Source organism: Paenibacillus sp. FSL K6-2859 (assembly GCF_038008265.1).
Taxonomy (GTDB): domain Bacteria; phylum Bacillota; class Bacilli; order Paenibacillales; family Paenibacillaceae; genus Paenibacillus_AQ; species Paenibacillus_AQ nitricinens.
Genome location: NZ_JBBOYU010000001.1, coordinates 1,038,086 through 1,268,771, shown reverse-complemented (window position 1 = coordinate 1,268,771; position 230,686 = coordinate 1,038,086). Strand labels below are relative to the sequence as shown.

At 44.0% G+C, this 230,686-nt stretch carries 209 protein-coding genes, 1 riboswitch and 1 other annotated feature (1 of these 211 only partly in view); of the genes, 64 read left to right on the top strand and 145 right to left on the bottom strand.

The genetic code is table 11. From position 1 onward, the window contains the following. The 4 genes in view from phnW to MHB64_RS05550 are tightly spaced (at most 47 nt apart) and all read right to left on the bottom strand, a layout consistent with a single transcriptional unit that may run on beyond the window. Positions 1-913 carry the 5' portion of a 2-aminoethylphosphonate--pyruvate transaminase gene (gene phnW / locus MHB64_RS05565; RefSeq protein WP_094874048.1) on the bottom strand. It extends 182 nt beyond the left edge of the window, so only the first 913 of its 1,095 coding nucleotides appear in the window; the start codon lies at positions 911-913; its stop codon lies beyond the left edge, outside the window. A 28-nt stretch (positions 914-941) separates the two neighbouring features. After that, a complete protein-coding gene (locus MHB64_RS05560; RefSeq protein ID WP_341133898.1) occupies positions 942-1,943 on the bottom strand; it encodes an extracellular solute-binding protein in 1,002 nt (333 codons plus the stop codon). A gap of 47 nt (positions 1,944-1,990) precedes the next feature. Further along, on the bottom strand, positions 1,991-3,610 hold the full coding sequence (locus MHB64_RS05555) for an ABC transporter permease subunit (RefSeq protein ID WP_218832798.1): 1,620 nt from the start codon (positions 3,608-3,610) through the stop codon (positions 1,991-1,993). After that, positions 3,603-4,355: an ABC transporter ATP-binding protein gene (locus MHB64_RS05550; RefSeq protein ID WP_094874049.1), complete on the bottom strand. Its 753-nt coding sequence runs from the start codon at positions 4,353-4,355 to the stop codon at positions 3,603-3,605. The genes MHB64_RS05555 and MHB64_RS05550 overlap by 8 nt, the downstream gene beginning before the upstream one ends. 197 nt (positions 4,356-4,552) lie before the next feature. Here MHB64_RS05550 and MHB64_RS05545 point away from each other — a divergent pair, with 197 nt between their 5' ends. Together MHB64_RS05545 and MHB64_RS05540 are read left to right on the top strand one after the other, a co-directional pair. Then, positions 4,553-5,326 carry a DeoR/GlpR family DNA-binding transcription regulator gene (locus tag MHB64_RS05545; RefSeq protein ID WP_341133897.1) on the top strand — a complete coding sequence of 258 codons (774 nt, stop codon included), beginning with the start codon at positions 4,553-4,555 and terminating at the stop codon, positions 5,324-5,326. A gap of 562 nt (positions 5,327-5,888) precedes the next feature. Then, positions 5,889-7,232 carry a methyl-accepting chemotaxis protein gene (locus MHB64_RS05540; protein WP_341133896.1) on the top strand — a complete coding sequence of 448 codons (1,344 nt, stop codon included), beginning with the start codon at positions 5,889-5,891 and terminating at the stop codon, positions 7,230-7,232. Between the two features lie 551 nt (positions 7,233-7,783). Here the strand turns inward: MHB64_RS05540 and MHB64_RS05535 are convergent. From MHB64_RS05535 to MHB64_RS05485, 11 genes are all read right to left on the bottom strand, one after another. Further along, a complete protein-coding gene (locus tag MHB64_RS05535; RefSeq protein WP_094872540.1) occupies positions 7,784-10,012 on the bottom strand; it encodes a Tex family protein in 2,229 nt (742 codons plus the stop codon). Positions 10,013-10,130: 118 nt separating this feature from the next. Next, positions 10,131-11,330 (bottom strand): MFS transporter, encoded by a 1,200-nt coding sequence (locus MHB64_RS05530; RefSeq protein WP_094872538.1) that lies wholly within the window; start codon positions 11,328-11,330, stop codon positions 10,131-10,133. Positions 11,331-11,503: 173 nt separating this feature from the next. After that, entirely contained in the window at positions 11,504-12,112 is a 609-nt protein-coding gene (locus tag MHB64_RS05525; protein ID WP_094872536.1) for a TetR/AcrR family transcriptional regulator, read from the bottom strand. A gap of 157 nt (positions 12,113-12,269) precedes the next feature. Further along, the gene (locus MHB64_RS05520) at positions 12,270-12,620 is read right to left on the bottom strand and encodes a type II toxin-antitoxin system PemK/MazF family toxin (RefSeq protein ID WP_042124727.1); all 351 of its coding nucleotides are present in this window, start codon (positions 12,618-12,620) and stop codon (positions 12,270-12,272) included. 3 nt (positions 12,621-12,623) lie between these two features. After that, positions 12,624-12,905, bottom strand: a complete 282-nt coding sequence (locus MHB64_RS05515; RefSeq protein ID WP_025698676.1) for a CopG family ribbon-helix-helix protein — start codon at positions 12,903-12,905, stop codon at positions 12,624-12,626. Positions 12,906-13,119: 214 nt separating this feature from the next. Next, positions 13,120-14,301 carry an alanine racemase gene (gene alr, locus MHB64_RS05510; protein WP_341133895.1) on the bottom strand — a complete coding sequence of 394 codons (1,182 nt, stop codon included), beginning with the start codon at positions 14,299-14,301 and terminating at the stop codon, positions 13,120-13,122. A gap of 217 nt (positions 14,302-14,518) precedes the next feature. Then, the gene (locus MHB64_RS05505) at positions 14,519-15,604 is read right to left on the bottom strand and encodes a LolA family protein (RefSeq protein WP_094872533.1); all 1,086 of its coding nucleotides are present in this window, start codon (positions 15,602-15,604) and stop codon (positions 14,519-14,521) included. Between the two features lie 234 nt (positions 15,605-15,838). Beyond that, on the bottom strand, positions 15,839-16,012 hold the full coding sequence (locus MHB64_RS05500) for an aspartyl-phosphate phosphatase Spo0E family protein (RefSeq protein ID WP_076284026.1): 174 nt from the start codon (positions 16,010-16,012) through the stop codon (positions 15,839-15,841). A 122-nt stretch (positions 16,013-16,134) separates the two neighbouring features. Continuing rightward, on the bottom strand, positions 16,135-17,538 hold the full coding sequence (locus MHB64_RS05495; RefSeq protein WP_341133894.1) for a helix-turn-helix transcriptional regulator: 1,404 nt from the start codon (positions 17,536-17,538) through the stop codon (positions 16,135-16,137). A gap of 255 nt (positions 17,539-17,793) precedes the next feature. Continuing rightward, entirely contained in the window at positions 17,794-18,552 is a 759-nt protein-coding gene (locus tag MHB64_RS05490) for a DUF3600 domain-containing protein (protein ID WP_341133893.1), read from the bottom strand. Further along, positions 18,539-19,126, bottom strand: a complete 588-nt coding sequence (locus tag MHB64_RS05485) for a sigma-70 family RNA polymerase sigma factor (protein WP_076284023.1) — start codon at positions 19,124-19,126, stop codon at positions 18,539-18,541. The genes MHB64_RS05490 and MHB64_RS05485 overlap by 14 nt, the downstream gene beginning before the upstream one ends. A gap of 260 nt (positions 19,127-19,386) precedes the next feature. On the opposite strand from MHB64_RS05485, the gene MHB64_RS05480 reads away from it, so the two are divergent. The 4 genes from MHB64_RS05480 (at position 19,387) to MHB64_RS05465 (ending at position 22,607) form a co-directional block, all read left to right on the top strand. Further along, positions 19,387-19,806, top strand: coding sequence for a MarR family winged helix-turn-helix transcriptional regulator (locus tag MHB64_RS05480; RefSeq protein ID WP_094872527.1), 420 nt, complete (start codon positions 19,387-19,389; stop codon positions 19,804-19,806). Positions 19,807-19,943: 137 nt separating this feature from the next. Then, a complete protein-coding gene (locus tag MHB64_RS05475; RefSeq protein ID WP_094872525.1) occupies positions 19,944-20,591 on the top strand; it encodes a hypothetical protein in 648 nt (215 codons plus the stop codon). A gap of 103 nt (positions 20,592-20,694) precedes the next feature. Further along, positions 20,695-21,828 carry a copper amine oxidase N-terminal domain-containing protein gene (locus MHB64_RS05470; protein WP_094872524.1) on the top strand — a complete coding sequence of 378 codons (1,134 nt, stop codon included), beginning with the start codon at positions 20,695-20,697 and terminating at the stop codon, positions 21,826-21,828. Beyond that, the gene (locus MHB64_RS05465; RefSeq protein ID WP_341133892.1) at positions 21,825-22,607 is read left to right on the top strand and encodes a TatD family hydrolase; all 783 of its coding nucleotides are present in this window, start codon (positions 21,825-21,827) and stop codon (positions 22,605-22,607) included. The genes MHB64_RS05470 and MHB64_RS05465 overlap by 4 nt, the downstream gene beginning before the upstream one ends. Positions 22,608-22,683: 76 nt before the next feature. On the opposite strand, the gene MHB64_RS05460 is transcribed toward MHB64_RS05465, so the two are convergent. From MHB64_RS05460 to MHB64_RS05445, 4 genes are all read right to left on the bottom strand, one after another. Further along, positions 22,684-23,250, bottom strand: a complete 567-nt coding sequence (locus MHB64_RS05460; protein WP_280788926.1) for a histidine phosphatase family protein — start codon at positions 23,248-23,250, stop codon at positions 22,684-22,686. A 370-nt stretch (positions 23,251-23,620) separates the two neighbouring features. Then, positions 23,621-24,919 (bottom strand): MFS transporter, encoded by a 1,299-nt coding sequence (locus tag MHB64_RS05455; protein WP_341133891.1) that lies wholly within the window; start codon positions 24,917-24,919, stop codon positions 23,621-23,623. Between the two features lie 81 nt (positions 24,920-25,000). Then, positions 25,001-26,152: a winged helix-turn-helix domain-containing protein gene (locus MHB64_RS05450; protein WP_094872517.1), complete on the bottom strand. Its 1,152-nt coding sequence runs from the start codon at positions 26,150-26,152 to the stop codon at positions 25,001-25,003. Positions 26,153-26,297: 145 nt separating this feature from the next. Then, the gene (locus tag MHB64_RS05445; RefSeq protein ID WP_341133890.1) at positions 26,298-26,978 is read right to left on the bottom strand and encodes a YjgB family protein; all 681 of its coding nucleotides are present in this window, start codon (positions 26,976-26,978) and stop codon (positions 26,298-26,300) included. Positions 26,979-27,432: 454 nt separating this feature from the next. On the opposite strand from MHB64_RS05445, the gene MHB64_RS05440 reads away from it, so the two are divergent. The 3 genes from MHB64_RS05440 to MHB64_RS05430 are packed head-to-tail and all read left to right on the top strand — an operon-like array spanning position 27,433 to position 30,636. Beyond that, on the top strand, positions 27,433-27,981 hold the full coding sequence (locus MHB64_RS05440; protein ID WP_341136050.1) for an RNA polymerase sigma factor: 549 nt from the start codon (positions 27,433-27,435) through the stop codon (positions 27,979-27,981). Next, entirely contained in the window at positions 27,978-28,334 is a 357-nt protein-coding gene (locus tag MHB64_RS05435) for a hypothetical protein (RefSeq protein WP_280788923.1), read from the top strand. The genes MHB64_RS05440 and MHB64_RS05435 overlap by 4 nt, the downstream gene beginning before the upstream one ends. Continuing rightward, the gene (locus MHB64_RS05430) at positions 28,324-30,636 is read left to right on the top strand and encodes a hypothetical protein (protein WP_341133889.1); all 2,313 of its coding nucleotides are present in this window, start codon (positions 28,324-28,326) and stop codon (positions 30,634-30,636) included. The genes MHB64_RS05435 and MHB64_RS05430 overlap by 11 nt, the downstream gene beginning before the upstream one ends. Before the next feature lie 86 nt (positions 30,637-30,722). Here the strand turns inward: MHB64_RS05430 and MHB64_RS05425 are convergent, their stop codons facing one another. From MHB64_RS05425 to MHB64_RS05365, 13 genes are all read right to left on the bottom strand, one after another. Continuing rightward, complete coding sequence (locus MHB64_RS05425) at positions 30,723-31,532, bottom strand: SDR family NAD(P)-dependent oxidoreductase (protein WP_042185448.1); 810 nt, start codon at positions 31,530-31,532, stop codon at positions 30,723-30,725. Between the two features lie 46 nt (positions 31,533-31,578). Further along, complete coding sequence (locus MHB64_RS05420) at positions 31,579-32,013, bottom strand: MarR family winged helix-turn-helix transcriptional regulator (RefSeq protein ID WP_094872511.1); 435 nt, start codon at positions 32,011-32,013, stop codon at positions 31,579-31,581. 131 nt (positions 32,014-32,144) lie between these two features. Beyond that, positions 32,145-32,684 carry an RDD family protein gene (locus MHB64_RS05415; protein ID WP_094872509.1) on the bottom strand — a complete coding sequence of 180 codons (540 nt, stop codon included), beginning with the start codon at positions 32,682-32,684 and terminating at the stop codon, positions 32,145-32,147. 23 nt (positions 32,685-32,707) lie between these two features. Next, on the bottom strand, positions 32,708-32,866 hold the full coding sequence (locus MHB64_RS05410; RefSeq protein ID WP_341133888.1) for a hypothetical protein: 159 nt from the start codon (positions 32,864-32,866) through the stop codon (positions 32,708-32,710). 32 nt (positions 32,867-32,898) lie between these two features. Continuing rightward, positions 32,899-33,198, bottom strand: coding sequence for a hypothetical protein (locus MHB64_RS05405; RefSeq protein ID WP_341133887.1), 300 nt, complete (start codon positions 33,196-33,198; stop codon positions 32,899-32,901). Positions 33,199-33,377: 179 nt separating this feature from the next. Then, entirely contained in the window at positions 33,378-35,228 is a 1,851-nt protein-coding gene (gene abc-f / locus MHB64_RS05400) for a ribosomal protection-like ABC-F family protein (RefSeq protein WP_341133886.1), read from the bottom strand. Between the two features lie 382 nt (positions 35,229-35,610). Further along, positions 35,611-36,525: a L,D-transpeptidase family protein gene (locus tag MHB64_RS05395; RefSeq protein WP_256989944.1), complete on the bottom strand. Its 915-nt coding sequence runs from the start codon at positions 36,523-36,525 to the stop codon at positions 35,611-35,613. A 30-nt stretch (positions 36,526-36,555) separates the two neighbouring features. Next, entirely contained in the window at positions 36,556-36,705 is a 150-nt protein-coding gene (locus MHB64_RS05390; protein ID WP_341133885.1) for a hypothetical protein, read from the bottom strand. Positions 36,706-36,828: 123 nt separating this feature from the next. Beyond that, positions 36,829-37,527 carry a copper homeostasis protein CutC gene (locus MHB64_RS05385; protein ID WP_094876342.1) on the bottom strand — a complete coding sequence of 233 codons (699 nt, stop codon included), beginning with the start codon at positions 37,525-37,527 and terminating at the stop codon, positions 36,829-36,831. 153 nt (positions 37,528-37,680) lie between these two features. Next, entirely contained in the window at positions 37,681-38,649 is a 969-nt protein-coding gene (locus MHB64_RS05380) for a sugar phosphate isomerase/epimerase family protein (protein ID WP_042185436.1), read from the bottom strand. After that, entirely contained in the window at positions 38,650-39,381 is a 732-nt protein-coding gene (locus MHB64_RS05375; RefSeq protein ID WP_042124690.1) for a ThuA domain-containing protein, read from the bottom strand. Between the two features lie 50 nt (positions 39,382-39,431). Then, entirely contained in the window at positions 39,432-40,508 is a 1,077-nt protein-coding gene (locus MHB64_RS05370; RefSeq protein ID WP_341133884.1) for a Gfo/Idh/MocA family protein, read from the bottom strand. Between the two features lie 7 nt (positions 40,509-40,515). Then, complete coding sequence (locus MHB64_RS05365; protein WP_094872500.1) at positions 40,516-41,469, bottom strand: AraC family transcriptional regulator; 954 nt, start codon at positions 41,467-41,469, stop codon at positions 40,516-40,518. A 394-nt stretch (positions 41,470-41,863) separates the two neighbouring features. Here MHB64_RS05365 and MHB64_RS05360 point away from each other — a divergent pair, with 394 nt between their 5' ends. The 5 genes from MHB64_RS05360 to MHB64_RS05340 all read left to right on the top strand — a co-directional run bounded on the left by MHB64_RS05360 (position 41,864) and on the right by MHB64_RS05340 (position 47,775). After that, positions 41,864-42,868, top strand: coding sequence for a LacI family DNA-binding transcriptional regulator (locus MHB64_RS05360; RefSeq protein WP_076284001.1), 1,005 nt, complete (start codon positions 41,864-41,866; stop codon positions 42,866-42,868). Positions 42,869-43,022: 154 nt separating this feature from the next. After that, the gene (locus MHB64_RS05355; protein ID WP_094872497.1) at positions 43,023-44,282 is read left to right on the top strand and encodes an ABC transporter substrate-binding protein; all 1,260 of its coding nucleotides are present in this window, start codon (positions 43,023-43,025) and stop codon (positions 44,280-44,282) included. Positions 44,283-44,364: 82 nt separating this feature from the next. Continuing rightward, a complete protein-coding gene (locus tag MHB64_RS05350; protein ID WP_036680400.1) occupies positions 44,365-45,231 on the top strand; it encodes a carbohydrate ABC transporter permease in 867 nt (288 codons plus the stop codon). Beyond that, positions 45,228-46,049 carry a carbohydrate ABC transporter permease gene (locus MHB64_RS05345; protein ID WP_179281684.1) on the top strand — a complete coding sequence of 274 codons (822 nt, stop codon included), beginning with the start codon at positions 45,228-45,230 and terminating at the stop codon, positions 46,047-46,049. The genes MHB64_RS05350 and MHB64_RS05345 overlap by 4 nt, the downstream gene beginning before the upstream one ends. A gap of 37 nt (positions 46,050-46,086) precedes the next feature. Beyond that, positions 46,087-47,775 (top strand): glycoside hydrolase family 13 protein, encoded by a 1,689-nt coding sequence (locus MHB64_RS05340; protein ID WP_341133883.1) that lies wholly within the window; start codon positions 46,087-46,089, stop codon positions 47,773-47,775. 110 nt (positions 47,776-47,885) lie between these two features. On the opposite strand, the gene MHB64_RS05335 is transcribed toward MHB64_RS05340, so the two are convergent. The 4 genes from MHB64_RS05335 to MHB64_RS05320 all read right to left on the bottom strand — a co-directional run bounded on the left by MHB64_RS05335 (position 47,886) and on the right by MHB64_RS05320 (position 50,854). Then, entirely contained in the window at positions 47,886-48,431 is a 546-nt protein-coding gene (locus MHB64_RS05335; protein WP_094872494.1) for a GNAT family N-acetyltransferase, read from the bottom strand. Positions 48,432-48,456: 25 nt separating this feature from the next. After that, entirely contained in the window at positions 48,457-48,807 is a 351-nt protein-coding gene (locus MHB64_RS05330; RefSeq protein WP_280788914.1) for a cupin domain-containing protein, read from the bottom strand. A gap of 1 nt (position 48,808) precedes the next feature. Beyond that, positions 48,809-49,306: an NAD(+) diphosphatase gene (locus tag MHB64_RS05325; protein ID WP_341133882.1), complete on the bottom strand. Its 498-nt coding sequence runs from the start codon at positions 49,304-49,306 to the stop codon at positions 48,809-48,811. Positions 49,307-49,378: 72 nt separating this feature from the next. Beyond that, positions 49,379-50,854 carry an amidase family protein gene (locus MHB64_RS05320; RefSeq protein WP_341133881.1) on the bottom strand — a complete coding sequence of 492 codons (1,476 nt, stop codon included), beginning with the start codon at positions 50,852-50,854 and terminating at the stop codon, positions 49,379-49,381. A 203-nt stretch (positions 50,855-51,057) separates the two neighbouring features. Between MHB64_RS05320 and MHB64_RS05315 the strand changes: the two genes are divergently transcribed. The 7 genes from MHB64_RS05315 (at position 51,058) to MHB64_RS05285 (ending at position 58,343) form a co-directional block, all read left to right on the top strand. After that, a complete protein-coding gene (locus MHB64_RS05315; protein ID WP_280788911.1) occupies positions 51,058-51,903 on the top strand; it encodes an STM4015 family protein in 846 nt (281 codons plus the stop codon). Continuing rightward, positions 51,839-53,200 carry an STM4014 family protein gene (locus MHB64_RS05310; protein WP_341133880.1) on the top strand — a complete coding sequence of 454 codons (1,362 nt, stop codon included), beginning with the start codon at positions 51,839-51,841 and terminating at the stop codon, positions 53,198-53,200. Before MHB64_RS05315 ends, MHB64_RS05310 begins: the two co-directional genes overlap by 65 nt. Continuing rightward, positions 53,200-53,982, top strand: coding sequence for an STM4013/SEN3800 family hydrolase (locus tag MHB64_RS05305; RefSeq protein WP_280788909.1), 783 nt, complete (start codon positions 53,200-53,202; stop codon positions 53,980-53,982). The genes MHB64_RS05310 and MHB64_RS05305 overlap by 1 nt, the downstream gene beginning before the upstream one ends. Positions 53,983-54,010: 28 nt before the next feature. Continuing rightward, complete coding sequence (locus MHB64_RS05300; protein ID WP_256989941.1) at positions 54,011-55,360, top strand: STM4012 family radical SAM protein; 1,350 nt, start codon at positions 54,011-54,013, stop codon at positions 55,358-55,360. Continuing rightward, complete coding sequence (locus MHB64_RS05295) at positions 55,357-56,214, top strand: STM4011 family radical SAM protein (protein WP_341133879.1); 858 nt, start codon at positions 55,357-55,359, stop codon at positions 56,212-56,214. The genes MHB64_RS05300 and MHB64_RS05295 overlap by 4 nt, the downstream gene beginning before the upstream one ends. A gap of 165 nt (positions 56,215-56,379) precedes the next feature. Further along, positions 56,380-57,108, top strand: a complete 729-nt coding sequence (locus tag MHB64_RS05290) for a glycerophosphodiester phosphodiesterase (protein WP_341133878.1) — start codon at positions 56,380-56,382, stop codon at positions 57,106-57,108. A 17-nt stretch (positions 57,109-57,125) separates the two neighbouring features. Beyond that, a complete protein-coding gene (locus MHB64_RS05285; protein ID WP_341133877.1) occupies positions 57,126-58,343 on the top strand; it encodes an SLC45 family MFS transporter in 1,218 nt (405 codons plus the stop codon). Between the two features lie 67 nt (positions 58,344-58,410). On the opposite strand, the gene MHB64_RS05280 is transcribed toward MHB64_RS05285, so the two are convergent. Together MHB64_RS05280 and MHB64_RS05275 are read right to left on the bottom strand one after the other, a co-directional pair. Then, the gene (locus MHB64_RS05280; RefSeq protein ID WP_179281683.1) at positions 58,411-59,214 is read right to left on the bottom strand and encodes a GGDEF domain-containing protein; all 804 of its coding nucleotides are present in this window, start codon (positions 59,212-59,214) and stop codon (positions 58,411-58,413) included. 91 nt (positions 59,215-59,305) lie between these two features. Further along, positions 59,306-59,884 carry a histidine phosphatase family protein gene (locus MHB64_RS05275; RefSeq protein ID WP_094876354.1) on the bottom strand — a complete coding sequence of 193 codons (579 nt, stop codon included), beginning with the start codon at positions 59,882-59,884 and terminating at the stop codon, positions 59,306-59,308. A 176-nt stretch (positions 59,885-60,060) separates the two neighbouring features. Between MHB64_RS05275 and MHB64_RS05270 the strand changes: the two genes are divergently transcribed. After that, the gene (locus MHB64_RS05270; RefSeq protein WP_341133876.1) at positions 60,061-61,218 is read left to right on the top strand and encodes a phosphodiester glycosidase family protein; all 1,158 of its coding nucleotides are present in this window, start codon (positions 60,061-60,063) and stop codon (positions 61,216-61,218) included. On the opposite strand, the gene MHB64_RS05265 is transcribed toward MHB64_RS05270, so the two are convergent. Next, positions 61,205-61,333: a hypothetical protein gene (locus MHB64_RS05265; protein ID WP_341133875.1), complete on the bottom strand. Its 129-nt coding sequence runs from the start codon at positions 61,331-61,333 to the stop codon at positions 61,205-61,207. The two genes, MHB64_RS05270 and MHB64_RS05265, sit on opposite strands and share 14 nt — an antisense overlap. A 1,126-nt stretch (positions 61,334-62,459) precedes the next feature. Here MHB64_RS05265 and MHB64_RS05260 point away from each other — a divergent pair. The 9 genes from MHB64_RS05260 to MHB64_RS05220 all read left to right on the top strand — a co-directional run bounded on the left by MHB64_RS05260 (position 62,460) and on the right by MHB64_RS05220 (position 71,327). Beyond that, on the top strand, positions 62,460-63,158 hold the full coding sequence (locus MHB64_RS05260; protein ID WP_094872327.1) for a response regulator transcription factor: 699 nt from the start codon (positions 62,460-62,462) through the stop codon (positions 63,156-63,158). Further along, positions 63,155-64,153 (top strand): sensor histidine kinase, encoded by a 999-nt coding sequence (locus tag MHB64_RS05255; protein ID WP_341133874.1) that lies wholly within the window; start codon positions 63,155-63,157, stop codon positions 64,151-64,153. Before MHB64_RS05260 ends, MHB64_RS05255 begins: the two co-directional genes overlap by 4 nt. Positions 64,154-64,382: 229 nt before the next feature. Beyond that, positions 64,383-65,153 carry an ABC transporter ATP-binding protein gene (locus MHB64_RS05250; RefSeq protein ID WP_094872330.1) on the top strand — a complete coding sequence of 257 codons (771 nt, stop codon included), beginning with the start codon at positions 64,383-64,385 and terminating at the stop codon, positions 65,151-65,153. After that, the gene (locus MHB64_RS05245; RefSeq protein WP_341133873.1) at positions 65,128-67,074 is read left to right on the top strand and encodes an ABC transporter permease; all 1,947 of its coding nucleotides are present in this window, start codon (positions 65,128-65,130) and stop codon (positions 67,072-67,074) included. The genes MHB64_RS05250 and MHB64_RS05245 overlap by 26 nt, the downstream gene beginning before the upstream one ends. An 86-nt stretch (positions 67,075-67,160) precedes the next feature. Next, entirely contained in the window at positions 67,161-68,117 is a 957-nt protein-coding gene (locus tag MHB64_RS05240; RefSeq protein ID WP_341133872.1) for a helix-turn-helix transcriptional regulator, read from the top strand. Positions 68,118-68,222: 105 nt separating this feature from the next. Beyond that, a complete protein-coding gene (locus MHB64_RS05235) occupies positions 68,223-68,681 on the top strand; it encodes an SRPBCC domain-containing protein (protein ID WP_341133871.1) in 459 nt (152 codons plus the stop codon). A gap of 276 nt (positions 68,682-68,957) precedes the next feature. Beyond that, on the top strand, positions 68,958-69,212 hold the full coding sequence (locus tag MHB64_RS05230) for a FeoA family protein (protein ID WP_060621666.1): 255 nt from the start codon (positions 68,958-68,960) through the stop codon (positions 69,210-69,212). After that, positions 69,209-69,940 (top strand): FeoB small GTPase domain-containing protein, encoded by a 732-nt coding sequence (locus tag MHB64_RS05225; RefSeq protein WP_341133870.1) that lies wholly within the window; start codon positions 69,209-69,211, stop codon positions 69,938-69,940. The genes MHB64_RS05230 and MHB64_RS05225 overlap by 4 nt, the downstream gene beginning before the upstream one ends. Then, positions 69,918-71,327: a nucleoside recognition domain-containing protein gene (locus MHB64_RS05220; protein ID WP_341133869.1), complete on the top strand. Its 1,410-nt coding sequence runs from the start codon at positions 69,918-69,920 to the stop codon at positions 71,325-71,327. Before MHB64_RS05225 ends, MHB64_RS05220 begins: the two co-directional genes overlap by 23 nt. A 382-nt stretch (positions 71,328-71,709) precedes the next feature. On the opposite strand, the gene MHB64_RS05215 is transcribed toward MHB64_RS05220, so the two are convergent. Next, on the bottom strand, positions 71,710-72,390 hold the full coding sequence (locus MHB64_RS05215) for a hypothetical protein (protein WP_341133868.1): 681 nt from the start codon (positions 72,388-72,390) through the stop codon (positions 71,710-71,712). A 136-nt stretch (positions 72,391-72,526) separates the two neighbouring features. Next, complete coding sequence (locus tag MHB64_RS05210) at positions 72,527-73,936, bottom strand: aminotransferase-like domain-containing protein (RefSeq protein ID WP_341133867.1); 1,410 nt, start codon at positions 73,934-73,936, stop codon at positions 72,527-72,529. Positions 73,937-74,097: 161 nt separating this feature from the next. On the opposite strand from MHB64_RS05210, the gene MHB64_RS05205 reads away from it, so the two are divergent. Beyond that, the gene (locus MHB64_RS05205; protein ID WP_280787808.1) at positions 74,098-75,030 is read left to right on the top strand and encodes a DMT family transporter; all 933 of its coding nucleotides are present in this window, start codon (positions 74,098-74,100) and stop codon (positions 75,028-75,030) included. Between the two features lie 95 nt (positions 75,031-75,125). On the opposite strand, the gene MHB64_RS05200 is transcribed toward MHB64_RS05205, so the two are convergent. Further along, on the bottom strand, positions 75,126-75,794 hold the full coding sequence (locus tag MHB64_RS05200; protein WP_094872343.1) for a general stress protein: 669 nt from the start codon (positions 75,792-75,794) through the stop codon (positions 75,126-75,128). A 203-nt stretch (positions 75,795-75,997) separates the two neighbouring features. Here MHB64_RS05200 and MHB64_RS05195 point away from each other — a divergent pair, with 203 nt between their 5' ends. Both MHB64_RS05195 and MHB64_RS05190 read left to right on the top strand, forming a co-directional pair. Further along, positions 75,998-76,846 (top strand): AraC family ligand binding domain-containing protein, encoded by an 849-nt coding sequence (locus tag MHB64_RS05195; RefSeq protein ID WP_341133866.1) that lies wholly within the window; start codon positions 75,998-76,000, stop codon positions 76,844-76,846. 94 nt (positions 76,847-76,940) lie between these two features. Further along, positions 76,941-77,930 carry an aldo/keto reductase gene (locus MHB64_RS05190; RefSeq protein WP_373455898.1) on the top strand — a complete coding sequence of 330 codons (990 nt, stop codon included), beginning with the start codon at positions 76,941-76,943 and terminating at the stop codon, positions 77,928-77,930. 83 nt (positions 77,931-78,013) lie between these two features. On the opposite strand, the gene MHB64_RS05185 is transcribed toward MHB64_RS05190, so the two are convergent. The 5 genes from MHB64_RS05185 to MHB64_RS05165 form a co-directional block, all read right to left on the bottom strand. Further along, the gene (locus tag MHB64_RS05185) at positions 78,014-78,745 is read right to left on the bottom strand and encodes a ZIP family metal transporter (RefSeq protein WP_094872351.1); all 732 of its coding nucleotides are present in this window, start codon (positions 78,743-78,745) and stop codon (positions 78,014-78,016) included. A 170-nt stretch (positions 78,746-78,915) separates the two neighbouring features. Beyond that, the gene (gene phnE, locus MHB64_RS05180; RefSeq protein WP_094877601.1) at positions 78,916-79,719 is read right to left on the bottom strand and encodes a phosphonate ABC transporter, permease protein PhnE; all 804 of its coding nucleotides are present in this window, start codon (positions 79,717-79,719) and stop codon (positions 78,916-78,918) included. Further along, on the bottom strand, positions 79,716-80,507 hold the full coding sequence (phnE, locus tag MHB64_RS05175) for a phosphonate ABC transporter, permease protein PhnE (RefSeq protein ID WP_094877602.1): 792 nt from the start codon (positions 80,505-80,507) through the stop codon (positions 79,716-79,718). Before phnE (MHB64_RS05175) ends, phnE (MHB64_RS05180) begins: the two co-directional genes overlap by 4 nt. 1 nt (position 80,508) lies before the next feature. After that, positions 80,509-81,291, bottom strand: coding sequence for a phosphonate ABC transporter ATP-binding protein (gene phnC, locus MHB64_RS05170; protein WP_094872356.1), 783 nt, complete (start codon positions 81,289-81,291; stop codon positions 80,509-80,511). A gap of 129 nt (positions 81,292-81,420) precedes the next feature. Then, positions 81,421-82,398, bottom strand: a complete 978-nt coding sequence (locus MHB64_RS05165; protein ID WP_094872358.1) for a phosphate/phosphite/phosphonate ABC transporter substrate-binding protein — start codon at positions 82,396-82,398, stop codon at positions 81,421-81,423. Positions 82,399-82,570: 172 nt separating this feature from the next. Between MHB64_RS05165 and MHB64_RS05160 the strand changes: the two genes are divergently transcribed. Next, positions 82,571-84,151 (top strand): bifunctional metallophosphatase/5'-nucleotidase, encoded by a 1,581-nt coding sequence (locus MHB64_RS05160; RefSeq protein WP_341133865.1) that lies wholly within the window; start codon positions 82,571-82,573, stop codon positions 84,149-84,151. Here the strand turns inward: MHB64_RS05160 and MHB64_RS05155 are convergent. The 3 genes from MHB64_RS05155 to MHB64_RS05145 all read right to left on the bottom strand — a co-directional run bounded on the left by MHB64_RS05155 (position 84,148) and on the right by MHB64_RS05145 (position 87,970). Beyond that, the gene (locus MHB64_RS05155) at positions 84,148-85,917 is read right to left on the bottom strand and encodes a M3 family oligoendopeptidase (protein WP_341133864.1); all 1,770 of its coding nucleotides are present in this window, start codon (positions 85,915-85,917) and stop codon (positions 84,148-84,150) included. The two genes, MHB64_RS05160 and MHB64_RS05155, sit on opposite strands and share 4 nt — an antisense overlap. A gap of 377 nt (positions 85,918-86,294) precedes the next feature. Beyond that, a complete protein-coding gene (locus MHB64_RS05150; RefSeq protein WP_280787806.1) occupies positions 86,295-87,506 on the bottom strand; it encodes an MFS transporter in 1,212 nt (403 codons plus the stop codon). Between the two features lie 11 nt (positions 87,507-87,517). Further along, positions 87,518-87,970, bottom strand: coding sequence for a MarR family winged helix-turn-helix transcriptional regulator (locus tag MHB64_RS05145; RefSeq protein WP_094872365.1), 453 nt, complete (start codon positions 87,968-87,970; stop codon positions 87,518-87,520). A 281-nt stretch (positions 87,971-88,251) separates the two neighbouring features. On the opposite strand from MHB64_RS05145, the gene MHB64_RS05140 reads away from it, so the two are divergent. Next, positions 88,252-88,791: an NADPH-dependent FMN reductase gene (locus MHB64_RS05140; RefSeq protein ID WP_042124617.1), complete on the top strand. Its 540-nt coding sequence runs from the start codon at positions 88,252-88,254 to the stop codon at positions 88,789-88,791. Between the two features lie 199 nt (positions 88,792-88,990). Here MHB64_RS05140 and MHB64_RS05135 read toward each other — a convergent pair whose 3' ends face one another. From MHB64_RS05135 to MHB64_RS05110, 6 genes are all read right to left on the bottom strand, one after another. Next, on the bottom strand, positions 88,991-89,959 hold the full coding sequence (locus MHB64_RS05135; RefSeq protein ID WP_341133863.1) for an alpha/beta hydrolase: 969 nt from the start codon (positions 89,957-89,959) through the stop codon (positions 88,991-88,993). A 39-nt stretch (positions 89,960-89,998) separates the two neighbouring features. Beyond that, complete coding sequence (locus MHB64_RS05130; protein ID WP_042185341.1) at positions 89,999-91,051, bottom strand: LLM class flavin-dependent oxidoreductase; 1,053 nt, start codon at positions 91,049-91,051, stop codon at positions 89,999-90,001. 113 nt (positions 91,052-91,164) lie between these two features. Next, complete coding sequence (locus MHB64_RS05125; RefSeq protein ID WP_143812169.1) at positions 91,165-91,740, bottom strand: TetR/AcrR family transcriptional regulator; 576 nt, start codon at positions 91,738-91,740, stop codon at positions 91,165-91,167. A gap of 164 nt (positions 91,741-91,904) precedes the next feature. Beyond that, a complete protein-coding gene (locus MHB64_RS05120; RefSeq protein WP_341133862.1) occupies positions 91,905-92,513 on the bottom strand; it encodes a flavin reductase family protein in 609 nt (202 codons plus the stop codon). 17 nt (positions 92,514-92,530) lie between these two features. Further along, positions 92,531-93,508, bottom strand: coding sequence for a ring-cleaving dioxygenase (locus MHB64_RS05115; protein ID WP_341133861.1), 978 nt, complete (start codon positions 93,506-93,508; stop codon positions 92,531-92,533). Positions 93,509-93,802: 294 nt separating this feature from the next. Further along, positions 93,803-95,044 (bottom strand): M20 family metallo-hydrolase, encoded by a 1,242-nt coding sequence (locus tag MHB64_RS05110; protein WP_341133860.1) that lies wholly within the window; start codon positions 95,042-95,044, stop codon positions 93,803-93,805. Between the two features lie 120 nt (positions 95,045-95,164). On the opposite strand from MHB64_RS05110, the gene MHB64_RS05105 reads away from it, so the two are divergent. Further along, positions 95,165-96,037, top strand: a complete 873-nt coding sequence (locus MHB64_RS05105) for an alpha/beta hydrolase (RefSeq protein WP_341133859.1) — start codon at positions 95,165-95,167, stop codon at positions 96,035-96,037. A 65-nt stretch (positions 96,038-96,102) separates the two neighbouring features. Here MHB64_RS05105 and MHB64_RS05100 read toward each other — a convergent pair whose 3' ends face one another. The 7 genes from MHB64_RS05100 to MHB64_RS05070 form a co-directional block, all read right to left on the bottom strand. Then, positions 96,103-96,555: a nucleoside deaminase gene (locus tag MHB64_RS05100; RefSeq protein WP_042124600.1), complete on the bottom strand. Its 453-nt coding sequence runs from the start codon at positions 96,553-96,555 to the stop codon at positions 96,103-96,105. A gap of 24 nt (positions 96,556-96,579) precedes the next feature. Further along, positions 96,580-98,025 (bottom strand): cytosine permease, encoded by a 1,446-nt coding sequence (locus MHB64_RS05095; protein WP_341133858.1) that lies wholly within the window; start codon positions 98,023-98,025, stop codon positions 96,580-96,582. A 23-nt stretch (positions 98,026-98,048) separates the two neighbouring features. Further along, a complete protein-coding gene (arcC, locus tag MHB64_RS05090; protein ID WP_094872379.1) occupies positions 98,049-98,999 on the bottom strand; it encodes a carbamate kinase in 951 nt (316 codons plus the stop codon). Between the two features lie 31 nt (positions 99,000-99,030). Beyond that, entirely contained in the window at positions 99,031-100,176 is a 1,146-nt protein-coding gene (locus tag MHB64_RS05085) for an ankyrin repeat domain-containing protein (RefSeq protein WP_341133857.1), read from the bottom strand. 100 nt (positions 100,177-100,276) lie between these two features. Further along, complete coding sequence (locus tag MHB64_RS05080; protein WP_341133856.1) at positions 100,277-101,704, bottom strand: YlbE family protein; 1,428 nt, start codon at positions 101,702-101,704, stop codon at positions 100,277-100,279. Between the two features lie 2 nt (positions 101,705-101,706). Then, positions 101,707-103,254: an acyl-CoA synthetase FdrA gene (gene fdrA / locus MHB64_RS05075; RefSeq protein WP_341133855.1), complete on the bottom strand. Its 1,548-nt coding sequence runs from the start codon at positions 103,252-103,254 to the stop codon at positions 101,707-101,709. Positions 103,255-103,269: 15 nt separating this feature from the next. Continuing rightward, entirely contained in the window at positions 103,270-104,157 is an 888-nt protein-coding gene (locus tag MHB64_RS05070; protein ID WP_341133854.1) for a DUF2877 domain-containing protein, read from the bottom strand. Between the two features lie 243 nt (positions 104,158-104,400). Here MHB64_RS05070 and MHB64_RS05065 point away from each other — a divergent pair, with 243 nt between their 5' ends. Next, a complete protein-coding gene (locus tag MHB64_RS05065) occupies positions 104,401-106,095 on the top strand; it encodes a PucR family transcriptional regulator (protein ID WP_341133853.1) in 1,695 nt (564 codons plus the stop codon). A gap of 62 nt (positions 106,096-106,157) precedes the next feature. On the opposite strand, the gene MHB64_RS05060 is transcribed toward MHB64_RS05065, so the two are convergent. The 5 genes from MHB64_RS05060 to MHB64_RS05040 all read right to left on the bottom strand — a co-directional run bounded on the left by MHB64_RS05060 (position 106,158) and on the right by MHB64_RS05040 (position 112,874). Beyond that, entirely contained in the window at positions 106,158-107,357 is a 1,200-nt protein-coding gene (locus MHB64_RS05060) for a CynX/NimT family MFS transporter (RefSeq protein ID WP_280787785.1), read from the bottom strand. Between the two features lie 137 nt (positions 107,358-107,494). Continuing rightward, positions 107,495-108,271, bottom strand: a complete 777-nt coding sequence (locus tag MHB64_RS05055) for a DeoR/GlpR family DNA-binding transcription regulator (RefSeq protein ID WP_094872386.1) — start codon at positions 108,269-108,271, stop codon at positions 107,495-107,497. Between the two features lie 55 nt (positions 108,272-108,326). After that, positions 108,327-108,992, bottom strand: a complete 666-nt coding sequence (gene deoC, locus MHB64_RS05050; protein ID WP_179283716.1) for a deoxyribose-phosphate aldolase — start codon at positions 108,990-108,992, stop codon at positions 108,327-108,329. A gap of 307 nt (positions 108,993-109,299) precedes the next feature. Then, on the bottom strand, positions 109,300-110,508 hold the full coding sequence (locus MHB64_RS05045) for an MFS transporter (protein WP_341133852.1): 1,209 nt from the start codon (positions 110,506-110,508) through the stop codon (positions 109,300-109,302). A 140-nt stretch (positions 110,509-110,648) separates the two neighbouring features. Further along, a complete protein-coding gene (locus MHB64_RS05040) occupies positions 110,649-112,874 on the bottom strand; it encodes an S-layer homology domain-containing protein (protein ID WP_341133851.1) in 2,226 nt (741 codons plus the stop codon). Between the two features lie 298 nt (positions 112,875-113,172). Here MHB64_RS05040 and MHB64_RS05035 point away from each other — a divergent pair, with 298 nt between their 5' ends. From MHB64_RS05035 to MHB64_RS05030, 3 genes are all read left to right on the top strand, one after another. Further along, positions 113,173-114,150, top strand: a complete 978-nt coding sequence (locus MHB64_RS05035) for a tRNA dihydrouridine synthase (RefSeq protein WP_341133850.1) — start codon at positions 113,173-113,175, stop codon at positions 114,148-114,150. 111 nt (positions 114,151-114,261) lie between these two features. Beyond that, the gene (locus tag MHB64_RS33850; RefSeq protein ID WP_445671626.1) at positions 114,262-114,561 is read left to right on the top strand and encodes a helix-turn-helix transcriptional regulator; all 300 of its coding nucleotides are present in this window, start codon (positions 114,262-114,264) and stop codon (positions 114,559-114,561) included. Between the two features lie 70 nt (positions 114,562-114,631). Further along, on the top strand, positions 114,632-115,615 hold the full coding sequence (locus tag MHB64_RS05030; RefSeq protein ID WP_341133849.1) for a tRNA dihydrouridine synthase: 984 nt from the start codon (positions 114,632-114,634) through the stop codon (positions 115,613-115,615). A gap of 70 nt (positions 115,616-115,685) precedes the next feature. Here MHB64_RS05030 and MHB64_RS05025 read toward each other — a convergent pair whose 3' ends face one another. The 10 genes from MHB64_RS05025 to MHB64_RS04980 form a co-directional block, all read right to left on the bottom strand. Continuing rightward, on the bottom strand, positions 115,686-117,071 hold the full coding sequence (locus tag MHB64_RS05025) for a family 4 glycosyl hydrolase (protein WP_341133848.1): 1,386 nt from the start codon (positions 117,069-117,071) through the stop codon (positions 115,686-115,688). A 33-nt stretch (positions 117,072-117,104) separates the two neighbouring features. Beyond that, positions 117,105-117,827, bottom strand: coding sequence for a 6-phosphogluconolactonase (locus tag MHB64_RS05020; RefSeq protein ID WP_341133847.1), 723 nt, complete (start codon positions 117,825-117,827; stop codon positions 117,105-117,107). A 20-nt stretch (positions 117,828-117,847) separates the two neighbouring features. Beyond that, positions 117,848-118,978 (bottom strand): ROK family protein, encoded by a 1,131-nt coding sequence (locus tag MHB64_RS05015; RefSeq protein ID WP_341133846.1) that lies wholly within the window; start codon positions 118,976-118,978, stop codon positions 117,848-117,850. Between the two features lie 280 nt (positions 118,979-119,258). Beyond that, on the bottom strand, positions 119,259-120,887 hold the full coding sequence (gene groL, locus MHB64_RS05010; RefSeq protein WP_094871457.1) for a chaperonin GroEL: 1,629 nt from the start codon (positions 120,885-120,887) through the stop codon (positions 119,259-119,261). 78 nt (positions 120,888-120,965) lie between these two features. Next, positions 120,966-121,247, bottom strand: a complete 282-nt coding sequence (groES, locus tag MHB64_RS05005; protein ID WP_036676506.1) for a co-chaperone GroES — start codon at positions 121,245-121,247, stop codon at positions 120,966-120,968. 440 nt (positions 121,248-121,687) lie between these two features. After that, positions 121,688-122,455 (bottom strand): twin-arginine translocase subunit TatC, encoded by a 768-nt coding sequence (tatC, locus tag MHB64_RS05000; protein ID WP_094871468.1) that lies wholly within the window; start codon positions 122,453-122,455, stop codon positions 121,688-121,690. A gap of 150 nt (positions 122,456-122,605) precedes the next feature. Then, positions 122,606-122,848 (bottom strand): twin-arginine translocase TatA/TatE family subunit, encoded by a 243-nt coding sequence (locus tag MHB64_RS04995; protein ID WP_094871456.1) that lies wholly within the window; start codon positions 122,846-122,848, stop codon positions 122,606-122,608. Positions 122,849-122,985: 137 nt separating this feature from the next. Continuing rightward, entirely contained in the window at positions 122,986-123,471 is a 486-nt protein-coding gene (locus MHB64_RS04990) for a MogA/MoaB family molybdenum cofactor biosynthesis protein (protein ID WP_020429419.1), read from the bottom strand. Positions 123,472-123,550: 79 nt separating this feature from the next. After that, a complete protein-coding gene (gene moaC, locus MHB64_RS04985; protein WP_094871454.1) occupies positions 123,551-124,024 on the bottom strand; it encodes a cyclic pyranopterin monophosphate synthase MoaC in 474 nt (157 codons plus the stop codon). A gap of 3 nt (positions 124,025-124,027) precedes the next feature. Continuing rightward, complete coding sequence (locus tag MHB64_RS04980; RefSeq protein WP_094871453.1) at positions 124,028-124,663, bottom strand: 5-formyltetrahydrofolate cyclo-ligase; 636 nt, start codon at positions 124,661-124,663, stop codon at positions 124,028-124,030. Positions 124,664-124,906: 243 nt separating this feature from the next. On the opposite strand from MHB64_RS04980, the gene MHB64_RS04975 reads away from it, so the two are divergent. Next, on the top strand, positions 124,907-126,847 hold the full coding sequence (locus MHB64_RS04975) for an ABC-F family ATP-binding cassette domain-containing protein (RefSeq protein WP_341133845.1): 1,941 nt from the start codon (positions 124,907-124,909) through the stop codon (positions 126,845-126,847). Between the two features lie 406 nt (positions 126,848-127,253). On the opposite strand, the gene MHB64_RS04970 is transcribed toward MHB64_RS04975, so the two are convergent. The 7 genes from MHB64_RS04970 to MHB64_RS04940 form a co-directional block, all read right to left on the bottom strand. Further along, positions 127,254-128,789: a 2-isopropylmalate synthase gene (locus tag MHB64_RS04970; RefSeq protein WP_094878597.1), complete on the bottom strand. Its 1,536-nt coding sequence runs from the start codon at positions 128,787-128,789 to the stop codon at positions 127,254-127,256. A gap of 238 nt (positions 128,790-129,027) precedes the next feature. Further along, positions 129,028-129,310, bottom strand: a binding site (T-box leader). 391 nt (positions 129,311-129,701) lie between these two features. Beyond that, positions 129,702-130,751, bottom strand: a complete 1,050-nt coding sequence (gene tsaD, locus MHB64_RS04965; RefSeq protein WP_094871449.1) for a tRNA (adenosine(37)-N6)-threonylcarbamoyltransferase complex transferase subunit TsaD — start codon at positions 130,749-130,751, stop codon at positions 129,702-129,704. Further along, positions 130,748-131,272: a ribosomal protein S18-alanine N-acetyltransferase gene (gene rimI, locus MHB64_RS04960; protein WP_042185263.1), complete on the bottom strand. Its 525-nt coding sequence runs from the start codon at positions 131,270-131,272 to the stop codon at positions 130,748-130,750. The genes tsaD and rimI overlap by 4 nt, the downstream gene beginning before the upstream one ends. Then, positions 131,269-132,102: a tRNA (adenosine(37)-N6)-threonylcarbamoyltransferase complex dimerization subunit type 1 TsaB gene (tsaB, locus tag MHB64_RS04955; RefSeq protein WP_341133844.1), complete on the bottom strand. Its 834-nt coding sequence runs from the start codon at positions 132,100-132,102 to the stop codon at positions 131,269-131,271. The genes rimI and tsaB overlap by 4 nt, the downstream gene beginning before the upstream one ends. A 5-nt stretch (positions 132,103-132,107) precedes the next feature. Next, the gene (gene tsaE / locus MHB64_RS04950; RefSeq protein ID WP_042185258.1) at positions 132,108-132,590 is read right to left on the bottom strand and encodes a tRNA (adenosine(37)-N6)-threonylcarbamoyltransferase complex ATPase subunit type 1 TsaE; all 483 of its coding nucleotides are present in this window, start codon (positions 132,588-132,590) and stop codon (positions 132,108-132,110) included. A 212-nt stretch (positions 132,591-132,802) separates the two neighbouring features. Next, positions 132,803-132,988: an H-type small acid-soluble spore protein gene (locus MHB64_RS04945; protein WP_042131867.1), complete on the bottom strand. Its 186-nt coding sequence runs from the start codon at positions 132,986-132,988 to the stop codon at positions 132,803-132,805. Between the two features lie 31 nt (positions 132,989-133,019). Continuing rightward, positions 133,020-133,190, bottom strand: coding sequence for a hypothetical protein (locus MHB64_RS04940; protein WP_280787777.1), 171 nt, complete (start codon positions 133,188-133,190; stop codon positions 133,020-133,022). A gap of 139 nt (positions 133,191-133,329) precedes the next feature. On the opposite strand from MHB64_RS04940, the gene ku reads away from it, so the two are divergent. Further along, positions 133,330-134,298, top strand: coding sequence for a non-homologous end joining protein Ku (gene ku / locus MHB64_RS04935; protein WP_280787776.1), 969 nt, complete (start codon positions 133,330-133,332; stop codon positions 134,296-134,298). A gap of 12 nt (positions 134,299-134,310) precedes the next feature. Continuing rightward, entirely contained in the window at positions 134,311-135,258 is a 948-nt protein-coding gene (locus MHB64_RS04930; RefSeq protein ID WP_341133843.1) for an ATP-dependent DNA ligase, read from the top strand. Positions 135,259-135,305: 47 nt separating this feature from the next. Here MHB64_RS04930 and MHB64_RS04925 read toward each other — a convergent pair whose 3' ends face one another. The 4 genes from MHB64_RS04925 to MHB64_RS04910 form a co-directional block, all read right to left on the bottom strand. After that, entirely contained in the window at positions 135,306-136,112 is an 807-nt protein-coding gene (locus MHB64_RS04925) for a hypothetical protein (RefSeq protein ID WP_341133842.1), read from the bottom strand. A 26-nt stretch (positions 136,113-136,138) separates the two neighbouring features. Then, a complete protein-coding gene (locus MHB64_RS04920; RefSeq protein ID WP_280787773.1) occupies positions 136,139-136,954 on the bottom strand; it encodes a hypothetical protein in 816 nt (271 codons plus the stop codon). Positions 136,955-137,555: 601 nt separating this feature from the next. Then, positions 137,556-138,749, bottom strand: a complete 1,194-nt coding sequence (locus MHB64_RS04915; protein ID WP_341133841.1) for a hypothetical protein — start codon at positions 138,747-138,749, stop codon at positions 137,556-137,558. Further along, positions 138,707-139,294 (bottom strand): RNA polymerase sigma factor, encoded by a 588-nt coding sequence (locus MHB64_RS04910; RefSeq protein WP_373455887.1) that lies wholly within the window; start codon positions 139,292-139,294, stop codon positions 138,707-138,709. The genes MHB64_RS04915 and MHB64_RS04910 overlap by 43 nt, the downstream gene beginning before the upstream one ends. Positions 139,295-139,437: 143 nt before the next feature. On the opposite strand from MHB64_RS04910, the gene MHB64_RS04905 reads away from it, so the two are divergent. Continuing rightward, complete coding sequence (locus MHB64_RS04905) at positions 139,438-140,322, top strand: DNA polymerase domain-containing protein (RefSeq protein WP_341133840.1); 885 nt, start codon at positions 139,438-139,440, stop codon at positions 140,320-140,322. Between the two features lie 202 nt (positions 140,323-140,524). Here the strand turns inward: MHB64_RS04905 and MHB64_RS04900 are convergent, their stop codons facing one another. Together MHB64_RS04900 and cls are read right to left on the bottom strand one after the other, a co-directional pair. Next, the gene (locus MHB64_RS04900; RefSeq protein WP_231573468.1) at positions 140,525-141,364 is read right to left on the bottom strand and encodes a YitT family protein; all 840 of its coding nucleotides are present in this window, start codon (positions 141,362-141,364) and stop codon (positions 140,525-140,527) included. 240 nt (positions 141,365-141,604) lie between these two features. Then, positions 141,605-143,035 (bottom strand): cardiolipin synthase, encoded by a 1,431-nt coding sequence (gene cls, locus MHB64_RS04895; protein ID WP_094871438.1) that lies wholly within the window; start codon positions 143,033-143,035, stop codon positions 141,605-141,607. Between the two features lie 207 nt (positions 143,036-143,242). On the opposite strand from cls, the gene MHB64_RS04890 reads away from it, so the two are divergent. Beyond that, complete coding sequence (locus MHB64_RS04890; protein WP_341133839.1) at positions 143,243-144,361, top strand: peptidoglycan DD-metalloendopeptidase family protein; 1,119 nt, start codon at positions 143,243-143,245, stop codon at positions 144,359-144,361. Between the two features lie 40 nt (positions 144,362-144,401). Further along, positions 144,402-144,851: a bactofilin family protein gene (locus tag MHB64_RS04885; RefSeq protein WP_094871437.1), complete on the top strand. Its 450-nt coding sequence runs from the start codon at positions 144,402-144,404 to the stop codon at positions 144,849-144,851. 9 nt (positions 144,852-144,860) lie between these two features. On the opposite strand, the gene MHB64_RS04880 is transcribed toward MHB64_RS04885, so the two are convergent. From MHB64_RS04880 to MHB64_RS04860, 5 genes are all read right to left on the bottom strand, one after another. Next, on the bottom strand, positions 144,861-145,649 hold the full coding sequence (locus MHB64_RS04880) for an ABC transporter permease (RefSeq protein WP_341133838.1): 789 nt from the start codon (positions 145,647-145,649) through the stop codon (positions 144,861-144,863). Continuing rightward, positions 145,642-146,553 (bottom strand): ABC transporter ATP-binding protein, encoded by a 912-nt coding sequence (locus tag MHB64_RS04875; RefSeq protein WP_094871465.1) that lies wholly within the window; start codon positions 146,551-146,553, stop codon positions 145,642-145,644. Before MHB64_RS04875 ends, MHB64_RS04880 begins: the two co-directional genes overlap by 8 nt. A 217-nt stretch (positions 146,554-146,770) precedes the next feature. Further along, positions 146,771-151,366 (bottom strand): glutamate synthase large subunit, encoded by a 4,596-nt coding sequence (gene gltB, locus MHB64_RS04870; RefSeq protein ID WP_341133837.1) that lies wholly within the window; start codon positions 151,364-151,366, stop codon positions 146,771-146,773. A 365-nt stretch (positions 151,367-151,731) separates the two neighbouring features. Further along, on the bottom strand, positions 151,732-154,086 hold the full coding sequence (locus MHB64_RS04865) for a YhgE/Pip domain-containing protein (RefSeq protein WP_094871434.1): 2,355 nt from the start codon (positions 154,084-154,086) through the stop codon (positions 151,732-151,734). A gap of 204 nt (positions 154,087-154,290) precedes the next feature. Continuing rightward, the gene (locus tag MHB64_RS04860; protein WP_094871433.1) at positions 154,291-154,866 is read right to left on the bottom strand and encodes a TetR/AcrR family transcriptional regulator; all 576 of its coding nucleotides are present in this window, start codon (positions 154,864-154,866) and stop codon (positions 154,291-154,293) included. A gap of 268 nt (positions 154,867-155,134) precedes the next feature. Here MHB64_RS04860 and MHB64_RS04855 point away from each other — a divergent pair, with 268 nt between their 5' ends. Continuing rightward, complete coding sequence (locus tag MHB64_RS04855; RefSeq protein ID WP_094871432.1) at positions 155,135-156,322, top strand: MGDG synthase family glycosyltransferase; 1,188 nt, start codon at positions 155,135-155,137, stop codon at positions 156,320-156,322. A gap of 139 nt (positions 156,323-156,461) precedes the next feature. Here MHB64_RS04855 and MHB64_RS04850 read toward each other — a convergent pair whose 3' ends face one another. The 3 genes from MHB64_RS04850 to thpR form a co-directional block, all read right to left on the bottom strand. After that, positions 156,462-157,145 carry a metal-dependent hydrolase gene (locus MHB64_RS04850; protein WP_341133836.1) on the bottom strand — a complete coding sequence of 228 codons (684 nt, stop codon included), beginning with the start codon at positions 157,143-157,145 and terminating at the stop codon, positions 156,462-156,464. Positions 157,146-157,219: 74 nt separating this feature from the next. Beyond that, entirely contained in the window at positions 157,220-158,110 is an 891-nt protein-coding gene (locus MHB64_RS04845) for a cell wall hydrolase (RefSeq protein ID WP_094871430.1), read from the bottom strand. Between the two features lie 77 nt (positions 158,111-158,187). After that, positions 158,188-158,790 (bottom strand): RNA 2',3'-cyclic phosphodiesterase, encoded by a 603-nt coding sequence (gene thpR, locus MHB64_RS04840; protein WP_341133835.1) that lies wholly within the window; start codon positions 158,788-158,790, stop codon positions 158,188-158,190. Positions 158,791-158,878: 88 nt separating this feature from the next. On the opposite strand from thpR, the gene MHB64_RS04835 reads away from it, so the two are divergent. Then, complete coding sequence (locus MHB64_RS04835) at positions 158,879-159,835, top strand: D-2-hydroxyacid dehydrogenase (protein WP_094871428.1); 957 nt, start codon at positions 158,879-158,881, stop codon at positions 159,833-159,835. Positions 159,836-159,913: 78 nt separating this feature from the next. Then, positions 159,914-160,147 carry a GrpB family protein gene (locus MHB64_RS04830; protein ID WP_341133834.1) on the top strand — a complete coding sequence of 78 codons (234 nt, stop codon included), beginning with the start codon at positions 159,914-159,916 and terminating at the stop codon, positions 160,145-160,147. Positions 160,148-160,278: 131 nt separating this feature from the next. Here MHB64_RS04830 and MHB64_RS04825 read toward each other — a convergent pair whose 3' ends face one another. Beyond that, positions 160,279-165,075, bottom strand: a complete 4,797-nt coding sequence (locus tag MHB64_RS04825) for a glycosyl hydrolase (protein WP_341133833.1) — start codon at positions 165,073-165,075, stop codon at positions 160,279-160,281. A gap of 315 nt (positions 165,076-165,390) precedes the next feature. After that, positions 165,391-166,800 (bottom strand): deoxyguanosinetriphosphate triphosphohydrolase family protein, encoded by a 1,410-nt coding sequence (locus tag MHB64_RS04820; RefSeq protein ID WP_094871426.1) that lies wholly within the window; start codon positions 166,798-166,800, stop codon positions 165,391-165,393. Positions 166,801-166,990: 190 nt separating this feature from the next. On the opposite strand from MHB64_RS04820, the gene MHB64_RS04815 reads away from it, so the two are divergent. From MHB64_RS04815 to MHB64_RS04800, 4 genes are all read left to right on the top strand, one after another. Then, the gene (locus MHB64_RS04815) at positions 166,991-167,299 is read left to right on the top strand and encodes a hypothetical protein (RefSeq protein ID WP_256989878.1); all 309 of its coding nucleotides are present in this window, start codon (positions 166,991-166,993) and stop codon (positions 167,297-167,299) included. Between the two features lie 42 nt (positions 167,300-167,341). Beyond that, a complete protein-coding gene (locus MHB64_RS04810; RefSeq protein ID WP_341133832.1) occupies positions 167,342-167,965 on the top strand; it encodes a class F sortase in 624 nt (207 codons plus the stop codon). A gap of 52 nt (positions 167,966-168,017) precedes the next feature. Continuing rightward, a complete protein-coding gene (locus MHB64_RS04805; RefSeq protein WP_094871424.1) occupies positions 168,018-168,767 on the top strand; it encodes a polysaccharide deacetylase family protein in 750 nt (249 codons plus the stop codon). A 66-nt stretch (positions 168,768-168,833) separates the two neighbouring features. Next, complete coding sequence (locus tag MHB64_RS04800; RefSeq protein ID WP_094871423.1) at positions 168,834-169,805, top strand: substrate-binding domain-containing protein; 972 nt, start codon at positions 168,834-168,836, stop codon at positions 169,803-169,805. Positions 169,806-170,209: 404 nt separating this feature from the next. On the opposite strand, the gene modB is transcribed toward MHB64_RS04800, so the two are convergent. From modB to MHB64_RS04775, 5 genes are all read right to left on the bottom strand, one after another. Next, positions 170,210-170,872 (bottom strand): molybdate ABC transporter permease subunit, encoded by a 663-nt coding sequence (gene modB / locus MHB64_RS04795; protein WP_341133831.1) that lies wholly within the window; start codon positions 170,870-170,872, stop codon positions 170,210-170,212. 34 nt (positions 170,873-170,906) lie between these two features. Continuing rightward, positions 170,907-171,695 (bottom strand): molybdate ABC transporter substrate-binding protein, encoded by a 789-nt coding sequence (gene modA, locus MHB64_RS04790; protein WP_094877685.1) that lies wholly within the window; start codon positions 171,693-171,695, stop codon positions 170,907-170,909. A gap of 237 nt (positions 171,696-171,932) precedes the next feature. Beyond that, positions 171,933-172,880 (bottom strand): helix-turn-helix transcriptional regulator, encoded by a 948-nt coding sequence (locus MHB64_RS04785; protein WP_341133830.1) that lies wholly within the window; start codon positions 172,878-172,880, stop codon positions 171,933-171,935. Between the two features lie 223 nt (positions 172,881-173,103). After that, complete coding sequence (locus MHB64_RS04780) at positions 173,104-173,790, bottom strand: hypothetical protein (protein ID WP_094871419.1); 687 nt, start codon at positions 173,788-173,790, stop codon at positions 173,104-173,106. A gap of 191 nt (positions 173,791-173,981) precedes the next feature. Beyond that, complete coding sequence (locus tag MHB64_RS04775) at positions 173,982-174,668, bottom strand: M50 family metallopeptidase (protein ID WP_094871418.1); 687 nt, start codon at positions 174,666-174,668, stop codon at positions 173,982-173,984. Between the two features lie 226 nt (positions 174,669-174,894). On the opposite strand from MHB64_RS04775, the gene MHB64_RS04770 reads away from it, so the two are divergent. Then, the gene (locus MHB64_RS04770) at positions 174,895-175,362 is read left to right on the top strand and encodes a hypothetical protein (RefSeq protein WP_094871417.1); all 468 of its coding nucleotides are present in this window, start codon (positions 174,895-174,897) and stop codon (positions 175,360-175,362) included. Positions 175,363-175,411: 49 nt separating this feature from the next. Then, positions 175,412-176,116, top strand: coding sequence for an AIM24 family protein (locus tag MHB64_RS04765; protein ID WP_042185200.1), 705 nt, complete (start codon positions 175,412-175,414; stop codon positions 176,114-176,116). A gap of 78 nt (positions 176,117-176,194) precedes the next feature. Here the strand turns inward: MHB64_RS04765 and MHB64_RS04760 are convergent, their stop codons facing one another. Together MHB64_RS04760 and MHB64_RS04755 are read right to left on the bottom strand one after the other, a co-directional pair. After that, complete coding sequence (locus tag MHB64_RS04760; RefSeq protein WP_042185198.1) at positions 176,195-176,650, bottom strand: Dps family protein; 456 nt, start codon at positions 176,648-176,650, stop codon at positions 176,195-176,197. Positions 176,651-176,834: 184 nt separating this feature from the next. Then, positions 176,835-178,313 (bottom strand): potassium/proton antiporter, encoded by a 1,479-nt coding sequence (locus tag MHB64_RS04755; protein ID WP_341133829.1) that lies wholly within the window; start codon positions 178,311-178,313, stop codon positions 176,835-176,837. Positions 178,314-178,507: 194 nt separating this feature from the next. Here MHB64_RS04755 and MHB64_RS04750 point away from each other — a divergent pair, with 194 nt between their 5' ends. Beyond that, positions 178,508-179,575, top strand: coding sequence for a GNAT family N-acetyltransferase (locus MHB64_RS04750; RefSeq protein WP_341133828.1), 1,068 nt, complete (start codon positions 178,508-178,510; stop codon positions 179,573-179,575). Positions 179,576-180,093: 518 nt separating this feature from the next. On the opposite strand, the gene MHB64_RS04745 is transcribed toward MHB64_RS04750, so the two are convergent. The 21 genes from MHB64_RS04745 to MHB64_RS04645 all read right to left on the bottom strand — a co-directional run bounded on the left by MHB64_RS04745 (position 180,094) and on the right by MHB64_RS04645 (position 206,783). Continuing rightward, entirely contained in the window at positions 180,094-182,799 is a 2,706-nt protein-coding gene (locus MHB64_RS04745) for a discoidin domain-containing protein (RefSeq protein ID WP_094878964.1), read from the bottom strand. A 51-nt stretch (positions 182,800-182,850) separates the two neighbouring features. Continuing rightward, positions 182,851-184,362: a glycosyl hydrolase gene (locus MHB64_RS04740; RefSeq protein WP_341133827.1), complete on the bottom strand. Its 1,512-nt coding sequence runs from the start codon at positions 184,360-184,362 to the stop codon at positions 182,851-182,853. Between the two features lie 153 nt (positions 184,363-184,515). Continuing rightward, positions 184,516-186,066 carry a glycosyl hydrolase gene (locus MHB64_RS04735; protein ID WP_094871462.1) on the bottom strand — a complete coding sequence of 517 codons (1,551 nt, stop codon included), beginning with the start codon at positions 186,064-186,066 and terminating at the stop codon, positions 184,516-184,518. A 12-nt stretch (positions 186,067-186,078) separates the two neighbouring features. Continuing rightward, a riboswitch (cyclic di-GMP riboswitch) is annotated at positions 186,079-186,158 on the bottom strand. A gap of 136 nt (positions 186,159-186,294) precedes the next feature. Further along, the gene (locus MHB64_RS04730) at positions 186,295-187,668 is read right to left on the bottom strand and encodes a sugar phosphate nucleotidyltransferase (protein WP_341133826.1); all 1,374 of its coding nucleotides are present in this window, start codon (positions 187,666-187,668) and stop codon (positions 186,295-186,297) included. A 688-nt stretch (positions 187,669-188,356) separates the two neighbouring features. Further along, positions 188,357-189,697, bottom strand: coding sequence for a UDP-glucose dehydrogenase family protein (locus tag MHB64_RS04725; protein ID WP_094871563.1), 1,341 nt, complete (start codon positions 189,695-189,697; stop codon positions 188,357-188,359). Between the two features lie 4 nt (positions 189,698-189,701). Further along, positions 189,702-190,802, bottom strand: a complete 1,101-nt coding sequence (locus tag MHB64_RS04720; protein ID WP_094871562.1) for a glycosyltransferase — start codon at positions 190,800-190,802, stop codon at positions 189,702-189,704. Between the two features lie 61 nt (positions 190,803-190,863). Next, the gene (locus MHB64_RS04715) at positions 190,864-192,003 is read right to left on the bottom strand and encodes a glycosyltransferase family 4 protein (RefSeq protein WP_094871560.1); all 1,140 of its coding nucleotides are present in this window, start codon (positions 192,001-192,003) and stop codon (positions 190,864-190,866) included. After that, positions 192,003-193,190 (bottom strand): glycosyltransferase family 4 protein, encoded by a 1,188-nt coding sequence (locus MHB64_RS04710; RefSeq protein WP_094871559.1) that lies wholly within the window; start codon positions 193,188-193,190, stop codon positions 192,003-192,005. The genes MHB64_RS04715 and MHB64_RS04710 overlap by 1 nt, the downstream gene beginning before the upstream one ends. Beyond that, a complete protein-coding gene (locus MHB64_RS04705; protein WP_094871557.1) occupies positions 193,177-194,034 on the bottom strand; it encodes a glycosyltransferase family 2 protein in 858 nt (285 codons plus the stop codon). The genes MHB64_RS04710 and MHB64_RS04705 overlap by 14 nt, the downstream gene beginning before the upstream one ends. 26 nt (positions 194,035-194,060) lie before the next feature. Then, positions 194,061-195,446 carry an oligosaccharide flippase family protein gene (locus tag MHB64_RS04700; RefSeq protein WP_094871555.1) on the bottom strand — a complete coding sequence of 462 codons (1,386 nt, stop codon included), beginning with the start codon at positions 195,444-195,446 and terminating at the stop codon, positions 194,061-194,063. Beyond that, entirely contained in the window at positions 195,412-196,890 is a 1,479-nt protein-coding gene (locus MHB64_RS04695) for an O-antigen ligase family protein (protein ID WP_094875422.1), read from the bottom strand. Before MHB64_RS04695 ends, MHB64_RS04700 begins: the two co-directional genes overlap by 35 nt. Continuing rightward, positions 196,887-197,660 carry a WecB/TagA/CpsF family glycosyltransferase gene (locus MHB64_RS04690; RefSeq protein ID WP_042124436.1) on the bottom strand — a complete coding sequence of 258 codons (774 nt, stop codon included), beginning with the start codon at positions 197,658-197,660 and terminating at the stop codon, positions 196,887-196,889. The genes MHB64_RS04695 and MHB64_RS04690 overlap by 4 nt, the downstream gene beginning before the upstream one ends. Continuing rightward, the gene (locus tag MHB64_RS04685) at positions 197,657-199,003 is read right to left on the bottom strand and encodes an O-antigen ligase family protein (RefSeq protein WP_341133825.1); all 1,347 of its coding nucleotides are present in this window, start codon (positions 199,001-199,003) and stop codon (positions 197,657-197,659) included. The genes MHB64_RS04690 and MHB64_RS04685 overlap by 4 nt, the downstream gene beginning before the upstream one ends. Positions 199,004-199,012: 9 nt before the next feature. Beyond that, positions 199,013-199,948 carry a glycosyltransferase gene (locus MHB64_RS04680; RefSeq protein ID WP_094871551.1) on the bottom strand — a complete coding sequence of 312 codons (936 nt, stop codon included), beginning with the start codon at positions 199,946-199,948 and terminating at the stop codon, positions 199,013-199,015. 25 nt (positions 199,949-199,973) lie between these two features. Then, positions 199,974-200,666: a sugar transferase gene (locus MHB64_RS04675; RefSeq protein ID WP_042124430.1), complete on the bottom strand. Its 693-nt coding sequence runs from the start codon at positions 200,664-200,666 to the stop codon at positions 199,974-199,976. 30 nt (positions 200,667-200,696) lie between these two features. Continuing rightward, on the bottom strand, positions 200,697-201,587 hold the full coding sequence (galU, locus tag MHB64_RS04670) for a UTP--glucose-1-phosphate uridylyltransferase GalU (RefSeq protein WP_036676615.1): 891 nt from the start codon (positions 201,585-201,587) through the stop codon (positions 200,697-200,699). 83 nt (positions 201,588-201,670) lie between these two features. Beyond that, positions 201,671-202,312: a CpsD/CapB family tyrosine-protein kinase gene (locus MHB64_RS04665; RefSeq protein WP_094871549.1), complete on the bottom strand. Its 642-nt coding sequence runs from the start codon at positions 202,310-202,312 to the stop codon at positions 201,671-201,673. Next, complete coding sequence (locus tag MHB64_RS04660) at positions 202,296-203,036, bottom strand: YveK family protein (protein ID WP_094871547.1); 741 nt, start codon at positions 203,034-203,036, stop codon at positions 202,296-202,298. The genes MHB64_RS04665 and MHB64_RS04660 overlap by 17 nt, the downstream gene beginning before the upstream one ends. 268 nt (positions 203,037-203,304) lie before the next feature. Next, entirely contained in the window at positions 203,305-203,940 is a 636-nt protein-coding gene (locus MHB64_RS04655; RefSeq protein WP_094871545.1) for a response regulator, read from the bottom strand. 24 nt (positions 203,941-203,964) lie between these two features. After that, positions 203,965-205,611, bottom strand: coding sequence for a sensor histidine kinase (locus tag MHB64_RS04650; RefSeq protein ID WP_094871544.1), 1,647 nt, complete (start codon positions 205,609-205,611; stop codon positions 203,965-203,967). A gap of 317 nt (positions 205,612-205,928) precedes the next feature. Beyond that, positions 205,929-206,783, bottom strand: coding sequence for a helix-turn-helix domain-containing protein (locus MHB64_RS04645; RefSeq protein ID WP_179281648.1), 855 nt, complete (start codon positions 206,781-206,783; stop codon positions 205,929-205,931). A gap of 84 nt (positions 206,784-206,867) precedes the next feature. Here MHB64_RS04645 and MHB64_RS04640 point away from each other — a divergent pair, with 84 nt between their 5' ends. Continuing rightward, positions 206,868-208,778 (top strand): family 20 glycosylhydrolase, encoded by a 1,911-nt coding sequence (locus MHB64_RS04640; RefSeq protein WP_280787753.1) that lies wholly within the window; start codon positions 206,868-206,870, stop codon positions 208,776-208,778. A gap of 41 nt (positions 208,779-208,819) precedes the next feature. On the opposite strand, the gene MHB64_RS04635 is transcribed toward MHB64_RS04640, so the two are convergent. Then, on the bottom strand, positions 208,820-209,113 hold the full coding sequence (locus tag MHB64_RS04635; protein WP_094871539.1) for a hypothetical protein: 294 nt from the start codon (positions 209,111-209,113) through the stop codon (positions 208,820-208,822). Between the two features lie 103 nt (positions 209,114-209,216). Between MHB64_RS04635 and MHB64_RS04630 the strand changes: the two genes are divergently transcribed. Both MHB64_RS04630 and MHB64_RS04625 read left to right on the top strand, forming a co-directional pair. Then, complete coding sequence (locus tag MHB64_RS04630; RefSeq protein WP_094871538.1) at positions 209,217-210,152, top strand: hypothetical protein; 936 nt, start codon at positions 209,217-209,219, stop codon at positions 210,150-210,152. A gap of 94 nt (positions 210,153-210,246) precedes the next feature. Then, positions 210,247-210,486, top strand: coding sequence for an NHLP leader peptide family RiPP precursor (locus MHB64_RS04625; protein ID WP_170880314.1), 240 nt, complete (start codon positions 210,247-210,249; stop codon positions 210,484-210,486). 16 nt (positions 210,487-210,502) lie between these two features. Here the strand turns inward: MHB64_RS04625 and MHB64_RS04620 are convergent, their stop codons facing one another. Both MHB64_RS04620 and MHB64_RS04615 read right to left on the bottom strand, forming a co-directional pair. Beyond that, on the bottom strand, positions 210,503-212,299 hold the full coding sequence (locus MHB64_RS04620) for a HAMP domain-containing sensor histidine kinase (protein ID WP_341133824.1): 1,797 nt from the start codon (positions 212,297-212,299) through the stop codon (positions 210,503-210,505). A 228-nt stretch (positions 212,300-212,527) separates the two neighbouring features. Continuing rightward, positions 212,528-214,426 carry a HAMP domain-containing sensor histidine kinase gene (locus tag MHB64_RS04615; protein ID WP_341133823.1) on the bottom strand — a complete coding sequence of 633 codons (1,899 nt, stop codon included), beginning with the start codon at positions 214,424-214,426 and terminating at the stop codon, positions 212,528-212,530. Between the two features lie 224 nt (positions 214,427-214,650). Between MHB64_RS04615 and MHB64_RS04610 the strand changes: the two genes are divergently transcribed. Continuing rightward, the gene (locus MHB64_RS04610; protein ID WP_094875433.1) at positions 214,651-215,049 is read left to right on the top strand and encodes a hypothetical protein; all 399 of its coding nucleotides are present in this window, start codon (positions 214,651-214,653) and stop codon (positions 215,047-215,049) included. A gap of 93 nt (positions 215,050-215,142) precedes the next feature. Here the strand turns inward: MHB64_RS04610 and MHB64_RS04605 are convergent, their stop codons facing one another. Next, entirely contained in the window at positions 215,143-216,348 is a 1,206-nt protein-coding gene (locus MHB64_RS04605) for an MFS transporter (RefSeq protein ID WP_076283887.1), read from the bottom strand. Between the two features lie 204 nt (positions 216,349-216,552). On the opposite strand from MHB64_RS04605, the gene MHB64_RS04600 reads away from it, so the two are divergent. Then, the gene (locus tag MHB64_RS04600; protein WP_094871568.1) at positions 216,553-217,236 is read left to right on the top strand and encodes a peptidylprolyl isomerase; all 684 of its coding nucleotides are present in this window, start codon (positions 216,553-216,555) and stop codon (positions 217,234-217,236) included. A 236-nt stretch (positions 217,237-217,472) separates the two neighbouring features. Here MHB64_RS04600 and MHB64_RS04595 read toward each other — a convergent pair whose 3' ends face one another. The 3 genes from MHB64_RS04595 to MHB64_RS04585 form a co-directional block, all read right to left on the bottom strand. Next, a complete protein-coding gene (locus tag MHB64_RS04595) occupies positions 217,473-218,579 on the bottom strand; it encodes a Glu/Leu/Phe/Val family dehydrogenase (protein ID WP_076283886.1) in 1,107 nt (368 codons plus the stop codon). A 183-nt stretch (positions 218,580-218,762) separates the two neighbouring features. Then, a complete protein-coding gene (locus tag MHB64_RS04590) occupies positions 218,763-219,695 on the bottom strand; it encodes a manganese-dependent inorganic pyrophosphatase (RefSeq protein ID WP_341133822.1) in 933 nt (310 codons plus the stop codon). Between the two features lie 118 nt (positions 219,696-219,813). Then, entirely contained in the window at positions 219,814-220,611 is a 798-nt protein-coding gene (locus MHB64_RS04585) for an AAC(3) family N-acetyltransferase (RefSeq protein ID WP_341133821.1), read from the bottom strand. Between the two features lie 167 nt (positions 220,612-220,778). Between MHB64_RS04585 and MHB64_RS04580 the strand changes: the two genes are divergently transcribed. Then, complete coding sequence (locus MHB64_RS04580) at positions 220,779-221,756, top strand: ring-cleaving dioxygenase (RefSeq protein ID WP_341133820.1); 978 nt, start codon at positions 220,779-220,781, stop codon at positions 221,754-221,756. Between the two features lie 60 nt (positions 221,757-221,816). Here MHB64_RS04580 and MHB64_RS04575 read toward each other — a convergent pair whose 3' ends face one another. Continuing rightward, the gene (locus MHB64_RS04575; RefSeq protein WP_094871529.1) at positions 221,817-222,518 is read right to left on the bottom strand and encodes a YjjG family noncanonical pyrimidine nucleotidase; all 702 of its coding nucleotides are present in this window, start codon (positions 222,516-222,518) and stop codon (positions 221,817-221,819) included. Positions 222,519-222,685: 167 nt separating this feature from the next. Here MHB64_RS04575 and MHB64_RS04570 point away from each other — a divergent pair, with 167 nt between their 5' ends. Then, positions 222,686-223,621, top strand: coding sequence for an MraY family glycosyltransferase (locus MHB64_RS04570; RefSeq protein WP_094871567.1), 936 nt, complete (start codon positions 222,686-222,688; stop codon positions 223,619-223,621). Positions 223,622-223,961: 340 nt separating this feature from the next. On the opposite strand, the gene MHB64_RS04565 is transcribed toward MHB64_RS04570, so the two are convergent. From MHB64_RS04565 to MHB64_RS04530, 8 genes are all read right to left on the bottom strand, one after another. After that, positions 223,962-224,483: a mismatch-specific DNA-glycosylase gene (locus tag MHB64_RS04565; protein ID WP_094871527.1), complete on the bottom strand. Its 522-nt coding sequence runs from the start codon at positions 224,481-224,483 to the stop codon at positions 223,962-223,964. Between the two features lie 29 nt (positions 224,484-224,512). Further along, on the bottom strand, positions 224,513-224,734 hold the full coding sequence (locus MHB64_RS04560) for a hypothetical protein (protein WP_341133819.1): 222 nt from the start codon (positions 224,732-224,734) through the stop codon (positions 224,513-224,515). A gap of 238 nt (positions 224,735-224,972) precedes the next feature. Next, entirely contained in the window at positions 224,973-226,994 is a 2,022-nt protein-coding gene (locus tag MHB64_RS04555; RefSeq protein ID WP_341133818.1) for a hypothetical protein, read from the bottom strand. Beyond that, positions 226,969-227,871, bottom strand: a complete 903-nt coding sequence (locus MHB64_RS04550) for an ABC transporter ATP-binding protein (RefSeq protein WP_341133817.1) — start codon at positions 227,869-227,871, stop codon at positions 226,969-226,971. Before MHB64_RS04550 ends, MHB64_RS04555 begins: the two co-directional genes overlap by 26 nt. Next, positions 227,864-228,253: a GntR family transcriptional regulator gene (locus MHB64_RS04545; protein ID WP_094875444.1), complete on the bottom strand. Its 390-nt coding sequence runs from the start codon at positions 228,251-228,253 to the stop codon at positions 227,864-227,866. Before MHB64_RS04545 ends, MHB64_RS04550 begins: the two co-directional genes overlap by 8 nt. 167 nt (positions 228,254-228,420) lie before the next feature. Continuing rightward, positions 228,421-229,173, bottom strand: a complete 753-nt coding sequence (locus tag MHB64_RS04540) for an amino acid ABC transporter ATP-binding protein (RefSeq protein ID WP_445671599.1) — start codon at positions 229,171-229,173, stop codon at positions 228,421-228,423. Between the two features lie 15 nt (positions 229,174-229,188). Next, positions 229,189-229,848, bottom strand: a complete 660-nt coding sequence (locus tag MHB64_RS04535) for an amino acid ABC transporter permease (protein ID WP_341133816.1) — start codon at positions 229,846-229,848, stop codon at positions 229,189-229,191. A gap of 29 nt (positions 229,849-229,877) precedes the next feature. Next, entirely contained in the window at positions 229,878-230,648 is a 771-nt protein-coding gene (locus tag MHB64_RS04530) for an amino acid ABC transporter substrate-binding protein (RefSeq protein WP_094871518.1), read from the bottom strand. Between the last annotated feature and the right edge of the window lie 38 nt (positions 230,649-230,686).

Below are 230,686 nucleotides of genomic sequence, written 5' to 3'. Positions count from 1 at the left end.
TCGGAAAAAGAAAGGTGGTTATAATAGGAGACTGCTTATCGTCTGTGATATACGCCTCTATTCCTATTCTCGCAAGTCTTTCTCTCAGTACGCGGTTATTATTCTGGTATCTTGCTGCCCTTGCAGGAATACCGCCTTCTTCAATGAGTTCTTCAATCGCTTTCGAAAATGCAGCCACTACATGGGTCGGAGATGTATAGCGCCATTTCCCATCCGCATCCATCGCCTTCCATTGATCGTATAGATCTAGTGATAGACTACGTGCATTCCCTTTACAGGTGAGCAGCTTATCCAGCTTGGCAATGACAAACCCAAATCCCGGAACACCCTGAATACATTTATTGGCGCTGCTGATTAAATAGTCAATTCCAAGCCCAGGTACATCAATCTCTATTCCACCGAAGCTGCTCATCGCGTCGATAATTAAAGTTTTATCGTACGCTTTTGCCAGTTGTGAAATCATCTCAAGCGGGTTTAGAATCCCTGTCGTTGTCTCGCAATGCACCATCACGATATGGGTAACGGCTGGATCCTCTTCAAGAATCCCTCTAATCTCTGCTTCTAGGGGGAATTCATTATATAGGGCACTATGCGCACGATAATGAAGTCCAATATATTCAGCCATTTGCACGATACGTTCCCCGTAGGCACCATTTGTAATAATCAGAAGCTTATCATCGGCTGATACCGCCGTAGTCAGCACGGATTCCACTGCAAATGTTCCGCTGCCTTGCATAAGAACAGCTGTGTATTCTTGGTTCGTTGCACCTGCCAAATCCAGTAGGCTCGATCTGATCTGTTGCGTAATGTTCTTATAGTCCTGGTCCCAAGTACAACGGTCAAAGAGCATTTGCTCTTTGACCGTGTTAGTAGTTGTCAATGGACCGGGTGTCAGCAATTTATAGTTGTTCATGGCCCTTCACTCCTTGTTCTAATCTTAATTATTTCGCTTCTTTAAAGAATTGCTGATGTTGCTCCAGCAGTTCCACAGTCAACGGCTTAACAAATTTCATACTGTGTGCAGGTTTATGGATATCACTAACCGTTTCATCTTTATAAAGAGCTACTGGGTAATTTGTAATTAAGTCTTTTCTAGCATCTTTAATAATCGTTTCTGCCATTTTCATAGCCAGCTCTGTCGTTGCATCGTCTTTTTTCACCACGGCTACGGATTCTGTAAGTGAGAAGTTGCCTTCTGTCGGATCTACATAGTCAATGGGTGCGCCTTCTTCTTTAGCTAGTACTGCCTGATGACGAAGTCCAAATCCTGCAGCTACTTCTCCTGCTTTTACCTTTTTAATCGGACCGGAACCGGAGCTTTCCAGATGTGGGCCTACATTAGCAACTAAATCATGCAGAACCGTTTTACCTTCTTCTTCCCCGTATTGCGAAATAATCGCCTGAACCAACAACCATCCTGTCGAAGAGTCCATAATGTTCGGAACAGATACCAAGCCTTTAAATTCTGGTTTTGTTAAATCCTTAATGGACGTTGGCATCGCCAAGCCCTTATCTTTAAGCACCGCTGTGTTTACAAAAATAGCACCGGTATTCGCCAAGATTGGCATATAGTAAGCTGGATAGGAGTCTAGCGCATTCGTCGTAAACGATAGATCTTTAAACATCTTGTGTTTCTCTTGCGCACTTTCTACAAAATAAGAGCTCATCGTGATCAGGTTAGCCTCAATTTTGTCTCCCTCTGCCATCAGCTTTCCACCCAGCTCAGAAGTACCCAAGGATTGAAAGAGATATTGCCCCTCGTACCCCGCACCTTTTAGCGCAGACTCCATAGAGGCTACAGCTTCTTCATCCGCATTGGTCAAAATCACTACTTTACTCGCATCACCCGATGCTTTATTTCCGCAGCCTGCTAATGTAAACACCAAACTCAAAGCCACAATAGACAACATGATTCCCTTGATTCCCTTAATTCTTTTAGACATAAATTCTCCCTCACTTTAACTGGTTTTTTTTATATAAAAATCGTTAATCAACGAGAGTTTGATTGCCGTTTCTGGAGATAGTCACCTAGGAGCTTAATGATCAGGTTGGTGCAAAAGATCAGGATGGATAGGACAAACACCTCATTAAATTTGGCGAAATGCTGCAGCTCTTTTATTTTGCTCGCAACTACCGAGGTTTGAGCAGTCACTAGAAAGATAATTCCGCTAATCGTCACCATCGCATTGATAAAATAGTAGCTGACCATCTCTATCACCGTGGATGCAGAGTTCGGTAGAATAACCCGGCGGATCGTTTTCAGCCAACTATCACCTAGTAATTCAGCAGTGGTCTCCCATGATGGGTTCATTTTTGCCAAAGAATTCTTAGCCATTAAATATGGCGTTGTAAAATAATGGACAAGCGTGCAGAGCACAAGAATCGTAAAAGTCCCCTTGAGACTGCTGTTATTAAACAGAAGTAAATACGATAGACCAAGGACCATACCTGGCACCGTGTTCGTCACCATCGATAGGATGTCGAATGTCGCTTTCCCTTTTACGGGCGTACGCACATTGATCATAGCCGCCGCATAAGCCACGATCGTACCTACAATTGCCGTCAATGCTGCTACCAGCAAGGAATTTTTATATACATTGATCAAATCGCTTGATTGAAAAACATCCACAAAATGTTTGAACGTAAATGTTAGATCATAAGGATAGCCATTCATCAGCGGGGCAACGAACATGACAGCGAATACCGCCAGCAGCCCGATTAGAATCACGGATGAGATTAGTCCAAGAACCGAATCTCTGCCTTTATTCGGGATCATCTCGATTTCAGTCACCTTGTCATAATGGAAATTGAATTTTTCAAGATACGTTAACAACACAACCCCGAACGCCGCCGGTATTAACATCAGTACAGCAATAACTGCCCCATTGTTGAAATCCGGTATAGCCCCAAGCATGACCTGATACAGCTGAGTAGCAACCACGTTATACGTCCCCCCCACCGATGCAGGGATCCCAAAATCCGTGAAACTTAGGATAAAAGAAAGTACAAACGCCCCTCCCAACGTGCCCCACAAAGGCCGAACGATGGTGTTCATGAAGCTTCGCAGCGTCCCATCCCCCATAAGCTTGGATACGACGATGAACTTTTTATCAATGTACTTGAACGAATTATGAATCAGCAGGAAAGCAGAAGGTAAGGTATAAATTACGTAGCCTATCAATAGACCATTAAATCCATAAATCTCGAATAAATTCCGTCCGAAGATTCTAGTAATCAGCCCCTGGTTGCCAAAAGAGTACATGATCGCAAATCCATAAGTAATTGTAGGCAGCAGCATCGGGATTAGAATTCCAGTTCTAATAATGCTTTTTAACGGGCGATAGATTCTTGTACAGTGGATAGAATAGGCTAGGATAAAGGCTAGAACCGTCGTGATCATTGCCGTAACACCAGAGACCTTCATACTATTTCCGATGGACTCTCGAATCTCTTGATCTGCCAGAATGGTGAGATAATTGGATACCGAATAGCCTTGACCCGTCTCAAACGAGCGGATGAATAACACAGTCAGCGGCAAAATCAGAAAAACAACAAATAACAATACAATAGGGATAAAAATGATCCGCATTTCCGGTTTGGCTTTAGGCATAATGCTCACCGAACAGGTTATAAATATTTTCCCGTTTCACTTGCAGTTGCCCCAGAATAAATTCTTTTACAAAATCATTGCTAGGCTGTTGAATGATCTCTTGAGGCGTTCCGAATTGGGCAATATGACCTTGATTAATGATGAGAATTTTATCCGACAGGGTTAACGCCTCTTCAGGGTCATGGGTGACGATAATCGTCGTAAGCTTATATTCTCTGGCGATGGATTTAATCCGGGCTTTAATAGATTCCTTGATGATTCCATCCAGTGCGCTTAGAGGTTCATCGAGCAGTAATAATTTGGGCTTCATTACGAGCGTTCTTGCCAAAGCCACCCTTTGCTTCTGCCCACCCGATAGAGCGCCGATCTTCTTCGTTAAATGCGGCTTTAATTCCAGAAACTCGATATACTCCTGAAGCTCATGCTCCGACGTTAATCCTTTTTTATTTTTTAGACCATAAACGATATTCTCGTAAGCATTTAAGTTAGGGAAGAGCGCATAATCCTGGAACACTATATTAAATCCGCGTTTCTTCATGGGTACATTGCTTAAATCTTGATCATTAAAAATGATTTGCCCCTGCTCCATTTTAGCCAATCCCAAGATGATGTTTAGCAAGGTGGTTTTGCCACTCCCGCTGGGGCCGAGTAAGGAGACAATTTCCCCTGCTTGGATGTCTAGACTAATATCCTCTAGAACAACCTTGTTATCGTAATGCTTGCTTATGTTTTGTAATTTAAGCAAAGGTTCCACCTCCTCAAGTACAACCTCAGTATAAAAAGGTTTTGTTTTTGAGGATAAACAGTTACGTAAAATGTATGTAAACTTTAAATAAGTTGTGACTACATTATAATCATATTATGACTAACTTACAAAGGAGTTGTTGCCACCCTATACTAATCCCTTTATACTTCAACTATCGAAAGCGATATAAACTTTGAATGGGTGATTACATGTTTCCACTGGAAAGACAAAAGAAAATCATAGAAATCTTAATGTTCAAAAAGGTTCAGAAGCTGCCGGAGCTAGCAGAAGAGCTTAATATTTCTATCGATACCCTTCGCAGAGATATCAACCTGCTGGACAAGCAAGGGAAGATCAAGAAGATTTATGGTGGAATTAAACTGGTGGAATCGGAGTTTGCTGAATCTCCAATGGATGCGCGAATGGTCGGTCACTTAGAGGAAAAGAAAATGATCGCCCAAAAGTGCAGCGAATATATCAACGATGGGGATTGCATCTATCTGGACAGCGGCTCTACCACCTATCAGATCGCCAAATATATCAAGAATAAAAAGAATCTCACGGTCATTACGAACTCCATTCCTGTGGTAAACGAGCTGATGAACAGTGGGGTTGAGCTTATTATCATTGGCGGAAAGGTCCGACTAAATGAGCAGTCTGTTATTGCATATGATTATCTGTTTAATTTCAGTGAATTAAATATCCTTAAGGCTTTTATTTGCGCAAGCGGCATTACCCTTGAAAAAGGCATCTCCGACTATAATCTGGAGGAAGCCCAAACGCGCAAAAAAATTATCGATCTCTCCAAAGAAGTTTATGTTGCCGCTGACCATACTAAATTCGGGAAAGATGTGACCATCGGTATCGCCTCACTCGATAAAATTGGGTACATTATTACCGACCGTAATATAGATCGAAGCTTCCTGCAGAAGTTTAAACCTAAACGCACGAGCTTGATTATTGCGGAATAATAGCTTTATCATTCTGACGATCACAAACGTACGTAAATAACGCTTCTCCCGATATTCGAGAAGCGTTATTTTGCATGTTTGCTCAAGCATCATTTTCTCCATGCCGCGATACACACTCTCCGAATCAGAAAAGCGATACCCTCATAGACCATTAGGGAATATGTCCCTATAATTCAGTGATTTTTGCGCTGAAGACTACTAATTAGGGAGAACCTCCCTATAATTCAGCAGATTCGTTAGCAAATTTAGAAATCACCCCAATTTTTAGGGACGAATTCCCTTATTCCATTGATTTTATGCAATTATCGGCTATTTTCAGGGAGGTTTTCCCTAATTACTCTTCCAGACATTATTTTCTGAACATCTTTGAACTTAACATCATAGACATCATTTCGTGAATCTCTTAAACTAAAAAATCAGAAGTACTATTACATTATGGAGTGTGAATATGCCCTTGAATCAGATGTCCGAGTTACACAAGAGAAACAAATTAATTCTTTACTTGTTTTGGGGCTGTTTGTTGTTCGGTTCAATTTCGCTTTACAGATTTCCACAAACAATCATGGCGATTATATCAGCAGCGGTACCCCTTGGATTATTGTGTACGATACTAATCTGGAAACGTGTGGCTACACCCTATATTATGTACATAACAGCTATTGGCTTTAATATCATTACATACTTCTACATCGATGCAGGGGCAAACATCATTAGTACGTTAATTCTATATTGGGGTCTAGGCATCGTATCCCTTTATCACAACTATCGCCCCTTACTCCTTAATGGAGTGATAGCTTGCATCTTACTCAACTATTTTCTGATGACCAAACCGGCTTTTGAATCCGTTGATGCCTTAAGTGTTAACGTTTTTCTCATCATGATGATACTGGTTCTGATCTATCAGAGTCAGATTGGTGCGAAAATGTTCAAAAATATGTCTAAGAGCAGCATCGAAGCTGAACATGCCAGAGCGGAAATGGAGACCATTCTTACAGGCGTTACTGAATCCGTAGGAGTTCTGAGTCAATCCAGTAACCTAATGCATAACAACGTACTGACAACAGATCGAATTTCCAAAGAAGTCGTAACCGCCTTCCAAGAGATAGCTAGTGGAGTTGAATCACAAGCACAGAGTGTTAGCGATATCTCAAATGCTATGCAGCAGTTAAACGAATCAGCTATGCAGGCAAATGCTGCCTCCGTCTCCATGAGTAATAGAAGCCGTGAAACGGTTCAAATTACACAAGAGGGGCAAGATGAAATCATTCGCTTAACTGGAACTATGTCTGAAGTTACAGAAATCGTGACGAGTACTGCTGGCTTGATGACACAAATGAATGAAGAAAATCAGAAGATTGAATCGATTGTTTCCAGCATCGTAGGCATTGCTGAGCAGACGAATCTTTTGTCTCTAAATGCTTCCATTGAAGCCGCTCATGCGGGGGAACACGGCAAAGGTTTCGCAGTCGTATCCAATGAAATCCGAAAATTGGCACAGAGCTCCCACAATGCATCCGCGGACATTGCCCAGATTCTCAGAAGCATTCAAAATAATATTACGCGGGTTGGTGATATGGTTTCTAACGGGTTGCTAGTTGTAGAATCAGGTAGAAATTCCACTGGTGATATCGCTCGATTATTCGAGGGCATTCGAAATAATACACACCAGGTGCTTGAACAAGCAGAAGACCTGAAGGACAGGAGCGTTCATATCAGGCACGCATCCAACGTTGTACTGGGCGAAGTTAATTCAGTGGCTGCAATTACCGAAGAGAATACCGCAGCTATTGAACAAGTCCTCGCTAGCGCTGAGGTCCAGCAACAACATGTTTCTGAAACGGTGATTAGCATCAGCAATCTAAATGAGTTAGCTATTAAGTTAGACAAACTAACCAAATCCTCGTAAGCTAGGAAAAAGAATTTACTCCTGTGTAGCCAAGAACTTTGCTTAGGTGATAAGTGATATAAGGAAAATCTCCCTATAAATTAGGTCTAATCTATCATTATGACTAGGTTATACGGAAATCCTCCCTATAAAACGGAGAATTTCCTTAAATACAACTATTTTAGTCGAGATATAAGGAGAAATTCCCTAAACTCTATCATAGTAACCTTCAATGAAAGAATTATAGGGAGAAATTCCCCATAGTTCTAGTGGATTGACCCTGAAGAGGTTTACGTACGGCCGAACGCGTAGAACGCAGCTCCTATAAATAACTAAATCACCCTAACCACATCTAGCGACTCTTCTGTGACCAGGGCTTGAAGCAGCATAATACCAAAACGCAATGAGGTACATTCAGAATCCGCTGGTGTTATCCATATTTTTCACATTGCATAATTTAAAAAACAGTGGCAGTTCAGGACCTACTTTCCGTCCATGAATGCCACTGTTTTACTGTTGGAGATTGTATACTGCTTATTTCCATGATCAATGGAGCAGTTCTTACTCCATAGTTATTTCACACTTCCCGCCTCAACACGCGGCGGACGCATGGTCAGGCTGACCCGGCCCTTCTTCAGGTCAACACCCATCACCCAGACGGTGACATTGTCTCCTACGGAGACAACGTCCATCGGGTGCTTCACAAAGCTGCCGCTGAGCTGGGATATATGCACCAGCCCATCGTTCTTGATCCCGATATCGACGAATGCGCCGAAATCGATCACGTTGCGGACGGTTCCCTGCATTTCCATGCCGGGAACCAGATCCTCGATCTTCAGCACGTCGGTGCGGAAGATCGGCAACGGCAGCTCCTCGCGCGGATCACGGCCCGGACGCTGCAAGCTCTCCAGGATGTCGCGAAGCGTAGGCACGCCGACATCCAGCTTCACAGCCAGCTCCTCGGCATTTTGTGCCTCCAGCTGTGAAGCCACTTCTTTGCTGCCCAGCTTATTTACATCAAGGCTTAGCTCGCGGAACAAGCGATCCACCACCGGGTATGACTCGGGGTGAATGGGTGTGCGATCCAAGGTATTGTCTCCACCTGGAATCCGCAAGAAGCCGATACATTGCTCATAGGACTTCGCACCCAGACGAGGGACCTTTTGCAGCTGCTTCCGAGTCGTGAACTTACCGTTCTCTTCACGATATTTAACGATATTTTTAGCAATCGTACCGTTAACGCCAGCCACATAAGAGAGCAAGGCAGGAGATGCCGTATTTACATCCACGCCCACATGGTTAACCGCCGATTCTACGACAGCCTTAAGACTCTCTTCCAAATGCTTCTGGGAGACGTCATGCTGATACTGACCCACACCGATAGCTTTCGGATCGATCTTCACCAGCTCCGCCAGCGGGTCCTGCACACGGCGGGCGATAGAAGCTGCACTGCGCTCTGCCACATCCAGATCCGGGAACTCCTCCTGCGCCAGCTTAGAAGCAGAATAGACACTCGCACCAGCCTCATTAACGATCAGGTAAGCCAGCTCTGGATCGCCAATTTCGGCGATCACTTCTGCCGTAAATTGTTCGGTCTCACGAGAGCCTGTCCCATTCCCGATCACGATGAGCTGAATGCCATATTTAGCGATTAGTTCTTTAAACTTAGCAGCAGCTTCAATTTTCTTGTTGTTCGGCGGCGTAGGATAGGTCACGGCTACTTCAAGCAGCTTACCAGTATCGTCTACGACGGCCAGCTTACAGCCGGTACGGTAGGCAGGGTCAACACCCAGCACACAGCGTCCCTTAACAGGCGGTTGAAGCAGCAAGCTGCGTAGATTACCAGAGAAGATCGAGATCGCTTGATTCTCGCCCCGCTCGGTCATCTCCCCACGAACCTCACGCTCCACAGAGGGAGAAATCAGACGTTTGTAGGCATCCTCTGACACTGCTTCTAGCAGTTCCTTCACTGGGGATGGGCCTTTAATGATTCTCCGCGCAATGTAAGCATGTATTTTGTCAGTGACCACTTCAATGCCTACCTTGAGTATATTCTCCCGTTCACCGCGGTTAATCGCGAGTATACGGTGAGGTGGCATTTTGTGTACAGGTTCACGGTAGCTATAGTAGTTCTCATATACAGATTCCTGCTCGGCATCCTTAGCTTCAGATACAAGGATACCTTGACTTGCCGTATACTGGCGAACCCAAGAGCGGATCGCAGGATCATCGGCAATGTTCTCGGCGATGATATCCAATGCGCCTTGCAGCGCTTGATCTGCGGACTCCACTCCTTTTTCAACATCTATATATTGGGTAGCCTCGGTTTGTGGGTCCCCTTGTCTCTGCTGCTCCATGATCCAGTTCGCAAGCGGCTCTAAGCCTCTTTCCTTCGCAACACTAGCACGAGTCTTACGCTTTTGCTTGAAGGGACGATACAAATCCTCCACTTCCTGCAGCTTGACCGCATTGGTGATTTGATCATGAAGTTCCTTGGTCAGCTTGCCCTGCTCTTCAATATTGCGGATAACGTCTTTCTTACGTTCGCCCAAATTGCGAAGATAAGCCAGGCGTTCTTCAATATCACGCAGCGCATTCTCGTCCAGCTCACCCGTCATTTCCTTGCGGTATCTGGCGATGAACGGAATCGTATTCCCCTCATCCAGCAGTCCAACCGTTGTACGCACCTGCTTCAGGCTAATGTTCAATTCCTTAGCAATCGCTACAGTAATCAATTCCTGCTCCCGCTGTGCGGCCGCCTCATCCGTAATGACTCCCGTATTGCTGTTATCTACCGTCATTAGTATCCCTCTTCCCGTACACAATCTGCTTATACAATTCTTGTTCTCATAACTAAAATAGTATCACAGATCGGCTCTGTTCCAAAGTCCAGCCTAGAGAAGAGGCAGATTGGGTAGTTTACGCGCGTTGTCCCATTCCCCTTTTTCCAGAACTAAGTGACAGCACAAAACATAACGCTAGAACAACCGCCGCTGCCACATATGGAAAGTTAATACTTAGATCAAAAAGATATCCTGCAACGATTGGCCCTGCGATATTTCCAAGACTCGTATAAGCAGAGTTCATCCCTGCTACGAAGCCTTGCTGCGTTTCCCCCGCCATTTTGGATAGCTGGGTGCCTACCGCTGGTCGAAGAATATCCATAGCCAAGAATACGACAAAGGTAATCGCACAGATCGCCCAGAAGCCACTTACAAACAGGGTCAACAGAATAAACATTGCAGCAGTTATAAGGCAAGTGGAGATAACCTTATTCTCTCCGAATTTATTCAGAATCCAGCCAAATGCGGATACCTGCACCACAGCACCGGCGATCGAGCCAAAGGTAATCACAAAAGCAATATCTTTAGGGGTAAAGCCAAATTTATGATCCACGAACAATCCGAACACTGTTTCATAATTAGCCAACCCAAAAGCCATAACAAATACAATAATTAACCCGAAAAAGTAAGGTTCACGATAGGAACGCATCAATTGCGTGAAGAAGCTCTCCTGATTATTTTTCGATTGCTTCGCTTCCATCCGTTTCTCTACAGACAGAGACTCAGGCAAGATTAAAACTGTGATTAGAGCTGCGATCCCAGCCGCACCAGCCGCACAGAAAAAGGGTACCCGCATGCCAAGCTCAGCAAGATAACCTCCAATCCCTGGACCGATAATAAATCCGGTAGTAATGGCTGCATTAATAAGCCCCATACCTTTCGCTCTCTCTTCAAAAGAGGTCGTGTCCGCTACATAAGCCATAACCGCTGGCATAATTAACGCAGCGCCTACACCACCGAGCAATCTTGAAACGAACAAGAGCCAGGACACATTCGCCAGACCAAAGAGCAGCTCTGAAAAAGCAAACACGATCAGACCTGCAACGATCACTTTTTTTCTGCCAATTCTATCGGATAACCTGCCCGCGAATGGCGATACTAATAATTGGGCAAGGGAGAATGAAGCCACTAACAGCCCAACGGTACTTCCGGTGATCCCAAGTTCATTCATGTAAGTAGGCATGATAGGGACTACTAGTCCGATCCCTGTAAAAGCAAGAAAAATATTAAGCATAACAAGCAGCATAGCGCCCCTGTTTCTAAGTAGTAATGACATTGTGTTAACCTCCGTAGCTTCTAAAGCCAAGTCTTCAAATAGTTTCCCTGTAGAGACCGACCATCCGGTCTAAATTATAGCCAAAAAAATATTCCTTCCATTTCCGGTGCCTTCAAGAAGCTTCAGCCTTCATGATTCCTGAATGTAAAGCTTCTTTCATGCCCCCATATATGTTACCCCGTATATATCCCTTGTAATAACAATCGTACTGATTCCCGGTAATATTTTTTGATATCATCCGGAGTCTTTTCATGAGTGGAGTATTCGGAAACTCTTCCGATCCCTTCAAGCATGCCATTTACAATAATCACATAATCCTCTAAGTCACCTTTTATAAAATACCCAGTGTCCATGCCTTCCTTCAGTAGGTCGCGACACGCATGCGAGGCAGCCTCATATAAAAGAACAAGCCGCTTAGTGATATCCTCCGGATGAGCTCTACTTCTTGAGAATTCCTCAAGCGCCCGAATCAACGGATTCTGAAAATCATTTGCGTAGTGCTCGGCTAAAGCATATAAACGCTCCTGAACACCAAAGATTTCCTTCTTCTTATCTTCCCACGCCTGTAACCACTGCGCCGTATCCTCTTCTACTACAAATAGAAAAAGTTCATCCTTGCTCGGAAAATGATGATATAAGCTGCCTTTACTAACATTCGAAGCTACGCAAACCTCATTCATCGTTACAGCTGCATACCCCTTCTGAACAAACAGCTGTGTGGCTTTAAGTACAATTCGTTTCTTTGTTTCTTCTCCGTCTGAACGTCCTCTGATTCTAAGCACCCCCTAAACCGACCGTACGGTCTAATGTTATCAGAACATTTTGTAAAAGTGAACCCCTAATCCTTTTTTACCATGAGTTCGTAAAAATGCACATCAAAAGACGCCCGGATTCGTACCCGAGCGCCTATCTCATGGATTATCTATAACCCTAGGATGATTAAAAATCAATCAGTCCAAGGCTGATTTGCAGCGAATCATCCACCTTCTTCATAGTTTCATCATCAAGGTGGGTGATCTTGTCAGTTAAGCGTTGTTTGTCAATCGTCCTAACCTGCTCTAGCAGTATAACAGAATCTCTGTCAAAGCCATGAGCTGCTGCGTCAATTTCCACATGCGTAGGTAATTTAGCCTTCTGGATTTGGGCCGTGATTGCGGCCACAATTACCGTCGGGCTAAAGCGATTGCCAATATCATTCTGGATTACCAGTACTGGCCTTACTCCGCCTTGCTCAGAACCTACAACCGGCGAAAGATCAGCAAAAAAAACATCGCCACGTTTAACGATCAATGTCTACACCCCGCTTACTAAGCGGCCAAGAGTGCTGTCTGCATCTTCCTCCGCGAGGAACGCCTCGCATGCCATGGTCAAGTTGATCTTAGCCATTTCCATGTAGCCGCGCTGCATGGACTCCCGGATAGAACGTTTCCTCCGTTCGCTCAAATACAGCTTCATGGCCTGCCTAATCAATTCACTCCGGTTGGAATTCTCCAATTGAACAATTCCGTCCACTTCCTGCAAGAGATGATCGGGCAAGCTGATCATGATTCTTTTGGTGTTCTGCAAATTGGCCACCTTCTCTTCCACCCCCACAAACCTTCTGCCCTTGTGTTCCAGTGTTGCAATATACAAGGAATTTTATACAAGGAATATATGCCGCCAGTATATCAAGTATGCTGCATCCCATTATAAACTAGAAATGGCGGTTCGTATAGGCTTTTAGTCATATCTCCTAAAACGATACAATTCCTTCTATTTTCTCCCTTGAATAACATCACTGTCAAGAACTTTAAGATTGTAACAGAGCATTTACTAATTTAGGAAGTGTGCCTTCACGGATATAAACGCGCGGCACCCGATGAGCCAGCATGCAAATTACCTCGTAGTGAATCGTTCCAAGATGGAGAGCCAACTCGTCTGCCGTGACCATCACGTCAGCTTGACGGCCGATGAGTACAACTTCTTCGCCTGCTTTAATTTGTTCCGCTTCTTCAGCGAAAGATTTGAGTGATACCATACACTGATCCATGCAGATTGTTCCGACGATAGGAACGCGGCGTCCACGTATTAACACCTCCGCTTTGCCAGTTAGCATGCGGGAATATCCATCTGCGTACCCCACAGGTAACGTTGCGATAATCTCCTCGCTGTCTGTGAAGTACCGAGTGCCGTAGCTGACGCCCCAATGAGGAGGCAGGCTCTTCACATATACAACCTGCGTCTTCAGCGTCATTACCGGATGTAGTTCTACCAGCTGACGGTTTACCTCAGTTGAGGGATAGAATCCGTACAAGCTGATGCCTACCCGCACCATGTTGCTGGATAAATAAGGTGAATCAATGGCCGTAGCGCTATTGCCCGTATGTATGATCGGGATCTGAATGTTCTGCTCCCGCAGCGTTTCCGCCACGCTCATGAACCGTCGATGCTGTTCCAGTGTATAGCTTTTGTCTAGTTCGTCTGCCTTGGCAAAATGGGTAAACATACCCTCCAGCTCCGCCTGCGCAACAGACTGCACTTCAGAGATAAATGCAGGTGCGTCAGCTGGTAAAAGACCCAGTCGCCCCATCCCGCTATCAATCTTGATATGCACCTTCAGCCGATGTTCCGGATCTATAGGAAGCTGTCTAATAGCCTCTAATACTTCCGGTGTGAACAGTGTTACAGTTACATGGTTCTCCCAGGCAACGGCTATTCCTTCAGGAGAAGTGTAGCCAAGCACCAGTATAGGAATCAGTATTCCCGCCTGACGCAGCTCCAATGCTTCATCCAAAAAAGCCACACTAACATAATCTGCTCCGAGTCTTTCCAGTTCCCGTGTCACTTCCACTGCTCCATGGCCGTACGCATTTCCTTTGACGCATCCCATAAACTTTGTCTCTGCCGGCAAGTAGCGGCGAAAGGCTTCGTAATTGGCACGCAATTCATCCAGATTAATTTCGGCTACTGTCGGTCGATAGCTTGCTTGCACTTCAAAGTCACCTTCTTACGTTGTAGTAAAACGTCATAGCTGTAATGATCATTGTCTTAGTACTCATGGTAATGCTACGGAAGGTGGCTGTCAATGTGAGCTCCAGTTATCTTTTCGCTTCAGTTCAAAGCGGCTGGAGCGCTGGCAAATATAGAAAGGCGGATACTACGTTGTAGAGGAAAGAATCCCACAAAACGCAGTATCCGCCTACTTTATATTATTTACCCGATTGTGCCTCCATAGAAGCGGCAATTTGCATCATTTCGTTAACAGGAAGATTAGCACTTGTAATTCGATACTCTATACCCTCAGACATCCAAGTCAAAGTCTGCTGCTCATCACCACTCAGAAGTCCTGCGGTAAAACCAAGATCTATCAGCGTTCCAGGAGCCAATGCTACTGCACGATCCAATGGACGGGCTTCCATAATGGTGTATTGATAAACCCCGTCATACCGGATGAGAACAGCATGATCCTTGTTCCCCTCCATTTTATGGGAGTCCTTCAACTCGACACCTGCCGGAACGTACCCCGGTTCGATAATACCAAAGTCACCCAGCTCAGCAGCGACAGGTTGCCCCTCTTGCTCCTGACCCTCAGGAACTACAACCGGATTTCCATTTTCGTCAACCTGAGCTACTGTACTTTCTGAAGCAGCACCTGTAGTCATATTCTTTTGCATATCAAAGGAATCCTTAGTGAAATCTGTATCGAATTTAAAGGTGTCAAACTTCACGTCTACAACTACCTTGGCTTCAGAATCAGAGACTTGAACCTGTTTAGGCTCATAAGTCTTTTTATCCAGCCAAATCTTCTGCCGAACAAGCGCATTGCTTTGATAATTCGCAGCTACCTCAAACACATAGTTATCTCCATCTTCCACAAATTGACGATTGTTATCTGAGACAATGCCCCGAACTAGTGTCTGATACAGATAAACCTGACCTTGATTGTCCGGCCAATCACTCTGGAAGCGGAAGCTCTTATTCATACTTGGTGTAAGTACGAACACTCCCTCATCATTACGAAGCACGATCTGCGTAATATCCTTCTGTACATTCGCCAAGCTGATACGGTAATAAGAAGGGTTCTTATACCATACCTCTACCTTATACTCCTGCGGCTGCTCGCCGGTGAATAGGGTCATAATGCCTGAAGCTTGGTACGTTCCCTGCTTACTCTCCAACTTGTCGGCCACATTGTTCAAATCCTTGACCACGGAAGCGGCATCCTTCTTCCCGCACCCCGTCATCACCAGGGCCACGCTCATAATGATCGCGAGTACCCATATTGTCCGGCGCATGACATCATCCCCTTAACCTGTTTTGAATGCATTGATTAGTACATGTCTATGAGGGACTTGGCCGCAATATGCAGACGGGCATGACAAGCTGGGACTTAGATTTATTTTTTAGGAACACACAAACAAAAAAAGCCCACGCATAGCGCCGGCTTGATGTTTTATACAGAAATGTAATAACATTATGTAGGTCTTATCTTTTGAATAGAGAGAAAATTATACGATCAGTTTCTTGTTTCAACTCTCATTATCGCTATGTATTGCTTTATTGTACTGATTGATTAATTCATCCAACCTCATCGACTGTCTGATCACATTTGGATGTAACAATCCACCGTATTCCCTTTCCATTAAATAAAGTTTGGCTCTAGCACCCTCTATTCTCTTTTGGATAATTTCCGGATTATTCATTACACTACCTCCTCAAATTAATATACTAGAGGTATATGTCAAATTCTATATTTTACAAATAAGTGCAGTACTATAAAGAAATGATTCTAAGAAATAGCAGAAGGACGGTAATAATTACGTTACTATGCACTGCTAACAACAAAGCCATTTTTCTTTTCGTTGATTCGCCGCATCTTACTAATTAGGATTCGATATTCTTTTTGCGTTTCTAAAGATACTGTATGTCGAAGCTCTTCGAACATTCCAACACACTTTATAATACATGATTCGCTGTTAATTTTTACTGAATATTCTAAACTTTCCATTATATACTTTATACTAATCTCATATTTATCTCTTCTTATATAATAAAACGCTATCTCAGCCATCAAGTTGGTATATCTATCTTCGAAGATTTGTTGATTATAGGATCGAATCTCTAGCTGATCATGATGATCTCTACAATCTGATATTTTCCCCTCAAACTGCAGAAGGATATCATCTACGTTAAATTGGTAATAACTAGCTGCTTGAAGGATTTTGAACAGACCTGAGAGGATCTCTTCCTCCCTTTGTTCAAGGTATGCCACATATTCCGGCAACACCGTTATATCCCCTTTTAAAATTCGCAACAAGTTAATATTAGCCCGTGCCCACTCCATACATTGATTCATAAGCTGCAAAGCTTCTTCTGTATCTTCCCGAATCCAGTTCATATCCATATACATGTTAACATAATGTAAAGCCCTATCATAATTTCCTAGCTCTCTATAAACTACTGAACGTAACACGTAAGAGTATTGAATATATGAGAATAGTGGTATTTCAGGTTCCTTTTGAAGTCTGCTTTTTCTGGCACGGTCGTATTTAGCATGATATTGAATTGTTGCTTTATTCCCCATCTCCTTAGCCATTGCCATTACCTTGTCCCAATGTCGTAAAGCACTATATGTATTCGCCAAATCTTTCAGCGCATCAAGCTGGTCCACCTCATCAAGCCGGTTTACAAATCCTTCAAATTGCACAGCTGCTCGCAAATTAGCATCCTGATCTTCACCCAAAGCGATTGTGAAAAGCCTGTATTGGCAAAGGGCCAGCCGCTCAGAATGCTGATACTTCTCACTCTCAGCCACACTCTGATATAACATCGCTGCTGCTTTGTGCTTCCCTTGCGTAAAAAAATCTTCTGCAGTATCAAATAACGAAGGCGTATAAGATAAGCTATCCATCATGATCCCAACTACCCGTGCAATACATTCCAGCTTATCCAGCTCTGCACAGCGATAAAGAAATGGCCGAAGACGTCTCCAATTCGGATTGGAGTGAACAAAACACTCATCCACATACAAATCATAGTAGCAGCCTTCTTCTAATCCCATACCTTCTGTAAGCCGATCTAATTGTTGCATGGCTATTGGGCGATTTCCATTGATGATATTACTGATCGTGCCTGAATTTACCTTAGACACCTCTGCGAACTGATTGATCGTTATCCTCTGCTTCTTGAGATAGTCCGCCAGTTCTGCACGAATGGTCATCTGCTTCATGATCAAAGCCACCTTCCGCCAACATAATTCATAGATAAACAAATAGCATTTTAATAAATATATGTCTAATTATTCCAGTGGTCAAATACTTTTTTTCTATTCATTTTCATTATGCAATTATTCGGTGATCAATGTATAGACTTTAGACTAGCAAAAGATAAAACCACCAGAATACAAGGTGTAATAGACCTTTTCTGATGGTTTTCCTTATGATATTGCTATCAATAGTTATTCAATACATGCATTTAAATTCAACTAAGAGCTAGGTTTAATCATCATATCCAGCTTTTTAATATAAGGGTCTAGCATTTCAATTAACTTCTCTTGGTTTTGAATCTCTTCTTTCGAAAGCCGATCCATATGAACACTGCCATCTGCATCAAATACCTTAGCATCATAGCTTTGTAAGTCTATGATTAATCGTTCGATCTCCTCAAACTCTTTTTTAGTAAGCCTCTGTTCAGCTTTTTCAAGCAAGCCATTCCAGAAAGCATCACGATCTACGGATTGCACTGATTTCTTTGATGTTTTCGCTTCATTTATTTGTTCGAAATATGGTTCAAGCTTAGCCTGTAACTCTTTATATGCCTTCTGGTCCTTCACACCTAACTGTTCTAGGTGAAAGACGCCTTCAGCATCGGTCATTTGCAGATTATAAGATCCCAATTCCTCTAGTAAGGACATCAGCTTTGTGAATTCCTCTTCGTCAAAGCTTTGCTTCGCGTTTTGCAGTTTGGCTTCAAGCCTGTCATATTGTTGCTGGGTTACTCCTATCGTAGCAGCAGTTGCTGGGGATCCATACATGTTGTCTGCCAAATAATGATATCCGGCATAAGCTCCAGTAGGAATTAATAGTGCAGCCGCCATAATACTTGCCACGAGCCATTTCCTCATACGTCTTCCCCCTTGTTTGGCCACGGCCCTATTTAATATTTGCTCCTTCAGTTCCGGTGGGGCACTTATATTTCTCGCCTCTTCCTGCAGAACTGTCCGTAACTCTTCATTGAAATTCATGCAGGTCCTCCACCTTTCCCTTAAAAAGAGTATGATTGTCTGGCTTCTGACGAAGCTTCTGCAGTGCAGCGTGAATACGGGATTTCACGGTTCCGAGCGGAATACCCAGTATCGCAGCACTTTCTTCCTGTGAATATTCGTTTAAATAATGCAGAATAATCACCTGCTTCAGCTTAAATGGAAGACGATCTACACTTGCTAGCAGGCGGCGGTTAGATAACCTGTCCACAACATCACTCGTGAAATCATGCTCCAGCATTAGATCTGTTTGTTCTACTTTTTTTACCATTCGGAGATGCGTCCATCTCTTTCTTCGATAGGCATGAATTTGCCGCATGACCACTCCCATCAGCCAAGGCTTAAAGGGGCGGTTTACGTCAAATTGTTCAAGAGAACGGTGCACCTGAATGTAAATCTCCTGAACGATATCATCCACATCGGAGGTTTCGCGAACGAGGAAATGAACGGTCTGATACACATCCCGGATCGTTGCTTCATATAGCTCACCATACGCTTCACGACTGCCGGCTAGCGTAAGCGCAATGAGCTGAGAATATTCATTTGGATGTTTCATCCCTCTCAATCCCTCCTTCGGTCTTACACTATATATTGGTAAATCAAAGAGATATCGTTCGAATTATTTTAAAGAGACAACCAGACAGTGACTCTCCAGTTGTTGAAAAATCGCTGTCTGGTGTTTTTACTCTGCCGAGGCATGTTTGATTATCTTCCCAGTCCAACACTTTAACATTAACCAATACATCATCAACTCCCTTGACAAGCTTATTATAGCTTCTATATATTTTAGGAACTAAAGTAAATTGGAGTGTGGCTATGAGCACAGAGCAAGATAAACACTATGCTATCCATAAGGTTATGGAATCCATGGCAAATGTGCAGCAGAAATCCCAGTTCTTCATTGATATGATCACCAAGCAGGAGACCCTGACTCACAATCAGATCCTACTGTTGTTCCAGCTCAGGCTTATAGGCAGCTTGAACATTACTGACATCTCCGAACGATTCGTTATTACACCCGGAGCCGCTTCCTCGATGTGCGATAAGTTGGAAGATGCCGGTCTTATCGAACGTGTGCGGACGAAGGAGGATCGCAGAGTCGTCAACATTGTTCTTACAGAACAAGGGCATCAGCGGATTCTCCAGATCTTTGAAGCCTTTCCTACCTCTGATTTGGATAAAATTTCAGGAACCTTAGAACAAATAAATGTGCTAATGGATAAAATGATGAACTAAAAGCTTTTGGGTTATATATGCTGCCTGTCAGGAAACTGACGGCAGTTTTTTTATGTTCAAAATACTATATTGACTATATATTATAATAATTATATATTTTAATCATTAAAATACATTTCTAAAGGCGGCCCCTATAAATGTCCAATGCTAATGATCCTTTTGAATGCCAGGAAATGATCGGTCCACCGCTGAAAGTAAGAGGTTCACTGACCCTCAAAGAAGATGTTCGTGCGGATACCATCGATGTTGTCGGCCATTTAAGTGCACAGAACAATGTTACTACCGCAAAGTTAAAAGTATCTGGTGATTGTTCGATTGGAGGTCATTGTAGAGCCGAACAGGTTATCAATCTGGGAGGTCTCCGTGTTCAACACATCCAAGCTGACAGACTGCAATCGTCTGGATACTTTTCTGCAGCACAAAATGCTGCAGTCGAAACCTTTTATGCCGAAGGTGCTGTGAAGATCCATAGGTTAACTGCTGAATCCTCCATTGAGCTACGTTTAGGAAACAGAAGCACAATCGATGTCATAAAATCTAGCGGTACCATTACTGTTAAGCCATCTTTGAAGCTAATGAATGCGCTAATCCCCTACTTCCGGAAGCTTACCTGCGAAACGATTGAAGGAACTAGCATCATGTTATATCGAACGACAGCAGAACTCGTCTGCGGTGAAGATATTGTCATCGGACCGGGTTGTTCTATTGGGGAGATCCGCTATAGCAAAAGTCTAACGGTAGACTCTAAATCACAAGTTGCTCGGACCGTATTTTTAAATAAATAGCAAACGTAACAACCTTGTCTCCGCTTTGTTTACAGAAAGTGACCTACTACGCGCTGATTTAATCTATACTTAAGAGGACTGGACTTAATCCTCGGAGGTAATTATGAATAAAATCATCGTAATCGGAGCTATCACGCTCTTTTTAGCCGGATGCGGAGCATCGGCATCTATAGATATGGATACAACAATGGCAATTAACCAAACACAAACTACCGAAGCACCACTGAAGCTAATCGTTGATGGAGAAACCGTTCTTCCTTCTCTCCCACCTTTTTTCTCAGGTGATAAGGTCTATGTACCTGCAAAAGTACTCATGGAGTACTACTCATCTGAACAACAATGGGATAATGCTACGAAAACCTTAACTATCTCTGATGGAAGCAGTAAATATGTTTTGAAGCCAGGCAATGAGTATATGCAAGGTGACGGTTATCAAAATGAGCTGGGGGGACCTGCAATTCTACGAAATGGTATTTTTTATATTCCGGCAGACTCTCTAAACTCTCTCTCTGGTGCCACTGCGCAGCTGAATGCCTCGCAAAATGAAGTTTCCATTACATCAGGGGATGTTAGTACTACCGTAAGAACACCCAGCGAACCTCTCGCGATTGCTACAGAAAATGACCAAGTTAAGCTGTATACTGCCCTCAAAAATGGCGGTACCTACGAAGGATTTGTTGTAGAGGTGAACGGTAACAAGCATACGTTTAATTGGGAAGCACCAAGATTGTTAGATTACACTCCTGAGATTCATTATGCCGATATAGATCAGGACGGGCAGGAAGAAGTGGTAGTCATACTGTGGCTAGGAACAGGTACGGGCATGTCTATGCAGGAGCTTCACGTCATTAAGCCTAACCAGTGGAAAGAAATGAATGTACCTTCCGCGGATAAAGCTGCCTCAGCATTTGTTACCTCAAAAATCTCCAATGAAAAAGGCGATGCCTTAATTCAAATTCAGGTAAAAGGTTCAACTCCATCTATAGTTACTATGCGTTATCCGGATCGTGGCGAAGATGGCAATCTTGGCGAAAAAGCCGGGATTGGTGCTGTGACTTACTACATGGTGGAAGAAGGCAAGCTGAAAGCTGAAACCAATGTTTATATCGGATTTTTGGAGAGTATTGGCACACTAACCTTTTCCTACAAATCAGGAAATGATGGAATGGAACCTGAATCCATACGCTTTGCGCCTCATGAAGAGTATGCCTCTTATGTGGTGGGTAAGCAGCTATGATGGATGCCCATATACATTTAGAGCAATATGAACTTGAGGTTTCACAACAAATGTTGAGTGAGCTTCCTAACTTTGGGATCGAAGCCCTGATTGCTGTCTCCATGAATTTAGACTCTTGCGTTCGCACTCAAAAGCTTGCCGTTACCTATCCCGGAGTGGTACACCCAGCTTATGGTTTTCATCCAGAGCAACCCATACCGCAGAAAGCTGAATTATCCTCTTTGCTGGAATGGATTGAGCGTCAAGCCCGGGAGGATTTCATCGCTGTAGGTGAAATTGGACTGCCTTATTATTCGCGTGCTGAAGCACAGGAGCGCGGCGAAGCTTTTGATATGGAGCCTTACATTCAGCTTCTTGATCAGTTGCTTGAGCTTGCCGCCCGTATAGATAAACCAGTGGTCCTGCACGCTGTTTATGAGGATGCGCTGATTGCCTGTGATCTATTAGAGAAACATGGTATAAAGCGTGCCCACTTCCACTGGTTTAAGGGACCCGAAAAAGCCATTGCCCGTATGATTAAGAATGGATACTACATCTCTTTCACCCCTGATATCCTTTATGAGACGGAGATCCTAGAGCTCGCCCGCCGCTATCCCCCAGAGCTTGTCATGGCGGAGACCGATGGTCCTTGGCCATTTGAAGGATCTTTTGCGGGCAGAGTCACGCATCCATCTATGATTCGAGAGGTTGCTGCCGCTTGGGGAGCTCTACATGGCTACACTTCCAGCCATGCAGAAGAGATACTGACTGCGAATACTAAGCGATTTTATAGCTTGTAAATAAACAAAAGGATGGTTCCTAGCGAATGCCAGGCCATCCTTTTGAATAATCACAGCTTTATCCCAATTTGGGAGTTCACAACCTTTCCACACCCACTAACGCTGCGCCTGTGAATTCCATTTTATAAATATCCGGCTTTGTGGTTTGAAGTAGAAAATCCAGATCATATTTAGCGTCAAAATAATTCATCATAAGTGTCATGACTGCACCGTGAGTTCCAATCGCAACCTTTTGCCCACTGTGTTGTTTCAGTATATCCTGCAGCACGCTAACTGATCGCTTCTGACACGCATGAATGGACTCTCCACCAACCGGAACAAAATCCGTATCAGCAAACATTGTTGCCAGTAATGGATATAGCTGCTGGTCAGGCATGATCCTATTTCCATCCGAAAAATGAATTTCCCGAAGATCTTCAACACTTTGAATCTCTGCCCCTAACTCCTGCGCCAATCCAGTAATCGTATGTATAGCCCGAAGATATGGACTTGAATAAAAGACTTCAATTCCTTCGAAACGTAATTTCTCCGTTATCTTACGGGCATCCGCCTCTCCCTTCGCTGTTAATCCACGTGATCTCTCAGTTCCTCCGGGCAGCTTGGGTGACTCTCCATGCCTTACCATATAAATAAAAGTTGCCATTCTTCCCCCTCCTCTACCTCTACAATTTCTCGTGTTCTATCCGAACTCCTTCATAAAAAGCCCTTATGGGCAAGAATCGATCCTAGCGAGCTAGAAAGTCTCTTAATTGCACTCTATACAACTGTTAAGCGTAAAAAGGGGTCTGCTGAGCAAATAAGTGTAGTTTCTGCAACTAAAAACCATCATTTCTACCCCAAAAGAGAAAAAATCAAATTAGAGCTGCACTAAATACAACTAAAGTTCGCTTTGAACGATGGAACAGCATTTAATTGCAGATTCTGCAACTAAATGCTAGGTAAGCCTGCTAGGTAGTCAGTCTACTCAAACTGTCTAGTCTGGCTAGTTTGCCTGACCTTCACTATCAGCTTCCTTAAGTTTCCATCACTTTAACCTTCCCCGGTTGCTCCGTTGAGCTATCACTTTTCTCCTTCTGCACAGGCCACAGCACGCGGCCAAATAATATCCCAAGCACACCTATCAAAGCGATTACGATCCCAAAGTTAAAAAAGATACGGCTAGGCCCAGCGGCCTGAACCAACATTCCACCGAGGAGTGGAGCACCAATCATAACTCCGCTAAGAATAGTACTCTGAATACCGAATACACGCCCTGTCATGTGCGGGGGAGTTTCTTTTTGCAGGCAATAATTGAACGTGATAATAAAAATTCCATTCCCAATACCTAGTAAGAATCCTAATAGCAATACAGAAATACTGGAAGTTCCTGGCTGAAGCAGTCCAAGTCCCCCGACCGATAAACCCATCAACACATAACTTGTTCCAAGCTTCCAGCCATAACCTGTTCCGCGATTCATTTTGTTCATGACCATAATGATGAATACAGCACCGCCTCCGGATGCCGCCACGAGCCAGCCCAGTAAAGATTCATTAGAGGGTGCAAGTACCCTAAAGAGACTGGTGAATTGAAAATCAATCATCTGAATCGCCATTGAACAGACTATGCCAAACAGCATGGTATTTAGCAACAACCTGCTGCGCAGCATAAAACTCCAGCCTTCCTTCCACATCGTGCGGAGGGAAACATGCTCCTCTTGATCCCCCTTGCCTTCTGTGCCAACTTGTTCTACTTCACTCTTCTTAACTGTAAGTAGAAGCAAATAGGAACAGCCTCTGAGACAAGCATTGATCAATATACACCACTGCGGTGTCAGCACGGATAACGCAAAACCGCCAAGTAAAGGTCCCGCGATTTTGGAGCCTTGATTCACAAGCCCATTTAGTGAGGTGGCTTGAAGCAGTTGGTCTTCTCTAACCATAGTGCGGGTCATCGACTGCTGGGCAGGCACATTTAACGTCGAGATGGCAGCACGCAGCATCAGTAACGGGAGTAGCCACACCATATTGGGAGCAAAAAGTACTAGTACTGTTAATAATGCCGTGAGCAGATCACACATTCGCATTAGCTTTAGCTTATTCACTCGGTCAGCCGCTACCCCCGCCACGGAGCCAAGCAGAATCCCAGGTAAAGCTATGGAGACTGGAATCAAAGCCAGCATTAACGGACTGGCGTGCCAACGGTACCCTACGAGCACTTGAATCGCCAGTGCATCGAACCAATCCCCAAAAGTGGCTGTCGCATATGCGCTGTACACACGCATATACACTTTGTTTTTTAGCAGACTCGTTCCTGCTTGTGATGAAGCATTCATCGGACATTCCTCCAAGTTACGATTAAGAACTAGAACATATGAAGCATGATCTTAATGTAACGGAGAATTGTCAGAGAATTATCAGAGAGCTGTCACGATATTCATAAGCACGTGTTCCAAGGATTGCTCCAAACGATGGAATCCCCGCTCTTCCTTCTCTCGTTCAAATAAATCTGCATATTTGTGCTGCAAAGCTGGTTGGGGTGGAAACTCGTTACAATAGTGAACAATTCGATATAACGCATATATACGCATCGGTACAAACCCCGACATCTCCAGCACTTGAAGCGCATCATCCAATAGTCGCTCTGCTTCACGCCAAGACCTACGCCGTAGAAACCACAAGCCCCTCGCAACTTTATAACTCCCAATCTCGCGTAAGTAAGGCATCTCCTGCAAAAGCGTTTCAATGTCTTTCGCCATCCGTTCTATTACGTGATCTTCTGTTCCCATCCACAAGTGTAGAAGCATTTCTGAGGTCGCCGTTATAGGAATGAAACTCTCATACCCCGGCTCTTTAATCACTTCATACGTTAGCTTTAGCCGTTCCAGTGCTTTTTCCGTTTGCCCTGCCAGCGTGTACAAATCCAGAATATTAAGGATTTCCAATTCGCGATGCTGAGGCGGCAAAAGAAGCTTTTTCTCAAGGACTAACTCGCAGAACGCTAATTTTTTCTTAGGATCACCTAAAAGAACATAACAGATCAACAAAGAATAAAACCGTTCCTCGATCTCAACCTCCGTTGTGTTCAGCAGCCATTCCACATCTCCCTGCACAAAATGAATATATACCGAATAAAACGGGTCCATCGCATAACCCAAAACATCCTGTTGGCGTGCGAGGATTAACATCGAGCGACCTTGACCATATAGGTGATATTTCTTGAATACCTCACGCATCGTCTTCTGCATCTCTAAATCATATGTAGTCGGATTGGTCATGGCCGCTGAAGGCTCTTGTATAATCAGACTATAACCAAATCCCCTAACAGTCTTAATATCAAGACCCTGTAGCTTGCCAAGCTTTTTACGAATGCGATAAATATGATCATCTACCGTTCGCTCTACCGGATATTCCAAGGGCCAGACCTTATCCAGCAACTGTTCTCGGCTGAACGTACGCCCTCTATTTTTGTACAAGAACTGAAAAAGCGTAAACTCTTTTGGGAATAATTCGATCGTTATCCCATCTCCGGTCACTTTGTATTCACTTTCGATTAATTCCAACTGCATGATAGAACCTCTCTTTCCCCCGAATCCGCTCATAGGTTACATTATATCAGTCCGTCCAAGGCGTACTCCAGATCAAAAATAAACATCAAAAAGAGCAACCCGCAGATTTCTCTGCATTGATTGCTCCTTGCACCCATTACTCGTCTTATCCAGCCATATTATTAATGGAATCCTGTTCACTAAAAACGGAGATATGGCCCACCTTACCCGTCGAGTTTGGAATAATGAATTTCAACTGGAATTGATCATTGGCTTGGTAAGTGTAGATCTTATCCTCACCATTTACTTTAGTATCGTCCGGCTTGCCCAGTGTGGACTCGATCTGTTTCAGTGTCAGCTTTTGCAGCGCAGTATCACTGGAACGAACATCGAAGATTAGGCTCCCTTTATTGAATCCGAATACGACATGTTCATCAGTGTAGGTAGCATAAATCCCTTTTCCCGCTGGCTCTTGTTGATCAGGTTTACCCCAATCGGCTTCTACCTCATCAATTAGTCCGGTATGAGCAGCATATTCAACACCGGGCACCTTCCCTTTTTTAGCAAGCTCAAGTAAATCTTGAAGTTGTTTGTCACTATTCTGCGGATTCGCCTTGGCTGTATCTTTATTAGTCTCCGTAGGGGAAGTAGTCTCCGTTGCTGCGGTTTCTGCAGGAGTGGATGACGGGCTAACTTCCGGTCCCGAAGTTGCTGTTATAGCTGTTTCTGTTGGGGTATTTGTAGGGGATTCAGAATTAGCCGCCTCATTGTTCGAACTGCAGCCAGCAAGCCCGATCATTCCAATGAGCAGGATAGCGGCTGCTAGAAACTTAATCTGTGCTGACATGATGTCATCTCCTTAGTAGGTTGCTCAAAGCCATCTTGCAAAAAAATGGAACTGAACATATAGACGATACTGAAACGAAAAAGTTTCCTTAGACAAGGAAGATTAGGCATAGCCTAACTATCATTTACCCAAATCTGCCGAACATCAATTAATTACCTGATTAATTCTCACCATCGGAGTATTTCATTGCAGAACATGCAATAGATTGGGGCAGTTTGCTTCGAAAAAAGCAATGCATTGCACTTTGTGCAATAGAATCCGAAAAAACCCCCTAATTAGGCGTTTCTTAGCTATTTTGAATGTACAAAGTGCAACAGAATTCATCTTCTCCCGCTTCAGGACAAATTCTATTGCACATAGTGCAATTGGAGTCCCCTCAGTAAAAATATTCCACACAAACGCAACCTTAATCCTCTGAGCCGCATCTTATTTAGTAAAGGGAGGGGAGCTTCATCTGAATATTATAGACAGAATCAAAGCAAAGGATGAGTCAGCTCTCAGCCTGTTGATGGACGATTACGGCGATATGCTGCTCCGAACCGCTTGCTTATTGCTCAAAGATCGACACAGTGCCGAAGAGGCGGTGCAAGATACTTTTATTCAAGCCTTTGCCAAAATGAATCAATTGCAGGAACCGGAACGGTTAAAGGCTTGGCTCATTCGCATCGTAATCAACCGCTGCCGCATGAAGCAACGGACTTGGAGCTGGCGTAATATTTTCCCCTCAGGCGATGCAGAGCTCCAAGCCAGTGATGATGCGGGCTTCACTGCCGGGGCAGAAGAGCTTTTTATGGTGGAATGGCATAATGTTAGACTCGCTGAGTCCATCAGAACTCTCGATTATGTATACCGCGAATGTCTGACGTTATATTACTTTCATGAGATGAGCATCCGTGAAATTTCTGAGCAATTGAATACGCCGGAGAATACGATTAAATCCCGGTTAGTTAGAGGACGGACACTCTTAAAAAAGATATTGGAGAAGGAGGGACATTTCTTATGAATACGGGGAGCACAGAGAATACGAAACGCGAAGTGATCAAGCAACAGCTAGATGAAGAACTACAACCCATACACTTCGAAGGACATGAGCGCGTCCTCAAGATGACCCACCCTCCAACCTTTGGAGCCCGACTCATGGCTTTCTGGAATAAAGAAATCGAGATCCCCGTGAAACCTTTAGGCGCGATTGGTGCCATTATTCTAGTCGTATCATTGACACTGCATCAACCAGAGGTTAAACATCAACCCCAACAAAACGTCCAGCAGCATCCAAACCGTGAACTTATTGAGGCTGGGGGCAATACGTACTGGAAAGATATCTATGATCAGGCGGTGAAGAGACATGCGAATTAAGATCAGAGTCAAACATCTAGTGTCATTCGTGCTACTCCCAGCCTTCCTGCTCATTCTTCTATTTAACTTTCTGCCCTCCTCAAAGGCACAAATGGAGGAAAGCCCAGCTATTCAATTTAACCTGGCCCGTACAGAACTTCTGCAAAAGCTAGAGTCTACAACTGGCAGTAAACGTATGGAGCTTATTCAAACAAATATCATTGATAAGGAGCACGCCTACGATCCCTATAGATATGACGTAAATATTGGTCCCTCTATGAGTCAGTGGAATCATGATGAACCGAGTATTTCCGACTTGCTGCCAGAGGATAAAATCGCTTTGTTAGAAGAATACATCCTTGATGGGCCAGCGAATAATACACGTATATTTGCGGTAAAGCTGCTTGCCTACGAATATGATGCTCTTGGCCGTAAGGAAGACGGCGATCAAGCGCTAATAACGGCCACTAAACAACTAGCCAGCAATTCTCACGTGGCACAAGAGCTGACGCTCCTTCGTGCAGAACGAGCCCTGAATCGTGGTGACATAACAGCCGCTGAAGCTATTCTTGAACAAACCACATTGTCATCTGAGAATCAGCAGGTTTTAGATGCGCAGAAAGCATGGCTTACCGGGCGTCTGCTCTTCACAAAAGGTAAAGCACAAGAAGCACTTGCCGTAGTAGACAATGGCTTGGAGAGCTACCAAAAATTCTGGCAGGATATTCATAAACAAATGAGTCTTACCACTAGCAACTCAGATAAAGACACCGCAGACAAGGATGCAGCGGGATCAGCGTCAATTTCACCACCAACGATTGGAACTTCAGAGACCGAATTGCAGTTGGAGGCACTCCGGATTGCCATTCAGTCCGCTGTCGATATGGGGAACACCTCGACTGCCGTCGTATCCGGAACACTTACTCGTAGCGATGGTACTCCGGTCTCGCGTGCAGGTATTTTTCTCCGTGCTGAAAGCGAGGTTCATCACAGCATTACATCTGCTGATTCCTACCGAATCGTTACAGACGATGAAGGACGTTTCGAATTCTACGGTGTGATTCCGGGCTTCTATCAACTGCAGCTTGGACTTAGCTATGATCAGATCGATGGCTGGGCTTGGCCTATACAGTATGACGATTGGATTGAAGTTAAACCGGGTGACCTGTTGAAGGAGAGTGTTGTTCTGCAACCTCTCATTGAGCTTCAGTCTCCTATTAATCAGGAGACACTAACTGGAAAGAACGTAGATTTCCGCTGGAAAGCTGTTAAGGGTGCAGCTTATTATCGTTTAAGCGGTGGGGTCTCGATGGTGGGGAGCTCCTTCAGTTCGCAGATTCGGGACCATATCACGGACAATCAAGTCTCTATTCCAGTAGATGAACTCTATTACAACAGTGGTTTCTCCTACGGCAGTGGCGGAGAGGGCTTTGAATCGATTGATCCTCTATCTTTTCTTGTGTTCATGAATCCTGAAGCACGCTTTTCTTGGAATATCGAGGCATTTGATGCGGATGGACATCTGCTTACCCGCAGTAGTGGCTACAGATTGAACGAAGACACCGTTGGTAATCTGCCCTTCTTCTATCTCAAGGAACGAGAACTAACCACAGCCGATAGACTATTGCTAAATAAGAAACCTGATCAAGCCATAGAAATGTACCAACAGAATGTTGCAGATGATCCAGAGGATGCTCATGCTCTACACATGCTTGTGAAGCTGATGCTCGCTAAATCCTCCCTGACGAAGGATGACTCATTAGAAGATCAGGCGATTCCGCTACTCCAAAAGCTCATACAGTTGCATCCTTATTCTAATTATGCCTTCACGTTGACGCAGTACTATTTTGACCATAAGGACTGGAAATCATATAACGAGTATTATTCCCGCTACATTGAGCTGAGTCAAACTAAGGGGGATGACTATGACCGCTCGATTAATGCTATAGCTCTCATGCATCAAGGCAAGCTTACAGAAGCTCGGAAGCAATTTTCTATCGCCTTAGAGCATGATGACAGCCATCGTTTTATTGGCAGCTATTTGGCGGCAGAATTATATGCAGGTGAGTCACTCGCTTCTGTCTTAACACTTGCTGAACGTTACCCCGAGCACAGCTTTGGTCTTAATGGGTATCGTTGGCCACAAATGATTAAACAGCTCATAGCCGAACGAACAAAACAACCTGATAACTTTGACCAAGAGCTGAAGGAAAAACTCGGATGGTATATGGATGGTCAGACAGATGTTTCGAAGCAATGGATCGATAGCACAAAATCCTCAGCACTGAAAACCTTTATACAGGCTGTTTTAGCGGTAAGCTAATTTAGCCTAACTCACTTATACAAACAAAAATCCGGTCCCTCTCGATAAACACGAGAATGGACCGGATTTTTTAATTACGCTTGAATTTATTTACCTTTAGCTTCCATCATGTAATTCTGGAAGTCCGTAATACTAGGGTTGGACATATAGTGACCACCCTCTACTTCTATTGTTTGTCCGGTGATGAATTTAGATTCATCCGATGCCAGGAACAATACTGTGTTTCCGATATCATCCGCTTCCCCATGGTAAGGGAGGGCATTGAACTTCTGGAAAATATCCAGCACAGCTGGCGGCATATTTCTTGCAGCCGCAGGTGTTAGAATTAGGCCTGGAGCCACTCCGTTACAACGAATTTTATCCTTACCATATTGTGTAGCGATATAACGTGTAAGGTTCACAACAGCTGCCTTAGAGGAACCATAAGCCGTGCGCAATGAATCTCCTGCAAATGCTGACATCGAAGCGGTGTTAATAATAGAACCTCCGCCCGCTTTAATCATATGTGGAATAGCAAATCGGCTGCCTAATAGAACACTTTTGGTGTTCACGTTCATCAGGCGATCCCATTCTTCCAAATCTATGTTGACCACATCAAGGTCTTTTTGCAGATTAGTTAGACCTACGTTGTTGAACAAAACTGTAATGGTGCCATACTGAGCGACTGTGAAATCAACAGCTTCCTTGATCGAATCTGCTTGGGATGCATCCAGGAAAAGACCTTCCGCCTCTCCACCCTCACTTTTAATCTTAGCCGCTGCTTCCTTGGCAGCCTCTACATTAAAATCGGCGATGACAACTTTGGCTCCTTCTCTAGCCATTAGAGTAGCGGCTGATAAGCCAATACCTGAAGCGCCTCCAGTGACTAATGCAACCTTACCTTGAACTCTTCCCATATCCATACCCCTTTATAATGTGATTAAGATTCTTAGATGACTTCATTTATGTTTCAGAGCTATCAAAGCTCGTTAACAACTTTTCATAAATTTTCAAGAATTGCTGCAGTTCTTCTTCATCGAGCTTCAGAAATATTTCAGCTCGGAGCTCCTGTCCTTTTAGCTGTGCTTCCTTCAGTACATCCTTACCTTTGTCCGTGATCGAGAGCAGTACATTTCGGCGATCATCTTCATTATATTTACGCTCGGCCATTTCCTGTTTAATTAAGCGATTGGCAATGTTCGTCATCGCCCCCGGCGTATAACCTAATTTTTTAGCCAAAGTAGTTTGCTTCTGCGGACCCTTTTTATTCAATTCTCCCAAGACGAGAACGGGTGATATCCCAATATTATGGTCAAAAGCATTCATCCATCGAACAATAATTTCATCCGTGAATAATTCAACTGCATGTATGAGTCTAAAAAAATCTGGGTTTTCCAAGTACATCCTCCTATAACGCTCATGATCATTGGGTGCTTCTGTATTTATTTTAACACTAAAATATTTAATAGTAAACTATTTAACGATAAACTATTAAAAATCAAAAAAAAAGAATGCTCAGCAAGCATCCTTTAAATTGCAGATTTATCAATAACATAAGTACCGGCCATCATATCGTGAAGCGCACGTTTACGGGGAGTAAATGCGACAAATAGATAATCCACAAGCATGATAAAGCCAAGTATTTTACTGAGATCATTAGCCAATGGTGCCCATAAGGCAAGGTTGGTGGAAATCGCAGTGAGGTCGTAGAGACTGACACCAACAATCATTGAAAAAATTGTACTAATGATTCGGAAAATATTTCGAACTAGAGCTTCCTTCAGCGTTGGATAACTCCCTTGATCATTAACAATCTTTATCTTTAAAATCAGCTTCCCGGGTGATCCGCCAAATCTAACGATCATAAAAATATCAAACACGATGAAGATAATATACTCAAGAATAATAGGAATCTCCGAGTGCAAGGAAACAGCTAATGAGTTGAATAGCATGTAAACAATAACCGCAGGGATCAGAATGACAAGGAGATCAAGAATGGTAGCCAGTACTCTTTTCCAAAATCCTATGAAATCCTCCTGTTCCAAACGCTCCACTTTATAGTTATTCATATCAGGGCCCCCGCTCTCTATGCTTAACTGTATTCATTCAGCCTTTTGATCCGCTCTTCAATAATGGATTCCAGTTCCTTATTATGTTTTAGAATCACCCGTATATCAGAAAGTTTATCTGTTAATTTAATAATTCTATGAATGTCTCCCCAATTATATCCACGGTTCCATTTAAAAATCATCACAGGCTCCAATGATTCTAATTTACATAGGCTCAGCTGAGCCCGATCGGCAGGAGGATAAGCCCTAGCGATATAACAGTTATAATTCTTGTAGTGAGGAGGGTTAGCTTGACATTTTTTTCTGATTTGTACCAACCTTTAAACTGAAAATGATTCCGATACAGCATAAAAAATATCAATACATTTCCAAGCGCCATACTCCAGTTATATACGGGCTGACCAAATATAGATTGATATACGAATCGCTCTGCCCCGCCTAAAATAAACAAGGTCAACACAAGCAATATACATAATCGAAATAATTCCACAATAAAGGAAGCGAATTTCATCATTTTATTACCGTCCTTTCAAGATCTGCCTATCCCAAATTACATCCATATTCCTCCAAATTATACACCTTACATCTAATAACTCCTATCTGAATATTCGATTCCGTATATATTTTTCACGCTAAAAAACAACCCAGCCCTAGATAAATTGTATCCTGAGCTGGGTGATGTTGACTCTCTTTTTAGAAGAGTGTAGTTTCTTCCTTATCCCTTAGTTCCTGAATCTGTAACCGCAGATTAACTATGTCCGCCATTAGCGCCTCATTCTCAGCCTCTGTATCCCTACTTCCACTTTGGATCAATTGATTCAGACGGAGCGTCAGAAGGACAAGCTCGTCCTCCCGCGCCTGTTCTTTTTGGGTAAGCACACGACTTCTATCTTTGGAAATGTATTCATTATAGGAACCCTGGAAAAACTTCGGTGTCTGAGCCGGCTCTAAGATTACCAGACGATTAGCTACATTAGTGTGCAGATATCGGTCATGCGAGACCATCACAAGCCCTCCCGGATATACCCTTAACGCTTCTTCTACACGCTCCCTAGTGTCAATGTCCAGATAATTGGTGGGTTCGTCCAGTACTAATAGGTTAGCTTTTCCAAAGTACAGTTTAAGGAAAGCTACACGACATTTCTCCCCCAGACTTAAATCACCAATTCGTTTAAAGACATCCTCCCGCGAAAATAAAAAGCAGCCTAGAATCGTTCGTGCCTCCGTTTGGGTCATACCCGGCAGTTCAAGCAAGCTATCCAGAATCGTGGATGACACCGCTAGATTATCGAGCTCTTGGGCAAAATAACCAATCTTCGTCCGTGGATGCAGCCGTACTTCACCTTGAGTGGGTTTATGAATACCCGCAATCAACTTCAGCAAAGAAGACTTCCCAACCCCATTGGGCCCCAGAATAGCAAGACGATCTCCTCGATTCAAGGACAAACTGAAATCTTTCAATACAGGCGCACTATCCTTATAAGCAAAATCAATCTCGCGGAGTGACAGCAAAGTGTCCGCCATTAATGCTTCCGTCTCCAGCTTCATCTTCAGCTTGCTTGTCTCGCGCGGCAATTCCACACGGTTCTTATTTAAGCGTTCGAGTGCAGCTTCCTTCGCATGAAGACGAGACACGTTCTTCTTAGATTTCGCACGCAGGAAATCATGCTGTCCGGCAGCACGGTGTGCCTGCTGGAACCACTCCGAATACCTTCTGATGCTCTCCAGTATTTTCTCCTTTTCCTGTTCCTGCTTCTTATATTGTCCCTCTAGCGTTCGTGCCTCTATCGTTTTCTGCTCCCGATACTGCGTATATCCACCCCAATACCGGCGACATCCCTCTGGACTAAGTTCCAGTAAAGCTGTCGCCGTTCGATCGATGAACGTACGATCATGCGAAACATAAAGTACGGTTCCAGGGTAGGTGTGTACCCAATGTTCCAACCACTCCATCGTCTCTCCATCTAAGTGATTTGTCGGCTCATCTAGAATTAACAGCTTTGGCTGCTGGGCTAGTAATGCTGCTAATTGGACACGTGTCTTTTGCCCTCCGCTTAGCGATGGGTATGGCAAATCCCAAACTGAGCGTTCTAGCTTAAGCTGTTTCAAGCACTTTTCCGCTTTAGCCTCCCAGTCATATCCATTAAGCTGCAGGTATCGTTCGTACACTTCGGCGTATTCAGTAAGTCCAGCTTCACTCTCGTCGTTCACTTCCTGCAACCTCTGACCAAGGAGTTGAAGCCGGCGCTTTAATTGGGGTAGCTCTGCCGATCCGGCGAGAACGTAATCCAAGGCGCTTACTTCTTCTGATACTTCTAACTGCTGATCCAGCACGCCCCATTCTTCAGGAGGTAAGCCGTGATAAATACTCCCTTCCTCAAAGGTGAGGCGACCGATCAGTCCCTTAAGCAGTGTGGTTTTGCCGATTCCATTACGGCCGAACAAGAGCACACGCTCTCCTTCCGATATCTCAAAGGACACCTTCTCAAATAACAGGGTCCCGCTCCATTCTTTACGTAAATTCTTTGCTTTTATTAGGGTCATATTCCATTCCTCCGATTATATTGCAAATAAAAAACCGCAGCCAGCGGTCTGCGGTCGAATAGCGTATGATGGGGGAATATGCCATAACATGAATAGACTACGGCTGTGATCACCTGCTGCATGCAGAGTAAACCAAACAATAGATCGATCTATTCATATAAAAGCAACGTAAGGCCCCCGACCGACACACGTATCCCTGACCGTTATCACCCTGTGCGGGTGCTCCGTGACTTGTGCATATGCACTTTACAAGTTGGATGGTCTAATTCATTAGGAAACGTGTTAGTTATTCATCAGTCGGTGGTCCTCCGTCATTGTCCGAATTGGTTTGAATGAGTACAGTATAGACTAACTAAGATCAGAAATACAATTCCAAGAACAGTTATAAATTAATCTTTACCGACTGAGACTGTGGATTCCATTGCACCTGAATGCTAAATAATTGGGGCAAGATGCTCAGTGGAATTAACAATCGGTTATTTTCATTACGAGATGCGATTATCTTAATGGATTTCCCATTCACGATAGCCTGCTCGGATAAAGGCTTATGTGTCACCGTACGACCACCTATCGTAATTAGCAGTGCACCAGTACCAGCTTCGCTCTGCAGAGTTCCACCTAACAACGCTACAGATTCTCTCAGCGGAATAAATACACGGGAGTTATCCAATATAAAGGGATCATTCAGCTTTGTCGTGACGCCATCCAGCTCAAAAGCTCCAGCAAACGTCTTACTTCCCACAGAGTACCCGTTCTTTGTCGCAATGCTCTCCATAGCCAGTGTACTAGTTGTAATGATGACTCTTGTGTTCTTAGCTATTTTTGGATATAACCAGTGGATATCATCATTATGCATTCGAATACATCCAGCACTAACATACTTTCCTATGGATGACTCATTACTATTGCCGTGAATCGCGTACGTAGTTCCATAAGTTCCATTTACCTCTAGCCCTAACCAGCGGTCGCCAAGCGGATTGGCCGGATCACCCCCAGGTATTTTCTCTTTGTAGTAGGGTCTGTTTTTTACTTTAACTACCATTTTGAAGCTACCTTCCGGTGTCAGTTCCTTCGATTTCCCTGTTGCGACCGGAAAAGTCTTCACCAGCTTGCCATCACTGAAATACGCGAGTTTGTTTGTTTTTTTATTCACGATAATTAGATCGGATCCAGCAGCAGCTTCCGCCTTTCCCACACCTGTAAAACATGCAGCGAACAGAAGCCCAAACACAAGCATCAGCTTTATGTTCCGCTGTAATGAAGATTGAAACCAGCTACTCGAAACAAAAAATCCCAATTTTCTCCACCTCCATATATAAAGACGAAATCATTTCAATTTAGTTGCATACCAGCCTGTACCTATTCTTTTCAACTCGTCCCCCGCATTTGACGCAGAGATTGCAATACTGTAACCAAGTGCACACGACAAAAAGCCGACCTTTGGATAACCAAAGATCAGCTCTGTATTTTTAAACAATATTTTATGTTTCAGCGGCTACAGTTTCTTACCTGAACCAAATGCAATCACATACCCATCCGGATCTTTAATCTCAAAATCCTTTCAGCTCCCCCAGTCTGTAATCCATTATTATCGTTAAGGCTAGTGCTCTTTTCTTTGATCCAGAAGGTTTCGAACAGCCTGCAAGCGAAGAGGATCTATAGGTTTCAGCGCATCACCCTCTACTCTAACTGCTGAACCGAAATGTACCCGCCTCACACCTGTTTGTTGTACAAAATCGCTTATCCCTTCCACCGTTAATCCACTACCTGCCAGTATGTTGATAGATCGCTCTGCAGTAAGCTGTTCAAGCGCAGCAATACGCTCCGCGCCCTTAGGGGCTGTACTCTCGGCTCCTGATGTTAGAATGTCAGTAATTTGAGGATAACGTATCAATATTTCTAACGCCTCAAATTGATCCCTCACCACGTCAAACGCTCGATGGAATGTCACCTCCAGACCCTGTGCAGCCTGAAGCAGTCGTTGAAGTGCCTCTTCGTCAATCGTTCCGTCAGATCGTAACATGCCCATAACAACAGAGAATCCGCCGATAGATGCGATATGCTGAATATCCCTCTCCATAGTTTCTATATCATCCTTATCGTAATAAAAGGATCTGGCGTGAGGCCTAACCATTACTCTGACCGGGATCGAGACGGCTTCGCGCACTTTTTCTATTAGTCCCAGACTGGGTGTTAATCCCCCTTCACTAATCGCTGTGATCAGTTCAATTCGGTCAGCACCATAACGTTCGGCTAGCACTGCATCACTTAATGTTGTAGCAATAACTTCTAGTAACATTGTTGTCTCTCCTTTATTCATCTTAGAACCTTGCTTTCTGCTATTTTCTTCATCCGCACATTATCCTAACCCACATCCACATAAACACGCAAAAAAAGATCTTGATCCTCTACAAACACTAGAGAATCAAGACCTTTCGTTCTTAAACTATTCTTACGCCCACCACATACCTTGTGGTTGATCGCGAATAAGAATGGATTGCAAATTGGTTACTGCACGTTGGAAGCCTTCGTCTACCGTCATAAGAGGGTCTTCATGCTCGATGCTGACCACATAATCATAACCATAAGTACGCAGTGCACTCATGATATCCGACCATTCAGATATGCTGTGTCCACAGCCAACGGAGCGGAAGGTCCATGCGCGGGTCTGAACATCGCCATAAGGCTGCATATCTGTCAAACCATACATATTGATATTGTCCTGATCCAGGTACGTGTCCTTGGCATGGAAATGATGGATCGCACCAGCTTTACCAAGAATCTTGATCGCGCCCACAGGATCGATGCCTTGCCACCACAGATGGCTCGGGTCTAGGTTCGCGCCGATCGCATCGCAGGTTGCTTCTCTAAGCTTCAGAATTGTATAAGGAGTATGGCAGAGGAAACCACCATGAAGCTCGATACCGATCTTAACGCCATGCTCTTCGGCCAGCTTACCGATTTCCTTCCAGTAAGGGATCAGTTTATGCTCCCACTGCCAGGTTTTGATGTCGCTGTACACGGTAGGCCAAGGTGTAACTGGCCAGTTCGGTGCTTTTGCATCGTCGCTGTCTCCCGCGGTTCCCGAGAAAGTATTCACTACCTTAACGCCCATTAGCGAAGCTAGCTTGATCGACTTACGCAGAATTTCGTCGCCTTCACGAGCTTCTTCTTTATCAGGGGAAATCGGGTTATTATGGCAACTGAATGCACTGATCATAATGCCACGTTTCGTGAACTTCTCCAGATATTCCTTACGTGCTGATTCGCTGGCAAGCAGCTCATCTGTTGGACAGTGGGCATTTCCGGGATTGCCTCCTGAACCGATCTCTACCGCATTCAAACCAGCAGCAGCGATTTTATCAAGCATCTCATCGAGTGTCAAACTTCCAAATACAGGATCAAATACGCCTAATTTCATTTATAATACCACCTTTTCTTTGATTGGCTCCAAAGCTTCAGAATGTCCGTAAACTGGATAATCACGCTTCGTTGGTGCACACCAGTTCACCCCATTGATGATCACTCTTTGGATTTCTTTGTTGTAATAGGTTGGATAAGATTCATGGCCGGGCTGGAAATAAAAGATCTTCCCGTTCCCGCGACGATAGGTCGATCCGCTTGGGAACACATTGCCGCCTTCAAACCAGCCGACAAAAATAAGGCTTTCTGGTGCTGGTACATCAAAATGTGCACCGTACATTTCCTCTTGCTCCAAATCGATATATTCGCCAATGCCCTCAGCAATCGGGTGACTTGGGTCCATGACCCAAAGACGCTCTTTCTCCCCTGCTTCACGCCACTTTAGATCGCAACTGGTGCCCATTAACTTCATGAATATTTTGGACATATGACCCGAATGAAGCACCACTAGCCCCATGCCTTGAAGCACTCTTTGGTGAACACGATTTACAATCTCATCGCTAACTTCTTGATGGGCGACATGTCCCCACCAAATCAGTACATCCGTGTTATCCAGCACTTCTTGTGTCAGTCCATGCTCCGGTTCATCCAGCGTAGCTGTCTGAGCGTCCAGTCCAGCTTCCTGAAGGAAGCTTGCCAACTGTCCGTGAATCCCTTGCGGGTAGACTTTGAGAATTCTCTCTTCCTGCCGTTCATGGCGGAATTCATTCCATACCGTTACTCTGGTCACTTTGGACACACTCCTAGTTCATAGTTATCTATGTCGTTAAACCTGATCGTTTATTCAAAAAATACAGGCATGCCAGTCTCAGAGGATTTATAAATAGCCTCCAAGATACGGGTAACAACGAGCGCCTGCTCTGGCTTCACTACAGGCTCGGTGTCATTGACGATGCTTTCGATCCACTGAGTAGCCTCCGTCAATGCAGGATCATCTCCCGCACCATCATAAAAGTCAACGCCACCGGCTTCCAAGCTAATATGCTTCTCATATGTCTTGCCGTATTCTTCTCCGTTGATGCGCAGACCGTCTTCCATATCCGCTCCACCTTCAGTACCGCAAAGCACAGTCTTAGCTTCACCAACATCAAGTGTATTGAGCGCCCAGCTTGCTTCTAGAACGATGCTAGCTCCATTCTCCATAGTAATGAATCCAATGGCGGAATCCTCAACTGTAAATTTCTCAGGATCCCACGGGCCCCAAGCGTTCGCAGCATTTTTACGACCGGACAGCTTATGATAAGCGTTACCCACAACATATTTAGGTTTGTAGTTATCCATCATCCACAGGGTCAAATCGAGAGCATGAGTACCGATATCAATTAATGGACCTCCACCTTGTGCTTCCTCATCCAGGAACACGCCCCATGTTGGAACGGCACGACGACGGATCGCTTTAGCTTTAGCGTAATAAATCTCTCCAAGACCATTATTCTCGCATACCGTATGCAGATAAGCGGAATCTGGTCTGAAACGGTTCTGGTAACCGATGGTTAGCTTCTTCCCAGTTCGCTTTGAAGCGTCGATCATTGCTTGTGCTTCTTCAGTGGTTTTAGCCATTGGCTTCTCGCACATTACATGCTTACCTGCCTCCATTGCCGCAATGGAAATCTCCGCATGGGAAATATTCGGTGTACATACATGAATTACATCTATACTTGCATCTTTAAGAAGTTCTGTATAATCCGTGTAAACTACAGAGTTCTCATCCCCAAACTCCGCCTTTGCCTTTTCTGCACGCTCAGGAACGATATCGCAAAAAGCAACCATTCGCGCACCTTCAACTTTTTTTAATGCTGGCATATGTTTGCCGTTAGCAATGCCTCCGCAGCCGATAATTCCTATTGTTAATGTCATCTTTGTCTTAACCTCCACTTGTTCCTGTTTTGATATCTCTATCATACAAAGCCCGGGGGCGTCTTTCTTCCTGCATTCTTGCTGTATTATTCCCGAATATTGTCTTATGGTATTTTAGGGGTGATATCCCCGTAGCATCCTTGAAAAAATGATGGAATGTCTTCACGCTGCCAAACCCGGCAGCTTCCGCCACCGCAGACATCGGCAAATCTTCATTGATTAAGATCCATTTGGCTTTGTTAAGGCGATATTCGTTTAAGAAAGCTATAAAGGTCATACCAGTATTCTTCTTGAACAGCTTGGTAAAATAATACGGACTAAAGCCCATATAGCTAGCTACCTCATTCAGCGTAATGGCTTCCTGGTAATGCTGCTCTACATAGATAAAAATCCGCTCTAATCTTTCCAGTGTTTCTCTAGACTGGTTCAGCGTATCTTCCGAGAACTTAGGCTGTTTATTGAGTGTACTCTTCGGCACTTCCCGTAAAATAACGGTCAATAGTTCAAACAATCTTGCTTTGATTAAGTAAGCGTACCCATCTCTTCGCTGCACGTCTTCCTCATAAATACTCTCAATCAGCCCTTTGATCTTCACGGCGGTTGCCTCGGGCCATTTTGAACTTGAATGCTCCATAAGCGTAAAAACCTCACGAAGCGAATAATCATTTCCACTCAAGGCTGCGACTTCCTGAAACAGGTTAAGATCGAATTGAATGACTACCCGTTCGCTTTCAGGTGAGGCCAGAAAATAATGGACATCCCCACCGTTGATAAATTGAACCTCACCTTGCTCCATGTGAATAGGGGTATCATTTATTCCCAGATTTAGACTTCCTTTAGTTACATATATAATTTCAATTTCTTTATGCCAATGCGGATAGCACAGTGTATCTCCTCCACATAGTAAACTTCTAAAAGGAAAATGCTTATCCACATCTGGAATTTCGAGATAAATATTCATAAGCGCAGCTCCTTATCCGGTTAAACACTAAACCAAACGATGAACATGTCAATCCGATTTCACGTAAGCGTTTACTGTCTAAATGTTAGACCTCTACTATTCTTTTGTCAATTCTGGGTCTCTGTATTCTTAATATCCTACTCCAGCTACATTTCTCCCTCTTACACACCACTTTAACAGAGATTTTCTGGTAATTTAATCGGTTTCATACTATTAAAAAATAATTACCTTTCATGGTTCTTATCCCTCACATATTTTTTAAGTGGAGTTGACAAGCATACCTGCCAGGATTTATATTCAGGGTAAGCGTTTACGTAAATCTTTTCAAGGAATTTGATTTTCAAAGCGTAAACGTTTAATCTAAGGCTAACCGTAATCTAAGGAGCACGTATGAATGAACCCAACCATTAAAGATGTTGCACAAAAAGCGAACGTTTCCATTGCAACAGTCTCTCGCGTGCTAAACAATTTAAGTGGGTACTCCGACAAGACGAAACAAAAGGTAAATGAAGCTATCAAAGAACTCGGGTATCAACCTAACGCAATTGCTCGTGGCCTAATCAATAAGCGTACCCAGACCATTGGTGTAATGTTCCCAAGTGTTTCTGGAGCGTTCTCCTCTGATCTGCTTAAAGGCATTGAGGAATTGGCCAATGACCGCAATTACAGTGTAATGGTCTGTAATACCGACCAGGATGGTAAACGAACATTAAAGTACTTACAACTCTTAAGGGAGAAGCAGGTTGATGGCATTATTTACTCTAGTGAGGTCTTGAAGAAAGAGTATTACGATGTGCTAGAAACCATGAAGATCCCAGTTGTGTTGGTTTCCTCCCAAACGGAATTTGCCAGTGTACCTTACGTTAAAGTAGACGATTACCAGGCTGCTTATGATGCCACCCTCTACTTAATTTCCAAAGGTCACAGCAAAATTGCCATGATCAGCGGAAATCCAAGCGATGCTATCGCTGGTGCACCCAGAGCTGAGGGATATCGTAAAGCGCTTGAAGCAAGTGGAATTCCTTTCGACAGCCGCTATCTCACCTTTGGAGACTTTCTGTATGAAAGCGGGAGCATTGCAATGGAAGCTCTCCTGGAGCAAGCCCCTGATGTCACTGCCGTCTTTGCCGCTAGTGATGAAATGGCGATTGGTGCTCTTTCCACGGTCATCAAATATGGTTTAAGTGTTCCCGACGATATATCCATTATGGGTTATGACGATCTTGGAATGGCGAAAATGATTATTCCTCCGTTAACTACAGTGCGTCAACCACTGTACGATATTGGTAAGATCGCCGTGGAGAAGCTTATTCAGATGATTGAAACAGGCGAGACTGTGGATAGCAAAATTGTCGATCACTTAATCGTGGAAAGACAAACGGTAAGATCACTTACCTGAGTCTTTTTACCCCTTTTACGTAAACGTTTACTCTCTCTATTGTAATGCATATCTGCCGCCGATAAGTAGCAGAATATCAATTAGTTTTCATTTACGTACATGTTTAATCTCTTACATGTTCATAATACCAACAAATTATTAGGAGGATTTAATCATGAAAAAAACAATCAAACCCGTAGTGGTTAGCGTACTGGCAATGTCCGTACTTAGTGCCTGTGGTAGCAATGCGGCTGACAACAGCGCAAATAGTGGTGGAAATGCCTCCTCCGGTGACAAGGTAAAAGTCGAGTTTTTCCAAAATAAAACCGAAGCCAAAGCCACCTTCGACAAGCTGGTTGCGAAATTCAATGAAGCCAATCCAAATATTGTTGTCACACAGGTTAACCCGCCAGATGCTGAAACGGTATTGAAAACTCGTGCAGCGAAGAAAGATATTCCTGACGTGGTAGGGATTGGAGCAACTGACACCTACAAGACGTTATCTGGCAGCGGTCTTTTTGAAGATTTCACAGGCGATCCACTCGCTGAGAATATCCAGCCAGCATATCTTCAAATGCTGAAAGACTTGACGGGTTCGGACGAACTGAATGGTCTTCCATTCTCTTCAAACGCAAGTGGTGTCATTTACAATAAAGCGATGTTTGCTGAAGCCGGTGTTACTGTTCCAACTACTTGGGATGAGTTCATGGCTGTCGCTCAAAAGTTCAAGGACAGCGGTAAAAATGCTTTTTACCTGACACTGAAGGATTCATGGACAACACTTACGCCGTTCAACTCCCTCTCCACGATCATTAAAGGGAATGATTTCTTCAAGGAGCGTGCGGCAGGCACTGTAACCTTCGCAGACAGCTTTAACGAGGTTGCTGAAAAGCTGCTTAAGCTGACGGAATACGGACAAAAAGATATCTTTGGTAAAGGTTACAATGACGGAAACACAGCATTCGCTAAAGGTGAATCCGCAATGTACCTGCAAGGCGTATGGGCGATCCCAGAAATCGTGAAAGCCAATCCATCCATTGAACTTGGCGTATTCCCATTCCCAGCGACAAATGATGCTGCCGATAACAAAGTCATTTCTGGCGTAGATACGTTGCTGACGATTTCCAAGAACACTAAACATAAAGAAGAAGCAAAGAAATTCGTAGACTTCCTGCTTCAACCTGAGAATGTTAGCCTATACATCAATGAGCAAAAAGCATTCCCAGCTGTACAAGGTGTAACACAAGATGATCCAACGATGGATGGCTTCAAAGAAGCGTTTACCGCTGGCAACTTGGCTGACTTTGCTGACCACTACATCCCAAGTGCGATGAAAGTGGATACCATCAACCAATCCTTCTTGCAAAAGAAAGACATTAAAGCTTACCTAGAACAGCTTGATAAGGAATGGGATAAAGTAGCTAACCGGAAATAAACTGATCAGACAAACATGAACCGCGAAAGAGAACGGGGCTTCCCCTCTTCTCTTTCGCTTTTACAATGAGGAGGATTACATGATGGCCAAACGCCGAGTCGCCTTTTATCTGATGACTATACCGGCATTACTTCTTTTCTTTGCCTTCCATACCTTTCCTGCAATCCAGGGTATATATTATTCGTTCACGAACTGGGACGGCTTTAGTGACAGCTTTGATTACGTAGGATTTAAGAACTTCATTAACATTTTTCAAGATGAAAATGTGTTGAATTCATATGTGTTCACTTTTAAATATGCCATTCTAACCACTATTCTTATCAATATCATCAGCTTGTTGATTGCGCTTGGACTTAACGCCAAAATTAAAGCTAAAAACTTTTTCCGTGGCGTATATTTCTTGCCGAATATCCTCAGCGTATTGATTGTTGGTTTTATTTTTAACTACTTGTTCGCTAATGTATTCCCTATTTGGGGTGCGAAACTCGGCAGCGAATTCCTATCACAGAACATTCTCGGTAACTCCGACTGGGCTTGGATCGGTATCGTCATTGTAGCCGTTTGGCAGGGGATTGCTTATAACACGATTCTCTATCTGGCGGGTCTTCAAACCATTCCTCATGATCTTTACGAAGCTTCCAATCTGGACGGCGCTAGCCGCTGGAGAGAATTCTGGAGCATTACGTTTCCAATGCTTGCTTCCTTCTTCACCATCAATATGGTGCTCGCGATGAAGGGCGGTCTAATGGTATTCGACCAAATCGTTGCCTTGACAGGCGGGGGTCCGGGTCGTTCAACGCAATCCATTGCCCACTTAATCTACACCGGCGGCTTCCAAGGCGGAGAATTTGCCTATCAATCGGCGAACGCCGTGATTTATTTTATCGTGATTGTCGTTATCTCCGCCCTTCAGCTTAAATTTCTGCAGAAACGGGAGATGGACTTATGATCAAAAAATCAACCAACTGGCCTGTAACGATTCTTATCGCCCTAGGCTCAATACTGATCCTGTTTCCGCTGTACATGACCATTGCCATCGCACTCAAGAATCCCGAGGAAATGGCTCAATCTATCTTCTCGCTGCCAACTGGCCTGCATTTTGAGAACTTCTCCAATGCCATTAAGGCAACGAATTTCTTCAATGCCTTAGGAAATAGTACCATAATTACCATTACAACAGTCGTGTTCATATTACTTACCAACTCCATGGTAGCCTATGCTATTGCACGTAATATGAAGCGAAGATTTTTCAAAGTGCTTTACTTCTATTTTATTAGCGCAATGTTTATTCCTTTCCAAATTATCATGCTGCCTGTAGTCAAAGTGACTACGGACCTGCACATGAACAACATTGTGGGAATTATTATTCTTTACGTTGTTTATGGTCTGGCCTTTAACGTATTTGTATACACCGGTTATATCCGTTCCATTCCGTACGAACTGGAAGAAGCGGCCACAGTAGACGGTGCATCGACATTCGGAACATTCTGGAAGATTATTTTCCCACTCCTTGCTCCTGTCAGTGCAACGATCGGTATCCTGTCTTGTCTATCGACTTGGAATGACTTTATGCTACCGCTGGTTCTGCTCGGCGATCAGGATTCTTACACGCTACCGCTGGTACAATATGTGTTCCAGGGGCAGTTCAGTACAGATTTCAACTTAGCATTTGCTTCATATCTGCTCGCATTAACCCCGATGCTCATCGTCTACTTGTTCGCACAAAAATGGATTATCAGCGGACTAACATCAGGGTCCATTAAATAAAACAGCTAGATCTATACAGAGATAGGAGATTATAACCTTGGAAAAGAAATGGTGGAAAGAAAGCGTAGTGTATCAAATCTACCCCCGCAGCTTTAAAGACAGCAACGGGGATGGCATTGGTGATCTGCAAGGAATTATTTCGAAACTCGATTATTTAAATCATCTTGGTGTTGACGTGGTATGGCTGTGCCCAGTATACCAGTCGCCTAATGACGATAACGGTTATGATATCAGTAATTATCAAAGTATTATGGATGACTTCGGAACACTCTCCGATTGGGAAGAACTGCTAGCTGGACTTCACAGCCGTGGCATGAAGCTGATTATGGATCTCGTGGTTAACCATTCCTCAGATGAACATGCCTGGTTCGTGGAATCCCGTAAATCACAGGATAATCCTTATCGTGATTATTATATCTGGCGTCCTGGTAAAGATGGACAGCCGCCGAACGACTGGGGCTCCTTCTTCAGTGGGTCGGCTTGGGAATACGATGAGAAGTCGGAAGAATATTATCTCCATCTCTTCTCTAGAAAACAACCGGACCTTAATTGGGAGAACCCAAAACTCCGCCAGGAAATCTACGATATGATGACCTGGTGGCTGGATAAAGGAATTGACGGATTCCGCATGGACGTGATCAACCTGATTTCCAAAGTACCGGAATTGCCTAGCGTTGCTGGGGAAAATAACGCGGACCAGCCTACGTACCATTTCGGAGGAGACTATTTCGTTAACGGTCCACGCGTACATGAATATATGCAGGAAATGAATCGTGAGGTGCTATCCAAGTACGATATCATGACCGTAGGCGAAGCTGTTAATGTCACTCCAGAAGAAGCTTCACTGTATGTTTCCGAGGATCGTAACGAGCTGAACATGGTATTCCATTTTGAGCTTATGGACGTCGATTCCGGGCCTGGAGGCAAATGGAATGTACAGCCTTGGAAGCTGGCGGACATCAAGTCCATTATTTCCAAGTGGCAAGTCGCACTGGATGGTAAGGGTTGGAACAGCTTGTATATGAACAACCACGATCAGCCGCGTATGTTATCCCGCTTTGGGGACGATAAGCTGTTCCCGAAAGAGTCTGGCAAAATGTTAGCAACTCTGCTTCACACGCTCCAAGGTACACCTTATATCTATCAAGGTGAAGAAATCGGGATGACGAATGTACAGTTCGCTTCCATCGACGACTACAAAGATATTGAAATTCTAAATATGTATAAGGAATACTTAGCTGCTGGACACTCGGAAGAAAAAATCATGAATTCGATTTACATCAAAGGCCGGGACAATGGCCGTACACCGATGCAATGGAACTCCGAGCCACAAGCAGGATTCACCACCGGCACTCCGTGGCTGACTGTGAACCCTAACTACAAGGACATTAATGTGGAGAATGCGCTGGCTGATCCTGATTCTATTTTTTACTACTATAAGAAGCTAATTGAGCTGCGTAAGCAGCATGAGATTATCGTATACGGAAGTTATACCATCTTGGCTGAAGAGAATGAGCAGGTCTATGCTTATCTGCGTACTCTTGGAGAAGAGCAGTTGCTGGTTGTACTGAATTTCTTTGGAGATTCTACAGTATTCGAGCTTCCTTCTACTGTGAAATTCCAAGCGAAGGAATTGCTCATTGCCAACTACGAAGTAAATGCAGAAGAAGAAATAAACACGATTCAGCTTCGTCCTTATGAAGCTCGTGTATATAAGCTTAAATAATAAAATCCATCCGATCTGTCAGCAAAGATCAATGGTAAAACTACAAAAAGGAGCCTCTCGGCTCCCTTTTTCTTATCTATTCGCTTGTAAAACTTTCCACCTTATGTAGATTAGCCTTCTGTGTTAATAATTCCATAATGAATAAGGTCATCATATTTATTTTCTTTATAGATATGCTGCATGAGTATGCCTTCCTTCACCATTCCACATTTCTGCATCACTCGCCCAGAGGCGGGATTTGAAGCAAAGTGTATTGCAAAGACTTTATGATAATGCTTTTCTGAAAAAGCAAACGCAATGACCGCTTTTGTTGCTTCAGTCGCGTACCCTTTCCCCCAATATTCCTCACCGATCCAATATCCAACTTCACCATTTCTGTGTGCTTGCTTATTTGTCAGTCCTATAGCTCCATAAAGCTCGTGTGTATTTTTATCCGTAATGGCAAACTCATAGGATTTATTATCGTTAAAATGATCTTCATGCGTTTCAATCCAGGATACTGCACAATCAATAGGATATGGATAAGGAAGAGTCAACGTGCTTTTGTAGATATTATAATTATTGCAGAGGTCAGAGACACGTTTTGCATCAGATAATTCAAAAGGTCTCAAAATCAATCTTTCGGTCGTCATTGTTCTTTTCTCTTGATTGAACATTGTTTTCCCTCCGCTCTAGTATCTCTCACACCAACGGCATCGCCAAACTTATCTTCTCAGCTTCTATCACTATCGCTGTTAGTCCTGTCTCCGTGCGTGTCTCATGCCACTCGCCCTTGTCCCAATACACGGCAGAGCCCGCACTAACTGGAATTTCTGCTTCTTCCCCAGCTCTGACCCAGCCTTCTCCGCTAACGACCAGAAACAGCTGTGGAATCGGAGCCTGATGCCAGCCAATAAGTCCATTCACGCCCAAGTGCATACAACCAACATGTGGAGAAACCGCCTCTGTTAGTATTCTCGACATATATAGCTGCTGGCTGCCGAATGCATCAATAGACTTACCGACTTCTTCTGAAAAACTAAATACTCGCATTTTAGACGGATCCTCCTACCGCTACTGGATTCACCTGTACCTGCCCTGCATTCAATTTCTCAATAATCGCCAATAGGAAGGTTTCAGCTAGACTGCTTTTTTTAATGGCTTCCGCGGCCTCTTCCAAAGCAAACCACTCTGCATGATCCACCTCAGCACTCATCTGACTTAAATCCTCCGAATCTGCAACACCTATAAAATTCAGCATCAGCGTATTAGAAGGCGCGAAATACAAACTGCGCATATATTCATAGGCTATAATATCAAGACCTACCTCTTCTTTTACCTCACGAATAAGTGTCGTCTCTGCATCTTCACCTTTATTCACGTATCCTGCAAGCAATATATAATCTGGTCGGTTATACTGCTGGATTAATAGAATCTTATTCATCTCTCGGTTTAATACTGCTGTACTGATCGCTGTGCTAAAAATAGGGAATCGGAACATTTCGCATGTTTTACAATAAGGTACCTGCCCTTCCCCATCGTTTTCTTTCATTACTAACGCAGTTCCGCACTCTAGGCAATATTTCAAGCTGATCTCTTCCTTCTATAATAAAGTAGTCAATACCTATTCCAGTTGAGGTGGAATACGATGCTGTGTAGCTTGTTCAAATCCGTAGGCTATGGATAGGAGCGTAGGCTCACTATAGGCTTTTCCAGAAAAAACTACACCAAAAGGGCCTCTAGTAGGATCACCGTCGGCATCAATAATGCCATGAGCAACAAATCCAGCTGGAACGGCAACTAACGGATAGCCCAAACGTGCGGCAATATACATCCCATCTACATCACCAGGCAGCAATAACGCATCCAAACTATATTGTTCCAACACGTAGTCTATTCCTTGCTCAAGCGCTAATTTCCTGTATTCTTGTTTCTTTTGCTGGTATTCCTCTTCAGTCAATGTTATTTCTTCTGACCTAGTTAATGTGTCTTGCCCATATTGTAATGCGATTTCAGCATGGCTTTCATTGTATGCTATCAATTCTTGCAAAGAGTGAATCGGAACAGAATCATCTACTTGGGATAAGTAGGCATTAAGCCCCTTTTTAAATTCATAACAGATCACATCATTATTCCAGTTTTGTTGTTCAACGTAAAGCGTAACTGGATCTATAATTGTAGCGCCTTCGTTCTTCAAAGTCTGGATCGCTGCTTCCATCAACGAAAGTCGCTCTGCATCTAAATGCTTGTAATAATGCCGTGGGATGCCTATTCTTGCTTTCCGTATAAAGCTTTTATCTAAATATGGAGTATAGTCCGTAAAAGCATGCTTCTCACTTAAAAATGTTGCTTCATCCTTGTCATCTACGCCCGTTAATGCCCCCAAAATAATCGCTGCATCCGTCACCGTTCTTGTTATAGGCCCAGGGGTGTCTTGGCTAATCGAAATCGGAATCACTCCAGCACGACTGACTAATCCGGCCGTTGGTTTGATCCCGACGAGCGCATGTTGGCTGGCTGGCCCAACAATCGATCCCGCGGTTTCTGTTCCGATCGATGCTGCTGCCAAATTCGCCGCAATCGCTGCCGCAGGTCCAGAACTAGATCCGCTGACAAATACGTTCCCAGGTCCATATGGATTCAGCACAAGCCCTCCACGTGAGCTATATCCAGCTGGCATTGAACTGGACATAAAATTAGACCACTCCGACATATTCGCCTTTCCAAGTAAAACAGCCCCTGCCGACCGAAGCTTCGCAGCTACGAAGGAATCTTGTGCCGCAAATGATCCTGCTAAAGCTACGGAGCCAGCACTCGTATGCATCTTATCCGCTGTATCTATATTATCCTTCAACAATATAGGAATACCGTGTAGACTTCCCCGGCTTCCTTGTTCCTTACGTTCAACATCCAGTGCTCTGGCAATCTCTATAGCCTCAGGATTGATTTCTAAGATTGCGTTTATGTCTATATCGTACTTATGAATCCGTTCCAAATATACTGCTACCAAATCCTCTGAGCTGACTACTCCTTCTTCCATAGCCGCTTGCAGCTTTTCAATATCCGCTTCTATTATCCATTCCTGAAGTTTGATCTTCATTAGAGCAGCTCCTTCAAGTATAATCGCCTTCGGCGTCCTTATATTTCAAAATAATGTAACTCTCCCTAGCATAAACCTACCATACATTCTTAGGTCAATGACATGACCAATTTGACTATAATTATTTAAACCTGTTATTTGACTCCCTTGGCTACAGATGATAGGGTATTTTCGAAGTTAAATTTTTCCGGGAGGGAATGCCCATGACGGAAGTAAAGCTCAGTATCGGATACGACGAATTCGAAGAAGGCCAAAGAATTGGCACAGAAATTGAGAAGCTTAGCAGCAGCCCTGAAAGTTCTTCGTTGACAAGTCTAATCATCGGTGATTGGGGGCAAGCCTACGAGAATAGTTCAGAAGAGGTTGTAGAGGCACTCGTTACGCATAGTGCTAGTTTCCCTGCTTTGCGTAAGCTTTTCATAGGCGAGATGGGGTATGAAGAATGTGAGATTTCTTGGATTACCCAAAGCGATCTTTCGCCACTGTTACCCGCTTTTCCAGAGCTACAATCACTCACGATTCAAGGTGGGAACGAGCTGAGCCTGGCAGAACTCAAACACGACAAGCTAGAAGAACTGATTATTATCAGTGGGGGCTTAAGTAAAGCCGTTCTTGAACATATTGCAACTAGCCAATTACCGAATTTACGCAAGCTGGAGCTATATCTGGGTGTAGACAATTACGGATTTGACGGCAACCTCGCAGATCTTCTCCCTCTTATAGAAGTAGGGAAGTTCCCTAAGCTTACTTATCTAGGATTAAAAAATAGCCAAATCCAAGATGAGATCGCAGGTGCATTAGCAAATGCTCCTATTCTGGATCAACTGGATACGCTCGATCTTTCGCTCGGTACCCTAAGCGACGAAGGGGCTGAATTGCTTCTAGCCAGCGACAGAATCAAAAAATTAAAAGCATTAAACCTAAGCCATCATTATATGTCTGACGAGATGATTAACCGCTGGAAACAGAGTGGATTGCCTGTTGATGTCAGCGACAAGCAGGAAAGCGACGATGAGGAAGACTGGCGTTATCCTTCCATCACAGAGTGAGCCTCTCATGAGGCCGATGATCATTATCGGTATTCCCGGTGATAAACGGACTAGCGGCATCCAGCAAGCGCGTTCCGATCTCGGAATGCCCCCTGCCCTTATTTTATCGTACACTGAGTTTCTGCAAGGTAGATCATTAGGTGATCTTATGGAAGAGCAGAAGAAGCAGATATCCAGTCAGCCCTCCATTTATAACGGAATAGATCTTAGTACAGCTCCCCCGCTGCTGAGACTGGAATCACCTGGAAGCAGCTTTGAGGTAGAACGAGCCTTAATCGCTCTAGGTGCACCAGATTCGGATGATATGGACGATTCGCTTCATCCCTACGCCGATAGACCTGACCCGCGACCACTCCGTGTGAAGGTGGCTCGTCAATTGAAGGAAAGGCAGGGGGTTCTGCATCATCCATCCCAATGGTTCCGCGGCTACTGCCGAATGCTGGCTAGACTACAACGTGAGGCGACAATCGCATATCCAGGTTCGCTATGGTTAAATGATCCTGCTGACATTGCCGCCATGACCGATAAACGCCAGACACAACAGATTCTAAGTGAGGCAGGAATTCCAGTCCCTCGCCCAGTAGGCGAGGATCAACAGCCTACGGATTATACCTCTCTCCGGGAGATGATGTTATCCCGGCGAATGCACCGGGTATTCATTAAGCTGGCCTTCGGCTCTGCGGCTTCTGGGGTGGTCGCCTATCAAATCCATCCCGTGACCGGTGCCGAAATCGCCTTAACAACTGTGGGGGTCGAGAATTACATCACTCGACCACCCATTTACTATAATTCCGGTAAACTGCGACGGTACACAGATACTGTCACGATCTCGGGAATTATGAACTGGATCTACCAGCACGGTGGTTATGCTGAGCAATGGATCCCTAAAGCGGGGCTTAAGGGAAAAGCATTTGATATTCGCCAGCTAGTCGTTCTCCGCGAGGCCTGCCACGCGGTTGCTCGGGTCAGTCCTACTCCGATTACGAATCTGCATTTACGCAACCAGCGGATGTCTCTTTCGGAAGCTGGTCTGTCTGAATCCGTACAGGAGCAGGTGCGGAATACCGCCCTGCAAGCACTGGCTGCTTTTCCCCGTTCCGGGGTAGCCGGAATAGATGTACTGGTATCCGGGGGTTCTCAGCAGTGTTTTGTCGCTGATGTCAATCCATTTGGCGATTTGCTCTACGATGTGAAATACCGCGGATGCAGCACCTACGAATGGGAAATGAAGGTATTGTCGGCTAGAGACTATATCACGCCTCCCTCCACACCGCTTATAAAGGAAGGTTTATCTTAATGGATATGAACACCATCGTCGGCACGCATGATATTCTTATGATCACACTCGATACGCTTCGTTATGATGCTGCTGTAATGGAAGAAGCGAACTGTCCCAACTTGTGCGGGACCGGATCATGGGAGAGAAGACATACCCCAGGCAGCTTTACTTATGCGGCTCATCACGCCTTCTTCGGCGGCTTCTTGCCTACGCCGGCCACAACGGATAAGAGCGAGCATATCCGCATGTTCCATTCCAGAAATACCGGGATGAAGACACATCCCCATACCTGGCTATTCGATACACCGGATATTGTGTCTGGGCTTGCTGCTGAGGGCTATCGCACAGTATGTATAGGGGGCGTTATTTTTTTCACCAAAAAAAATCCACTCGCTCGTGTGTTACCAAGTTATTTCCAGCAAAGCTACTGGCGGATGACGTTCGGGGTCACCAATCCGCGTTCCACAGAGCATCAGGTGAATCATGCCTTGAAGCTGTTGAAGGATACTCCGGGCCAACAAAGATTGTTCATGTTCCTTAATGTCTCTGCCATCCACGGGCCAAACCACTATTTTATACCTGGTGCTAAAAAAGACTCCGTAGACAGCCAGCGCGCCGCACTACGATATGTGGATGGTGAACTGGGCCGATTATTCGACGCTTTCCGGGAACGCGGTAATCCTACCTTCTGTTTGGCGTTTTCCGATCATGGGACCGCCTTTGGCGAGGATGGCTATCAGGGGCATCGCCTAGCTCACGAAACCGTATGGAATATCCCCTACCGCGAATTTATTCTATAACAAGGAAAAGGAAAGGATGGAGCACTGTATGACGTTATCGTCCTTCTCTTTAGAAGAACTTCACAAATGGAAAGACCAAATTACGGCTTACCCTTACCGATCTTATCTGTATTCCTATCCACACAAAACAGCTTACAGTGATCTACAGCCTCCGCTTCCACTAGAAGCCTTATGGCGAGATGAGCCTGCAGAATCCTTTTTTTTATATATGCATATTCCTTTTTGCGGCGCTCGCTGTGGATTCTGCAACCTATTCACCCTGCCTGATAAACGCGCGAATGTTCACGCTACTTACGTGGACGCGCTAGAACGTCAAGCCAAGCAGTGGGCAGCATTTACCGATCATAAGCCGTATGCCCGCTTCGCGATTGGTGGTGGAACGCCTACATTGCTGGCGGCAGATCAGCTTCGCCGTTTGTTCCACATTGCCGTTGATACGATGGGACTGGATACGCGTACAGCCTCCATCTCGGTGGAAACTTCCCCCGAGACTCTTAGCGAAGAAAAGCTAAATATTCTGAAAGAATATACAGTAGATCGGGTTAGTATGGGCATCCAGAGCTTCGTCGCTGCTGAATCAGCAGCCATCTATCGCCCCCAAAACCCGGATGTGGTGTACCGGGCACTGGAGCTGCTGGGGAAATATGATTTTCCTATTCTAAATTTGGATCTGATCTATGGTCTTCCGGGGCAGACCGTCGACTCTTGGCTGTATTCACTAAATCAGGCCCTTAGCTATGAGCCAGAGGAAATCTTTATTTATCCGCTCTACACCCGTGAGCATACGATTGTGAAGCCTGACGATATCCAGCGTCAGGAGGATATTCGCCTAGATTGCTACAAAGCTGCTGGACAGTTGCTTAAAGCTAGAGGTTATCGCCAATATTCCATGCGTCGATTCGCCAAAGAAAGCGCGGGAACAGACAAACCTATTATCGATTATAGTTGCCAAGAAGAAGGGATGGTTGGATTGGGCTGCGGTGCTAGATCCTACACGCGCCATGTGCATTACGCTTCTCGTTACGGGGTGAGCCGTAAAGCAACCGAAAGCATTATTGCTGATTACGTCGCAGCGGATCGTTACGATACGGCTGATTACGGCATTGTGCTAAGTCTAGAGGAACAGAAGCGCCGCTTTATTCTGAAGGCAATTTTACATAGTGAAGGTCTGAGGATAAAAGACTACAGCCTGCGCTTCAAAAATTCGCTCTGGGATGATTATCCTGAGCTGTCGAACCTGCTTCAAACTGGCTTGGGAATGGAAATAGATGGCGTACTGCGCCTCACTACCGAAGGCATGGGCTACTCTGATTCGATTGGGGATTGGTTTATTTCAGGAGAGATTCGGGAGCAAATGGAAAGGTTCGTATTACCATGAATTCCGTTCTCTATTACCGCGGATCTCTCACCTCTTGCAATTATGACTGCCCCTACTGTCCTTTCGGCAAAAATAAGGACAATGCAGCCACTCTCGCCAAGGATCGGCAAGGATTGGAGACCTTTGTCGAGTGGGCCTCTCTGCAGGGTGCAGCGGGTCACCGGCTGTCTATCTTTTTCAATCCTTATGGCGAAGGGCTGATTCATCGCTGGTACAAAGAAGCAATGATCTCGCTCTCCAATATGGAACATGTGGAGAAGGTAGCCATTCAGACGAACCTGTCAGCAAATCTTGATTTCGTTCATCAGCTAAATCGAAACAAGGCTGCCTTTTGGGCGACTTACCACCCCGGACAGGTGAGTGAGGATAAGTTTCTAACGCAATGCATGACCTTGTATGAGAATAATGTATCTTTCAGTGTCGGAAGCGTTGGAATACGCAGTGCCTTTCCAGCTATAACCTCGCTTCGCGCAGCATTACCGGAGAGTGTATATCTCTGGGTCAATGCATATAAAGATAAACCGGATTACTATACAGCCGAGGATCTTTCTATTCTGAGCCAGATTGATCCACATTTTGCTGTGAATGCTATGGATTACGAAAGTCTGGGGCAGACCTGCAATGCAGGAAAAGAAGTCTTTTATGTACAAGGTGCTGGACTGGTGAAACGCTGTTATAAGGACAGAGGTGTCATTGGCAACCTCTATCGCGATGGCTTGGAAGGTCTGTCCGCTATAAGAAGCTGCCGAATGAAGGTGTGCGACTGTTATATCGGTTATATCCATATGCCAGAGCTGAAGCTGCAAGACATCTATGGATCAGGTCTGCTGGAACGAATTCCTTATGGGCTATGAATCATTGAAGCGAGAATTGCTGTAAGGTAAACTGCATGTTAAATTTCAAGAAATAGAGCCCTGCCAGCATTTCTAAACAGGGTTTCTTTACTCTATGTGGAATATGAAAAGTAGCCCTCGTCTACAGGGCGACAGCAAACACTATGTTGGAGGGATGAATAGCTGATGAAGAACATTATTAATTTTGCGCATCGCGGCGCATCGGCAGTGTGTCCGGAAAATACTATGGCAGCGTTCCGCAAAGGTCTTGAGTTAGGTGCAACCGGAATTGAAACCGATGTACAAATGACCAAGGATGGCGGGCTCGTTCTTATTCATGATGAAACCCTGAACCGTACGACAAACGGAACAGGCTATGTAAAAGATAAGACCCTTGCAGAAATTTTGGAAGCGGACGCAGGCTCTTGGTTCAGTCCCGAGTTCAAAGGCGAGAAGCTCCCCTTGCTAGAAGATTTATTAGATCTGCTGCAAGGACGAGATACAGTACTGAATATCGAGTTTAAGAATGGTACTTTTTTCTACCCAGGTATGGAGGAAAAGGTTATCGCCGCTGTACGGGATTTCAAGATGAGCGATCGTGTGATTTTCTCGAGCTTCAACCATTATTCCCTAGCTTACAGTAAATCGATCGCTCCAGAGATCAAGACAGGAATTCTATACGGAGAGGGTTTGTATCGTCCTTGGGATTATGCAGCTACGCTTGGCGCGAACGCGCTGCATGCTTATCATCAAGCGGTACTGCCTGAATTCGTTGAAGAGGCGGCTAAACATGGCATTGCCTACCACCCTTGGACCGTTAATGATCCAGAACGGATGAAGGCTTTAATCGAAGCTGGCGTGTCAGGTATTATTACAGATCATCCAGATGTGCTGGCTGGGCTTCTAGCTAAATAATAAGGGAGTGTGAACGTGTGAAAAAAGTCTGGTTGCTCGGATTCGGCTTTTTCAGCATCAGCATTACGTGGAGTCTGTATAACGCATTTGTACCCTTTTTTCTAGAAAAATACGTACATAGTGTGGCGCTTATCAGCTTCTTGATGACGATTGATAATTACTTTGCCTTATTCCTGCAGCCTTGGATTGGCAACCGTAGTGACCGCACGACCTCGCGTTTTGGACGCAGAATGCCTTATCTTATGATCGGTATGCCTTTCGCTGCCGTGCTAACCATGCTGATTCCGTTTCATACCGGACTTTTTACACTTCTGTTGTTTATGATGCTAATGAATCTGGCCATGAGCTTATACCGCTCACCAACCGTCGCCCTCATGCCGGACATTACGCCAGAAGAGCAGCGCACAAAGGCCAACGGGCTGATTAATTTCATGGGTGGGTTCGGTTCTATTCTCGCTTTCGGCGTAGGTTCGATCCTGTATAAATCCAATCCAGCACTTCCGTTTATCGTCGCTGGACTGATTACCTTATTATGTATGTTTATCGTATCACGCTTCATTAAAGAAAATCGGGACGGCGTAAACGTGCAAATGAAGCTTCTTTCAGAAGACAATGCTGCCACCAAGCCCTCTCGTATTTCCTTTCGAAGTCAGCTTGACCGTACCACAGTATTTTTGCTAGCGGCGATTTTCTTCTGGTTCGTAGCGTATCAAGGCGTTGAGACGCTGTTTACCTTATATGGCAAACATCATCTCGGCCTAAGCGAACAGGCGGCCTCTTTCTCGCTCACTTTCTTCTCTTTGGCTTTTGTGCTGTTCGCCATTCCGAGCGGTTGGCTGGGCGGAAGATTCGGGAAGAAAAAAATGATCATCATCGGCGTATGCGGATTAATGACCATTTTTGCTCTCGTCGGTTTTGCAAAGGACTTGATGCTCCTTCGAGGGTTACTGTTGCTAGGTGGAGTCTTCTGGGCTTGTATTAATATCAATTCCTATCCTTATGTTGTGGCAACAGGAACCGAAGAGAGTATCGGCACACGAACAGGGATGTATTATCTGGTCTCTTCCCTTGCCGCCATCAGTTCGCCTCCACTACTGGGGCTCATGATTGATATTTTTGATTACTCTATCCTGTTTTACGTAGCGGCGATTAGTATGGCCGTTGCTCTTGTCTGCTTGTTCCTCATGAAAGGCCGTAAGGATGTGACGAATAGCATTCATTCGCCTTTCCAATAACAATAGCGGCAGCCATGGACGATGTACAAGGTCTATGGCTGCCGCTTTTATTTTACATCCACTTCTTCTAATTCTTATAGACGGAGTAACGCCCTGTACCGAGCTGTTTGGCGGCGTACATCGCTGTGTCTGCTTCATTAAGCAGCCTGAAATGATCCACCTTACCATGACTTATGCTGATCCCTATACTCATAGATACGAACAGGTTATGCTCACCTAGCTGGTAACTCTTAGTCGTCTTCTCCAGAATTCGCACAGCAAGCTGCTCTGCTTCCTTCTGGTTGCTGCCTTTAGCGACAATCACAAATTCATCACCGCCCACGCGGAAGATATGACGTTTTCTTTTGCTGGAGAATTGAATTAAATTTTTACCCACTTCTTCCAGCAGTAAATCCCCCACATGATGCCCCAAGCTATCATTGATCGATTTAAAGCGATTCAGATCCAGAAACAAAACGGCAAGCTGCTCATTTACCTTGCACCGATCCCAAAAATGATCCATTCCATTCTTATTTAATAACCCTGTTAAAGCATCCTTATACGCCAGTTCTTTCAATTGCTCTCTTTCAGCCCATACTAGGTTCATTCGTGTAATCAAAAACATAAATAGGGCTATCGTAAGACTATAGACCACCAGTGATATGATAATTCCATCATCGGCCACTTCATTTCCCAATAAGGTTTTTACGCCTAACTGATGCATGCTCCATAGTCCAATGATGATTATTATAACGAAAAGACCGGTATGAATCGCTCTTTTTTGAGGCGTTTTAGAAGAAATATCCCGGTAAAGCCTTAGTACTAAATAACCGGCCGCGGCTGCGATGAGAAGGGATAATAACGTTTGTAAGTAAATCTGAACCTCTGCCACCTTAAATTCGCACATCCTTTTACTACAAAAATGATTAGATTGCTGAACAATCACTATATTAAAATGCTCTGAACATTATCTGAACACTTCGTTAGATTTCTAAATGCTCTGCACAATTGTACAGATCGCAATGCCAAGAAGTACCCGATTTGGTGATCCGGGTGATGGACGTATTTTTCAGTAATACTGTACCGTCTAGTTCTGGAATCAGTCTTCTAAGAATGCTACGCAAAATTACTCCGTGGCTAACGATCAAGATATTACAACCCGGATGTTTCTCCGCAAGCTCTTCGATGGCCTGGCTGCCTCTGATCTCGCTGGCCTCCGGAGTTTCTAATCCCAACTCTAACGTCTTCCAATCGGGTCCCCATCGTTCTATCCGCTCTTGTTGCGTAGTACCTTCAATTAGCCCTGCATACATCTCTCGAATGCCCGGTACTATACCTGCTAACTCAATACCTAGTCGCTTTGCGATAACCTCTGCCGTTTGCTGTGCTCTGAGCAAGTCACTTGAATATATGTAGTCCCACTGTTCACCGCTAAGTCGTTCGGCAATAAGCGCTGCCTGCTGAAAGCCTTCTGCATCCAATGAGTTATCTGTATGTCCTTGTACTCTACCTTCCTTATTCCACGCTGTACTTCCATGGCGAATTAAACCTACTGTAGTCATAAAGATCTCCCTTTAGTTGTTGATTTCTAGTACTATTCTTTAATCGTATCTACATTCTATCAGAATCTTCCCTTGAGTATTTGAAAAATAAGGGTTATCCATGTTTTAGAACTTGAGGTATAATAAACCTTTATCGCTTTTTACATCAGCTACAGGATAAGGAGATTTTGGTTAATATGAAAAAGTTATTGTTTCCGTTCTTTCTTGCATTCCTTCTATGTTTATTTCCGGTTTACACATTTAGTTCCTCAACTGTTGGAGCTGCTGCGGTTCCAAAAAACACCGTGTATGTAACCAAAAATAACCACTCGTACATCCCACTGCGTCTCTTAAATAATTTCACCGGCGTACATGCTGAAATGAATACTAGTGACAAACGTATAACCATTACGAACGCAGACACTAAGATTATACTCACTGTAGGACAAGCGGTTGCGCTCGTCAACGACAAATCAGTAACACTAACCGACTCCTCTTTTAGTGAGAATGGTACGGTATATATCCCTTTGTCCCTGGTCAGCAAAACGCTGGGCATTCAATTGGAATGGAATCAGGAAGCCTCATCTGTAACCCTTACGAATAACGATGTTTCATCGACTGTCCCTGTACAGTCTGGCTCACTTCTTAAAGCAGATTCCTCCCCTGTTGTCAGTGCTAGTAAAACTTTCAAGGTGGGTAGCAAATCCTTCAAAGCCCAAACGGTTACCGTTTCCTTACTGCATCCTAAAGTGAAGCTCGACGTTGTACTAGCAGGAAATACGGTAGGAAAAGTGGAGGAACTAAGCAGTCTAGCCAAACGCAATAATGCCGTAATAGCTATTAACGGTACGTTCTTTGATGCCTACACCAAAGGGGCATACAAAGCGCCTTACGGTTATATGGTCAGTGGTGGAAAAATGCTCAAAAATAGCTCCGGCGATCGCCGCACAATTTTCACCTATGACAGCAACCATCTAGCCTCGCTTATTCCCGGGCTAGAGTTTACAGACCGTTTCGCTTCCGGATCTATGGAAGGAGCACTCCAAGCTGGGCCACGTCTGCTTGTGAATGGCAAGGTATCCCTTAATGTCGTGGCAGAAGGCTTCAAGGATGCCAAGATCTTAACCGGCGGTGGCGCCCGCAGCGCACTTGGCCTCACTCGCGACCACAAGCTGATTCTGCTGACCACTGGCGGAGCTACTATCCCACAGCTGGCAGAAATGATGAAGCAGGCTGGTGCGTATCAAGCCATGAATCTGGATGGCGGCGCATCCAGCGGACTATACTACAATGGCAAATATCTCACGACCCCTGGGCGTCAGATTAGCAACGCGATTGTAGTTAAATATCAATAGCTTTATCTAGCCAGCCCAGTGTCAATGTGAGACGCTGGGCTTCGGCTTCGAAGATGCTTCTATTGCAGATCATGCAATAGAAGCATTCTTTTTTCGTGTCATTGCTAGCACGCATTTAAGCACGACGTGACTAACATCCATCCTCGATGGTTACTCGAAGGATATCAATTGCCTGCACGCATCTGCTAACTGTATTTCGTACAACTATTCCTCATACTGCTACTCCAAAAGATAAGTTAGTTATTACGTGCAGCTAAATTACTGTTTTTCCTTTAGACACACTGTATTTGCTCAATTTAGTTGTACAGAGTGCAACTAAACCTCTTAAAGTCGCCATAAAAGCTCACATAGTTGTACAAAGTGCAGTTAAGTCTTAAATAGCTGGTGCTGGCCATAAAATCTGCTCACTTAAACTAACACCCTCCTTCGTTGCTAATTGCATTTCGTACAACTATTTCTCATACTGCTACTCCAAAAGATAAGTTAGTTGTATTACGTGCAGCTAAATTACTGTTTTTCCTTTAGACACACTGTATTTGCTCAATTTAGTTGTACAGAGTGCAACTAAACCTCTTAAAGTCTGCTCACATAGTTGTACAATGTGCAGTTAAGTCTGGTTACGCAATAGCTGGTGCTGGGGTTCGGAGACAAAACTCAAGGGGGCGCGATCATCTGCAGACGGTAAATAGACCCAATGAATGAATGTTCTTAAACTAACATCCTCCTTCGAAATTACTTCCCCATCCCCATCCGCTAATTGCATTTCGTACAACTATTCCTCATACTGCTACTCCAAAAGATAAGTTAGTTGTATTACGTGCAGCTAAATTACTGTTTTTCCTTTAGACACACTGTATTTGCTCAATTTAGTTGTACAGAGTGCAACTAAACCTCTTAAAGTCGCCATATAAGCTCACATAGTTGTACAATGTGCAGTTAAGTCTGGTTACGCAATAGCTGGTGCTGGGGTAGTGCTGGGATTGGTGCTGCTACTGAGGTTAGGTTGGGGTTGGGGTTGGGGTTGGGGTTGGGGTTGGGGTTGGGGTTGGGGTTGGGGTTGGGGTTGGGGTTGGGGTTGGGGTTGGGGTTGGGGTTGGGGTTGGGGTTGGGGTTGGGGTTGGGGTTGGGGTTGGGGTTGGGGTTGGGGCTGGGGCTGGGGCTGCCGGAAGGCTAGGCTTGACTCACTTTTGCATATTTTTCCTTGTCCATGGTACTGTATAACTGAACAAAGGAGTGAATATATGGAAACGATTCTAATCATAGAGGACGATGCTAAACTCGCGAGCCTTTTAAGCACGTATCTATCTAAATATGAATTTCGTACGGTGATAATAGAGGATTTCAACAGGGTACTGGAGATTTTTAATGACACTCACCCGGACGTTGTTCTGCTGGACGTCAATCTGCCAAAATACGATGGATTTTACTGGTGCCGCCAGATTCGTTCGCTCTCTCTCTGCCCTATTCTATTCATCTCTGCACGGGACAGTGGAATGGATCAGGTGATGGCGCTAGAGAATGGCGGGGATGATTATATCACCAAACCTTTCCACTATGAGGTTGTGCTTGCCAAAATCCGTAGCCACATCCGCAGAGTATACGGATCTTACTCACAGACCCAGGAAGAGCATAAGCTCCAGTCTGGAGGCTTAATTCTCTATCCTGAACGTTATGTCATCCAATACGACGGACATACTAGCGAGCTGACTCAAAAAGAATCCGTTCTGCTGGAGGCCTTATTGCTAAAAGAAGGACGCGTCGTTAACCGGGAGCGTCTACTTGATCTCATGTGGAAGGATCAGCATTTTATAGATGATAATACATTAAATGTGTACATAACCCGTGTCCGCAAAAAACTCAAGGATCTTGGTCTTGGCGATATTGTGGAAACTGTAAGAGGCGCTGGGTATCGGCTTAATGTCACTAAGGATATGCCATGAGGCTATTTTGGAAAGACCAGATTCCGCTAATCCTGTTCTATCTGCTTCAAATGTTGCTTATTCCCTTGCTGTATTGGCTGTCTGGTGAGAACCGACCGATCTCTATCATGCTCTATGGAATCGCTCTTAGCACCGTAGTTCTTTTACTATTTTTAGGCTACCGATATGTTCAGCACCGGAAATTGTATGCAGCACTAAGCGATCCTATGGACTCACTCCAAAATCATCCCGTATCCTTAGGCGATACGCCTCTGCCAGAAGCAATTCATGAGCTATTGCAGCTTATTGACCGTCAGTATCAGGAGCAGGTAAATGGGCATATCCGCCAGATGAATCAGCATATCGTATTCATGAATCGCTGGGTTCATCAGATGAAGACTCCACTCTCTGTCATTCAGCTCACGCTAAAGGATCTTGAAGAGGAAACCGCCGCAAGTATTCAGGAGGAATTAGAACGTCTGCGCGGGGGGCTGGAGATGGTTATTTACACGGCAAGGCTTGACCGATTTGAAAATGACTTTCAGGTTGAACCGTTACTTCTGCGCAAAATAGTTAGTGAGGCGGTAGCCGTGAATCGCAGACTATTCATACGCAGAGGTATACAAGTAGATGTACAGGTGGATGCCAATCTAGCAGTATATAGCGATGCCAAATGGTTGATGTTTATGCTGACCCAAATCTTAACCAATGCCGTGAATTATACCCCCGCCTCCAATACTGCTAAAACTGTTACCCTCTCAGCCCAGCGTGTGGGCACCGACACGGTTCTGGATATTACCGATCAAGGCATCGGCATTTCTCCTGAAGATCTAAAGCGTGTGTTTAATCCCTACTTTACGGGGGATCGTGGACGCCATTATCATGAATCGACAGGTATGGGTCTGTACCTCGTAAGGGAGATTTGCAGCAGGCTTGAACATAAGGTGGAAATTCAATCTCAACTCGGAGAAGGAACCCGTGTGCGACTCATATTCAGCAATAGCAATCATCTATAGAGATAAGAACGAGAGGACTTCGTAGTCAGCAATCATGGCTTTGAGGTTCTTCTTCTTTGCATATCTGTTCATCCCAGTCCAGTACGAACATAACCTTAAGCACGTTGTAAGATAACGTTAAGGTAAATCCATAGCAGCTTATCGCTCAATTTTATACATTATATACATAACCCGTCCCCGCTTCGTGAGGGATGAGAAACTCACTTTTGAAACGGAAGGAATGGATGATATGAATGTTTTAGAGGTCAAAGGACTTCATAAGGTATACCCCGGGAAAATAGCGACCCAAGCTCTCACCGATATCCATCTCAATATTGAAAAAGGTGAATTTGTAGGCATCATGGGCCCCTCCGGTAGCGGTAAAACAACACTGCTTAACATGGTTTCCACGATCGACCAGCCCTCCTCTGGCGAGGTGAATATCAATGGCAGCAACCCTTATCTTTTGAATAAAAAAGAGCTCGCACACTTTCGCCGCAAACAACTAGGCTTTGTGTTTCAGGATTTTAACCTGCTTGAGACATTAACCGTTGCTGAGAATATTGTACTGCCCCTAACGCTGGACAATCGTAAACTCTCGCAGATGGAGATTTTGCTGCAAAGAGTCGCAGAACGCTTAAACATTACCGATATTCTGAGCAAACGCACCTATGAAATTTCGGGTGGACAACGTCAGCGGACAGCAATTGCCCGGGCAATCATCACCTCTCCTTCAATTATATTGGCAGATGAGCCTACAGGTGCGCTTGACTCTAATTCTTCACGTACGGTGATGGAATCGCTGGAGAATATTAATCATAAAGAGGGCACGACGATAATGCTTGTAACGCATGATCCACTGGCAGCGAGCTACTGCAACCGAATCGTCTTTATAAAAGACGGAAAACTAGCGGCAGAAATTCATCGTGGAGATAACCGTCAAACCTTCTTCCAAAAAATCATCGACACACTTTCATTTTGGGGAGGGAATAGTCATGAACTTTCCTCAATTCGCGTTTAACAATGTGCGGCGTAATTCGCGGGCTTATTTTGCTTTTTTCTTAAGCAGTGCTTTTATGGTCATGATCTTTTTTTCATATTCCGTGTTTATTTACCATCCTGGGGTTACGAACATCAAGCTAGGCCTGAATTCAGCCGCCGGCATGCAAATCGCTTCTTATATTGTGTTTATCTTTGCTTTCTTTTTTGTCCTATACTCGATTAGTGCTTTCCTGAAAATGCGTAATTTGGAGTTCGGCCTACTGATGATCTTAGGTGCACGTCCAGGCCAGATCAACAAACTGATTCTTATCGAAAATATGCTCATCGGACTGCTCTCTATCGTCACAGGTATGTCTTTCGGAATGCTTTTATCCAAGCTATTCTTGCTGCTGAGTACGACCATTATGGGCATGGACCCTCTACCATTTTATTGGCCAATGAAAGCGTTAGTGATGACCTCTATCTCATTCATTTCATTATTTCTGGTCATTTCGATCTTCACATTATTGTTTATTCGCAAGCATCAAGTCCTTGAATTACTTAAGGGAAATGTTAAACCTAAAAAAGAACCCCGTGTCTCCTGGTTGTTCTCGCTGTTCGGATTTCTGCTGTTGACTGCTGGAGCTCTCGCGATTCGTAAGCAATTATCTCCGAGCTCACTATTGGTTGCTGCTGTCACAGGTATTGCCGGAACCTACTTTTTCTACTCTCAGTTATCCGTACTAGGGATACGCCTACTTAAGCTGCGTCGTAAACGACTTTGGCATGGGACCAATCTGCTGTGGATTTCTGAGATGAGCTACAAGATCAAAGACAATGCAAGAATGCTGTTCCTTGTTACAGTAGTCACTTCGATTGCTTGCATGGCTGCTGGATTTCTTTTGTCCATTAATCAAGCGAATACAGAGCACTATAAAAAAACACCATTCGCTATAAACTATTCGAGCTATAATCCGAAGGGAAAAGCGCCAGACTTAGAACCGATTCACAATAAATTACTGAATGCTAAAGTCGAATATACAGAGAATAAGGTTGATCTAATCTCCGCTTCCATTCAAGGAATCGATAAAGAAACCCTCCTTAACCTTGATATCATCTCCCGATCAGAGTTCAATCAATTGGCTCCGCAAATGAATGTGCCCGAGGTGGGACCCCTATCTGAGAAAGAAGCTGTATTAATGCTAAGCCCTCATATAGAGACACAGAATTACGCTGTGAATCGAACGATTCTTTTGAAAAATCAGAAAGATGAAGAGCTGCTGCTAAAAGAATTTCGAACGCCAAAGATACATCCAATGGACCCCATGGCAAGCTCACTCTTAATCGTAGATGACGGTTTTTATGATAAGTTTTCTTCAGCAGCGGAATACACAAGGCTCTATGTACGATATCTATATAAAATCCCTGCATGGGATGGCCCTACGCCTGAGGATAACTCCTCTGAAGCTGTGATCACCAGAGAACTTATCAAGTGGAGTAACGTATCCAACAGTGCTAATAATCATCAATACAACGGCTTACTAACAGCACGAGCGGACAGCTATTTATCAACCAAACAGGGAACAGCCATATTTAGTTTTATTGGCATCTTTATCGCACTGATCTTCTCGCTCTCATCGGCCAGCTTTCTTTTTTTTAAGCTTCATACCGAGCTAAACACTGATAAGCAAATGTACACCGCTTTATCCAAAATCGGTTTAAGCACTAAAGAAATGTCAGCTTCTGCTACCAAACAGATCTCTGTGCTCTTTTATATTCCGATTGTGATTGCCACCATTCAGACCCTTGTCGTGATTCGGCCCATCCTGAAGCAAATGAATATCACCGATGTCACGCTTCCCGTTCTAATGACATCCGGTACATTCCTTGCTGTGCAAACTCTCTATTTCTTTATTGCACGATCCCGGTACATTCATAGTCTTAAAAAAATAATGGTATAGATACTTCTCTTTGTGTTGGCGGAACCGTGCTTACACGTTACACTTGCTATATTATTCAATAAACCTAGCAAGGAGGTTCCGCATTCATGTCTAAGGCTGATCACATGTTATCCATTCTCTGGATGCTCAAGCAGCGGGGAAGAACGGCCGGGGAACTGGCGGAAGCGTTAGAGATCAGTGTCCGCTCCGTTTACCGGTACATTGACGCACTATGTATCAGTGGCGTTCCAATTATCGCGGATAGCGGACCTGGTGGAGGGTATAGCCTTCCGGAGCATTTTTTCGAGGCTCCGTTATTCTTTGACACCGATGAACAACGTTCCCTTCTGCAAGCGGCCTCCTTTGCCCGAGGAACCGGATATCCTTATGTAGAAGCGCTAAATCAAGCGGTTTCCAAACTGAAACGGTACAGCAATGCACAGCAATTGGCACAAATGGAACGCCATGAAAGTGGGATTGAGACTATCCACTCCCCTGCCGTTCCGCTTCCCCATCTACTGCAAGAGCTAGAATTAGGGACAGCGAACGGACATACTCTCCAAATGGAATATCGCAAGGGAAATGGAGAGACAACCTCCTCCCGCGCCATTGATCCTTATGGACTTGTACTCTGGAAGGGGCAATGGTATACCGTTGCTTACTGCCATCAGAGACAAGAGATTCGTAGCTTTCGAGTCGATAGAATCATTGAACTGCACCGTACAGAAGCTGTGTTTTCTCGTCCTGCTGACTTCTCTGCAAGTGATTTTTTGTTAAAGAGCTTACTGCCTACACGTAATACTGAAGAGAAACTAGTTACAGTAGTCATCGCATCTGACGAGGGAATCTTAAACGATCTATGCAGCCACTGGTTGTTCGGATATACAATGGTACAGCGCATGGAAGGACAAGCCCGCTTTCAAGTGGACGAACCTTCTTTGCTGACTTATATGCCATATTTCTTATTGCCTTATGGAACAACGCTACGAATTCTAGAGCCTCTGGCTCTGAAACAAAAACTTTTCTCTATCGCTACCGATCTAGCAGCTTATTATAAAGTTTAAGATCATTTTCTTGGGATCACTGACCGTAGTTGTCAGTGATCCTTTTGTATAGTGTAAATAAGTCTATGGGAATAAATGAGGCTACAAACCAAGGAGGAATAACGAATGAAGGAACTTCACTATGAATTTTATATTGGCGGCACACCTGAGCAGGTATGGGACACTCTGATCTCTCCGGAAGGTACCAAACAGATTTATTACGGGAGTGTAATCCATTCAACTTTTAAAGAAGGCGAATTACTGGAATATGTAGGTCCTGGATTAGATGGAGATGAAACATTACATGTGTATGGAACGCTGCTGGAGTTTACTCCGCAAAAAGCACTGCGTTTCACGCATAAGGTCGGCCCTTCCTATCATAAGGAACTAGAAAGATATGAATCGCGTATATCTTGGCTGCTTGAACCGGTGGGTGGAACTACTAAGCTCACGCTTATCCACGATGAATGGCATCCTGATGATCCTTCGTATGCTGGCAGCATCAGCGCTTGGTGGCAGGTTCTAAGTAATATTAAAACCTTGGTGGAGACCGGACGCACGCTTGATTTTGGCAGCTGGACGTAACTTCACGACTAATAAAACCTTGGATTAGACTATTCCAATTAAAGACAAGCCTATGAGTAGACTCAATCTTAGCCCCTCGGCTGGAGAGCGCAAGCCTTCTTTCCGTTAGGGGCTTTTCTGCGTCTAAATTAATTTTGCCTTAGGGAAACATTCTTGTTGCAGGGACAAAGTTGTTCACATATACTAATATTGTGTCAGTCCACAAGAAAAATTCCATTGCACAAAATAATAACCATAAAAATACAAATATACAATAACTGAAAGAAGGGGGTTCTTATGTCGGGAACTAGTATTCCATTATCAGAAGCGGCTAAAGGCAGTATGTTGCGCATCAGCGGCATTGAAGTTCAGGGTGTGCTTAGAAGAAGATTACTGGATCTCGGGTTTGTAGTCGGTAATGCCGTTGAGGTGTTGCGCCGTAGTCCTTTAGGAGATCCTATAGCTTTTCGGGTAAGCAACACGACCATTGCATTACGTAGAGAAGAAAGCTCTTTAATATTTGGAGAAGTCATCGGAGGTGTAGAAGCATGAGTCATTTCACTGTCGCTTTTGCAGGCAATCCTAACACTGGAAAAAGCACGCTTTTCAATCTGCTGACCGGCATGCGCCAGCATACAGGAAACTGGGCAGGTAAAACCGTCATTACTGCTGAAGGCGAGTTTAAGCATAAAGACCATACGTATCTTGCAGTAGATCTTCCTGGTACCTATTCCCTATACTCGAATTCTGCTGACGAAGAAGCGGCTAGAGATTATATTATTTTTGAACAGCCAGATGTGACACTAGTCGTGCTTGACGCTACCTCGCTAGAACGAAATCTCAACCTTGCCTTGCAAGTGCTGGAGATTACCGGGCGGGCTGTAGTCTGCATCAACCTCATCGATGAAGCCCGTAAACTCGGTATCGACATTAATCTGAAACGTATTTCCAAACGTCTCGGCGTGCCAGTTGTAGCGATATCGGCTCGCAATAAAATCGGTATTGAAGCGTTATTGGATCAGGTGGAGCGAGTGGCTACCGGCACTTTCACCGCACAGCCGCTGCGTATTACTTATAACGAAGAGATTGAACGAGGGATCGCAGAGCTTACACCTCTGGTAGAGCAAACCATTGGCAGCAAATATCCAGCACGCTGGATTGCACTGCGCTTATTGGATGGTGACGACAGCTTGCTAACTTCGCTTAAGGAGAATATGAAAAATAAAGAATTGCCTGAAGCAAAGGAGGTCATCGGTCATGGAGTCACGGCCTATCACTAAGGGATTAGATCCTCTAGATTCCTTGCTGTCCACAGCAAAAAAGCTCGCTGACGGCGGAGCGATACGGGATGAGATTGTCAGTGGTATCTATGGCGTATCCGCAGGCATCTGCGGGGATGCAGTCACCTATAGGGATAAGAAGAAGCTGAACAGCACTTATAAGCTGGATAATATCGTAACTTCAAAAATATGGGGATTCCCCATTATGCTCGCCATCCTCGGTATCGTGTTCTGGATTACGATTGCCGGCGCCAACTATCCTTCAAGCTGGCTTGCTTCTTTCTTCGGCTTCATTGAAGGTTATCTGACGGCCGGATTTGCGGCGATTCATGCCCCCGCTTGGCTACACGGTGTACTTGTGCTTGGATTATATCGAGGAACCTCATGGGTTATCAGTGTCATGCTGCCACCAATGATGATATTTTTTCCAGTGTTTGCACTGCTTGAGAATTTCGGGTATCTGCCGAGGGTTGCTTTTAACATGGACCGGTTGTTCAAAAAATCAGGTGGTCACGGCAAGCAAGCTTTGACCATGTCTATGGGTTTCGGCTGTAATGCCGCCGCGATCCTCTCCACACGAATCATCGAATCGCCGCGTGAACGGATGCTCGCGATTTTAACTAACAATTTCGTTCCATGTAACGGCCGTTGGCCGACATTGATTCTATTGTCTTCCTTATTCATGGCAGGAGCGGCTACGACAGGCGCACTCCGTACCCTCACCACCGCCTCCGTACTTATGGGGATGGTGCTAATCGGTATCATCGTTACCCTGACGGTTTCCTGGGTCATGTCGAAAACTGCGCTACGAGGTGTTCCAACACACTACACACTGGAGCTCCCGCCCTATCGCCGGCCGCAAATTTGGAAGACCATACTTATTTCTTCAAAAGATAAGTCGCTTAACGTACTTACTCGGGCTATCGTTGTTGCTGCCCCTGCCGGTATTATCACTTGGATTCTTGGCAACCTGTTTATTGGTGGAGATTCTGTCCTGAATCATATGGCTGCCTTCTTTGATCCTTTTGCACACATGCTCGGCATGGATGGCTTTATCATTATGGCCTTTATTCTCGGACTTCCCGCGAATGAAATCGTACTGCCTATTCTGCTTATGGGCTATATGTCCTCAGGCGCTATGGTCGATATCGACAGCTTGGGCAGCATCAAAGATGTCTTTTTATCACATGGCTGGACTTGGCTGACTGCGCTTAACATGATGCTGTTCTCCCTGCTCCACTATCCTTGCGGCACTACGCTCGTGAACATCTATAAGGAGACGAAAAGCATGAAGTGGGCTGTTCTCTCAGCAGTCATTCCGCTCGGTATCGCCATAGGAGTAACCTTTGCAGTCGCACAACTCGCTCGGTTGTTCGGGTGGGTGTAACGTAAGCTTGCGGTATGAAATTCCCCCTCTTCACCTTGATTACCTGCAGCACCTTACATCACCTTCATTACCTAACTTCAGCTGGCTTCACAGATTCTAGCCTCCTTGAAATATTTATAGGGAAATCCTCCCTCTAATTCGGACTTTATAAGTGAAAATTGAACTTTTTGCGGAAATTCTCCCTATAAATGAGCGGATTATTGCCAAATGGGCAATTTCTGCTGAATAACAGGGAGGAATTCCCTGAATATTGATGATATCGATTAAAACAAGATAAATCACAGGGAGGAATTCCCTAATTATTGATCTCATTAAGATCAGCTCAAATAAATAAGCGGCCGCCCGAATATTTCCCGGGCGACCGCTTCATCAGACCATCATTTTATCTCTTACGCGATCCACCATCTCTACGACGGTAGAACACAGCGCCAGCTATCGCTATCAAAACGATAATGACTCCACTGATTCCTACATTAACAAGTGGAACGGAATCGCTCTCCGCAGTTGGTTTCCCCGCCACATCCGTCGACTCATTATTCCCATCTGCAGATTTCGGCGAAGGATTCGATGTTGCCTTCGGAGAAGCTGTAGGTGTTCCTGCCGATATACTAGATCCAAGCACCTTCAGGTCCTCCGATGCCGAAGCAAGCAGCTTCGTTCGACTGCATAAACTGGCCTCTAATTTACCAGAGTCATCTTCGTCATTAGCATACGCATAGACGATATAACTTTCCCCTTCCACGAATTCAAACCCACAGCTGGCAGACGATAAAGCAGTGGTCAATGTTACTTTATTCCCCTCGACCCCTTTCCAGCTGGAATCGACTTCAAAGGTTACTTTTACTGGATCCGCAGATGAGATTATAGTCCCCTTCGGCTCCTTTATGCCCACTACTTTCCCAGTAAAGACGGCTGAACTTGATTCAAGCGCCTCAAGTGGTTCCGCAGGTACAACACAGGAACACGCATAAGTAACAGAGGGGCGCACCGTCAGCAAGGCCATAAATATTAACGTTATACTTAGAATGATCAGCACTGGATTTCGCAGATTACCCTTTCGCACCTTAATGACCTCCTTCTTTATCTTACAGACGGAGCAAACGTGGAAAGTGTTTCAACAATTCCCAAACAAGTTATACAAGTCTAATCCATTCCGTCCGAATTAGACTTCACTAGTCTCTCATCTCTTCTGAATTTACTCATCCCCCCCGCGCAATTGCAATCAACCGCTGAATCCCCTCACGTAGCACCCCTTCGCTTGCAAAAGAGTAGCTTATTCGAATGCTCGACTTCATTTCCCCCAGCGGATCGAACAGCTCTCCTGGCACAAAAGCAATCGACTGCGCCATACTTGCGGCAAACAATCGCTCCACCGAGAGATGATCCGGCAGCTTCACCCACAGATTTAGCCCCCCTTGTGGAGGCGTCCACTCCCACCCGGTCCCAGCCAGCTCCTCCTCTACAATCTCCTTATGCACCTGAAGTGCAATCCGCAGCTTACCGAGATGCTGTTGCAAACGTGATGACGTGTAGTAATGTAGGAATATCTTCTGGTTAAGCAGCGGAGTACCATTGTCCGCGAGTGATTTGGCCGTGATCAAGCGCTCCATAAACGGATAACGACAAGCCACCGCACAGATCCGTAAGCCTGGGGCTACATATTTACTGAAGCTGCTAATATAGATCACCCAACCTTCGGTATCGTAAGCAAAAAAGGGCGGCGGGGGCTCCTCTTCAAAATACATATCGCGGAACGGATCATCTTCGACTAACAGACAGCGATAACGCTCGGCAAGCTCGACTAACAGTTTACGTTGCTGCGCTGGCACCGTATATCCAGTTGGATTATGATGAGTCGGATTGATATAGAACATGCGCGGTCTATGCTTTTTCATCAGAGCTTCAACTTCCTCCAAGTCATAGCCCATCGGAGTGATCTCCACCGGAATCAGCCTTGCCCCCTCCCGGCGAAAAATATCCATGGCCACACTGTAGGTCGGTCGCTCCACCAGCACCGTGTCCATAGGCCCGAGCACAATTCGTGATATCAGATTGATCGCCTGCTGCGCACCTGAAGTAATAAGCAGCTCTTCCGAGGATAACTGTAACCGATGCTTCTTACGAAAATGACGACTTAGCGTCTCCCGTAACTCCTCATCTCCCTGAACCGAAGAGTACGTCCCCATGACCTTGGGATATAAATCGAACACTTTTTTGACATAGTCGGATAGAAAAAGATTTGGCAAAAGACCTGGATCAATCAGCGCCTGTGAGAACTGATACTTAGCAGGCATTCTCTGTATATCCGAAAGAGGATTAGTGAGCGCATAGGCAGTGACTGCTGCGCCTTTTTCTACAATAGGAACCAAGCTAACAGGCGATACGTAATAACCCGATTTATCTTTTACATAAACTTTCCCATCCTCTGTCAGCATTCTATACGCTTTGAATACTGTCAGTCGATGTACCTTTAATTCCTCCGCCAGCAGCCGTATAGAAGGAAGCTTATCATGTGCCCCCCACTCCCCTCGCTGTATGCGATTCACTAAAAATTCATATACCTTCCGAAATAAGGGATGATTATGCTCCACGCTCGCTGACTTTTTCACTTCACTGCAACTCCTCTCCGAACAAATCCCATTTACAGTATTGTACACGATTTCTAAAGTCATCTGTTCTATTCAACATCATCTGTTCTATATTCTCCCCTATATGATTAACGGACTGGTTCAAGGATCGCTATATACACACACTAAAGGGGACTTTCAAAATGATCTTATTCGCTTATGCACTTGTATGTCTGATCTTCGGCACGACCTTTCTAGCTATCAAAATCGGTGTGGATGCTGGTGCGCCGCCCTTCTTTTCAGCAGGCTTACGCTTTTTTGTGGCAGGTGCTGTTCTATTTCTATGGATGGTCTGGAAACGAAAGGCTAGCTTCTCCCTGCTCCTGCGTAAAGAAATGCTCTTCACCGGATCTGCGTTAACCTTTGGCACCTTTGCAGGTCTCTACTGGGCCGAACAATATGTATCTTCTGGGTTAGCAGCTGTACTCTCTGCCACTGGTCCGATCATGATTCTGTTGCTCCAAACTTCTATTCTTCGGCAAAAAGCACCTGCCATCTCCCTATATGGTTGTATCATCGGGTTGACTGGCGTACTGCTGCTCGTTCTTCCTAATCTTGTCGTTGATATTTCACCTTTATGGCTCATCGGCTGCGCAGCTGTCCTTATTGGGGAGTGCTGTTACGCGGTAGGCGCAATTTATTCTAAAAAAGTAATCAACAGTATGCCTGAGGTCTCTCCCATCGCACTAAATGCAGCCCAAATGATGTATGGCGGAGTGTTATTATTCATTCTTTCCTTAGCCACCGAAAATGTACATCCTGAGTTTCTGCTTTCTTTCGAGACAGCAGGTTCACTGCTCTATCTGATCGTAATCGGCTCGATGGTCGGTCATTCATTGTTCTACTGGCTTGTCGCTAAGACAAATCCTGTGTTTCCTTCTACCTGGCTATATATATCTCCACCGATTGCCGTAGGGGTTGGCTTTTTCTTTTATAATGAAGCTGTGAATTGGGTTACGATCCTCGGTGTATTCACCATCATTGCCGGAACTATCCTCGTAAACGCTGACGCCTTGAAGCAATTAATGCTAAAGCGAAGGATCAGCACCTCTGGGTTAAAAAAAACAAATATATGACCTGACTCTTTATAAAATCACAAAAAACAGGCTATCTCAGCAGCTCACCCGTGGCTAGTGAAATAGTCTGTTTTTTACTAAAAGTTATTCATTTCTTATTTATTTCTAATGCGCTCACTTGCTAAGGTATCCATGGCATCCATAGTTCCGGTAGCTTGAGCTAGATTTCTCGCCTCTTGTTGATCAGCTGCCCGGAGCGCATCGCTTTCCTTTACACTACCATCATAATTTCGATTCTCAGCTGTATTCATATTCGCAATATCCTCAAAACGATCCCCATTCAGACTATTATGCTGTACGAAGATCCGCTTCACTTCTTCCTCTTTCTGCTCGCCCTCTACATCCACCATTACAAGAATATGGCCTTCATCCACGTAGTTATCGTAACGCTTGGCTTCCTCTTCAGGAATGCCAAGTCCAATAAGGCCGCCTACTAATCCACCGCTGCCTGCACCTATTGCCGCTCCAGCAAGTGTTGCCGCAAGCGGTCCGGCTGCAATGATCGGCCCGATGCCTGGAATAGCCAAAGCGCCTATCCCCATCAAGAGCCCAGTTAATCCACCCAGCAGACCACCCGTAGCTGCACCAGTAGCTATTCCTTCCGGCGCTTGGGTCCCTGATTCATCTCTAATCGTATCCGCACTCTCTGAATTTCTCGCGATAATCGATATGTCCTCTGTTCTGCAGCCTTGACGTTTCAACTCTTCAATAACCCTCGAAGCTTCGTATTCGGCAGCAAAGACACCCACTATTCTCTTATTCATCTCCATTACCTCCTAGTGATCAAAGTTAGCTCCTACGTTCAGCTTCATAGCTTACTTAACCAAACTGAGCTGGGATAAACTTCTATCACAGAATTCGCAAACCATTCCAAGTAATGTTCCCACTAAAATATGCTGTATAATAAAAGAAAGTAGGCACAATCACCCTTAAGTTAACTCTATAAAAGAAAGAGACTGAAGCATTCATGGCGATATTTAATTATAATTCTGAGCGACCCTTCAGAGGTAATCCCGATCTGCATCTCCATTACTGGGGGCGGGAGCAGTGTCTGCCTGGGCATTTTTTCGGACCCGGGGTTCGTGACGTTTACAAAATACATTTCATTCATGAGGGAACTGGAAAGGTATCTGTGGGTGAACAGACCCATATCCTGCAAGCGGGACAAGCTTTTCTTACTTACCCTCATATCGTTACTTCTTATGCAGCGGACCTGACTAATCCCTGGATCTATTCCTGGGTAGCCTTTACCGGAGAACAGGTATCTTATATTTTATCCAAAACCTCCTTGTCGCCTGAGCAGCCAATCTTCCCGATGGATGAACAGCTTATGCCTAATCTCTACGAACGCCTGACAGAAGCAGCCGACACTTCAGATTGTCTTGACCTGCCGCTAAAAGCGATTATGTATGATTTTTTCTCCCTCTTGCTACAAGCGGTGCCAGCTGTTCCGGATGTACTTCCTTTACCGCGTCAAAAGAGTATTTACGTCGAGCAAAGTCTGCACTTTTTGCATACACATTATTGTGAGAACATTTCGGTGGAAATGCTGTCTTCTTCTCTCAAGCTGGATCGCAAATATTTATCTTCCTTGTTCAAACGGACCATTGGTATGCCACCACAGCAGTATTTATTGAATTACCGTGTCGCTAAAGCATGCGAGCTTCTGACAGAAACCTTCTGTACTATTGGTGAGATCTCGCGTTCCGTCGGCTATCAGGACCCCTTACTCTTTTCGCGGATGTTCAAGAAGGTGAAAGGTTGTTCTCCAAAAGAATACCGTGTCCGTCATCTCAAAAATGACATTGTGCTATAAACTTCTTCCTTGCTGACATACGTTTGTCCGGGATCTTTCGCTACAATAAGGACGTAACGTAATCAGAAATAAGTCTTTTTAGGAGGAACTAATGATGTATAACGCAAGCGCTACCAGATATGACAATATGAAATATAACCGCACTGGAAAAAGCGGTCTACTCCTTCCGGCGATCTCACTTGGACTATGGCATAACTTTGGCGGAAACGACTTATTCGAGAATGGTCGCGCCATGGCAAGAAGAGCTTTCGATCTTGGAATCACTCATTTTGATCTCGCTAATAACTACGGTCCCCCAGCTGGCTCCGCAGAAGAAAGCTTTGGTCAAATCCTTAAGAAGGATCTTGCTCCTTATCGTGATGAAATGGTCATCTCTACTAAGGCTGGATATTATATGTGGGCCGGTCCTTATGGCGAATGGGGCTCCAAGAAATATCTCGTCTCCAGTCTGGACCAAAGCTTGAAACGTATGGGCCTTGATTATGTAGATATTTTCTATCACCACCGTCCAGATCCGAATACACCACTGGAAGAGACTATGGCTGCGCTGGATCTTATTGTACGTCAAGGTAAAGCGCTGTATGTTGGGATTTCGAATTACAACCCTGAACAGACACGCGAAGCGGCACAAATTCTGCGTCGACTTGGAACGCCATGCCTGATTCATCAACCTAACTACTCCATGATGTCCCGCTGGATTGAAGATGGCTTGCAGGATGTATTGGCTGAGGAAGGTATCGGTTCGATTGTGTTCTCCCCACTACAAGGAGGCATTCTGACCGACCGCTATCTAAATGGAATCGCACCTGATTCTCGTGCTGCTGGACCAAGTGTATTCCTGTCCGAGAATGCCATTACTGAAGAGGCAATCGGAAAAGTTCGTAAACTGAACGAGATTGCTGCAGCACGTGGACAAAAAATGTCTCAGCTAGCTTTATCTTGGGTACTCCGCGGAGGTAAAGTCACTTCAGCTTTGATCGGCGCAAGTAAAGTGAGCCAGATTGAAGATGCTGTCGCTTCCTTGAATGCACCGGAGCTAAGCACAGAAGAGCTGGAGCAAATCGAGACGATTTTGCGAGGATAATTATAGATTAAACCATAAAGATGGCCAATGAGGTCAGGCAGCTTAAGCTGTTCTGGCACTTCATTGGCCGTTTTTTTCCCTATTCACCCAAATATCTGCGTGATATACACCATAATTAATAATCCAAAGATAAATGAATACGTCGAAGGCCGTTCGTAACCATGACCATGACTCTCTGGAATAAGTTCCTTGTAGACGATGAATAGCATAGCACCGGCGGCAAAAGCAAGACCATAGCCCACTACATTCTGTAGGTAGCTTGCAGTGAAATACCCGATAACCGCAGACACCATCTCCATTAGTCCGGTAAGTGTAACGATTCCCAAGGCTTTTAGCTTGCTTGTTCTAGAATTCATCAGAAAGACTGCAAGAATCAACCCTTCTGGCATATTTTGCGCACCAATCGCTATGGCCACGGTAGGGCCTAGACTCGCCTGTTCGCTGGCATAACTGAATCCCGTACTGAGACCTTCTGGGATGTTATGAATAAACAGTGCGATCAAAACGAGCAGTGCTTTCGAATCCATATTGGTATATCCGGGTTTATTCTCCACATCGATATGTGGGATATTCTTTTCAATTACATCAAGCAGTAACACTCCTGTAATCAGACCCAAGGTTAAAGCAATAATGCCTGATTCTTTAATCGCTTGTGGCATGAGTCCAAATGTAGAAGCTGATACCATTATACCTGCAGTAAAAGCAACGAGAACGTCCTTCCATTTCTCAGATAACCTCTTCACGAACAAGATCGGAAATGCTCCAAGAACGGTAGCCATTGCCGATACAAAGCTCCCAATAAGCGCAGATTCCAAGCTTTCAACTCCTTTGGTACAAGTTCGGATAGACCAACATATGTTAACACAAAAAGTATTATTACTTCTATATAGCTTTTCCGAAGGATACGCTAATCATTAAAAGACCTCCCATAGGTATGATGCATACCCTAAGGAGGTCTTGTCTAACCTGTAATAATGCGATTCCGTTACACTAGCTTCTTCCGAATCATGCCGGAAATCAAATCAATAATCGTAATCATCACAATGATGCCTAATAGTATGATCCCGACACGATCCCAATTCCGTGAACTGAGTGCGAAGATTAACGGTGTGCCAATCCCACCTGCCCCAATCATACCCAGAATCGTAGCCGAACGAACATTAATTTCGAACCTGTATAAAGTATAGGATAGAAAGCCTGGCAATACCTGTGGCACAACAGCAAACCATAACACCTGCATACGGCTGGCACCAGATGAGATTAAAGCCTCAAGTGGACCGTTATCAATATTCTCAATCTCATCCGCGAACAATTTGCCGAGCATGCCCACGGAATGCAGACCCAGAGCCAGTACACCCGCAAATGAACCCGGCCCAACAGCCTTGATGAACAGCAAGGCCATAATGATCTCAGGGAATGTCCGTATAAAACTTAATACCAGCTTACCGGAACTTGAAATAGCCTTTCCCTTACTCATATTGACGGCTGCCCAAAATGCAAAAGGAATACATAAAAAGGTCGAGATAAAAGTCCCTAAGATTGAAATTGCTAACGTCTCAAGCAAGCCCCGAAGCAGATCCTCCCCATCCGGTAAATAAACGAAGGCCCAATCAGGTGAGAATATCCCAGCAAAGATTGCCTTAGTAATGATCCCGGCGGTTTCTTTAAATCCATTAAAGGGTACTCCCGAAAAAGCCCAAATATATACTGCCGCTAATGCCACATAAATCAGCCAGCGGAAGCGGTTTTTACGAGGTTTGGGGACAAGGGTATTCCATGATTTACTCATATTAATTTCTCCCGCAGCTTAGTGCTTACATAATCAATAATCAATACTACTGCTAATGTGAACAAGATAATGGTGCAAGTCTTATCGTATTCTAAGAAACCTAATGTCACTTCATAGTAATGGCCGATTCCGCCCGCTCCTACCAGACCTAGAACCGCTGCAGCACGGACATTGATTTCAAAAGCATACAGCACATAAGACATGAAATGAGCCTGTACTTGCGGAATGACTCCGAAGATAATTCGTTGAGTCTTATTCGCTCCGACTGAAGTCATGGCTTCCAAAGGCCCCTGTTCAATCGTCTCCAACGCTTCATAGGTAAGCTTAGCGATCAGCCCCAGCGAAAATACTGTCAAAGCAAAGATCCCTGGAAGTGCACCGAGTCCGAAGATGGCAACAAAAATAGAAGCCAGCAGTAGATCGGGAATGGTGCGGATCAAATTCAGCAGCATACGCACTGGATAATGAAGCCATCGGCTGTGCGTAATATTGCTTGCACACAGCAGTGCAACGGGAACCGCGAGAATGGCACCAAACGTTGTACCGACTAGTGCCATCCGGATCGTCTCCAGCATCGCATCTATAATATTGTCAAAATACCCCCAGTTTGGAGGGAACATTTCCTTAAGCAGATCAAACATATTCGGCAGACCAGAGATTAGCTCTCCTAAGGATGAATCGGTCAAGACCGCACTTCTCCATAGTAATACTACTAATATAAAGGCTGTAAAATAATGCTTTATCTTCCTTGGCGGTTTGGGATGTAGCTTCTCTGCATTCACACTCATCTCACATGCCTCCGATTACAGGCTCACCTAACAGCTCATCCTGATGAATCGGTCTGCCGTAAATCTCAGCAAACTTCTCATCGGTTGCCTCCGATACAGGACCATCGAAGACAACCTCTCCTGCGCGGAGTCCTATAATCCGGGTAGCGTATTCTCTAGCGAGATCGATAAAATGCAAATTCACAATGGTCGTAATTCCAAGCTCTACATTAATCTTTTTCAAATCATCCATAACCTGCTTGGTCGTGAGTGGATCCAGTGAAGCGACAGGTTCATCTGCGAGGATAATTTGCGCCTCCTGTGCAAGAACACGAGCAATAGCCACGCGCTGCTGCTGACCACCAGATAGCTGATCTGCACGGATGTACGCCTTCTCAACGATATTGACCCGATCGAGTGACTCGAAGGCTAAATCGATATCCTTTTGCGGGAATTTACCGAGTATCGTCCGTAGGGTGGAATGATAGCCCACCCGTCCTGCCAATACATTACGAAGCACAGTCGTACGTTTCACTAAGTTGAAGCTTTGGAAGATCATTCCGATATTCCGGCGAATCATTCGTAGCTGGCTTCCCTTCGCATTCGTGATGGAATGCCCGTTTATAAGAATATCGCCTTCCGAAATATCATGAAGCCGGTTAATGGAACGCAGTAAGGTTGACTTCCCCGCTCCGGAAAGACCAACAATAGCTACAAATTCCCCAGCTGGAATCGTCAGATTAATGTTGTTTAAGCCTTTAGTTCCGTTTTGATACGTCTTGGATACATTCTGAAGCTTTATCATGAAATCATTCCTTTGTGTGTTTTCGTATATTCGTATAAAAGAGATAGCCAGATCCGGGGGGGAATCCGGAGCTGGCTATCCTTAATGCCTGTTATACACCAACATCGTTGTATCCTTGAACGGCTTGGACTACTCGGTTTTTACTTTATTGTTGTATTCACGAACAATGTCAAAGTTGCTATCTTGTGACTTCACATAACCTTCATGAGAATAAATTTCTTTAACAATTGCATGTCCTTCTGTGTCAGCTGCGATATCCATGAACGCCTGTTGAATTTTCTCCATCCATTCCTTATTCATATCTGAACGGACCGAAATCGTATCATTAGGGATTTTATCCGTAAAGGCAAGAACACGGGTATCTTCAAATACTTTCGGATAATCTTTAATAACAATATTCCGGGCATCTTGGAAAATAGCTGCTGCGTCTACGTCACCGTTCAGTACAGCAAGTACGCCTTGGTCATGTCCCTTAACCGTAATGGCTTGTACATCCTTCAGCGGATCAAGTCCTGCATCCATCAGTGTTGCTGCCGGCCATACAAAACCTGCAGAGGATGTAACGTTTTGATAGGCGATTTTTTTGCCTTTCAAATCGGCAACGGATTGGATGGCAGAATCTTTCTTAACGATGATCATAGATTTATAGAAATCAGCTAATTCATCTGTTGGAGCGCCAGTTTCATCATTTACACCAAAACGTTGAGCTTGAAGAATAACTTCAGCAGCTCCTTTTTCTTTAGCTAATACATAAGCTGTTGGAGGAAGGAAACCTACATCCACTTTTTTGGAAGCCATAGCTTCGATAACCGTGTTGTAATCAGTAGAGACACTTACTTTTACAGGAATACCGAGTTTATCACCCAGTAATTTTTCAAGAGGTTTTGCCTTAGCTTCGAGCGTATCTGCATTTTGAGAAGGAACAAATTGTACGGTAAGCTTCTCTGGAACATAACCCTCTGCTACAGGAGCTGCCGTTTCCTTCGGTGCATTTGTTGCATCTGTTGATCCTTGGTTTGCAGTATTAGCAGTGTTATTAGCACCACAACCACTAAGCAATGTAATAGACATCATTAGCGGCAATACGAATTTACTTATTTTTCTCAAACGAAAGACCTCCACTGTTTTCTTTTTTTTAGTACTTCTAGACTATAAAGTTTTTGTATTAAATCTAGAGCATCTAACTATCAAATAAATGTAAAATTTATTCCAATCTCTTAAAGTTTCCAAATTATCTGATAGAATGGGGTCTGAACTTATTATCCGTAGGAGGCTACCCATGAATAAAGACAATAACTTAACCTGTGAAATCCTCATAACAAGTGATCTCCATGGGCATTTAAGTCCCATTGATTATCGTACGGGTGAGAAACAACAAAAAGGCTTAGCAACCATTGCCAGCCTCATTAAACAAGAAAGAGCCCATTGTCCGGAGCTGATTCTTCTGGATAACGGTGATCTTATTCAAGGTACACCGCTAGCTTATTATGCAGCAACACAGTACAGTAATGAATTAAATCCGGGGATCGCTGCACTGAACGAATTAAAATATGATGCCGCAATTATCGGCAACCATGAATTTAATTTTGGGAAGCCACTACTCCATAAAGCCATTCAAGATTCCGAATTTCCTTGGTTATCAGCTGGAATAATAGATCAAACGACAAGTAAACCGGCATTCGGTAAACCTTATATCATCAAATGGGTAGACGATAAAATCAAAGTGGCCATTCTTGGAGTTACCACACATTACATTCCACACTGGGAGAATCCTGTACATATTGAAGGGCTTCAATTTAAAGATGCTTTAGAGACTGTAAAGCTTTGGTGTGCCACTATACGAGAAGAAGAGCAACCCGATTTGCTCGTTGTAGCTTATCATGGCGGGTTCGAGCGCGATCTACTTAACGGAGAACCTGTTGAGAGATTAACTGGAGAGAATCAAGCTTACGCTATGTGTGCAGAGGTAGAAGGATTAGACGTATTAATTACCGGACATCAGCATCGCTCTATTGCTAGTGAATTAAATGGTGTAACGATCATACAGCCTGGTTGTAATGGACATTCCCTTGGTAAAATTTCAGTAGTCTTTCAAAAAGAAAACGGGCATTGGAAGATTAAGAGTAAACATGCCGAGCTTCTTACTCTGGACGACAAAACAGCTGTAGATGATACAATTGTAGGTCTGAGCAGCACGCTCGAATCAGAAACAGAAACCTGGTTGGATGAGAGAATAGGTACAGTGATCGGTGACCTATCTATTTCTAGTGCAGATGAATGCCGAATGGCTGACCATCCCTTTATAGAATTTATGAATAAGGTACAAATGGAGGCTACAGGTGTAGAGATCTCGACAGCAGCTTTACTCAGCAACGATTGCAAGGGCTTCAGTAACACCATTACCCGGAGAGATATTCTTTCCAACTTCATTTATCCTAACACGCTAACTGTGCTAAGACTGACCGGACAAGATATAAAAGAGGCACTGGAACAAACCGCCAACTATTTTCAAAAGGATCTAGAGGGAAATGTAATTGTTAACCCTGCTTATGTAGAACCTAAATCGCAGCATTACAATTATGATATGTGGGAAGGAATCCACTACGAGCTTCATATCAATAAACCTGTAGGCAAAAGAGTCCTCCATCTGCTGTATCGTGGACAGCCTGTAGAGGACGCTAAAGAATATGATGTGGTTATGAATAACTATAGAGCCAGCGGTGGCGGAGATTATGAGATGTATAAAGGTAAACCGATTGTCAAAGAAGTACTGATCGACATGTCTGAAATTGTCACGAATTACATTGAAAAACGCGGCCAAATTGAAGCTACCTGTGATCATAACTGGAGAGTGGTTTAGGTCGTACTGATGAATGCCTCAATATCGGTTTTAATCAGCATTAAAGCACCTCTCCAAAAATCAATGGAGTGTACATCAATATCCATAAACTTTGCTACATCTGCAATATTATGCTTGCTGGTAGCACTAAGGAACTGACGATACCGGGCGACGAACTCCTCGCCCTTTTTTAAATATTCTGCGTAGAGTCCTTTAGCGAATAACAGTCCGAAAGAATACGGGAAGTTCATAAATTCATAACCAGCCATAAAATATCCGGCCTTGTTCATCCACATGTAAGGATGGATCGTATCAGGATCAATGCTCTCACCATAAGCTTCTACCATACAAGCAATCATCAAGTCATTTAATTCTTGCACAGGCAGCGGACCTAATGCTCTTCTCTCATATAATTTAAGCTCAAATAAATAACGGGCATAGAAGTCTACAAGATAATACCCAGCATCGGAAATACTTCTCTCCAATAGAAGCTGCGCTTCCTTCTTGGTCGAACTAGTGAGTAGTGCCTGATTTACGATCGTCTCGCAAAAGATCGAAGCCGTTTCGGCAATCGGTATCGGATAATCCGTGTTCAACATCGTTTCATGCGCTAGACAGGAGCTATGATAGGCATGACCAAGCTCATGGGCAAGAATACTAATATCTATAGCATTGCCAGTGAACTGAGTCATGATCCTGCTCTCGCCTATCGGAAAAATATCAATGCACAGCCCAAAGCCGCCCTTACCGGCCTTTGGTTCTGCATCAATCCATCGCTGATCAAAAGCCTTTTGAGCTAAGTTGGCCAATTCCTCGCTAAAAGTTGCGAAGCTTGAGACGATTGTTTTTTGAGCATCTTCGTAAGAAATTTTCATACTTTCTTCACCTATAGGTGCAAATATATCGTAAAAAGGCAGCTTTGTGGAATGTCCCAGCAGTTCGGCTTTCTTTTGATAATAGGTATGAAAAGCTGGCAAACTCTCCTGAAGAGCGGCGAGCATTGCCGACAAAGTTTCACTGTCCATTCGCGATGCCACTAACACCTTTTCCAGAGAAGATTGATATCCACGCATGCCATAAATCGTTAGCGCCTCACCACTTATTCCATTCATGCAAGCTGCACAAACCCCAGCAATACGACTGCAAGCTTCAGCCTCGGCTTCATAAGCCGCTTTTCTTAATGCAGCGTTATTCTCATAGGCCATACTCCTTAGTTCCGCAAGCGTTGCTTGTTTCGACTCCCCTTGCACCACCACATCTGCTAGTGTACTTGAGGCGGTCTCCATGTATAACCTTCCCCAAGCTTTGGACCCTGTACTTTGCATTCGGGCAATGGCAACCTCCACGTCCTCATTTAACACATAGCGGGATTGTAAAAGAAGCTCATTCAAGTAGAATTGATGCTGCAAAAGATAAGGTGAGCTAACAATAAGCTCATCCAGGTGATCACATGTACTAATCCAACGTTTAAAACCCGCAGCTACACCAGCAATCTCTGAGCTGACCTGTTCGATATCATCGGCAAGATTCATAGCCTGTTCACAGTTGCTATCTGCACTAAGCGTTAACTCCGCATAAGCTAACAAGCATACATATACACTTTTATAATCGTTGTAGAGTCTTAGAAAGTCCTCGATCGCTGCGACGGAAACACCCTCACGCTTTAGATTGCCCTCAGCCCAGGCTTTTAAATCTATAATAAGTTGACCTAGTAGCTGGCGATCCGCTTTTAACTTCTCTGATTCAAACGAAGGATATAAGCTATCCAAATTCCATGTCATATTCATTGTTGATTCTCTCCTAACCTTTGCCCATCTCCAGATTTCTTCATTATACCGTCCTATGCGGATAAAGTCTGGATATTGCTTTCGAACGGGAACAAAAACATAAAAAAAGGACCCCGCCATCGTCCGGCGGGGTCAAGGTCTATATTATAAGGGGGTTATGTGATTACTATAACCCTCTTAGCTTAAAAGAACATGAAAGAGACATAAAGATTGGCTTAATCTACCGATCTCTGTCCTCTGCATCAACAAAAAAAGGACCCTGCCATCGTCCGGCAGGGTCAAGGTCTATATTTAAGGGGGTTATGTGATTACTATAACCCCCTTAGCTTAAAACGATATGAATAGTACCTAAAGATTAGCTTAATCTGAAATTCCCCTTATTGACTTAAAGCTGAAGGGTTACTTCTAGACTTTGTAATCTGAATCCCAATATAAATCATTAGAAACAACACCATGAATCCAGCAGAATAACGATACATCATCCCATAATTGGATGCTGCCGAAATCGCCCCAAGAATGATGGCTCCACTCGCTACCCCTAAATCCGTTGAGTTATAAAACATACTGTTTGCCATGCCATACTGTGCAGGTGTAGAAGTTCGAAGCATCCATGCCTGTATAGTTGGCTGAATAGCTCCAAAGCCGAGTCCATAGAGCAATGCCGATACAATGAGCATTGGCATGGATGTTGTATACGAGAGCACTGCTAAGCTCGCGACGACACAAAACGCTGCGGGAATCAAAACAGCAGCGGGTCCTCTTTTATCAAATAATCTGCCGGAAATCGGTCTAATGATGATGATCGTAATTGCGTTAAATAAGAAGAACAAACCCACTTGCTCTAAATGTACCGATTCGCCGAACAAAGCGATAAAACTAAGTAATCCCCCATAAGTGATCGCGAGCAGGACATTCAGAATTGCGGGCAATACTAACTTTTTATTAAAAGGAACCTTGAGAGGTTTAGGTGATTCAATGGTTTGCTCAATCGATTGTTTTTTGCGGTGAGCTGGAAGCGAACGTGAGAACAATAGGACTGGAAAGGCAAGAAGCAGGGTGAATGTTCCGATCATCGCCAGTGTTCCAAACCCCGAATGCTTCATTACGTTCAAACCAATCATTGGACCAATGGACATTGCAAGACTGCTTGATAAGCCAAAATAGCCGATCCCTTCGCCCATTCTTTTGCTAGGAATAATCTGTGAAACAATTGTGGGAATAATCGTGCTGGCAATCCCGAATCCAATCCCATAGCCTACACGCATCAGCAGTAGTGACCCGATTGAATCTGCTGCCACATAAAGACCGGTTATGGCGGCCGCGATGGCTAAGCCAATATACAATAATACATTGCGGCTAACCTTTCGCATCAGAAAAGCAGTCATAAAACGTGAAGCAATCGCAGTTAGTGCAAATACACTTGTGACCAAGCTGACCATAATATCACTGGCTTGAAATTCACTTTTCACATAAGACGGAAATGAAGATAGCAGCATCTGTAAATTCATAAATAAAAATAAAGCACTAAACGTTAAAGCAATAAAAGATTTAGTCCAAAGTTTCGTACGTAATTCTTGTTGTTCTGGCATAACTTACCTTCCTACTCTCCATCATTTATTTGATCAATGTGATTGTTTATTCTTAGCAGCAACCCCATGAGTTGCTCATATTCATCACTAGAAATACAGTTCTTAATTTCATCTGTGACCTGATCCTCAATAGGGAAGGTTTCCTTAATTAGAGCTCTTCCTTTTTCCGTAATATAGACTTTAAAAGAACGTCGATCATTCTCCCCGGTTTTTTTATAGATCAGTCCCTTTCCCTCCAAGTGATCCAGAATTCGCGTCGTAGTTGGTTTATCCTTACCCGAACGCTTCGCGATGTCCTTCTGAATCAGCCCTTCCGTCCTGTCGACTTGAAACAGAACTGACCATTGCTCAGGTGTTATATCATATTCTTTTAACCCATTTTGGAATAACGCACTTAATTTACGATAGGTCGTTCCCATCATAAATCCTAAGGTAAGTTCAGATGAGTTATGCTTTATCGTCATGATCAGCCCTCTTCTCATTTCATTTTCGTTTTAAATAGTTGCTTAAACAATTATATTCTAGACAACTAAATTTGTAAAGGTGAGACAAAATTATAAACTAACTATTATTAAGTTGCTTGACAAAGTAAACTGAACACGGTATTATTATCTCATGTTAAAGATACTTAACTTAAAGACAACTAGAGCTAAGCACTCTTAAGATTATTTTTTTAAAGGTTGTGTAATTCATGGGATTTCTATCCAAACTATTTGGTAGAACAAAAATCGAGGAGGAACAAACAATGTCTAAATTAAACATCGGAATTATTCTAGGAAGTACTCGTCAAGGTCGCTTGAGCCCACAAGTCGGAGAATGGGTTAAAAAGGTAGCAGATGCACGTGGAGATGCTAATTATGAGATCGTTGATATCGCGGACTTTAAACTTCCACTAATGGGAGAAGTAGATGCTACTGAGCAAGCAACTGCTTGGAATACAAAGCTTGCTACGTTAGACGGTTTCGTATTTATCGTTCAAGAATATAACCACAGTATTTCCGCATCACTGAAAAATGCACTCGATTACGCACGTGAAGCTTGGAATAACAAAGCAGCGGGAATCGTAAGTTATGGTTCCGTAGGCGGCGCTCGTGCAGCTGAGCATTTACGTGGCATTTTGGGAGAACTTTCTGTAGCAGACGTTCGTGTCCATCCTGCCCTGTCCCTGTTCACTGATTTCGAGAACGGTTCTGTGTTCAAACCAGCAGATCTTCACCTGACCAATGTAAATGGCATGCTTGATCAAGTGTTGGCTTGGAGCGGTGCGCTCAAGACGCTTCGTTAAGATTAGCCTGCTTTAATATGATGAAATACACCTCTTAGAATAGACATTGATAAACCTATGGTTTGTCCGGTCGATTCTAGGGGGTGTATTTTTTGTGTGTGATGAAATAACCACCTTGTATAGAGTCTTTTCTCGCATAATCAGCGAGGATATCAATCTACAACAAGGAGCAATGATCATATGGTTTGTGCTTGCATTATTAACAGCTCTCGCTTGGGAAGGGCGGGTGTTTGGGATGAAGTGCCCGGGCCATCGCATCTATATAGCACTGAACGGCGCGCTGACTCACTTCCGCTTCTGGAACGAATATTTCGAAAAGATGAAAACATCCGGGATACAGGTGAAATTCGATATCTACACCTGCTTGCGCAAGTCGTGTTACATATTCGATCGTCTCATCTCGGAATAGATCAAGCTGACCTACACAGGTATAGGTTGGTGGCAGTCCAGCTAAATTCTCCGCTCTCGTTGGTACCGCATAGGAAGATATCCTGCTGGCATCGTTCTCCTCGCCCAGGTACATGTTCCAAGCCGTTAAGTTGTCCGTCCGGTTCCAGATTGCACCTTCTTTCGTAATCTCATGGCTTGATGGCGTAATGTTACGGTTGTCGAGCATCGGGTACAACGGCATCTGAAAGATAATGGATGGTCCACCTTTATCTCGTACCATCAGCGCAAGTGCTGCTGTCAGCCCGCCGCCACCGCTTGCACCAGCAATCGCAACCCGATTCTCATCAATGCCAAGTGATTCCGCTTCCTCCGTCATCCATACTAAGCCAGCATAACAATCTTCGATTGCAGCTGGATAGGGGTGCTCGGGTGCCAGCCTATAATCAACCGACACGACAACACATCTAGCCGTCTGAACAAAGCGTTCACACAACTCGTCGTCCATATCAGGATGTCCTAACACGTATCCGCCCCCGTGAATCCACAGCATAGCTGGAAGCTTGTCAGCATTTCGCCCAGCAGGTTCATAAATTTTTACCAGTATCTCCCCTGCAACACCCGGAATTTTTCGACTGGTTGTGTTTACATGCTCTGACCTCTTCACTGGCGGAGCCGACACTAAACTTCTGCTCCACTCTAAATTCTCTTCCAATTGAAACCCTGGAAATTGTGAATATGCCTCTCTTAATTCTGGTAGTATACGTTTATCGATACTCATGAAAATCCTCCAATACAATAATGATTGCTTGTATAATCCTTATTCCTTCTCAGCTTCCCACTTAGCAATTTCCTCTCGTACTCGTGGAGCAACCTCCGTTCCGAGCAATTCTATTGCCCGCAACACAAGTTCATGCGGCATCGTGCTTAGTGGAACATACATCATAAAGCGTGTTATTCCTACATGCTTCCGTAGATGAATGATCTTCTGAGCAACTGTTTCCGGATCTCCAACGTACAATGCACCCTCAAAGCTTCGGGCGGCATCATAGCTGGAGCGGTCATAATACGACCATCCTCGCTCTTTGCCGAGCTTGTTCATGCCGTACTGGGTAGATGGAAAAAAGATATCTGCTGCCCGTTCCGTATCTTCTGCGACGAATCCAATCGAATGAGATCCCACCTGAAGCTGTGATACATCATGTCCAGCGCGGGCCGCCGCCTTCTTATACAGCTCTACAAGCGGAGCAAAATTCATTGGATTCCCGCCAATGATCGCCAACATCAATGGCAGACCCAAAAGTCCTGCACGAACGGCGGAGCTTTGCGTACCTCCGCTGCCAATCCATATAGGTAAAGAGTTCTGGACGGGCCGCGGGTATACGCCCAAATTATGAATTGCTGGCCGATGGCCTCCCTTCCATGTTACTTTCTCGGATTCCCGTATTTTCATAAGCAGTTCGATATTTTCATTGAATAGCTCATCATAGTCATGTAAGCCATAACCAAACAACGGAAAGGATTCAACGAATGAACCCCGGCCCGCTATAATCTCGGCTCGTCCATTGGAGATGCCATCAAGCATAGCGAAATCCTGAAACACACGTACAGGATCAGCAGATGAAAGGACCGTCACAGCACTAGTCAGGCGAATCCGTTTAGTTAAGGACGCAGCAGCGGACAACACGATTGCTGGTGAAGAAGCTGCATAATCTTCACGATGATGCTCACCAATACCAAAAACATCAAGTCCCACCTGATCCGCAAGGACGATTTCTTCAACTACTTCTCGTAATCGCTGTGCGTGACTCATCACAATTCCAGTCTCAATATCAGGCTTTGTTTCTACGAACGAAGTAACACCTATTTCCATGATTTATCACACCTCTTTTAATTTTTCTCCTGCACTACTTTTCATAAGTCTCTTCTTCACATTAAGGATGATTTACAATAACGGAACGATCGTTCCAGAATAACCAAAAAAAATTATATTCCTGCAATTACAAAGCTTATCATCTCTTTGGCACGTTGCTGATCTTGATCTGCTTTTGCCATGATATTTATGCTTTGATGTAGATTCAGCAATAAATAAGACCACGCTTTGACATCAGTGGTTTTATCAATTTCACCTGATTGTCGGCCTTTTTCCAAAAGCTCGCAAAAAGCCTGTTCTAAATTCAAAAAACTAGTCTTTATCAATTCATTTATTTTTTCATCCCGCGACTCTAATGTTGTAGCTGCATTCGTTACAAAACACCCGCCGGGTAGGCTCGTATCGTACGCTGAAGTAATATGTTGCTCAAAAAATTGTTGAATCCCTGCTCTAACGCTTGACGCCCGTTCAAGAATGACCTGTCTATTGAAGCTAACCTTTTTGTAATGTTCCAGTGCGGCAATGTACAACGTTTGCTTGTCAGAAAAAGTATCGTAAAGACTAGATCGGCTAATGCCCATAACCTGCAGCAAGTCCGGTATGCTTGTTGCCTCATAACCCTTTTTCCAAAACAACAGCATCGCTTGATGTAGTGCTTGATCCTCGTTAAACTCTCTTGTCCTTGCCATGAGTAACACCTCCTGTAATGGCAATATAACATATCTGGAACGATCAGTCCAGATAAACCTCGAGAGAAAACCTTACGGTTTGCTTGGCATAGCTGATGACTATAATTAGCCCACAAAAAGACCTGCTCGGTAGGCTTCATCGCTTACGAACAGGTCTTAGTTTATTATTTCGGTCTTTCAATTTCAAAAATCTCACCAATCGTAGCGTAATTAGCTCCCGCTAAACGACTTACTGCATTTAAGGCCCTAGGGTCAATCCTCCCCTCCTGATAGATCGATTCATCAATGTGAAACTGAACAATTTCGCCGATGAACAAATCACTACCAGGTTCTTCTTCACCACCTAGAGGTATCGCTTGTACAAGCTTACACTCCATTCGCACCTTTGCTTCCAATACACCAGGCACAGCTACATTTTCACTTTGGACCGGTGTAAGATTCGCTAGTTCAATTTCACTTTCTGCACTTGGCAATGAGGCAGCGGTTTGATTGATCTTCCGAACATTCTCATCATCCACAATATGCACAACAAACTGATGATTGTTATAAATATTACGGGCGGTATCCTTTAATCGTCCCGCTGGTCTTTGAATAGACAGGGAAACCATCGGAGGATTAGAAGAGACGATATTAAAATAGCTAAACGGCGCACCATTCAATATGCCCTCTTCTGATTGTGTGGTAACAAAAGCAATAGGCCTAGGAATAACAGTCCCAATTAATAACTTATAATTTTCCCGCTCACTATTGTGCTTCGGATCTATCGAAATCAATCTCCCCAGCTCCTTCTTCACTCTTTCACAAAATCGATCGTGCTTCTGACGGTATCAATAGGCCGCACTAACTTCTCAATCTGCTCACGCTTTGGCTCCAGGAATGGTGGTAATGAGAGCTTTTCTCCAACCGTTTCGTATTCCTCATCTCCCATAAATCCAGGTCCATCTGTCGCAAGCTCGAACAGGATTTGCGGAGCAACACGTGTATACAGCGACTCGAAGAAATGACGATCCACATAACCTGAGGTACGGAATCCAAAGTCTTCAAAATGCTTAGTCCACTCATCCAGCATGGCCCGATCCTCTACTCTGAAAGCAGCGTGGTGAACCGTACCAAAGCCTTGACGCGAATTCGGTAAGTCCTCGTTATGCTCTACAATAATTTGTGCACCATTTCCGCCTTCGCCGACCTCAAACAAATGATAAGCATCTTCTTGACCGATTTCTTTAAACTGCATAACTCTTTCCAACATTTCTTTAAAATAACTGAAATCAGCTATACGTACAAAGATCGGTCCCAAGCCAGTAATCGCAAACGCTAAAGGAATCGGTCCTTTTTGCCATGGTGTTCCTGATGCGACCCCTTCATTAAATTCATCAGAGATCAGTTGATATTGTTGGTCATCAAAATCCACGAAAGATAATGTCTTTTTACCAAACTGCTCTTTAATTCCGGTATGCTTCACATCCAGGCGATCAAAACGTTTTACCCAGTAGTCTAATGCAGCATCTGTTGGCACCCGGAAGGATGTCTTGGCGATTTCATTGGTTCCGTGTACGCCTTTCGGAATGTTAGGGAAGTCAAAGAACGTCATATCCGTTCCGGCACTGCCCTTATCATCTGCAAAAAACAAGTGATACGTTTGAATATCGTCTTGATTGACCGTTTTCTTCACTAGACGCATTCCCAATACGTATGTGAAGAACTCGTAGTTTTTCTCTGCGCTGCTTGTGATGGCTGTTACGTGGTGGATCCCTTTTAAATTTCTCATGATTATACACTCCTAAAGTTTAGTTTGATTTCGTAATATAATTCCCTGATCAAGAAAGATTAATTGAATTATCTTAATGTTAAGATATCATTCAAAAAAATCCCTTTCTACTGTTTCATCCTATGCTTCATAGAATACTATTTCCAATAATTATCTTTACATTAATTATCTTTAACTTAAGATAAATTTAACACACTCCTTTGTTCTTGTCAACAAACCACATTAAAAAGAGAAACAAAACAGCCTTGTTCAGTATGTGAAGAAACATAATGAACAAGGTTGTGAAAGATAAACCTAAGTCTGTCTTACAAACGCATAACGAAGAACAGCTTCTTCTAAGATATCAATCCCCATAATGATATCATCCATATCTGTAAATTCATTAGGATGATGACTAAGTCCATCTACAGAAGGAACAAAGATAAGCCCTACTGGGCAAAGTTTGTTCATGTTCATGGCATCATGCCCTGCCCCACTAATCATCCGTTGACTCAATATCCGCTTCTCTTCACAAATGGATTCTAGAACCTGACTGATCTCATCCGATAATAGGACAGGTTCCTCCGAAATAATTTCCGTACTCTCAATTACAAGTTGTCTATTTTCTTGTACTAAGGATATTGTTTGATACAAATGGTCTAACACACGTTTCCTGGATGCCACTGAAGTAGATCTGATATCAATTTTAATTTCCACTTCTCCCGGAACCACGTTCATAGCGCCATTCAAGATATCTATCACCCCTAGCGTCGCAACCGTTCCAAATTCTTGTTCGAGTTTGGCTGCTTTCTCAAGCTCAAGTGCTATTTCTGAGGCACCCAGAAAAGCATCTTTTCTCATATTCATAGGTGTCGTTCCAGAGTGGGATGCCTTCCCTGATATTTGAATATGAAGCCTCACGGGTGCAGCAATTCCAGTCACAATTCCAATTTTTTTATTATTGTTTATTAAGACAGGACCTTGTTCAATATGTAATTCAAAAAACGCTTTTAATTCTTCATTTTCTCTACTCGCCTGATCAATACTGTTATAATCCAGTGCACATAGCGAAAATGCCTTTTCCATTGTAATACCGTCTTTGTCCTTCAAAGATCTATATTTCTCCTTCTGAAATAACCCTGACATTATTTTGCTACCAACTGTTGAAATACCAAAGCGCGAGGATTCTTCACAGGCAAATGAAATAATTTCGATCGGATGATCCGTTTCAATCCCTTTTTCGTTTAGACGTTTGATCACTTCCAAAGCAGCCGTTACACCCACTACACCATCGTACTTCCCACCTTGATATACCGTATCCAAGTGAGAGCCCATTACAACGGGTGGGAGCCCTTCTATCTTCCCGTTTCTTCTAGCAATCACATTTCCGCAATGATCCATCCGGATATCTAAATCTTCAGCCTTACACATCCGCATAAAAGCACTTGTACATGTCTGCTCTTCATTGGTATAGGCAATTCTAGTGATGCCCTTCTCACCCGAGTTATATTGATTAATATTATCAAATAAAGCCTGATATCTTCTCTTTCTATCCATGCCAGTATCTCCAATCCTGAGTATTTATGATTATGGTTTCATCCAAATTCGTGAAGATATACAATAGAGGTAGCGCTAATCTTTAAAAATCACTTACTTGATGAGGTGTAATGGATAGCTATGAAGAAGACCATTATTTTTAAAGAAAATGATCAATTTACCATTAAAGCTGATTTTTATGAAACAAACCGTCCCCAAGCCCCTGCTATTGTGTACATTCACGGAGGCGGCCTACTTTGGGGGGATCGAGAAGATTTATCCGAGGAAATGATACAACTTTACACGACTAATGGTTTTGCACTATTTTCGATTGACTATAGACTAGCCCCTAGGTCAACACTTAATGACATTCTAGAAGATGTCAAAGATAGCCTTCTTTGGTTAGCGAATAAAGGGCCTCAACAATTCTCCATTGACCCCTCAAGAATCGCTGTGGTAGGAAGCTCGGCAGGTGGTTTTCTTGCGCTGTGCACAGGAATGTTCCCCCATAAGCCACGTGCCATTGTCTCCTTCTATGGCTACGGCGATATTAGTGCACAGTGGGCACTCGAACCAAGTAAATTCTACGCTGAAAAAGATATCGTCTCTAAGGAAATTGCCAATCGTTCGGTGTCCGATCAAATCATTACGAACGCAAGCGTTGATGAGCGCTTCCTTCTTTATTTATATGCTAGACAGTCCGGTAACTGGATCCAAGAAGTGACCGGCTTAACTCCTTCACTACATAAGGAAGAGCTCCTAAAATTCTGTCCGATTTATCATGTAACTAAGGAATTCCCCCCAACATTGTTACTGCATGGAACGAACGATGTAGATGTGCCGTATGAACAATCTGCATTCATGAGGGCTGCGCTAGTGAAAGAAGGAGTACCGGCAAAGCTTATTACTATTCCAAACGGAGAGCATGTATTTGAAAAAGATTTCAATAACCCTGTTGTGCAAAAAGCTCTTCATCAGGTGATTGATTTCCTCCAGCATCATCTTACTGAGTAAGTCTGTAAAAGAACAGGAAAATCCGGCACTAAAATAGTGCCGGAAAATATAGGATACCGCCTGGATTATTTCTTGTTTAATTCGTGGAAATGCGTCCATAAATGATCGCAATCTTCTCTTGCTTCCACTTTGATCATATTGACAACACTCTCATCATGCCCCACAAAATATTCGCGAAGGTGGATGTCAGAGAAGCCATGCTCTTTCGCATCGTCTCTTGTGCTGCAATAATGAACTTCTTTAACACCTGACCAAATGATAGCGCCCATACACATTGGACAGGGTTCACAGGTTGCGTATATTACGCAGTCCGATAAGTCCATGGTGTCTAGCTTTTTGCATGCTTCTCGGATGGCTACCATTTCCGCATGTGCAGAAGGATCCGTATCTCTCATCATCGTATTGCTAACCGCTGCAATTACTTCATCGCCTCGAACAATCGTTGCCCCAAACGGGCCCCCGAATTTCTTGTTCATACCCTCGATCGTTGCGTCTACGGCCAATTTCATGTAATCCATTTCAAAATTCCTCCTCTAGTTTAATTAGGATGATTTTAGTTTTTTGCTAAAGATGGTATATAGAATAAACGAAACTATTAAGCCACTAAAGAAAGCAAAATCATTCATCCTAACTAGGAAGGGGATACCCTTAAGAAATGCACCTGACATAGGAAGGATGAAGCTGACTGCTAGAACAGCCATCGCAACAGGATTGTAACCATTCTTATATTCACCGTTGCTGCCTGCTGGGACATAGATATGGTCAAGATTTAATACTCTTTTCCGATGAATAAAGAAGCTTGAAAGCATGATACCCGCAATTGGACCAAAGATGGACCCGATAAAGCTATAGAAATAAAACAACGTCGTAGTGCTTTCTACAAGCTTCCATGGCAAAATCAAAGTTCCAACGACGGCTGTTAAGACACCCGCAGTCTTTACAGTGAATTTTCTCGGGAAAAGAGATGACATTTGCAAGCCAGCTGGCAATAAGTTGGCAAACACTACGAAGGCGATTGCTCCTACGTTTAGCGCAAGAATCAATACAACAACCGCGAAAGTGTTTTCAATTTTATCAATGGCATGAACGATATTGAAGATCGGTTCACCAAACGCAATTTCAGTACCCGCGATTAAAGCCACACAAGTGATGGCAAAAAGAATATAAGACAAGATAAACCCTACAGGCAATCCAATCATAGCCGCTCTTGGTGATTTCGCACGATGGGTGAAGTCAGACATATTTACAACAGGACCCGCCCAGTTAGATACCAATGCACTCACGCAAGCAATAAAGACTAGTGGACTTGAAGTTGGGTTCGCCGGTACATACTCTAAAATCGGGCCAAACCCTCCAGCAATCTTGATCGCCCACAGCGCAGCACCAATAATAAACACATACACTACCGGGGATGACCAGTTACCGAACTTACCCAGTGTTTTCATTCCCCCTAAGAACAACAGCACAGTTGCTGTCCAAAGAATTGCGTAGGAGATCATGGTCGGAAATGCTAACCCGAATAGTGTAAACCCGCCGCCTAAACTCATATAATCCGGAATAAATCTAGCAAATATAACATTTAATGATTCTGCACCTACAACGGTTGTGGTTCCAAAGAAGACTAACCCGGCAATAAGCCCCCGTATTAATGCAGGGATTATGGCTCCTTTTACTCCAAAGGAATCACGAAGCAGCATCGCAAATGGCAGCCCATACTTGGAGGCAGAATACCCATTTAAAGCATAAAATGCAGAGACAATAATGGCTGAAAGCATAACGGCAAAAAGCACCTGTGTTGTATTCAGTCCTAGGACGAAGAAACCTGCCACTGTCATATAAGACATAATATTATGGACAGCGCCCATCCAGAGTGTGATATAGTTGGACATTCCCCAGTCTCTTTGCTCAGGCTTTTTGGGCAGTAATTCCTCACCATAACCGTATGATTTGTACCTGTCATAATTTAGTTCCAATTTTGCTTGATCCATATCTACACTTCCCCTCGCTTAAATTACTTCACGATATGAGTGCCTGCTTGTTCATTCATCGCATCCTTTAAGCTTTCCGGATTCGTAATAATAACTCGCGTTCCGCTATTCTCTAAGAAGCTTAAACTCGCCTCGATTTTAGGCAGCATACTTCCTGCTGGGAAGTGATTTTCTAGCACATATTGTTTAGTCTCATCAACCGTCATTTTGGAAAGCTCTTTTTGATTCGGCTTACCATAGTTGATGCATACTCTGGACACTCCCGTTGTAATAATTAAGGTCTCCGCATGGATTTGTTCTGCTAAAAGACTCGTTGCGAAATCCTTATCGATGACTGCATCAACACCTTGGTACGTGTTATCCTCAGCCTTCACGACTGCGATACCTCCACCACCTGCAGCAACAACGACAAAGCCCCCGTCGATTAATGACTTAATCGCGTCTTTCTCCACAATATCTATAGGTCTTGGGGACGGAACTACTCTACGATATCCTCGGCCAGAGTCTTCTACAAAGCTCCATTCAGGATGTTCTCTTTTCATTTCTTCCGCTTGCTCTTTGGAAAAGAAGGATCCTACTGGTTTCGTCGGATTCTTGAAATTAGGATCTTCTGAGCTTACTTCGACTTGTGTAATCACCGTAGCCACATTCTTATGGATCCCTCTAACTGCAAATTCATTAATTAAAGCTTGCTGAATTAAATAACCTATTCCACCTTGTGTATCAGCCCCACAATTCACTAGTGGAACAGGAGACATGCCGGCAATTTCATGTGCAATCTCAGATCTTCTTAGTCCAAACCCTACCTGTGGTCCGTTACCATGAGTAACGACGACATTGTAGCCCTCTTGCACCATATCAACAATATTAACGACCACTTCTTTTACTGCTTCAGATTGGTCATGAATCGAATCCAGGCCATTTTCCTTGACCAATGAGTTCCCGCCAATAGCAACGATTACAGTCTCTTTCATCTGATGCCTCCTATGTTGCAATTCTTATACGCTAACCGAGTAACTCAAGAGATTGCTTTTTGTGTGAGTGGTATAACGGATTCGTTGGATCATTCTTAATGGCGTTCTCGATAGCCTCAATGGCCTCTTTATGCTTACCAAGCGATCTTAGACTGTTCGCTTTATGGAAAGAGAAGTCATATCTATGGGGCTGAAGCGCGAGAAGCTTATCCATCTCGATAACTGCTTCTTGGTGTCGCCCAAGTTCTCTTAAATAATTGGTTTTGTGGTAGCGATAGAACGTTTCATTAGGTGCCAGCTCACAGGCTTTATCATATTCCTGAAGAGCTTCCTCCGGTTTATTCCACAATCTCAAAGCATTCGCTGTATAGAAATAAAATTCTAAATTCATCGGATTCATAGATAAAGCGCTTTCATAGCACTGAAGTGCCTCTTCGTATCTCTTTACTTGTTGCAAGAAATAACCTTTATAATAGATGAAGTCCAGGTTGTCAGCATCCGCTTCCAGCGCCCTGCCCATGACAGATATAGCTTCTTCATATTGCTCTTTGTTAGCAAGAGCCTTTGCCTGCTTCACATATTCGTTATTTTCTTGGAAGCTTTGTTCTAGAATCTTCACCACTGTATGCTGACCATTCTCTTCGGCACGTTGTAGGGATGAGAGCCCATCCCGATCAGGCAAATGCACATCTGCCCCCGCATGGACAAGTGATTTAATAATGTCAGAATATAGCCGCCCCCCGTTGCCCAATATAACTGCTTCAAGCAGTGCTGACCAACCTAGGGCGTTGACATGATTCACAGGAACCCCGGCATCAATACATACTTCCACGGTTTTTAAGTAGCCCTTTTCACTTGAGGGTAGCAGTGCTGTTCCTCCAAAACGATTTACGCTCTTCAAATCAGCTCCTTCAGCAATCATGAGACGCAGAATTTCATAAAATCCATTTGCTGCTGAGCATATAAACGGCGATAATTGTGTAATATCTCTAGTGTTTACGTCACTTCCTGCTTCAATTAATCTCTTAGCAATCGTGATTTGATTGTTTTGAGTTGCCGCCATTAACGCTGTTCGCCCTGCAGCATCTTTATAATCAACACTGGCACCCTCGTCTAATAGTTTCTCAACAAAAGCCAGTTCTCCCTGTTCACTCGCTTCAATAAGTTTTGTATTCAAGGATAGATGATCCAAAATTGTTCACTCCTTCACAGCCTAGCACGAAGATGTTCGTCTAGCTCCAAATAAGAATGGTGGGCTAAGCAAATTAGCCCTTTTCTTATTTAATATTTTCACTTAATGCGAGTAAGGCTTGTTCAAATGCTTCGATTGGAGGGTTAACAATACCCGCACCAATCATTCCAATCCCCGCATCTTTATGTGCAATGGCTGTATTAATAATCGGCATAATTCCTGTTTGAATGACTTTTTGAATATCAATACCTGTTGGAATCCCTATAAAGTCAAGCATTGGAATCGTCACATTAGGATTTTCAGTGGTTGTGATTTCTGCCATTTTTGTGGTGTAGCTGATGGCATCATCAACGGTCCCCCCCACAAGCGAAACAATAGCCGGCGCAGTTGCCATAGCAAATCCGCCAATTCCATAGGTCTCCGTAATCGCACTGTCACCAATATCAAGACCAGAATCCTCTGGTTTATAACCAGCGAACATAGGACCTATTACTTGTTGTGCTGGACCTGTAAACCATACGTTCCCAGCGATTCCACTCACGCGGATACCGAATTCCACTCCGTTACGAGCCATGGTGGTAACAATGGTACTATTCTCAATGCCATGCGCAGCATCAAGGGCACATTTACAAAGCGCCATCCACGTCGGGCCCGAGAAATAGTCGCTGCTGCTAACGAATTCAAACACTTCTTTTTTCTGTTCAACAGTGAAATCGGTTTGGATAATATAAGGCGTTAGCGCTTGAATGAGCAGGGTTGTTCCAGCTACATTTCGGTTATGACACTCGTCCCCCATATGAAGGGCTTGTGACAGCATTAGGCGCAAGTCAATCCCATTGGGATTTAGCTTCATCGCATCTCTTAAAATAGGACCCAATACATCTCGCATCCAAATCAAACGCTGGATAACACTCTCGTCATTAGCACCCATACGAAGGATTTTGGACATTTGTTCACTTAAATTTGTATAGGCAATATTTCCATAAGTTTTATTCTCAACAATATGCATAAACATGGAAGCCGATGTTACGCCAGCCATGGAACCAACACAGTTATGTTCATGACATGGCGAGAAAATAATCTCTCCAGACTCGGCTAGTACAGCTGCTTCTTCAAGATTGGGGGCAAGTCCTTCAAATACAATAGCCCCTGTTACCGCACCTTTCATCGGACCATTCATTCGTTCCCAAGTGATTGGCGGGCCAGCATGTAAAATCGTATTTTTCGTCATACCCGGAACCACATTGATCGCTTGGTCAAAGCCAATCAGTACCGGTTGCGAGTTAATAATTCGCTCAACAGCCTCTTTGTTAGCAGCTTCAATCTTAGCTGTAACCCTTGGGTCTTCAAGCTTATCCAGCGCAGCAATTAATTCTGGATTACCTCTGCCTGGCGGCGTCCACTCCAAGTGAGTTACATTCGCGTTTTGTTTTAACAAATCATCTCTAAAGTTCGCAATGCCTACATTAATGACATTTAGTTTATTCGTAAAAAGTTCATTGATTTTACTCATGACTATTCTCCTTTCACAACGAATTCTCTTGCTAGTAGACCTGCATTCTGACTGCTGCTAGCATGTGTAGCACCCGAAGCTAACAATTTATTAATTTGACCCTCAATATTTTGACTATCCAGCTCGGTTCCAAGAATGTATCCAATAATCTCTAGATGCCTTCCTTCATCTTCAGCGGCTTGCTTCGCTTCGATAATCGCTGGAAGCATTGCCCCTACAGGATCTTCGTGTGCTCCAAAGCCTAGAACAAAGTCCATCACAATAACACCGACAGAAGGATCTTTCGCTTCTTGAATAAATCTTTCAATCCGAGTGGATGGATCTATCATTGGATGTGGCTTACCTTGTGTAAATTGGTCGTCTCCGAAGTCAATAAAGGTATGAGCTTGGCTTACTCTAACATCTTTTAAGCGATATTCAGAATCTCTCTGAATGTTACTGTAGACATTATCGAATTTCTCCATAGCAATGTGCATCGCTTCATCACAGAGCGTACCGCCACTGAATAGTCCACGGATATATTTTTGCTGAGGATTTAACTTCGCACGCACTTCTTCAATAAGCGGGAGATTTAACGTACGTTTGTTAAGCATCGATTCGTCTGCCCCAGCTAAAAGTACCGCTTTAAGCGCCGCTTCTTTTGACATTTTTGCAAAATGACCGCCAGCTTGGGCGACCTTTTCTTCATTCCCACCCACAAACCAAACCACGACTGGTTTTTTACATTGTTTAATTTGTGCTAGTACTTTCTCTTCTACACTTGGTGCTGGTGGTTTAGATACGAGAACAATAACCTTTGTTGCATCGTCCTCTTCTAACGCTTTAATTCCGGCCAGCATCATAATACCGCCAACCTCTTCACTTAGATCTCTGCCGCCTGTACCGATCAACTGTGTGATTCCACCGCCAAATTCATGAATACGAACCGTTACCTCTTGGCTACCTGTTCCTGATGCGCCAACGATCCCGATATTTCCTTTTCTCACGGCATTTGCAAAGCATAATGCGACATTGCCAATAATCGCAGTCCCACAGTCTGGCCCCATCATTAACAAGCCTTTTTCTTGGGCTAAAGTCTTTAATTCAATTTCATCTTCAATACTTACATTGTCGCTAAACAGCATGACATGAAGATTATTTTCAAGAGCTTTTCTTGCTTCTCTAGGAGCGCAGCTCCCATTTACGGCAATAATCGCTAAGTTAGCTTCAGGAGTACCGTTTACAGCTGAGGTAATGGTTGAGTATTTAACCTCACTTTTTCCCTTAGAGGAATCTTTCTTTTTCGTTAACAATTCATTGATGCTATCGAAAGCACCCTCACATAGCTCTTCAGAGGCAGCCTTCACAATAATCACTAAGTCACTTGTTTTGGCACTTTCTACTTCAGGTGTCATCAAGCCCACATTTCTAATGACCTCTTTATTCATTTCAGTCCCCATTGCAATAATGGCTTGTTCTACGATTTCGATCTGATTCGCTTTGGTTGAGAGTGACATCAAAGATACGGAATCGATATATGTGTTTGGTTTTACTAAAACTTGAACAGTCATACTTGTACCTCCCATTTACATGTTCATTTCCAGCCCTGCAACAATTCCTAGAGCTATATCAGTACCCGAAGTGGACCCTATAGCCAGTACCCTATCTAAAGCCAATAGTAATTTCTCTTCGCTACCTCTAAATAAAGCTTCCATTAAGTCACTTATAGACTCTCTTACCTGGCCAACTGCTGCTTTAGCTAATGCCATATAGCTGATATCATTGGTTAAAGCCTTCGCATGTAAGACGACTTCTTCACAAAACGATTGGTGTGAAAAGTATTGATGATTCTCGATGCCCATGACGGTAAACAATCCCACCAAGAAATCATCGCCGGCTGGCGTTAAGCCTGGTCCAAGGCCTATGAGCGAAGTTGCATGTGTGATTGCAGTAGAGATTCGCTTGTTTTGCAAATCCGATACAAGTAATTGCGTCCGTTCATGAAGCATTCTAGACATTTCATCGTCAAAAGGATTGCCGCTCTTGAAAGCCCTTTCAATTCTGCTGTTATTTCCGTGAAGTTTAATATATTGCTTCATGACGGATACATTCATTATTAAGACTTCAGCTTCTGAAGGATATTTAGGCAGTTTACAATTCCATTTTTTAACACCATTCATTGTGATAGACATCTTATTAGCAATTGATAAAACGGAATGATCCGAACTTACAATGTCATTCACCTTGATATCTGCTTCTTCAAAATGTTCTAAGTCAATAATAAGTGTATTAGGCGCATTATCGATTCCCTTACACGCAATAGTATACAAATCTCCACGATCCAAACATTGAATATTGATTGTGCGATTAAATGTGCTATGAACAAAGCCATGAAACTTATGATGAATGATTCGTTGAATAAAATCTCCATCACCGGATTTCGCAAATCTCACTAGAGTCACCTCTATTTTCATTCCTTATATTTTCAAAAAGGTGATTGACCTCCTTTTCACTTCAACAGATGGATGAATGCATTGAATCATATGATTTGGTTACATCGTACAAAGGCAACTATTAGCGTAACTACCTTACGCACTTAATATATAATATACTGGTAGGGATCGTCATCGTTTAAGCGAACTAAAAAGAGTGCATCCTATTTGTGCATGTTATACAAGGGAATGTGTTAAAAGTGTGTCTGAGGAGTGTGCCAAACATTGCTAACCGTTAAAGACTTAATAAAGATCAAGGCTATAGAGGGAATAAAAATTGTTGCTGGAGAACAAGGAATTGATAAATCCATATCCATCGTTAACATTATTGAGAATCCTGATGCCTTTGACTGGCTTTCACCTAACGAACTACTCTTATCAACAGGCTACATCTTTAAAAATAATGCCGAATTACAAAATCGAATGATTAAGGAACTTGCGGAGCTGAACTGTTCAGGATTGGTTGTGAAAATGAAACGGTACTTTGACAAGCTTCCTCAGAACATGATTGATGAAGCCAATAAGTATGGGTTACCCCTTCTAGAACTTCCCTTTGAATACACACTCTCTAACATGATCTCGATCATTAATGAGAAGGTTTCCGGAAGATATGATTTGCTCAATAGAAAGACTTTAGATATACATAACTTGTTCTTCAAAATCACCCTCGAAGGCGGCGGTATTGCCAAAATAACCTCCATGTTATCCGAAACGATTAGTAATCCTATTATTGTCGTAGACAAGGATTGGCGATTACTGCATCACACAGAACATGCGAAGAATAACAGTCCTCTCGAGTATTATCTTGATTTTTCAAATCGACAGCCTGTTTTTAATAAAGCGTTCATCGATACTATCCCTACCAATCTAAATGAAATGAAAAAATCTATTAAGAGGACCTATCATTCAGAAGGTGCGGAAATAAAATGTCGGGTGATTCCTGTCGCTGCTTCTAACTATATTTACGGCTATATTGTGATTTGGCAGACAGTGCAAGAGCTATCAGAATTTGATTACATTATTTTGCAGCAAGCCTCCACCATCATGGCACTTGAGCTGATCAAAGCAAAGGAAATTAGCGAACTTGAAATAAGAATTAAGCAGGACTCCATTGATGATTTACTTTCGGGGAAAATATCATCCCATGAAGCGCTGCAAACCTTATGTTATTTACATGGATTAAATCCGAGCTATATGTATTACAGTATGGTGATAAATATTGAAATGAATGAAGCAGACAAGTTTGAAGATATGATTATCGGAAAGTACAAAATGGAGTCCATTGCAAAAAAGTGTGTGGACATCATTTATGACTTGTCGCATAAAGCGATTGGAGAAATTAAGTGTTTTTATAGAAACAACAGAGTCATCATTCTAGTAGGGCAAAATGAAGAAAGACCTCCTGTTTCGATTAGTGATGCCAAGTTATATGCAAATGAACTGCTTGAGGTACTTATCCAAAGAACGAAAGAAACACTCTTAATAGGGATTGGTCAGCAATACAGTACAATCAGCTCGCTGCATAATAGCTTTTCTGAGGCGAACGAAATGATTAAATTAATGCAACAAAAAAACCTTCAAAACAAGGTCTCACATTTCGAAGATTATTCAGTTTACCATCTGTTGGAAGCAAATATCAAAATCGTTGCCTTAGAAGAATTTTTCCGAAAGTGTCTAGGTAAAGTCTTTGATCATGATCAATTACACGGTACAAGCTACATGCTAACTTTAGAAAATTACTTTACTAACAATCTGAATGTCACCGAAACTTCGAAGGCTATGTTTTTGCACAGAAACACACTTATCTATCGAATCGAAAAAATAAAAGAAATCCTAAATCTGGACTTAAAGCATTCGGAAGAATTACTACGAATTCAAATAGCGCTAAAGATATTTAGTATTTTAAATAAAACGATTTAAAAAAACTCCCCATACAGCAGCAGGGTTCATTATTTCACCTGTCTGCTATATGGGGAGTTTTTTTATACATATTTATCTCGGCCAGACAACATTCCAAACGTCATCACAAGTCCGGAAATAACGATCAGTGTGATCAGTGGAATCGTCCACACTTGGGTCATATCATATAAATAACCGATCAGTATAGGCCCTATGGCTGCAAGCATATATCCCGTGGATTGAGCCATTCCAGATAATTCTGCAGCTTGATTTCCGTTTCGGGCACGAATTCCGATATAACTTAGCGCCAGTGGGAAATTCCCTCCCAAAGCGATACCAATCAAGATAATACTTAGGATCATCATAGGATAAGATGAGCCCATCCATAGGCCCCCATAACCAACAATGGAGCACATGCCTAATGCGAATGCAATCCATACTTGAGAGCGCAGTCGTCCTGCAAGAATAGGAACAAGAAAACTAACAGGTACGCCAACAATTTGTGTGAAGGATAATAACCAGCCTGCTGTACCCCTACTTATGCCATAGTTATATAAGATTTCAGGTAACCAAGACATTGTTATATAAAATAATGAAGATTGAAATCCCATGAATAGCGCTATTTTCCAAGCGAGCGGTGAACGCCAGATTTGCCTAGCACTGATCCTTACACTTTTCACTACATTATCTTTGGCTGGATTTAATCTAGTTAGAAGGATCCATACCACGATCGCTATGATTGTCGGAATTCCCCATACGATTAAGGCTCCGTCCCACCCAAGCTTCAGACCATGGGCTAGAGGAATACTAATACCTGATGCTAACGATGCGAACAATCCCATGGAAGTGGAATAGATACTTGTCATTAGACCGAACTTTTGTGGGAACTTCTCCTTCACAACTACCGGCAATAGAACATTTCCGATGGCTATCCCTACTCCAATCAAAAGCGTACCAACGAAAATAAAGAGTGTCATTGAAATGGAACGAATGCAAATTCCGACCAAAAGAATAACCAAACCTAACAATAGCGTCTTCTCGTTGGATAAACGAGCAGCGATTCTAGGAACGAGAGACGACATAACAGCGAAGGATATCAAAGGTATACTCATTAATAAACCTGCACTCCAGTGTGCAAGCCCCACATCTTCTTGAATAATGCCCACTAATGGACCTACCGATGTAATCGCAGGGCGTAAATTAAAGGCTACCAGAACAATCCCCGAAATGAGTAAAATGATATATAACAAATTCTTGTTGTCTTGTGTCTGTGGTGAATGCAAAAACTAAATCTCCCCTCAACGAATCAAATGCCAAATGATCTTCAGAATGTAGCATTAGTTATAACATATAAGAAAGTAGTTTAAAAGTATAAAAGCAAACAGCGCGCACCAATTGAGTATCGGCACGCGCTGAATTTCTAAGCTAGATAAAGAGAAATATTTAATTGTTTGATTTTCTCAATCCACTCTTCTGATAAACCTCTATCAGTTACAATCGCATCAAAATCATTTAACGAAGCAAAGTAAGTGGACTTAACCATATCAAACTTAGAGGAATCAATCACTAAAATTTTCTCAAGAGCACAATGAATTGCCGCATTTTTTGTGTCCACTTCACAACTGTTCGTACAAGTAATGCCTAATTTAGCATTAACTCCAGCTGCAGAAATAAATGCTTTTGTTGTTCGTGTTCTACTTATTAAATCCAACCCTTCTCTGCTCTCAAACATTTGAAGTTCTGGACGGTAATGACCACCAATAAGAATAAAATCCTTAAACCCTTTTTTATGAATCTCAATTAATGCGTTCATAGTGCAGCAAACAATTTCCACAGAATGATTTGACGGAATATGTTCGATGATTTGAGCGGTTGTTGTACCAATATCAATAAAAATAATATCGTTAGGCTCGATTAGTGAAGCTGCTAACTTACCTATATTATATTTTTCTGATGCCCGATTATTTTTTTGAGTGGTCAAATCATATTCATCTTGTTTATTCTCATTGAGGTCAGAACCATTATAAATAACCGCACCTGAAACAACTTGAACGATTTTATTTTCTTTTAGATATTTAATATCCCGGCGAACAGTCATTTCTGTGACATCAAGTTGATGGGAAAGTTCTTTGATGGATGCGCCACTTTTATTTTTTAGGATTGATACAATTGTATTTACTCTCTCTTGCTTATCCATACCGGTTCATCCTAACTACTAATAATAAAGTATAATTATCAGAATTATACCATATCTAATACCCCAATACTTCCTGCCCTTTTACAATTTTAACTATGGCACTAGTTCCTAAACGGTCTGCACCCAACTCGATAAATGCTTTAGCATCATCCAAAGAGCGAATGCCTCCAGCTGCTTTAATCTTCACATTTAGACCAATGTTCTGTGCAAACAGGCTGACATCCTCTTTAGTTGCTCCAGCTTTTGAAAATCCAGTGGATGTTTTGATATAATCAGCACCAGCTTTTGTAACAAGCTCACATACTTTCACTTTTTCCTCTTGGGTTAGCAAACAGGTTTCAACAATAACCTTTAATACTCTACTTCCACATGCATTTTTAATGGCATGTATTTCCTCGTAAACTTCCTCATAACGCCCGCTTTTTAAGAAGCCCACATTGATCACCATATCAATCTCTGATGCTCCATTTGAAATGGCGTCTGTTGCTTCAAATACTTTAACAGCTTGGGTATTATAACCGTTCGGAAATCCAATGACTGTACAGATGGCTATTTTGCCTTCAACATAATTTGCTGCTTCTCTAACATAAGCACTTGGGATACAAACACTGGCCGTTTGGTATTTCATAGCATCATCACATAAATTCTTTATATCTTCCCATGTAGCCGTAACATCCAGCAGTGTATGATCTACTTTTGCTAATATATCTTTAACATCCATTCTATTCACTTCTCCTTTAAAAATTAGTTATGAAACATTAAAATGTTACTATTATAACATTCGCTGACACTACAAAGAGCTAGTTCCTCCATAGTCATTAATGTTGATGAATAAGCTATTACTTTGTTTATGCAACGAATTAATGCTCCTAATATGTATTGATACAATTTGTTATATTAGCAACATATGTTTGAATTATAACACAGTTAAAAATATAGTCAATGATAGTGAAATGTTGTTTTACTAAATTATCTTTGATATACGAAAAGGCCGCCGGATTATTTCCGACGACCTCTATGACTTCTCCTCAGGTTAAGTTATGATGCTGAGCAATAACTGCTTCTTGACTCTGCTGATCCAACTTATAGCATATCAATGCAATTACACAGGCTGATATCGCCAGGATAGAAGCAGCTATTGGAAGGGAGATTAATCCTCCATGCTGGGCAACGACTCCACCAATTGCGGAGCCACCTGCGATTCCCAAGTTAGACGCTACTGGATTCAACGATGCAGCAAGGTCCTTCGATCGTGGTGAGAACTGCTTCGCCAAATCTATCAAATAGAGCTGGGCTGGTGCGCTCACAATACTCGACATGACGGCTAACATCATGAGTACGATCATTCCTAGAATCGAGATCGATGCGGTCATACTAAAAATGATGTAGATCACTGCTTGTATAAGAAAAACGAATCTAAGCTTACTTACCGCATTTCCGGTTGCAACCTTGCCTCCAATCCAGTTGCTGACAATCGTAGCAATCCCGTATACAAACAGTACACCACTAACCGAGCTCTTAGGAATATTCATCACTTGCTCTAGCAATGGTGTGATGTACGTATACATCACAAACACTGCTCCCACTGCCGTAACTGGAATGAGAAATGCAAGAATAATACGTCCATTTGTGAGCAGCTCGATCTGATCCTTGAGTGAGCTAGGCACAGGCTTCGGTAGTTTGCGTGGAATATAGGCATAATTTAGCGCTATGGCAATTCCAGCTAATCCCCCATTCAGAACAAATGCTGCAGGCCAGTTAAAATACTGCCCTACAAAAGTGCCGATCGGTACACCAAATACATTCGCAACAGCGAAGCCGCTTAAAATTGTAGCGATCGCTTTGCCTCTTTTCTCCGGGTCAACCGCTTCATTTGCTACCGTAATGGCTACAGAAAGAACAAAACCACATAGTACGGCAGTAACTATTCTGGTCACTAGCAGCATACTATAGGTTCCAGTTATAGCACTCCACAAATTCAGCAGCAGAATCAATACAAGCGATACAAGAATCGTAATCCGTTTCGGGATGCGGCTGAACAAAGACATCATAATGGGTGTGCCAATGGCATAAGCGATCGCGAAACCAGATACCAAGCCCCCGACTGTCGCTAGCGTCACTCCGAGGCTCGAGGATATTTCCGAGAGTAAACCAACGATAATATACTCCGTCGTACCCAGAATAAACGCCATAAAAGTAAATGAAAAAATCAATGCGTTCTGTCGTGATGTTGTCATGGTGCTCTCCATCCTATTTATCTCTATTTTTATAAGAGCATACCTACTCATAATACTCATTTAGACTATATTGAGCAATCCTATTTTTCATAAAAAAGAAGCTTCACATAAGTTCAAAGAACTCATGAGAAGCTTCTTTTTTAAGCCGGAGGCAAAATAATTAAGGTAATAAATTGTTCCTCGGAGAAAGATCTAGCTGTTCCAGGTCCATCTGCATCTGCTTTGAACTTAATGAGATAGGTCCCCGGTGCCGGCATCAATTTATCGTGAAGTTCAAACGCAATATCCGAAACACCTCTGTTGCTTCCTGTGAAAGTCAGCGTATGCCCATTATTGCTAATTTGGTCACTTGTCAGATGTGTCCACCCACTAATGCTATAATAGTCATTTGTGTTAAAGGTCATGCCTTCAATCGTTACCTGAACTTCAGCATTCGTAAAGGTTTCTCCGGAGAAAAAGTCAAACCGAATGGTCCGTTGTGTAGAACCAGTTACCAGCTGTTTTGTTTTTAAAATGCCTCCGTCAAAGCCATATATGGAGCTAGTAACCGTAGGTGTGGTCAGAACACCCTTAACAAGCTCAATCATAACGGCATGTTCAGCATTCTTCGCCGATTCATTATTGGATGAATCCTTAGCGGTAATCACGAAACGATACGTTCCTGCGCGCAAATCACCGACATTAGCTGCATTCACAGATCCGTCTGCTTCACTGGTGCCTAATGCGATAGCTGTTCCTAATTCATCGGCATCTACTTCACCGTTCTCATTCGTATCCGTCCACAGATAGGCTTGAACTGCTGCTCCTTGCTCTCCAATAGCTCCCGCTAACCCGCGAAGCTGATCTTGTGTCCCGTTGTAGTTATCCACCGCCTCGAACTTAGCTGTGTCCACTACTGGTGCAGTCGTATCCGGAACTTCGTTCTTGCTCAAGGTCAGCGTAACGGCATGTTCAGCATCCTTCGCCGATTCATTATTGGATGAATCCTTAGCGGTAATCACGAAACGATACGTTCCAGCGCGCAAATCACCAACATTAGCTGCATTTACAGTTCCGTCTGCTTCACTGGTGCCAAATGCGATAGCTGCTCCTAATTCATCGGCATCTACTTCACCGTTCTCATTCGTATCCGTCCACAGGTAGGCTTGAACTGCTGCTCCTTGCTCTCCAATAGCTCCCGCTAGCCCGCGAAGCTGATCTTGCGTCCCGTTGTAGTTATCCACCGCCTCGAACTTAGCTGTGTCCACTACCGGTGCAGTCGTATCCGGAACTTCGTTCTTGCTCAAGGTCAACGTAACGGCATGCGCAGCATCCTTCACCGATTCATTATTGGATGAATCCTTAGCAGTAATCACGAAACAATACGTTCCTGCGCGCAAATCACCGACATTAGCTGCATTCACAGATCCGTCTGCTTCACTGGTGCCTAATGCGATAGCTGTTCCTAATTCATCGGCATCTACTTCACCGTTCTCATTCGTATCCGTCCACAGATAGGCTTGAACTGCTGCTCCTTGCTCTCCAATAGCTCCCGCTAACCCGCGAAGCTGATCTTGTGTCCCGTTGTAGTTATCCACCGCCTCGAACTTGGTGCTATCAACCAAAGGTGCATTGATATCTGAATTGCTGCTATGCCCACTTTGTGAAGAGGAAGACCCTCCAACAACAGGAGTAGGTACAGTTACCGCTTCTTTACCCGGCTGAGGAGTTGGGGTGGCGCTTGGCTGCTCAGTATTCCCGCTCTCCTTAAACTTTAGAAACTTGGAAGCTACTAGAGCTACAGCCTGACGATCTACTTTGGCCTCAGGATTAAAAAAATTATTATATCCGGTAATCAATCCATATTCCACAGCGGCAGCTATAGAATCTTTGGAATAATCAGCAATTTGGCTACTATCAGCAAATTGCAAAGTTCCAGCTTTACCGGTAGGATTGACTCCCAATGCTCTCACGAACATGACGACCATATCCTGACGTGATAAATTTTGCCCCGTACCGAAAAGATTACTGCCGGTACCCTTGATCAATCCGGCTTTGACAGCTGCCTCTACATAGCTGTATGCGTAGTTGCTTGCGGTAACGTCCAGAAAGGTAGGCAGCGCAGGTGGGTTCGAAATATCCAGCTTCAATGTTTTTGCTAAAATAATTGCAAAATCCTGCCGTGTAATATTTGACGTAGGATAGAACTTACTCTCTTCAACACCGGTCACTATCCCCTGATCGAATAGCTCAACAATCGCTTTCTTTGCATATGAGCTATCAATATCAATAAATGAAGCGGCAGCCGATCCTTTGGTCGGCATAATAATAGGGCTTGATAATACAGCAGCAGCCAATATAGAGCTTATCCATTGCTTTTTGTTCACTTACTTGTCCCCCTGTTCATTGGATGCATTATGTCGTTTGTCTATAATCGATTCGTTAACACAATTCGACTTTAAATTACAAACTTTTCATCTACAGGATTATAACAAGTATCAATAAACAGATTATAAACAAACAAGCCATGGCCTTATTACTGATGAACACTACAACCATAAATTTGGCTGTCGCTCACATCATTGATTCTGTGCATCAAACGAAAAAAAATGATACTATGTATGATGGGTATAGGACTTTGCTATCCTTATATCGTTTTTATATATTACAACAAGAGGAGATAATATGAGTAACGAACAAAACTTCTGGCTTGATTTACCGAAGCCGTTTTTTATATTAGCACCAATGGAAGATGTCACAGATGTTGTATTTCGTCACGTCATTAGTGAAGCTGCCAAACCCGACGTGTTTTTCACAGAATTCACTAATACAGAAAGCTATTGTCACCCTGTAGGAAAAGACAGTGTTCGTGGTCGATTAACGTTCACAGAAGATGAGCAACCGATTGTCGCTCATATTTGGGGTGATAAACCTGTATTTTTTGAACAGATGAGTATTGATATGAAAAAACTTGGTTTTCGCGGTATCGATTTAAACATGGGTTGCCCCGCACAAAACGTCGCATCCAATGGAAAAGGTGCTGGATTAATACTACATCCTGAGGTTGCAGCAGAAATTATTCAAGCAGCAAAAGCCGGTGGATTGCCGGTTAGTGTAAAAACAAGATTGGGTTACTCTGAGATTGATGAGTGGCGGGATTGGTTAACACATATATTGAAGCAAGATATTGCGAATCTTTCCATTCACCTTCGTACAAAAGAAGAAATGAGTAAAGTAAATGCACACTGGGAGCTAATCCCTGAAATAAAAAAATTACGCGATGAAATTGCTCCAAATACGTTATTAACTATAAATGGAGATATCCCGGACCGCGCAACAGGATTAAAGCTAGTTGAACAATACGGCGTTGATGGTGTCATGATTGGCCGCGGCATCTTCACCAATCCATTTGCTTTTGAAAAAGAACCTAAAGAACATAGTCCAAAGGATTTTCTCAATTTACTTCTATTACAGTTGGATCTTCACGATAAATATTCAAATGAACTCGAGCCACGTTCATTTAAACCACTTCTTCGCTTTTTCAAAATCTATGTTCGTGGATTTAGAGGCGCAAGCGAATTAAGAAACCAATTAATGGATACAAGATCAACAGATGAAGTACGTCGTTTAGTAAAAACTGTTTTAGAACAAGAATTAGAATGAGGCATATTAAACTGTGAATTGCCCCGTCAATTAGACAGTATAAAACTATCTAATGCTTAACAGAATGAAAGGCCTCTCGTATTCCTACGAGAGGCCTTTCAATTTTACCCTATACGGTCAGAACGTAGTAATTCCAACCTATGCATAAATTCAATTGCAGACGAGCTCTCGATGTCTCCAATTTATTTGAGCCGGCTATATAAGCAGTTAACAACACACGCACTACCAGATAAAATTAACGAACTGCGGTTGGATAAAGCTAAAGAGCTGCTGAAGACCTCTGAATACACCATTGTTGATATCGCCGAAAAAACTGGATTTACTAGTAGTTCATATTTTTATCGCTTATTTAAGAATAGTACCGGTATAACCCCGAGCGATTATAGAAAAAAGATAAAGGTCCTCCTATAATTCTGTGCATTAAACGAAAAGAAATGATACTATGTATGATGGGCAAAATGTTGCAAAAGAAGGAGAATTTATGAGTAACGAACAAAATTTTTGGCTTGATTTACCGAAGCCGTTTTTTATATTGGCACCTATGGAAGATGTCACAGATGTTGTATTTCGTCATGTGGTTAGTGAAGCTGCAAAACCAGACGTGTTTTTCACGGAATTTGCAAATACAGAATACTACTGTCACCCTAAATTAAAGGTAAAGGAAAGTGTGCTTACTCGATTAAGGTTCACGGAAGATGAACAACCGATGGTCGCTCATATTTGGGGCAATAACCCGGAGTATTTTGAACGAATGAGCATGGATATGAAAAAACTTGGTTTTCGTGGTATCGATATAAACATGGGATGCCCCGTAAAAAACGTCGCAACCAATGGAAAAGGTGCTGGATTAATTCGACATCCTGAAGTGGCAGCAGAAATTATTAAAGCGACTAAAGCTGGTGGATTGCCGGTTAGTGTTAAAACAAGATTAGGATATAGCGAAATTGATGAGTGGCGCGATTGGTTAGGAAATGTATTGAGACAAGATATTGCGAATCTGTCCATACACCTCCGTACAAAAAAAGAGATGAGCAAAGTAGATGCACACTGGGAGCTCATCCCCGAAATCAAAAAATTACGCGATGAGATCGCCCCAAATACGTTGCTAACCATTAATGGGGATATTCCTGACCGTGCAACAGGCTTAAAATTAGTAGAGCAATACGGGGTTGATGGAGTCATGATTGGCCGCGGTATTTTCAAAAATCCATATGCTTTCGAACTAGAACCTAAAGAACATAGTGTGGAGGAGCTTCTTAACCTTCTACTTTTTCATCTAGATCTTCACGATAAATATTCAAAAGAGGTTGAACCACGTCTGTTTAATCCACTTCGAAGCTTCTTCAAAATCTATATTCGTGGATTTGACGGAGCCGACGAACTAAGAAACCAATTGATGGAGACGAATGCAACCGATGAGGTACGTCGTTTAGTACAACCTTTTCTGGATGCAGATTCGGAATAATATGTAATGCAAAATAAATGGCCTCAGTTCTGAATTTCATCAGACTGAGGCCGTTTTTATTAAAGATGTCTTACTTCCACTCCAGCTTTGGCAGTATTTCTTTTTGCAGCTCACACATTTCATCGATCATCGCACAAGCTTGATAGTAGGTTGGAGCTTGCGGATCAAGCAGGATCGCTTGCAGCAATTTTGTTCTCGACTCTTCAAGAAACGCCTCCAGTAACAGCTTATGGATTGTACCTTGAATATGGATCATTCCGATAATGGCAGTTGGCAGTTCAATCGTCATTGGCTTAAATACGATACCCTTTTTATTAACGATCGCTTGTGTTTCAACAACCATATCCTCTGGAAGTCCTTTAATAGCGCCGTGGTTTGGCATATTAACAGCATTCAACTCGATTTCATCGTCGAAGAAAATCGCTTCAATAATTGGTATTGCGTATTCATTACTAATTTGAACCTTATCTTTATCAAATAGATAAGCCTGCTCAGACCACTGCTCTTGATTCAGCGTATTCTCGAATAAGCCTTTATCCAAAGTACTGCCACTTGCACAGTATACAAATTCAGGTGTTCTGGAGTCCTTCTTCCACAGCTGCTCGCTCATTGGATTGTAACGGAACTGCAAAGGTAGTCCAGCATAGAAATCCTCTGCCCAAGAAATATACTCTCCACAATGGTTAGTCCCGGGGTAAGGGTAGTAGCCATAAGTATGGTACAAGGTTCTGGATAATCCAATATGATCGAAATGTGCCAAACGGTTAGCTTGCTTTTCTTTGTCATGGAATAGAGGGTATAAATCCTCTCCCGTACTCTTGTTCCAGATCTTCGTAAAGAAGCCAAAGTGGTTCAATCCGCCGCCTTCAACTGCAATATCTTTACTATCCATCTCCAGGAATTCAGCTAGCTGATGAATCCCCATATCTAAACCATGGCACAAGCCCACCACTTTGATTGAAGTTAATTTGGAGATGGCTTCCACTAGCTTCGCTTCCGGATTCGTATAGTTAATTAGCCAGGCATCTGGACATACCTTCTCCATTGTCTTTGCAATCTCCAGCATCGGACCTAAATTTCTCAAGGTGTGGAACATTGATCCTGGTCCGCCGTTTTCTCCATATAGCTGCTTGCTACCGTAACGGCGCGGAATGTGAAAGTCTTGTGACCAGTAATGATATCTTTCTACCTCAATCGCAACGATGGAGAAGTCAGCCTCTCTTAAGGCATCTTCCAAATTCGTCGTTTGCCAAATCTTCGCAGGATGAGAAAATGCCGTAAACATTTCGGTTGCATACTTGTACGTTCTATTCACATTCTCTTCTACAATATCCATAAGTGCGATTTCGAGGTCTACTTGATTTCTCAACCGTTCTGATAACACGAGATCTTGAAGTGCTCCTAGTCCAAAGGAAACACTGCCTGCTCCGATTAACGCAACCTTCAACTTTTTCATGGTCTTCAAGCTCCTTTTCATATTACGCCTCAACTATAATGACTGATCCATATATTTGGCGGCTGCTGCATCTAAAAAGAAATCTATATGATCATAGCCGAGCAATTGCTGAGCAGGCAGCTGTGCGTCAGAGTTTATGAAGATTTCCTTCACGATATCAGCTTTGCGCTCTCCAGTTATGACGACAACAACTCTTTTACTCCTTGCAATCTGTTCCAAACCTAATGTAATGCCTTGCTTTAATTCAGTCTGCTCATGAAAATATTTTTGAGCGACAGTCTTTGTTGTTTCCGACAGCTCCACAACACTGCTGTAATTTAATACTGGGCTACCAGGTTCATTTAATCCGATATGTCCATTCATACCTACGCCCATCAAGCTGAATGAAATCGGGTGTTGCTCGATAAAGTGATCAATTCGTAAACATTCCTGCTTCATATCCGGCGATGTTCCATCAAAAAACACAATCTGTCTGCTATCCAGTGAAATCTGGGAGAACAGATCTTGATTCAACATCTGATAGCAGCTGCCTTCAGAGCTCTTGTCAATGCCAACCCACTCATCCAAGCTAACGATGTTAAGCCTCTTGATTTTCCATTGGAGGTCCGCATCATCGGAAAATTTCTGATAGCTTTTTTGTGGAGTACTCCCTGAAGCCAGGCAGAACACAGGATGCTGATCGGTAAATAAATGATCTTTCATCTCTCTGGCAATTTCTTGTGCTACTTCCTCTTCATTCTCAAAGATTTTGATCATGTTGTTCACTTCCTTCTTGTTTACTCCGAAATAACATTAATCATCTCTTGCTGGAGAATAAGTGTAGCTGCTCCGATGGCTGTTGATTGAAGTAACTTACTCACCGAAATTTGAGGAGTCCACTCCGTATATTGCTCGACATAGCTTTTCGTGCGGTCCAATATGCGTTCCGGGAACAGCGTTACCGTTTTACCGCTAATAATGACCTGGTCGATATCCAAGATGCTGATCATATTGGTAATCGTTAATGCCAGATTCTTCGAAACATAATCAATACAAGCTTCTACGTCATTCGTTGAATTCAAATCATATGTGCTTAACAAATACTTAATGGCTAATTTGCTTTCCAGCCAACCTACTGAAGATGGCGTACGTTTATATTCTGAATCAAAGCACATATACTCCAGCTCCCCTGCACTTGCATTAACGCCGCGGTGAAGCTCTTTGTTAATAATCAGGCCGCCTCCGACCCCATCACCTGCAGCAACATGAATGAGACTCGTCAATGCTTGATCTGAGTTTTCAAGATTCCGAAATTCCGCCACAGTCGCTGCGTTCACATCATTCTCCAGAAGAATGGGTAAGTTTACTTCGCTCTTGAGAGTTTCAATAATCGTTTCATACATAAAGTCGTTTTCTTTATTGTGATGCGTTCTCATCCGGATCGATTTCTTTCTTGTATTGATCGCAGCATCAACGCCAATACCAATCCCCAAGACAACACTATTCGTTTCCTTCGCTTTACTCTTCAAATACTCCACAATCTCTATAAATATCGAAGTGAACTGCTGGCTATAGAACGGAATATCTGTTTCAATCGAATACGAATCTATGATCTTGCCGTGCAGATTAATAAGTACCGCTGTAATTGTACTGCCAATAATCTGTATTCCGATTGTCGTATAGCTGTTTTCATTAAATCTGTAAACCGTACGTTTTCTTCCCAAGCCGCCAGAGCCTTCTCGACTTTCACCAGTGACGGTCAATAAACCAATCTGTTCAAAAAAGGTAACAATCTTGCTTACAGTAACAAAGCTCATTGCCGTTTTTTCTGTAATCTCAACTTTCGCCAGTTCAGGATATTGAAGCAAAATGTCGAAGACTATTTTTCTATTCTCATCTTTAATATCATTGGGTAAAAATGATTTCATATGTCCTCCATATTATATTATTAATATAATTAATAAATAAAGTTAAATAACTAATCAAAAAAGATAGGTCATCACTTACTGACCTCTTGAATTCATTATATATTCACTGTAGTGAACGTTCAAGTGTATTTATTTAACTTCCTTAAATTAATCTGTTCTCTATCTTAATATCACCAGCAAGTGCGTGCATCTGGGTACGCCACAAAAAGAAGCCTCTTATGAGTTTAATGAACCCATAAGAGGCTTCTAATCAATCCTATTTCAAAGCTTTACAGCCTTATTACATCATGCCGCCCATTCCACCCATGCCGCCCATATCAGGCATACCTGGTTTTTCTGGTTCTGGCTTGTCAGCAATTACTGCTTCAGTAGTCAAGAACATAGCCGCTACGGATGCAGCGTTTTGAAGAGCATAACGAGTTACTTTCGCAGGGTCAACGATTCCAGCTTCGAACATGTTTACCCACTCATCAGTAGCAGCGTTGTAGCCGATCCCTACAGCTTCTTTTTTCAAGCGGTCCACGATAACGGAACCTTCTTGACCAGCATTAGCAGCGATTGTGCGAACTGGCTCTTCCAGAGCACGCAATACAATGTTAACGCCTGTTCTTTCGTCGCCAGTTGCCACAACAGCAGCAACAGCAGCATATACGTTCACAAGAGCAGTACCACCACCGGACACGATACCTTCTTCAACCGCAGCGCGAGTTGCGTTCAGGGCGTCTTCGATGCGAAGCTTACGCTCTTTCAATTCTGTTTCAGTTGCAGCGCCTACTTTGACAACGGCTACGCCGCCAGCTAATTTAGCCAAACGCTCTTGCAATTTTTCTTTGTCGAACTCGGAAGTTGTTTCTTCCAGTTGCGCACGAATTTGGCTTACGCGAGCATTGATGTCTGCTTTGTCGCCGCTTCCGTCTACGATTGTAGTATTTTCTTTGGTTACGCGTACTTGACGTGCGTTACCCAATTGCTCGATGGAAGTAGTCTTCAGATCAAGACCGAGCTTCTCAGTAATCACTTGGCCACCAGTCAGGGCAGCGATATCTTGCAGCATAGCTTCACGGCGGTCGCCAAAGCCAGGAGCTTTAACAGCAACAGCGTTGAATGTTCCACGCAGTTTGTTCACGATCAGCATAGCTTGTGCTTCGCCTTCGATATCTTCAGCGATAATAACAAGCGGTCTAGCTTGTTGAACGATTTTTTCTAGCAAAGGAAGAATTTCTTGAGTGCTGCTGATTTTTTTATCAGTGATCAAGATGTATGGGTTCTCCAGAACAGCTTCCATTTTATCCGTATCAGTAATCATGTACGGGGAAATGTAACCACGGTCGAACTGCATACCTTCTACGACTTCAAGCTCAGTAAGGAATCCACGGGATTCTTCAACAGTAATAACACCGTCTTTACCTACTTTTTCCATAGCTTCAGCAATCAATTGACCCACTTCTTCGTCAGCAGCAGAGATAGCAGCTACTTGAGCGATAGCTTGGGAATCTTCGATTGGTTTAGAAATTCTTTGCAATTCGATAACAGCAGCTTTAACTGCTTTGTCGATCCCTTTGCGGATAACCATTGGGTTAGCGCCTGCCGTTACGTTTTTCAGACCTTCACGGATCATAGCTTGAGCCAGAACCGTTGCAGTTGTAGTACCGTCACCGGCTACATCGTTAGTCTTAGTAGCAACTTCTTTAACCAGTTGAGCACCCATGTTCTCGAATGCATCTTCAAGTTCGATTTCTTTAGCGATAGTTACACCATCGTTAGTGATAAGCGGGCTACCGAATTTCTTTTCAAGTACCACGTTGCGACCTTTTGGTCCAAGTGTAACTTTTACCGCATTTGCCAAAGCATCTACACCGCGCAACATAGAGCGGCGTGCTTCTTCACTAAATTTAATTTCTTTAGCCATTGTGTAATTACCTCCTAGAATTTTTTGTATATCACGTTACTTTAAGTAGTTTAGATTTAGCTTATGATCGACTCTCGCTTAGTCAAGAATCGCGTGAATGTCGCTTTCTTTCATAATCAAATATTCTTTACCTTCGTATTTGATTTCTGTTCCTGCATATTTAGAGAAAAGAACACGGTCGCCTTCTTTAACTTCCAGCGCTACACGTACTCCATCTTTTAAAGCTCCGCTACCTACTGCAATAATAGTTCCTTCTTGTGGCTTTTCTTTCGAGGAGTCCGGAAGCACAATCCCGAATGAAGTGGTTTCCTCCTGCTCGCTCGGTAGCACCAATACGCGTTCACCTAAAGGTTTGATCATGAAAAAATAGCCTCCTTTAAAATTATGTTATTTTGCTTCAAAACATAGTTTAGAACTTACCTGTCTTACTTCAAAATCTCTGGTGTTTATGAAAAATATCAATTGGACGCTACGAATATCTGGTCCATCTCATATTTTCCATAAGCATTAGCACTCGACAGCTTGTAGTGCTAACAACAATTTTTATGATACTCAACTTGAGCCCGGATTTCAAGTCCTTTTACACAAATTCGCATTTGTTTTCGTAAAAAATAACGTTTCACTGGTTGTCCTAGGCACACACTCTATACATTCTATCCACAGGGTGTGAAAATATGCGTATGATTCCCAGTAGTCTCAACTGTACCACCTACGCCCGAACATTTCAAAAAGACGGGGGTTTAAAACAAAAGAGCTGTCTCTTTCGTAGAAAAATCTACTTAGTGACAGCTCTCTCATTATCATTCCTCACTCTTGGTGTACTGAGCTTCCCTTGCCGCATCCGCAGCGAGCTGTTTGCGATAGACGAAGGCGGACAGGAATACGCTGAACTCATACAACACAAGCAGTGGAATCGTCACCAGAAAATCTGAGATAAAATCCGGAGGAGTGATGACTACAGCAATAAAGACAAGCGTGAAATAAGCGTATCGACGCATTTTACGCAAGCGTATCGGGTTAAGAACCCTCAGTTTGGTCAGAAACATCACCAGCAGCGGAAGCTCAAACAACAGCGCTAAAGGTAGCACCAGACTGAACATAAAGTTGAAATATTGCGCAATTCCGTAGGTCTCTTCCAGCCCCATACTCCGGGTGATAGAGATCGTGAACGAAAGCGCCATTGGAAATACAACATAATAAGCAAACGAAAGACCGATTAGAAAAAGAACAAAAACATAGGGTACATAACGTAGTGTTGCACTACGCTCTTCCGGCCGTAAGCCCGGACTAATAAACGCCCACAGCTGGTAAGCAATAAAAGGAATTGAAATGACTAATGAAACCGCCATTGCGATCTTCATATACATTCCGATACCATCCCAGAATGAGAAAGCATGCAGAACAAAACCTTGCGCTAGATCTGTACTAATTAAATAATCGTAGATTGGCTTGGCACAGAACAGCCCCCCTACCAATCCCAAAACAAATACAATCAGCACATAAATAATCCGTTTACGCAGCTCGGTGAGATGATCCACCACCGACATTTCTTCCGATTCGAGAGACATCCTGACACCATCCCATGACAAGAATAGAAACGCCACACCGACTTTATGTATAGCTGTGCCCGTTTCTGCAGAAAGCAACAAGCAAATTGAAAAAGGGGCATCTCCTAAGTCTATTAGACTTGAGAGATTGCCCCATTGTTAAACCTTTTATTATTCCGGCAGGCGTTTGTCCTGAGGAATATCTGCAGCGACCGTCTGCGGGGCCGTCGGCACAGGAGCTTCGCTCTTCTTCACCGGATCACTATCACCAATGATTTCACGTGCGCCTTCCTTAAATTCACGAAAGGTTCGTCCAACTGCGCGGCCTAACTCTGGCAGTTTATTCGGGCCAAAGAGGAGCAGTGCCAGTATAACCAACAAGATAATACCCGGAGTACCAATTCCACTAAACATTATTATTCCTCCTTGTCCGTCTATCCGATCATGGTATCGTTTACGATAATCTAATAATACCATAACTTATGTCACAGTTACATCCACTATCTTCTATAAATAGTTTATCCTTGTGACGTGACAAGAATATGACAATGTTATTGACGGTATTGGCCAGTTACCATGAGTAACGCTTCAGGCAGTTGATCCATAATGGCTGCTAAATTCTCATGAACACCCTTCGGTGTGCCCGGTAAGTTGACAATCAACGTGCGTCCACGAATGCCGCATATCCCGCGGAAAAGCATCACCGCACGGTTTTTTTGCATCACCGTACTTCGCATCGCTTCTGAAAGTCCAGGCACTTCCCGTTCGATTACACGCCGGGTTGCCTCTGGAGTCACATCGCGTATCGCTAAATCCGTACCTCCGGTAGTCAATACCAGATCTGCTTGAAAATAATCTGTGAGTTCTATCAAAGCTGCGATAATCTCATCTTGTTCATCAGGCACGATCCGATATTCAACGATCTCGCCTCCAAGTTCCTCTTCCACCAGCTCCCGAATAACCTGGGCGCTCGTGTCTTCCCGTTCGCCCCTGGCCCCTTTATCGCTGGCCGTTAGGATTGCTGTTTTCCACGCCATAGGTTTGTCCTCCCTCTCTATGTATAATCGGCTGTACAGTGCAGCCCAATTGCTTCAGTGTACCGAACGTCAGGTCTGATCATGATTCAAGCGCGTAATCTCCATTCTTACCCCCACTTTTAGACAATAAGAGCGTTGGCCCGATAATCATGTCCTTCTGAAGAGCCTTGCACATGTCGTACACCGTTAGTGCTGAAGCAGAAACAGCTGTCAATGCTTCCATTTCAACTCCGGTCTTTCCGGTAGTATGGACTGTTGCTTCTATATAAAGTTCATCTTCGCTGTTATCGGAGAAGCGGATGTCAATACCGGTAAGCGGGAGCGGATGGCACATCGGAATCCAGTCAGACGTCTTCTTGGCCGCCATAATTCCAGCGATCTGCGCAACGGCAAGTACGTCTCCTTTACTGATCTTGCCTTCCTTGATGGCACTAAGCGTCTCAGTCGCCATCTTGATCTTACTCCGCGCGACAGCTGTCCGCTTCGTAATCTCCTTTTCGCTCACATCCACCATACGAGCTCTTCCCTGCTCGTTAAAATGGGTCAATTCCACGGCTCACTCTCCTTTTCGGCAGTTCACTATGCCATTTTCAGTAATCAGCATGTCCATAAAGGCATCATGCTCATCCATGGGCACTTTCGGAACAAGTTGCATACCAAAGGCCAGCCCGATCCAGACAGGGGGCTTCGCAGCGGCATACTCTTCCGTCTCCCATGACGCACGCAATCGATCATAGTATCCTCGGCCGTAACCAAGCCTGCCTCCCTGAAGATCAAAAGCCAGCCCCGGAACAAACACAACATCCGGTAGTGTAACAACTTCAATCTCTTGTGAATCTTTGCCGGATACAATAGGTTCATGGATACCATACGCCCCCGGCTCAAGCTCACTCCACGCGTTCACCATATGGACACTCATTGCACCACTTGCCAGAATGACACGCGGCAGCAGTACCCTACGCTGGTCCTTCCACGCCTGTGTAAGAAGCACGTTGGTATCGAGTTCAGAACGAAAAGATACATAGGCCATCAATGAGGCTATGTCTTTCGTCTTCAGCCACTCTGATGCATGCTTGCAGACCAGAAAAGACAATTCCCTTCTCTGGTCCGAGGAGAGCTCGTTTCGGGCGATGGTCTTCTCAGTTCTTAGTTGTTGCTTTGCTTTGGAGATCACCGACTCCTTGCTTGTCATCGCCCGGCAACCCCCTATATTTATCCCAAGCTTATCCTTGTTTGTAAATCCAGTTTACCACTCTTCTCCCCGGTTCGCCAAGGTGGATAGACTGTGTTTCTGGGCCGGGTCGTTATTCTCTGCTTCCGATATATCGTGCTCTCGCTTGGGAAACGCTTTTCATGTAAACTATAGAATAAGTTATTCATAAGGCTGAGGTGTAAATGCCAAAGCGAAATATGCAAGGGTGGAGGTTTCATCGTTATGCTTCTTCAAGCGACAGGAATTACAAAATCATATGGTATACAGAACGTACTAGATGGCATAAGCCTTCAGGTAAATGAAAAGGAACGTGTCGGACTCGTGGGCGTTAATGGTGCCGGCAAATCAACTTTTCTGCAAATTCTGGCTGGTGAAATGTCCTATGACAGCGGTCAAATTCATAAATCAAAAGAAACTACTATCGGGTATTTAGCCCAAAATAGCGGACTTCAATCTGACAAAACCATTCATGAAGAAATGATGGCCGTTTTCGCACCGCTGATCGAAGCCGAGGCTGAGCTAAGAGAGATGGAAGTAAGCATTGCCGATCCTAAGCTGGCAGAGGACCCAAAACGGTACGAAGAACTTCTCGAAAGATATGCCCGCCGATCAGATTGGTTCAAGGATCACGGCGGTTATGAAATGAATACACGAATCCGTAGTATCCTGCACGGCATGGGCTTCGGTGAGTTCCCACCGGATACACCTATCTCCACACTTAGTGGTGGCCAGAAGACTAGACTCGCATTAGCCCGTATTTTGCTTCAGGCTCCCGATCTTCTAATGCTGGATGAGCCGACGAACCATCTGGATATCGAAACATTAACATGGCTTGAGGATTATCTTCGCAGTTATGCTGGCGGAATTCTGGTTGTCTCTCATGACCGTTATTTCCTTGATCGGCTTGTAACTACTATTGTAGAGATCGAACGTCATCAATCTCGGCGTTATACAGGCAATTACAGCCGATATGTAGATTTGAAGGCTGCCGAATATGAAGCACGGATGAAGCAGTATGAGAAACAGCAAGATGAAATCTCAAGAATGGAAGATTTCGTTCAGAAAAATATTGTGCGAGCATCTACCACGAAACGTGCGCAGAGCAGACGCAAAGCGCTTGAGAAGATGGACCGTATGGATCGGCCGATGGGCGATCTGAAGAAAGCCAGCTTCTCCTTCGAGCCAGACTTCATGTCTGGTAAAGAAGTGCTGCAAGTCCGTAATGTTGCGGTTACCTTTAAGGATGGTCCACCTTTGTTCAAAGACGCTTCTTTCGAACTGCGCCGGGGAGAAACTGCTGCACTCATCGGTCCCAATGGTATTGGCAAATCTACACTGCTGCAGTGTATGACCGGAACCCGTGAGCCTTCAACTGGAACTGTGAATTGGGGGACTAAAGTAAAGGTCGCTTATTATGATCAGGAACAGACCCGCCTCAATCCAAAGAACACAGTAATGGAAGAGCTATGGAGTGAATATCCAATGATTGAGGAAGCCAGAATCCGTACGATCCTTGGCAACTTCCTCTTCAGCGGTGAAGATGTTCTTAAGAAGATATCTGCGCTGAGCGGCGGCGAAAAAGCACGCGTTGCATTATCAAAGCTCATGTTGCGCGGCGCTAATATGCTCATCCTAGATGAGCCAACCAACCATTTGGATTTGGTCAGTCGTGAGGTTCTAGAATCAGCTTTAATTGATTTCGAGGGCACATTGCTCTTCATTTCTCATGACCGTTATTTCCTCAATAAAATGGCTGAACGGGTGCTTGAGCTTCATCCCGAGGGGATCGATCAATACCTTGGCAACTACGATGACTATATTGAGAAAAAACGAGAATTAGAAGAGATTGCGAAAGATGCCGCTGAATTAGCCGCCAAAAATGTCAACAAGGATGCTCCAGTTCCTGAAAAAAATGCTGTTTCCTCCTTCGAAGCGGACAAGCAAGCCAAGCGTGAAGAGCGTAACCGGAAGCGGCGCATTGCTGAGCTAGAGGAAGGCATTGCTGAGCTAGAAGAGACGATCGCTTTTATAGAGAATGAAATGACTAAACCTGAAGTTTACCAGGATTATTTAGCACTTCAAGGTCATGAAGAGGATCTGAAGAACAAAAAAACTCAGCTTACAGATTTATTTAACGAATGGGAAATTCTTGCTGACGAATAATGTAAAAGCCACTTCATAAATTTTTTTCATATTTCTTATTTTGTTCATAAACAGTTATCCACAGCTCTATACACAGGTTTCGTGTATAACTCCCTGCTAAAAAAGCCCCTTAGGGGCTTTTTTTATGCGTTAAATCGGTATTTTCGAATTACAGGAATTATTATCCACCGAATTATCCACATTATCCACAATTCCCACAATGTTTCATTGCTAACAAAAATGGTTATACGGGCATTTTAAAAAGAGCTGACATTGCTGATTTTACGCACTTTTTACACAATTCGTAGAGAATATGTGGATAACGTTGTCCACAACTTGACAAAAGACATAACCCCACCTAAAACCTGTCATCAAAAGCTAAAAAAGAACCCGCTATCTCTTAATCAGACAGCGGGTACGACACATATTAAACGATCTGTGTAGAGAGCAGCGCAGCGTTGCAGGCTGCAATATAAGCAATCCCTGCTGCCATGATAATATCCTGATGAGTAGCTGTGCCTCTAAATTTAAGACCTTCCCACTCTACCATCACAGCCGCCTCCGCTTGGGCATTCTCCCCACTTCCGAGGGAATGCAGCTCAAGTCCAGAGAATTCTATGTCCTCTGAAATTCCTTGCCCAATAGCAGCAATGATAGCCTCAAGCGGACCATCCCCAATACTAGTATGGGAGGATTCCTGTCCAGACTTCAAATGGCGAACCGTAACCGCGGCAACCCGGCGCTGGGCACTACCTGCCAATACTTGAACCTCACCCAGTTCATAGACCTGAGCTTGCTGTCCGGTAGTACTACTCACCATTTGCAGCAATTGATCATCACTGACAACCTTTTGTCGGTCAGCGGTCTCTTTAAACGATTCATAAAGTGCATCCAGCTCCGCAGGCTCCAGCGTAATACCATACTTCGCCGCACGGTCCTTCAGCGCATGTCTGCCAGAATGCTTGCCCAGAATGATCATGCTACGCGGGATACCCAGCCGCTCCGGGTCCATAATCTCATAGGTGCTACGATCCTTCAGCAAACCATCCTGATGAATCCCTGACTCATGCTGGAAGGCATTTCTTCCGACGACTGGTTTGTTATAGGCGATTGGAAAATGCATCGCTCCGCTGATCAGCCGCGAAGTATCATACAGCTTATCAAGCACAATTCCTGTTTCTGCTCCAATTGCATCCCCGCGGGTTTCGAGCGCCATCACAAGCTCTTCCAGCGCACAGTTCCCGGTACGCTCGCCGACTCCGTTGACAGTGACTTCGATCTGCGTCGCACCTCCATCAATGGCTGCCAGACTGTTGGCTACAGCCAGCCCCAAATCATTATGACAGTGGGCACTGTAGCTTACCGTTTCTCCACCTCTTGCTCCCAGCCGCACACGTCGGAACATTTCCCCATATTCATGTGGCAATGCGTATCCGACCGTATCGGGCAGATTGATAATAGAAGCACCTTCCTCAATAACAGCTTCAATCATTTCAATCAGATCATCGATTCCTGTTCGCGCAGCATCCATCGCCGTGAATTCAACGACATCAGAGAATTGACGCGCATAAGCCGTCATCTCGCGGGCTTTGGCTACGACTTCGGCTCTGCTCATACGCAATTGATGCTGCAAATGAATATCAGAAGAGGAGATGAACAGGTGAATCCGCCGGCGTTCAGCATCTTGGGTTGCCCGGACTGCCGCGTCAATATCCCCTTTAACCGCCCGTGCAAAACCGCAAATTTCCACATTTCGCACCTTACGGGAAATCGTCTGTACTGCTGCAAAATCACCAGGGCTCGATATCGGAAATCCAGGCTCCATCACATCAACACCCAGATCCGCAAGCTTATAGGCCAGCAGTATTTTTTGCTCTGGGGTTAGACTTGCACCCGGAGCCTGTTCACCATCTCGCAGAGTCGTATCGAAAATTTGTATACGTTTCTTTACTGGAATAATCATCTGAATTCCTCCTGTTTTCCTCTTATTGGATATCTTACCTTTAGCTTATGCTTCAGCGCAGAGTCACACGTCGACTTGTGATCCTGTTAAATTCCCACCCACTGCTGCCGGCAGCTGATACGAATGAATCCTCTGCACAATTGGCGAAGTGCAGAGCGTTCACTCTTGGCGTCTTATGTAGCGATGAGTCTGTAACCCGAATCACTTCATTAAGAACGCAAAAACCCGCCGTCTCTAATAAAGAGACGGCGGGTCACCCCTCCGCGGTACCACTCTTTTTGACGCATAGGCTATTCATAGAATCAAGCCGTTAAGCTGCGTCCAGCTCTTCTTCCCGGTCCATCCTGATCGTGTCAGGAAGGACCGGGAAGGTCCGATAACGGGGACAACCGTAGGCAGCGTACTATTCTTTCCGCTGCTCCGCTCCCGGGCGAGATTCAAGACATCCGGTGACTGCGTCGCACCACCCCGCAGCTCTCTGTTCACCGTCATTCCCTACTACTCCCGTTCTTAGCGTGTATTATATACATTACTCACTACTCAAAATCCATACAAAAAAGCCTGCCATCTCATTCAAGAGACGACAGGCTGTTAACCTTCGCGGTACCACTCTTGTTGATGCTCTGTACCGGTTAAATTACTACCGATTCCAATTGAACATCCACTCAACGGCCCAGTATGTTAGTACTCGACCACCCTATCACGGAGGTTACCCGTAGACGGTGTACGAACGTTCCGGCGACAATTGCCGGTAATGCTTCCACCGTTCCGCTCCCAGACGAGTTCAGGTCCCCTTCGACTGCGTCGCACCTACCCGCAGCTCTCTTATTATCCCAGAGTATCCTTACTACTTCCGCTCATCGCGTTTCCCTATATAATTGAACTGATTATACTCGTTAGCTCCAAATGATGTCAATAGGCGGATACAGACCATTGTTCCAGTGAGAATCCAGGGTCTGCAACCATATCCAGCGGAGTACCGCCATCATGCTGCCACTTCACATAAGCAGCAGCTCCAATCATAGCTGCATTATCCGTGCAGTATACCGGAGGTGGAATAATAAGCTCAATGCCCTCTGCTTCACAGCGTGAGATCAATGCTGCGCGCAATCCAGCATTAGCAGCAACCCCTCCACACAACAATAACTGCTTGGAGTTAGTAGCTTTAACAGCGCGTACGGCTTTTTCCACCAGCACCTCGACCACAGATTCTTGGAACCCGCGGGCAATGCCTGCCACATCTGGTGTAAGACCTTTCATCTTACTTTGATTCACAACATTCAGCACAGCCGACTTTAGGCCACTGAAGCTGAAATCATAAGAACCCGGCTCCAGCCATACGCGTGGCAACGGCACAACCTCAGTCGCCTCGCGTGCTAGACGATCCACGTGGGGTCCGCCGGGATAAGGGAATCCTAGTGCCCGTGCCACTTTATCATAAGCTTCGCCTACTGCATCATCACGGGTGCGTCCAATAATTCGAAACTCACCCTCCCGCTCCATATGAACCAGTTCAGTATGTCCGCCGGACACCACTAGTGTCATGCATGGATACTGCAACTCTGCCACTAAACGGTTAGCATAAATATGTCCTGCAATATGATGTGTGCCAATTAGCGGCTTCCCCCATGCGAGGGCAAGGCTCTTGGCAGCCACTACCCCGACAAGTAAAGCCCCCACCAAACCTGGGCCTTGTGTAACCGCCACCGCCGATAACTGAGCGGGTGTAACCCCTGCTGTAGCGAGTGCTTCTTCTATCACCAGTGTAATTACTTCCACATGCTTACGGGAAGCTACTTCTGGTACTACGCCGCCGAAAGCGCGATGCGTCTCAATCTGACTCGAGATGATGTTGGATAACACTTCAGAGCCATCTTTGACTACAGCGACCGACGTTTCATCACAACTCGTCTCAATAGCAAGTATTAGTACAGGCTGAGCTGCGCCCGTTTCTGTCTTCATTTCAAGTCCACGCTTCCTTCCATATTGCCATGCTCCTCGTACTCTGGCAGATCCGCCCACATAATGAGCGCATCCTCGCGATTATCGGAATAATATCCTTTGCGTGTGCCAGCAGAACGAAAGCCTTTTTTACGATATAAATTCTGTGCTACCTCGTTCGATACCCGTACCTCAAGTGTAATAGACTTCATACCTACATAAGACGCCGTCTTCATCAGCTCTTCCAGCAGGCGCTCGCCCCATTTACGTCCACGATAGGCTTCAAGCAAGGCTATATTCGTCACATGCGCCTCATCCACGATGGCCCACATACCAGCATAACCGATTATATGACCTGCCAGCTCCATAACCATATATTTTGCAAAATGATTATGCGTTAGCTCGTTGCGAAAAGCTTCCTCTGTCCAAGGCATCGTGAAGGCTTCCCGTTCAATGATAAGAATGTCAGGAATATCCGTAAGCTTCATCAAACGAAAAACAAGTTCAGCCTCTTGAGCTATCATTGATTCCGCTTCCGTCATAGTTTCTTTAAGCCCCCTTCTCTGCTTAACCGCAGATTGGCCTCCGCTTCTGAGATCTGAGTATAGTTAGGGATCAAGCTATGGATATCATCTTTCCCTACCTGAAGCCGCGCTTCTCCAAGAAATCCTGTCCAGCGGCCTTCCATTTCATAAGGAAGCGCAATAGAAATGCCAAGATCCTTCAAAGGACGAAGCGATTCCGCACTGCCATGAACTTCAGTCTCCCCAACAAACCAAAGAACAGCAGGCTTGTTTCCCTCGACTGACGCCTGTCCTAAACGTTCAGCTAAGTACTCCACCCAATCTGCCATCAGACGGATGGCATCAGGCTCAAGACGGCTAGGAGCATTTCCCTCAGCTGCGAATAATCCTGTATACACCTGTCCTCGGCGCGCATCCATTAGTGGAATGATCCAATCAGGCCCGTAGCTGTTATTCTCGGTAGTTTGTTCCGGCGCTTTGGTCATCACGTTATTCTTGAGGGCTGTTTGATATCCGCCCCATGCTACTGCATGTAGACTCGAAATACCGACAACGGGGACATCCCATGCCCATGCCAGCGTTTTGGCAGCGGTAACTGCGATACGCGTACCTGTATACGATCCAGGACCCACACCAACAGAAATCCCGCCCAGCATTGCAGCAGTAGTTCCTGTTGCTTGCAGCGCCTGCTCAATGATCGGCAGTAAATGCACCGAATGATTCCGTTCTCCGGAAGCATTTATTTCATGCAGTAGTTCCCCATTCTCTGTAACTGCCACGCCTAATACTGCAGTTGATGTATCCAGCGCTAAAAGCCGCTTGCGCGGCTCTGTATTCTGATTCGTCATATTCCTTAACCCCACTTCTGGATCAGCTGCCGGCAAAGCTCACCATACGGCTCTCCGATTCCGGTCACCGTAATCATTCTTTCATCTGGCCCCACTGTTTCCATGTATATATGCATATGCCGCGGCGGCATTAAATCCGTAATAATACTGCTCCATTCCACCAAGCAGACCCCTTGCCCGTAGAAATACTCATCAAGTCCAAGCTCGTCCGCTTCCTGAAGCGAAATCCGATATACATCCATATGATATAGGGGCAGACGGCCCTCATACTCTTTAATAATTGTAAAAGTAGGACTGTTTACAATCCCCTTTACGCCGAGATGCCGAGCATACCCTTGTGAGAATGCTGTTTTTCCTGCGCCCAGATCGCCATCCAAACCGATAATCATCCCTGGCGTTGAAGCAGTAGCTAGAGCAGCTGCAAGCAACTCCGTATCCTGGAGGCTGTAAGAACGGTAAGTGAACACCGTTTCGTCTGTATTGTCCAACTACAACTACCACCTTTTAAAATGTACCTGCCAAAAACCATTACTATTAATTATATCGGTATGCTCCATCCACCGCAACAACTGTCCCCATTCAATCTTCCATGCCAGTATGCCAACAATAGAAAAAGAGACCTCTACGCAAAGAATAAGCATAAAGAGTCTCTTTTATAAAAGTGTGATTTAGATTATCTCAGCTCTTCGAACAAACCCTGTTAATGTTCTTGCTCCTCTAACCGTTCAACACCTACCGTATGCGTATTCGTTGGTCGAGAGCCCACTTGAACCGTAGCCATTCCGTTCTGTGCATCCACATGCTCAATCCATACAGGTTCTCCATCCAAATGTACACTTACCGTCTCTTTAGAAGCATAAATATCCTGTGCCCGTTTGACGTCCACCACTGTTCTCCTCCTTTATTTTTCCTATAGTTTACGATTCTAAGGGTGATGTATCTTCGAGGGTTCGTTCTGCATCCAGCTTCTCCGAATCAGATACCTGACTAGCCTCCGGGGGAGCAATAATACTATCCCAATCCACAACTGCCGCTGGAATATCCTGCTCACTTAATGCATCGGTCCACTCGTTATCCCTGGGTTCCATTCCTTGTATTCTCCTCCTCAGCTTTATAGGCCTGGTTTTATATTTTCCCATGCTTCTCAAAAAATGCACCCGGCTAGAAAAGCCTTTCCTGCCTCATACTAACCCAAAGCAGACCAACTTAGATCAGGAGGGGTTTCTCATGCATACCGTTTGGAAAGGAGCCATCAGCTTCGGGCTAGTGCATGTTCCGGTTAAAATGTTCTCCGCTACGGAAGATAAGGACATTTCCCTGCGTTATATTCATAAGGAATGCGGCAGCCCTCTGTCGTATGTACGTAAATGTCCAGTATGTGACAAAGAGGTGGCTTGGGAAGAAATCGGCAAGGGGTATGAATATGAAAAAGGGAAATTTGTTCTATTCGACAAAGAGGAACTGGATCAATTGACCGACGAAAGCAGCAAAAGCATTACCATACTCGACTTTGTCGATCTGACGGAGATCGATCCGATTTATTTTCAAAAAACCTATTATTTATCCCCGGATCAGGCAGGGACAAATGCATACCGGCTTCTTATGGAGGCCATGCGTCAAACTGGTAAAATTGGCATCGCCAAAATTTCGATTCGTTCCAAAAGCAGTCTCGCTGCTATTCGTGTGCTGGAGGATTGCCTCGCCATCGAGACTATTTTTTATCCTGATGAAGTGCGACCAGTCTCACAAGTGCCTGGCCTGCCCGAAGCAGGGACGGTGAATGATAAAGAGCTGGATATGGCGAAGCTGCTGATTTCACAGCTGTCCACGCCTTTTGATCCGGCCAAATATACCGATGATTATCGCCAGCGTATGCTTGATCTAATTTCACATAAAATTGCAGGCGAAGAATTTCATATTGCTCCCGCTAAACAGGAAAGTAATGTAATTGATCTTATGGCAGCATTGCAGGCCAGTATTCAGGCGGTACAGCATGTTCCTACAGATCCAGGTCCTTCAATAGCAGGTACCAAGAAGACAAAAACAAAAGCCACTCCGGCTGCCAAAAGAAAAACTTCCAAGACCAAAGCAGCAGCTGAACCTGCCGAACTGCAGAATGAAGCTTCTGGGCCGATTCCAGTCATCGCACCCAAACCGAAGCGTCGTAGCCCCAAAAGTAAAACAACCGTATCTTAGGAGGCTCTGCTGATGAAGCTTCAGCCTATTATTCCTTTTGAACCCATACTGGCTGGGCAGCTTCCAGCAGGCAACCAGTGGATTGCACAGATTAAATGGGATGGCGTTCGCATGTTGTCCTATTACGACGGAAGCACTACTCAGCTTATTAACAGACGCGGCAATTACCGTACAACGCAATACCCTGAGCTTACGGATGTATCTGCTTACTGCAAAGCGGACTCCGTTATTCTTGATGGTGAGATTATTGCACTCAAGGATGGAAAACCTTCATTCCACGAGGTCATGCGGAGGGACAGCTTAAAGAATGGCTCCACCATTTCTGTCGTTAGGTATCAGGTTCCTGTCATTTATATGATTTTTGATATTCTGTTGTACAATGGCCAATCGACGATGGATCAACCTTTATGCTCGCGGCAGCAGCTGCTAAGCGATATTCTGCTGCCCCATCCTCATGTACAAGTCGTACCGAATTATAGCGATCCTGGAGAACTGTTTGCCGCCGCTCAGAACCAAAGCCTAGAGGGAATCGTCTGCAAGGATATCAACAGCACTTATGCTCCGGGTGGAAAAGATAAACGCTGGCAGAAACGTAAAATCATTTCTGACATTGTGGCTGTAGCCGGAGGTGTAACGTTCCGAGACGGCATCGTTAATGCATTGCTTCTCGGGCTGTATGACAATGATGGTAACCTACACTATATCGGGCATGCCGGACCCGGCAAATTGACTGTACAGGATAAACGCGACTTAACTGCGGAGGCACATCAATTAAAAATAGATCAAATGTCCTTTGCAGAGGTTCCGCAACGAGGTAAGAATGCATTTTGGATCAAACCAAAGCTTGTCTTCAAGGTTCATTTTCTGGAATGGAATACCTCAGGCACTTTGCGTCAGCCCGTTACTCAAGCTAAGGTTGATCTTCCTCCGGAGTCATGCACTATGGAGCAAAAAGGATGAGTTCTTCCCCAAAGAAACGTCCTCCCGACTGTACGGGAGGACGTTGTTTATTGTGCTATAAGACTTGTTACAATGGCCTCCAGCTCCGCTTTTGTCTGCGCAGTATTTTTTGTACTCGTAAGCTTATAATCAGTACCTCCATCCGCACTAGACCATACCAGCTGAACTTTAAGATCTCCATGATGAGGTCCAAACACAGTGTATACTGACTCAACTCCATTGATGGTCAAGTTCTCATCTTGGTCACCAGGCAGCTGCGCCAAAGTAACCCCTTCCGGAAGCGTATATGCAGGAGCAGATTTTAAAATCGCTCTCTCCCCATTTCGCAAATAGGTGATAGAAGTTTCTGTGTCGCTCCACTTCAAGCTTTGGGAAATCACTTTTTTACCAGCAGCTTGTGCTTTGGCTTTTATCTGATCTCTGAGGGCTTTATACTCTGTGCTGAAGAACATCGGAAGCACTGGATTTAAAACAACATCCTGCAGCTTATAATCCTCCGGGAGTGAAGCAGGTATCAGGAGTGACTTTCCGCTTAATGAAGATAACTTCTGCGCTGCTTCATTTGTGGAACTGAATCTGTAAGGCATATAGCTTATACTCAAGGTTTCATCTGGATTAGATTTCTTGTCATTGACATAAAGAATCTTAATTTCGCCCGCCTTTAAGGGAACCGCATTTTCTTTAGCAATCAACGCTTCAATCGTTGGCGATACCGGCGTATTCTGTTCAACGGGTGCGGTGGCTTTGCTTTTATTCTTGCTTCCTGCAGGCACTGCGCCTGCTGTTCCACTCACCGCACTCATCAACACTATTAAGCTTAAAGCCGTAATAGCTGCACTTTTTTTAATAATCAATATGATATCCTCCTTTAACCATTTGGTTATTTGATCATGCTTTTAGCTACAGCCAGCATTTCATTTGTCGTCAGTTTACTGGCCCGATTGTCTGAAAGGGTATATTGCACTGTTCCTGAGTTATCCAACCACACCAGTTTAGTATTGAAGCTTGCATCTTTAGCGGAATCGGTTGTAAGCACTACTTTCCTTCCGTTGACCGTCAGCTCTTTCTTAGTTTCTGTAGCTCGTACAAAAGGTACCGCTCCTTCGGGGAGTTTGGCGGGCGGCGCCCCGGTTACAATGCTAAAATTGGCTTTTCCTTTGGCATACAGCTGCATGGACAATTTAGTCTGGCTCCAGCTAACAACTTTACTGAACAACTGTTTATGGGGCTCACCTGCCGCTGCTGCTGCCTTTAGTTCTTGCTCTAACTGTAAATACAGATCTGAATCATTAGCTACGACCGGTGGGTAAATGATAGCTGTAGCCAGCGCGAAGCCTTTAGGAAGATTGCCAGGCTGCGGAGTAGACGGCCCCTTTAGCGCTTTAAATTTAGCTGCAAAAGATTTATAGTCTTTAAAAACAAATCCTTTGCCAGAGAAGCTGATCGTATCCTGAGGATTGGAAACTTTATCACGTACGTAATAAGCCATTAACGTTCCTTCCTTCAACCCTGCTTCGAGTGCATCCAGTTGCTTCTGAATCTTCTGATCGATTGGTGCTGAAGCCTGCTGCCCGGATGCCGACGCGGTCGAAAGGAATAAACCAGATACTTCCCCACCCAAGACCACTCCTATTCCCAGCAAGGTTACTGCAGAAATCACCATCAGTATTTTTTTGAATTGATTATTAAGCTTCAAGTTCTAATCACCTCCTTCTAAAAGGGTAGATGTAATTTCGCCCTGTTTTTCAACTACACTTCTATAACACTTCAGCATGGGAGAAAGGGACTTTTTCTCACAAAAAAGAGGCTGTCCCAAGCAACCTTCATAGCTTTAGGGACAGCCTCTTTTTTGTTCTTAACATTACAAATGACGCGCCAAGTGATGCAATATGTGAAGTGAAGCACCTATAGAGTAATTGGGGAATTTCTCCTTAAAATTCAGAGATTTCTGTTCATCGGACTTATAATTAGGGAAAACTTCCCTGAAATTTGGCCTATTCGGCAACGAATAAAGAAATCCCTATGATTATTAGGGAGGAATTCCCTGATTTCGTTCATTTAGAGCGAATATTGGTTATTTTTAGCGCGTTTTTCCCTAATTAGTTTAAAGCACGTAAATCACACATAGCACATCGCCCACCGCCCCAACCAGTAGCATAGAACACAACACGTGGCATATCGTCACATGGCACAGTAAAATCCATTACTTTTCCTATTCTATAAAAAAAGCTGCCTCCCAAGTAGATTTCACTACTTTTGAGACAGCTTCTCATATTGTACGGATAGAACAACAGTAGCTAGCGAATAAAACTATTGGCAATCACTTGCCATTGTTCACGGGTTAAACTGTTATTCAATCCATCATTTAGACTACGAATCGTCTGGCTGGCCTCATCATACCAATACAAACGATTCAAGGAATACCAAGCCTGGGCCCCCTGCTGTGTACTCGCAGCGATAAAAGCCGCCTCTTTACCTGTGTTTGTCAGAGACCATTTTTCAGCAGTCTGACCTTCCAGGATGGACACTTGTTGTGCACCGTTTCCAAGTAGTTCACTCTGGCTTAAGGATAATGTAATTCTTTGATCCCCCTTGTGATAGGTAACCTCAGCACTCTCTATGGCATTCACAGTTATCTTCTCCATAAACAGCTTTTGGCCTGTATCATCGGCCTTAGCTTTCTTTTGAAATTGTTCAAGCATTTCTTTATGCTCCGTGTTTATCGACCCGTAAGGAGAAGCAGCTTTAAAAGTTGCTTGCTCAAATTCATAACCATTAGTGAGCTTGGAAGGCAGCTCTGGCCAGAAATCGCCAGTCCCTTTTAATTCATTTGCGAAATTTTGATACTTCGTATACATAGGAGATTTGAAGGCGTACTGCAATTGATTTCCATAACCTAAACCTTTGACCAACTTAGTAAATTCAGGATCATTCACATAATAAGCAGCCATTTCTCCAACGTTCAAGTAAGCAAGCACTTGCTCTTTATAAGTCTCTAATAAGCTTAGATACTTCTCTATCGCAGTAGAGGTTGTGGGAACAGGGGTATTATTGTGAACCGTCTGAACAATAGCTTTACCTCCACTGCTTACTAATGTAATAGCGCCATCCGAAGGCTGTGTGATATCAATTGTAGACTGGCTCCCATGTTCCGCTAAATCCCCAAGTCCAGACAGCTGAAGAGCACCAAATCCGATCATTCCCAGCAATGCAGCTGCGGATACCCCTGAGAGAAGTCTTTTTCTAAACCTAGATGGATGCGGGAGTATCTTCTCTTGCTTTTGCATAACGGGATTTCCCGGCATTGAGAATGAATCCAGCTCGTCACGGAAGTGGGTCATTTCTCCATTTATTATTTTCTGTTGATCATGAATCGCCCTTACCCGCTTCATAACAGCTGCTTTTACATCTAGATCGTCACAGTCACCCCATGCGTCCATTTTTTTTATCATTTTCTCTTCAACAAAGCTTCGTTGCCGTTGCCCCACCATTCCGTCCCCCCTTTCTGAGCATTCATCATTTTGCCAAGCTTCGTAATCGTACGCCTGTATCTCTTCTTCACGGCATCCGTATTTTTATCGAGGATCTCCGCAATCTCCGGAAAGCTCTGTTCCTCAAAGATTCGAAGTACTAACAGATTTCGCTCATCCATTTTCAGCTTTGAGAGGGCAATCGTGAGCTGTTCGTTAAAGATGTAACGGTCCATCAACTGTTCCGGACTTTCTGCAGGAGGCTCGGGTTGAAAAAGCGCCATAATCTTTAAATGTCTTTGGCGTTTGCGGATTAGACTAAGGCAATGATGATAGGCAATTTTATATAACCATGATGAAAAGCTCGCGATAGGGCGGTACGTGCCTATATGCTGATAGGCCTTTACCAGAATATCTTGTACCGCATCCTCTGCTTCCGTGCGGCTTCCAAGCAGCCGGCAGCAATAGCGGTAAATCGGCTTTTGATAAGCCTCGACGATAAGGGCATAGGACTCTACCTCGCCTGCCTGTACCCGAACGACGGTGTACTCGATTCCGTCCAATATCAGCAAACTCCCCTTTCACGTAATCGTATATCCTTATAACTCCTATGATCATCCAAAAGGGACACTTTGGAAATATTTTTTTCATGAAAAGAAACAGACTGGCACATAATACCCTCATTCCTATAATGCAAAGGAGGTTTCAGATGCCCGCGGCGATCAAAGGTACAATTACCGTAGACGGAGAAGAAATCATTATCACGAACCCAGAGAAGCTGCTCTGGCCAGAATGTGGCATTACGAAGCGGATTTATCTGCAAAAGCTTGCTGCACTTTCTCCCTATCTGCTGCGCTATTGCCGAGATCGGCTGCTGACCGTCATTCGTTATCCGCACGGTGTCTCTGGAATGTCCTTTTATCAGAAAAATGCACCTGATCCTCTTCCTGCCTTTGTCCAGACCGCTTTACATGAGAATATAAATTATATTAAGCTACAAGGTTTACCTGAGCTGATTTGGCTGGGTAATCTGGCTGCTTTGGAATTCCATCCTTCTTTGCATTATGTCGGCAGCGCTCTACCTTGTGAATGGATGATTGATCTAGACCCGTCACGTGAGGTTGAGCCTCGTATCATGGAAGCCACTTCAATCGTTGGAACGGTCTTAACCTCCCTTGGTTTATCTTCTGTACCCAAAACCTCTGGCGCTACCGGGGTTCAGATCATTGTTCCTATCGAAACTGGTGTTACTTTTGATGAATTGCGAAAAATCGGACATTTCGTCGGTCGTTATGTCACTGAAAAGCACTCCGATTTATTCACCTTGGAGCGTCTGAAGAAGAATCGGGGAGATAAAATCTATTTTGACTACCTCCAGCATTACAGTGGCAAAACATTAGCTGCACCTTACACACCACGTGCCAGACCGCTTGCTACAGTATCCACACCCTTGCTATGGAAAGAGGTTCAGCAAAACGTATCTCCTACTGATTTTCATCTGCTCAATATTGAGGAACGCCTGCAACGGATGGGAGATCTTTTGAAAAAGGTGCCTCCGCAACCCGTCAAACAGCTCATTGCTAAGCTTCCGTAGGGATGGAATGACACGAATAATGAGCCAAAAAACAACAATAAGCCCGCAGCATCATTTCATGCTCCGGGCTTATCAGGCGTCCCACTCAAGGACAGAAGGTATATTGTATAAGAATACGGCATATCGAGTCTTGTTCACCGTATTTATTGCTCCATTATTCGTAAAAATACCTTCTTTCAGTTAATAATACTAAAGTGCCAAGCTAATGAATGGCTTTCTTCTTGAAACGGCCACCTTTAACATCATGAATGTTACCTATTGCGATGAATGCACCAGTATCCCAATCCTCAACAATGGATTTAAGCTTGGCTTCTTCCAAACGGGTGATAACCACGAAGATTACTTTCTTATTCTCCCCGGAAAATCCGCCTTCTCCATCTAAATAAGTAACACCACGTCCAAGACGTTCCGTCAAGGCTTCACCGATATCACGGAATTTATCACTGATAATCCATACCGATTTCGATTGATCCAGACCCTCAAGTGTAATGTCAATTACCTTGAAAGCAATGTAATAAGCAATTAGTGAGAACATCGCATTATTCCAACCGAACACAAATCCAGCTCCGGACAAGATGAACAGGTTGAAGAACATAACAACTTCACCTACAGAGAAGGGAAGCTTCTTGGCCACTAGAATCGCAACAATTTCTGTACCATCTAGAGATCCGCCAAAACGTACTACTAACCCAACACCTACACCAAGAATGATCCCCCCAAAAACGGCTGCAAGCATAGGCTCAACCGTAAAGGCATTCACATGATGCAACATTGAAGTACCAATAGACATAAGCACAATTGCATATAAGGTAGATAAGGCAAAGGTCTTACCGATTTGCTTATAACCAATTAACAAGAACGGAAGGTTTAACAGCGTCAATAAAATCCCCAGAGGAATGTCGAATAGATGTGATAAAATAATAGAGATACCGGTAATCCCACCATCAATCATTTGATTCGGTACGAGGAATATCTCAAGTGCAACAGCCATCATTGCTGCCCCAATGGATAACATGATCATACGCTGCGCGAACTTAGCCATTTTATGTGTTCCGGTCTTCTGCAGCTTGTTCTTTTCCTCTTTGGCAATCATTTGTGGACTCACATTCATAGAACTCCCCCTACAATTTAACAGTATAGTGTTGAAACATTCGGAAGTATAATTATAATCTATACTTTCTTACATTTCTTCTTATACAATTATTATATCACAAAATAAGCCCTAATAATGAATGGAACACGTTATATCCTTCGAAAAATTCAGATTTAGTCCTCTTTCCGCTCATAATAGCGGAGATAACAACTGACACAGCCCTTCACCGAGTTTGACAATTCGCCCTCTCTCCTTAAACTTTACAGGATCAATAAATTCACTGTGCTTCTGATCCTTCTCAAACCCTTTGACTATCGGAGAGATAGCATCAGGATGTAGCAGCACAGCTGTCATTTCAAAGTTAGAATAAAAGCTGCGCATATCCAGATTTGCACTTCCCACTGTAGCGAGCAGATCATCGATAATCATGATTTTGGCATGCATAAATCCTTTGGTATAGCTGTAGAATTTCACTCCTGCGTCTTGTAAATTTTCTAAATAAGACAAAGAAGCATGATAAACAAGCATATTATCAGGCTTCGCCGGAATGATAATTCTTACGTCCACTCCACGAAGTACTGCACTTTTCAATGCCCGGCATATGGCAGGATCAGGAATAAAATACGGTGAAGTAATCCAAATCCGCTGTTTAGCTGCGCATAAGGCGGCAAAATACATCTCCTGAGAAGCGTCTATTGCAGCATCCGGGCCACTCCCAACAATCTGCACGGCTTCTTGCGCCTCACAAGTATGTTTTGGGAATAGACGCGGATGACTCATACTTTCGCCAGAGGCCAGTGTCCAATCCTTTAAGAACACATACTGAATGTAATATACCGAGTCTCCTTCCAGACGCAGATGGGTATCACGCCAATATCCCATTTTGGGATCCTTCCCCAAATAATCATCCCCTATATTCATTCCACCCGTGAAGCCAACGAGCCCATCCACCACCAGGATCTTTCGATGATTTCGGAAATTAAAACGACGATCCAACAGTGAACTAATCGGAGGTAAAAAAAAGTGGAACTCTACTCCCGCATTACTCAATGTACGAATGAATCTCCGGCTTAATTGATGGCTGCCCAAACCATCACAAAGCAAGCGTACCTTAACGCCCTGTCGCGCCTTCCGAATCATAACATCTTGAAATTGCTCACCAATCTCATCATCACGATAAATATAGAATTCCATGTGTATATGTTCTTTCGCCTCTTCCATAGCTTCCAGCATAGCATCATACGCTTCTCTAGCAGTGGATAATACCCTGCTCTTATTGTGACCAGTAATCGGTCCTTCTGCGATTTTCGAGAGTAAATCCAATAGACCTTTATTATTCTCAAACTGAGCGTTTCCACTCTCAGTAACATCCTTTACTACCTTAATATTGCCAGAGACATGTGAACGAATTTCACGAAATAGTGAAGTACATCTTTTGTTTAATTTCCGATTCTGTCTATAATCACGGCCCAGAAAATAATAGAATGCCAGACCCAGCGGCGGACAACAGAATGAAATGAACAACCACGCCATAGCCCTTTGCGGGCGACGGAACTCCAAAAATACAATAACTGCGAGCTGTACAATAAAAAGACTTAGAATTATCGCAAAGGTCTTCAATTCCCTACCCCCTCCATTAATAAAACAGTTGCAATAGACTCGCTGCGGCGACTCTAGTACAGGTTTTGCCGTAACTCTCTTTCTTTATTCAAACAAACCGTTGTCATGTTCCCGAAAGATATGGAATACATAGAGTAGTAAGACAATTCGGGATGAGCCTAATGCAAGTAAGGTCGTTAGCTTCGTGTATCGTAAAGCGGCTGCCATATGCCGCAGAAAGGAGAAGCCATGAAGAGTCAGCCAGATCATAACCGGATTACGCTGCTCGTCGTAAGGGACGCCGGACGCCCAGTCAAACAACTCCACATCTCCAAGCCACTTGCGTTCGCCCTGCCGGCAGCAGCAGCCCTGTCCCTCTCCAGTCTGGTCACCTCTATGCATTTCCATGCCTCGCAGTCGATCTCACAACTGGAAGCTGAGGCAGCCGCACTATCACTAACCAATCTCCGCATGGAAATGAAGGTCGCTGACAAGGATAAGGATCTAATGCAGCTTCGTACTCAAGTCAGCGAGCTATCAGAAGAGGCAGATCATATTAAAGACAAGCTGAAGAGTGTAAATGCGCTGGAACAGGAGCTGCAGTCTTTGATTAACAAAAGCAAAGGCTCCGCCACTGAAACAAAAGAATCAAAAACGGAATCTACTGCTTCAAATTCTACCTTAGGCTTATCGAGCCGTAACGCTATGCCAATCCCAAATGAGACATCTTTTAAAGCTACAATCACATCACAGGTAGGCGGAGAATATATCGCGTCTTATCAGAACGAATCACTAAATCTGGTGGAGGAAACAAAAGACGATTTCGAAGAGATCCACGGTATGCTCGATGAAATGGTAGAAAGTATTACTCAGACTATCACTCTGGCCGAGCATGAGAATAACGTTCAAGCAAATCAACAGGCAAAAAAAGCTCAGGCTGAAAAAGCCAGACTAAATGCAGCGGTACTCTGGCCTACCGATTCTAGGGTCATCTCCTCAAGCTTCGGCTACCGAACAGATCCTTTCAAAGGCTTATCCGCGTTCCATTCAGGTGTCGATATTGCCGGGAACTTAGGCGATCCTGTATATGCCGCCTTAGACGGAGAGGTCGTTACCTCCGAGCAGATGGGTGCGAGAGGCAAGTATATCGTGATAAAGCATTCGAACGGGCTTGAAACCTGGTATATGCATCTGCAGGCAATGAATGTATCTGCGGGAGACAAGGTTAACAAGGGGCAGAAGATTGGCTTACTTGGAAACACTGGTCGAAGCACAGGACCTCATCTTCATTTTCAGGTAGTGAAGCAGAATAAAACTGTGGATCCATTGGATTATGTTAAACCCTAAATGTTAATGTGAAAATATATGAACTAGGAGGAATTTATACATGTGGAACAAGCGGCAGCAGCGTGCCCCTTTCAAGTCTACGGACTCTCTGATTGGTCATGGGGGTACGCTCGAGGGTAAAGTACATTGTGATACGAACCTGAGGATTGAAGGTACCTTCAGCGGAGAAATTATATGCAGTGGTGTAGTCACTGTAGGGGAGGAAGGCACGGTGCGCTCCAGTATTAGAGCAGAAGAGATCGTTATCGCTGGTAAAGTATATGGAGATGTTACCGCAGATCGTAGGCTCATTATGACTGGTACTGGCGAGCTACACGGTAATATTTCTGCAGGAGCACTCAGTATTATGGAAGGCAGCCTGCTTAACGGGTCCATCGCCATGCAGGAACAGCCCACCTCTGAACAAGCAGGTGAGCTCAAAAGTAATACGAAAAAGGACAAGTCAGCAAAACGTTCCTCCAAAGCAGAAGAAACGCTTGAAGCCGGTTAATCCTATTTTTTATCCAGCAACGTCCCGTTTACGGAAGACAAACCAGGAAACTGCTAAGAATATAACATAATACACTGCTAGCACAGCAATGGAGAAGCCTAGTGTGGCACCACCTGGACCAACATCAGATCCCATGTAGACCCTTAGATCCATATGAGTGAAAATTAAATATCTGGCCCATTCGAACACATCCGGATTAAGCAAAGCAGCGAAAATACCTTGGGCAAACATGATGAACATAGATAAACCAATCGCCAATCCACTTGCCCGGAATACGGAAGAGATCATAAAAGCAAGTGTAACCGTCAAGAAAAGAGTGACATAGCGGCATAGGAGATCTATAAAGGAATACTCAGCAGGACTCCAAGCTGCAATCGAAGACATTGTGTCTCCAGTTGGTGAGGCGAAAATAAACGATGCAGCTAAACCAAAAACAATCAACACTGCAGTACAAAGCAAGCTAAACAACACAATGCTAATGTATTTCGAGAGCAAGATCTGGGAACGGCTCCACGGGCGAATCAGCAGCATTTTGATGGTTCCCCAGGTAAATTCGCCCGCTACGGAGTCAGCGGCTATAACAACAACGAAGATCGTATTCAGGAAGAATACAACACTCACTATCATTTGGAAGCTGTCCCAAACGCCTAAGCGTGATGCAGGGTTATCCGTTGTGAAATACATAAGAGCCGGAAGAAACGCACTAAACACTGCTAGAATAATCAGCATAATCCATGTGCGAGCACGACTGTATATCTTGATGTTCTCATTATGTATCAACGCTGTAAAATTACTCAATTCCTTCACCTCCTGTAACCTCTAAGAATTGATCCTCAAGTGTACGGGCAAGTGATTTGATACTGTACACTTTAATCCCACCAGCCACTAGTCTGGCATTAAACTCCGCAATATCTTCACGTGCCGCCTCAACTACAAGCCCACCGCTCTTTAATGTTCCTTGTCCAATGAGAGCAAGTGCAGCTTCAGCATCGTCAACCTCAAACAAAGTTTCTCCGACAGGCATTGTAACATTGCCCACCTCTTTTAGCTGTTTTACCTCAAGCAGTTGCCCATTCTGAATAATGGCTACACTGTCACACATGAGCTCCATTTCGGAAAGTAAATGGCTGGAGACAAATACGGTTGTTCCTTCTTCACGACAGAGTAGGCGCAGATAGTCACGAAGCTCACGTATGCCTTGTGGATCAAGCCCATTGGTTGGTTCATCTAGAACCAGTAGCTTTGGTCGGTTTAGTAGTGCCTGAGCTACTCCAAGTCTCTGACGCATACCTAGGGAATAAGTCTTCACTTTGTCATGAATTCTTTGACCAAGCCCGACCAGCTCCACAACCTCATCAATCCGTTGCTTACTGACTCCCGGTACCATCCGTGCAAATTGTCTAAGATTCTGATACCCGGACAGAAACTTGTACATTTCAGGATTTTCTACAATAGCCCCAACACTTGCAATAGCCTCTTTATAATTATTTTTAATACTATGACCACTAATCAGGACATCCCCACTGCTAATGGAAATTAATCCCACCATCATTCGTATTGTTGTCGTCTTCCCTGCTCCGTTTGGTCCCAAAAACCCGAATATTTGACCCGGTGGGATATCAAGCGTTAAATTGCTCACCAGCGTCTTAGAGCCTATTTTCTTGGTAACTCCCTGCAGACGGGCAACAGGTTCAGACATCATTTCTGTATTTGACACAGTATCACTTCCTTTCATTTACAAACAAGTTTACCATACCGTTTTTTTCAGAAAATTACAAAAAAGAAACAGTCTAACGTTGTTTAGACCGAGGATTCGATTCAATTGGAACAAAAAAGGACCTGGCCTCCCGCAAACGAAAGAGTCCAAGTCCCTTATATTACTTCATTCAATATTACCCGTTTTTTCAGAATGCAGGTATTTAGCCACCTACACGTGCAAGCTCGCGCATATTCGCTTCAAATGCAGCCATCAAAGCAGCCTCGCCGGTCAATCCGGTTTGCTCCACTTTGCGAATCTGCTCCATCATCCGTTTGTAATCCTTCGGAATGACCCGAACAAACTTCGGCAAGCTATCTGCCCAGTGATCCAATACCCGCGCTCCCGCCTCACTGCCTGTAAGCTCTACATGACGGCTAATCAGCTCGCGCAGCTCTTCGATCTCTTCTGGCTCTTCCACTCTCTCGAGCAAGACCATTTCGAGATTGCAGCGGCCGATGAAGGATCTCTCTGGATCGTAAACATAAGCGATACCACCTGACATCCCTGCCGCAAAGTTACGGCCTGTTTCACCAAGAACCACCACACGGCCTCCGGTCATGTATTCACAACCGTGGTCACCCACACCTTCTACAACAACCTTCGCTCCAGAATTTCGAACGGCAAAGCGTTCACCGGCGATACCGTTGATATAAGCTTCTCCAGCTGTTGCTCCGTAGAATGCAGTATTTCCGATAATGATATTGTCCTCAGCTGCAAAAGTAGCTTTTGGAGAGGGTTTGATAATAATCTTACCACCCGACAGTCCCTTACCAACGTAGTCATTGGAATCGCCTTCCACCGTAAGTGTGATCCCCTTAGGTACGAATGCACCCAAGCTTTGACCAGCAGAACCGGTGAAATGAAGACGAATCGTATCATCAGGCAAGCCGGCTGCCCCGTATTTACGTGTCAGCTCGCTACCAAGGATGGTTCCAACGGCACGATTAACGTTCGTAATCGGTAACGATGCTTCTACAGCCGTTCCAGATTCCAGTGCAGGTGCAGCCAGATCCAGCAGTTTAGAGACATCAAGCGTCTCTTCCAGACCATGATTCTGACGTTTACTGCAGAAGCGTGTGCTTCCCTCTGGCATTTCCGGTACATGCAGCAGACTACTCAAATCTACGCCCTTCTTCTTCCAATGCTGCGAAGCTTGAGCAGCGTCTAAGCAATCTGTACGGCCAACCATCTCTTCAATCGTACGGAAGCCAAGACTCGCCATAATTTCGCGTAAATCCTGTGCCACAAAGGTCATAAAGTTAACTACATGCTGTGGATCACCCGTAAAGTTCTTACGAAGATCTGGATTTTGTGTTGCCACGCCAACCGGACATGTATCCATTTGGCAGACACGCATCATGATACAACCCACAGCTACTAACGGAGCAGTAGCGAAGCCATACTCTTCAGCACCCAGTAATACAGCTACGGCTAGATCGCGTCCGCTAAGCATTTTTCCGTCTGTTTCCAGTACAACGCGGTCACGCAGATTGTTCAGCATCAACGTCTGATGCGTTTCAGCCAAGCCAAGTTCCCATGGAAGACCAGCATGACGAATGGAGTTCATTGGAGATGCACCTGTCCCCCCGTCATAGCCACTTACCAGGATAATATCAGCACGCCCTTTGGCTACGCCAGCAGCAATCGTACCTACTCCGACTTCAGAGACGAGCTTAACATTAATGTTTGCACGTGGATTGGCATTCTTCAGATCATAGATCAGCTCTGCCAAATCCTCAATCGAATAAATATCATGATGCGGCGGAGGTGAAATCAAGCCCACACCCGCTGTTGAACCGCGTACTTCAGCCACCCATGGATAAACTTTACGTCCTGGAAGCTGTCCGCCTTCCCCTGGTTTAGCACCCTGAGCCATCTTAATCTGGATCTCATCAGCGTTAACAAGGTAGTTAGATGTAACTCCAAAACGTCCGGAAGCTACTTGTTTAATCGCACTGCGACGGGAATCGCCGTTGCTGTCCGGGATATAGCGGGCCGGATCTTCTCCACCCTCACCAGTATTACTCTTACCACCGATCCGGTTCATTGCAATAGCGAGGGTCTCATGCGCTTCCTTACTAATGGAACCAAAGGACATCGCACCCGTCTTGAACCGTTTCATAATGGACGCTACGGGTTCTACTTCTTCTAAAGGAATCGGTTCATATGCTGACTTGAACTGCAATAAAGAACGAATTGTCTGATGCTTCTCACTTTCACCTTGAACCAGTGCAGCATATTTCTTGTACATTTTATAATCTCCACTACGCACAGAGTGCTGAAGCAGATGAATGGTCTGCGGGTTGAACAAATGATCTTCCCCATCGTTTCGCCATTGATAATCACCACCGGAATCAAGCACTTTATCATTTCCGTCTTTTTCAGTGAAAGCACGGTTATGATGGATAAGTGCCTCGGTTGCTACTTCCTCCAGACCAATACCGCCAATGCGGGAAGGTGTCCAAGTAAAGTAACGATCCACGAACTCCGAGTTCAGACCCACAGCTTCAAAGATCTGCGCGCCCCGGTAGGATTGAATAGTAGAAATCCCCATTTTGGAAAGAATCTTAACTACGCTCTTAGTCGCAGCTTTAATATAGTTCTTCACAGCCTTCTCATGCGAGATTCCCCGCAGTAAGCCTTGGCCGATCATATCATCCAAACTTTCAAAGGCCAGATACGGATTGACTGCACTCACACCATAACCAAGCAGAAGTGCATAATGATGGACTTCACGAGGTTCACCGGATTCAAGTAAAATACTAACTTTTGTCCGTGTTCCCTGCCGGATCAGATGGTGATGCAAGCTCGATACCGCAAGTAGAGCAGGAATCGCAGCATTCTCACGGTCCACACCGCGGTCCGTCAGAATCAGAATGTTATGACCTTTAGCCATAACGCGATCCGCAGCCTCGTTCATACGCTCAAGCGCGATACGCATTCCTTCTGCTCCGAGCTCAGCCGGGAAAAGAATCGGAATAGACATCGACTTGAAGCCTGCTCGACGAACATGACGAATTTTAGCAAAGTCTTCATTCGAAAGAATCGGTGTGTGCAGCGAGATTTGGCGACAGCTTTCTGGTTCTGGTTTAAGCAAGTTACGCTCTGGTCCAATCGTAGTCGTAGTAGAGGTAACCAGCTCTTCGCGAATTGCATCGATTGGCGGATTCGTAACTTGAGCAAACATTTGTTTGAAATAGTTATATAGACGCTGCGGACGGTCAGAAAGCACAGCGAGCGGCGCATCATACCCCATGGAACCTACAGCTTCAGCGCCAGTAGATGCCATTGGCTCAAGCACCTTGCGCAAATCCTCAAAAGTATAGCCGAACGCTTGCTGCAGCTGCTGCACATTGTCATGCTTAGGATTGGGTAGCTCAGGCGCATCTGGAAGCTCTTCGAGACTAATCAAATGCTCATCCAGCCACTGACGGTAAGGCTTCTCGATGGCGATAGCCGATTTAACTTCCTCATCGGAGATAATGCGGCCTTCCTTCGTATCCACGAGCAGCATGCGTCCAGGCTTCAGGCGGTCTTTATATAAGATGTCCTCTGCTGGAATGTCCAGTACACCCGCTTCGGAGGATAGAATAATCATGTCGTCCTTTGTTACATAATAACGAGCAGGCCGCAAGCCGTTACGGTCCAAAATAGCGCCGATTTGCACACCATCTGTAAAGCCCATTGCAGCAGGTCCGTCCCATGGCTCCATCAAAGTGCTGTGATATTCGTAAAAAGCTTTCTTGTCGGCGTCCATACTGTCATGATTGCTCCATGGTTCAGGGACCATCATCATGGCTACCTGCGTCAAGGAGCGTCCGCTCAAATAAAGAAACTCAAAGGTATTATCGAACATTGCAGTGTCCGATCCATCCGGATTTATAACAGGTTTGATCTTGCTCAGATCTTCGCCGAACACTTCACTCTTGAACAGCGACTGGCGAGCATGCATCCAGTTCACATTTCCGCGCAAGGTATTAATCTCACCATTGTGGATCATAAAGCGGTAGGGATGCGCACGTTCCCAGCTTGGGAAGGTATTCGTACTGAAACGGGAGTGAACTAACGCGATTGCTGATTCCAGCTCTTCGTTCTGCAAATCCAGGTAGAATTGTCCGACTTGTTCTGTAGTCAGCATGCCTTTGTACACGATCTTACGACATGACAAGCTTGGGATATAGAAGGCTTCAGCCTCTTCTACACCACCGTAGCGAATCGCAAGTTCTGCACGTTTGCGAATGACATAAAGCTTACGCTCAAAAGACAATTCGCTCGTAACCGAGGCCGAGCGACCGATAAACACTTGGCGCACAAAAGGCTTTGCAGCCTTCGCTGTTTTGCCTAGCATTTCATCATAGGTAGGTACATCACGATAGCCGAGTACTTCCTGACCTTCTTCAGCAATAATTTTGCTTAAAAGAGCCTCATGCTGAGCCCGAACTTTCTCGTTTTGAGATAGAAAAATCATGCCTACGCCATAATGGCCTTGTTCCGGCAAAGCAAAGCCAAGCTTCTGGGCTTCACTAGCAAAGAAACGGTGCGGAATTTGAAGCATGATACCTGCTCCGTCACCAGAGTTGGGTTCGCTACCTTGTCCGCCACGATGCTCCATATTAAAGAGCATTGTTAAAGCGTTACTAACAATATCATGGGACGGTTTGCCTTTAATATGGGCTACAAATCCCATGCCGCAAGCATCTTTTTCGAACTGGGGATCATACAGGCCCTGTTTTCCGGGCAGTTCAGTGTGTCTCATCGAACGCAACCTTTCTATTATAAAGTATGGCGTAATCTTTGGAAAATTTTTCAGATTAAAATTTTAATAATTATTCAAAGCCAGATTAGTGCTATTATTTTATCACCGAGGTGACAACAGCGCAATTTAAACTTTTTTATGATGCTGATTAACATTTCTTTTTGCGACACAGCTTTAGTGGACAAAAGTTTAAAAAAACTCATATGTGTATAATTATGCATAATTGACGCATAAGAACTTATGCAATGAAAGCGTTTCAAGAATTTTCATTGCCCTTGAATGTTTGCAAGAAAAAGGGTTCTATGATTTGAACTCAAAAAAAGCGTCTCCCTGAGGAGACGCTTTTAAATTACTTTTTTTTCAAATTATACAGTCAGAGCCTGTTCACTTTTCATTCCAGCTTCATTGTCCCGACTGCGGGTCATGAAGTAAGCGAAAGTAAGAGCAAGGAATCCAAGACCGAAGATTGCAAGCACACCTACATCACTCCACATTGCACTGAAGTCCCCTGTAGAAATTACTGATTTAAAACCACTAACTGTGTAAGTCATAGGAAGCAGTGGGTTAAAGAATTTCATCCAGTTCGGGATCAATTCAAGTGGGAATGTTCCAGCACTAGTTGTTAATTGGAAAATAAGAATAACGATAACAACAAAACGTCCCGGTTGATCCAGCCAAGTAACAATGGATTGTACTACCCATGTGTAAACTAGACTAGTCAAGAATGTAAACAGGAAGAATAGCGGTACACTTTGTACTTCTAGTCCAAGTCCGTACAATACAACCACAGCAGCCAGCATAGACTGGATAAAGCTCATGATTGAGAACGTAAGCGTACGGCTGATAAAACGATTCAAACGGCTTGCGCCAATTACAGCTGATTCACGCATTGGAATAACAATCGTAGAAATCAGAGCACCTACGAACAACCCAAGAGATAAGAAGTAAGGAGCAAACCCTGTGCCGTAGTTCGGTACATGATTTACAACCTGATCCTCAACCACAACCGGTTGTGCGAACATTTCCATCATTTTATCTGACTTATTCACGCTGCCTGTTTGTTCAGCAGCTTCACCAAGCTTAGTTGCAAGTTCTGTGGATCCAGATTTCAGATCATCCATCCCATTCTTCAGCTCGCCTGCACCATTAGCCAATTGTTTGGAACCGTCAGCTACAGCACCAATGCCGCTACCTAGTTCACCAACACCACTGAGTAATTTCGATGTACCATCTCCGAGTGCTTTACCACCCTCAGCAAGTTTGTTACCTCCAGCTGCTGCTTCACTAAGCTTCGCGCCGAACTGTTTCATACCTGCTTGTAGCTTATCGCCACCCGTTACAAGGGCTGACGAACCTTGTGCCAATTTTTGTTGTCCTGCCAAGAGCTGAGTGCTACCAGCATTTAATTGCTGTGCTCCATCATGCAACTGGGTTACTCCAGCAGAAACCTGCTGTGAACCAGCATGCAGCTGAGTTGCACCTTGTGCAAGCTGCTCTTGCCCACTGTGAAGTGCGCTTGCTCCTTGTGCTAACTGTTGTTGGCTTTGTTGCAGTTGTTCACTGCCTTGTGCAACAGCTGCACTAGCTGCCAGGAGCTTCTGTACGGCTGGATTTTGTGCCAGCTCAGGACTAGCCTGTGCCAATTGCTGCAAACCTTGAGCGACCGCTTTAGCACCCTCAGTAACCTTTGTGCTACCTTCTGCGGAAGCCTGCAAGCCTGCTTCCAGCTTCGCGCTGCCATCAACAGAAGAGGTCAAACCTGCTTCCAGCTTCGCGCTGCCGTCGACTAAAGATTGTGTTCCTGCTTGTAGTTTAGCAGTACCATCCACAGCAGACTTCGTACCTGCTTGAAGCTGTGTGGCACCTGTTACAGCTTGCTTCAAGCCATCACTAAGCTGTTTACTGCCGGCAGCGCTTTGTGCAACGCCATCTTGAAGCTGTGTATGAGCAGCCGACAATTGTTGCAAACCGCCTGCCAAAGTGCTAGAACCCGTTTGAATTGCGGTAGCACCTGAATTTAAATCAGTCACACCTTTAGTCAGTGGTTCTAAACCATTTTGAAGCTTGCCCGTACCTTCAGTCAGTACAAGAAGATTCTCTTTCAGCTTCAGTGCGCCGTCATCCAGCTTACCTGCACCATCAGCGATCTTGCTAGCTCCATCTCCCGCTTCGCCAAGTCCTTTAGATACATCAGTAATCTGATTGAATACAGAATCCACATAAGCCTCAGTTACCTTAGCGGATACTTTAGATTTAATTTCTGCTACAGCCGTTCCGCCGATTTGACCGGCCAGGAAGTTGTAGCCTTCATTTGGCTCATAAATAATTTTTGCCGGTTGTGGTTCATCATCCAAAAGCGTTGTTGCTTTAGCAGAGAAGTCTTCTGGAACAATAATCGACATATAATAGGTATTGTCCTTCATTCCTGCTTGCGCTTCTTCTAGTGAAACAAAATTCCATTGAAAGCCATCGGTTACCTTAAGCTCTTCAACCAGATCATCTCCGGCCTGAAGTTGTTTTCCTTCATAATTAGCACCGACGTCTTGGTTGACCACAGCAACCGGCAACTCATTCATCTTGCCATACGGATCCCAGAATGCCTTTAGGAAGAATCCGCTATACATCACCGGAATAAATAGGATGGCAATCATCGGAATCAGCACCTTTGGATTTCTCAGTGCTGCGCCAAGATCCTTGGTAAATACGGATAATGATTTCATTCTGGTTCTCTCCTTATGAGCTTATGCTCTCTTTAAAATGCTTTGTTTGCGAAATATTACGTAACACTAGGTGACCACTTTCCCCATTCGGTCAATTCAGGGGATAAAAAAACGCCTCTCGGCTCTTCTTCAATGCCTATAACAGCTTGGAAATTGTTAAGGGAAAGCGAATCTGATCACGCCATCCCTACCCTGAATCAACGCTTACTGTGCCAATCCTTCGGCGAGAAACAAATGAAAGTACATCTTGATCTGTTCCTTGTCCAAGGGAGTATGTGTTTTATTCAGTTCAGCAGTCAATACAATATATAGCCTGAACATGACTACAGATACGATTTTAGGATCGCAAGGTTTGATTTCTCCCTTTTGGAGCGCTTGTTGCACCTCCCGTTCTAAATATTCTAAAACTAAGTTCTCGATCTTCTCGAGCCCTTCTCCTGCCTGCGGCGTTCCGAATTCGCGACTCTCCTGGGAAAGCTTGATGAATAGCTCCTGCTCACTTCGAAATTCCAGCAGGGCATCCAGCACACGATGCAGGTTATCAAAGAAAGGTCTGTCTCGCCTGATCTCGCGATCAGCAATCATCTTCATTTCTACCATCATATCGCGCAGGATCTCATCAAACAATTGCTCTTTGTTTGTAAAAAAGGTGTAGATGGTTCCTTTCCCAACATTTGCGATCTTAGCAACCTGATCCATGGTAGTCGCCTTATAGCCGAATAATGAAAAAGATTTTGCTGCGGCCTGAAGCACCTGCTGTCTTCGATCCACCACTGCCACCTGTGCTCACTTCCTTTCTCCAGAAAATATCATTACCGCTGACTATCTGACCACTTTACTAATCCGGTCAATTGGTCATTCATTACTTTAACATGAAGCCTTGCAGTTTGCAATACTTTAGAAAATCTTTTATTTTTTTATTTATTGCAGGGTTTTAACTTTCTATTTACGTCTTATTTGTATAATGTGATTAGAGAACAGTTTTCCCTCATCTATATTAAGAAGAAATTCCGCATTTCTATTGAAAAGGAAAGTAGCAGGTGAACTTATGCGAAAGAAAAGAGTACTGCTGTTTTCGGAAGGCTTCGGTACGGGCCACACAGGAGCAGCCTATGCTCTGGCCGAAGGAATAAAGCTGCTGAATCCGGATGTCCAGTGCCGAGTCATCGAGCTAGGTAAATTTCTTAACCCGATGGTCGCCCCATGGATTCTTTCCGCTTACCGAAAAACAGTTAGCAGCCAGCCTAAGCTGGTCGGCATGATGTATAAGACACAATATCATAAATCATTGAACCCGTTGACTAAGATGGCACTTCACCGGATTTTTTATACACATGCCTCTCAAGTGATCGAACAGCTAAAACCTGATTTGATTATTTGCACACATCCCATTCCGGCTGCTGTCATTTCCAGACTAAAACGTCGTGGATTGGAGGTTCCGCTGTATACGTTAATTACAGATTATGATGCACATGGTAGCTGGGTAAATTCCGAGGTCAATCGATATCTCGTCTCTACCCCACGCGTCAAATCAATTCTAACAGGCCGAGGGATTGCTCCTGAGCTTGTAACGGTCACCGGCATTCCTGTGCATCCGAAGTTCTGGGAACGATCCAACAAGACGCTGCTCCGTAAGGAACTAGGTCTAGCCGATATCCCTACTGTTCTTATAATGGGTGGAGGCTGGGGACTGATGTTCGGCAAAGAGATTATGAATTCACTCACAGCCAGAATGGATAACATCCAGCTCATCTTCTGTATGGGCAGTAACGAGAAGCTTATAGCCAAAATGAAGTCCAATCCAAGACTTAATCATCCTAACGTCAGGATTCTTGGATACACCAGTGAAATCAATAAACTGATGGATGCTTCCGACCTTCTAATCACAAAGCCTGGCGGTATGACCTGTACCGAAGGTCAGGCTAAGGGAATTCCAATGCTCTTCTATAAAGCTATTCCAGGTCAGGAAGAGAAAAACTGCCAATATTTCGTAGAGCTAGGACTAGCAGAGGTACTTGACTGTGAGGTAGTAAACAAATGGTTCTCTATGATGCTCCGTGAGTATTCTGTTCTCGAAGAGCAGCGTAAACGCCGTCTTGCCCCTGATAAACATCAACCGCAAAGTTGCGCGACTACCGTTCTGCAGATGTTAGGCAACCCCGCAGACAAAACAGCTGATATTAGAGGAGCAAGATCTCAAGCCCGAGGCGAAGAGGCTGTGTGCATTACACCATAAAACATCCCCACGAAGCGGAGCTTTTCTTCGATACGTAATCAGGTACTTTGTGAGGCCCCAATTATATGTAAAGAAAAGTAGATAGCCGGGAAAATCCCCGGCTATCTACTTTTTTGTGTAAACATGTGATCGGGATTTATTAAATCTCTATACTTTCACCAGCTTTAAGCGGGAACCCCTCTATCCCCTCTTGTCGCAGACGAGCACAGAAATCCATAGCATCTTGGGCAATATCCGGAAATGTATTGTAATGAAGTGGGATGACCTTGTCCACTTGAAGCCAGCGCGCAGCAAGGAGCGCATCATCCGGTCCCATGGTCAGCATATCGCCAATTGGCAGAGCCGCCAAATCAATCGCAGTTCTTTCACCAATCAGACGCAGATCGCTGAATAGTGCGGTATCACCTGCATGAAATAACGTCTTCCCCTCTATCGTCAATAAAATACCTGCGGGCTGTCCAGCATAAATCCAAACGTCGCCTTCCTGAATCGATGAGGAATGAAACGCCTGAGTATATTTAACGGTAATGGCATCATAAATATGACTGCCGCCTATATTCATATGTTTTACCTTGGCACCCTTCATTCGGCAGTATTCTGCAAGCTCAAAAACAGCAAAGATCGGACAATCATTCTGTTTGGCAATTTGCACAGCATCACCTAAATGATCCGAGTGACCGTGAGTCAGCAGGACAGCATCTACAGTAATGTCATCAGGTGAAATACCGGAGTTCGGATTTCCTGACAAAAAAGGGTCAATAATAACTTTCGCTTGCTCTGTTTCTACCAGCAGCGCTGAGTGTCCGTAATAAGTGATCTTCATGACAATTCTTCCACCTCCAGGGTTATATAGTCTAGTTTACCCTATAAATAGCTGAGGTTCACAGAATAGGTCAATTATTTATAAAACGTATGATTACCAATGGTCTTCACATACTCCTGCGAATGATGTACGGTAAGATCCTGCGCAAGCTTAAGTGATAGGAAAAAATAAGTATTATCAGGAACTTCCTTCACGCCAGAGAGCGCTGCGTTCACCGCTTTAATACTATCATCATTAGGTTTGACACGTTTAAGACGCCCGTTAGCTACAGGACTGAATTGATGCTTTTGATAAATGACCTTATATATCGTGTCGGGGAAATTGGCTGACCGCAGCCTATTCAGAACAACGTTGGCAACTGCCACCTTGCCCTGGTACGGTTCACCTTCCGCCTCTGCCATTACAATCTTTTGTAGCAGAAGCAGTTCTTCTTCGGATACTGCGTAGCGCCGGGTTGCTTTACTTTGCTGCTCCTGGCTTAATAGCTCGGTCCGAGAGAAGTATAATGTTGTGAGGGGATTTTTCTGAGATGCCGAGACTGTCTTAACTACAGTCTGAGCGCTCTTTTTCGCTGTCGCTTTCTGCGCAGCTGAATTAGATTGTGCTACATCAGCCTTTACCCGAACTATGGAAGCCTGCGATGTATTTTGTGGCTTTATTTTATTCTTACTAAGCCATTCTACACTCTGCTCTGGTTTCCAAGTGGAACTGAACAGATTAACTGTGTTGTAAAGCTTATTCGTTTGTGAAACTTTTGTAGTGCCCCTCGTCTTACTAGATTTTGATTCTTCTTGCAAATAATTAATTACCGATGCTCGGCTGGTGGATTGCAGCTTATCCATCTGCACACTATCTATTTTCCCCTCGGCAACCTGATTAGGCTGCATTAAGCTTATGGCAGAGAAACACACTAGTATAACGCCAACAAGCAACGCGATACAGCGGTTTTGTTTAAAGATTAACATGATATTCCTCCTATTTCACGGCACATTCCTATTGTATGTAACCGAAAACGGAAGCTTTGAAAACTTAAATACCGAATTTAAAATGTAATATTTTCAATCATTTCATACATAGGAATGGCATACATTCTGGTAGCATACAACACAAAACTATCAATCGTCCAGTCTCTATGAAAGATTTTCGATCTTTTTTCATCATCCAATTTCAGTAAGTTTTCCAGCAATTTATCATCAAATGAAATTTTTCCAAGGTACTTTCGAGCCACTGTGAGATGTGGTTTGTACTCCCTGGATTCAGCCGAAAAACCTAAAGGAAGTGTCGCAGCGTGTACTCTCGTAGCCAGTAAATTCAGCTCTTCTAATTCGCCGGAAACCCCTACCCATAAAACTTTTGGAGCCTTCGGCAGACCAAATGTATTCCATTTATCTAAGGATAGTTTGAAGGGGCGGCATTGCTCTGACATCTGCTTCAATGACCTGATTAAATCCAGGATTTTCGTCTTTGGGGTATCTCCTAAAAATTGCAGGGTAATATGATAATCCTCTGGATGAGTCCATTTTGCAAAATGAAACTTATGTGATAGGTTAGAGCACTCTTCCGCCACAACTTGTTGAAGCTCTGAAGGTAATTTCACAGCAATAAATAATCGTTCTGAATCTTTATCCGACACGTTAGCATCCATATCAATTTCACCTTCTCCTATAGATTTGGTATCCTTATCCTATAACATTATCCATTTTCATCAAACCTTATAGCAGGAGGAATACATCATGACTAAGTCCATAGTATGTTTACAACCACTTACAGCCGAACAACAAGAAAGGATTAAAGCAGCAGCCCCCGGTTATACATTCACACAAGGTGACGGCAAAAATCCGGATTTACAGCTGCTAGCTGATGCTGAAATCGTAATCGGCTGGGCTAAAGGCATCGCCGATACGCTTCTTCGTCCAGATTCGCCCCTTCGCTGGGTCCAATCCTGGTCTGCTGGAATTGAGAAACTCCCGTTAGAGCGTTTTAAGGAACGTGGAATCCTATTGACTAGTGGGAGCGGAGTGCATGCCGAGCCTATTTCTGCGGTAATTTTTGGTTTCATGCTTCTCTTCACACGTAATTTGCACACAGCCGTTCGCAATCAGATGAACCGTTACTGGAATTCTGACGGAAGTGAGAGTGAATTGTTCGGAAAAACAGCCGTTATTGTTGGAACTGGAGCCATCGGCAGCGAAACTGCCAGAATAGCTAAAGCATTCCGGATGAAGACGATCGGAGTAAGTCGCTCAGGCAAGCCACTCGCTGATTTTGATCAAGTATATACCACTGACCATCTGCCAGAAGCTGTGAGCCAAGGCGACTTCATCATCAATATACTCCCTATCACCGATGAAACTAAGCAATTATTTAACACTCCAATCTTTTCTGCCTTTAAACAAGGTTCCTATTACATTAACGTTGGACGCGGAGCGACTACTGATACTGAGGCTCTAATCCATGCACTGAATCGCGGTCAGCTTCGTGGTGCGGGATTGGATGTTTTCGAAACCGAACCCCTCCCGCAGGATCATCCGCTTTGGACTATGGAGCAGGTAGTCATCACTCCTCATTCTGCTGGCATAACCGATCAATACGCTAATCGAATCGTAAATATTTTTACCGAAAATATAAATTCCTATTTATCTACTGGCACTCCATCCCTAAATCTCGTTGATTACGCCCGCCAATATTAAATTTAGCATTTGATTATTAAGAACACTTGTTCTATAATAAAAAAATCCAGGAATCAAACATAAAGAGAGGTTAGCGAAATGGATGTTACTGTCACACAATACAATGAGGAATGGAATCTTATTTTCCAAGAAGAATCTCGTAAGATTAAAGAGATCTTCGCTGATGCACTTATTGATATTCACCATATTGGCAGCACTTCTGTTCCTGGGCTAAATGCTAAACCAATCATTGATATGATGCCTGTTGAACAAAATATCCGAAGGACATTGAAGCCTATATGGATGGGAAAGAAGCATTTGTCACTGAACTAGAAAGAGCAGCGCTTGAATGGTATTCAAATCATTAGCTATAAACTGATCATACAAAATAGTCCCCGCATGTCCATTAGACAATTCTAATGGACATGCAGGGACCCTTATTTCACACCTGGATCGCAGCGCTCTTAATTAGAAGCTATGATTTCGTCAATATAAGCTGTAGCGGTTCCACCCGTAGAAGGTGTAACAAACTGAATGCCAATGGCATCCACTTTTTTCAAATTATCAGGCGATAGATTGGAATTGTTGCTGAGATCAATCGTGAACTCCGTGAATCCATCCTGAGCAGCTATCTTCGCACCCGAATCGACCCATACTGCATAACCCCCTAATTGAAGAAACAGCTTGGCTTGGACATCAGGATGGTCAGAGAGTATTCTAACTTTAGCAGTAAGCTTGGAGAATAAGCTCAGATCAAGTGCAGCTACTTTTGTTGCTGCTATAAAAGGATCTTTATCTTCTCCATTCCATGCGAAATCAAGCTTCAAAGATTGATTACCTTCAGCATATACATCAGAAGATACTGTGGCTGTACCAGAATTAATAGACCAACCGTCGTTACCCGTCTCGAAGCCAAAGTGAACATCCGGGACAGCTTTCTCCAGAGATACTTCCTTCAAGTAAAGCTTCGCAGTTCCTCCATCATTGGAAACATCCTCAATTTTAATCCCAATCGTCTTTACAGCAGCCAAATCTACGCCCAAGCCTGCTGCTGCAGTCGGCAGTGAAATAGATAAGGTCGTATAGCCCTTAGAATCTATAGGCACAGGATCGCCGCTGTCGCTCCATTTCCAGTCCGCACCTGTCTTGATGAATAGACGCGCTTTAGCCGCACCACTCGAGAGCCTAACCTTAGCGCTGATCGTATCGAGCCCTGTAATATTCAGCTTCTCAGGATTAATAGCGAGTTCAAAGGATTCTTTGGAGCTGCCATTTGCATCATTGCCGGTATTAATCAAATCAAATTGTACACTTGCCGCTTCTTCATTGGCATCAAATGCTGGAGGTTGAGCGTTAGCGGACGAACCGCTTGTTGTAGCCCACCCTGTAATATCAGATGAGGTAGTGAAGGCGTATAACACGCCAGGCGCATGTCCCTGCGAACCTCCATTTTCTTCTCCCGACATATCCGGAAGTGTCCCGTCATAGACCGCTTGAACATCGTCAAAGTAGAGCGAACCTTCGTGGCTATGTCCGTCCATCGCATTCACATACAAATTGAAGCTCTGAACCTGCTTCAATCTTTCCTGTGTAAGCTCTCCGGCTTTTCCCCAGCTCATCTCCGTCAAATTCTTCAAACTTAATATTATTTTACCGTTCTTGTCTGGATTAATGACCGGATAAGCTTCGAAATATCCACCATCAATGACAAGCTGCACCACTAGCTTAAGCGGCTCACCTTTCTCAGCATAAGCGTTGTCTCCATCGGAAGCTACCCACATACTGAGTGCATTATAGTCGGACCAGTCCAGCGAACCCAGACTTTTACCTACTCCGGTATAACCTGCATTATTAATCGTATAGTGCAGTTTCATTCCGTAATCCCCGGATGCCTTATGCTCGGAGCTTAAAGATACGTTCACATCATCTCCGCCAGCCTTAGGATATTTGGCTACCAGCGCTTCATCACTTGAGCCATAAGATTCATAATTATCTACCAGTGCTTTGTCAGCAACAGGTGCAGTATACGTATTATAAAGACCGATATTATCTACATAGATCGGCAATTCACCTTCCACTTCCAAACCACTGCCAACCAGGGATATCGCTAGACCAGCGGCTTCGGCTGATTTAGCAGCATTATCCAGATCAACCGAAACATCAAATTTATAATATTGTGATCCACCCATGTTAACTTTCTCAAGATCGGACAAAGATTTATAGGATGAGTCCATGCCATACTTTGTATCCCAATCTGGCGGCAGCTGAATCACACTGCGTACCGCAGCATTGTTAGCCTCATTCTGAGCAGCCTCCGGAATTAACACGGAGAACTTCACACGTGTAACTTGAGACAGATCCACCCCATCCAGTGCAAGATCATTCAATTGCAGCTTCAGTTCCTGCCAAGTATCCTCAGCAGACAGCCCTTCAGTAATGTTAATAACAAGCTTACCGTCCGCATCTAGTGACGCATGCTGCAAGACCGTCTTGATCGTCTCTGCGTTATTGGCGAGCCCTGACCAAGTACCATTATTTTGAATTTGCTCCAGATCCTTATCTGTATCAAAAGTAAGTACCTTTATCGGCGCTTCGCTGATTTTTAAGAACACTGAATTAATTTGCGTAAGTGTAGATTCTCCAGTTCCATATGCTTTTACTGTAATCTCTGCTGAACTGCCATTCAGACCAGCTTCTGGCTGCCAGGAAGCGCTATAGTAACCGTCCGCACCTAGCGTCATTTCCACCTCCACACCAGAATCACCCACAGTATAAGTCACTTTGCTAGGCACTGCATTTAATACTTTGGCCCGAATGACGGTTACAGCATCTGTTATTGTACTGATATTATTCGGAGTTACGATGTGGAGGAAAGGTTTCTTTCCTGCCACTTCAACCTCGAGATTGTACTTATTATCTTCTTTCACATCGCTCGCAAAAGCCGTGAAATCATCTTTATAGAAATTCACAAAATCAGGAAGCAACTCATGATCTGCTTTGTTAGGAACATTCTTATAAGGAACATACAGATTGTTACCTTCACCAAAATTCGCCCAAGTCAGCATATATGATATTTTTGCCGCATCAGGGTCCGCCTTGATCGCATTCAATACTTTAGTAAACCATTCCAGCTCATTATTGCCTGTTGTTTTCATACCAGCAGCACTATAACCATACTCAGATAGGGTAACAATCTTACCTTTGTCTTGAGCAAGCTGAGAAATCATTTTAAGGTCTTTAACAAGACCACTCAGGAAAGCCTCCGAACCGGCATTCTCCTTGTTGTCATACTGATCCATTCCAAGAATATCAACAAATGAATCACCCGGATAAGTCGTTAAATATTCACTTTCATTTCCATTAAAAGATCCGTTTGGTGAGAATACATAAAGGAAGTTATGAACGCCTTTAACATCACGTAGATATTCAACTGTATATCTGTACAGTTCCGCGTATTCACTCTTTGTCGTTGTAGCCGCACCCCACCAGAACCAACCTCCATTTTGTTCGTGGAAAGGACGGAACAGCACTGGAATCAGGTTTCCATCGTCATCCTTAAGATTGTTCGCAAAATCAGAGATGCGATCCAGATATTTATTAAACTCTCCATTCCTATCTCCGCCCGGCAAAATACGTGATACTACGGAGTGCGTTGCTCCTTTGGAATTGCCTGTATCATTAAAGCTTCCCCCCGTAACAAAATTGTACGGATGTGTACTTAGCGTTACAATACCACCCAAATCATGAGCCTGCTTCATGGCAGCTGATAACCCCAACCTACTCGCTTCATAATCTCCGCTAACGCCAGGAGGATTCTCATATCCATCTAAACTAAGAGTGTCCCAACCAAAAACCCCGGGATAATCACCAGTGGAGCTGTATACGTCAGAAATAACATTTCCGTTCTTATCCTTTCCGGCAAAAGAGACGGTAGTATCATGCTGATGACCGAACATCACTTGTTTACCGCTCATGCTATCCAGATAAGCAAATAACGATTTGGTAGCAGCCGATGCATCTACGTCAACGATATGAACACCAGCTTCCGGTGTTGCCGTTGGAGCAGCTGTTGCTGTAGGTTCCGGAGTAGCCGTCGGTACTGGCGTTGCTGCAGGCTCTACACTAGTACCACCTGAGCCCCCAGGCGCCGGTGTGCTTGTTCCCTGTTCTACAAGAATTCCATCCTTCACAGTGTATGTTCCTGCTACTAAAGTCACTCCATTTAAGACTACAGAGGAAGCACTTACTACAAGTTTGCTAATGGTACCTTTTGTTGTAATCAACGTTCCCGTTGCACCGTTACCAATCATAAGCTGATCGATTGTAGAACCTGAGCCTACTTCTATAATAGAAGCACTATCAATAGACAGTTGAGTGATGATCGTACGGCCCTCTACAACGACCCGAACTTTTCCTTCAGGACGATTCACTTTTACAGCAGCCAATTCAGAATTTTTTAAATGAATCGAATGCTCACCACCACCAGATATAAGTACATTTCCTTGTACAGTTACATTCTCCAAGAAACCCTCACCATTACCAATACCGGAGGTAAGATAAAGGTTGCCTGATGCAGCTATATTCTTTAGTTCAACCCCACTCTGGTTAATGACAACATTCCCTTGGATATCTCCCCCAGTGAATGTACCGGCTGTGTTGTAGTAGCCGCTAACCAATCTGTCAACGATAGTGACTACCTCTGCCCTTGTAATTGGGTCGCTCGGACGAAATGTACCATCTGGATAACCGGATAGAATTCCACTCAATGCTAGGGTAGCCCCTTTAGCGTAAGCGCTGATGGATGCTTGGTCTGTAAAGGTACTCGCTTTAGTGTCAGGCTCTAGTGAAAAAACAGAAGCAATTAATGTTGCAGCATCCTGACGAGTTACTTCAGTATCCGCTTTCGCTTTATTATCAGGAAAACCTTTGTAATAGCCAGCTTGCTTCGCTATAGATAAAGCGCTTGCATACCAGGCTTTAGCGGGTACGTCCGAGAATGACATTTCCGAAAGAGTGCTAAATCCAAATAGCTTATTAATAATACTTACAAGCTCAGCACGCGTTACTTTATGATCCGGCTTAAAAGAGCCGTCCGGATAACCTTGAATAACACCATTACCCTGCCACTTCTCTAAACTTTCTCCAGCCCAGTGGGCCTTGAGGTTTTCATTTGTTTTTCCGTTAGCTAGCGCAGGCACAGCCATTGTAACGAGCATTACTGCTGTAAGAAATAGAGCAAAGCTTTTTTTGAACCTCTTCATTTGTTTTACCCTCCCGTTTTGTAAAGGTTTTCATTATTACTCAAGCAGAAGATTCGACTGCTTTATCAACCCCCCATTTATTCCCAATAACAATTTAGTTATTATATTAGCATCAATATATCATAGTAACAATAACTTATTTTAATGAATAGCAATATTTTTAGAAAAATCACTGAATTTCAAGGTTTATAAGCATAAATATATTCGAATAAATAATAACAAAACACTAACTAAATATTCCCTGTTCTATAAAAACAAAAAAAAGGCCAGTTCCAATGAAATGGAGGCTGGCCTTAATTTAATCTTCTCTTTTATCTAATCCAAGTCATAAATCGATCCGACTTTCAACCCGTATAGCTCATTGTATATTTTCTCCGCAAAGGCATCCGTCATCCCTGCGATATAATCAATCACCATATGTTCCCACGTCCAAATAGGATTTGCTTGTTTCTGATCCTTCTCGAAGCGTTGCAGCCAGTCCGATGGAATAATGGCTTTGGATGTCTGCGGATCAAGAAAAGCTCCCCATAGACGGCGCAGAATCCATTCACTACGTTTCTGAAGCCGCTGTACTCGTAAATCACGAATCATCGTGACCCAAGCGAAGCTTTTTAGCACACTTACGGTCCGCAGCATATCCTCATCTTCTTTTCCTTCCTTTATAAAGGTGACCTTCTTCCAGTCTCCATCAGGAATCACCCCAAGACTTGCGACAAAGGTGCTGACCCAATAAGCCTTAACTTCACGCCGAGTTCTGGAATAGTCGTTCTCACAGGTTGGCATCTTTTCCATCCATACTCGAAGAAATGAACTAAGCACCTCTTCTACCTTAGCACGAATCCCGTCCTCCTCCCAACCCTTCCAGAAGAAATCCTCTAACGTTGTAATTTTCTCTACGATCAGCCGCTGAATATAGGAATCATGCATGAAGTGTTCATGCACTTCAATCTTTCCAGCCTTAATTCCATCCTCCAAATCATGTGCAGAATAAGCGATATCGTCGCAAAGGTCCATTAGCTGAGCTTCCAACGTTTTCTTACCTGCTGGAATTCCCCACTCTTTGCGAATCTCCGAAATATATGCCCATTCGTGAAGGTACATCCCCTTCTTCAGTGAGGTACCAGGAAACGGATATTTATTAATTCCGAGAAGCACAGCATCCGACAGATTTAAGCCATCAATATTCTCCCGCTTCTCCAGAAACATAATCAGCCGATAATTATGAGCATTTCCTTCAAAGTGCTCATAGCGCTGCTTCATCTGCTCATGAATGAGCAGCCTATCTGGACCTGTTGCTCCAGATTGCAGGGCAGCCTCATTCGTCTTCTTTTCAATAAGCTGGTCCAGAATGTTATCCAGTACCTCTTCCCCTTTATGCCCAAATGGAGGATGACCAAAATCATGAGCAATAGCCGCGCATTCTACGACCTCCGGATCAATTACAAGTCCTGGGTTCTCCGCTTTACTTGTCTCTACCTCTGGATAAGATCTAAGCAGACTTTTCGCTGCCTCACGAGCAATCTGAGCGACTTCAAGTGAATGAGTTAGACGCGTCCGGTAATAATCACCCGTGCCAGCCCCGAACACTTGAGATTTGCCTTGCAGCCTACGAAAAGTAGGCGAATGGATCAAGCGAGAATAATCACGCTCATAAGCAGCTCTCGACGTTTCTAGGCGGGTAATTTCCGGATATTGCCGGTGTTCTCTTTTTTCAATAAGTGTCATATTCCCACCCCTAACCAATTGTCTATATATTGAATTTCATTATAAGGCATTTTCATAACAATTTTCACATCAAAATACAAAATGCTATACCAATCCCAAACTGCAATGGAAGCAATCCACCAATCTAAAAGCCACTGAAATGGAGATATTAATCTTCGTAGGGAAAAAACATCTAGGAGGAATCCACTAAATGATTATGAAGAAATTGTCCGTAGCTCTTTTATCCACTTGCTTAATGCTATCCGTTGCTTCTGCGGCTTCCGCTTCTGCTGCACCAGTCGAAACGAAACATGAGAAAAAAATGATGCATGCTGAGAAAATGAAAAAAGAAAAAGAACATAAAATGCATGAAAAGAAAATGCATATGAAGAGCCACTCCACTAAAGGAATTCATGCAAAGAGCATGAAGGCTAAAAGCATTAACACTAAGAGCATTCAGATGAAAGCAACAAAAATGCCAAAAACAGGCCATGGCGGTGCTAGCGAACAAACTGAATAGGGAGGATGAAAGAGGGGAAATCCCCTCTTTCTTTTCTTAAACATGAAAAAATGGATCTCTTCATTAATCTTAACCTTCATCACTCTAACTACTGTCAGTTGTACTGACTCACATTCGCAGGAAAGCAGACCAGAAACGAAGTCACTACAAATACAGCAGCAAGAAACGATAACGCCTACTAAAGCTATTCAAAAGATCGATATTAAACCATCATTACCCAAACCTATCCTGCCTACTCAGCTTAGCATTCCAGCTATTAAAGTAAGCGCCAAAATAGAGACCGTTACGTTGCTTCCAGATGGACAAATGGACGTCCCTAAGGACAGCAATATTGCAGGAATTCTGTATCCAGGAATATTGCCAGGCGCTAAGGGAAATGTGATTTTAGACGGGCATGTGGATAGTTATATAGGTCCAGCTATTTTTTTCAACCTCAAAAAGCTTAAGCACGGTGATGAAATTACGGTATCCAATGCGGACGGGCGAAAACTAACTTATAGTGTAGAGTCTGTAGAAATCTTCACCACTGCTGAAGCACCCTTGGAACGAATCTTCGGTAAGTCTACTGAAGCCAGAATGAATCTTATTACTTGTACAGGGAGATATAGCAGAAAGAAGAAAGATCATGAAAAAAGACTGATTGTCTTTACAAAACTGAAACTATGAATATTTTGACCCTCCAAAGGAGCATTCTAAAATAAAAAAAACAGGTGAATTCATGAAAACTAGCAGCAAAATTATGATGACTACCCTCTCTCTCTTGTTATGCTTCACGAACTCCGCGCTAGGTAGCCCGAGCAAGAACCGCGACTACTACGAAAAAAGAGGAGACATGATTTGGGAAGTACATACTAACCAAAAAGTGATTGCATTAACGTTTGATGACGGTCCCGACCCTTCTGAAACCGATCAAATATTAAAGGTATTGAGTCAATATCATGCGAAATGCACCTTCTTTGCCATAGGAAAAAGAATTGCAGCGTATCCAGATGTGGCGAAACGAGTCATTTCCGAAGGACATGAATTAGCTAACCATACCTACAATCACGTTTATTTTAGAAAACCTATTAATAAAGCCCAGTTTGAGCGGGAGCTTAATTTAACCGAAGAAGAAATCATCAAGGTTTCTGGAAAGCATAGCGCTTTGTTCAGACCCCCGGGTGGCATGTATGACGAGACACTAGTTGATACTTCAAATAATATGGGCCTAAAGCCAATTTTATGGTCCTGGCATCAAGATACTCGTGACTGGAATCGCCCTGGCGTGCAGAGTATCGCGAACAAGGTTATTCGAAATGCACATAATGGTGATATCGTCCTGTTTCATGATCATGTGCATGGACAATCTCAAACCAGAGAAGCGCTCAAAATTATTTTGCCGGAATTAGAAAAGCAAGGTTTTCGATTTGTCACCGTTTCAGAATTAATCAAATTATCCAATACACAGCAAGCTGGTAAACCACAGTAGCCTAATTGCACAGGACTTCAAAATAAGGTAGTCTTGTCCTATTATGAAGTTCTGGAGGCTTTTGTCATGTCTGATAACACATCCTATACGACTGAGGAAATTGCCCGTTTACTGAAGATCTCGAAATTAAAAGTATATGATCTGATTAAAAAAGGGGAGCTTCCCTCCTACCGTGTAGGAAAACAGATGCGTGTGGATCAATCCGATTTAGAAGCCTACAAACAGAATGCTCGAAATGGAATGACCCTATCGACATCGCCGCTCACTTTTGCTGGAGCAAATCTAACACAAGCTGCCACACATTCTGGCCAATTTAATAGTAAAGCTACAGGACACAGCCTTGTGATTACAGGTCAGGATATGTCACTCGATATTCTAGCGACCTATTTGGAGCGTTGTTTGCCCACTGAGCGCCCTCTTCGTTCTTACGCTGGCAGTCTAGATAGTCTGATTGCCATGTATCAGGGCGAATCGGACATCGTCAGTACGCATCTGCTCGACGGGGATACTGGAGAATATAACCTTCCCTATATCCGTAAAATACTTGTGGGGTTCTCTTATGTTGTAGTCCGTCTGTTGACCCGAAGTGCAGGATTGTATGTTCAAAAGGGGAATCCTAGAGGTCTCCATGAATGGTCTCATTTACAACAGGATGGACTTAAACTGATTAATAGAGAACGAGGCGCTGGTGCACGTGTGTTATTGGATGAACAACTCCGATTGCACGGCATTCCTGCTGCAAGCCTATCTGGATATGAGCAGGAGGAGAATAGCCATTTAGCGGTCGCGGGTAAAGTCGCAAGAGGCGAAGCTGATGTGGCCATCGGTACCGAAAAAGCTGCTAAGATTGTCGATGGCATTGATTTCATTCCCTTGATTCAGGAGTCTTACGATCTAGTGATGCTTAAGAAACCGGAGCATGAGCAATGGATTGCCACCGTGATTGATATTTTACGCTCGCCAGCCTTTCAAAGTGAGCTTGGGTCCATTCACGGATATGATCTCACGCAAACCGGGATGATTATTTATGAGACCTGATGAGTCGCTGACTTACTTAACTGTATAGCGAGCAATCGAAATCTGCGTTGGTGCAGTGCGGAGCATGCGGCGGAGGAACATTTAGTTGTATTTCGTACAACTACAATCCTGCTAATAACTCGCAAAATAGATATAACTGTATTTAGTACACCTATTTCACTTGATTTCTCCCCTATACGGGATTTTTCTAGTTTTTAGTTGTATAGAATACAGTTAAAATCTAAATAATCCCTTTTCCATCCGAAATAAGTGTACAGAATGCAATTATCTCAAAGGTTCTTCAAGATTTGTGCTATAGATCTGCACTGACGAGCTTCTGCTGAAGATTCATACTAAAAATAGCGATTTACAAAAAACACCAGCCAACGTTTCTCCATTCCTCGGAGAATCACTGGCTGGTGTTTTTAAGTACGCCGGTTCACAAACATCAACATTATAGCAGACATAACAATAATAGAGCACACCCACATCCAAGCAAGAGTCATGTTGCCACCATCTACCGCAACATAGATCGCTGTAGGCACTGTCTGCGTGCGGCCAGGAATATTCCCGGCAACCATGATCGTAGCGCCGAACTCTCCTAAACCACGAGCAAAGCCGAGAACGTACCCTGCAGCGAGTGAACGGCCTGCAAGGGGCAATGTGACATAACGAAGTACTTGCAACTCGCTTGCTCCCTGCGCACGCGCCGCATCCTCAAGATCCGGTTCCACGCCTTCAAAGCCCGCCTTCACTGTGCGATAAACGAGAGGAAAAGCGACGACAACCGCGGCGATAACCGCAGCCCCCCATGTGAAAAGGATCGTATGCTCCGTCATCTGTTCATACCATCTGCCAATCCAGCTGCGGCGACCTAAGACGACCAACAGCACAAATCCGACAACTGTCGGCGGCAACACAAGTGGAAGCAGCATTACAGTCTCGACCAAGCTATAACCAGGGAATTTACGACCCGCCATAGCCTTGGCTGCAGCCGTTGCCAGAATAAAAACAATGATGCTGGTAAGTACTGATATTTTTACGGAAAGCCATACCGGGGCGAAGAAATCAGTCCAGTTTATTTCCATCCTTAACCACCCCGCTTCTACTTATGATCTCTTATTAAGGAAGCAAGAAGCCATAGCTTGCAAAAATATCACTAGCTTCCTTACTCTGAAGATAACTGTACAGTTCCTTGGCTTCCTTCTGATTCTTCGAATCCTTCACGATACCCGCCGGATAATTAATGGCTTTGTGGACATGCGGGCCAACAGTAAGGGCGATCTTCGTCTTTTTTGAAGTCAACGCATCTGTCTTATATACAAAGCCTGCATCGACATTCCCCGTTTCGACGTAGGACAGAACCTGACGTACATCCTTCGCAAATACAAGTTTGTTTTGCAGCGTATCCCATACCTTCTTCGCAGTTAACGATTGCTGAGCATATTGGCCAGCGGGCACAGATTCAGGCTGCCCTACCGCTACCTTCTTAAAGGATTTATCCGTAAGTTGAGTGATCGTATTTAATGAAGCTTTTGAATTCGAAGGTACGACAAGAACCAACTGATTCTTAAGCAGAACCTTATGGTCAGAGATCAGTCCAGCATCCACTAACGCATTCATCTGTTTATCCCCTGCAGAGAAGAACAGATCAGCCGGAGCACCTTGCTCAATCTGCTTCTGTAATGTGCCAGATGCAGCATAATTAAAGACTAAATCAATATCGGGATGTTTCTTCTCATAGAGAAGCGCCATTTTATCTAAGCTATCTTGCAAGCTGGCTGCAGCGGATACTATAATTTCTGTCTTCTTGGCGGCTGCCTCTACCTCCACCACTGCGCCCGCAGATAAATTCACAACCAAAAAAATTGCTAATATACCAAAGATCCGGATTGACCATTTCTTAAACATTTCCATTCCTCCCATTTTCACATATATATGTAGATGCTATTCTAGCATACGTTTTTTCGATTTTCTATAGATTGAGTTGTGTTTAGATATGTTTAGTTATATATTGTTATAATTAGATAGTTAGAAATGAGTACATCTTCGACTTACTCGCAAAAAAAGGATGCCTCCGGCAACCATTTAAATGGTTGCACAAGCACCCCATCTTTCGAATTGAACGAAGGTCAAATGAGCGTGTCACTACTTATAGTGCGAGCTCCATTTTTCCAACTGCTGCCTGATTACTTCACGATAATAGTACGGTTCAATGATTTCCGCTTCCTCTTCGAATCTCTTAATCCAGCGGACAAATCCTATATCTTGTTCCACTGCAACTTTAAAGTGAAAACATCTAGATTGACGATCCACTTTACTTGGCTTAAAAGGTAATTCGTCCTTCTTAATTCCTTCCATTACCCGTTCCGAGAATTTCACTTTAAATTCTACCTGTAAACTATCCCTATCTAGTGACCATTTCTGCTTCATAAAGGCTTGCACATCAAACGCTTCCTTCGAAAAAAAACGATTTAATGGCTTCACATTAGAAAAATCGTTGATATGATATGTACGAATAACACCCTGACGATGACAAAATCCAATGAGATGAAAACGACTTTCCAGCGGGACCAGACAATAAGGATCAATGGTGATCCCTTTCTCTTCTAATGCATTCTCACTATAATTCGCTTGAATACTCTTTTGTTTTAATAAAGCCTCCAGGATCGGAGTAAGAAATGAGTGTTGTTCCATTTGTGAACTGTTTCTTGTTCTTTCTGCCCACCCCACCCCTACTTCTCTTCTTGCACGTTCTATTGATTCTTCTCTCTCTGCCTTACGTTTATATTCAGCTGCGACTATTTTTTCATACGCGCTTTCAAAATCTATGGGTAATGCTGGTTTTATATCTTCCATAATATAGCGTAATTGCGAAAATGCGTTTGCTTCTTCTTCCGACCAATCCAAGGGATAGAGTGCAAAATTTCCAATAAAAGCATAACCTTTTCCATGCCCCAGGTGGGTTATGGGAATATGCATGGCACTAAGCGCGTCCATATCCCGGTAAATCGTTCTCTCGCTGTTGCCGCAGCGTTCCGCCAATTCACGGGCTAATATCCCTGGCTTGGCTTGAACAAGTGTAATAATGCGCATCAGTCGGATTAATCGGTCTGTCATATTCAGTTCCCCTTGATTTATGGTTAAATAGACCCATTATTTTATGAAAAAAAGTAAAATTGTGATAGAACTTTTTTACTATGTTACCACATTTTATATTACAATTCTTCTTATAATTTTCCGCCGAATCCGCTGAAAAATCCAATTTATGTATAGGTCTTTTTTCGCTTATATGCATCCTCGTGCAGTGAGTCCTATATTAAATTCCACCAACGGCTTTACTTCGTTGCTGATGCTCGAACCCGATCTGTTTATATAACATTTCAGCCTCTTTAAGCAGCAAAGGATCTCCAGAGCGTACTGCGAGTAGCAACATCTTATCCGCATGCCGATTGAGCATTTCGTGAGCTTCACTATGCTGGCCTTTACTTCGTAGTGCCTCTGCTTCTTCAACCGTTTCAGCCGTCTTCAACAATTCCAGATGCTTCTCAACATAAAAGCAGCAAGTATCGCTCAGAATGCGCGTATGATGCGCGTACTCCAGTTCAAGTACCTTCACGGGAAGTTCACGAACGCGCTCTACGGTTGGTTTTTTATACTTCCACTGTAGGGATAATGCTTCATACTTACCTGCTACAGAACTAGAAGTAGTGAACTCCAATCCTATGAATTTGCGTTGTCCTGTTTTTATTTTTCCTAGTTTAAGCAAGAGAGAATTGCCTTCCCCTACCTCCATTTCACATCCATAACAGCGCTTAAAAGTTACATGTGGCTCAAGCCAAACTCGTAGTTCAATATCACGTGCAACCACTTTGTGGCTGCTTGGTCGGCTATTTTCTGAAGGCAAATTTCCTTTCCATTCGACAAGTAAAACTACATCACGATTTCCACCTGCAAAAATACGATCTTGACCCCACGTAAATATAGGAGTAATACTTTCCATCATATTTTCCACCTCTTTCTTATTTTGGGTCTTCTATTAATGTACCAATAATGGCGGACAACTCCATGTCATGGAATGTATGTTCGGTTCTATATTATCGACAAAAAAAGAGCCATTCTACATACTAAGTAGACTGACTCTCGCAAAAACAGCCCCTTTTGTCTGTTTATGACGAAAATTTTATATTTTTAACTTTAACGACTCTGAAGTTTAGGCTGCACTCGCTCCCGCTTAAAAAATAGTCCCAGCGCCCATTTGGCGCAAAGCAGAGAAAATATAAAAAATAGGATGGCCCAAAATATGGCCGGCACCGATGTCATCCTTGCCAGGTTACTGGCATCTCCCGCACGAGATGGGGATACAACGGCCGCATATACGAGAAATAAACTTCCCATTACAGACTCTTCCAAGGTCAAAAAAGCTAATAACAAATAATAATATTTGCTGGCCTTTTTCCACACCACCAGCATTAAAATATTCAGCGTAATAAACCCGCCTAACCACATCATTCCGAAGCTTCCCCGCACGTACATTACCAGCATAATCAATGCTACTGTAGTAGCTAAAATAAGTCCCCAATCATGCCGTCCTTTACTGTAGAGATAGAAGAGCAGCAATGCAAATAAAGAAGCCAGCACATACCCGGATAACGACACTAGTATCGCTCTGCCTCCATCTTGAATGGCTGAATAGGTGACCCCACTATGATTTGCATATAGCTCAATCCGTAGCACACTGCCAGACAGCAGTAGAGTCACTAGCGCATGACCAAATTCATGAATCATCGTGTCCAAATTCCGAAACAAAGATGAGAATGGAATCAACCTCGTCAAAAAAGCAGATCCGACCAAAAATAACATTGTCTTAAGCCATTTATTCATTCCGTAGCAGCCCCTTTCCGTCCAAAGTATACGATAAATAGTCCCTCTTCTCAATCATGTAGAGCACAGCCTTGTTGTTCTTCACAAGGATGTGTAACCTCACTTCAAGCAGGCAAATATTACTGATCCAAGAAGCCCTATTCACGTTTAGCGTACGCTGTCAGAAGCTGTCAAGCTGTGTTAAAATAAAAGAAATACAAGCCTAAATTGGGTGGTGATTATATAGATGAAACAACGTAAATACCGTAAATATCTACAGCTGTTATGTTCGCTCCTGCTTCTGCTGACCCTTTCCATATCTCTTCCGGCCCCAGTAGCAAAAGCCAATATATTCAGTGATATCTATAATGGATTCAAAAGCTTCTCTGAGCTTCCGAATGAAGTCAATGAATTGAAAGAAGGATTTCAGCAGACAGCTGAAGAGCTACAACAGGCGAAAGATAAGCTTACGAATACCATGCAGGAAATGGAGGCCTACCGGACACAGAATGAAGCCCTGCAGGAGCAGAATCGCCAACTAACGCAAATGGTGGATGAGTTGCAAAATGACCGGACGGCACGCGAAGAATATTATCATAAAATCAAAGTGACTATTTTTACGGGGATTGGTCTAATTCTGGGGTATTTTATACTCATCCGTATTGTTCGTTTCAGCATGCTTCACCGTTCTAGAAAAGGAGACCGCTTGCGCTAAGCTTGAACATTCAGTAAAGATCACGTCTACAGCATGAGGGAGATGAAATATGAACATCGATGTCCAAGATGAAAGCGACAGCGGGAGCGGACAAGCCGTAGCCTTCACCCTTGGGGAGAAGGAAGAGGTTCATGTGCTGCACCCACAGCAAATTATCGCTTATCAAGGACCTGCCACTGGACGGGCGGACAGATTTATGGATGTAAAGGGCATCTATCGCAAGCGAAAATTGATTCGTTCGGATATGTCTGGTCCTTGCCATTTTGTCGCAGCCCTTCCACCAGGTTATCGGGTAAAGATTCTGCAGCTTGATGGAAAGAGCGATTTATTGTACGACTTTAAACATCTCTTCTTCTACAGCAAGGGAGTTACGATGGATACACGAGTGCTAAGTATGAAGAATGTGCTCGTTACACGTGATATTGTGAAAGTGAAATTTACGGGTAACGGCATCATTGGCATATTGACCGAAGGTACGGTATGTGAAGCTGAGCTTCATCCTTACAACCCGCTCTATGTGGATGCAGGCAGCATTATTGCCTATCCTGAGAATGCGAAGCTGGAGCTTACCGTTTACGGCAACCATTTAGCTAGCCAGCATATGAGCTATCACTGGAAGATGACGGGCCACGGCCCTGTGTTGTTTCAGGCCGGACGCCAGAATCGCCGATTTGAAAGAGATAATAACGATGATGGAATTATTAAACGATTTCTGCGCGAAGCCGTGCCATTTGGTGGAGTATTTATTAAATAGAATGCTTCAAAAAAAGAGCGCCATGCGTTAACCATACGCAGGCGCTCTTTGTGTATTCTATCCTATAAGGATGTTGTCTTAGCCGATAAAGGCATTCAGCATCCAAGCATGTTTCTCAATGCTGCTTCTGATGCCAATCAGCAGATCCGCAGTTGGTTGATCGCTCAATTCTTCAGCAGTAGCAATTGCATCTTGCAGTTCTTTAGCAACAGTCTTAAAATCTCTCACGAGCTCAAGTACCATACCTTTAGCATCTTCACCGCCACGAGCTTCTTGTAAGTCGGACAATTCAAGATATTGCTTCATTGTGGAGGCTGGTTGTCCACCAATAGAAAGCAAACGCTCAGCTAAATCATCTGCATAACCCGCAGCTTCATTGTATAGCTCTTCAAACTTCTCATGCAATGTGAAGAATTGAGATCCGCTAACATACCAGTGATAGTGATGAAGCTTTACACCGAGCAGGAACCAGTTTGCAGTTTGGCGGTTCAAAGCAGCTTGCAGTTCAGTATGGTTCTTTAATTGTGTTGTCATTAATAAAACCTCCTATGGTTCATTTATTATAATTGTATTTAGACTCGTTCTAAATCTATATACAATTTAACACACTCTTTCGTATTTTGCAACTATTCTGGAGATTATATGTTGTGCCGATTCTAGCACAGCTTATGGTGTGAAGCCTATTATGTGTATCACACTTTGGTAAAGAGTCTCTTCTCTAGATTAGAGAAACATCCTCCTCCGCGGTCTTTCCTTTCCTGCTGCGGAAGAAAGCCCTCATCTCATCTCGCTTACTCTTTGGACTTAGGACGTACACAGTATCCCCAGGCTCAATAACAGTACTGCCATGCGGAGTGACAATCTTTTTATTGCGGATAATGGCCGTAAATAAGATATCATCCGGCAGACCTATTTCTGAAATCTTCTGTCCAGCAATCGGCATATAAGGATTAATTCCAATATGGTTAAACTCCGAGTCTGTCTTGCCAAGAGCCACCAGCTCCATCAGGGAAGGCTGATCTGAATCTTCTTGCCCCACAAGCTTCAATCGGGATGCTAACGGGGATATACTAGTTCCCTGAATCACCGCCGAGGTCAGTACGACAAAGAAAACAACATTAAAGAATAGTCGTCCATGAGGCAGGTCAGCCAGCAGCGGATAAGTCGCTAACACAATCGGAACGGCTCCACGAAGTCCTGCCCAAGAAATCAAAGTCTTCTCGCGGAACGTAAATTTGGAAAAGTGCAGGCTTATAAATACACCGATTGGTCTAGCTACAACCATCAGAATAACGGACAACAAGATACCTTGCCATGCCACTTCCGCCAGCTCCTGTGGAAATACTAACAAACCCAGCAGTATGAACATAAATATTTGCATCATCCAAGCAAAGCCATGACTAAAATTCATAATGGTACGGTGATACATGAGCTCGGAATTTCCAAGCGTAAGGCCCATAACATAAACAGCCAGCAGCCCGCTGCTATGTACCCATGCAGATAAACCATAGGTCAGTACAGCAAAGCCAATCGCCATTACTGGATAAAGACCTGTGGAATCCAGGTTAATTCGATTGATACAGAAAACTGCGATCTTCCCCAGCACAAAACCCAGTACTAAGCCAATGCCCATCTCCCATATAAAAGACAACAGAAGCCCCCATATCGCCATATCCGGATGCTGTATCCATTCGATTAGCGAGACTGTCAAGAACACCGCCATTGGATCGTTGCTTCCTGATTCTGCTTCTAACGTCGAGGTTAGACGTTTATCAATGTTCTTACCGCCGAGTACCGAGAAAACTGCAGCCGCATCTGTCGATCCAACGATCGCTCCAAACAGAAAGCTTTCCGGCCATGACACATCAAGGATTAGCTTAGCAAATACCCCTACAATGACCGTCGTCATGATTACGCCTACCGTTGACAAGGATAATGCTGGCCGAATAACAGGTTTAATATCCTTAATATTCGTCTGCATGCCACCTTCGAATAATATGACAACCAATGCGAAGATCCCGGCCATTTGCGTTAAGGAAGCATTGTTAAAAAAAACAAATTGGCTTAGCACCATCCCCGCAGCAAGAAACAGCACTAAAGCTGGCATTCCAAATTTAGTGGAAAACTTGGTGGAAAATACGCCTACAAGCAGGAGTGCTGCCAGTAATAATATAATATTATCTGCAAGTTGGGACACCGATTATTCACTTCCCTTTCTCTTCTAGCTTTAAAATATAAGAAGCTTCCTTATTTATGTACTTTATTACCCTTTTCGATATCCTTTTGAGACATTGAATAATATAAACAAGATTGGAGATTTCATTCCCCGGGCCTTATACTTTATGTAAATGCTTTCTCCCCATCGTCTGTACATATAGGAGGTTGAATGTTATGCAATTGAGATTAATTAAACCTGCGGAGCTAGACCAAGCGGCTCGGCTCGCAGATTCTGTCTTTCGTGAACCGGGTGCCACTTCAATGAAAGAGCTGTTTCCACTTATTTTCCGCCCTGGACTCAGTCATTCCTACGCGGCGATTGCCGATGACGGAACGGTTGCTGCTTTTATGGGACTCGTACCCTCTACGATCAAAACTGGAGATACTTTCCTGAATGTATTCTCCATAGGTGCTGTCTGCACCGATCCCGCTTTTCGTGGCCAAGGGCTGGCGGGCCAACTTCTGCAGCTATGCCAGAGTCACGCTGCCGAGGCCGAGGCATCGCTGATTTTTGTCTCGGGTGATCGTTCGTTATACACCCGAGCAGGGTGCGTACCGTTCGGAGGTACGCAATTTGCCGAGCTGAACGCAAGCTCGGCTCAGGCACTTGCAGCCGCAGCAGGCGAAGAATGGACGCTGCGGCCAATGCAGCCGGGCGACTTCTTCGCCGTCTACCGGCTGCTCAATGAACGCGAAGCCGGACATGTGTACAGTCCGGGTGAGCTGGCGCTGCTGCTGGGGACCGGGGCTTACGCGGGTGTGATGGGCTTAGCCCAGCGCACACTCGTAGCCGTTCGGGACGGCAGCATCGAGGGGTTCGCCGCGGTGGCTGTGCCCGCGGCGGCAGAGGTGCCAGCGCCGAACACAGCGACGGCGGTGGAATGGGCCGGCCAGCCGAACGCGGTAGCGGCATTGCTGGCCAAGGCGGGCTTGTGCGGCGGCGTTGGTGCGCTGCAAGTGCCTGTGCCGTGGCAGGAGCGCGGCTTGCTCGCGCTCTTGCGGGACGCCGGCGCCTCTTTAAGCGCCGGCGCGAACAGCGGAACGGTCTGCATCGCAGACCGGGAAGCGCTTTTGCGGCAGACCGAAGGCTGCCGCAAGGGCCACGACTTGTCGTCCGTGCAGGACGACAAGGAGCTGATCTCGCTGCTCTTTGATCCAGCGAGCCCGCTTCACAGCTCTGATTCCTCGGGGGAATCAGAGGCAATTCCCTTGCCGTATATGTCTGGTCTACGTTTCATTTGACGGATTTAAACAATAAAACGGAAACCGTCCTTTTAGGGACGGTTTCCGTTTCTGCAAGAAAGAGAAGGATAATTAATGCCGTGGAACATATACATTCTGATCTACAAGCAAAATCACCCTCGCAGGTGAATAAGCCTCTGTTAACTTAACATTGGAGTGTACGAGGCAATCATTGTTGTACCTTTTGTAAAATTTCATATCCCAAACTCCCCCACCTTCTGCACTCAGTCTAAGAAATTGTGATGGGGCGTTGGGGAGGGAGTTTTATGGGGAAAAACTCCCTCTATTTAGGATGATTTCCTCACAATTGCCCAGTTATGCGGAATTTCTCCCTATAATACGGAGGATTTTCTAAAAGACAGCGATATCCGCTGGAATACAGGGAGAAATCCCCTATATTCCACCTGTTCAACCCTAAAACACAAAATTTATAGGGAAGAATTCCCTATTCCATTGTAGATCTATCTCACAGTTATTTAGTGTGCGCTATATACGATTATATAAATTCAAAGGATTGCTTATTCTCTGGAGTACACCTGTAACTCTTGAATAGACCAATAATTTCCGCCGGCTCCGGTCTGTACAATTTTGATATACCGTGTCTTTACCTTAGAAAAGGATATCTTCGTAAGCTCTTTCGTGCCTTTTCCAGAGGTGAGTTTGTTCCAGTTTTGAGCATCATCAGAAATATAAACTACATATTCTCTTGGATAATCAAAAGGAGATAGCGTGCTGTCCAAATCTATTCTTTCAATTTCATGTGCTACACCCAGATCAATCTGAAAATACTCTCCAGAAACCTGATGTTTTCCAGTGTCCCAGCGCGTACGCCGATCCCCATCGATGGCAAGGCTTGGAGCCGATGCCACCATATTTACATTTGAGGATACCTTCCATTTAGTACGATCCAGAGGAACCAGTCCGGTGGCTGTGATCTGAACTTTATCGGACAGTAAATTGGAGCCGGATACCCTTACCGCGTAGGTATATAAAGTTCCTTCATGTAAATTATGATCCGTGTACTCTGTTAGCTTCACATCAGTAGCGATCACTTTCATTTCCCCACCGCTACCATCAGCTCTAAGTAACTCGTAGCTTGCTCCTGGTGCCTCCAACCAATGTAATTTTACAGATAAACCTTTTGTTGCTGCGGCTTTGAATCCTTTAGGTGCCGACGGCTTTACTTCAGAGGAGAGCTGCAAAATGTACTGCACAGCCTCTCCTGGAGCAAGTGTCTCCGTAAAGGTTAACGTGGGAGTAGCCTTTTTCCCTGTTATATAACTTCTTGCTTTTTCATACGTATCCCCGTTTCCAAAACGCTCCCCTTCATACACACCGTTTTTCGGCATAGTCACATTTACACTCACGGTCTGTGGGGTAGACTCAAAGTTAACGAAATTAACCAATATCTTATTTGAGGTCGCTCCGCTACCCGCAAGAGGTTTTAATGTAGAAGTATCCACGGCGCGAACATAAACCAGCTTGTCGGCTAACACATCCTTGTTTGCAACTTGGTAAGTTAATGGAGCTCCATGCGTAGCATAAGCAAGACTGAGCCTTCTCATAATGCTGACACGTGAATCCTCGTTCTCTTTTGTATAGTAAATCTCTGTGGTTGCCGGATCATGCTCTTCTAAATTAAACCCGTATTTGAATAAACTGAAATCTTTAAAAAAAGCAGCATGCTGCACAAACATATCCGCATAACCAATATGCGCACGCATGATCCGGTCGAATACAGCCGCTGTCCGCTCCGTTGCCCCGTATTGATAGGCATCCACATGACTGTCCGAGGTACCAAATTCAGTGGTCAGCATTTTTTTGCCGAGCCCATTGTCTGCACCATCGAAGGTCTTCAAATTCTCAGTAAAGCTTCCCCCATTGCTAAAAATATAAGAGTCGCCGTAGGAATGTCCATTGGTCAAATCCGTGACCTTCTCCAGCTCCATACGCTGCTCTGGATCTCGTTCCCAGCCATCCGGATCTCCACATTCCTTCCCAGTTCCCTTCTGATTACCACAGGAATCCTCACTGTAGCTCGGCCAATACGCCCAGCCTGGAGCAACTGTTTGTAAATGGGGCGCGATTTGCTTGCCCTTTTTATTTAGCCAGTCCGCAATCGCCAAGTTAACTGCCTTAGAACGATTGAATAATCCTGGCTCATTATCTACCTCATAATATTGAAAATAGGGGCTATATTGCTCAAAATAATCTGTCAGCTTTTTCTCCGCATCAGCAGGCAACGAGCCATCTGCCTTAAGCTTAATATCACCAGTATGCAAATACAGCGCAACCGCCTGCATGTTGTAATCCTGCAATACCTTGTAATATTCCATCATATCTGAGCAGGATCTCCCGACATCACTGGCACAGCTAGTACGCATCACATTACCGCTATAAGCCATCCCTAACCATTTGATAACATAAGGCAAATGCGTAACCGCACCTTCATCAAAATAAAATTGCTTATTATTCACTACTGTGCCGGTCAGTGTATAGCTGCCATGAATAGGCTCGGAAATTGGAGCGTTAAGAGATTCTAAACGGAGATTATCCCAAGTCCACCAGGAATATTCGTCTTCTTTGTCACTGCAATATAAACAGCGAACCGTTTGCAGCTTCAATTCGTTCGTTCCCAGCTTCAATTGCTCCTTGGGAATGTATAATTCATAGGACTTTTGAAAGCTATATTCACTTTCTGTGCCCGATACGCCAGCAATTTGAATGATCCCCGACAATTGATGATTGGAAAACACACTCATTTGCGGCACGGATTTATAAGCATTCAGAATACCTACGCTAAATAAGACCCCATTCTCCGGGATCTTATTTAGCTGATAAGTGATCGTTAATTCCGGCTGGGTCTTTCCATTCAAGCCTGCAGGCAAGCTCTGAAGAGCCGATAGTTTGAGTGCTGAAGAAGGAACATTAAATACCTTCTTACTGCCGGAAGTGCCACTCGCAGCGAATTCAGCTGCTGAGCCATCATGTTGTCCCAGATTCCAGATCACAGTACCATCCGGTATTTCTGCTGCAGCATCAGTTCCTGTAGATAGTCTCGGTATATTGGCACCTACCTTATAATCATTCGTCTTATTCGTTCCGAAAACTGAGACAGACAACAGAAACAAGACGGTTAATGCGGCGAATTTCAGTAATAACAGTAATGGTTTGTTTGTAGATATTCTATTTTTTCCATTAGATATTCTCCTCGTTATTCCCATCCATAGGTCCTCTCTTTCTTCCGGAATGTCTAACCCTATCATTTCATTAGATTAAGGAAGGAACAATGCTCCTTGTGGAATTACCTGCTGCTTCTGGCTTGAACTCTCCCACAGTAAACGAAGATTGGCATCTCCTTCATTCTCATAAAATTCAATTTGGATATCATAAAGCGTTCCAGCTGTGAGCGGGATACTTCCTTTATGAAGGGTTGCACTTTGATTGTTCCAATTGTCGATGATCAGCTTTCCGTCAATCCAGACACGGACTCCATCATCAGAGGATGCCGAAATCGTATATTTTTCACTGAATTTAGGCTTGAGCTTCCCTTTCCAGCGTACAGAAAAACGATCTTCATTTATCTCCGGGGCAGGTGACCCGCCATGCCAATTAAAATCAATCTTACGGTCATCGCGGATAAGTACCGCTTCTCCCTCTAAATCTGTATTGTTATAGTATTCTCCAGTTAAACCCGTTGGCGTTACCGGAGCTGTCGAAGGGCCTCCTGATGTGAGAACGTAATCCTCTCTCGATACTATAAACGATTCATTCATAAAGCTTTTAATTGACTGTAGCGTATTATTTTCTGTCAGTAATTTTCCCCAAGTCATCATATAGACCCATTTATTTTGTTTCTCGGTTAATATTTCCGGGTTCGGCAGCTGTCCGCTCTCCCCGATTCCGATAGGTTTACCTTCAGCAAGTGCAAGCAGATCCTCATAGTAGGACTGCTTATAATCGTTATTGTAGATATCCGCAGCCAGAACATCGAGTTTATCCGCATCGGGATAATATGCAGCATATGGATCTGCCCATTCATTCGGTGCATTTGGATTCCACACCCACAGTAGATTATTTAGCTTGTGTGTGTTTACAAAACGATCATAGACAATATTCCAAAGCGCTGAAAAATTGTCCTTTTTCCCCCACCAAAACCAACCGCCGTTCATTTCATGGTAAGGTCGCCATAAGACTGGAACTCCGGCATCACGCAGCTGTTCTAAATATCCAGCGATCTCGTCTAGATCAGAAATAAGACGCTTATACTGAGCCGTCCCAGGCGTAACATAAGCATTAAACTTTTCTTGACTGAGACTTCTGTTTACATTGGACCATTCTGGAGATGTCCCCGGCAAACTCTGATGGAATGTCATGGCTACAATGCCACCCTCTTGATGCCACTCAATTGCACTGTCAATAACAGCTTGCCGCTGTTCTGCGATCGTCCCCTTGGATTGATTATTAATCGCCCCTAATTCATAACCATGTAAAACGGCATTCTGTCCCGAAGTATTTTTCAGCTTATGAACCAGTTCATCTGGGCTTTCTAGATAATCATGCTGGCCGGACAGGATTCCTTTGCCACGTAGATTCACCAAATTACTCAGCAGTTGCTTGGCTTCTTCAGAAGCTGATGGATTGCTTGGTATAGCCGGAGGTAGAGAGGAAGAAACACTCATAGCCTTCGGAAGACTCCTAACCTCTCCCCAAGGCAGCAAGGAAAAAATAATAAACACCGGTAATATAGTAAACAACAATCTGTTTTGCTTATAATATTTACGCAAATAAATCCTCCTTTCGGTAGCTGTACTGCCTCCACAGGTAATAAATGAACATACCTGTTATCGGACAATCGTCTTCTGACCTAATGAGGACTATAGCTTAGTAGCTCTGCAATAACGCAGAGCTACTAAGGATCGACCTTTAATTTTCATCAATCAGGAGACATCCGGAAGAAAAAGTGCACTTGCTGGAACTGTCTCTTTAGCTTGACTAGCACTTTCCCACATCAAGCGGACTCTCGCATCGCCTTCATTCTCGTAATACTCCACCTTGATATCGTATAGCTGGCCAGCCGTCAGCGTTATGGTGCCCTTACGCTCAGTACCACTTTGCTTAGTCCAGCTATCAATCACAGATTCCCCATTCACCCAGACACGGATGCCATCATCTGAGGTAGTGTAAAATGTATATTGCTCTTCATATAATGGCTTAATTTTACCGCTCCAACGTATGGAGAAACGATCAATCCCGAGGGCGGCATCCGGCGATCCTAGCCGCCAATTGAAATCGATCATCGCATCTGTTCTAGTAAGAGCTGCTGCTCCCGACAGCTGGATGTTGTTATAATATTCTCCTGCAAGCCCCTTCGCAAGAGGAATTGCTGCCTCTCCCTCTTCTTCGGAAGGTGCCGGCGCTGGAGCAGCGCTAGGTTTCGGTACCAGACTAGTATTTAATTTATCTCTAGTCAGGGTATAGTTGCTATTCATAAAAGTTTTGATTGTGTCTGCACTGTTATTATCGTAAAGCATTTTTCCCCAGCTCATCATATACGTCCATTTACTTTGCGATTGCTGTAGCTTCTCCAGATTAGGTACTTCACCATTCTCCCCGATCGCAATCGGTTTGCCAGCGGCTAGACTCAACAAGCTATCATAGTATTTTTGCTGGTAATCATTTTCGTATATATCTGCTGCCAGAATATCTACTTTATCTGCTCCTGGATAAGTTGACGCATAAGGATCTGACCAAACATTCGGAGCATTCGGACTCCATACCCATAACAAATTATTTAATTTATGAACGTTAACAAAACGGTCATACATAACATTCCAAAGTTTTGAAAAGTTGTTTTTCTTCCCCCACCAGAACCAGTTTCCGTTCATTTCATGATAGGGTCTCCAAAGTACCGGAACGTTGGCATCACGTAAGCTCTTTAGGGAGACCGCTACCTTATCAAGTTCAGCGATCAGACTGTTATATTGCTTGGTACCCGGTGTAACGTAACTATCGAACTCACTTTGGCTAAGCGTTTTTTTCACATTACCCCAGTCATAAGCGGTGCCTGGCAGGTTAGCATGAAAAGTCATAGCTACGATCCCGCCCGCTTTATTCCAGTTGATGGCGCTGTTCACCACATTTTGACGCTGCCAGGCCATCGTTCCTTCGGACTGGCCACTGATCGCGCCCAGTTCATAACCGTGAAGAGCTGCGTACTGTCCGCTTGTTCCCTTCAGCATATTGTTAATTTCATCTGGACTTTCTAAATAGTCATGTTGACCAGCAATAATACCTTTTCCTGAAATCGAGTAAAGATAGTTAAGCAGCTTTACGGCTTCGGGTGAGGCTCCTGGGGTAACTGGCGTACCAGAATTTGAAGCAGCTATGACAACAGACGGCGAAATTCCAACAGTAAGCGGAAGTGCAGTCAGAAACAGGACGAGTGACAGAAATGCGCCAAATAATCGATACGTACGGTAAGCTTTCAAAATAATCTCCCTTTCGGTAGCCAGGCTGCCACTCTTTCGAAGGCCCTATAGCTTTGCGTCCCTACCTTTCGATAGGTTTGCCTTTTCAATTTAAGAGAAATAATCTCTCTTACCGTAAGTATCGACGACAATTAATGATATATTTAGTGTTTTTATGACTTTTTTTGATAATTGAGTCAATTTACCTGTTTAAAGAAATTTCAGATTGGTTAAATAGATAGGTTAGACCTATGAAATGAATTGTTGTAGTTCTATATCATTCCAGTCTAAAGTAATACGAATATTATCTTCTTCTACTAACTCAGAACCCGTCTGTACCTCTATAAACTCAACATCCGTCAAAGCAAGGATCGCGTGCTTCGTTCCTTCCGGGATACGTACCACGTCCCCAGCCTTCACATTATGTTTCTTCTCATTCAGCACAATACTTGCTTCGCCGCTGACGATTGTCCAAATTTCACTACGCTTGCGATGTAATTGATAGCTGATATTATTCCCCTCGGATATAAAAATCCGTTTGGTCAGCACTTCATTACCCTCGTCGTATTTCACATAATCAATAACTTTGTAATGACCCCAGCGGCGTTCCTCATACATCGGTCTCTGTTCAAAGGTCTTCAGCACTTCTTTAATCCGTGGGCTCTCCGCTTTATGGGTAACCAGAATACCATCCGGGCTAGCCGCGATGATCAGATCCTTCGCACCAATTACCGTAATCGGAATATCCAGCTCATTAATCAAGCAAGTCCCCTCAGAATCCGCCGTCACAAAACCTTTTCCTACATGCTTGCTGCTCATTTCCTCTGTCAGCGTATTCCAAGTTCCAAGATCCTTCCAGAATCCATCATAAGGCTGCACCACAATATGTTCTTCTTTCTCCACCACCTCATAATCAAAGCTGATGGAAGACAATAGCTTATACTGCTTCTGCAATTCTTCATATCCTAAAGGCAACCCTTTACGCTGCAAAATATCTAACAAGTAGCCTAAACGGAAGGCAAACACTCCGCAATTCCACAATGCATTTTGTTCGATGAGCTGTTCTGCTTGTATGCGGTCTGGTTTCTCTTGAAAGTGACTCACCTTCATAAAACCATTCCCCCCCGCCTCTTCAGTGGTAGGAATGATATATCCGTATTTCTCTGAGGCATGTTCAGGAACAACACCCATTAGTGCCAGATTTGCTCCGCTTTCCAGCATGGTCCCCTCAAGCATAGCTATGGTATCGAAAAAGGATGCTTCTACATAAGGATCAACAGGCAAAATGGCTATCGTCTCCGCTGGAGAAACACCTGCAACCGAATAAAGATAGGTAGCTGTTAAGGCGATGGCCGGAAAAGTATCCCTACGCTCCGGTTCAACGATAATCGGCACATGACTTCCCAGTTGGCTTTGTATCATTTCTACTTGACCGCGGCCGGTGGCCAGATAAGATGATTCTGCCATCCCAGCTTCCTCCAGCTGTCTCCAGACACGTTGTACCATGGATTCCGGTTCACCTTGAGGGCTTTCAAGTACCTTTAGAAATTGCTTTGAACGTGAGTCGTTGGACAACGGCCATAACCGTTTACCTGAGCCGCCTGATAGAAGTATCATTTTCATAGAATGAACCCTCCTTGAATTATGGAAATCGAGCATAATTGAATTGTTATCAAAACGTCAGCTTCCGCTTAGCCTTATTTCGAGCGGATGCATTAAAAAAATTTATTAGGTATGAACCACTCCAAGGGATTTTGGACTTCCGATCGCTGTTATCCTCAGATTTCCTGATTTGAACCGCCGCCAGCGGTAGAAATCCGAGGATAGCATATGCTTTCGAAGCTAGCTTTCCTACGGAAATCTTTCGGGCGAACACTCCGTTTCTACAGTTCCAAATTCCCTTTCCGTTCTTTACCTAACCAACTTCCTCTAAATGCTTGAACCGTACTGCACCGGGCTGTACCAGCCGGAAGGCAGCACGTTTTTCTAAAGATTTGCTTCTGCTCCTATGGAGGCAGCAGCCAACGCAAGTACTACTACAACAACAAGGTTATCTGCCACTGCGATAAACAATCAGAGTACACTAACTATATAAATTGCTTAGAAACTTAAAATAAGGGAACGAAGTGGCGGAGGAGAATTTTGGAACTGGAGGAGCGATAGCGTCCGCCTTTGTCTGCGGATTTCTACCGCTATTAGCGGTTAAAATCAGGAAATCTGCAGACAACAGCGGCCGGAAGTCCAAACATTCTATGGAGTCACGCCTCATCCCTAAATAGAAAAATCACAAGTTCAATCTATATAACTTAGATTAAACCGCTCCAGCCACACTAGCAGAATAACCGCTCAATCCACCCATCTGCGGGCGGCCGACAGAATGATAAACGAGGCCGGTACCCTCGATTTGCTCCTTGGAATACACATTCCGCCCATCGATCAGCACCCCATTACGCATGCTTTTCGCCAGCTGATGCAGATCAATGTCCTTGAGCAGGCTCCAATCGGTCAAAAGACATACGGCATCGCTGCCCTCGGCCGCTTCCTCTGGCAGATGACACCAGCGAAGCTGTGGATGATCATATTGCTGCCTGAAATTTGGAGCTGCGATTGGATCATATAGTTTGACTGTTGCCCCTTCAGCCACCAGTGCCTCAACAATCTCTCTGGCTGGAGCTTCGCGGACATCATCAGTATTAGGCTTAAAGGCAAGCCCCCATATCCCAATCGTCGAACCGTGCAGGCTGCCAAGTGATTCATGCAGCTTGGAGATGATCATAAACCGTTGTCCCTTGTTCACTTCGACTACAGATTTCAATAATTTGAATTCGTAATCGACGTTGCCCGCGATTTGAATGAGCGCATTAGTGTCTTTCGGGAAACAGGAGCCTCCATAACCGATACCAGCCTGCAGGAAGGATGACCCGATTCTTTGGTCCATACCCATTCCTTCAGCTACCTCGGTTACATCAGCTCCCACTTTTTCACAAATATTGGCGATCTCATTAATAAAGGAGATCTTTGTGGCCAAAAATGCATTCGAAGCATATTTGATCATTTCAGCACTGCGTATATCTGTTACAAATACATTTTCTGTGAAACCCTTATGAAGCTCGCGCATGGTTTGTTCCAGCTCTGGATTATCAAGGCCAATAACAATTCTATCGGGATGGAGGGTATCGCGAATCGCTGACCCTTCACGTAAAAACTCAGGTGCTGACACGATATCAAAAGAATGATGGGTATACTTAGAGAGCATTTGGGAGATTTTTTCATTTGTCCCTACGGGTACTGTAGATTTAGTCATTATAATTTTGTACCCCTCCATCGCTTTAGCGATTTCAGCAGCTGCACCCTCAATGTAGGTTAAGTCTGCTTCACCATTAGGCAGCGATGGCGTACCTACAGCAAGAATGATGATATCTGAACGCCGCACCGAGTCCTGAAGATCCGCAGAAAAAGATAACCGTTCCTCTCGAAGATTCAGTTCAATCATTTCCTCAATTCCCGGCTCATAAATGGGCGATTCCATCTGTTTCAGCTTCTTAATCTTTTCCTCGTCCTTATCCACACAGATAACATGATGTCCGCTCAGTGCAAAGCATACGCCAGATACAAGACCCACATACCCAGTCCCGATTACTGTCAGCTTCATACAATCATCCTCCTTTTAGAAAATTGACGTAGGCCTGCTCAACATACTGCTTGAACTTAACCATGAACGCCTGCTCATCGAATTTACGTGCATGCTCCATAATTTGATCAATATCCCAAGCGTAGGACTCTACCTCATAAATAGCCTTAAGCAGATCCTCCACTTCTTGATGCTGAAAGAACACACCATTTACATAAGGAATAATAGTATCTAGTGCCCCGCCTGCTTGATAAGCGATTACTGGTCTTCCGGCCGCGTTCGCTTCCAGCGGTGTAATTCCAAAGTCCTCTTCTCCTGGAAAAATAAATGCCCGACACTGTGCCATCATTCCAGTCACTTGCTCATCTTCTAGCCGGCCCAGAAACGATACATTATCCTTAGCCATGCCTTCGAGACGCTTGCGATCCGGTCCATCCCCTACGATATAAAGCTTAAGACCGTTGCGGTTAAAAGCCTCCACTGCCAGATCAATCCGCTTGTAGGAAACAAGCCGAGATACTATTAAATAATAGTCACCAATGGTAGAAGAGCTTGTAAACCGGGCAGTATTAATCGGTGGAAATATGACATCGGCATCCCGGTGATAATAATTCTGAATCCTCGTCTTCACAACTGAAGAATTGGCTACGAACTGATTCACATTTTTGGAAGTCCGCTGGTCCCACGTTTTGAGCTGCTGCATGTATACCTTAAGCATTTTTTTGAATAGCCCGGAATTCGACTGACGTTCCATGTAGGTGTCATAATCCCATGCGAAGCGCATAGGCGTATGGCAGTAACAAAGATGAAACGTGTGTTTAGGAACTTCAATACTTTTCATAAAAGCACTGCTGGAACTCAGGACGATATCGAAACCGCGAAAGTCCAAATCACGGATGGCCATTGGATAAAGTGGCAGCACCCCTTTAAAATTGGTCTTTACCCCCGGAATCTTTTGCAGCCAGGAGGCACGGATATCCGCATCTTTGAGATTGTCAGTAAGGCGGCTTCCGTTAAAAACCGTTGTGTAGATTGGAGCCTCGGGATACATGTGATGAAAGACTTCCACCACTCTTTCCGCGCCGCCCATTTGGATTAAGTAATCGTGTGCTATCGCAATTTTCATGTGAATCATCCTCAAAGTTTTATGGAGCATCATCTTCAGAATTACCGCGTCATCTCATCTGTCAGGTGCCCGCCAACAAACCTTTATAGTAGTCAACGATGTCCTTGACCGTATTCTCGATAACAAAATGCTCTTTCACTCGTTTCATCCCATTGTCCGCCATCCGCCGTCTTTCCTCTGGGTGATCTAGCATCCATTTAATGGAGTCTGCCAGTATCACCGCGTCACCAGGCTCTATCAGTAGTCCCGTCTCACCTTGAACTACAATTTCTACCGGCCCGCCTTCATTGGAGGCGATCACCGGTAATCCCGCTGCCATTCCTTCAACGATAACTTGGCCAAAAGGCTCAGGAGTTACCGAAGTGTGAATCAGTAAATCAGCAGTATTCATAAGGCCTTGAATATCATCTACATGCCCTAGCATGCTTACATTCGTAAGCTCGTCGTTTTTTATCTTTTGAAGCAATTCCTGCTTATAAGCCTCTTCTCCAAACAGCGCGTCTCCGGCTAGCCAGAACTTTACACGAGGTTCGTTCTTAAAGCTTTTTGCGGCTTCCAGCACAATATGCTGACCTTTCCAATGCGCTAATCGGCCAACTAGCAATACGTTAAAAGCTTTCTGGTCCCGTATGCCGATCCCATTACCAATCGCTTTAGCGAAAGCAGAGTATACGACCAGCGTTTTTTTCGAACGTGGCAGCTCCAAAGCATTCAGCGTAGAATGTGAATTCGCAATGACTCCATTGGGGAGCAGACGCGACAGCAAACGAATTCCTTTGGCAACGATCGGCTTTAAATAAGGGGCACCAATATGATCCCGGATGTGCCATATCAATGGAACGCCTGCTATTTTTGCAGCGATGGCCCCGTATAATGCAGATTTCAGAGAATTGGTGTGCACGCAATCTACCTTCTCCGCTTTTAAGAGCGGCGCAAGCTTTCGACCATAAGCCAATAGCTTAAAGGCTGCAGCAGGTGCTCCCAAGTTGACGGCATTTCTACCACGACTTCTGATGCTCTCATCCAGCGGAATAATACGGACATCCATCCCCTTTTCACGCAGCCGTTCAGCCAGTGCACCATCCTCAGCCAGGATTACAAGTGGATCAATCTGTTCTCCAATATGAGTAAGGATGTTAAACAGGGCAACTTCTCCACCACTCCATTTAGCAGTGTGATCTATATAGGCCACTCTAAGCATTACGTGGTCACCTCCTCTCCTAAAGCTTGCAGGAACACAGATTCTATTTGATCCGTAACTTGCTCCCAGGTATATCTCTTCAGTACATGCTCTCTACATTCATCCCGGCTCGGAAGCAGCTTTCGATTGCTAAGCATATGGATCATGCCTTCGGCCATGTGATCACTACTTGAGCTCTTAAATAGCAATTCCGGCCGGAAGCCTTGCAAAATTTCCCTATTGCCGCCAATCGGCGTAGCCATCACTGGCAATCCTGAAGATAAGGCTTCAACAGTAATTAAACCAAAGCCCTCCAATGCCTGTGAGGGAACCACGAACAGGTCCGCTGCCTGATAATAAGAGGCTAGTTCATGATCGGGAATGTAGCCTAGCAGTCTTACCTTGTTGCTTAAGCCATAGTCGGCGATCTTTTCTTCCAATTCCCCTCGCAGCGGCCCTTTACCACCAATCAGCAGAATCGCATTCGGGAAACGCTCCGCAACTTGCTTCCAGGCTTCGAGCAGCTGGAGTAGTCCCATCCGATTGACCAACCGCCGGACAGTCAATACGGTTGTTGCTCCCTCAGGTAAATTCAAGGTTCGACGAATCGCCAAGCGATTCGTAGCGGGAATAAAACGTTCCACATTAGCTGCTCCTGGAATCACTATAATTTTGTGTAGTGGCACTCCGTGAAGCTTATGGAGAATATCGCGGAACGTCTCACTAAGCACGATGAATTTATCCGCTAGTTTATAGGCTCTATGTTCAATGGATTTGGCGATGGTTGTTTTGACCCGGTGCTTAATGCCTTGGCCTTCGATTTTCATTTCTTCATTCCATGGGCCATGAAAAGTCATCACTACAGGAATCCCGCGTTTCTTTGCTTCCAGGGCTGGACCAATACCATAAGGAGCAAAGTGAGTGTATAAAATATCTATACGGCCACTGCCCTCCCCCATCAGATCGGCCGCCTTACGCTGGAAGGCATCCTTACGTTTCCAGATCCCATCTTTTGGATCTCCTGCATTGTGAATAATCAATTCCTCAGGGGTAGCAGGCGTTTCTTGACTACAAATCAGCGCATGCACCCGATTACGTGAGGAGAGCTGCTCGCAAACGGATTTGAAATACGTGTTAAGCCCACCCGGCTGTAGCGACGGCCAGCTAAGGCCTGTCGTCATAATGTTCAATCCGTCACTGTACGGCATAGCTTCTCTCTCCTTTATTCTCTTTCTCGGTCTGACTCGTCTTCGCATTGTGCAGAGTCAGCTTTCCCGATCTAATTAATTCGTAATGCTTGAAGCCGACCATGAATTCATACATGACCCAGAATACGGATACACCGAAACCTGACATTCCCTTCTTGAACAACCCGTGTAAGAAATACTTTTGCAGGAAACGGGCTGGTGGCCTTAACAGCAGATGACTGACCCGAAATCGTTTGCCCTTGGCATACGCACTTTCAGCTTCCAAGTCAGTGTACTTATTGAAACGTGCCACATGATCGTTAATACTGCGGTAACCATAATGCCAGAGGGTTCCTGTCAAACGTATGGTTCGCTCTTCAGAGACCTCGGGCATCTCGTGCACCAAGCTATTTCGAATTCCATACGCTTTGCGGTTGTAAAGTCGCACTAGATATTCGCCACGATCCAGCCATCGGCCCATAAAATCACCGATCCTGTAGATAGAATAGGCAACCGATTGATCCATAAGCCCCGGTTTCAGTTCAAGAATACTTGCGGCCAATTCGTCGCTGACCACTTCGTCAGTATCAATAAGGAAGACCCAATCATGAACCGCGCGTTCTACTCCGAACTCCCTCTGTTTCGCATATCCGGGCCAAGGGTTGACGTACACACGACAATTCAAGCTTTCAGAAAGCTGTACTGTCCCGTCTTTGCTGCCTCCGTCAATCACAACCACCTCGTCGGCGAATAACCTGCAGGATTGTATGGCCTTAGATATTCGAACTTCGTCATCCTGAGCGATGATGACAGCCGATATTGGATAATTGCCTTGGCCGCCTACCACGCTTTTTACTGAATCCATGAAGGTTTCCTCCTTTATCTTTCGCATTATCCATTCATATCCATAGGTTTCTTGCGAATGTAAGAATTCATCGTCGTCTTCATCCACTGAATGTCCTCCCGGGTAATGAGCAGCCGGGGAAGTTTAACTTTTAAGGTGTACTTTATATTGAGAACAATGAAGAAGAATCGCAGGATTGCTGATGACAACATCGCTATCCCTGCTCCGAGCAAGCCAAATTTAGGGATGAGCAGGAACAACATCGGGATAACCAAGAGTAAGCCAAAACCTTGAAGCATCGAAACCACTTTTGGCTTGCCTAGCGCCATAAAGGCCTGCGCCAGAATGATCGTCCCTCCGCTAATGGTCACTTCAAGAAGCAATAAGCGAAACACAGTTAATGCCGCGTTGAAATCTTTGCCGTACATCAGCGGAATCACTAAAGGGGCTAAGAGCATCAGGACTACTCCGCCAAGCATGGTGAAGGTCGTGCTAATTCGAAAGGCTTTGAATGTTAGCTCTACCGCCTGTTCTTTTGACAACTCAGAAGCCTTGGGAAAGAGTACGATGGTAATCGAGCTTGAGAAAAAATTAACCATCCGTGACAGACTCACTGCCACTACATACAGCCCCAAATCAGCAGGTCTTAACAGGCCGGCAATCACAATCTGATCGATATAGTAAGAGAAATTACCAAGCAAATCATTGCCGTAAGAACCTAGCCCATAAGTGAACAATCTTTTTAAATTCTGAAAGGCTCCTTTCATCTTCACCTTATAGGTGCGCAGCAAGGAAATCATCATTCCAATAAACACCGGGGCTCCTGGAAGGAGATAGGCTACTGCAGTTGTAAAAGGATTCATCTGATCCAGTGCGATCAATATTCCGATTATCGTCAGTGTAAGCAACGGGACTAGATAACGAATCCAATTAAACCTCTTGTATTCTCCTCTGAATTGAAAGGCTGCATTGTTAATTTGAGAGATTACTATAATTGGACACAGAATCATTGACCACTGGGCAAAGCTCACAACCTCCGGACTGAAGGATTTCAGCCAATAGGGCAAGACCACGATACCTATAATCATGGCTATGACCCCGAAAATAATACCGAGCAGCAAGGCCATTCGATAAAGCACTCCGGCATCCTCCGGATTTTTCTTAGCGTTATAGATCAGAGCTGACGGAATACCAAAGCTCATGCTGAACGCCAGAAACTGTGACCAGTTAATCATTGCCGTCTGTTCCCCACGTCCTGCCGGTCCAAGATAACGGGCAGTCAGTACACCCGTTAACATGTTAATCAGTAAGATCATTACACTGACAAACATAGTTTTTACGGCTGCCGAGCTGTTGTCCTTACTTTTGGCGAACAGTCTAAAGGATGACCAGATTGTTCTAGTGGGGAGAGATTTTGCATTCAACTGCTGCATACGGTGTTCCCTTCCTTCTACTTTGAGTAATCTCCCTTGCGCTGAGGCCAAGACCGATCAGCATCCAGATTAAGTATCCCTTGAGTCCGGGAAACCCATTATCTGAAACCAGACTGACAATCGCACCAGTCCAAGTAGCTAACGCAAGTCGGGCGTATGGCTGCAATTTGTCCTTGCTGATTACTCTAGCAAATATCTGTTTGACAACTGCGCCTAAAGCTCCGAAGAAGAAAACAGCACCCAGAACACCAAAGGTAAGCAGTAAAGCGATAACTCCGTTATCCATAATTCCGTATTCTCCAAGCTCGCCGCCGTTGCCAAGCTTAGTCCCTTGGCCGACACTGCCAATTCCCTGACCTACTGGATTGGCGGCGACCATCGGCAGCATGTTTTGCCATAAGCTTAGCCGTTCATTATAAGAGTGATCTTCCTGAACAGAAGAAAGCGTCTCTACCCGAGCAACCAGTCCTTCGGCGCCAGGCAATTTCGGCACAACCCAGAACAACGCCGCAGCCACAAAAACTAATTGGATCAAGGTTTTCCACTTTCCCTTAGAGGGAGAGGTTCCAATGTACATGAGCAGCATCACCAGTAGAATCAGCCATGCCGCTCGTACTAAAGTAGTCAGCAGGCAGATTACAACTAGCAGAACGCCGATCCAGCGCAATGTTCCCCGCCATTTTTTCTCCAGTATCATCGGAACTAAAGCAAACGCTAAGAATGTTGCAGCTGGTCCGGGCGAATTCAGCGTAGAGAACACTCGGATTTCCAATGGATATGGATTTCCGATGGACATCATATCCGCATGTTTCATCCAGAACACATCCCAAGGTGGCACTGTCAAATACTGAACAATCCCATAAATGGCAACCAGGACCGCAATATTGGCAAAAGCGGTAAGCAGCCGGTCGATATCCTTCGGCTTGAACTTTGTAACGGCAAAGTACGGCAATAGCAGCAGGGGCACAATATAATTCGCTAAGTCATAAACTGAGCCCATGCCATTCTTGGCCAAGCCAATTAAAGCTCCATAACCTAGCGCAACTGCGAACAGCAGCATGATCCGCGTAGAGGCTTTTTGAATATTGTGAATCTCCCTCAGCAGCGGAATAATTAAGGTTACGCCGGTTAACAAGGGGGCTAAACTTAGCAGTGATACAGAGTGATAGACTCCTTCTGACCAGTCAGCAATGCGGCGCAGCTCTGGAGCGACAGCCCAGATTAACAAGGTATAAGCAACCAGCATTTTCGGTCTAAGTATGGCTAGCAAGAAAGCTGGAAATAGGATAGCTGAGAGAATGGCTCCCTGCAGACTGTTCGATGAACTCAGCATCGCACTGGAGAAGCCGATGATCAGCGGAAGAGAGACACCTATAGCCGCAGCTCCCCCTAGTACTCCAGCTGTCTTGATAAACCTAAGTGATGGGGGCGTAAATACACTCATTCCAAGCCTCCTTCCTTCACCTTATCCCGCTTACGCAGTTCCTTAAGTAATAAAAGTAGAAATTGTGCATCGTCCACAAGATACCTTTTCCAGAGCCGGCCCGGCTCCTGGCTAAGCCGCCAGAACCATTCGAACCCTGTTTTTTGCATGAAGCTAGGCGCTCGTTTCACTGAGCCTGACAGAAAATCAAAGGTCGCTCCCACTCCGATCGATATCGGAGCTTGATAAGAGGTATAGTGGCGGTAAATCCACTTTTCTTGCTTAGGAGCTCCTACACCAACAAACACGATATCTGGCTGGCACTCTGTCAGCATTTCTATAATGCGTTCATTCTCTTCCTCATTGTGCTCGAATCCATAGGATGGAGAATAACAGCCAACTACATTTATTCCGGGATGCGCTGTTTTCAAATTCATCGCTGCCCGTTCCGCCACGCCTTCAGCTGAGCCTAAGAAGAACAGCCGGTACTTCCTTTGCTCAAAGGCGTTGCCCAATCGATTAAATAGATCCGCACCGGATACCTTCTGCTTAAGCGGCTTGCCTAGCATTTTGGATGCCCAGATCAGTGGCATTCCATCAGCAACAACTGCGCCTGCCTTCGAATATACCGTTTGAAATTCTTTATCCTTACGAAGCTTGATCACATGATCTACATTGCAAGTGAGGATATATGACTGATTCCTCTCCTGAATGGTTTTATCAATGTAATCAAGCAAATCCATAAAATCATAGTTATCAAAATTGACATCGAACATATTCACTTGATTCATCGTATCACTTCTTTTTGTGGGGAATCGGTTGGCTGTGAAGATCGATACAGGCAGTTCAGGTACCAACAGAACGGAATAATAAATTGGACCGTCGACAGCGTGTTATCGGAGAATGAGTAGATTAAAAACGCTGCAATAAATAACAGATAATAAGGTTTGATCGGCGGAGCCAATGCTCTGTACACCAGAATAAATACAGCCAATAAAGAGAACATCAACAGAATAGAGCCAATATATCCCCCATCGAAGTAAAAGCGGATATACTCGTTATGCGGAACTACAAAACCCTTATACAATGATCCATCATTTGCTACCGTCACTGCTCCAAGCCCTCTACCAGACCAAGGAGAGTCCGCAGCCTTGTTTAAGAAATACTCCCATGCCTCTGACCTTCCTGATAAATCAACAGCCGTATCTGTCTGTCTCTCAAAGGAACGTTTCTCAAAATTATCGAGCTGCCAGAAGACGGCGACCATAATCAGGAAAAATGCACCCATTAACGGAATTAGCAGATAGGTTCTGCCCTTCAAATATTGGCGAAGAATATCATAGAAGTAATAGAGTACGGTAAGTCCAAGTGCCAATATAGGTCCTCTTGTTCCTGTTCCAATCAAGATAAAGAAATTTAGAACTAACATGATATAGAAAAAGCGTGCATGCTGCGGATTCCGCTTCACCTCTATAAATGGAATCGCGACTCCCATAAAGGCCAGCATCGCTAGATGCGAAGGAATATTAGCTCCCTGAATCCGTACAGCGCCTGTATACTCGATGTTGAGAAAATTATGAACATGCGCAAGCTGCAGCAACAAACCAACCACTACACTAACAAAGGGAAGCATACAGATAATCTTGATTTGCAGCTCGGCTACATCCTTTTTCCAGTTGATAAGTAAAAATACGAATGGAATTGATAGACCGATAAAAGCTTTAACTGCAATGGATGAGGTCATTTCCGGCAGCCAGATCGAAGATCCAAAGGTAATCACCAGCAGTGCTAACATTGCCCACAGGGGGTGACTCAGACGAAACCGCAAACCATTGACCAGAATACAAGGAACAAGCAGCATCACGATTACCAATTTATAAAGTGACAATATCTCCATTCCGAACATGCTGCCATCATATAAAAAGTTAATCGATATTGCCGTCGTGATGAGAACGAAATAACTGATCAGTTCAGGCCGTGAAATCGAGATTCCCAGCAATATAATCAGAAGCACGGCAGCTATCGCAATCATCGGCTGGTAGATGACCGCCGTTCCAAAGAACAGGGCCGACATGAGATAGAGCATCCCGTATGGCAAAACATTTAATTTGGAGCCCCACTCAAAATTAGTCATGTTAATCCCTCACCCCGCTGCGGAATGCCTCTCCCGATTAAGAATCATATGAAGCGTTCCACGAATACTCTCCAGCCTGCATTTGTTCAAAAGCCTTCTTCCTTTGCTTCTTGAGAGAATAGAATCAGCCAGGATATACACGAGCTTAGCAGCTGTCTTTCCCACTAGAATTAGCTTGCCTTTTAACCCTTCGCTTTTCATAGCGTTAGAGATACCTTGGCTATAATAGCGCCTCATAATCCAGTCTTCCGTCAACCGAGCTGCCGGAACGAAATGGTCAACCGCCATTTCCGGATGATAGAGGATGGAATGTCCCTCTTTTTGAATCTGTCCGAATAACCAGGTCTCTTCACCTGAGAGTAGAGAATCACCCTTTCTTCCCAGATCTAGGGGAAAAAGACTGATGTCGAATACGAGCTTCCGCATCGCCATATTGGCCCCACAAGGATGAAGCTGCTTGGGATATTCCTTAATCCGGTTACCTAAATCAACAATGGTGTACGGAAGCTCAAAGGGTTTAATCAACCAGTCCGGACGTTTACTTTCGAATATAGGCGCGATTTTGCCTCCCATAGCCATGACCTCCGGTTTACTCTCGAAAGTACTGACAATCGTTGTAATCCATCGCTGGCAAGGTATCGCATCATCATCGAGAAAGGCAATCAGCGGTGATTTGGAGGCCAGAATCCCTGTATTTCTAGCCGCTGAAAGCCCCTGCATAGGCTCCATCATGTAGCGGATATCCACATCAGCTCCATGCTTTCCTATAAACTTTTTGACGCACGCTTCTGTATCATCCTTGGAACAGTTATCCACAACAATGATCTCCGCCTGTTCTAAGTGATCCAGCTTTAAAAGTGACTGAAGCGTCTTGATCAATAAAGGTGCTCTGTTGTAGGTACAGATGATAATGGAAAGCTTAGGAACGTCTCCGTATTCACGCATCGGCATTCACCTAATTTCCACATTATTAATAAGCATCTTTTGAACCGAGTAACATCAGTCCGGTTTTAGCAATGATTTTTAGATCCAGCATGGTGCTCCGAATATGGATGTAGGTTAAATCCAGCTGTACCATTTCGTCGAAACCGACACTGTTTCGGGCATTCACTTGCCAATATCCGGTACAACCTGGTGTAACCGTCAAACGCTGTTTGTCATATTCCGTATACTGAGCCACCTCTTCTGGCAGCGGAGGACGAGGACCGACCAGACTCATTTGACCTATTAGCACATTCCACAGCTGAGGCAGCTCATCGATGCTCGTCTTGCGCAGGAATCTCCCTATCTGTGTGATCCGCGGATCGTTCTTAATCTTGAACATGGCACCGCTCACTTCGTTATAAGCCATCAGGTTTTCTTTTAACTCTTCAGCGTTACTAACCATGGATCTGAACTTATACATCGGGAACTGCTTTTCATTCTTCCCAACCCGGTTTTGCCGAAAGAACACCTTTCCTTTCGGATCCTCCAGCTTGATCAGAATCGCCACGACAACAAATAATGGCATTAACACGAGAAGACCAAGAGCGGAAAAAAAGATATCGATCATCCGTTTCATTATCAAATAGGACTCCGCTTCTTTCCTTCTCTCATCGGTATGCAGCATGTAAAGTTTCGGCAGGACCGCCTCGTAGTCTTCCGGCAGTTTTTGCATGCTCATCCTCCTCATCTAAAATTTTGCGAACTCAACTTAACTACTCAAGCTGGTTTGTCCCATTTTATTCAGCCATTCCGACATTGCATCCATCACCGGATAGCGTAAATCTTCGCTCTGCAGTGCAAATTCAAGTGTTGTTAAAATATATCCAAGCCGCTCACCGACATCATATCTTGTTCCGTCAAAATTATAGGCATATACCCGTTCGCTCTGATTCAGCTTCTGAATGGCATCTGTCAATTGGATCTCTCCGCCAGCACCTTCTTCCATCAGATCGAGATACTTAAAGATCTTCGGAGTAAACACATAACGTCCCATGATTGCCAGATTGGATGGTGCCGTACCTAGTGGCGGCTTCTCTACAAAATTGTTAACCCGATACAATTTACCGTCCTGTAAATCCGGTTCAATAATACCGTAACGATTCGTGAATTCATCAGGAATCTCTTGAACTCCAATCACCGAGTTTTGTGTTTCTTCATATTGATCGATCAGCTGCTTAAGACAAGGTACGGCTCCTGTGACGATATCATCGCCTAACATGACACCGAATGGCTCATCACCGATAAACCGTCTTGCACACCATACGGCATGCCCCAGACCCTTTGGTTCTTTCTGGCGAATATAGTGGATTTCTACCTTGGCTGAACGCTGAACCTCTTTTAGCAGATCCAGCTTTCCATCTTCCAGAAGTCTAGACTCCAGCTCAAACGCATTGTCAAAATGATCCTCAATGGCTCTTTTACCTTTACCAGTAACAATGATGATATCTTCAATACCGGAAGCAATAGCTTCCTCAACAATGTATTGAATGGTTGGTTTATTGATAATCGGAAGCATTTCTTTAGGCATGGCTTTCGTTGCAGGAAGAAAGCGAGTACCTAGTCCTGCCGCGGGTATGATTACTTTTTTCACTTTTTTCATCGCACTTTACCTCCTAAAAGTTTTGTAAGCATTAGCTACAATGATTTCACTTCGAGCAAAACTCACTTCGAAAGCATAAACGTTTACTTCGCCTGGTTCATGGCAATTCCGATTAGATTAGAGCCGGTCTGTTCAAGCAGTGTCTTCGCTTTACGAATCGATTCCCGTTTGGACTTTCCGTATCTGGCCACCAGGATCACGCCGTCCGTTTGAGGTGCCAATATACGAGCATCACTGAAATCGACTGCCGAAGGAGAATCCAGCAGGATCAGATCGTAGTTTTCTTTTAGTTCCTCAAGCAAAGCGGTCATTTTAAGGTTACCTAGCAAATCCGGCGGACTAACATGCGTTTTCCCCGCCGGGATAACCGAGAGATTGGCCAGATTTCCGAGGACAGCGATGTTATCCGCTTCCTCTGGCCCACTTAAATAAGCCGCAAGCCCGTCACTGCCCTCTATTTCAAACACTGTATGAAGACCGGGATGTCGCAGATTGCAGTCCACCACTGCTACCTTCTTGCCATCCTGGACGAAAGAAACCGCGAGATTCGACAAGATTGTCGTCTTGCCTGCTCCAGCTTCTGCTGACGTAAAGAGCAGCACTTTTCCTCCGCTACCCTGCGTTATTCCAAGCTGGCGTATATATGTGCGTAGCGAACGAAACGATTCCGAGATATGTGAGGATGGATTAGCATCAGTAATCAGACTCTTATTTAGCCGTAACATAAGCACCCTCCTTCACCCTTGTGTTCCCGCCTGCCGCCTTACCCAAATCGCGTTTACGAATGGTTGCGATTGAAGCAATTACCGGAAGACCAAGGTCATATTCCGCTTCCTTTTCAGACCTTAATGTGCCGTTAAGTGTTTCCATAAGCAAAATAATTCCTAGGGCAGCCATAAGCGATACAACAAAGCTGATGATGAGATTCATCGCAAACCCGCCGTTCGAGGGCCCTGGAACATCAGTTGGATCGGCCGGTGTCAGCAAGGTAACATTGTCAACCCTCATCAGCGATGGCAATTCACGAATGAATGTCTGCGAAACCGCATTTACGATCCCGGCAGCTTTGTTGTAGTCTTCATCCTGAACATTTAGGTTGATTACCTGGCTCTTCTCTGAAGTTTTAATCTCAAGCTTCTGACTTAGTTCATCAGCCGTCAGACCAAACTCCGGGTGATTTTCTATTACGCTTTTCATGATGGTCGGTGACTTCATAATTTCCTTGTAACTCTCAATTAAATTCAGGCTAAAGCTCAAATCGTTAAGATTGTTGCTCTCGGGAGCCTTGGCAATGTTGTTGACAAGCAGCTGTCCGGAAGCGGAATAGACGGGTTCAACGAAGTTTTTACTAACGTAGTAAGTCGTAGCACAGGAGATCAAAACGAACACCATGATGAGCCAAAACCTTTTTTTAATCAGGTTAATGTAATCCAGAATCGTCTTTTCCACAGTAACCCTCCTTCCGCTAAAATTACATTCTGAAAGCATTCATGAAAGTTTCAGTTGTTGCTTTAATTCTATCAATCCACACCATTCGCCACATGGCTCATACCATTACTTTCCTCTTCACTTTGGAGTAAGATGTTGTACTCCTTAAGAGGGGGGTGAGGTATACTTTAGTGCCATATTTAGGGCTAATTTAAGTTTTGACGCACAAAAAAACACGGACATCCTGTCCGTGTTTATGTACGATGCTGCTTATAAAGCATTTCAGCTTTCACTCATATGACATTTCATATTTGGTCAATCCAACAGCATTTGCGTAAAGCGCTGCCTGTGTACGATCTGCCACCTGTAATTTCGCTAAAATCTGACTGACATGCTTTTTCACTGTAAATTCACTAATAAAAAGACGTGAGGCAATTTCTCTGTTACAAGCGCCCTGTCCCAGCTCGATTAAGACTTCCTTCTCTTTAGGGGTCAATTCATCTGTTGGACTGCTTCCACTCATTCGCATCTTATCTTCCATCAGACCAGGATCATAATACTTTCTTCCTTTATAGACCAACTGGATAGCAAATAGTAACTCTTCTGGCAATGCCTCTTTTAGTACATATCCGTCTACCAGCACTTCCTCAGCTTTCAGAAAATCCTCTCTGCTTGCAGAGGATGTCAACAGAATAAACTTACTAACGATACCTCGAGCACGTGCCGTCTTGATGACATCAAGTCCTGATTCATCCGCTAATTTAAGATCAATGAGTACAAGGTCAGGCTGCGTCTCCTCAATCACAAGAAGCGCTTCTTGGCCGTTCGTCGCCTCTCCAGCAAACTTCACATTTGGTTGCATCGAAATAACGGATGCCAGCCCTCTTCTAACTAGAGGATGATCATCTACAATGACGATTTTCATAGAAACGACCTCCCGCCCTAAAGTTTATGCATTCTTTAATTCAGCTACACCCACAGGAATGGAAATCAAGATTCTCGTTCCCATATTTTCATTACTGGACAGCTGGAAGTCGCCACCTAGCGACTGCGTCAAATATTGCATATTCTTCATGCCAAGCCCACTTGCACTATCTTCGGATTCAATCCATAACAAATCAGTATCAAAACCAACACCATTGTCATAAATCAATAATCGGATCCAAGTCGGTTTCAGAGACAGTTCTACATCCACTCGACTGGCAGCGCCATGCCTGATGGCATTTCCAGTAGCTTCAGAGATAATTCGAAAAAGCGCCTTGTGATAAGGATAAGGGAGACTGAAATCATCTCCCGTTATTTTTAATTCAATATCAACATCATTTAATCTGGATAAGCTCTTCAAATGTGATCTTACCATGCCCAACCATGTAGGCCCGCCACTCTTTTTGGAGCTAAGACTGTAGATCGTGATCCGCAGTTCTTTAGCAACCTTTGTAGCAGAGTCATGAATAAGCTCAATTTGTTCTTCTAGCTCATGATCTGACATTCTCTTCCACGATTCCTTCAGCGAATGCGTCGCATACACAATACCAAAAAGGCTCTGGGATACACTGTCGTGCATTTCATCCGCAATCCGGTTCTGTTCGTTCGTGATGATCAGCCGGTTCTCAATCACACCAAGCTCATGCCTTTCAAGAATATTCGCACTTAGCTCAGATAAGAATATCAATTGTTGAATATACCATCTGCGGCCTTCCAGCCCCTCTGTAGACTCCAGCTTGAGTCCAATCATCCCTACAAAACGGGTGCTCATCCGTACAGGCATCAGCAGGAAATCTCCTAATCCCGGAAGATTTCTAAAAATAGGCTCTCGCTGCAATCTCCATTCATGCTCATGTTTTCCCAGTTCTGAGAATAGGAACTGTTCCTCCTCCTGCTGCCAGCCGGTCTGCCTGCTCTGCGGAGCTGGTTCTCCGCTTTTCTTGGCGAACCAAAACAAAGCCTTATCTAGCTTCGTTAGCTTAACAACATAATCGGTGATCACTTGACCGATATTCATGAAATCATGTTGGCTTGAGGTTTCCACGATATGGTACAGCGATTTGATATGCTCCATCGTCTCTTTCGTGCGGGCATTTGATTCTTCACGTTGCCGCTTCATCCGATTAACGATCTGCATTATTATAACCGTAAGTACCAGTGTTAGAAACAGATTCCCATTTACAAATACAATTTCCAGAAAAGTTTTGTTCGCAGAATTGATAAAAAAATAACAGAGCACCGCAAAAATACTGATGTAACTTAACAGCAGCGACCATCCAAAATAAATGGACAATGAACCTGCAGCAATCAATACAGGGTTTAGCACATAGAGCCTAAAAGAACTCTCGTACCCACCGGTAAACAAGGTCAATGCAATAATTCCCACCATCTCTATACTAACAGCCAGGACGAGAGTCTTTGGCCTGCTTCGTAACCTCCGATAACCAAATGAGAACGTTTGTGCAAACAGAAAGAGTATGGCAATAACAAGGAATTTATAAATTACGGAAGGTCCCGTTTTATCTAGAAGATACATGAGCGATGTGAGGGACAAAGAGAAGTACCTGTAATACTCAATCAGTTTGTCTTCTGCAGTTGGCTTGATTTTCATCCCACCACCCTATTCTCCAGTTTTTTTGGAAAATGCGAGATTATGCTGTGCTCGATAAAAGCATCATACATGAGAAAAATCACAATAACAAGTTGACATTTCCCATGTTTGCGCTTCCATTTGAAAAATAGTTACAAAAAATTTATTATTTTTTCAGGAGATTTTATACCTAAAATTTGTCATTTTATCCACTATAGTTATTAAGAACTAACGTATTTATGTAATATTAATCCATAATTTAAAATAAATTTTATAAAACGACAATAATTAAACAATTATAACAATTCTCATTGGGACTCTAGTAGTATAATGTCGATTTATATGTTACTTCGACAAAGCTGCGGCGCAATTCCCATATATTTTTTAAATAAACGTGAAAAATAGAAAGGATCATTATAATGAAGCATGCCCGATATTTCTTTCACTTGTAATGAGGTATTGAGAAGCAGCTTTTTGGCCTCAGCCATTTTAAGACGGTGAATATATTCATGAAGCGGATACCCGCTACTACGCCGAACAAGACGACGAAGGGTAGACATGGAGATATGATGTTTTGCCGCAATTTGATCTAGGTCCATTTCACCATAAATGCATAAATTCAGGTCCTCCCGAATCTGACGCATATAATCTGCCTGGGCATTCCAACTTTTTTCTTCTATTATAAAAGAACACTCCAATAGCATCCTTTCAACGAGTAGTGCGGCCCGATCCGCATCTGCAGGTTCTCCACTCTCCATCCGCTCTAGCACTTCTTCAAATAAGGCCGAAAGTCCCATGATCGAATTCGCTTGGAACACATTCCCGCCAGCGATTAGCCCCGACTCCAGCCATTCCGATACACGTGTCCCATTAAAATTAATATAATACTCATCCCAGCTCCCTCCATGCGGTGGACCGAAATTATAACTGTATCCTGGACGAAAAAAGAATAAGCTGCCTTCACGCACCTGCTGTTCTTTCCCCGAAGTCTCCCTATAGGTGCCACCACCTGATACTATGTAAACAATAGCCCAGTGTTCAAAAACTACGCCTGAACGGAATAACGTTCTTCCAGGCAAATGACCGGCTTGTCCGACTCTAATATTTTTAAGCTTCAGCTTAGAGGACTCAACCTTCGGATCAATAATTCGTATTGGATAGGGACTGATCATATAATCCATGTGCTTGGACATTATAGACATTCCTCCCTCTGTTTAGTAGTGATAAGGTTATTGTGAACTTGATCATATTCTACATGAATAAGAGGTGTCCACGCTATGCTTAATCATTCTACACTACTGCTTCTGCCTAATCCGCGTGAAATCACATTGTCGCAAGGCTCATACCGTTTCCCAATCAGCGGAAGCATTGTGCTTCCTAGTACGGGAGAGCAAAGTTCAATGCCTGCTGCACAAAAGCTGCAAGCTGTGATTAAACAAGCCTTAAATCTTCATTTGACCTTATCTATTGGCACACGTCCAACGGTTGTATCCGCTTGTATCTTTAGCTATGTGCCATCATTATCTGAGCAGGCATACGAAATAGTTATTGATCAGAGCGGTATCGTTGTCTCCTATAGCTCACCTGTCGGTGCCTTCTACGCAGTAGCCACACTGAAACAAATCATTGAACAAAGCGGCAGATCTATTCCTCATCTGCAAATTCGCGATGAACCTGATTTTGGAGCCAGAGGGATAACCGTTGATATCAGCCGCAATAAAATTCCGAAGCAAGAAACCTTGTACCGAATCATTGACCTTATGGCCGATCTGAAGATGAACCAGCTTCAGCTATATATAGAAGGTACGCCGTTCGCGTATGAATCTTTCCCTCAAGTGTGGGAGCTTGAGACTCCAATCACAGGAGAGGAAATCTTGCTTCTAGATGCCTACTGTAAAGCGCGTTATATTGAGCTTGTTCCAAACCAGAACAGCTTTGGACATATGGAAGGCTGGCTTTCCCGTCCTGAATTCAATGCTTTAGCCGAAATTCCAGAGGGATTTATGCTTCCCAAGGAATTGTACATGGGGGATGTATATCCAGAAGGACTATTTATGCATCCCGGTACGTTTGATACCGAAGATCCTGCTGTGCTCCCTCTGCTAGAAAAAATGTTCGACGATCTGCTTCCATACTTCTCCTCTAATCAATTTAATGTAGGCTGTGATGAGACGTATGAGCTTGGTCTTGGCAAAAGCAAAGCGCTGGCTGAATCACAAGGCAAGGGTCAGATCTATTTATCTTTTCTGCAGAAGATTTATGAGCTTGTTACGAAACGCGGCAAGACGATGCAATTCTGGGGCGATATTATTATCCAACATCCCGAACTAATCCCTCACCTGCCTAAAGATATTATTGCTATGGAATGGGGTTACAGTGCGGAACATCCTTTTGAATCGGATACCCTCAAATTCCGTGAAGCAGGTATTCCTTTCTATGTCTGCCCAGGTACCAGCTCATGGAACTCCATTACAGGGCGTAGCGACAATATGTTTGCCAATCTGCGTAGTGCAGCTATTCATGGCAAAAATAATGGTTCTATCGGCTATCTCATTACCGATTGGGGTGATCATGGGCACTGGCAGCATCTCCCAATCAGCTACACTGGATATGTTTATGGTGCTGCGCTTTCCTGGAATGTAGATAACAATTTAGATGTAGACACTGCAAAATATTTGAATACATTCATCTTCGCGGATCGTTCCGAGGGTATTGGTCAACTACTTCTTGATCTGGGCAATTACTATCAGCTTGAATCCGAGATTATTCGTTCAAATGATACGGAAATGTCCCTGCTCCTTCGTACTAATCTCGACAATTTGTTAATTGTAGAGAAACTTACCGAAGATCATTTCAACAATCTCGAAGAATACATGCTCTCTATCGAGACACGTCTCTCGGGGCTTGATCTTCAATGTGATGATGCTGATCTTGTTCTTAAGGAACTGAGTAACGGAATCCATTTTGTGAAGCATGCTGTGCAGCTTGGAAGAATTAAACTGCAGCTGGCGTCCGCGCCAGATACGATTGACCCTAATCTGATTACAGAACAAATCAATGATTTGAATGTTCTTCTTCATCAGTATCGTCTATTGTGGACCGAGCGCAACCGACCCGGCGGCCTAGATCAAAGTATTTGGAGACTTATACGTCTAAGAGGACAATATGAAGCATTGAAATCGGAGTAATTTCCTCATCAAAGCTGCAATTGGCGAGTCGAACGTTGAACTTAACGTTTCCGACTCGCTAAGCGCAGCTCTTCATATTGATTTTCAAGCATTTCCCGCTCCCGTTCTTCATGCTTTTCTCTGCCAATTCCCTCTTTCATGCTTTCCTCATCCTCATAGATTTGCCAAAGATCAGAGAACAAATAATTTTTGATTTCCACTGTTTTTCCATTCAATATCCCATTGGTCCAAATAAGTCCCGAAGAGGTACGCATTACAATGCGGCCGTCTGGCGTTTCAGCCTTTTGCCCCATTCGAATAGTCATAAGCATTTGTCCAAAAGTATAACACTCCATTCGTCCTTAAACCTCCTAAATTTTAGTTGTAATGGAATAAAGAGAAGGATATAATCAGGGCGAAAGAACCAGTTTTTTGCAATTTTATTGTAGGAGGGATGCAATGGATTGGCTAAATGATTATGAAGAAGAACTCCGCTTAGTCTTTCAAGAAAGTAGAAAGATCATCTCCGAATTTCCTGAGCCTCTAAATTCACAAGGCATGTCCTATCTTGAACATTTTAACGTATTCAATGCGGAAAGCCACAAAAATTACATATGTTATCTATTGCCCTTTTGGCTTCAGAAAAGCTGTGGACTCTCAGCAGAAATCACCCGTCAAATGTCGATGGGCAATGTCTTCTTCATGCTATATTTTTTCATACAGGATGACCTGATAGACAGCAAAGAATCCTCTACATACGAAAGACTGCCTTTAGCGAACCTACTCTATGTTGAATTTTTGAATATCTACAGACTTTTGTTTCCGAATGACTCCTCTTTCTGGACATCGTTCAATCGTTATATCGCCCAATGGGCAGACAGTGTTAGTAATGAAACCGCCAGTGATTATTTTCTTAACGATCGGATCAAGATCCCTTATAAAGCCAGTCCGCTCAAACTATCCAGCACCGCTGCCCTTCTGTTATCTGGTAAGGATTCTCTTGTACCGCAGTCTGAGGAAATGATCGACTCTGTTCTACTTACACTGCAAATGCTTGACGACTATGAAGACTGGAACGAAGATTTATCAGAAGGCAGCTATAATTGTCTCCTCTCACTCACACGAAGCTATCTATCCGCTGATAAAGCAACCACACTCACATCAAAAGAGGTCGAATTCTTCCTGTTTACAGCAAACGGACTACGTACCTATGCTGAGCTAGCGCAGGATACGCATCGCAAAGTAATGGCTTCCAGCTTGGATGTACCTCATCTCCTAGCATTCCACTCCATGTTGGTGACGAACTTACAACAGATCTCCGATTCCATTGAAGCAGAAAAGCAGCTTTTACAAGGTGGAGGCTTGTTTTATTATTTGTCAAAAAATATACAATAATTCTATTATTTTGTAATAAAAAGAATAGTATTAGCACAATTGCTATGTTATATTATTAAAGGTAAATATATACATTTTGGGAAGGGTGATTATTATGTCAGAAGCAGTTCTTAGAAATCAAGTCATTCAAAAGGCATGGGAAGATCCAAGTTTTAAGCAAAGACTACTCGCAGATCCAAAAGCAGCTCTCCAAGAAGCGCTAGGCGTAATCATTCCCGACAGCGTTACCTTGAAAGCCGTTGAAGAAGGTTCAAATGAATTCTATCTTGTAATCCCACCAAGTCCATCATCAGATGTATTGAAAGCAACCGCAGCACCACGCGGTTCTTGGTAAGACAGCAGGATTAACCTCATAGGGAGTAGGAATCATCCGGAGCTTCTGCCAGTGGCAGTATGGTAATGGATTCGGTTCCTACTCCTTTTTTGCTTGTGAATCTCACTTCACCTTGCATAGCTTCAATGATGCGGAAGGTGACCATCAATCCTAAACCTGTTCCTTTATTTTTTTTGGTGAAATATGGTTCTCCTAGTCGGTGCAGAACATCAGGGTCCATTCCTTCCCCGTTATCTTTGATGTGAATAATCACTTTATCATCTTCACCATACACCGACATATAAATGAACCCTTCCTCACTGAATGATTCAATGCTGTTCTTGATAATGTTAATGAACGCCTGCTTAAATTTCGAGGAATTTCCTTTTACCCATAATTGACCGGATACATCCAGAATCATTTTCCCTCCATTGATGTGACACAGGGGCTGCATAATACTCTCAATATGCTTGAATTCATCATATAAATTCAGACTAGAGATCGTCTCAAATTCTGGTTTAGCAAAGGTTAAGAAATCAGTAATAATATTGGATGCACGATCTAGTTCACTTAGGGCCATTGACATATAAATTTGCTCTTCGTTAACAGATTTCTCGCTAAGCAGCTGCAGAAAGCCCCGAGTGACTTGTAGTGGGTTTCTTACTTCATGAGCTACAGATGCAGCAAGCTCGCTAATGATCTCCATTTTTTCCGAACGCTCCAATTCATTGTTGAAACGCTCTAGTTCTCTAGAGTAATTAACAACCTGTTGATGGTTAAAGGCTAATCTTCGTTCCAGAATTACGATCAAGGAAATAATGAAAGCAACCAGCCCCCACTTCCACAAGAACAAATCATAATTCCCTTTTTGGATGTAATACCATAATAGCTCTGCAACTACAGTAAACGCAGCGGTTCCAAATCCAATGGCAAACACAATAGCATCTTTATTTCCTTTAAGAGAGAATATAACCACACATGCGATCAGCAGGATGAATTGGAGGATAAGGATAAACCCTATAATGGTGGTAGAAATAAAATAATAGAACTTAATATAGTGATTATTGGATAGGAGATTGATTAAAAGACATAACAAACCAAAAGAAGAGTAAAGCACTTGAAATTGACGAAATTTTCGAATGATACTGAATTTACCACTACCGAATAATTTCTCAAATAAAAAGGTAAGCGCTGGGAGAAGTGAAAAAAGGGCTAAGTCTAAGCATACGTTACTAATTGGCCCCAATTTATTGTAAAAGGTATAGATGAAGGGGGAGTAGGTTATAGAAAGGATTCCAGTAGCCGCTATAACTACTGCTAGTGAAGCAACACTGGAGAAATAATCTTTGTTTATGTATAGAGCACTTATAAATAGAACGATAGCCACCAGAAAAAAAGCGCAGCCCAAAATCACATCACTTAGTCCATTCTCAATATATTCATTAATTAATTGACTATGTTCACCGATCATTACACTTTCTTTAATTCCAATTCTGTCTTGCATGGTTTCTGTCCAGATATATAGTGTTTTCCCGTTATCTTCTTTACTTAAAGGCAACAGCAAAGAATAGTTATCCTTGATATATTTACGATTTTCCTCGAAGATCAAACGATCCTCCACATACACTCTCACATGAAGAGCATATAAAGTATCGATATACACCGAAGGAGACACATAACTTAAAACGGGTAAGGAAATGCGGGTCCAAGAAGAGGATACTCCTGAAGGTAACTCTGGGAGTCCCTTCTTAGAATCTATGTTCATCCAGCCTTGCTGGCCTTCACTCCACGGAATCTCTTTTCCTGCATTTCCTGTTTCATCCCCCCATTTCATTTGCCACTTTGTAATTTCTTGGGGTGGATTTGGGTTCGCCGCCGATACAATAATAGAGCCACAACCTATCAGGAGGAGTGAAAGGGTGATTGTAATGTGGAGTATTCTAACCATCAAGCGCATATAGGCACCTCAGAAGGAAGTTTCAGAAACAATATTCTGTGTGTTACTACTTCGCTCACTATGCTACCCTTTCCTTCTAAAAAACGGAATAATCATTAAATTCTCCTAATTTTTTCTAGCCTTTGGCAATTTAATAATAATCTCCGTCCCTTCCCCCTTCTCACTCTGAAACTCAGTTGACCCTTCCATCGCCTCAATTATTCGGAAGGTTACCATAAGTCCAAGCCCTGTTCCTTTTGTTTTATTAGAGTAATAAGGCTCACCCAGTCGGGCCAGTTCACTACCACTCATCCCTTCTCCATTATCACGTACACTAATCATTATATGGCCTTCGGATTTCCAGGCCGTAATTCTAATAAGTCCATTATCCTGCAAGGCTTCGATGCTATTTTTTATAATATTAATAAACGCTTGTTTAAATTTGGCAGATGATCCAATCACGCAGAGTTCTGACTGCAGGTTGAGTTCAATGACTCCCCCTTGCAAATTTGCAAGCGGAGCGAGAATACCCGACACATGCCGTAACTCCTCGGATACATCAAGCCTCTCAATGGTCTCTAGCCCTGGCTTAGCAAAGGTAAGGAAGTCTGAGATAATCACCGTAGCTCTATCCAGTTCTGCGATAGCCATCTGCATATATTCCCTCTCCTTATAATCTGAACGTTCTCCTAGGATCTGAAGGAAACCACGGGTTACCTGTAAAGGATTCCGTACCTCATGCGCTACAGAAGCCGCCAATTCACTTATAATCTCCATTTTCTCGGAACGCTGCAAATCATTATTAAACGTTTCAAGCTTACGAGAATATTCAACAAGTTGCTCGTGATTTCTCGTAAACCTTCTCCCCAGAATGACGATTAAGGATAATACGAAAACCATCATCCCCCACTTCCACCAATATAATTGATAGGATTCTCTGGATATGTAGTATACGATCAATTCGACAAGAGATATAAATGCAAAGATGGTAAACCCTGTAGTAAAAACAATAGCATCTCCATTGCCGCGATAAGTATGAATTAACGCTAAGCTTACCAATAATATAAATTGCACAATCATAATGATGCCTAGAATATCAGCAGTCATGAATCTATAAAAGTCTTCCAGCTGATACGACAGAAGGATATTAATAACCATTAGTGAAAGACAGAATATAGAATATACCAATTGAAATTTACGGAATCGGGTAACGATTTGTTTTTTCCCTGAACCGAATATTTTCTCGAAATAAAAGGTTACGGATGGCAACAAAGTGTACAACGCTAAATCAAAGAAAACAAGCACGATTTTCCCATAATCCCCGAGGATGATCGGCAAAAACGAAGAATACGTAACCACTATGACTCCAATAGATAAGAGAATTAATACCAACAAAAATCCGTCCGTAAAAAATCCTTTTTTCAAGAATAATGAACAAATAAACAGGACAATAGCTATAAAGATAAATGTCGTCCCAATGATAATATCCATTAAGCCCTGCTTTACATAAATGGACAACAGCTCACTGTAGCGATCTACTCTTATTTCGCCTTCTATTCCTAAATCCTTGCTTCCTCCGTGTGTCCATATGTATAGTTCCTTCCCTCCATCTTCTATGGATAAAGGAATTAGAATTTTGCTGCCGTTGAAATTGTATTTATTCTCAGAATCATATACTAACGCGTTATTCACATAAGCTTTGACGCTATTTCCATATACCTTATTAATGAATAACGCGGATTTCTCGCTCATTTGCGGCAAAGAAAACCGGAGCCACGCTGAGGATGTACCTTTTGGCGTCTCTGGTTTGTTATCATGAGGCGTTACGCGAATCCATTCATCATCTGCAGCTGCTACAGCTTCTTCGACAGTCTCTGCTTCTGTATTTCCAAATCTAATCTCCCAGCTTGGCAGCGCAGAGTCTGATGATCCAGCACTCACTATCGCCGCACCGTAAGACACTATTGCTGTTAGCAATAGAAATAATAGCAAAGAAGCCGCTATCTTTGGTTTTGGCAACTTCATCGTAGCACCTCAGTAATTCATTAGTTGTTTAAATGATCATATATGATTCTTAATTTCGACAACCTTCGCACTATTCCTGCCTATTCTTGTTAATTCCCTCGAAAAAAGACGTTATTTATCAGCGTTATTTCCCTGATTATTTATAAACCGATTCGAACATAGGCAATCGGGTAAAGATACATATGAGAAGTCCAAATCTTAACCTACCGAGGGAGTGAACGGCTATGGAAGATACACCTAATAAAACTGAGGCCGACTTTGCATACGAGCGTTATATACAAGCTGATATTGATGTAGAGGATGTTGTCAATGAAGATGCCGACCCCGTATTGGTTGGCGATAAATATTTGGCGGCGGATATTGGTTTAAACCAACCTGAGGAAACACTCGAAAGAAATGACTTACTGGAATCCGATGCATTCTTGGCTGCTGAAACGGCAGGACTAACAAGCAGCGATACTGATGATGACGAGGAGCTGCTAGAGATGGAAGAGGAGGATCCGCCACTGGAAGATATTCCTGATGCAGATGAGGTGTATCCAGGATCCATCATCGACCCTGCTTCACCACCAGTAGATGGAATGCCTGGAACGGACATCTTAAACGGATCACAGGGAGATTAGACTATATAAAGCCGCCGGAATAGGATCCGGCGGCTTTATTTGTCTTTCAATATGAGCACTGGTCTCAGAAAGGGTTATTCTTGTTGCTGCCGGTTATTCTGCTGAACGCGCTGCTGCAATTTGGGAATCCAGCTTACGGGTCTTAACCAATACCGCTGCTACAAGCAGCATCACCCCATTGATCACAAACACCCAGCGGATCTGGATAAATGCCCCAAGTAAGCCGCCTATAATAGGCCCGGCCATTGTCGCGAGTTGAGATGCCGCTTGGTTGAGACCAAAAGCACGTCCACGAAACCCGGGTTCAATCACTTGTACAATCATTGCGTTTACAGATGGAAGCACACCTGCATAGAACAAGCCGTAGGCAAAACGAAGAACGGCGAATTCCACATACCCTGTAACAAAGAACTGCAGAATATTACCGATACCTCCACCGATTAATCCAATGAACAAGATCATCCCGAAACCCTTCCGGCTTCCAATTCTACCCCACTGCGGAGCCATTAGCACAGTAGCAATACCCACAGCGGAGAATACAATTCCTGAGCTTAGTGAGGCGCTGCTTTTGGCGATTCCCATGTCTAGCAGATGTATCGGAATAAGCGGCTCCAGAATCATAACAGAAAAGGTGCTTATTCCCGCCAGCGATAGCAAAGTCATAAATGCGCGATTGCTACGCGCTTCCTTAATATCATCACTTACATGAGACCTCGGAGCAGATCGGTCAAAATTCTCTTCTTTAGCAAAAAAAGTAGCGATAAGTGCCGAAACGAGTACAATACCTGCTGAGAATAAAAAAGCAACCCGATTGCTTGTGTAAAAACTCACTACACCGCCGATCAATGGACCAATGATACTGCCCGTTGCTCCGGCTGTAGACATAATACTCAGCGCATAACCGGTCTTATCCTCAGGTGTGTTCGTAGCCACCATGGCTATCGCAGCGGGAACAAATCCAGCAAGCAATCCTTGCAGTACGCGCACGATCAGAAAGACGTAAGGATCATGCACGAAGTAATTAATCAGATATAAGGCTGCCAAACTGAAGCCCGAGCGAATAAGCATCGGCTTCCGACCATATTTGTCGGCTAAGGAACCCCAGTAGGGAGAAATTAAAGCGCTGGCCAGAAAGGTTATGCCAAAACTAACCCCAGACCAAATTTCCAAATGATTCGTAACCCCAAGTTCGTCACTCAAAAAAATAGAGAGGAACGGAATAGAGATCGAATACGCTGTACTACAAAAAAAGACACCCACCCAAAGCACGATTAAGTTCCGTTTCCATGAAAAGCGCATGATCTACACATCCTTTCTTGATGTTCTCGCGGAAACATTCCTATTATTGTAAACCTCTTTTGTGAATGTGCCAATCCCACATGTCACAACTGACCTTTGCATGTAAAGGGACAAAGAGGTTATTATGAGAAGTACCTACGAGATTATTCAAGAAAAAGGAGAGATTGATTAGTGAAGTCTACACGAGCAAGATCTGCTATCCTAATGGTCATGTTATGCCTGGTGATGGTTATTGCAGCAGGTTGCGGTAATAAGCCTACCAATAATAATGCCAGCAGTAATAATGGAAGCAGCAGTGGAGCAGCAGGTAATAACGCTAGCAGCGAGACAAATCCTGGAGCTAATGAAGGGCTCCCTTCAGCTACAGCAAGCCACCCCGTTGTGACCATTGAGATGGATAATGGAGGCATCATCAAAGCCGAGCTTTATCCTGAAGTTGCCCCTAACACGGTTAACAACTTCATCTCACTGATTCAAAAAGGATTTTATGACGGCACCATATTCCATAGAGTGATCCCTAATTTCATGATCCAGGGCGGTGACCCTGATGGAACCGGTATGGGTGGTCCAGGGTATAGTATCGCCGGAGAATTCTCTGGAAACGGGTTTACTAATAACCTGTTGCATACGGAAGGTGTTCTGTCCATGGCAAGATCGCAGGCTCCAGATTCTGCCGGCTCCCAGTTCTTTATTATGGATGCAGCTTATCCTAGTCTAGATGGAAGCTATGCCGCTTTTGGCAAAGTTACCGAAGGCATGGACGTGGTTAAATCCATTGTGGGCTTGAAAACAGACAGTTCAGATCGTCCAGAAGAACCGCCAGTGATGAAGAAAGTAACCGTCGACACACTGGGCGTCACTTACCCGGAACCACAAAAAGTACAATAACAAGCAAAAACGCCTTCGGCGTCCTTAATGGACGGTAAGCGTTTATTGAGAGAAATATAAGGATAATATATAGCGTGAAACTTATAAATTCTTATATATTAAAAAACTCGGCAAGCTCCCATCCGGAAAATGATTCGGAGAGACTGCCGAGTTTTTTTAAAAATATAAGCTTACCGTCCTTTAGCGACGCTGATGCGCTTTTGCATGTGAAAGACTAATTTAAGTACCTATGCACCTTATCCCCGGAGTGATCTTCTGCTAAGCGCATGTTGACCATTTCGCAGGAAAGTACTACGAGTATTTCTTAATAAGGAAATCCGTTCCTCTGCAAGCTGATTTGCCGCAACAGAAGTAGGAATTCCATTTAGACGTGAGATTTCCAGCACGCGGGTGATGTTATCGTAAATTTTTGAAACCTGCTTAAACGCACGTTCCTTATTATAACCATTCAGTTCATCGGCAATATTAATAACGCCACCGGCATTAATCACATAATCAGGAGCATACACAATGCCCATTTCGTGCAGCGTATCGCCATGATAGGCCTCTTTTAACTGATTGTTGGCTGCGCCTGCGATCACCTTCGCCTTAATTACCCGGAGGGACTCATCATTGATCGTTGCTCCGAGTGCGCATGGAGCATAGATATCACAATCTGTACTGATAATATCTGCAGGATCGACTGCTTTGGCGCCGTAAGCTTCTACTGCGCGCCCAACAGCTTCTTTATGAATATCGGTTACGATAAGCTGAGCGCCTTCTTCATGAAGATGCTTACACAGCGAAAAAGCCACATTCCCAACACCTTGAACGGCTACAGTCTTCCCTTCGAGCGAATCACTGCCAAACGCTGCTTTGGCCGCTGCCTTCATCCCTTGGTATACGCCGTAAGCCGTCGCTGGTGACGGATTGCCCGATGAACCATAAGTAGGAGATGTACCTGTAACATAATCTGTCTCCTGATAAATAATGTTCATATCTTCTTCTGTAGTGCCAACATCCTCGGCTGTTATGTACCGTCCATTCAAGCCCTGTATGTATCTTCCGAAAGCACGGAACATCGCTTCGTTCTTATCCTTCTTGGGATCACCTATAATCACTGTTTTCCCGCCGCCTAAATTTAGACCGGATACTGCATTTTTGTACGTCATCCCTTTCGCTAAACGAAGCGCGTCAACAATCGCTTCCTCTTCTGTAGCATAGGTCCACATCCGTGTCCCACCCAGTGCGGGCCCTAATGTCGTGTCATGAATGGCGATGATTGCCTTTAATCCTGATGCTTTATCCTGACAAAATAACAGTTCCTCGTAATCGTCCCGCTCGAGTGCTGCAAACAATTCCATTCTTAATATCCCCTGTCTCTTTGTTATATTCCACATGTTGGTTGTTACTCTTACCTCTCAAAGTATTGTAGCAGAATGCGTCGTAAAACAAAAAGAACCACGTCACCCTTAAAACTTTCAATGGATGACGTGGCTCTTATATGAATGCTACTGCACCGAATCGAGTGCAATTGTCAAAATGCGTTACAGCTTAGCAATTGTTTCTGTAAGAACAGGAACGATTTGCGATTTACGGGATACTACACCTCTGAGAAGTGCTTTATTGTCATCAAGCTTAACATTGTACGCCGTTTCTACTGCACCTGCAACACGACCCAGAGCCAGACCCACAGAATCGTTATTGAGGATATCTGTAACTACAAACAGGAACAGATCCAATTCTTTTTCAGCAATAATGGAAGTAAGTGCAGTTTCCAGTTCAGCTTGTTTGGAGAGAACATCATTAACATCCACCGCGTTCACTTGAGCGATTTCAACTTTGTATTCACCCATTTTGAATTCCTTTGCATCCAAGGAAATCAGTTGAGCGATACTCTTGTCGCTAAGGTCAGCTCCAGCTTTCAGCATGTCGAGACCGTAGCTTTCTGCATCTACACCAGCGATTTCAGCAAGCTCACGTGCTGCAGCTACATCTTCCGCAGTGCAAGTTGGTGATTTAAACAGCAAGGAATCAGAAATGATCGCAGACAGCATCAATCCGGCGATTTCTTTAGGGATTATAACTCCGTTTTCTTTATACAACTTGTTAAGAATAGTAGCAGTACAGCCTACTGGCTCAGCACGATAGTATAACGGATGTGCAGTTTCAAAGTTTGCGATCCGGTGATGGTCGATAACTTCAACCACGCGCACTTGATCAATGTCATTTGCACTTTGTTGGCGTTCGTTATGGTCAACAAGAATAACCTGATTTGCTTCACCAGCTACGTTCTCTACCAGTCGAGGAGCAGCGACTCCGAAATGGTCAAGCGCAAATTGCGTTTCACCACTAACCTCACCCAGACGAATTGCCTCAGCATCCCAGCCCAATTCCTTTTTGAGTGCAGCATAAGCAATTGCAGAACAAATCGTATCCGTATCCGGATTTTTGTGTCCAAAAACCAAAGTTTTTTCCATTTCCAATCTCCTTACTATGTTTTAGTGAGATTAATATACCATACATTGATAGCGGCTTCCAGATTGTGTGGTTTGAAAAATGCTTTATCGGCATTCAATTAGCCTCTTCTAGGGTTGCTCACGCCCTAGTCTTTGGAAGTGGTACAGGCTTGTCCTCCCCATGCAGTGGCTCATTATCTGAGAAAAGATCAGGATTTTCTGTCAGCATCTGGCTTAGAATATTCGTTGTTTCTACCGTCCCGCATATCCTAACCAGCGCATCGCCAAAATACCCCTTACGCATAGCACCGCCTTCTTCAAGCTCGCGTTCCACTTTCCAAAAATGCTCAGACCAAGAGAGGCCACAGTGTCTGCGAGAAGGCACCATGATTTCATCGCCATCCGGCGTCACCGTATATAGCTCCTCACAGGTATCTGTCATTCTGCCTGGAATATCGACCCACTCTTCAATGCCATGGATGAACGTATTCCGCCGAAGATCGACTCCCAGCAGGACAATTTCCGCCTTTCGATCAAGTAGCTTGCCCCATGCTGAACCACGGGCGCACGGCGTATCCCAGCGTTCATCTCCCGTGGTGAACTCCTCAGCATCTGCACCTAAAGCCGCTACAGAATGTGTCGGATGCCAAGAGCGAGTAACATTTGGACGTTTACGGAACAACTCCGGTAATATCCCTACACAAGAAGGGGAATCTTGAACAGAGAACCTTGGATTGTCTGCATTAATATAAGCCCATGTATGGGTTGGCAATACGAGCAGTCCGTCCTTCATATATTCACTGAGTACATCCAATACTGTGTTCGCGCCTCCATCTACTTCCCCAATGCTTTTTAATGAGGAATGGACCAGAATAGTCCCATGTGGATCAAGCTTTAGCTCCTGCAATTGTTTCATCAAGCTAGTTGTTGTGTGCAATGTACGCTCTCCTTATGTATGAACTGGATTTTATGATGCATAAACATCTACTTGCAAAAACCGCTTTTTACTATTAAAATTATAGCTGCTTAATAATACTCACTTAATATTTTAAAGATCACAATATAACTTACTCACATTTAGCATTTACACGGAGGTAATTACACATGACATTAACATTAAAAGGACTACACCACGTATCCGCAATTACAGGTAACGCACAGGAAAACTTTAGGTTCTATACCGAAGTACTTGGACTGCGTCTCATTAAAAAGACAGTAAACCAGGATGATATTTCAGTGTATCATTTATTCTATGGTGATGAGAAGGGTAACCCCGGAACCGAATTAACTTTCTTCGAGCTCCCGATGGCGGGCCGCAACCGTGCAGGCAACAACAGCATTTCCGCGCTCTCCCTTCGGGTGCCAAACGATGCCGCACTTCTCTACTGGGAGCAGCGCTTCACCGAGCTTGACGTTGAGCATGGGACGATTCAAACAATCGGCGGCCGCCAAACTTTAGCCTTCCGTGATCATGAAGGGCAACGTTTCATACTAGTATCCGACGAGAATGATAAGGGTGTTGCCGCTGGCATCCCTTGGGCAAAAAGCCCGGTACCTGCTGAGTATGGGATTATTGGCCTAGGTCCCGCACATCTTACAGTAGAAAGTGCAGAGCATACTGCGGCTGTACTGGAGCAATTGCTTGGCTTCCGCCGCAAAAGCACTCATCCTTCCACAGTAGCAGGACAGCCAGATGTGATTGTATTCGAGACTGGAGAAGGCGGGTCAGGTGCAGAGGTTCACCTAGAGGAACGTAATGATCTAGAGCAGGAACATTTAGGTCGAGGCGGGGTACACCATGTCGCATTCCGCGTGGACAACGAGGAGGAATTGAAGCAATGGGTCCAGCATATACGCACTGCTCAGTTTCCCAACTCCGGATTCGTGGATCGTTTTTACTTCCGCTCCCTTTATTTCCGCGAGCCTAACGGCATTCTTTTTGAGCTAGCTACAGACGGACCAGGCTTTGCAACAGATGAGCCGATGGAAAGTTTGGGTGAATCTCTTGCTCTGCCACCATTTCTGGAATCGAAACGCCAGCAAATCGAAGCTTATCTGAAGCCGCTGGATACTCGGCAATAAGATCCTTCAGCTCACTTAATAAAAGGTGTGAGTCGCTATGCGCTCACACCTTATTTTTTATTATTGAAGATCAGCTGTCTTGCCTACAATGTCTAAGAGCTCCGACAGAACTCGAATTTCGTATTTCGGTTGAACACCCGACGAATTCTCTTTACCGAGCGGGTTAAACCAGCAAGTATCGATCCCATAATTGATTCCGCCTTGAATGTCAGAGGTTAAGGAGTCCCCTACAATCAGTACTTTTTCCCTATCCGAAATCCCCAATTTGGCAAAAGCATAATCAAAAATCCCTGTCTCCGGCTTCTGACAACCAGCCTCCTCTGAAATAATGATCTGCTCAAAGGTTTCACTAAGCGGTGATCCTTGGATTCTGGAAGTTTGCACTTCTTTAATTCCGTTCGTAATGATTGCTAATCGGCAGCCGGCAAGCTCCTCGCACAGCTCGATCGCTCCCTGGATCAGAAAGGTTCCCTCGCCTAAGAAACGCAGATAGGCTTCACTAAACGCCTCAGGATCTAGCTCCAGCGCATTCGCAGCGAATAACCGATTAAACCGTTCCACGCGTAATGCCGCAGAACTAATCTTCCCCTGCTCCAAATCCCGCCACAGCGCATGATTAATCTCCTGATAACTGGCAGCATAATCCTCAGCACCTGTGGGCATCCCAACATGTAGAAATGCGTTAGATAACGCGTGACTTTCTGCCATTCCGTAATCAAACAGTGTATCATCAGCATCGAATAAAATAACGTCGTATTTCATCATATCCCCCAAAACTCTTTTCTCAAAAAGGTACTACAGTGATACAATCAAGTCAACTTATCAGTCAGACGACAAAAATTTACTTTTTTAAGGTAGTTTTAAGCGAACTGTGTTATTTTAAAAAGAAAACGGTGGTGAGCGTCATATTATACGTTTTATCGTTTCTAATGTCTTTTTCTATCGTATACTTTCTAATTCCGCCGCTCGGCAGACTAGCTTTCCGACTTGATTTTGTGGACAAGCCTCGTCAAGACGTTGAGCGTAAAATCCATAGAGAACCTATACCGCTTACGGCCAGTTATGCCATATTCATCGGGTTCTTCATCACTTACCTGGTCTTTGCCCGGGAATTTTCCATGGAGACCGTCGCACTGTTTGCAGGGGGTGTGCTGCTATTAACTATTGGTACCATAGATGACTGGTACAAAACAAAGGGTAAGGATTTCCCGGCACTGCCCAAAATGATTGTGCAGGTAAGTGCGGCTGTTCTTGTTTATTTTTCCGGCAACGCATTTACCGGATTCTATAACCCCTTCTCAGGGGATTATATCGTTCTACCCGTTGTATTACAGTTTCTATTGACGATTATCTGGATCTTCGGCGTAACCACTGTCATTAATTTCTCGGATGGTATGGATGGTTTGGCTGGCGCCTTAACTGCTATTTCGGCCATAACACTATTTATTGTCGCATTAACTAAGGGGCAGTCCTCTTCAGCGATTATGGCGATTGCGCTCGTCGGCGTTACCATTGCTTATCTACGTTATAATAAACCGCCTGCCAAAATCTTTATGGGCGACGCCGGGGCTACCTTTCTTGGTTTCATCCTTGCGGTAATCGCACTCGACGGTGCGTTTAAGCAAGCCACGGCCCTGTCGCTGTTCATCCCGATTCTGGCGCTGGGCGTTCCGATCTTCGACAATATTTTTGTCGTCGTCAAACGCTTTATCCAAGGCAAGTCCATTTATCAGGCCGACGCAACCCAGGCTCATTACCGCCTGCTCCGTGCAGGTCTGAGCCAAAAGCAAGTCGTTGCCGTGTTATGCTTGATCAGCGTTTGTCTATCCTTATCCTCTATCATCCTGTTGTTGATCGAGACTTAGCCTATACAACCCTTTGAAGACATAAAACGAGCAAGATTCCAACTGGAATCTTGCTCGTTTTATGTTCAAAGCTTTTCGGGCGTGGCGGATTACAGGGACTTGATGGGAGATAGCCAAGAGTGAGTCAGAACTGTAGCAAGCTGTGTTATAAGGTATATAAGGGCTTCTAATTCTACTACGCTATATGGCAATCATTGTCGAGTCCGATAGCCGATAGCTCATCCATGAAGTTGCTCCTTCGTGTTACTAGCGGCATTTCTCAGCTTCTCCACAACTCCCCCTACACATACGCCACTACTCAGCATTCCACCCTCTGTTCCCTCCAACTCAGTCTCCCGAGTCAGCCATCGCTCTCTTGTGTAAACTCAGCTAACCTACGGTAGATCCCTACGATCTCCTCCATTGGCATTCGAACCAATCCACTGGAAGAGGGGGCGACAAATTCACGCACACCATCTACCGTTGGAGACACGTTTCCTTGAAATCCCCATTCTGCTTTTTTTCTCCGACTAAACTCTGTATATACACCTTTTCCAACGAAGCAAGCGACTTGTGGGCGATAAAGCGCCAGCTTGGAACGAAGCAACTCGCGGCCCTCATTATATTCCTCACGAGTGATATCGTCGATCCCGCGTGTTGGCCTGGCAACAATATTCGTAAAACCATAACCCAGCTTAAGCAGCTCTCCGTCCTCAGACGCGTCGTACAACCGAGGAGTAAGTCCTGAATTGTGTAAGATTCTCCAGAAATTATTTCGCGGATTCGCGTAATGATGCCCAACCTCGCCAGAACGGATACTCGGGTTAAATCCAATAAAAACAATTTGTAATCCGTGATCTAAATGATCTGGAATTTCGTCCATGTGATTCTGCCTCCTACCAAAAGACGTTCTTATTCAACTATGAGTGTACACATTAAGACAGGAAGATGGAATAGGTTCTGCCAGCCATACCTCTTACCCGCATAATAAAAGGTTACACCCATTTGACCAGTTCTAATCGTATCAACCGTTAGCAGCGTCAATTCGCCCCGGCGGCTTCCGGCCATACTGGCGAAATGTGACCCTTCGGAGTCATCCAGCTTACCAGTTCCATTGCCCCGTTTCACACGCATACAAAATGCGGACTTGTTCTTCAGATTCAATGGTCCGAAGCTGCTGAATGATCGATTGATATATTTCTGATTTATGAATCCCTCTCTTTAACCTTCTAAGTATTTGCAAAAAAGACCATGGACTCCATCGTCCATGGCCAGGCTTCACCTAAATAACATATCTCCAAAAGCATACTCCAACTATCCAGTTTATGTAAACCGGTAGTCTTTATCTGCAATCTTCTACCTTATTCTGAGCTTATTTCAGCAAAACCTTCAATTCAGGCGTCATATCCGATGCTTTTAACATTACGAAATCGCTATAACCCTCTTTGTACATCAACTTCACAATGTAGTTGCCATTTTCAACTCCATAATTGAATTGATTATCCACAATATCCGTTAATAGTGCCTTATCCTTCGTAACAATTGTACGATTCTTTTCACGTGCAAGTATTAGCCTTTGTTCAGGACTAGTAGGATTCTTAGGTGTTTGCTTATCCATATAGTCATCTTTTATTATTTCTGCCGATTGTATATCTTCAGCGGTTGTTCGTACTTTATCCGTATAACCCTTTTCGACCATCCATTTATCTAACTCATGGAAAGAAGACTTCCACGGATAATAATAACCGTAATTTACAGATGGCCGATCACTTACCTCTTTTACCTTTATCTGTGTTTGGATATTAGCCACATCAGGTCTTCCGTCCTTATCTACCTGTACCTCATAGGACATATTCAAAATTTCATGCTTGATAATCTCCTTTAACTCTGAAATTTCCCCGGGATCAGAGATGGCTACTTTTTTATTCCTGTTGGTAATCCACATATAATCCAGGTCTTTGTCTAACAGAGTTAAATTATAGTTTTCATACTTGAAAGCTTCAGTATCCTTAACCGCCTTGATCTCTGATTCAAACCCCTTATTAGGGATCCAGTATTCCCTCACTAACTTGTGACCATTCTCCAATTGATAAGCCAGAGTAAAGTATTCATAAACGTATTGTTGTGAGGTATGTTCTGGACGTACTGCAACTACCGCTTGATGAAACTTACGGACAGCTTCTATATAATCTTTATCATGCGAAAATGGATCCTGTCCCATATAAGGTGTAGTTGAATAATCATCTATTGGGGTATACCACCGGTAGTTAGATCCCATATATACACCGCTAATCCTTTCACCGGAAGGCACTCTGGCTTCATACCCCGTAACACTTGATACCGGAATATACAGAAGTAACCCCAGCATTACTGCATAAACCGAAAACTCGGCTAACACTTTACGCGTCATAATCTGCCATGTTTTTCGAATAATCATTTCTGCGGCAATATAACCAATAATGGCTCCAATGGCATATCCGCCAATCACCCAGCCTATTTGCTGTTGCTTCATTTGTGCAAAATAAGTTCCGGAGATAAGCATGGCACATAACATAACTCCTGCTTTAAAAAGTGGATTGAAATATCCAAAAGCAATAGCCTGGCCGGCTTTTTCAGTATTACGTTTACGGTATAGCAGGTAGGATAATCCAATAAATAAAAGTGACAATACTCCATAGATCCATAATTCGGTATTGGTGTATGGTTTGCCGGTAAAATAATACATAATATGAACAAACGGAGACCACATCTGTGATTTAGAATCTAGGAATCTTACATTTGCATTTGCATATCCATAAAGATACATGGCTAAATGGCTATTGCCTAATGAAATCAGTACAGCAGGAAGAATAAGCAAAATATAAACGATAATTCCCTGAAGAATAGATTGGCCCGTGCATATTCCCACAAAAACACTAAAGCAGAAGAGGAACAAAGTCAAAATACTAACGGTGATACACCATTGCCAAATATCTGCGCCTTGAAAAATATAAAAATTGCCACTCCATGGCTTAACAACTGCAACCACCCCAGCAGTTAACCAAACAGGCAACAGCAGTAATATAAGTCCACTTGTCAAATGAGCTGTAAATAAATGCCCTCTGCGTAAAGGCAAGCTATGAAAGAGATCTGAGGGTGATTTTGCTTGAAGGTACCGGAACAAAAAGAGTCCAGCTGCAACAGGGATCGTAATAATAAACAAGGCTTGCACACTACCAGCGATGCGAAATAGATGTTCAATTTCCTGCGGTTTCTCATTCGGATTATTGCTCATGAACAGCTGCAGTGGAAGTGCGAACAATAAGCCAAGTGCATAGATAATCCCTATCCAGCCATGCTGGCGGAAGTTCTGGCGAATAATACTGCTATTAAAGTAGTACCGGCTGCGCGTCATATCCGACATCCCCCATTTCATAAATAAAGATCTCTTCTAACGTCAACGGAAGCAAATCGAATACGTATGGCTCATATACCTGAAAGGCCGCTTTGATTCGCTCACGATCCCCTTTTACTATGTACAGGTTCACGCTCCCCCGGCGTTCTTGATGTAAAATTTGCAGCTTCGCTGATATCGGAATTTCATGCCGCTCATCTCGGAAGGCCACTTGAATCTTATGAGTGTCCGCCTTAAGATCATCCAAATCCTTCTCAATCAACATCTTACCACCATGCATAATCCCTACATGATCGCATAGGTCCTCGATCTCACGAAGATTATGTGAAGAAATGATTACCGTCAGCTCGCGTTCAGCAACCTCCTGAAATAGCAGGTTTTTGATCTGGCGTCGCATTACCGGATCTAACCCGTCAATCGGCTCATCCATAATAAGCACATCTGGCATACAGCTTAAACATAACCAGAATGACGCTTGCCGCTGCATCCCTTTGGAGAAACGACTAAGCTTACGCTTCTTATCGAGCTGAAAGACGGTCCCCAAATCTTCAAAACGCTTCTGATTCCAGCTCGGATAGATCGAGCGATAGAAGGCTGCCATTTGCAGCATGTTGGATTGCGGGAAAAAGTAAGGAGAATCCGGCATAAAAATAACCCGTTGCTTAGTTGTCGGGTGTTCGAATACCGCTTCACCATCCACCTTCACGGTCCCCTTATCCGGAAAGTAAATGCCTGACAAGGTCTTCAGCAGCGTAGTTTTACCCGCTCCATTAGACCCGAGCAGCCCATAAATTGTCCCTTTATGTACCGTTAAAGAGATATCATCAACGGCCTTCTCCCCTTGAAATAACTTGCTGACTCCTCGAATCTCAATCATTACTCTTCCCCCCTTCTCTCTGCTTTTCCACTTGTCGGTACAATGAACTAATCTCAGCGGCGGTGAACCCAAGATATACCGCTTCCGCCATCAGTCTAAGCAACTCATCACGTACTTCAGCTTTTTTAATCTCATTCTGTTCTTTTTTCATTGGGGCTACAAAACTCCCTTTCCCCTGCAGTGAATAAATATACCCCTCACGTTCCAATTCACGGTAAGCCTTCTGAATCGTATTGGGATTCACGGTTAGCTGCTGGGATAATGTCCTTACCGAAGGCAGTTGTTCATCAGTCTGCAAAATACCATGTAAAATCATCTCCTTGACCTTATCGGTCAGCTGCTCATAAATCGGCTTGCGACTGCGAACGTCCAATTCGAACATAACCATCCTCCTTTCACTGTCTTGCATTAAATCCATCATGACGTGTATTAACTGTACTACTATTATTAATACAGTTTAATCTTTATGTCAACGCAAAAAAACCCACACAGTGGTTTATAACTGTGTGGGTTTTTCTCATAAATAGACACTTTATTAGCTTGAGCTATTCACACTCTCGACTCTTGATTCAAAAAAATTCGAGTGCGTTCCTGCTGTGGATGATCAAAAATCTGCTCAGGTGTTCCAGACTCCGTGATCTCACCGTTGTCCATGAAAATCACACGATCGGCCACATCACGGGCAAAATTCATCTCATGAGTGACAACAATCATCGTCATATTCTCCTCAGCAAGTTGACGTATGACGCGTAGTACCTCGCCCGTGAGTTCAGGATCAAGCGCGGAAGTGGGTTCATCGAACAATAGAATATCAGGATTGAGCATTAATGCTCTCGCTATAGCAACCCGTTGCTTCTGTCCACCTGACAGCTTTGCAGGATACACATCCACTTTTTCAGCAAGTCCTACCTTATAAAGTAAGTTCTCGCTTCTAGCCGTAATCTCCTTCACGCTTTCTCGCTTCAACATCCTTGGAGCTAGCTCTAGATTGCCTCGCACCGTTAAATGTGGAAATAGGTTAAAGTGTTGAAACACCATTCCCATGGCCGCCGTGATCTCACGAATACTTGCTCCACTAGCGTATTTTCCATTCGCCACGAGCGGCTTGCCTTGGATGAAGATGCTTCCACCCGTAATTTCCTCTAGATGTACTAGACTACGCAGCATCGTACTCTTACCCGAACCTGAAGGCCCTATAACAGCGACGGCCTCACCCGCCTGGATATTGAAACTAACCTTCTTCAACACATCCAATTTGCCGAAGGATTTCTGTAAATCACTTACTTCTATCATGTTACTCATATTCAGACAGTCCCTCTACTCGAATTTAAAACGTTTCTCCAGTCCTTTGAAAAATAAAGTGAGCACCAGCGTCATCAGTAAGTAAATCACTCCCGCCACTACAAAGGGGGTTACAGTAAAGTCTCGATTCACTGCTGTTTTTGCATAGTTCAGTAGCTCAGGCACAGCAACGGCATACAGCAGAGCCGTATCTTTGACCAAGGAAATCGATTCATTTGCCACGGCTGGCAAAGCTACCCTAAACATTTGAGCTAGAATTACCTTGCGCAGCGTTTGCCATTTACTCAGTCCGAGTACTTTAGCTGCTTCATGCTGCCCTTTATCAATGGAGAGCATACCCCCACGGAAGATCTCCGCGAAATAGGCCCCATAGTTAAGAATAAAACCAAGACTCGCCGCAACGAAGCGGTCCATGACCAGATATTGCCCAATCACCGGAATCTGTGGTAAACCAAAGCAAAAAAATAACAATTGCAGTAAAAGTGGTGTTCCCCGCATGACATAGATATAGGTATGTGCAATCCAAGCCACGGGCTTGATCGTACTCTTCGCCATCAAAGTGACTAGGAACCCGAGCGGAATCGACACCAAAATAACAATAAGAAACAATAAAATAGTTGTACGCGCGCCTTCTAACATCGGCCCGGAAATTTGTATTATATAATCCATTTTCATTTCTCCAATAAACTCTGTATATTGACCTGCTATTTCAATACCTTATTCTCACCAAACCACTTCGTGGAGATCTTCTCAGCCGTTCCGTCATTGTTCATTTCATCCAAAGCCTTTTGAAGTTCTTCCAGTAGTGCCTCATTGCCTTTCTTAATTCCAATACCGTACTGCTCAGGAGCAAGCGATTCATCTAGTAGCTTAAAGGTATCAGGCTCTTTTGACATATAATATCTGGCTACCACTTCATCAATGACTACACCGTCCAGGCGCTTAGTCTTCAAATCTGTGAGCGCTAGCACATTATCCGGAAATTCCGACAGATTAGCAATTTGGTCTTTAATCGGATTAGCATTTAAAGCATCGGCAGCAGAAGATAGACTTTGAAGTCCTACCTCTTTACCAGCCAAATCCTCAAGCTTTGATATAGTGGAATCCGCTAATACGACTACTACCTGACTATTCTCAAGATAAGGCTTTGTGAATAACACCTTTTCCTTACGTTCATCTGTGATGGTATAACCATTCCAAATCATATCAATGCGCCCACTATTCAGTTCTGACTCCTTAGCTGACCAGTCAATAGGCTGAAAAGTGATTTCTTTGCCCATTTTCTCAGCTGCAGCTCCGGCATAGTCGATATCAAACCCAACAATTTCATTGTTCTCATCTCTAAAGCCCATTGGAGCGAACTTATCATCAATCCCGATTACCAGCTTTCCGTCCTTGCTCCCAGAAGACGAACAGCCTGATAAAGCTGCAATAACCATGATCATAAATAAAACTAAAAATGCATTCTTCTTCATCTCTTTTATCCCCCATCGTTGACACAGCGCCGTGTGCT

What these genes read in the sequence shown, in the direction of transcription:
- MHB64_RS05560 (WP_341133898.1), bottom strand. Translation starts at nt 1,943, where the DNA reads ATGTCTAAAAGAATTAAGGGAATCAAGGGAATCATGTTGTCTATTGTG.
- MHB64_RS05555 (WP_218832798.1), bottom strand. Translation starts at nt 3,610, where the DNA reads ATGCCTAAAGCCAAACCGGAAATGCGGATCATTTTTATCCCTATTGTA.
- MHB64_RS05545 (WP_341133897.1), top strand. Translation starts at nt 4,553, where the DNA reads ATGGGTGATTACATGTTTCCACTGGAAAGACAAAAGAAAATCATAGAA.
- MHB64_RS05540 (WP_341133896.1), top strand. Translation starts at nt 5,889, where the DNA reads ATGGCGATTATATCAGCAGCGGTACCCCTTGGATTATTGTGTACGATA.
- MHB64_RS05535 (WP_094872540.1), bottom strand. Translation starts at nt 10,012, where the DNA reads ATGACGGTAGATAACAGCAATACGGGAGTCATTACGGATGAGGCGGCC.
- MHB64_RS05530 (WP_094872538.1), bottom strand. Translation starts at nt 11,330, where the DNA reads ATGTCATTACTACTTAGAAACAGGGGCGCTATGCTGCTTGTTATGCTT.
- MHB64_RS05505 (WP_094872533.1), bottom strand. Translation starts at nt 15,604, where the DNA reads ATGCGCCGGACAATATGGGTACTCGCGATCATTATGAGCGTGGCCCTG.
- MHB64_RS05500 (WP_076284026.1), bottom strand. Translation starts at nt 16,012, where the DNA reads ATGAATAATCCGGAAATTATCCAAAAGAGAATAGAGGGTGCTAGAGCC.
- MHB64_RS05495 (WP_341133894.1), bottom strand. Translation starts at nt 17,538, where the DNA reads ATGAAGCAGATGACCATTCGTGCAGAACTGGCGGACTATCTCAAGAAG.
- MHB64_RS05490 (WP_341133893.1), bottom strand. Translation starts at nt 18,552, where the DNA reads ATGAATTTCAATGAAGAGTTACGGACAGTTCTGCAGGAAGAGGCGAGA.
- MHB64_RS05485 (WP_076284023.1), bottom strand. Translation starts at nt 19,126, where the DNA reads ATGAAACATCCAAATGAATATTCTCAGCTCATTGCGCTTACGCTAGCC.
- MHB64_RS05480 (WP_094872527.1), top strand. Translation starts at nt 19,387, where the DNA reads ATGAGCACAGAGCAAGATAAACACTATGCTATCCATAAGGTTATGGAA.
- MHB64_RS05475 (WP_094872525.1), top strand. Translation starts at nt 19,944, where the DNA reads ATGTCCAATGCTAATGATCCTTTTGAATGCCAGGAAATGATCGGTCCA.
- MHB64_RS05470 (WP_094872524.1), top strand. Translation starts at nt 20,695, where the DNA reads ATGAATAAAATCATCGTAATCGGAGCTATCACGCTCTTTTTAGCCGGA.
- MHB64_RS05465 (WP_341133892.1), top strand. Translation starts at nt 21,825, where the DNA reads ATGATGGATGCCCATATACATTTAGAGCAATATGAACTTGAGGTTTCA.
- MHB64_RS05460 (WP_280788926.1), bottom strand. Translation starts at nt 23,250, where the DNA reads ATGGCAACTTTTATTTATATGGTAAGGCATGGAGAGTCACCCAAGCTG.
- MHB64_RS05455 (WP_341133891.1), bottom strand. Translation starts at nt 24,919, where the DNA reads ATGAATGCTTCATCACAAGCAGGAACGAGTCTGCTAAAAAACAAAGTG.
- MHB64_RS05450 (WP_094872517.1), bottom strand. Translation starts at nt 26,152, where the DNA reads ATGCAGTTGGAATTAATCGAAAGTGAATACAAAGTGACCGGAGATGGG.
- MHB64_RS05445 (WP_341133890.1), bottom strand. Translation starts at nt 26,978, where the DNA reads ATGTCAGCACAGATTAAGTTTCTAGCAGCCGCTATCCTGCTCATTGGA.
- MHB64_RS05435 (WP_280788923.1), top strand. Translation starts at nt 27,978, where the DNA reads ATGAATACGGGGAGCACAGAGAATACGAAACGCGAAGTGATCAAGCAA.
- MHB64_RS05430 (WP_341133889.1), top strand. Translation starts at nt 28,324, where the DNA reads ATGCGAATTAAGATCAGAGTCAAACATCTAGTGTCATTCGTGCTACTC.
- MHB64_RS05425 (WP_042185448.1), bottom strand. Translation starts at nt 31,532, where the DNA reads ATGGGAAGAGTTCAAGGTAAGGTTGCATTAGTCACTGGAGGCGCTTCA.
- MHB64_RS05415 (WP_094872509.1), bottom strand. Translation starts at nt 32,684, where the DNA reads ATGAATAACTATAAAGTGGAGCGTTTGGAACAGGAGGATTTCATAGGA.
- MHB64_RS05410 (WP_341133888.1), bottom strand. Translation starts at nt 32,866, where the DNA reads ATGATTTTTAAATGGAACCGTGGATATAATTGGGGAGACATTCATAGA.
- MHB64_RS05405 (WP_341133887.1), bottom strand. Translation starts at nt 33,198, where the DNA reads ATGATGAAATTCGCTTCCTTTATTGTGGAATTATTTCGATTATGTATA.
- abc-f (WP_341133886.1), bottom strand. Translation starts at nt 35,228, where the DNA reads ATGACCCTAATAAAAGCAAAGAATTTACGTAAAGAATGGAGCGGGACC.
- MHB64_RS05385 (WP_094876342.1), bottom strand. Translation starts at nt 37,527, where the DNA reads ATGTTACTAGAAGTTATTGCTACAACATTAAGTGATGCAGTGCTAGCC.
- MHB64_RS05380 (WP_042185436.1), bottom strand. Translation starts at nt 38,649, where the DNA reads ATGAAATTAGGCGTATTTGATCCTGTATTTGGAAGTTTGACACTCGAT.
- MHB64_RS05370 (WP_341133884.1), bottom strand. Translation starts at nt 40,508, where the DNA reads ATGACATTAACAATAGGAATTATCGGCTGCGGAGGCATTGCTAACGGC.
- MHB64_RS05365 (WP_094872500.1), bottom strand. Translation starts at nt 41,469, where the DNA reads ATGAATATTTATCTCGAAATTCCAGATGTGGATAAGCATTTTCCTTTT.
- MHB64_RS05360 (WP_076284001.1), top strand. Translation starts at nt 41,864, where the DNA reads ATGAACCCAACCATTAAAGATGTTGCACAAAAAGCGAACGTTTCCATT.
- MHB64_RS05355 (WP_094872497.1), top strand. Translation starts at nt 43,023, where the DNA reads ATGAAAAAAACAATCAAACCCGTAGTGGTTAGCGTACTGGCAATGTCC.
- MHB64_RS05350 (WP_036680400.1), top strand. Translation starts at nt 44,365, where the DNA reads ATGGCCAAACGCCGAGTCGCCTTTTATCTGATGACTATACCGGCATTA.
- MHB64_RS05345 (WP_179281684.1), top strand. Translation starts at nt 45,228, where the DNA reads ATGATCAAAAAATCAACCAACTGGCCTGTAACGATTCTTATCGCCCTA.
- MHB64_RS05335 (WP_094872494.1), bottom strand. Translation starts at nt 48,431, where the DNA reads ATGTTCAATCAAGAGAAAAGAACAATGACGACCGAAAGATTGATTTTG.
- MHB64_RS05330 (WP_280788914.1), bottom strand. Translation starts at nt 48,807, where the DNA reads ATGCGAGTATTTAGTTTTTCAGAAGAAGTCGGTAAGTCTATTGATGCA.
- MHB64_RS05325 (WP_341133882.1), bottom strand. Translation starts at nt 49,306, where the DNA reads ATGAAAGAAAACGATGGGGAAGGGCAGGTACCTTATTGTAAAACATGC.
- MHB64_RS05320 (WP_341133881.1), bottom strand. Translation starts at nt 50,854, where the DNA reads ATGAAGATCAAACTTCAGGAATGGATAATAGAAGCGGATATTGAAAAG.
- MHB64_RS05315 (WP_280788911.1), top strand. Translation starts at nt 51,058, where the DNA reads ATGACGGAAGTAAAGCTCAGTATCGGATACGACGAATTCGAAGAAGGC.
- MHB64_RS05310 (WP_341133880.1), top strand. Translation starts at nt 51,839, where the DNA reads ATGTCAGCGACAAGCAGGAAAGCGACGATGAGGAAGACTGGCGTTATC.
- MHB64_RS05305 (WP_280788909.1), top strand. Translation starts at nt 53,200, where the DNA reads ATGGATATGAACACCATCGTCGGCACGCATGATATTCTTATGATCACA.
- MHB64_RS05300 (WP_256989941.1), top strand. Translation starts at nt 54,011, where the DNA reads ATGACGTTATCGTCCTTCTCTTTAGAAGAACTTCACAAATGGAAAGAC.
- MHB64_RS05295 (WP_341133879.1), top strand. Translation starts at nt 55,357, where the DNA reads ATGAATTCCGTTCTCTATTACCGCGGATCTCTCACCTCTTGCAATTAT.
- MHB64_RS05290 (WP_341133878.1), top strand. Translation starts at nt 56,380, where the DNA reads ATGAAGAACATTATTAATTTTGCGCATCGCGGCGCATCGGCAGTGTGT.
- MHB64_RS05275 (WP_094876354.1), bottom strand. Translation starts at nt 59,884, where the DNA reads ATGACTACAGTAGGTTTAATTCGCCATGGAAGTACAGCGTGGAATAAG.
- MHB64_RS05270 (WP_341133876.1), top strand. Translation starts at nt 60,061, where the DNA reads ATGAAAAAGTTATTGTTTCCGTTCTTTCTTGCATTCCTTCTATGTTTA.
- MHB64_RS05265 (WP_341133875.1), bottom strand. Translation starts at nt 61,333, where the DNA reads ATGCGTGCTAGCAATGACACGAAAAAAGAATGCTTCTATTGCATGATC.
- MHB64_RS05260 (WP_094872327.1), top strand. Translation starts at nt 62,460, where the DNA reads ATGGAAACGATTCTAATCATAGAGGACGATGCTAAACTCGCGAGCCTT.
- MHB64_RS05255 (WP_341133874.1), top strand. Translation starts at nt 63,155, where the DNA reads ATGAGGCTATTTTGGAAAGACCAGATTCCGCTAATCCTGTTCTATCTG.
- MHB64_RS05250 (WP_094872330.1), top strand. Translation starts at nt 64,383, where the DNA reads ATGAATGTTTTAGAGGTCAAAGGACTTCATAAGGTATACCCCGGGAAA.
- MHB64_RS05245 (WP_341133873.1), top strand. Translation starts at nt 65,128, where the DNA reads ATGAACTTTCCTCAATTCGCGTTTAACAATGTGCGGCGTAATTCGCGG.
- MHB64_RS05240 (WP_341133872.1), top strand. Translation starts at nt 67,161, where the DNA reads ATGTCTAAGGCTGATCACATGTTATCCATTCTCTGGATGCTCAAGCAG.
- MHB64_RS05235 (WP_341133871.1), top strand. Translation starts at nt 68,223, where the DNA reads ATGAAGGAACTTCACTATGAATTTTATATTGGCGGCACACCTGAGCAG.
- MHB64_RS05230 (WP_060621666.1), top strand. Translation starts at nt 68,958, where the DNA reads ATGTCGGGAACTAGTATTCCATTATCAGAAGCGGCTAAAGGCAGTATG.
- MHB64_RS05225 (WP_341133870.1), top strand. Translation starts at nt 69,209, where the DNA reads ATGAGTCATTTCACTGTCGCTTTTGCAGGCAATCCTAACACTGGAAAA.
- MHB64_RS05220 (WP_341133869.1), top strand. Translation starts at nt 69,918, where the DNA reads ATGGAGTCACGGCCTATCACTAAGGGATTAGATCCTCTAGATTCCTTG.
- MHB64_RS05205 (WP_280787808.1), top strand. Translation starts at nt 74,098, where the DNA reads ATGATCTTATTCGCTTATGCACTTGTATGTCTGATCTTCGGCACGACC.
- MHB64_RS05200 (WP_094872343.1), bottom strand. Translation starts at nt 75,794, where the DNA reads ATGAATAAGAGAATAGTGGGTGTCTTTGCTGCCGAATACGAAGCTTCG.
- MHB64_RS05195 (WP_341133866.1), top strand. Translation starts at nt 75,998, where the DNA reads ATGGCGATATTTAATTATAATTCTGAGCGACCCTTCAGAGGTAATCCC.
- MHB64_RS05190 (WP_373455898.1), top strand. Translation starts at nt 76,941, where the DNA reads ATGTATAACGCAAGCGCTACCAGATATGACAATATGAAATATAACCGC.
- phnE (WP_094877601.1), bottom strand. Translation starts at nt 79,719, where the DNA reads ATGAGTAAATCATGGAATACCCTTGTCCCCAAACCTCGTAAAAACCGC.
- phnE (WP_094877602.1), bottom strand. Translation starts at nt 80,507, where the DNA reads ATGAGTGTGAATGCAGAGAAGCTACATCCCAAACCGCCAAGGAAGATA.
- phnC (WP_094872356.1), bottom strand. Translation starts at nt 81,291, where the DNA reads ATGATAAAGCTTCAGAATGTATCCAAGACGTATCAAAACGGAACTAAA.
- MHB64_RS05160 (WP_341133865.1), top strand. Translation starts at nt 82,571, where the DNA reads ATGAATAAAGACAATAACTTAACCTGTGAAATCCTCATAACAAGTGAT.
- MHB64_RS05155 (WP_341133864.1), bottom strand. Translation starts at nt 85,917, where the DNA reads ATGAATATGACATGGAATTTGGATAGCTTATATCCTTCGTTTGAATCA.
- MHB64_RS05150 (WP_280787806.1), bottom strand. Translation starts at nt 87,506, where the DNA reads ATGCCAGAACAACAAGAATTACGTACGAAACTTTGGACTAAATCTTTT.
- MHB64_RS05145 (WP_094872365.1), bottom strand. Translation starts at nt 87,970, where the DNA reads ATGACGATAAAGCATAACTCATCTGAACTTACCTTAGGATTTATGATG.
- MHB64_RS05140 (WP_042124617.1), top strand. Translation starts at nt 88,252, where the DNA reads ATGTCTAAATTAAACATCGGAATTATTCTAGGAAGTACTCGTCAAGGT.
- MHB64_RS05135 (WP_341133863.1), bottom strand. Translation starts at nt 89,959, where the DNA reads ATGAGTATCGATAAACGTATACTACCAGAATTAAGAGAGGCATATTCA.
- MHB64_RS05130 (WP_042185341.1), bottom strand. Translation starts at nt 91,051, where the DNA reads ATGGAAATAGGTGTTACTTCGTTCGTAGAAACAAAGCCTGATATTGAG.
- MHB64_RS05125 (WP_143812169.1), bottom strand. Translation starts at nt 91,740, where the DNA reads ATGGCAAGGACAAGAGAGTTTAACGAGGATCAAGCACTACATCAAGCG.
- MHB64_RS05115 (WP_341133861.1), bottom strand. Translation starts at nt 93,508, where the DNA reads ATGAGAAATTTAAAAGGGATCCACCACGTAACAGCCATCACAAGCAGC.
- MHB64_RS05110 (WP_341133860.1), bottom strand. Translation starts at nt 95,044, where the DNA reads ATGGATAGAAAGAGAAGATATCAGGCTTTATTTGATAATATTAATCAA.
- MHB64_RS05105 (WP_341133859.1), top strand. Translation starts at nt 95,165, where the DNA reads ATGAAGAAGACCATTATTTTTAAAGAAAATGATCAATTTACCATTAAA.
- MHB64_RS05100 (WP_042124600.1), bottom strand. Translation starts at nt 96,555, where the DNA reads ATGGATTACATGAAATTGGCCGTAGACGCAACGATCGAGGGTATGAAC.
- MHB64_RS05095 (WP_341133858.1), bottom strand. Translation starts at nt 98,025, where the DNA reads ATGGATCAAGCAAAATTGGAACTAAATTATGACAGGTACAAATCATAC.
- arcC (WP_094872379.1), bottom strand. Translation starts at nt 98,999, where the DNA reads ATGAAAGAGACTGTAATCGTTGCTATTGGCGGGAACTCATTGGTCAAG.
- MHB64_RS05080 (WP_341133856.1), bottom strand. Translation starts at nt 101,704, where the DNA reads ATGAGTAAAATCAATGAACTTTTTACGAATAAACTAAATGTCATTAAT.
- fdrA (WP_341133855.1), bottom strand. Translation starts at nt 103,254, where the DNA reads ATGACTGTTCAAGTTTTAGTAAAACCAAACACATATATCGATTCCGTA.
- MHB64_RS05070 (WP_341133854.1), bottom strand. Translation starts at nt 104,157, where the DNA reads ATGAAAATAGAGGTGACTCTAGTGAGATTTGCGAAATCCGGTGATGGA.
- MHB64_RS05055 (WP_094872386.1), bottom strand. Translation starts at nt 108,271, where the DNA reads ATGGATAAGCAAGAGAGAGTAAATACAATTGTATCAATCCTAAAAAAT.
- deoC (WP_179283716.1), bottom strand. Translation starts at nt 108,992, where the DNA reads ATGGATGTTAAAGATATATTAGCAAAAGTAGATCATACACTGCTGGAT.
- MHB64_RS05045 (WP_341133852.1), bottom strand. Translation starts at nt 110,508, where the DNA reads ATGACAACATCACGACAGAACGCATTGATTTTTTCATTTACTTTTATG.
- MHB64_RS05035 (WP_341133850.1), top strand. Translation starts at nt 113,173, where the DNA reads ATGAGTAACGAACAAAACTTCTGGCTTGATTTACCGAAGCCGTTTTTT.
- MHB64_RS05030 (WP_341133849.1), top strand. Translation starts at nt 114,632, where the DNA reads ATGAGTAACGAACAAAATTTTTGGCTTGATTTACCGAAGCCGTTTTTT.
- MHB64_RS05025 (WP_341133848.1), bottom strand. Translation starts at nt 117,071, where the DNA reads ATGAAAAAGTTGAAGGTTGCGTTAATCGGAGCAGGCAGTGTTTCCTTT.
- MHB64_RS05020 (WP_341133847.1), bottom strand. Translation starts at nt 117,827, where the DNA reads ATGATCAAAATCTTTGAGAATGAAGAGGAAGTAGCACAAGAAATTGCC.
- MHB64_RS05015 (WP_341133846.1), bottom strand. Translation starts at nt 118,978, where the DNA reads ATGAAATCATTTTTACCCAATGATATTAAAGATGAGAATAGAAAAATA.
- groL (WP_094871457.1), bottom strand. Translation starts at nt 120,887, where the DNA reads ATGGCTAAAGAAATTAAATTTAGTGAAGAAGCACGCCGCTCTATGTTG.
- groES (WP_036676506.1), bottom strand. Translation starts at nt 121,247, where the DNA reads ATGATCAAACCTTTAGGTGAACGCGTATTGGTGCTACCGAGCGAGCAG.
- tatC (WP_094871468.1), bottom strand. Translation starts at nt 122,455, where the DNA reads ATGTCTCTCGAATCGGAAGAAATGTCGGTGGTGGATCATCTCACCGAG.
- MHB64_RS04995 (WP_094871456.1), bottom strand. Translation starts at nt 122,848, where the DNA reads ATGTTTAGTGGAATTGGTACTCCGGGTATTATCTTGTTGGTTATACTG.
- MHB64_RS04990 (WP_020429419.1), bottom strand. Translation starts at nt 123,471, where the DNA reads ATGGCGTGGAAAACAGCAATCCTAACGGCCAGCGATAAAGGGGCCAGG.
- MHB64_RS04980 (WP_094871453.1), bottom strand. Translation starts at nt 124,663, where the DNA reads ATGACAAGCAAGGAGTCGGTGATCTCCAAAGCAAAGCAACAACTAAGA.
- MHB64_RS04975 (WP_341133845.1), top strand. Translation starts at nt 124,907, where the DNA reads ATGCTTCTTCAAGCGACAGGAATTACAAAATCATATGGTATACAGAAC.
- MHB64_RS04970 (WP_094878597.1), bottom strand. Translation starts at nt 128,789, where the DNA reads ATGATTATTCCAGTAAAGAAACGTATACAAATTTTCGATACGACTCTG.
- tsaD (WP_094871449.1), bottom strand. Translation starts at nt 130,751, where the DNA reads ATGAAGACAGAAACGGGCGCAGCTCAGCCTGTACTAATACTTGCTATT.
- rimI (WP_042185263.1), bottom strand. Translation starts at nt 131,272, where the DNA reads ATGACGGAAGCGGAATCAATGATAGCTCAAGAGGCTGAACTTGTTTTT.
- tsaB (WP_341133844.1), bottom strand. Translation starts at nt 132,102, where the DNA reads ATGACGAATCAGAATACAGAGCCGCGCAAGCGGCTTTTAGCGCTGGAT.
- MHB64_RS04940 (WP_280787777.1), bottom strand. Translation starts at nt 133,190, where the DNA reads ATGGAACCCAGGGATAACGAGTGGACCGATGCATTAAGTGAGCAGGAT.
- ku (WP_280787776.1), top strand. Translation starts at nt 133,330, where the DNA reads ATGCATACCGTTTGGAAAGGAGCCATCAGCTTCGGGCTAGTGCATGTT.
- MHB64_RS04930 (WP_341133843.1), top strand. Translation starts at nt 134,311, where the DNA reads ATGAAGCTTCAGCCTATTATTCCTTTTGAACCCATACTGGCTGGGCAG.
- MHB64_RS04915 (WP_341133841.1), bottom strand. Translation starts at nt 138,749, where the DNA reads ATGGTGGGGCAACGGCAACGAAGCTTTGTTGAAGAGAAAATGATAAAA.
- MHB64_RS04905 (WP_341133840.1), top strand. Translation starts at nt 139,438, where the DNA reads ATGCCCGCGGCGATCAAAGGTACAATTACCGTAGACGGAGAAGAAATC.
- MHB64_RS04900 (WP_231573468.1), bottom strand. Translation starts at nt 141,364, where the DNA reads ATGGCTAAGTTCGCGCAGCGTATGATCATGTTATCCATTGGGGCAGCA.
- MHB64_RS04890 (WP_341133839.1), top strand. Translation starts at nt 143,243, where the DNA reads ATGCCGCAGAAAGGAGAAGCCATGAAGAGTCAGCCAGATCATAACCGG.
- MHB64_RS04885 (WP_094871437.1), top strand. Translation starts at nt 144,402, where the DNA reads ATGTGGAACAAGCGGCAGCAGCGTGCCCCTTTCAAGTCTACGGACTCT.
- MHB64_RS04875 (WP_094871465.1), bottom strand. Translation starts at nt 146,553, where the DNA reads ATGATGTCTGAACCTGTTGCCCGTCTGCAGGGAGTTACCAAGAAAATA.
- gltB (WP_341133837.1), bottom strand. Translation starts at nt 151,366, where the DNA reads ATGAGACACACTGAACTGCCCGGAAAACAGGGCCTGTATGATCCCCAG.
- MHB64_RS04865 (WP_094871434.1), bottom strand. Translation starts at nt 154,086, where the DNA reads ATGAAATCATTATCCGTATTTACCAAGGATCTTGGCGCAGCACTGAGA.
- MHB64_RS04855 (WP_094871432.1), top strand. Translation starts at nt 155,135, where the DNA reads ATGCGAAAGAAAAGAGTACTGCTGTTTTCGGAAGGCTTCGGTACGGGC.
- MHB64_RS04850 (WP_341133836.1), bottom strand. Translation starts at nt 157,145, where the DNA reads ATGAAGATCACTTATTACGGACACTCAGCGCTGCTGGTAGAAACAGAG.
- MHB64_RS04845 (WP_094871430.1), bottom strand. Translation starts at nt 158,110, where the DNA reads ATGTTAATCTTTAAACAAAACCGCTGTATCGCGTTGCTTGTTGGCGTT.
- thpR (WP_341133835.1), bottom strand. Translation starts at nt 158,790, where the DNA reads ATGGATGCTAACGTGTCGGATAAAGATTCAGAACGATTATTTATTGCT.
- MHB64_RS04835 (WP_094871428.1), top strand. Translation starts at nt 158,879, where the DNA reads ATGACTAAGTCCATAGTATGTTTACAACCACTTACAGCCGAACAACAA.
- MHB64_RS04830 (WP_341133834.1), top strand. Translation starts at nt 159,914, where the DNA reads ATGGATGTTACTGTCACACAATACAATGAGGAATGGAATCTTATTTTC.
- MHB64_RS04825 (WP_341133833.1), bottom strand. Translation starts at nt 165,075, where the DNA reads ATGAAGAGGTTCAAAAAAAGCTTTGCTCTATTTCTTACAGCAGTAATG.
- MHB64_RS04820 (WP_094871426.1), bottom strand. Translation starts at nt 166,800, where the DNA reads ATGACACTTATTGAAAAAAGAGAACACCGGCAATATCCGGAAATTACC.
- MHB64_RS04815 (WP_256989878.1), top strand. Translation starts at nt 166,991, where the DNA reads ATGATTATGAAGAAATTGTCCGTAGCTCTTTTATCCACTTGCTTAATG.
- MHB64_RS04810 (WP_341133832.1), top strand. Translation starts at nt 167,342, where the DNA reads ATGAAAAAATGGATCTCTTCATTAATCTTAACCTTCATCACTCTAACT.
- MHB64_RS04805 (WP_094871424.1), top strand. Translation starts at nt 168,018, where the DNA reads ATGAAAACTAGCAGCAAAATTATGATGACTACCCTCTCTCTCTTGTTA.
- MHB64_RS04800 (WP_094871423.1), top strand. Translation starts at nt 168,834, where the DNA reads ATGTCTGATAACACATCCTATACGACTGAGGAAATTGCCCGTTTACTG.
- modB (WP_341133831.1), bottom strand. Translation starts at nt 170,872, where the DNA reads ATGGAAATAAACTGGACTGATTTCTTCGCCCCGGTATGGCTTTCCGTA.
- modA (WP_094877685.1), bottom strand. Translation starts at nt 171,695, where the DNA reads ATGTTTAAGAAATGGTCAATCCGGATCTTTGGTATATTAGCAATTTTT.
- MHB64_RS04785 (WP_341133830.1), bottom strand. Translation starts at nt 172,880, where the DNA reads ATGCGCATTATTACACTTGTTCAAGCCAAGCCAGGGATATTAGCCCGT.
- MHB64_RS04780 (WP_094871419.1), bottom strand. Translation starts at nt 173,790, where the DNA reads ATGATGGAAAGTATTACTCCTATATTTACGTGGGGTCAAGATCGTATT.
- MHB64_RS04775 (WP_094871418.1), bottom strand. Translation starts at nt 174,668, where the DNA reads ATGAATAAATGGCTTAAGACAATGTTATTTTTGGTCGGATCTGCTTTT.
- MHB64_RS04770 (WP_094871417.1), top strand. Translation starts at nt 174,895, where the DNA reads ATGAAACAACGTAAATACCGTAAATATCTACAGCTGTTATGTTCGCTC.
- MHB64_RS04765 (WP_042185200.1), top strand. Translation starts at nt 175,412, where the DNA reads ATGAACATCGATGTCCAAGATGAAAGCGACAGCGGGAGCGGACAAGCC.
- MHB64_RS04760 (WP_042185198.1), bottom strand. Translation starts at nt 176,650, where the DNA reads ATGACAACACAATTAAAGAACCATACTGAACTGCAAGCTGCTTTGAAC.
- MHB64_RS04750 (WP_341133828.1), top strand. Translation starts at nt 178,508, where the DNA reads ATGCAATTGAGATTAATTAAACCTGCGGAGCTAGACCAAGCGGCTCGG.
- MHB64_RS04745 (WP_094878964.1), bottom strand. Translation starts at nt 182,799, where the DNA reads ATGGGAATAACGAGGAGAATATCTAATGGAAAAAATAGAATATCTACA.
- MHB64_RS04730 (WP_341133826.1), bottom strand. Translation starts at nt 187,668, where the DNA reads ATGAAAATGATACTTCTATCAGGCGGCTCAGGTAAACGGTTATGGCCG.
- MHB64_RS04725 (WP_094871563.1), bottom strand. Translation starts at nt 189,697, where the DNA reads ATGAAGCTGACAGTAATCGGGACTGGGTATGTGGGTCTTGTATCTGGC.
- MHB64_RS04720 (WP_094871562.1), bottom strand. Translation starts at nt 190,802, where the DNA reads ATGAAAATTGCGATAGCACACGATTACTTAATCCAAATGGGCGGCGCG.
- MHB64_RS04715 (WP_094871560.1), bottom strand. Translation starts at nt 192,003, where the DNA reads ATGCTTAGAGTGGCCTATATAGATCACACTGCTAAATGGAGTGGTGGA.
- MHB64_RS04710 (WP_094871559.1), bottom strand. Translation starts at nt 193,190, where the DNA reads ATGCCGTACAGTGACGGATTGAACATTATGACGACAGGCCTTAGCTGG.
- MHB64_RS04705 (WP_094871557.1), bottom strand. Translation starts at nt 194,034, where the DNA reads ATGGATTCAGTAAAAAGCGTGGTAGGCGGCCAAGGCAATTATCCAATA.
- MHB64_RS04700 (WP_094871555.1), bottom strand. Translation starts at nt 195,446, where the DNA reads ATGCAGCAGTTGAATGCAAAATCTCTCCCCACTAGAACAATCTGGTCA.
- MHB64_RS04695 (WP_094875422.1), bottom strand. Translation starts at nt 196,890, where the DNA reads ATGAGTGTATTTACGCCCCCATCACTTAGGTTTATCAAGACAGCTGGA.
- MHB64_RS04690 (WP_042124436.1), bottom strand. Translation starts at nt 197,660, where the DNA reads ATGAATCAAGTGAATATGTTCGATGTCAATTTTGATAACTATGATTTT.
- MHB64_RS04685 (WP_341133825.1), bottom strand. Translation starts at nt 199,003, where the DNA reads ATGACTAATTTTGAGTGGGGCTCCAAATTAAATGTTTTGCCATACGGG.
- MHB64_RS04680 (WP_094871551.1), bottom strand. Translation starts at nt 199,948, where the DNA reads ATGCGTGAATACGGAGACGTTCCTAAGCTTTCCATTATCATCTGTACC.
- MHB64_RS04675 (WP_042124430.1), bottom strand. Translation starts at nt 200,666, where the DNA reads ATGAGCATGCAAAAACTGCCGGAAGACTACGAGGCGGTCCTGCCGAAA.
- galU (WP_036676615.1), bottom strand. Translation starts at nt 201,587, where the DNA reads ATGAAAAAAGTGAAAAAAGTAATCATACCCGCGGCAGGACTAGGTACT.
- MHB64_RS04665 (WP_094871549.1), bottom strand. Translation starts at nt 202,312, where the DNA reads ATGTTACGGCTAAATAAGAGTCTGATTACTGATGCTAATCCATCCTCA.
- MHB64_RS04655 (WP_094871545.1), bottom strand. Translation starts at nt 203,940, where the DNA reads ATGAAAATCGTCATTGTAGATGATCATCCTCTAGTTAGAAGAGGGCTG.
- MHB64_RS04650 (WP_094871544.1), bottom strand. Translation starts at nt 205,611, where the DNA reads ATGAAAATCAAGCCAACTGCAGAAGACAAACTGATTGAGTATTACAGG.
- MHB64_RS04645 (WP_179281648.1), bottom strand. Translation starts at nt 206,783, where the DNA reads ATGTCCAAGCACATGGATTATATGATCAGTCCCTATCCAATACGAATT.
- MHB64_RS04640 (WP_280787753.1), top strand. Translation starts at nt 206,868, where the DNA reads ATGCTTAATCATTCTACACTACTGCTTCTGCCTAATCCGCGTGAAATC.
- MHB64_RS04635 (WP_094871539.1), bottom strand. Translation starts at nt 209,113, where the DNA reads ATGGAGTGTTATACTTTTGGACAAATGCTTATGACTATTCGAATGGGG.
- MHB64_RS04630 (WP_094871538.1), top strand. Translation starts at nt 209,217, where the DNA reads ATGGATTGGCTAAATGATTATGAAGAAGAACTCCGCTTAGTCTTTCAA.
- MHB64_RS04625 (WP_170880314.1), top strand. Translation starts at nt 210,247, where the DNA reads ATGTCAGAAGCAGTTCTTAGAAATCAAGTCATTCAAAAGGCATGGGAA.
- MHB64_RS04620 (WP_341133824.1), bottom strand. Translation starts at nt 212,299, where the DNA reads ATGAAATGGGGGGATGAAACAGGAAATGCAGGAAAAGAGATTCCGTGG.
- MHB64_RS04615 (WP_341133823.1), bottom strand. Translation starts at nt 214,426, where the DNA reads ATGAAGTTGCCAAAACCAAAGATAGCGGCTTCTTTGCTATTATTTCTA.
- MHB64_RS04610 (WP_094875433.1), top strand. Translation starts at nt 214,651, where the DNA reads ATGGAAGATACACCTAATAAAACTGAGGCCGACTTTGCATACGAGCGT.
- MHB64_RS04605 (WP_076283887.1), bottom strand. Translation starts at nt 216,348, where the DNA reads ATGCGCTTTTCATGGAAACGGAACTTAATCGTGCTTTGGGTGGGTGTC.
- MHB64_RS04600 (WP_094871568.1), top strand. Translation starts at nt 216,553, where the DNA reads ATGGTCATGTTATGCCTGGTGATGGTTATTGCAGCAGGTTGCGGTAAT.
- MHB64_RS04595 (WP_076283886.1), bottom strand. Translation starts at nt 218,579, where the DNA reads ATGGAATTGTTTGCAGCACTCGAGCGGGACGATTACGAGGAACTGTTA.
- MHB64_RS04590 (WP_341133822.1), bottom strand. Translation starts at nt 219,695, where the DNA reads ATGGAAAAAACTTTGGTTTTTGGACACAAAAATCCGGATACGGATACG.
- MHB64_RS04580 (WP_341133820.1), top strand. Translation starts at nt 220,779, where the DNA reads ATGACATTAACATTAAAAGGACTACACCACGTATCCGCAATTACAGGT.
- MHB64_RS04575 (WP_094871529.1), bottom strand. Translation starts at nt 222,518, where the DNA reads ATGAAATACGACGTTATTTTATTCGATGCTGATGATACACTGTTTGAT.
- MHB64_RS04570 (WP_094871567.1), top strand. Translation starts at nt 222,686, where the DNA reads ATGTCTTTTTCTATCGTATACTTTCTAATTCCGCCGCTCGGCAGACTA.
- MHB64_RS04565 (WP_094871527.1), bottom strand. Translation starts at nt 224,483, where the DNA reads ATGGACGAAATTCCAGATCATTTAGATCACGGATTACAAATTGTTTTT.
- MHB64_RS04560 (WP_341133819.1), bottom strand. Translation starts at nt 224,734, where the DNA reads ATGCGTGTGAAACGGGGCAATGGAACTGGTAAGCTGGATGACTCCGAA.
- MHB64_RS04555 (WP_341133818.1), bottom strand. Translation starts at nt 226,994, where the DNA reads ATGACGCGCAGCCGGTACTACTTTAATAGCAGTATTATTCGCCAGAAC.
- MHB64_RS04550 (WP_341133817.1), bottom strand. Translation starts at nt 227,871, where the DNA reads ATGATTGAGATTCGAGGAGTCAGCAAGTTATTTCAAGGGGAGAAGGCC.
- MHB64_RS04545 (WP_094875444.1), bottom strand. Translation starts at nt 228,253, where the DNA reads ATGTTCGAATTGGACGTTCGCAGTCGCAAGCCGATTTATGAGCAGCTG.
- MHB64_RS04540 (WP_445671599.1), bottom strand. Translation starts at nt 229,173, where the DNA reads ATGAGTAACATGATAGAAGTAAGTGATTTACAGAAATCCTTCGGCAAA.
- MHB64_RS04535 (WP_341133816.1), bottom strand. Translation starts at nt 229,848, where the DNA reads ATGAAAATGGATTATATAATACAAATTTCCGGGCCGATGTTAGAAGGC.
- MHB64_RS04530 (WP_094871518.1), bottom strand. Translation starts at nt 230,648, where the DNA reads ATGAAGAAGAATGCATTTTTAGTTTTATTTATGATCATGGTTATTGCA.